Origin of the sequence: Haloplanus sp. GCM10025708 (assembly GCF_042663985.1) — an archaeon.
Classification (GTDB): Archaea; Halobacteriota; Halobacteria; order Halobacteriales; family Haloferacaceae; genus Salinirarus; species Salinirarus marinus.
This window is the reverse complement of record NZ_JBHSZA010000011.1, coordinates 1,841,788-2,065,762: the sequence shown is the minus strand read 5'-3', so window position 1 is coordinate 2,065,762 and position 223,975 is coordinate 1,841,788. Positions and strand designations below refer to the sequence as shown.

Sequence of the window (223,975 nt, the reverse complement as noted above, 5' to 3'; positions counted from 1 at the left end):
CGGTGACGACGGAGAGCGGCGCGCCGACTTTGAACCCGAGGTGGAGGCCGTCGAACGCGAGGACGGACCGTATCTTGTTCGCGTCCATGGCGGCGAGGACGATGGGGACGAGCACGAGGGCGCGTGCCGGAGCGCACGCTCCCAGCCGTCGACGAGTCGCGTGACGAAATCGGGCATCGACGTCAGACCGCCGACCCGTTTCGAACGGCGGTCCCGCCGTCGGCGGGTCGGACGCCCCAGCCGGCGACGCCCGTGGCGGCGAGTTCGAGGAGGAAGCGCTCGCCGTGGCCGACGCGGGTGCCTGTGCCGGCAGACGCCGCCCGAATCGGGCCGCCGTAGGCCGGTCGGAGCGACAGCGGTTCGGTGCTGGACCCGAACCGGAGGGCGGCGAGTCCAGCGAACGCGGGGGCTGCGGGGAGGTGCCTTCGGAGTCGCATCGCCGGCCCTTCTCCCGCTGATGCCTTCAACCTCGGGATAGCTGAAAGCGGCGTCGTACCGTTCCGCCTTTCACCTCTCCGACACACGGTGCCGCCATGGGATCCCCCGCACGGCGTCGCCGCGGCGTACGCTCCTCCTCGCTCTCGGACTCGTCCTCGTGACCGTTCCGCTCTGGGCACCCCCGCTCGACGTGACCGGCGACGACTACGACTACCGGGCCGCACAGGTCGCCGTCGACGATAATCGGCTCTCGATTCCCGGCCGTCACCCGTGGCTGGCGGGCGTCGAAGGCGTCGACTGCTTCCACGAACAGAGTCCGTCAAGGCGCTGTGGCTTCGAGTCACGGCTCCTCGACGGCGCGGCGGTCCGCGCGCCGTATCCCGGCGTCCGCCACGTCGCGGGCGACCCGACGCTCGTGGCGTCGGAGCGCTACGTCGCCTTCTCGGGCGACGGCCGGGTGTTCGAGCGGACGACCGAGTGGAACGACTCGGCCGAGGCGTACGTCCTCGGCCTGGAGCGGGCGGACGCGAGTCGCGTCGTCGACGGCGTCGCGCGCCCCGTCGCCCAGTACAACTACCCGATCCGACAGACGGTGAAGACGGGGAGCGCCCGCGCCGCCGACCCCTCTCGGAACCCGAACTGGTCGAATCCAGCGGCCGGTATTACGTCGTCTACGAGGCGGGTACGCGGACGTTCCTCTCGGCGAATCCGCTCACCGAACGCCTGCTGGAGTGGGTGGCCGTCGTCGCCGGCGTCCTCGCCTTCAGGCGGGCGTGGCGCGAGTAGCGGGCGTCAGAGCGACGCGACGAACTCCGTGAGGCGGCGGTTGAACCGATCGGTGGCGTCGAGGAACGGCGCGTGGCCGCTCTCCTCGAACCGCACCGCCTCCGCGTCGGGCAGTCGTTCGGCGACGTCCTCCACGGCACCGGCGGGGGCGAGAGCCCCCTCGCCGCAAACGTAGACCAGCGACGGGACGTCCACGTCGGGCAGGACGTCCCGGTAGTCGCGGAGCGTCTGATCGACGTACGTCGCCGAGACGACGCCCGGCGGGACCCGCGACGCCTCGTCGTAGATCGCCCGTGCGACGTCCGCCGCAGGCGAGTCGACGAACAGGCTGTGGGCGACCGACTCGGCCAGGCCGTCGGGGTCTTCCTGTGCACGCCCGACGGCGCGGGCGAGGTCGGCGAGGTCCCACGACCCGTAGTCGTAGTCGTCCCATTGGAAGTCGGACGCCGGTTGGTCGACGTCGACGAAGCCCGCGAGGCGGTCGGTCCCGAACCGGTCGACGTACTCCCAGCCGACGAGCGCGCCCATCGACCAACCGACGAGCACCGCGTCGTCGACGCCGAGTCCGTCGAGGAACGCCTCGACGTCCCGGGCGTACTGGGCCATCGTGTGCCCGGCGGGCGTCTTCGTCGATCGACCGTGGCCGCGGAAGTCGAGCGCGAGGGCGCGACAGCCGTCGAGACCCGACAGCTGCCCCCGGAAGACTCGACATCCGGCCATCAGCCCGTGGAGGAACACGACCGGCGTCCCCGTCCCTGCCTCCTCGTAGTAGAGCGTCGCCCCGTTGCACGCTGTCGTTGGCATCCCGTGAACGGTTGCGCGTCGAGCGGGAAAGCTCTTGGCGGCCTCAGTGCCGCGGGTCGCGGTCGGGGCCCGGGTAGTCGCCGCCCTCGGTCGCTTCGTAGAGACTTTCGGCGTCGAACAGGGTGGCGAACGCACGCGGATGTCTGATGCTCACCTCGGCGTGGCTACGGACGGCCGCCCCCGTCTGTGCAGTCGTCAGCGCCTCGTCGAGCGTGAGGACGTGCATCGCGCCGCCGTGGAGCGCGGACGCGAGCGCGGGGTGGTCGCCGTCGGGATGGGCGACCGGGTCGCGCCACGCCTCGATTCGCTCGCGCCAGTCGGACGAGAGCGACGCGTCGGCGAGCCTCCCGATCACCGCCTCGGCGTCGTCGAGGAGGGAGTCGCTGGCGACGAGCGTCGTCCACGAGTGCCGGCGGAGGGCGTCGAGGGCGTCGCGGGACGCCCCGCCGACGAGGAGATCCGCCGCCAACACGTCGGCGTCGGCGACGACCCGCGCCGGGGAGGTGTCAGTCATCGCCCCGTCGCTCCGACAGCGCGTCCGCCACGGCCGCCTCGCTCACGTCGTACGCCGCCGCGCGTTCGAACAGGTCGATCCACGTCATACGCGCTCTCGCGGGCGTGGCACAAAGGGTCTGTCGGGTTCGGGAATCGGTGGCGGAGTCCGCGTCACGCCGCCCGCCGGTCGAGATACCAGTGGACCGACGCGCCGAGGACGAACGCCGTGCCGACGTTGACGAGAAGGCCGATGACGCCGACGCCGACGGTCACCGGGAGCGAGGACGTCTGTCTCGCGCTCTCGGCGAGCTGGACGGCGACGAGGAGGAGGAGGACGCCGAGGGCGGCCGTCGGGAAGGCGACGACGACGCCGGCGACGAGGGCGGCGAGCAGGTAGCCGACGCCGAGGACGACGTTCGCGCCGCCGGTGCGCGCGCCGAAGGCGTACTTGCCGGCGAGGCCGCCGCTCCCGTGACACATCGGCAGGCCGCCGAGCGGGACCGAGAGGAGCGTCATCGCGCCCATACTCGTCGCGAGTTCGTCAGGCTGGACCTCCGCGTCGAACAGGTCGGCACAGAGCAGCGAGGTTGCGACGGCGGCGTTGCCGACGGTCATCGCCAGCTGTGCGGCGGCCCCCGAGAGCGCGTTCGCGGTCAGTGCGGGCGGCGTCACCGGCGGGACGCCCGGCAGCGTCGGCGTCGGTAGCCCGGCAGCGCCAACGCCGAGGGCGAGCCCTGCCCCGAGGACGGCTAACGCGCCCGTGCCCGCCCTGCCGACGGCCACGAACGCGACTGCGGCGACGCCGGCCCCGACGGCGAGTGCGGGGTCCGCGAGGGCGAGGTCGACTCCCGCCTGCGCGAGCACCAGGGCGACGGCCAGCTGGACGCCGCGGACGACGGAATCGCCGACGAAGCGTTCGACGTGAGCGAGCGCGTCCGTCCGCCCGGCCAGCAGCAAGACGGCGCCGGCGAGGAGGCCGGCGGCGACGAGTTCGCCGTACGAGAGCGCGCCGGCGATCGCCAGTCCCGCGAGCGCCTTCATCGGTTCGACGGAGAGGGCAGGCCGTAGACGACGCCCCAGAGTATCTGGAAGACGCCGAACCAGAGGAGGACGTGCGGCACCGACAGCGGAGTCAGCGCGCCGAGCGCGACGACGACGGGCAACACCGTGATCGAATCGCCTATCGCACCCGTCACCTCGCCGCTCGAAATCTCGACTCCGCGTCGAACGCGCGCCTCGAACGTACCGGCCATCGTCCGCAATACGAACTGGCCGAACGTAACCTTTCTCAGTTATCAAAATCCGGTTCATGCCCGGGAATATGTAACCTATTTAAGTTACTTCCGTCCGCGAGCTGCGGAGGCGTCGACCGTCGCCCTCGCGACGGCCGAAATCGCCCGACGGTCACGCGTTCGTCTGACGCAGTTTTATTGTGAGTGGGTCGTATCCTCCTGACGGGCGCGCACGAACGGCTTCAGTTCCCATCCTCCCACCCGCGCGCCCGGCACCCCATCCCACGACGTGCGGCGTCGTCTTTCCCCCGCGGCGTCGTGTTTCAGCGCCCGAGTAGCGTCGCACGCACCTCGTCGAGACGGTCGCGCTCGGCGACGAGCGCGACCCGATCTCCCGCCTCGACGATCGTCCCCGGCAGGGGGATCGTCATCGACTCCCGGCGGCGGCCGTGGGCGTAGATGCGCGCCGTCTCGGGCAGGTCGACGTCGGCGACGTGATCGCCGACGACGGGCGCGCCCTCGGGGATCTGAACCACGGACAGCTGGAGCCGCTCGGTCAGGTCGCCGAGCGCGCCGAAGTCGCCGCCGAGCAGCGCCGTCTTGGCCCCCGCCGCGCCGAGGCGTTCGGGGTAGACGACCTCGTCGACGTCGTCGGCGTACTGGTCGTAGATCTCGGTGCGGTAGTCCTCGTCGATTCGCATCACGGTCCGACAGCCGAACTCCTTGCCGAGCATGCAGGCGGCGAAGTTGACGTTCGGATCGCCGGTGAGCGCGCCGACGGCGTCCGCCGACTCGAGGCCCGCCTCTCTCAGGACGGCTTCGGTGCCGCCGTCGCCCTCCACGACGTCGAAGCCCTCCGTGCGGGCGCGTTCGAGCTTCGTCGGGTCGGACTCGACGACGACCACCTCGTGTCCTTCCTCGTCGAGGATGTGTGCGGTCCGGGCCCCGACGCGGCCGTACCCCACGATAACGAATCGCATACCCGTGGGTACGGCGGCGAGATATAAAAACGAGTGGCTGGAACGAGGGACGGAGTCACGTCTCGCCGCCGACGTCCCGGGTCGCCGCGTCCGGGCGACGGAGTTCGACGGCGAAGACGCTTCCCCGCGGCTCGTTGTCTTCGATCCAGACGTCGCCGCCGTAGCTGTCGACGATCCGGTCGACGAGAAAGAGCCCCATGTCCGTTCCGGGGCTGTCCAGGCCCTTTCCGCCCCGCCCGAAAATCAGCTCCTTCTGCTCGTCGAGGACGCCCGGGCCGTTATCGGCTACCCGGACGACGACCGTCTCCGCGCCGATCTCGACGCCGACCTCGACGCGTGGGTCGTCCCTGTCGTTGTGGACGACGGCGTTGGTGAGGAGGTTCCGGAACACCGACGTGAGCATCTCGTTGCCGACGACGTCGAGGTCGAGCGACTCCTCGTGGAGGTCGAACGTCGCCGCCGGGAAGCTCTCGTGGTGGACCGAGACCTCGTGCCGGACGACGTCTTCGAGGTTGATCGTCTCGCGTCTGTCCCGGTCCTCGCCGAGGAGGCCGTCGACGTACTCGCGGGCGATCGTCGTGATCTCCACGACGTGCTCGCACGCGACCGTCACTCGATCCAGGGCGGGCCGTCCATCGTCGTCGACGTGTTCGGCGACCTGTTCCAGCCAGCCCAGCACGACGTTCATGTCGTTGCGGATGTCGTGTCTGACGACTCGGTTGAGTATCTCCAGTTCCTCGGTGCGTCGCTGGAGTTCGAGCGACTGGCGGCGCGTCCGGAGCGCGGTCTCGGCGCGCTTTTCGAGGAGGGCGGGCCGAATCGGCAGTTCGACCACGTCGTCGACGAGCGATTCGAGCCGCGACGGCACGGCGTTCGTCTGGTCGCGATGAAGCAGGAGGACGTACGGGAGAACCACCGGATCGGCCTCCGACTTCCGCCGCTCGAGCGCCGCCCGGTGACGTTCGAACGCCTCCACGTCCCCGAGACAGACGTCGAACGACGCCTCCACCGGCTCCTCGCCGTTCCCGTTCGGTCCCTCGACGACGTCGTAGGCGTCGCCGAGTCGGTCCGCGAGCAACGCCCGGTTCGGGCCGTGTTCGACCAGCAGGTAGACGGTTGTCATGGCGGTCCTCACTCACTCGGTCCGTTCCTCGCCGCGTGGCCCGGCCCACTCCGGCGTGCCGCTCAGGATGCCACGGAGGTTCGAGAGCGGAGCCCCGACCTCGATGCCGTATTCGGTTATCTCGAACTCCCTGAGGGTGCGCTCGAAGTCGCTCCCCCGCTTTTTCAGCACGCCGATGGCCTTGCGCAACTCCCCGCCCAGTTCCAGATACCGGAGGAAGACGATGTTGTCCGCGAGGTAGCTGACGCCGTGTTCGGTCGGGGAGAACGCGCCGGTGACGCTCGCCGTTTCGCTGGTGAAGATCGCCGTCACGCCCATGTTCCGCAGATAGCGCCCGAGCGCGTGGATCTCGGTCAGGAACTCCGCCTCGCCCTCGCCGGTCATCGAGAGCTGATACCCCTTCAGCCCGTCCACCATCACGACGCTCGCGTCCCGGTCCTCGACTTCCGTCCGGACCATGCCGGCGAACGACTCCGGCGAGTGTTCGAGCGGCTCTACCTCCTCGATCTTGAGGGTCCCGCGATCCATCATCTCGCGGACGGGGACGTTTATCGACTCCGACCGGTGGACGAAGGTCCCGCGCGACTCCTCGAACAGGAAGATGACCGACCGTTCGCCCCGCCCCGCGGCTTCCTTCATGAATTGACCGCCGAACGTGGTCTTGCCGACGCCGGACGGGCCGCTCACGATGGTGACAGTCCCCCGTTCCAGGCCGCCGTTCAGCAGCGCGTCGACTCCCGGGACGCCCGAGGACACCGCCTCCGGCGAGAACTCGGCGCGGTGACGCCCCGGCACCAGTTCCGGGAACACCGTCATGCCGTCGTCGCCGACCTTCATCGCGTGGGTGCCCGACCGGAAGTCCGAGCCGCGGTGTTTCGTCACCTCCACCGACCGCTTGCGCGTCCCGTATCGCAGGTGGACGATGCCGTCGCTCATGAACTGCAGGTCGTCGTCGGGAGACGCCGTCGTCGCCTGCGAGGTGAACAGCACCGTTCCGCCGTTCGATTTGACGAACTGGAGAAAGGAGAGGATCTGCTTGCGGAACTGGTACTCGTCGGGCGAGAGATACCGGAACTGCGTGACCGGATCGACGAAGACGCGGGTCGGTTGCAGGTCCGTGACCGCGTCCGCGATGGGCTCGACGAACGCCCCCGTCTCGACGTCGCCGGGCGGAAAGACGTCGTACGTCCGCCCCTCCGCGAAGAACTCGGACTCCGGCGACAGGTCGAGAAACTCGACCGACGAGAGGTCGAAGCCGAGCGCTGCCGCGTCGGATCGGACGTCGGATTCGGGCTGTCCGAGATTGATAAACAGCGACTCGTTCGGGTCGCCCGCCGTCAGAAAGTGGGTACCCAGGAGCGTCTTTCCCGTCCCGGGTTCCCCCGGACCAGGTACGCCCGATTCGGCACGAAGCCGCCGTAGAGAACGTCGTCGAACCCCTCGATGCCCGTCGAGAGTCGTTCGCCACGCTCGTCCTCGCTCGCGTTCGGTGGGTCGTCCATGCGCTCGCCTACGCGCTCGATCCCCATGTGTCCCCTCCCCACGAGGATTGGGACGGGCCCGCCGTCGACCGCCGGCGAGCGGTCGGAATCACCAGAGCACCAGACTCGCTCCGAGGAGGGCGACGCCGACGGCGGCGAGCAACGCGCCGGCCCACAGATTCCCTCCCCGTCCGGGAGGTCGTCGAACCGGACCGTCGAGAGGTGCGTCGTCTCCTCGCCCGGCTCGACGACGAACTCGTCGGCGGTCGACGCGTCGACGCCGTCGCGCCGAGGGCGTGCCACACCGAGGACACTCACGGCGTCGCCGACGGCGAGTGTCTGCTCTCCGTATCGACGTTTGCTCCGCTCGACGCCGACCCCCATCGGATCGACGGCGACGCCGTCGGTGGTTTCGAGAAAGCGCTTGACGCGTCGAGGCGGCGCTTCCCCGTAATCGGTCTCGACGGCGACGTCCACGCCGTCGAACTCACAGACGAGGCCCTCGACGGCGACGCCGTTCGACGCGAGGACGCTCTCCGGCGTGAACACGTCGTCGGTCTCGTTGCTCACCGCGTGTGTCCCCGGATCGACGTAGAGCAGGCCCGTGCCGTCGTCGAGCGCGAACGGCACCGAGCGGACGCCCCACGCCGAACGCTCCCACGATTTCGTCTTCCCGGTCTCGGGTTTCTCCTCGATCTCCCACGCCGCGAGGACGCAGTCGGGGTCGTCGCGGACGGGCGACCGGAACGTCTCGCCGCGCCTCACGGGCGTGACGGTTCCTCGAACCCTGACCAGCCCCGACTCGTCCACGCCGCCGGCGGCCGTCAGGGGCGTGTCGGCGACGGTCGCGGCCCGCTGGCGCTGCTTCCAGCCGACGTAGAGAGCGAGGACCCCCGCCGTCAGGAGCACCGCGCCGGCAGCGAGGCCCGCGTCGGCGACCAGTCCGACGTCCGTGACTTGCATCCTCGGAGTCGGTTGCTCGCAGGTCCGGATCGGCTAAAACGCTGGGGGAACCGGCGAGAGCCGTCTCGCTGACTCAAGGCGGCTCGTTGGTTTCAGAGCGAGAATGACGGAATAGAAAGGGCAGTTACTGCGAACCGATCGTTTCCGGTGACTGAACTCAGGACGCGTTTTTGAGTTCTACAAGCGCGTATATGATAGCGATAGCCCCGAATAGCACGCCGATCGAGCCTAAAATCTGGTTTCGCGGAACTACCGTCGTCTGTGAAACGACGAGCAACGCCATCAGTATCACATGCAGGGCGAGCAATCGGTCGGTGCGGTCGGACATACGATGATTCCTCGGCCATTCAGCATGAAACGTTCGATAGGCCAGTTCTCTGCACTTACCGAAGCTACTCACCACATCGAGGGACAGAAGGGACCGCCCGCCTCGATGACGTGACTCACGATCGACGGCGACGGGGGCCAACTCCACCGAATCCTTCACCCGTTCCTCGCCGCATCGAGGGTGTTCTATCAAATTCCTGACTGAGTTTCGTTCGTCCCTCTGTGAGCGCGGATTAGGGAGATCGGTGGTGTCCCTGAGGTGATGCGCCCCGGTCGATTTCGGGGGTCTATCCCGCCGCTGTCTGTGAATTAGTTTGCGTGTCCTGATAGTTTAGTGAATCGCAATACGGCGAGGGATGCCCTGTTTAGCGAGAGCAGCGAGTCTCGAACGGATTTCATTCAGTCGATTACAGCCAAAAGTGCGCGTACAAGGAGTGTACGGCCGAAAGAGCCACATGGCAAGAGGGACCGAAGCAACACAAGGAGACAACGCACAGGAATACACATCAACGAACAGGGCGAAACAGTCTTCGAAGAACTCACACCAGAACAGTACGAACAAGTCGCACCATTCTGGTACCACTGGAGAGAGAAATAAGAAAAATTCTCTCAATTCACATCAATTTAACCTAATTTTCATTCTCGAAAAACTGTCCCGGATGCCTGTAATTATAACTTGCAAGAGGAGGGATGTCGCCCTCTTTTGGGTACATAGGCCAGATATCGCCCGAAGCCACCGCTCCTGAACTGTAGTGGTTCTCGTAGAATCTCCGGATCTCATCCTCAGTCGAATCACCACCACCCGGAATAATCGTAAAACCGGTAGCAACCTCCAAATCAGCATCCTCAGTCTCAGCTCCTTGCGCCAGGTACGCCTCACCAAATTTTCGAGAACAAAGAGATCGTCTCGAAGATATTCTGAACTACTGCTCGAAGATTTCTCTTCGGAGGCAGTCAGGTGTCGCGGAAATTTATTTAAATGTGTGAGTACAATGTACGTACAAGAGGGTTTGTGAGAATGGGCAGCACCAAAGTCAACTTCCGACTCCCGGACGACCTTGTCGAGAAGGCAGACGTCGCCGCCGAGGTCAGCCACAAGAACCGGACGGAGATCGTCAAAGAAGCACTCCAGAAGTATCTGGAAGAAATCGAGGACGATGAGGCGTTCAAAGAGGCAGTCATCGAACTCTATCTCGACGACCGGATCGGGTTCGACACACTAAAAGAGTTCATTGGACGGCAAGACGCCGAATCCGTGAAGGCTTCCAAAACCATTCTCGACCAGGGCGAAGACCTGGCCGACGAACTCGCAGAACTGTAGAAGGGTCCGGAGAAAAATATGATCGTAGCGGATACAAGCAGTCTAATCTCACTTGCCTCCATCGATCTCCTCGACACACTTCTAACCGAGTTCGACGTCCACACCACAGAGCTGGTGTTAGAGGAACTGGCGGAAACCAGCGAGTACAACGATCGTCACGGGGAAGCAGCACAGATCGTCCTCGACCAACGAGACCAGATCACCATTCACGACATACAGGGCGAATTCACCTCCTCCCGAGTAGACGAAGGAGAAGGAAGCTGCGCACTACTCACCAAAGAGAAAGAAGCGGAGTTCCTGATCACCGACGACCTCCGCGCACTACCGGAACTCCAGACAGTCGCTGACGCCAAGGTAGCGATCTCACCGATCGTCCTCAAGGCCCTGGTACAGAGAGACGTTCTCACGGTCGAGAGGGCGAGGGAGAAGCTGGATGTGCTTGCGGAGAATCGGGACTGGCTCGGCGCACCCATCTACAGAAGGGCACAGGATTTGTTCGACTGAGTAATCTGCGCGATGGTGGTCACTTTTCTTCGGTGGCTTGTTGGAGATCATTGCGTAACAAAGTTTTAAATGGCTTATGTAACGGGACATTCAAATTGCTGTAATCACTGTACGTCGGGGGGCCGATTTTGCCACCGGGGTCGCGTCCTCGAGTTCGTGCCATCGTTGAAACACAGAGAAGGCCTGAGACGCCCGAAATAAAGAGGAAGGAAGCCAGGCCGGAATTTGAATCCGGGGTCTCGTCCTTACCAAGGACGCGCTTTACCGCTAAGCTACCCAGGCGCGTTCATCGATTGGCCGGAATCGTCTTTATGCGTTTCGATTCACGCCGTCATCGACCGCGGGCCGTCGGTCGCCGGAGGAGAGCGCGGCGATGCGGTCGGCGGTCGCCTCCGAGAGGGCGACGCGCGCCGGCGGCAGGTCGCCGTCGCTCGTGCGGGCGAGGTTCGCGGCGTACTCGAGCAGGCGGGCGGACGGGTCGACGTCGGCGGCCGTCGCGCCGGCGACGACGGCGAGGGAGAACACGTCGGCTTCGAGGTTCCGGTCGAGTCGTTCGGGGTCGGCGTCGCTCCGACGGCGGGTCTGGTCGCGGCCGAACTTCCGGACCGTCTCGACGGCGCGTTCCGCCGCCTCGGTCCGGGCGAGGAGATAGAAGCCCCGGGAGACGAAGACGTCGGCGGCGAGGATGTCGAGATCGGCGTCGACGTCGGCGTCGCCGACCGCCCACGGTTCGGCGTGGGCGAGCTGGCGCGTCAGCCGGAGGCCCTCGTAGATGAGTTGGACGCCGGCCGCGCGCTCGGCGACGGCGTCGGCGTCGAGCGCCGGCTCGAGCGCACGGGCGCTCACGAGCGTCAGGCCGCCCGGCGTCGTGGGCGCTTCCGCGAGGCGCTCTTCGAGAACCTCGTGGAGCCGTTCCGGCTCGACGTCGGAGAGCGCCTCACGCGCGGCAGTACGGGCTCGGGCGGCATCGTCCATCACCCGCGACTAGCAGCGGGAATGGCAAAGACCTTTGGAAACCGACCCCTTCGTCGCGGCATGATTCGGCTACGCGACGGGGACGGCGTGCGAACGGTCACTATCGATCGCCCCGAGCGACGGAACGCGCTTCGCCCCGCTGACCTCGACGACCTCCGGGCGGCCGTCGTCGATGCACCGGCGCCGGTCGTCTGCGTCCGCGGTGCCGGCGACGCCTTCAGCGCCGGGGCGGACCTCGACGTGGTGTCCTCGCTCGACGACCCCGAGGCGTTCGTGCGACACGGGCAGGACGTCCTCGACGCCGTCGAAGCCGCCGAGAGCGTCGTCGTCGCCGGCGTCGACGGCGCGGCTCGCGGCGGCGGCGTCGAACTGGCGCTGGCCTGCGACCTCCGGGTGGCGACGCCCGACGCGACGTTCGCGGAGTCGGGCGTCCGCCTCGGCCTGTTCGGCGCGTGGGGCGGCACCGTCCGCCTGCCGCGCGTCGTCGGACAGGCCGACGCCTTCGACGTCGCGCTCTCGGGGCGCGTCGTCGACGCCGAGGAAGCGCTCCGGATGGGGCTCGTCTCCCGCGTCGTCCCCGACCCGTCGGCCGTCGCGGACGAACTGGCGAGCAACCCGGACGACGCACTCCGACTGGTCAAAGAGCGGCTGCGCGACCGCTCGACCGCGGCCGAACAGGAGGCGGCGGAAGCGGCGGCGTTCTCCGAACTACACGCCGCTCACGCCGACGACATCGCGGGCGGGCGCGAGTAGGCGGCCGGCGTCCGCGGCGCGGGCTACCGGTACAGCGGGTCGGGGGCGGGCGGCATCGCCCGCTTGTGCGCGCTCAGTTCGTAGAGGTCGACCACGCGGTCGACCTGTGCTTTCGTCACGTCGAGGTGGCGCACCGTCGCGGCCCTCGAGAGCGGGCCGTCGACGTGGAGCGCGAGGATGGCGTCGAGCGTGTCGTAACTCAGCCCCATCTCCTCCTCGTCGGTCTGGCCGAGCCACATCCCGGCCGACGGCGTCTTGGTCACGAGGTCCTCGGGGACGCCCACGTGGGCGGCGAGCTGCCGGACCTGCTGTTTGTAGAGGTTACCGATGGGGTTACAGTCGACGGCCTGGTCGCCGTACTTCGTGAAGTAGCCCGTGAGCGCCTCGCTTCGGTTGCCCGTCCCGAGGACGATCCCGTTTTCGGCGTTGGCGACGAAGTAGAGCAACACGCCCCGGGTTCGGACCCGGACGTTCCCGACGGCCGTCCGGAGCGGATCCGTCTGGACGCGCTCCTCCGTCGCTTCTCCCGGGAAGGCGTCGACGAACGACTCCACGATCGGGTCGACGGCGACGACGTCGTACTCGACGCCGAGGCGTTCGGCCACGCGTTCGGCGTCGCTCATGTTCTCCTCCGCGTTGACCTCGCTCGGCAACACCAGTGCGCGGACGTTCTCCGCGCCGAGGGCCTCGACGCCGAGGTGTGCCGTCAGCGTGCTGTCGATGCCGCCCGAGAGGCCGATGACGCCGCCGTCCGCCCCCGCCCGGTCGACGACTGCCTCGACGAACGATACGATGTGGTCGCGGGTCGCTTCGAGTTCCGCGTCGGACAGGCGGAGGTCCAGCGGTGCCGACGCGTCGAGAGTCTCCTCGCTCATCGCTTCGGTGTTCGAATCCGGAGCCCAAATATGCTCGTGTTTCGAGCAACGCTGGACGTTCGTTCACCGGACGACGGCAGAAGTGGCTGATACGGGAGCTCATCGACGTCCAGGTGGTCGTCCGCCGCCTCGGTCACCGACGCCGCCGCGTCGCGCTCCGTCGAGTCGGATTCGGTCGAGTCGGACGGTCCCGTCTCCGGACCGACGCCCTCTCGGATCAGCCGGATTCGCTCGTACGGGAAGAAGTCGCGGCCGGTGTCCCGCGACACCCCGGCGTCGTAGAAGTCGATGCGATCGGTCGCGATCGCCGATTCGATCGTCGACTCACCCTCCGTGGCCGTCGCCGTCAGATGCACCTCGTCGGTCGGCCGTGATTCGGTCGTGACAACGAAACTGTACTCTCGCCGGGCGCAAAAGGCTGTGATCGTCCGGCGAAACGCTACGTTCAAGTGGCCGGCATCGGTTAGTTCTACGTACGCGCCGACGCCCCCGTGATCGACGTGAGCGGGCGTCCGAAGCGCGAGACGAGCGCCGGTGGTCCAGTGGTAGGACATTGGCTTCCCAAGCCGATAGCCCGGGTTCAATTCCCGGCCGGCGCATTTCTTCTGCGAACGTAGTGAGCAGCGAAATCGCCCCGTTGGCGATTTGAGCCCTGCAAGTCGCAGCGCGCGAACGACGTGAGCGCGACCGTCTTGCTTCGGTTCAATTCCCGGCCGGCGTTCTGCGAGGAAAGTCACCGGAGTCCCGTCGCGGATCGCGTTCGAACGCGCGCCGTCACGCGCTCAGATGAGCAGCGTCGCGAGGACGGGAACGGTATCTAACACCGCGATACCCATCAAGCTCCGCCGTTTGATCGGCCAGGTCGGCGCGCCTTGCAGCGACTCCCACGCTGGCGCGTCCAGCTCAGGTCCTCCATCTGGTCGTCGTTCGAAGCGCCGCCGTCCTCGACACCGTCTCGGGCCTTTCGTTGCAGTTTCTGGATTTTCTCGCGCCGTCCCCGTCGCATCTGCCGGTGCATTCGCCAAAACGAGAAGTACACCCACAGCACGACGACCGCGGCGTAGACGACCATCGGTCCGAGAAAGCTAATCACCCAGGTCACGACCCAGAGAACCGACCCGTTCGCGAAGCCGTGCAGGTGTGTCAGGCCACCGGTGAGAAAGCGAAACGCGACGTAGCCACCGCCGACGGCCAACATGAGATTCACTCGCGTCGCGAACCGACCGAGCGCGCGGTACCCCCGTGTTCGTCGGGGTGAAACGGTTTGTAGTCCAGGTAGTCGCCCGAGAGGAGCTTGCTGAACTGCCAGAGGAGGACTACGAACTGGAACAGGACCGCGACGAGGAAGATCTGCAGCGCGACAGTGATGCCGTAACCGATGTGCCCAAGCAGCGGATGACTCGTCTCGAAGGTGAGCAAGGGGAGCGGGGTGACCGGAGCTAACAGTACGATCGCGAACAGGACGCCGGGCGAAATTCGAAGTGGGCCGATAGTGCGTCCCTCGCTGCCGAGTGGCAGCGTGTACGGCCCCACTTCGAGCGCGCCGAGACTGTTCGCTAGCTGGCGGCGAAACGCATCGTACTGCGCCGAATCGACGATTCTGCTGTTTTTGAGGTTCCAGAAGAGGTTCTCGCTGCGCAACACGAGGCCGTCGTAGGCGAGATGGCCCTCGAGTAAGATGAACAGAAAATACCCCGAGCGGAACGCGAGGTGTTGCTGTGATCCGGTCACTCTGTTAGTCACGACGAGATAGACCGAGTACCCGACGCCGACGAGCAGGCAGAGCGCGGTTCCAGAGAACACGAGCGTGCGGTGGATCTGGAAGTCGTCCGTACTGACGGATTCGCGGAAGATACGGGCGAGGAGGGCGATCCAGAGGATCCCGAGCGGCACCGCAAGCAAGTATTCGGCCTGCACCGACACCACCCCGAGCGGGAGGTAGGTCCCGAACGGGAGGTAAAAGTCGTTGAGCTGTCCGACCACGATCGCAGTCGAGGCTGTGAGCAACAGCAGGATGGGGATATGTCGCAGTGCGAGACGTAACAGCCCCGTGCAGAACTGGATGCCGGGTTTCTCAGTGCCCTCCCGCCGGGGGACGTTCGCCTCCGAGAGGTGGTCGAAGCCCAATATTGCACAGGACTGGTAGAACGGACCGGTATCGGCCGTCCAGCGTCGCCAGAGCGTATTAGCTTCCGCTGCCGCTGATGCGTTCGTCGGTGGCTGTTCGGGAGTCGATCCCTCCTCGGTCGGCATATTTCGTGCAGGTGAGGTGATCGTAATAAATCTGGCCGTGATGCGGTCGGTTAGCACGGGGAGCGACACTGGCCGTCCCGCCGTCGGCCATCTCCTTGCTCGCCATCCCCGCGATCAGTCCGAACGCCCGTGACTGCCACAGCGTGTCCGCGTGCCAGGTCCGACCGCTGTAGCAGTACGCTCTTCCTGACAGGCGGTCGCATCGCGTCACGAAGTTTCGTGGCACAGGGCCGTGTTCGGGAACGGGTCGTTCGGAGAGCTAGCAACTGCCGAAAGTCGGGGCGGTGTCGTGTGGCCCCGAACCAGTAGCCGATCTTCGACGGCTGTCGATGGCTCGTCAGCTGTCCTGTTTCTCGCGAATCCGCTCCCGGAGCGACGCCGTCGCCTCGGCGTCGAAGCGGAGCGGTCGTCGCCACCACGGCCCCTTCCCGGAGTCGTTCGAGAGCGACGTCACCAGCCGATTCGCGTCCGCGCCAGCGCCCGGCTCGCTCAACGGAACCGCGCGGTCGAACAGCCGCGAGTCGTCGTCGCCGGCGACCAGTACCCGGGCGTCGAACGGATCGCGTTCGACGTGTGCGTTGCTCGAAAACGCTTCTTTCGCCGCCGGGTCGAGGTCCTCGTACTCCTCGCCGGAGACGACGCGGGCGACGCGGAACTCGCCCACGAGGAAGGCACCCCAGTCGGCGGGCGCGTCGTCCCGTCGGGAGAGCGTCGCGTAGAAGAGCAGGAAGTCGCCCCGTGTGAGCGACGAGAGCGGCCCGGCCTTGACGGCGTGTTCGTCGCCGTACGTGTAGGCTTCGCTGCCGTGGACGCCGGCGAACTCCGGATCCAGGTGGACGGGCGTCTCCAGGTGGTCGTCGGGGACGTCCGTCGACAGATCGAGATCGGCGTAGGTCGGTACCGGTTCGCGCGTCGGTTCCCGCTCCGGTATCGGGACGTATTCGAATCGACCGTCGGGGAAGACGGGAGCACGAAAGCCCGGTAGATTCGTGTTCGCACCGACGTTGATCGCGACTGCGCGGGGCACCGCCCGCTACTCCGGCAGATCCCGCTGGAACTCGTCGAACCGATCGAGGTCCGGCGGCAGTTCGTACTCGATACGCCGCTCCTCCTGTCGGTTCTCGCCGCCGGCCTCCAGCGGTTCGGCCTCGTCCTCCCACCCGGGTTTGATTTTGACGCTCTGGGCCGGCATCCCGACCGCGATGTGGTGGTCGGGGACGTCGCCCTGCACGACGGCGCGCGCTCCGACGACCGCGTTCCGGCCGACGCGACACCCCGCCCGGACCATCGCGTCGTAGGTCACGCGGGCGTCGTCCTCGATGATAGTGTGGTAGTTTCGAATCTCGGTCTGGTCGACGACGTCGTGGTCGTGACTGTAGATGTGGACGCCGTCGGAGATGGAGACTCGGTCGCCGATGGTCAACTTCCCCGGTCGTCGAGGTGGACGTCGTCGTGGATGACCGTGTTGTCGCCCACGGCGATGTTGTGGCCGTACGAGAAGGTGACGCCCTTGAAGATGCGGAGGTCGTCGCCGGCCTCGTCGAAGAGGTGGTCGGCGAGCATCTGCCGGAACCGGAGGGCGAACTCGATGTTGTCGGCCATCGGCGTGGCGTCGAACTGCCGCCAGAGCCACTGGAGATGTTTCGAGGTACGGAACTTCTCCTCGTCTTTCTCGGCGTAGTACTCGCTCTCGAGCGTCGAATTACACGGGTCGTATCCCTGGAGTCGCACCCGCTCGGCCGGCGAGACATCGCCGCCGCCCTGCCACCGCTCGTAGGCCTCCCGGTCACCGAACAGATCGACGAGGACGTCTCTGACGACCTCACACGTGTCTTCGTCGGAGGAGAGTCGCTCGTCGACGTCGGAGACGAACGCCTCGACCCCCGCTTCGGCGTCGTCGGGAAGAGATACGTGCCGTTTCGTCATGACCCGCTATTTGCCGGGGGTACTCAAATGGGTTCGGGTGTCTGCAGGTGACGGCGCACCACCGCGGAGTCAGGTGGTCGTGACGATTTCGAAGCGCGCCCCGCCGTCCTCGCTTTCGGTCACGCGTACCTCCCAGCCGTGGGCCGCCGCGATGCTCTCGACGATCGTGAGGCCGAGCCCCGTCCCCGCGTCGCGACTCGTGACGCCGCTCCGAAAGATCCTGTCGCGGTCCTCGTCCGGGATGCCGGGGCCGTCGTCGGCGACGTAGAAGCCGTCGTCGAACCGGCCGACGGTGACCCGCGTCTCCGGCCCCCGTGTCGGCTGGCGTTGTCGAAGAGATTCGCCAGCAGTTCCTCGAGTCGCTGTGGATCCGCCTCGACGCTGCCGAGCGGGCCGTCGACGACGAGCGTCCCCCCGTCGTGTCGTCCCACGCTTTCCGCATCGCGGTTTCGAGGTCGACGGGGACGACCTCGCCGACCGTCTCTCCCTGCTGTGCGAGCGACAACAGGTCGTCGAGGAGGGTCACCATCCGTTCGTGGGCGTCCGCGACCTTCTCGATCTCCGATCGGGCGGCGTCGACGTCGCTCCGGTCGAGGGCGTCGCGCGCGAGGCGAAGCCGTCCCCGGGCGACGCTCAGCGGGTTCTTGAGATCGTGTGAGACGACGGCCGTGAACTCATCGAGGCGGTCTTTCTGTCGCTCCAGTTTCGCCTCGCGGTCGCGGAGTCGGTTCTCGCGGGCCGCCCGGTCGAGCGCCGTCTCCACGTTGGCCGCGAACACCTTCGCCAGCGAGACCACGGCGTCGTCGAAGGCGTGGGCGTCGGTCGCGCCCGCGATGAACACGCCGTGGTCGCCGAGGGGAAAGACGAGTTCGCTCCGTATCTCCGTGTCGGGGTTGTGGATCGACGGGGCGTCGCGCACGTCGCCGTACATCTTCGGATTGCCCTCGGTGTAGACCTCCCACGCGACGCTCCCGCTCGGGGGGAACGCGGGCAGCTCGTCGAAGATGTCGTTGGCCTCCCGCGTCGCCGAGACGGGGACCAGTCGCTCCTCGTCGTCGCTCCAGAGGTGGACCGAGTTGACCGACAGACCGAGGACGTCCTTCGCCGTCTCCGTCGATACGTCGGCGACGTCCTCCGGCGTGCGGGCGGCCATCAACTCCCGTGTCGCTTCGTGGAGGCGTTCGAGGCGTGCCTCACGGACCGTCCGGTCGTCCATTCAGTCGAACTGGTTCACGGTCGAATATAAGGCTGCGGGTGTCACGAGGACGTCCGCTCGCTGCGCTCGCGGGAACGCGAGACCTCCGATTCAGGCCAGAAAGACGTGTCTCGGGCGGTCAGCGCCACCTTTTGCGCAACGGTCGCTTCGCTCCCTCGGCAAAAGCTGGACCAAAAGCACTCCTCGCTCCCGACGGTCGCTCGTCGGCCCGCTCGCTGCGCTCGCGGGAACGCGGGATCTCCGCTTCAGGCCAGGAAGACGTGTCTCGGGCGGTCGGCGAGGATGTCCCGCCCCCACGAGACGGTGTCGCCGAAGGCGTCGGACCGGAAGAACTCCATGGCGTCCTCCTTCGACCGCCACTGGCTGGCGATGAACATGTCGTTCTCGTCTTCGACGTTCACCATCAGGTCGGACTCCCCGTGGCCCTCCATGTCGGCGAGCAGGCTGTCGACCTCCTCGAACTTCTCGACGAAGTCCTCGCGGTGGTCGGGTTTGACGGTGTAGAACATCCCCATCGTTCCGAATCCGGACTCGTCGCCAGCGCGACTGACGACGTCCGGGAGGTCGGAGAGAAAGCCCGCGGCCGTCTCCGCGGCGCTCTCGGTGTCCCAGATGCTCACTACGGCGCGGCGGTCGCGGTTTCTCGCGTCGTAGACGGCCGTCTTGACGTGCGTGTCGTAGTGGTCGAAGTTCGCGCGCAGCCCCTGCACCTCGTCGAACAGTTCGTCCGGATCGGCTTCGGAGTAGAGAACCGTCGCGTAGACGTCCTCGCCGTGGGGCCGTCCCGCGTAGACGTTCAGGTCGGCGAGTTCGCCGCGGATGTCGCCGTCGGCGTCGCCCTCGCCGCTGTCGGGGTGGCTCTCGCCGTGCTCGTCGCCGCTCCCGCCGTGGGGATGGCCGCCCGCCTCCTCTTCGCGCGATCCCGTCTCGCCGGTCGGCACCTTCTCGCCGGCGAGGAACGCGTCGAGGTCAGCGGGCGGGAATCGACGGCCGACGTAGAACGGGCCGAACTCGCTGTAGCGTGCGCTCGCTTCGTCGAAGCGCATCTCGTAGACGATGTCTTTCAGCGTCGTCGCCTCCTCGGAAAAGAGGGTAATGCCCCACTCCCAGTCGTCGAGGCCGACGCTGGAGGCGACGACCTGTTTGACCTGCCCGGCGAACTCGCGGCCGTGTTTGCCGTGCTCTTCCATCATCGCCCGCCGCTCCTCGAAGGGCAGGTCGTACCAGTTGTCCGACTCGCCGCGCTTGCGACTCATCGGGTAGAAACAGGCGTACTGGTCGTCGGGGACGTCCGGCTCCAGTTTCGTCTCGATGTAACGCCGGAGCCCCTCGTCGACGTCCTCCTCGTTGCCCTCGAAGTAGTCGGTCGAGACGTAGCCGCTCACTTCCGTCACCGAGACGTAGGAGGTCGACTGCTCCGTGAACGCACCGAAGGCGGACCGGTCGAAGCGCCGTTCGGCCGCCGAGAGGTCGTCGAGCGTCGGCCGGAAGTGGACGATCATCAGATCCGCCTTGTGGCCGAGCATCGCGAAGACGGCGGACGCGCCGTCCGCGGCGTCCTCGACCGATTCGTGGGACTGCAGGTAGTCGACGGCCGCCTCGACGGCGCGTTCGCGCTCCCGCTCCGGGGCGTCCCGCCACGCGTCCCAGTCGACTCGCCGGAAGTCGTGCAGTGCGAACCAGCCCTCGTCCGTCTGCGGTGGTTCTCGCATACGCGAGGGGTTAGCACCCCCGCCCTATGGGGTTTGCGAGTCGTGGCCGGCACGCGAGTCGCGGCGAGCGTCCCGACGTCAGGAGAGTAGCTGTGGCCCGAATATCATCAGGACGAGCGACGCGAGCATCGTCACCCCGACGCCGGTGGTGATGGTCCGCACCACGCGGTAGGGATCGGAGACGGGGAGTCGGGAGACGACGGCCTCGGCACCCATCCGGAGGATGCGCCCGCCGTCGAGCGGATAGCCGGGAATGCAGTTGAACACGCCGAGCTGGAGGTTTATCCACGCCGTCCAGAAGAGGGCGTTCGCCAGCAGGAAGACGCCCGACCCGAGGGGAGCGAGCGCGCCCTCGACGACGTAGAAGTTCATCACGTCGGGGGTGAAGCCGGGGAAGTTCGGGATGCCGAGGACGAACGACGCCAGCGGCAACACCAGCGAGACGTAGACGAGGGTGACTATCGACCCCGTGAGCCCCTCGAACGCCCCGGTCCCCGGACCGCCGTCGCCCCCGAGCAGTTCGAGGTAGGTGCCGGCGGGGTACGTCTGGGTCCCGAAGTCGGTGAGCAAGAGCCCGCTCGTTCCGGGGAAGATGTTGACGCCGAGGAAGCCGTTGCCGTCCCGGGGTTCTCGCCGAGACGGACGTCGTAGGTGTGGAACTCGCCGTCGTGGTAGACCCGAACCGGCACCACGTCGCCGGGGCTGGTCCCGTCGAGGACGGCGTCGAGGTCGCGCGCAGTTACGGTGCGTTCGCCGTCGATGTGGGTGACGACGAGGCTGGCGTTCGCCGGCGCGGAGGCGTTGGCGAGGGGACCGTCGGGGGCGACGCGGGTGACGTACGCACCGACGGGAACGACCCGTTCACCGCCGCTGGTCGAGAGGCGGGCGAAGGTACGGTTCGCCGTCGCCTCGCGGAACTCGCCGCGGGTACGGACTGGCGTGCCGTTGACGGCCGTCACGCGGATCGGGTCGCCGCCGCTCTCGACGGAGAGGTTCGCCGGGTTGCCGCCGACGGAGCCGACGACTACCAGCGACCTGTCGACCGAGACGGTGCGCTCCCCGTCGATCTCGACCCGAACGGATCGGGCGTCGGTCGACAGCAGTGCCGCGTCGAGTTCGGCCTCCGTCGTCACGTTCGTCCCGGCGACGGCGGTGATTCGGTCGCCGTTGTCGATGCCGGCGGCCGCGGCCGGCGACCCGTCGTAGGCCCCCGCGACGGCGACGCCCGGCGCGAGGCCGATAGAGGCGATGACCGGACCGAACAGGAGTCCGAACGCGACGAGGGCGACGGCGAAGTTGTTGGTGACGCCCGCCGCGAACATCCGCGTGCGACTACCCCTGTCCGCTCGTCGCTGACTGTCCTCGTCGGGTTCGACGAACGCGCCGACGGGGACGAGCGTCAGAAAGACCAGCCCCATCGACTCGATGTCGATGCCTTCGACCCGACAGAGCAGGCCGTGGCCCCCTTCGTGGACGACCAACCCGATCAGCAGTCCGAGAACGATCTCCGGGGCGACCGACAGCGGCAGAAACTGGTTGACGCCGGGGACGACGAGGTAGTTCTGGGGCTGATTGATCGCCGTGGGGGCCGGCGGATTCTGCAGGATGGAGACGGCCTGAAACAGGAGCAGGACGAACATCCCCGTCATGATGACCAGGGCGACGCCGACGCCGACGTTGCTCCACGCCCGCCAGAAGCGCCGGGGCTGTGCGAGCCTGTCGAGAGCCGCCCGCCCGCGTTTCGTGTGGAGCGTCGTCAGCGGCCCCTGAAACCGAAGATACGACGGGAGATAGCCGCGCGACTGGAGCGTCGTCGTGAGGAGGACGTACGCGAGGAGTCCGACGAGGACCCAGAGCAGCGTGTTCATCGACGGAAGGTGGGTTGGGAGAGCCAAATGCGTTCGGGTTACGCGGAAACGCCCCGGCGACGCGGAGACGACGGCGGCCGAACCGGGTCCGACCACCCGCCGCGTCCCGCCCTACTTCTCGCGCCGGAGCCGGTCGACGACGAACGTCCGGTCGAGTTCGCCGAGGAACTCGCCGAGACGGGGTCCCTGCGTGTCGTCGAAGAAGAGGCGGTAGCCCGCGGCGAAGAAGTCGCTCACCTCGACGTCGTGGCGGCGCGCCACCTCGTACATCTCGCCCTGAATCTCCTCGCCGTCGTGGCCCTCGGCGACGAAGTCGGCCAGGTCGTCGAGCGCGTCCTCGATCGCCGGGTCGAAGTCGACGTCGGGCAGCGCGGCCTGCAGGCGGTAGTTGTACTCGTTGTCCATGCGTTCGGCCCACGTCCGCGCCTTCTCGACGCGTTCGAGGGCGTCCTCGATGGCCCATTCGGGCGTGTCGTCGTCGAAGTGGCCCTCGTTTCGGGCCATGCGAACGCGGAGGTCGCGGTCGTCGGTCATGCCGAGGACCGCCGCGAAGGTGTAGGGCAGGCGCACCCGCTCCTCGCGCACCTCGTCGACGACGAAGGGGTAGGCCCGCTCGGCCAGCGGCCGCAGGTCCTCGTCCGTTTTTTCGCCGAAGTAGATGCGCTCGAAGCGGTCGAACTCGTCGACGAGCAGGTCGAGGCGTTCGAGGTCCAGGTCCTTCGCTTTCTTCGGGTTCCGGACGAAGAAATACCGGAGGACTTCCGGTTCGAGGAGGTCGAGAATCTCGGCGACGGTGACGACGTTCCCCGCCGACGACGAGAGCGGTTCGCCGTTCAGCGTGAACCACTCGTACACCATCGGCACCGGCGGTTCGACGTCGAGGACGTTTTCGGCGATGTCCTTCCCGCTCGGCCACGACCCCTCGGCGTGGTCCTTGCCGAACGGTTCGAAGTCCACGCCCAGCACTTTCCACTGGGCCGGCCACTCGAAGCGCCAGGGGAGCTTCCTTCCCGAAATGTCGCCGTCCCCTCGTGGCCACAGCCGTCGATGTGCTTGCCGCCCGCGTCGAGGCCCGAACACCGGTAGTCGACGGTGCCGGCGTCGAGGTCCACGGCCGTGATGTCCTGCGTGAGAATCCCGCAGTCCGAACACTGCGCCATGAAGGGGACGTAGTCGGCGTCCACCTTGTCCTGATATTTCGCCAGCACCTCGCGGGCGGCGTCGGCGTTTTCGAGAACCTCGCGGGTGACGCCCTCGAAGTCGCCGTCGGCGTACATCTCCGTGTTCGACACCAGTTCGATGGGGACGTCGACCATCTCGGCGCTCCGGCGCAGCAGTTTCGTGAAGTGTGCGCCGTAGGAGTCCGCCTCGCCGAAGGGATCGGGGATCTCCGTGTAGGGGGTGCCGAGATTCCGGCCGAGCGCGCCCGCGTTCACATCGCCCAGGTCGACGACGTTCCAGTCGGCGTCGGCGAGCTTTCGCGGGAGCTTCCGGAGGGCGTCCCGGTCGTCCGAGGTGAACACCTGGCGGACCTCGTGGCCGCGTTCGCGCAGGACTTCCGCGACGAAGTAGCCGCGCATGATCTCGTTGAAGTGGCCGACGTGGGGGATGCCCGACGGCGAGACCCCGCCCTTGACGACGATCGGATCCGCGGGGTCGCGCGCCTCGACCTCGTCGGCGACGTCGTCGGCCCAGAAGGCGTGGTGTCCCGTCTCGCTCATCGCTGTGTCCAGTAGGTCGGCTCCGCTCCGCTCCCTCCGGGACGACGTCGGTCCCGGTGTGTTCGCCCCGCAGGACCGCCGCCTCGATGGCGGCGGGGTCCGTCCCGTCGAGGACGACGGTTCGCATCCCGGCGCGCTCGATGAGTTTCGCCGCCAGCAGGTCGACTGGGGCCGACGCGCCCGCGCTCCGACTCATCGGCGCGATGACGTCGACGAGGTCCGACGGCGTCAGTGTGCCGTACTTCTCGGCGTCGGCGTCGGTGCCCGGGTCGGCGCTGAAGACGCCGTCGACGCTCGTCGCGTAGACGAGGAGGTCGGCGTTGATGTACTCGGCCAGCGCCGCCGCGACGGCGTCGGTCGTCTGGCCGGGCATGACGCCGCCCATCACGCAGACGTCGCCTCGTCGGATGGCGTCGCCGGCCTCCTCGTAGTCGTGGGCGGGGGTCGGATCGACGAAATCGCCCAGTGCCGCGACGAGGAGTCTCGCGTTGATGCGGGTCACGTCGATGCCGATCTGGTCGAGCTGGACCTCGTTCGCGCCGAGGTCGCGTGCCGCGTCGATGTAGTCGCGGGCGACGCCGCCGCCGCCGACGACCGCGCCGAGTTCACACCCTTCGTCCGCGAGGGATTCGACGACCGCCGCGTGGCCCTCGACGCGTCCGACGTCGAGGCCCGGCGCGAGGACGCTCCCGCCGATAGAAATCACGACTCTCATTGGCGTCGAGTAGCTCTGAGTCGGCCTTAAGGGTTGTCAACTCCGGAGCGAAGACGCGCCGTCGCTCACCGGCGTGGGCGAGTCGACAGCCGCGACGCCCGTCAGTATAAAGCCGTTCGGTGCCTGCGTTCGAGATATGAACGCACTCGCTATCGTCGGTCCCGGCGCGACGCCGCTCGTCGAACGCCTCGCACCCCGCCTCGACGGCACCGTCGCGACGGTCGAACCGCTCCCCGAAACGGCGTCCAGAGACGTCTCGGCGACGGCCTCGTACGGCCTCTCCGAGGACGGCTCGTGGATCGGCGCGGGCGAAGACCGGACGCTCACCGACCTCCTCGACTCGCTGTCCGCCCGGTACGACTACGCTCTCGTGGCCGACTACTCCCGGACGCGCCTGCCGACGGTCACCGTCGGCGACGCAGAGACGGCCGGCGACGTCGTCTACGCCGTCGACGACGCCGACGCGGCCGACGTCGACGCGCTCCTCGACATCGTCGACGCCGTCGACCCGTACGTGACGCTCGACTCCCTCGTCGCGCGGGCGAAGTCGTCGCCGCGGGCCGACCGGGCGGGGGCTATCGCCACCTTCACGGGCCGCGTCCGCGCCCGGGACGCCGAGGACGACTCGCGAACGGTCCGGCTGGAGTTCGAGAAGTACGAGGGCGTCGCCGAGGAGAAGATGGACGCCATCAGCCGCGAACTCGAAGCGCGCGACGGCGTCCAGAAGGTGCTGATGTACCACCGCACGGGCGTCATCGAGGACGGCGAGGATATCGTCTTCGTCGTCGTCCTCGCGGGCCACCGGGCCGAGGCGTTTCGAACCGTCGAGGACGGCATCGACCGCCTCAAAGACGAGGTTCCGATCTTCAAAAAGGAGACGACCGTCGACGAGGAGTTCTGGGTTCACGACCGCGCCTGAGCCGCGACTCCCTTCGATCGCCCCGATTCAGCCCGTCGAGCGACGCGCTCGGCCGACTACTGGCCGGAGTTAAATTCTATATATTACTTCTGAATGAATCTCTCAAAACCACCGATAAAATGTCTCGACCTCTCGTGAAGCGTCCTAAAACATCCTCAGAATTCGCTGAAAACCGTGAAAGGACACGAACTGCTCCGAACGTTCCCGCCTTTATAACCGGATGTGGGACAGACGACCGAGTGCGATGAGCGCAACCGAACCCTCCACCAAGCCAGATGCGGGAGACGCCCCTTCGAAAGAGGAACGGCTGAAGCAGTTCCTCGTCACGAAAGCACAGGACGGTGAGATGTACTTCAAGAGCAAGTTCATCGCGGACGAGGTCGGTCTCTCGCCCAAGGAGATCGGCGCGTTGATGGTCAAGCTCCGCGACTCCGCCGGCGAGTTGACGATCGAGAAGTGGTCGTACACGAGCGCGACCACGTGGCGCATCGAACCCGCGTAACCCGAAACGGTCCCTGCAGCGCTCCGTTCTCCCCGATCGTCGCCCCAAGAGGTTTATACGGCCGAACATCCTACCGACGAGCGATGGATTCGGCCGACTCGATGCCCGCCGACGTTCCGACGGAGGCGCTCCGCTCGGTGTTCTATCTCGAAGAGACGGACGTCGAGGGTGACACCGTCCGACTCCGCGGCGAACCGCTCGTCACGCGTCGGACGCTCACCCGGGAGCTCACGCCCGTCTTTCGCGACGCCGGATACGAGCTGTCCGTCGAATCCGACCCCTCCGGCTTTCAGACCACGCTGGTCGCCGAACCGATCACGTCCGGCGTCGACGGCGTCCCGTGGAAGAACCTCGCGCTGTTCGTGATGACCGTCTTCTCGACGCTGGTCGTCGGCGCTGCAGCGTGGTACTACATCCCCGTCTCCGCGCTCTCCGAGAACCCCTGCTCGTCCTCCGGGCGTGGCCGTTCACCGCCGCCGTCCTCGGGGTCCTCTCGGCGCACGAACTCGGCCACTACGTCGTCGGTCGCTACCACGGCGTCGACGTCTCGCTTCCGTATCTGATACCGTTCATCGTCCCCTTCGGCACCCTCGGTGCCATCATTCGGATGCGGGGGCGGATGCCCGATCGGCGCGTCCTCTTCGACATCGGCGTCGCCGGACCGCTGGCCGGCCTCGCGGCGACCGTCGCCGTCACCGTCGTCGGCCTCTCGCTCGACCCGATGACCGTCCCCGAGCGCGTCCTCTCGACGAGCGGGCAGGTCATCGTCTTCAACAACCCGCCCCTCCTCGACATCATCGCGGATCTCATCGGCCAACCGACGAGTTACGCCGACCCGTCGAAGACGGTCCACCCGGTCATCATCGGCGGCTGGGTCGGGATGTTCTTCACCCTCCTCAACCTCCTGCCCGTCGGCCAGCTCGACGGCGGGCACATGCTCCGGGCGATGCTCGGCCGGCGACAGGAGACGGTGGCCGCGATGGTGCCGGCGGTCCTCTTCGGTCTCGCCGCCTACCTGCATTTCGTCCGCGGCCTCGGCATCAACGAATCGGTCGGCCTCTGGATGTTCTGGGGGCTGTTCGCCACCTTCATCGCCTACAACGGCCCCGCCACGCCCGCCGACGAGACGCCGCTGGACTGGAGGCGACAGCTCCTGGGTCTCGTCACGTTCGCGCTCGGCACGCTCTGTTTCCTTCTGGTCCCGATCCAGCTCATGAGTGCGTAAAGCCCCGGTCGGGGAGCGGGTCGCCGTTCGCCAGAACGCCACCTTCGGTCACGTCGCCGACGCGAGTGATCGGCGTCGGCGACGCGTCCCGGACCGCGTCCAGTGACGCCGCGGGGAGCGTGAAAACGAGTTCGAAGTCCTCGCCGAAGAACGTCGCCATCTCCCGCCGCTCGCGGTCGTCGTCCGCCATCTCCGTCACGCTTTCGTCTATCGGGAGGCGGTCGAAGTCGACGTCGAAGCCGCAGTCGCTCGCCTCCGCGAGCTGGTGGAGCGAGCGGGCGAGGCCGTCGCTGGAGTCCATCATCGCGGTGGCGTACTCCCGGAGGGCGCGACCGGCGGCCACGCGGGGCGGGAACCTGAACAGGTCGTTGCCCCGGTCCGCGTCGCCGCGGTCGAACGCGCGGACGGCGGCGGCGCTCCGACCGAGCGTGCCGGTGACGCAGACGACGTCGCCCGGGCGCGCTCCGCTCCGGAACACGGGGTCGTCCGTCCGCCCGACGACGGTGGTGGCGACGGTGAACTCGTCGTGGCCGTCGAGGTCGCCGCCCACGTAGTCGGCGTCGACGGAGTCACACACGTCGCACGCGCCGCGCACGAACGCGAGGAGGTCGTCCTCGTCGAACGTGGGCGCGCCGTAGACGGCGACGGCGGCCGTCGCCGCGCCGCCCATCGCCGCCACGTCGGAGAGCGACGCACCGACCGCTCGCCACCCGGCCGTGTAGCGTGTCGTTCCCGCCGGGAAGTCCGTCCGTTCGTGGAGCATGTCGGTCGTCAGCACCAGGTCGTCGACGACGGCGGCGTCGTCGCCCACGCCGGGGAGTTCGGCCGCGAGCAACCCGAGTGCGCTACGCTCGTCCATGGTCGACGTTCGACGGTCGGAGCGAAAAACCCTGCGAGAACGCCCCACGCCGCGACGACCGGTTTCGGTGGCTTAAAGCGGTCGCTCGCTCACCTGTCCCGTATGACCGGCGAGAAGGTTCGAGCGACGATCCTCGGCTTCGCCGGCGCGCTCGCCGCCTTCGCGCTGCTGTTCACCGTCGCGGGCTACGACCGCCTCGTCGCCCAGCTCTCGCAGGCGGACGCGGGCATCGTCGGCCTGGTCTTTCTCGCGACGCTCGGCTGGCTCGCCGCGTGGGGGTTCGCGCTCCGGGTCGTCCTCTCCGTCCTCGGCGTCTCGCTGTCGGTGTTCGAGTCGTTTTTCGTCTTCGCGGCCGCGATGTTCTCGAACAACGTCACGCCGTTCGGCCAGGCGGGCGGCGAACCCGTCACCGCGTTGCTCATCTCCGAAGTGGGTGATACGGAGTACGAGACGGGGCTCGCTGCCATCGCCAGCGTCGACACGCTGAACTTCGTCCCCTCCATCACTATCGCGGTCGTCGGTGCGGGCTACTTCCTCACCGAAGTCGCCTTCGGCACGAACCCCCGTATCGAACTCGCTATCACCGCCATCGCCGTCCTCGCCGTCGGCGTGCCGGCTGCCGTCTTCCTCGGGTGGCAACACCGATACGGACTCGAAGAGCGCGTCATCCGGGGGTTGACGCCACTCGCTCGACGGGTCGCCCGCCGCATTCCGCGCGTCCCGGTGCCGACGGCTTCGGGCGTCGAGCGCCGCATCAACGGCTTCTTCCGGGCCATCGAGCGCGTCGCCGCCAACCCCCGTGGCCTCGCGCTCGCGCTCGCGCTCTCGTCGCTCGGGTGGCTCTTCCAGATGGTCGGTCTCTGGCTCGCCTTCCAGGCCATCGAGACGCCGATCCCGCTCTCTATCGCGCTGTTGGTCGTCCCTATCGGAGCCATCGCGGGCGTGACGCCGCTCCCGGGCGGTGCCGGCGGCATCGAGAGCGTCCTCGTGGTGTTGTTGGTCGCGGCACCGCTCCCGCTGGTCACCGAGTCCGTCGCCGTCGCCGCGATCGTCATCTTCCGCGGGATGGTCTACTGGACGCCGACGGTGCTCGGCGGGGCGGTGACGGGCTACGTCAGCCTGCAAAAGCGCGGCTAATACGATGGGTTTAAACTTCGCCCACCGGAAACCGTAGGCAATGGTAACCCTCTATGACGTCCCCGCGGACGAGCTCATCGAGGAGCTCGCGACCCGCCTCGCGGACCGAATCGACGAGCCCGACTGGATGACCTACGCCAAGACCGGCCAGACCCGCGACCTCCCGCCGGAACAGGACGACTTCTGGTTCGTCCGCGCCGGGAGCCTCCTGCGGAAAGTCGCCGTGAACGGCCCCGTCGGCGTCGACCGCCTCGCGACCGAGTACGGCGGCCGCAAGCGCGGCACCAACCGCTACGCCGTCGCCTCCGCTCACTCCGACACCGGCAGCAAGAAGATCGTCCGCACTATCCTCCAGCAGCTCGAAGAGGAGGGCTTCGTCGAAACGGCTCAGGGCGAGGGCCGGCGCATCACGCCCGAGGGACGGAGCTTCCTCGACGACGTCGCCAACGACGTCCTGGCGAAGCTCGATCGACCGGAACTCGAGAAGTACGCGTAGACCGACGGCTCCGGCCTCCGAAACCGTTTTGCCGTTCAAACGGATAACCCCTATCCATGAGTGGGTCACCTGACGACGAACGACTCGAAGAACTGCGAAAACAGAAGATGCAGGAGCTGCAGGAACAGGCCGACCAAGGGCAGGGACAGGGCCAGGGACAGGAGCAGGCCCAGCAGGCGGCCCAGGAGCAGGCCGAGGCGCAGAAACAGGCGCTGCTCAAACAGCACCTGACCGACGGCGCGCGGAAGCGACTCAACGCCGTCGAGATGTCGAAACCCGAGTTCGCCGAGAAGGTCGAACAGCAACTCGTTGCGCTGGCCCAGAGCGGTCGCATCCAGGACCGCATCGACGAGGATCAGATGAAGGAGTTGCTGCAGGAACTCAAACCCGAATCCAAGAGCTTCGACATCCGTCGTCGGTGATGGAACTCGCGCTGCTCTACAGCGGGGGTAAGGATTCGACGCTCGCAGCGCTCTTTCTCGATTCGTTTTACGACGTCACCCTCGTCACCGCCCGATTCGGGCTGACCGACGACTGGGAACACGCCCGCGACGCGGCGGCGTCGCTCGACTACGACTTCCGGGCGGTCGACCTCGACCGATCGGTCGCCGAGGCGGCAGTCGAGCGGATGGTCGCGGACGGCTACCCGCGAAACGGCATCCAGCAGGTCCACGAACGCGCCCTGGAACGCGTCGCCGACCTCGGCGTGACCGCCGTCGCCGACGGCACCCGCCGCGACGACCGAGTGCCGACCGTCTCTCGCGCGCAGGCCCAGAGCCTCGAAGACAGGCACGGCGTCGACTACATCGCCCCGCTGTCCGGATTCGGCCGGAGAGCGGTCGACCGACTCGTCGAGTCGAATCTCGACGTCCGTGTCGGTCCGAGCGAGCAGATCCCGAAGGCGGATTACGAGGGCGAACTCAGGGAGCTGCTCGCCCGGGAACACGGCGTCGAGGCCGTCGTCGAGGTGTTCCCCGACCACGAGCAGACATACGTGGAGGGGCTCCGAGACCCCGACACGTCGAAGTGACCCCGGCACGAAGCGGGGCTATGGACCTCGTTTCCGCGCTCGAGGCCGAGACCGGCCTCGTCTGTGTCGTCGGGGCCGGCGGGAAGAAGACGACGGCGTACGCGCTCGCAACCCGCCTCGACCGCGCCGTCGTCACCGCCACGGTCCGGATACCGATCTTCGACGCACACGTCGCGCGGGTCGTCGTCACCGACGACCCCGTGGACGCGCTCCGCGACGTCGACGAGTGGCCCGTCGGCCTCGTCCCCGAACGGGAACGAGACGACCGGTACCGCGGCTATCCGCGGGAGACGGTGACCGCTCTCGGAGCGACTGGCCACCCCGTCATCGTGAAAGCCGACGGCGCGCGAACGCGCCTGTTGAAGGCCCCGAACGAACGCGAACCGCAACTGCCGGCGACGGCCGACACCGTGATACCGATCGCCAGCGTCCGCGCCGTCGGCGAACTCCTCGACGAGGAAACAGTTCACCGGCCCGAACGGGTCGCCGCCCTGACCGATCGCGAACTCGGCGCGGAGATTCGGCCGGTCGACGTCGCGCGCGTTCTCGCCAGCCGGGACGGCGGACTGAAGCGGGTCCCGGCGCGGGCGACGGTCGTGCCCCTGCTGAACATGGTCGATACGCCCGAACTCGAAGCCGTCGGGCGGGAAATCGCCGCCGAGATGCTCGACCGGACGGACGTCCCTCGGGTCGTCCTCGCGCGGATGAACGCCCCCGAAATCGTCGCCGTGGTCGATTAAGAGAGGCGGGCGGCGGCCGCCTCGAACTCCTCGCGGGTGTTGACGTTCTCGAACGTCGAGCGGTCGGCGTGAGCGTCTACCTCCTCGTCCTCGACGACGACGTACTCCACGTCGGTGAGCGGCGCGATCACCCGGGAGTCGCCGCGCTCGAGGGCGGCGTCGCAGGCGTCGGCCATCGCCGCCGCGCGGTAGACGGCGTGGGTCGGTTCGAACCAGCCGTCGAGGCGCGGGACGGCGGCGTCGCACGACTCGGCCCGGTCGAACAGATACGCGACGAAGTCGGGATCGAGAAACGGCATGTCGCAGGCGGCGACGAAGGCGTACTCGTCCGGGACGGCGCGGAGGCCGTTCCGGATGCCGGCCATCGGCCCCCTGTCGGGTTCGTCGTCGACAGCGTAGCGCACGGGTGGTCGTAGCCCGCCATCGCCGCCCGGATGGCGTCGGTCTGCTCGTCGCGGCAGTTGACGACCAGCGACTCGACGACGCCGGCGAGTCGATCGGCGACGCGGCGGATCATCGGGACGCCGGCGAGTTCGGCGACGGCCTTGTCGGCGTCGCCGAAGCGCGTCGACCGGCCGCCCGCGACGATGACTCCGCTGGGCATGAGCGGGGATAGACGGCGGAGGAGTAAGTATCGTCGCCTTCCTACCCCTCGCGGTTCGAGGGGGCGAGGTCACGCTCCGCCGCCCGCTTCAGGTGCGGTTCGAGGGCCGTCGCCGCCTCGTTCAGTTCGACCATGTCCTCTGGTTGGGAGTACGCGACGACGCCGGCGGTCTCTAACTTCGGGACGTGGGCGTGATACAGCGACATGTAGATCCGGAGCCGTTCTTTCGGGACGGCGTCGGCGGGGACACACGACTCCCACTCGGTCACGCAATCCGCGATCGTCGGCAACGTCATCGGGTTCGAGTGCTGAAAGAGCGCGTACAACAGCAACCGACGGCGTTGCTCGGCCAGCAGTTCGAAGACGGTGTCCGGGGAGAGCGTGCGGGCGTCGCCGTCGTTACTCTCCATGTGTAACATCTGTTTCGCCGCGTTCGAGCGCGGCCAGCCGGTCAGCGACCGTATAGTGGGCGTCGCCGTTCGTACACGGTGCGACGAACTGGAGCGCGCCCCGCCGATACTCCACGAGTGCCATCACGGGGAGAGTGATTCGTTCGTACGCCTCGCCCGTCATCGTCGACTCGACTTCCCTGGCGGTGAACGAATCGACCGACATCCCGTTCCGGTCCGCCCACGAGTGAATCGCGTCGATACGTTCCAGAATCGTCCTCCCGGCGTCGGTGCGGGCCGCCGCGGCGTCGGGATACACGTGCTCTCCCCACACGCTGACGGTGAAATCGTCTATCACGGCCCGCTCTTCGAGTCGTTCCAATCGGGCGACGATTTCTTGGTCCGTCTGCGCTCCTGTCGGAGAGACCGACCGTAGATAGAGGTCGACGTTCAGTTCGGATCGCGCCTCGTTCCGTCCCATAATTACGTGGGAATATCACCGACTGACCACGGACATGATGCTTTTGGTGGGTGTGACTATATGTCACACGCATTATTCCCCGGCGTTATTCGGTGTGTCACCACGAGGCACACTTTTGGCGCTACACAACATACTTTTACTTTGGGGTATGGGCAATGATTGCAAAACCACCGCCGAACGGCGACGACGTGTCACCCGAGATCACGGCCGCGCTCCAGCACACTCGCCGGTCCGCGGTTGCTGAGAAACTTCTCGAACACGACGGGGAACTCTCGCTCGTCACGCTCGCCAGCCGACTGGCGGCGGAGCGAGACGAGAAACTCCCGAACGTGGTCGTCGAGTTCCACAACGTCCATCTGCCGGAACTCGTCGACTGTGGCCTCGTCGAGTACGACTCCGACACCGGGGTGGTCCGGCTCGTCGCCGATTCGGACGTCGTCGAGGCGGCGTTGGCGGACGTGCGAGACGCCCGGTAGCGCCTCGGGGGCCGCAGCCGAGAAGGGTAGCTTTCAAGCGCGTACTCCGCAAACGGGACTACATGTACGACCGACTCAAGGGCTTCCGCGATTTCTACCCCGAGGAGATGTCCTCCCGGCGCGAGGTCACGGACGCCCTGGAGGGAACGGCCCGCCGCTACGGCTTCCGGGAGGTCGGAACGCCGGCGCTCGAACGGGTGGAACTCTACACCGACAAGAGCGGCGAGGAGATCGTCGACGAACTGTACGCCTTCGAGGACCGGGGCGGCCGCGACGTGGCGATGACGCCCGAACTGACGCCGACGGTGGCCCGGATGGTCGTCGAGAAGGGCCAGGCGCTCTCGAAGCCCATCAAGTGGTTCTCGACGCGGCCGTTCTGGCGGTACGAACAGGTCCAGCAGGGCCGATTTCGGGAGTTTTACCAGACGAACGTCGACATCTTCGGCTCCTCGGAACCCGACGCCGACGCCGAGGTTCTCGCGTTCGCCGCCGACGCCCTCACCGGTCTCGGCCTCACCGGCGACGACTTCGAGTTCCGCGTCTCCCACCGCGACATCCTCGGCGGCCTCCTGAGCGCGTTCGAGGCGGACGTCGACGTCCGGGCGGCCATCCGCGCCGTCGACAAAAGCGAGAAGATCGAACCCGCCGCGTACTACGATCTGTTGGCCGAGGCGGGCCTCTCCTACGACGAGGCCGAACGGTTCGACGCCCTCCTCGCCACCGACGACCTGTCCGAACTCGTGGACTTCGCGGGCACCGACCGAGTCGAAGCGGCCGTCTCGAACCTCCAGGCCGTCCTCGACGCCACCGAGGACTTCGGCGTCCGGGAGTACTGCACCGTCTCCTTAGAGACGGCCCGCGGCCTCGATTACTACACCGGTGCCGTCTTCGAGTGTTTCGACACGCAGGGCGACGTCTCCCGCGCCGTCTTCGGCGGCGGCCGCTACGACGACCTCATCGAGAGCTACGGCGGCCAACCGACGCCCGCCGTCGGCGTCGCGCCCGGTCACGCCACCCTCTCGCTGTTGCTCCGACGCGCGGGCGTCTGGCCCGAAGAGGAACTGGCGACCGACTACTACGTCCTGCGGGTGGGTGACACTCGACCGACCGCCGCGCGCGTCGCCCGCGATCTGCGCGAACGCGGCAACGTCGTCGAAACCGACGTCGCCGACCGGAGTTTCGGCGCGCAGATGTCCTACGCGGACAGCATCAACGCCGAAACCGTCGTCATCGTCGGCGAACGGGACCTGGAGAACGGCGAAGTGACGGTCAAGGACATGGCTTCCGGCGACCAGACCACCGTTCCGGTCGACGAGTTCCCCGGGAGCGACCACCCCACGTACGACGACCTCTCCTGACGGCTTCTTTTAAACTCTCGAATTCCGTTTCCCTGTCGGCTTCCAAACGTCCTCTCTCTACAGTTCATCCGGAAATTTCTTTCACTTCCGAAATTTTCTTGTAGAACCGCGAATCTAGTTCCGGACGGAGCCATGAAGGGACTCATCGTCACCACGGATGGCTTCGAGGACAGCGAGTTCAGTTATCCGTTCTACCGCCTCCGCGAGGAGGATGGGACGTCGACGTCGCGACGCCCGACGGTGAGTCTGTCGAAGGCGAGCACGGCTACGAGTTCGACGCCGACTGGGCCATCGACGCCCACCAGCCGGACTGGTGGGCCGCGGAGTACGACCTCCTCGTGATTCCGGGCGGCGACGCGCCGGAGGCGCTCCGCACGGAGGCCCCGGAGGCAGCCGACGTCGTCGCCGCGTTCGACGCGGCCGACCAGCCCATCGCCGCCATCTGTCACGGCGCGCAGTTGCTCGTCAGCGCCGACGTCCTGGAGGGGCGCGAAGCCACCGGCTACTGGTCGCTCGAAGTCGACGTCGAGAACGCGGGCGCGACCTTCGTCGACGACCCCGTCGTCGTCGACGGCAATCTCGTCACCTCGCGCGTCCCCGACGACCTGCCGGCGTTCACGACCGAACTGCTGAACGTCGCCGAGAAGCCCGCCGTGCCCGCGTGATTCCGAATCTCTAAGGCCCGCCCGCCACCACTGCCGTCGATGCGCGCCTTCCGCGTCGCGTACGACGGCCGCCCGTTCTACGGCTTCCAGCGCCAACCCGACGTCCCGACCGTCGAGGACGCGATGTTCGACGCCCTCCGCGAACTCGGCGTCCTGGATGGCGACGCGCCCGACGGCTACGCCGCCGCCGGCCGTACCGACGCCGGCGTCTCGGCCGTTGCCCAGACGGTCGCGTTCGCCTGTCCCGACTGGTGTACGCCCGCGGCCCTCGACGGCGTCTTCCCCGTCGATCCGGGCGTGGGCGGCCGCCGACGTCCCCGACGACTTCCACGCCACCCACGACGCGGTCTCCCGGACCTACACCTACCACTGCTACGCGCCGGCGGCCGACGACGCCCGCGCCCGAGCGGCGGCGTCCGCCCTCGCCGGCGAACACGACTTTCACAACCTCACTCCCGACGACGACAACACCGTCCGAACGCTCGATATCGCGCTCTCCCGCGACGGCGACTTCCTCGTTTTCACCGTCTCGGCCGGGGGTTCGCGCGCGAACTCGTCCGGCGGGCGGTGGCGCTCGTCCACGCCGTCGCGACCGGCGACTCGGACGTCGCCCGCGTCGACCGGGTGCTCGGCTCCGACCCGCTCGACGGCTCCGGCGGCGTCGGCCCCGCGCCGGCGACGCCCCTCGTGTTGACCGGCGTCGACTACCCCGGCGTCGACTTCACGGCGGACGAGGACGCGCTCGCGGGCACGCGAGAGATATTCGGTGAGAAGCGCGTCGAGGGACTCGTCGCCGCCCGCGTCGCCGGGACGATCCTCGACGGCGTCGGCGGGTGAGCTCACGCCGTCGCGCCGGAGAGTACGAACACTTAGGACCGTCCTGCACTTAGCCACGGTCCATGAGTTCGGTGCCCGAGCGCAGCGACGTCGACCCGGAGTACAAGTGGGACCTGGAGAGCGTCTACGAATCCGACGAGGAGTGGGAGGCCGCCTTCGAGGCCGTCGCCGACCGCCTCGACGAGTTCGAGACCTACGAGGGGCGGGTCACCGAGAGCGCGGAGACGCTTCTCGAACTGCTCGAACTGCGCGAGGAGATCGTGCGCGAGGTGTCGAAGGTCGTCACCTACGCGAACCTCCGGAGTAGCGAGGACACGCGGAACCAGGAGTATCAGGCCATGTCCGCCCGTGCGGAGTCGCTCTCGGCCGACGCCAGCAGCGCGACGAGTTTCGTCGAACCCGAACTCCAGGAACTCACCGCGGACGACGTAGACGCGTTCGTCGAGGCGGAACCGGCCCTCGCCGAGTATCAACATTTCTTCGACGACGTGTTGCGGATGAAACCCCACACCCGGTCGAAGGAAGTCGAGGAACTGCTGGCGGACCTCTCGGAGGTGACGGGGACGGCGAGCGACGTCTACTCCATGCTCTCGAACGCGGACATGACGTTCCCGACCGTCGAGGACCCCGACGGAGAGGAGATAGAGATCACGCAGGGCAACTTCACGAAACTCCAGAAGCGACCGAATCGCGAGTTCCGCCGCGAGGTCCACGAGGTCTTCTACGGCCGCTGGGAGGAGGTGCGCAACGCCGTCGGGACGACGCTGAAAAAGAGCGTCACGTCGGACGTGAAACTCGCCCGCGCCCGCAACTACGACACCGCCCGCGAGATGGCGCTGAACGGCCCGAACGTCCCCGTCGAGGTGTACGACACCCTGCTCGAAACGGTCCGCGAGAACCTCGATTCCCTCCATCGCCACGCCGACCTGAAACGGCGCGCGCTCGGCGTCGACGAACTCCGGATGTGGGACCTCTACGCGTCGATGGCACCGACCGACCCGCCCGAAGTCCCCTACGAGGACGCCGTCGACTACGTCACCGAAGCGGTGGCACCGCTGGGCGAGGACTACCAGACGCGTCTCGCGTCGGGGCTGGATAGCCGCTGGGTCGACGTCTACGAGAACCGGGGCAAGCGCTCGGGGGCCTTCTCCTCGGGCACTTACGACACCCAGCCGTTCATCCTGATGAACTACCAGGACGACGTGGCGTCGATGTTCACCCTCGCCCACGAACTCGGCCACTCGATGCACTCCGAACTCACCCACGAAGCCCAGCCGTGGCAGTACAGCGGCTACGAGATCTTCGTCGCCGAAGTCGCGAGCACCGTCAACGAGACGCTGCTCACCCACCACCTGCTGGACACCGTCGAGGACGAACAGTTCCGCCGACACGTCCTCGACGAGTATCTCGAACGCTTCCGGTCGACGCTCTTCCGACAGACCATGTTCGCCGACTTCGAACTGCAGATCCACCAGTTGGTCGAGGACGACGGCGCGCTCACTCCCGACCGGTTCGACGACCTCTACGGCGACCTGAAAGCCGAGTTCTACGCCCCGGCCGTCGTCGACGACCACGTCCGGCGCGAGTGGATGCGGATTCCTCACTTCTACTACAATTACTACGTCTACCAGTACAGCACGGGCATCAGCGCCGCGACGGCCATCGCCGAGCACGTCCTGGCGGAGGGCGAATCGGCGGCGGCGGACTACCGCGACGCCCTCCGGATGGGCGGGAGCGCCTACCCGCTCGACGTCCTCGACGCGGCGGGCGTCGACATGACGACGTCCACCCCGATCGAGGAGGCCGTCGGCGTCTACGACGACTTCCTCGACGAGATGGAGTCGCTCCTGTAGGGCCGACCGCAGACCGGTACACCAAAGCCCTCCCCGTCGGTTGGTGCCGGTATGGCTTCCGACCGCGGCCCGCGTCTCGTCCTCTTCGTCGGACTCCTCCTCGGCCTCGCCTATCTCGGCTACACGTTCGCGCTCAAACCGTCCTTCGGCGTCAACTTCCGCGTCTACCGCGCCGCCGCCGCGGCCGCCCTCCAGGGCGGCGACGTCTACAGCGCCGTGCCGCCGGGACTGCCGAGTCAGTACACCTACCTCTACCCGCCCGTGACGGTGTTGTTCTTCCTCCCGTTCGTCCTCGCGCCGGACTGGCAGACCGGCTACGCCGTCGTCACGCTCGTCTCCCTCCTGGCGTGTGCGCTCCTGGCGCACCTCCTCGTCGTCGTCATCGAACGCCGCCGCGACGCACTGCTCCCCTCCTCGACCGACTGCTCATCTACGGCTACGTCGTCGGGTCGTCGCTGTCGCTTCCCTCCCTCGTCTACGGCAACGTCAATCTCCTCCTCGCGCTCCTCGTCGCCGTCGCCGTCGCCGCCCTCGAATACGAGGCCGAGACGGCCCGGGCGGTGCTCGACGAGACGCACGAGACGCTCGCCGGCGTCGCCCTCGGGGTCGCGGCGCTGGTGAAGGTGTTCCCGGCGCTCTTCGGCGCGTGGTGGCTCCGCACCAGAGCCGACCGACCGCTCGGGGCGATGGTGGCGACGGGCGTCGTCGGCCTCGTCGTCGGCCTCGCGGTCTTCGGCGTCGATACGACCCGGCAGTTCTTCACGACCGTCCTCACGACGCGCCTCGAACCGGGCCTGTTCGCCGGCGGCCTGCCGCCCGGAGAGCCGTACGTGACGATCCGCCGGCCGCTGGCGGCGCTCGGGGTGCCCCCGGGCCGACTCGGTGCCGTCGCGGCCGCGGTGCTCGCCGTCCCGGTCCTCTTGCTGTATCGCGGTCCGCTCGTCGACCACGACCGCCTCGTGGCGATCCTCGGGACGCTCGCCGCCGTGATCGTCTTCGTCCCGTCGCTCCCGCTGTATCTCGTCTTCCTCTACTACCCCCTCGTTCCGCTCCTCTACCTGGTCGAGGCGCGTCCCGCGCGGACGCTGTTGCTCCTCGGCGGTGCAGTCATCAACTTCGCCTTCCAGTTCGACGACGTGCAGACGCTCCTCTCGTTCGCGCCGTTGCCGACGGTCGTGCGGGACGCCCTCACCGCGGGCGCACGGGCCGTCCTCTCGGTCGCGACGCCGCCGCTGTGGGGCGTGACGTTGCTCTTGCTCGGCTGCCTGGCCTACCGCTACCGACCGCTCGGGGCACGGCCCGCCCGATAATCCGGTGGCTGCGGGCCGTCGCTCGACCCAAAGGCACATTTACGCCCGAACCTTACCACGACTAACCAATGTCACGGAGTCCGTCGCTCCCGGACCGACCTCGGCTCGACCTCGACCCTGAGATGTCGGACGCCGAGCGACTCGACGCGCTACGCGAGCATTACCGCCGCATCGTCCAGGTCAACGCGGAGTTGGCCGAGCGCCTCGACGAAGCGGACGAACGCCGAGAGAGCCTCGTGGACGACGTGGACCGTCTCAAGCGCCGCAACGAGGTGCTGAAGACCTCCTCGCTGTACGTCGCCACGGTCGAAGAGGTGAGCGACGATGGAACCATCGTCAAGCAACACGGCAACAACCAGGAGGTGCTGACCGAGCCGTCCGCGAACCTCCGCGACGAGCTGGAGGCGGGCGACCGGGTCGCCGTCAACGACTCCTTCAGCGTCCAGAGCGTCCTCGACGACGAGACGGACGCCCGCGCACAGGCGATGGAGATCGAGGCCTCGCCGGACGTCGTCTACGACGACATCGGCGGCATCGACGACCAGGTGCGCGAGGTGCGCGAGACGGTCGAAGACCCCCTCACCTCACCCGAGATGTTCGCGGAGGTCGGCGTCGACCCGCCGTCGGGCGTCCTCCTCCACGGCCCGCCGGGCACGGGCAAGACGATGCTCGCGAAGGCCGTCGCCAACGAGACGGACGCGACGTTCATCAAGATGGCCGGCAGCGAGCTCGTCCGGAAGTTCATCGGCGAGGGGTCGCGGCTGGTCCGCGACCTGTTCGATCTGGCCCAGGAGCGCGAACCCGCGGTCATCTTCATCGACGAGATCGACGCCGTCGCCGCCAAGCGCACGGACTCGAAGACGTCCGGCGACGCCGAGGTCCAGCGGACGATGATGCAACTGCTCTCGGAGATGGACGGCTTCGACGAGCGCGGTGACGTGCGCCTCATGGCCGCCACCAACCGCTTCGACATGTTAGACGAGGCCATCCTCCGGCCCGGTCGCTTCGACCGCCTCATCGAAGTGCCCAAACCCGACGCGGAGGGCCGCGCGGAGGTCCTCCGCCTGCACAGTCGCGACATGAACGTCGCCGACGACGTCGACTTCGACGCCTTCGCTACCCGTCTGGAGGAGTACAGCGGTGCCGACATCGCCAGTCTCGCCACCGAAGCGGGGATGTTCGCCATCCGCAACGATCGCACCGAGGTTCGCACCGAGGACTTCGAGGCGGCCCACCAGAAAATCGAGGAGAGCGGCGAGACGGGCCCGATCACCGAGTTCACCGACTACCAGTACTGAGCGTCGCCGACGCCGAGTCGCACGGCTTATTTTTCGCGCCCCCCGACGTGTCACTGATGGCCACCATCTACGTCACGAGCGGGGCGGCGACGGGCCCCACCGAGATGGCGTCGTACGACGCCGCCCTCGCCGAGGCGAACCTCCACAACTACAACCTCGTCACCGTCTCGTCGGTCGTTCCGGCCGACGCCACGGTCGACCGCGTCGACGCCGCGCCGGACCTCGGACCGGCGGGCGGCCGCCTCACCGTCGTCCAGTCCCGCGTGACGACGGACGAGGCGGGGCGCGTCTGTGCCGGTCTCGGGTGGGCGACCGGCCCCGGTCCCGGCCTGTTCTACGAGGCGTCGGGCACCGACGCCGACGGCGTCGCCGACGAGATCCGGCGCGGTCTCGACGCCGGCGCGGCCCTCCGCGACTGGACGCTCGACGACCGGGAGGTGGTCGTCGAAGCCGCCGAGGCCGACCCCGACGTGTTCACCACCGCCGTCGTCCTCGCCGCCTACGGCGAGAGCGAGCCCATCGTTTAGGCCAGGCGACGCCTTTTTACCTCGTCTCACCGTAGCGCGGGTGACTCTTCGATGAACGGAAACACACCTTACGCGGGCGCACCGGGCGTCGTCGACGCCGGCCGACCGTCGGACGGCGACGAGTTCTCGCCCGACCAGATGCGGGCGCTCCGACGGGCCGTCGCCGGCATCGTCACCCGGACCCGGTCGTATCTCCCGGACAGCTACGCGGTCGGGTCGGAACTCAGCCAGGGTGTGAACGGCCTGGAGGCCACCGTCGCCGTGCATCCGCCGGCCGGTAGCCCGATCAGCGCCGGCCTCACGCCCGACGCCGAGGACGTCGAGACGGGCCTCGACGAGGACGAACGCGAGGAGGTCGCTCGCGGACTCGCCGCGAGCGCGGCCCTGCAGGTGATGGAGACGGTCGGCGACGGCGTCACGCAGACGGCGCGCTAGCGACGCTTCTTTTCGATCGACGGAGCCGCGACGAACAGCGCGTAACCGAGGAGCAACAGCGACGGAAGCGCGCTCACGCCGACGCTCACCGACGACGAGACGGGACCGAGAAGCGAGGCGACGACGCCGGCGAACAGGGGCAAGGGGAGCACGAACAGGAGGAGATCGTATCGGGTCAGCGGCGGGAATCGAACGTTACGACCGTTCCGGCGCGTTTCCGTGCTCATACTCTCTCACCTCGTTTAATTCTACAGTCTGATCGATATTAAAAGTTCACTCGCGGTTGGGAGACCTATCTCTCGAACGTCGAGATATGCACCGCAAATAATATGCGAATTACTTCCCCCAGAACGGATCGCGCTTCCGGTGTTTGTCGAGGAAGTTCCGGAGGGCTTCGAGTTCGTCGGCCGGAATCTCCGATTTCAGCTCCTGTTCGAGGATCTTGGCGTGTTTCTCTGGCAGGTCGACCCAGAGGGTGTCGCCCTCGTCTATCTGTCGACCGACGGTGGGGCCGTCGATGGCGACGGAGACGCGTTTGCCGGCTCGGGCCTCCGAGACGTCCTCGCCCTGTTCCTGGATACCGCTCAGTTGCCCGACGCGTTCGAACTCGCCGTCCTCGAACGCGCCGACGTAGGTGTTGTTCTGGAGGGTCCCCGACGTGACTTCGACGCCGACGACGGCCGGATCCGACTGTCGGAAGACGTGGTCTTCGAGGATGCGAAAGCGCGCGGGGCGGACGATTTTCTCCAGTACCGTCTCCTGCTGGGCGCGCTGGCGTTCCTCGATGAACTCCTCGTAGTCCTCGACGAGCTGGTAGATGACGTCGTCGCGAAAGAGGCGCACGTCGCTCTCTTCGAGTTCGCGCTCGGCGTCGGCGAGGACGTCCACGTTGAATCCGAGGATGACCTCGTGTTCGTCTTCGGCGGCGGTGGAGGCGATGGCGACGTCGCGCGGAGCGACGTCGCCGACTTCGGCGCGGAGAATGGGCACCTCGGCCTCGCGGAGGGCGTTCGCCATCGCTTCCAGACTCCCGAGCGTGTCGGCTTTCACGACGACGCCCTGCTCTTCGGTTTCGACCTGGATCTCCGCGAGTTCGGATTCGACCTCGGCGATCACGTCGTCGACGTCGCGGTCGCGGACGACGCGGACGGGCGCGCCGGCCATCGCGTGTTCGAGGTCGGGCGCGGCGATTTTCACCCCGGCGGCGGCGGCGACCTCGTCGACGTTCTCGAACCGCTTTTCCGTCCGTATCTCCGCCAGGGGACGGGGCTGGAGGAGGGCGCGAACTTCGGTGACGATGGGGCCGTTCAGCCCGCCCACGACGATCTGCTCGCTCTCGCGGATGGTGCCGTCGTACACCACGACGTCGAGCGTCGCGCCGAACCCCTTCTCCTCTTTGACCTCGAGGACGGTGCCCGCGCCCGGCCCCTCGACGTCGACGGCCATCTGATCTTTCATGTACCGCTGGGAGAGGCCCATCAGCACGGTCAGCAGATCGGGGACGCCCTCGCCGGTCATCGCCGAGAGGGGGACGACGCCGACGTTCTTCTGGAAGTTCTGGACGCGCCAGTAGAGGTCGGCGGAGAAGCCGTTGTCGGAGAGCTCGCCGATAATCTCGTAGAGGTTCTCGTCGAGGCGCGACCGGGCGCGGTCGCTCTGTGACTCGTAGGTCTGCTGGATGGGGGTTCCGTCCTGTGGATTCCACCCCGGCGTGGTATCGATCTTGTTCGCGGCGACGATAAACGGCGTCCCGGTCCGTTTGAGAATGTCGATGGCTTCCTCGGTCTGTGGCTGGAAGCCGTCGTTGACGTCGACGACGAGGACGGCGATGTCGGCGAGTGCGCCGCCGCGCGAGCGAAGCGTCGTGAAGGAGTGGTGACCGGGCGTGTCGATGAACAGCAGGCCGGGGAGGTCGAAGTCGTCTGGATCGACGAGTTCGCCGGCGATGGTCGAGATGGTGTCGAGCGGGACCGCCGTCGCGCCGATGTGCTGGGTGATGGCACCGGCTTCGCCCTCGCTGACCGCGGAGCCGCGAATCTTGTCGAGGAGGCTGGTCTTCCCGTGGTCGACGTGGCCCAGCACGGCCACGATGGGAGTGCGAAGCGCCTCGGGTCGGTCACGTGTATCGGAGTCTGACATGGAATCTCCCCGCAGAAGTTCTCTTGTACGTGAATACCGCGGGCCGAAGTTAAGTCTTTCAACATGGGAGCGTCAGACGCGCGGCAGCCGTCCCCGTGGCGTTTATATTTCTCCCACCGAATAGGCAACGTATGCCCGACATACTCGCCGAGAATCTCTCCGGGAAAGCGGTCATGGGCTCGGACGGGACGGAACTCGGTATGCTGTACAACATCACGATGAACCTGAAGACCGGTGCGCTCGAGGACCTCCTCGTCTCGCCCAACGAGGAGTACCCCGTCGGCGACTCCCGGTTCGACCTCGACGAGCAGGGGCGCGTTCACGTCCCGGTCTCTCACGTGCAGGCGGTCAAGGATTACATCGTTATCGAGCGGTAGATGCAAGTTCTCGATTCCTCAGCGTTCATCCACGAGTATCACACGGACACCGCCACCGCGTCGATTCCCCTGGTGCGGGAGGAACTCGAAGGCGAGAGCGCCTACCGCTTCGACGCGATGGAGGGTGCCGGAATGCACATCCACATCCCATCGGAGGGGACCGTCGAGAAGATCCGACGAGCCGCCACCGAGACGGGCGACGCGGACGAACTCTCCGACGTCGACGTCCGCCTCATCGCCGCGGCGTTCGAACTCGACGCGACGCTCGTGACCGACGACTACGCGATGCAGAACGTCGCCGACCATCTCCGCGTCGACGTGGAGGTCATCGCCCGCGACGGCATCACCGAACGCCGCGAGTGGCACTTCCAGTGTCAGGGCTGTGGCCGCGAGTTCGACGAGTCCCACGACCGGTGTCCCATCTGCGGGAGCGACCTCTCGCGGAAGAACCCGGCGTAACTCCGTCGCGGTCCGGTCACCGCAGACGGTAACTCCGTCGCGGTCGGACGCCGCAGACGGTAAGCCGCACGGAAATCGTCACCCGTATGGGTCCGCCGACGAACACTCCCCTATGAGCGACGCCGTCAACGACGACCTCTACGAGCGAACGAAGGCCCTGCTCCAGCCGGGGAGATCGACCTCAACGGGATCATCGTCCACACGGACCTCGAGAGCAGCGACGACCTCGAGATGCACGAACTGACCGTCGACCTCAACGAGGTCATCGCCGCCCACGCCGGCAAGGGCGAGACGTACATCTACGCCGGAAACGACGATCCGGATTTCTCTTCGAACCAGTTCCAGGGGCTGACGCTCGACGACGACGAGTTCGTCTGGGAGTGTCAGCAACTCCTCCGGGAGGGGACGTTCGATCTGGTGTTTTACTACGAGGCCGACGTCGACCAGGCGCCCCTCGTCGACGCCGTCCGCGAGCGCGGCTACGACGTGACGAGCGTCGAGGGCTAACCGTCGACGACGCCGGTCGTCAGCGCGGACAGGGATCTCTCTATCTCGTACGTCGGCGTGGTGATCCGGACCGGAGAGGCGTCGCTGACGCCGGCGAATCGGAGGTGGAGTTCGTAGGACCCGTCGTCGGCGATGGCCGTCGCCTCCATCTGTCCGGAGGGGTCGTGGCGTGCCCACGCCGACTCGCCGGCGAACTGCGGGTCGGTCCGGCCGCGTACGACGCGGACCGGCGGTTCGATCGACGCTTCGCTCCCGGCGATCGGATGGCCCGCGTCCTTCCACGCCCAGTACCCCTCGTCGAGGGCGGCGACGCGTTCGTAGCCCGCGTCGATGAGCGACGCCGCCCGCATCGACGAGAGGTGGTGCGGACAGCCACAGTAACAGACGACGAGCGACGCGGGGTCCCACGCCGACGCGGGGTCGTCGCCCTCTCGGCCGTCGGGCGCGGGACTCCACACCGCCCCTTCGATGTGCGACCGTTCGTAGGCCGCCCGACTCCGCGCGTCCGCCAGGTGCAGGTCGCGGTTCTCGTACCACCGGTGGACGTCGGCCATCGGGGCCAGGGGCACGTCGACGCCGTCGACGGTGACCGTCTCGTACTCGCTGAAGGCGTGGTCACTGCCACCGGATCCGCCGAGACAGCCCGCACTCCCGGCGAGCAGCGCCCCGCCGGCCGTCCGGAGGATCGTCCGTCTGTCCATGCTCGCTCTTGCGGCGTGGGGTCAATGAGCGTTCGGTTTTCAGCGTCCGGGACGCGACGGGGCGTTTATATCGGTCGCCCGCGCAGACGGGCGTATGGGACGAACCGGCGCGCCCCCGTTCGGGTCCCCACGGCGTCGGGGTGCGGCGCTTTGGAAGGGTTTACGTATCGCCGCATCCAATCGACGGCCCGAGGCAGCGCACGTGAGAGGAGAGCACCGAGGTGAGACGTCGTGACGAGTCCCGGCGTCGTCAGCGGCGTGAGCGTCTCGCACGTCAACGCGAGCGTCGACGCCGTGGGCGCGGCCGGCGCGACCGACGAGCGAACCGCCGTCCGCGACCTGTTGGCGGCCGAAGCCGTGAGCGAAGCGTTCGTCTTGCAGACGTGTAACCGGGCGGAAGCCTACGTCGTCACCGACCGACCGGAGACGGGACGGGCGGCCCTCGACTCGTTCGCGACCGACGCTCCCGACGACGCCGCCGTGTGGATGGGCCACGAGGAGAGCCTCCGGCACCTGATGCGGGTGGCGGCGGGTCTCGAATCGCTCGTTCTCGGCGAAGACCAGATTCTCGGCCAGGTCCGTACCGCCTTCGAGGAGGCCCGCGCCGTCGGCGGCGTCGGCCCGATGTTCGAAGACGCCGTCACCAAGGCGATTCACGTCGGCGAACGCGCCCGCACGGAGACGAGCGTCAACGAGGGCGTCGTCTCGCTGGGCAGTGCGGCCGTCGAACTCGCGCAGTCGGAACTCGACCTGGACGGCGCGACGGCGCTGGTGGTCGGCGCGGGCGAGATGGGGAAACTCGCCGCCCACGCCTTCGACCGAACGGGCGTGTCCCGACTCGTCGTCGCCAATCGGACCGTTCCCCACGCCGAACACGTCGCCGGCGACGTCGAGACGACGGCGACGGCCGTCGGCCTGGACGCCGCACCGACGGCCGTCGACAGCGCGGACGTCGTCGTCACCGCCACCGGCGCACCTGACTCCGTCCTCGACCGGCGGGACTTCGCGTCCGCTGGCGAGACGCTCGTCATCGACATCGCCCAGCCCCGGGACGTCGACCCGGCGGCCGACGACGTCGACGGCGTCCGGAGCTTCGACATCGACTCGCTCGAATCCATCACCGACCGGACCCGGATCCGGCGACGCGCGGCGGCCGACCGTGTCGAGGCGATGATCGACGAGGAGTTCGACCGCCTGCTCGACGCCTACAAGCGCAAGCGTGCCGACGACGCCATCAGCGCGATGTACGAGAGCGCCGAGCTGGTCAAAGAGCGCGAGCTGGCGACGGCGCTCTCGAAACTCGACGCGCAGGGATCGCTGACCGACGACCAGCGCGAGACGGTCGAAGCCCTCGCGGACGCCCTCGTGGGACAGTTGCTCGCCGCGCCGACCAAGAGCCTCCGCGAGGCTGCCGCCGAGGACGACTGGACGACCATCCAGACCGCGCTTCGCCTGTTCGACCCCGGATTCGGCGACGCGCCCGAGGGCGTCGACGCCCCCGAAATGCCCCGCGACGGGGCCGCCGAGGCACCCCAGCACGTCTTCGAGCGGTCGTCCGACGACTAGATCGGCGCTGCTGGCCGCACTGCCGACGGGCGAGTGGTTCTCTCGGCCGCACTGCCGACGGGCGAGTGGTTCTCTCGGCCGCACTGCCGATGGGCGAGTGGGTTCTGCCGTGATCACTACTCGAACGGCACCGACGACTACCCGATGCGTTCGTCGAGAATCAGGCGCGTCTTGGTGCTTTTGACCTCGTCGAGTTCGCGGGCCTGCGTGATGAGGTCGTTGACGGCGGCGGTGTCGGCGGCGTCGACGACGAGGACGACGTCCTCCTCGCCGGAGACCTGCCAGACGAAGTCGACTTCCGGCCACTCGGCCATGCGCTCCGAGACCACGGTCGTGTCCACGTCGACGGCGACGGACACCTCGACCATCGCCTTGATGTTCCCGGTGCGCGTAGCCAGCGTGAACCGCTCGATGACTCCCTCGTCGAGCATTCGCTCGACGCGGTTGCGGACCGTCCCCTCGGAGGTGCCGACCCGGTCGGCGATCTCGGTGTACGGCGTCCGGGAGTCGCGCCGCAGGATGTTCAGAATTTGTCGGTCCAGGTCGTCCATGTCCTCCGATCGGGCGGGAGCGCCTTACCGATTACGAAATTCGTAATTCAGTTTCGAAAGCAAGGCTTATTGGCGCGGCATTCCTGTGTTTCTCGTAATGTCGGACGCCTACCTCGCACTGGAGGACGGCCGCGTCGTGGAAGCGCGCGGCCGCGTTCCGGGCCGCACGCGTGGCGAACTGGTTTTCACGACTGCGTACACGGGGTACGAGGAGAGCCTGACCGATCCCTCCTACGAGGAACAGGTTCTCACCTTCTCGTACCCGCTCATCGGGAACTACGGCGTCCGAGCCGAGCGGTTCGAATCCGAGCGCGTCCACCCGCGGGCCGCCGTCGCCAAGGAGTTCACCGACGACGTCGTCGAGTGGCTGACCGAGGAGGACGTCCCGGCCATCGACCACCTCGACACGCGCGACCTCGTCACCTCCATCCGGGAGGAGGGAGCGATGAAGTGTGGCATCGCCGTCGGCGACGACGTGACGCCCGAGGACGCGAAAGCCGAACTCGCCGAGTGCAAGGGCATGAGCGAACACACCGACATCGGCGCGCAGGTCAGCGTCGACGAGGTGCAGGTGTACGAGGGCGGGAGCGAAGCCCGCGTCGCCCTCGTCGACTGCGGCGCGAAGGGGTCGATTATCTCCTCGCTGACCGCCCGCGGCGCGGAGGTCCACGTCCTCCCGTACGACGCGACGCCCGCCGACGTGAGCGAAATCGACCCGGACGTCCTGTTCATCTCGAACGGGCCGGGCGACCCCGCGAACTTCGACGCGGCGACGACGCTGGTCGACGAGTTCGTGGGCGACCTCCCGATTGCCGGCATCTGTCTCGGACAGCAGGTGGTCGCCCGCGCCCTCGGCGGTACGACCGAGAAGATGGCCTTCGGCCACCGCGGCGTCAACCAACCCGTCCGCGACCTCCGGACGGACCGCGTCGTGATGACGACGCAGAACCACGGCTACACGGTCGGCGAACCCGGCGACCTCGAAGTGACGCAGGTGAACGTCAACGACGACACCGCCGAAGGATTGGAGAACCCCGACCTCGACGTCATCACGCGCCAGTACCACCCCGAGGCCAACCCCGGTCCACACGACTCGCTCGACTTCTTCGACGACGTGCTCGACATGACGCGGTCTGACGCCGAACACGCCGTCGCGTCGGACTGAGACGGCCGGCCGTCGGCGTTCGCCGACGTTCGAAACGGGCGTCGATGGACGCCGGAACTGCCGTGAGTCCGTTCGAACCCCCGGTTCGGCAGATTTTTCAATCGACTCCCGAAACGGGAGAGCATGATTACGGTCAGGGCTCCCGCGACGAGTGCGAACCTCGGCAGCGGGTTCGACGTGTTCGGCGTGGCCCTCGACCGGCCGGCGGACGTCGTCCGCGTCGAGAAAGCCGACCGGACGACGATCGATGTGACCGGCTACGGGGCCGAGTACATCCCGGAGGACCCGGCGGGCAACACCGTCGGGGCCGTCGCGGACGCGCTCGACGCCCCGGCTCACATCCACATCGACAAGGGCGTCCGCCCGTCGTCCGGACTCGGATCGTCGGCCGCCAGCGCCGCCGCCGCCGCCGTCGCGCTGAACGAACTCTACGATCGGGGCCTCTCGCGGAAGGAACTCGTCCCCATCGCGGGCGAGGGGAGGCCGTCGTCTCCGGCGAGGCGCACGTCGACAACGTCGCGCCCGCGCTCCTCGGCGGGTTCACCATCGCCGCCGACACCGAGGTGACGGCCGTCGACGCCGACGTCCCCCTCGTGGCGTGTCTCCCGGAGATCGCGGTGTCGACCCGCGACGCCCGGCAGGTCGTCCCCGAGCGGACGTCCATGGAGGACGTGGTCCACACGATCGGTCGCGCCGCCACGCTGACCGCGGGCATGTGCTGGAGCGACCCGCGACTCGTCGGCGAGGGGATGCACGACACCGTCGTCACGCCCGCACGGGCGGATCTCATCACCGGCTACGAACTGGTTCGCGAGGCCGCACTCGACGCCGGCGCGACGGGCGTCACCGTCAGCGGGGCAGGCCCCGCCATCCTCGCGGCGTGTGACGCCGAGGACCGCAAGCGCATCGCGGCGGCGATGGTCCGGGCGTTCGCCGACGCCGACGTCCAGGCCCGCGCCTACCAGACCGAGATCGGGCGGGGCGTGACGCTGTACTGACCTACTTTCGATCGCCGAGCAGTCGCTCGACCAGACCGCGTTTTCTTGCCCGCTCTGCGAGCAACACCGAACAGTCGACGTCCTCGACGACGTCGAGGACGAGCGAGCCGCGGACGAGCCGCGAGAGCAGTCCCTGTTCGGTCGCCCCGAGGATGACCATCGAGTAGTCGTCGGCGACGCGTTCGATGACCGACTCGACGTCGCCCGTCTCGACCCTGCGCTCCGCGTCGTCGAGGCCGTGGCGCTCGGCCCACTCCTCGAGGAAGGCGGTCCCTTCCGCCCTGGTGTCGGCGACGTGGAGGAGTGTGATCGTCGAATCGAACTCCGCGTTCAGCAGTTTGGCGACCTCCGCCGAGAGGTCCGAATCCGGGCCGCCGGCCGTCGGCACGAGGATGTCCTCCGGGTCGAATCCGCGGTCCTTGAGGACGAGGAAGTCACAGGGGAGGTCCATCGTCAGGTCGTCGAACGCGCTCTCGGCGCGGCCGGGAGAGCCGTGCGAACTCTCGCCCCATCCCATGACGACGAGGTCGGCCTGGTGGGTCCGCGCGGTGTCGAAGATCTCCTCGAACGAGCGGTGCGAGACGACGGTGTGCGTCTCGATGTCGACGCCGAACGTCTCGGCGTCCGTCCGCGCGGCGTCGAGGACGGCGCGGTAGTCCTCGTCGTGTTCGTCGAGGTGGTCGGCTGCGTGTTCGAGGGAGGTCTGATCGGGGACGGTGACGACGTGGACGGCGTCGACGACACCGCCGCGCTGTCTGGCGACGGCGCAGGCGAGCGAGATGAGGTCTTTCTCGTGTTTCGGGTTGGCCAGGGGCACCATCACGCGATACGCGCCGCCGTCGGGTTGGACGTGGGTCGCGGCGGTCACCGCCGCACCGGGCATCTCGTCGGGATTCGAGAGGATGTACTGGCTCAAGATCCTCCTTGTCCGCCTCGTTCCGGGCGTACGCGAGATACCAGACGATTCCACCGGCGACGAACACGAGCGAGAGGACGATCTCGATCGGCCGCATGAACGCGATGAGTCCGAACGACGTGACCGCCCCGAGAATCGGAACGATCGGGTAGAGCGGGACCTCGAACTCGGGGCGGTACTCGTCGGGATCGGCTTTCCGCATCACGATGAGCGCGACGTTGAGGAGCCCGTAGACGATGAGATGGAGGACGCTCCCGGCCTTGGCGAGCGTCTTCACGTCGCCGACGACGATGAACAGGAGGATGAGCCCGCCCGTGACGGCGATGCTCCGGTACGGAGTCGCGAACGTCGGATGGACCGCGTTGAGTTTGGCGGTGACGAGCTTGTCGCGCCCCATGGCGAAGTTGATGCGCGAGGACGCGAGGATGGACGCGTTCGCGCTCGACGCCGTCGCCAACAGGCCGGCGAACGTCAGAAGCGCCACGCCGACGGCCGCGAACCCGAGCGTTCCGAAGGCGATTTCCGCGACGTCCAACACCGGCGTCGTGGTGAACTCCGGGCCGAGCTGTCGCCAGTTGACGACCCCCATCATGACGACCATGATGACTGCGTACATGATCGTCACGACGACGACGCTGCCGACGACGGCGATAGGGAGGTTCCGGCCGGGGTTTTTCAGCTCCTCGGCCACCGTCGTGATCTTCGCGAAGCCGAGAAACGAGACGAAGACGAGCCCGGTCGCGGGGAGGACTGCTCCAACGCCGCCCGTTTCGGCCGGGAAGAACGGCTGTATCGTCGAGATGTCGGCTTGGAGAATTCCGAGCACGGAGAAGAGGGTGAGGATGCCGACCAGCAGCGTGACGATGACGATCTGGACGCCGCCGGTCTCTTTCGCACCGACGTAGTTGACGGCGATGAACGCCGTCCCGGCGAGGAGCGCTCCGAGTTGATACGACGTCAATCCGATGGGACCGAGCGTGAGCGCCTGAATCGGAAGGTACGTCGAGAGATTGATCGGCCCGAGCACCAGCGCGGGGATCGGGAGGAACGTCGCCAGATACTCGCCGAACCCGAGCGTGTAGAAGGCGCTCGCGAACGCCAACCCCATCCAGTTGCCCCACCCGGCAATCGAGCCGAACAGCGGACCGAGGGCGTGATTGACGTAGTAGTAACTCCCTCCGGCTTTCGGCATCGCCGTTCCGAGTTCGGACGCAGAGAGCGCGGTGAAAAGCGAGATGACGCCGCCGACGACGAACGAGAGCGCGACGGCGGGGCCGGCGGCGGCGGCCGCCTGCCCCGGCAACACGAAGATGCCGGCCCCGATCATCGTCCCGACGCCGATGGTGAGCGCCGCGAAGAGGCCGAGGTCCTTGGCCAGTTCTTCGTCGCTCATTCGTCACTCTCCCCGGGAACGCGAGCACGGGCCGGTCGGCGGACGTGACGAGGCGGAGCGACTTGTCCCCGGTGAGAAAGCGAAGAAACCGCCCGTTTTGACGCGGCCGGAACCCGATGGCGCTGGCGTCGACCTCCTCGGCCACCCGGAGAATCGCGCCGACCACGTCGCGGCGATACGCGACCTTCTCTTCCGCCTCCGGGATGAACTCCCGAAACGCGTCGAACGCCTCCCGGGCGATGGATTCGGACTGTTCGACGGGCGTCTTGTCCGGTACGCCCTCGCCTTTCTCCACGACGTGCAGGACCGTCACGCGCTGGAGCCGGTACGGGGCGAGTGCGCGAGCGGTCGCTCGCGCGTCCTCGACGGTCGCAACCGGCACGAGGAGATGCCGGAGCAGGTCCTCGTTCGACCGGTCGGGGTCGGAAGTCATACACCGAGTTACGACGGCTCTCGCTTAATGGTTCTTAGCAATTCCGCCGAGCGCTGCCGTCGGTCAGAACGGAGTCGCGACGGGGGCGTGGACACGCCGCTACCGACGCCGAGGCTCAGACGCCCCGGCCCTGCAGTTTCTCCTCGTCCGCCATGCCGACGTTCGACTGGCCTTTCATCCCCTCGCCGACGTTCGCGGCGATCTCGGCCAGGCGATCCGGATCGTCCCAGTTGTTGACCGCCTCGACGATGGCCGTGCCCATCGCTTCGGGGTTCTCGGCACCGAAGATGCCCGAGCCGACGAAGATGCCGTCGCAGTCGTGGTGCATCATCAGCGCGGCGTCGGCGGGCGTGGCGATCCCGCCCGCGGCGAAGTTGACGACCGGGAGGCGCCCCATCTCGGCCGTCTCGTGGACGAGTTCCGCGGGGGCCTCGTGTTCGCGCGCCCACTGCTGGCGCTCCTCGTGGGTCGCGCCCTCGAGGGCGCGGATCTGACTCTTGATGGCTCGCTGGTGGGTGACGGCCTGGTTCACGTCGCCCGTCCCCGCCTCGCCTTTCGTTCGGATCATGGCCGCGCCCTCGTCGATGCGCCGGAGGGCCTCGCCGAGGTTGCGCGCCCCGCAGACGAACGGCGAGGTGAACGGGCGCTTGTCGATGTGGTACTCGTTGTCGGCGGGCGTCAGCACCTCGGACTCGTCGATCATGTCCACGCCGACGCTCTCCAGGATCTGTGCCTCCGTCGTGTGGCCGATGCGGGTCTTACCCATCACCGGAATCGAGACGGCGTCGACGATCTCCTCGACCTGTGCGGGGTCGGCCATCCGCGCGACGCCGCCACGCTTGCGAATGTCCGCCGGGACGGCCTCGAGCGACATCACTGCCACCGCGCCGACGTCTTCGGCGATGCGCGCCTGTTCGGGCGTCACCACGTCCATGATGACGCCGCCTTTCTGCATCTGTGCGAACCCGCGCTTGACGAGGTCGGTTCCGCGTTTGAGGTCCTCGAGATCGGTCATACGTCGAATTACGATGGTGGGCACTTAACACGTGCCCTTCGTCGGACCGCCACCCATTTGTCTCGGCGCGTCGACCGACCGTGCATGGCTACCTCCCGACTGGATCGGGCCCTCGACGAACTCGTCGACGGAGGGCTTCCCGAACGGGACTCGCTGCCGTGGTGGCTCGCCCCGCTCCCGCGGTGGCTGGAGGACGTCGGCCTCTCGCTGGCGTGGGTCGTCGTCGCCATCAACGTCGTGGGCACCGCCTTCGGCTTCTGGTACTACCGGTTCCAGTTCGCGGCCGAACCGATCGCCGTCTGGCCGCTCATCCCCGACAGCCCGGTGGCGACGCTGTTTATCGCCCTCTCGCTCGCCGCGTGGAAACTCGGGCGCTCGAACGAGTACCTGAACGCCCTGCCTTCTTTGGCTGCTGGAAACTCGGTCTCTGGACGCCCTTTGTCCTCCTCGCCTTCCGCGATGGATTCCTCGAATTCACGCCGCTCCCGCTCTACGCCTTCCTGTTGACGAGCCATCTCTCGATGGTCGTCGAGGCGTTCGTCGTCCACCGCTACGCCGACTTCCGGGTCGGTGCCGTCGCCGTCGCCGTCGCGTGGTACGGCCTCAACGACGTCGTCGACTACTTCGTCCCCCTGGTGGAGACGCCCCACCACACGCTCCTGCCGGGACAGCGGACTGTCGACGGCGTCATCACGCACGTCTCGCCCGCCCACGAACTCGCCGCCGCGGGGGCCGTCGTCCTGACGCTCACCGCCACCTTCCTCGCGCTCTCGACGCGGGTGAAGAAACTCGAAGCGGGGGCGTGAGCCCCGCGTTTTTGTCCCGCGGCGACGAACGGACGGTATGGCAGACAGCGCTTTCGACCGGATCGCCGACCTGTCGCTCCGGATCGACCGCGAGACGCGGACGCGACTCGAACGCGACACGTCGAGCGGATTCACCCGGGCGTCGACCGTCTTCGAACTCCACGGGGCGGGCGCGACGGGGCGAGGCGAGGACGTGACCTACGACGCGACGGACCACGACGCCCTCGCGGACGCGCCGTCGCTCGTCCCCGCGGGCGAGTACACGTTCGCCGACTTCTCCGCCGCCCTCGACGACGCGACCCTCTTCCCGACCCCGCCCGAACGCGAGAGTTCGCGCCACTACCGGCGCTGGGCCGTCGAGAGCGCCGCCCTCGACCTCGCGCTCAAGCAGGCCGGGACGACGCTCGGCGCGGTCCTCGGCCGGTCGTACGATCCCGTCCGGTTCGTCGTGAGCACGCGCCTCGGCGACCCGCCGACCGCGGACCGCGTGGAGACGTTGCTCGAACGCGACCCCGGCCTCGAATTCAAACTCGACCCGACGAGCGACTGGGACGACGACCTCGTGGACGCGCTCGCGGCGACCGACGCCGTCCGCATCCTCGACCTGAAAGGCTACTACGAGGGAACGGACGTCGACCAGAGCGCGGACCCGGCTCTCTACGACCGCGTCCTGTCGGCGTTCCCCGACGCCGTCGTGGAGGACCCGGCGGTGACTGCGGACACCGAGGCGCTCCTCGCGGCCGAGCGGGACCGGCTCTCGTGGGACGCCCCCGTCACGGACGTCGCGAGCGTCGAGGCCCTGCCGTTCGAACCGCGGTGGCTGAACGTCAAACCCTCGCGGTTCGGCACCGTCGAGTCGCTGTTCGCGACGCTCGACTACTGCCGGGAGCGGGAGATCCGGCTCTACGGCGGCGGGCAGTTCGAACTCGGCGTGGGGCGCACGCAGATTCAGGCGCTCGCGTCGCTGTTCTACCCGGACGGACCGAACGACGTCGCTCCCGGCGGCTACAACGACCCGGACCTCCCGCCCGAGTTGCCGTCGAGTCCGCTGGACGCGGCGGCAGTTCGCCCCGGGTTCGGGGTCTGACGTACCGAACGGCTCCGTCGCCGTGAGGGTCTGCCGTACCGAACGGCCCCGTCGCCGTGAGGGTCTGCCGTACCGAACGGCCCCGTCGCCGTGAGGGTCTGCCGTACCGAACGGCTCCGTCGCCGTGAGGGTCTGACGTACCGAACGGCTCCGTCGCCGTGAGGGTCTGCCGTACCGAACGGCCCCGTCGCCGTGAGGGTCTGCCGTACCGAACGGCTCCGTCGCCGTGAGGGTCTGCCGTACCGAACGGCTCCGTCGCCGTGAGGGTCTGCCGTACCGAACGGCTCCGTCGCCGTGAGGGTCTGCCGTACCGAACGGGGAACGCTCAGACCAGGCCGATCCCGGCGGCGTAGCCCCACGACTGGTAGCTCACGGCGAAGAAGACGAGCGAGCCGCCGAACAGCGCGGCGTTCTTGAGGAACTGATTCATCTCGTCCTGTCGCTGGTCTTCGGGGACGGCCCAGAAGTCGTGCATCGTCGGCGTCGCGACGAGGAAGAACGCGGCGCTCAGGAGGGCACCGACGCCGGCGTAGACGCCCGCGACGATGGCCAACCCACCGGCGACGAGCAACACCCCGGACGCGTAGACCGCGAACTTCGGGGCGGGGACGCCCTTCGACTCGGCGTAGGCGGCGAGCGACGAGGGGTCAGTGAAGTGATTCAAGCCCGTGAACACGAGGACGCCGCCGAAACAGACCCGCGCGACGAGCAACGCGACTGCGGCGGTTCCGGTAATTGCCATCTGGAGTCACCGTCATCCGATTCGGTCGAACGGGCGATAAAGCGGCGGGCTACGAGGTTCGACGCGGTTGACGACGTCGACGCCCGTCGAGCGGACCCCGTCGGTGGATCTCTCGCCGAGTTCGCTCTAGCGGCGAGTCGCCGACGCGATCGCGGTCGCGAGAAGCGAGAGGACGGCGGCGAGGACGCCGAAGCCAGGCCCCTGCGCCGGCGTCTCGGCAGAAGTCGACGTCGGCGTCGCCGTCCCCGCAGGAGTCGGCGTGTCCGTCGGCGTCGACGTCGCCGTGTCCGCCGGCGTCGAGATCTCGACCGTCGTCGATCCGTTCGCTCCCGCGGCCGTTCCGTTCGTCGGCGTCGATACGGCGACTGTCTCGGACACGCCGACGCCGACGGCCGACACGCCGTCGCTCTCCGCCGTGAGCCGAACCGTCCCGTTCGTGCGGTCGACCTGCGTCTCCATCGCCCGCCACTCGCCGTCGGCGACGCGGTAGACCGAGAGCGTCTCGCCGGGCGTCTCGTTCACCGTCGCGGCGTCGACGTCGAACGTGTAGGTGGCCGAGGTCGCGCCGCCGCGGAGTTCCCGGTCTTGCACCTCGTAGGTCGACAGCATCGTCACGTTCGCGGGGGTCGCCGGCCGTTCGTCCTCGGCGAGGGGGTTCACGAGGAGCGTGAAGACGGGGACGCGTTCGCGCGAGGCCACCCGGACGGTTTTCAGCGGGGCGTCGTGGCCGTCCGTGTACTCCGCCGGCACGTCGACGACGGGAGCGTTCGAGTCGCCGCCGAGGACGCGGAGATACGCGAAGTCGCCCCGGAGGACGGAGAGACGCGACCCGTTGCGGAAGACGACGGTGTCGCCGTCGGTCCCGCTGGTGTCGATGCTCCCCAGGCCCGCATCGCGGTACGCCTCGGGGTGGAGCTTCTCGACGAGCTCCACCATCGGGATCACGATGCGGGGCGCGGGCTGACTGATGTAGTTCTCGTTCAATATGACGACCTGGTCCTGCGAGACGGCGGTGGTGCCGGAGAACCGCGTGAGGTCGAACTCGCGGGGCTGGACGATCCACTCCGGATCGTCGGCGATCACCTGTTCGGGGTTGACCTGGTAGTAGCTCCGGTCGGCGTCGGCCCCAAGGTTCCGGCCGCCGGCCGTCTCGATAACCATGTGGATGAACGTGTCGTCGTTCACGGTCCACCAGTTCCCGTCGACGAAGTAGTAGACGCTCGGCTCGTCGACGTCCGACGTCGCCTCGCGGATGCGGGCGACCTGCCCGCGCATCTTCGCGGTTCGGTTCTCGGCCTCGTCACACCGGCCGACGAGACGTCCCGTTAGCTCCGTCTTGTCGTAGATGTCGGTGAGCGACCCCGCCTCGCCGAAGTGAAAGACGGTCAGGCCGGCGCTCCGGAGGGTGTCGATGGTCGGCTGCGGCGTGGAGTTCGGCGCGAGGACGAGATCTGGTTCCAGGCCGACGACCGTCTCGGTGTCGATGGACCAGCTACCGACTTTCGTCAGCCCGCCGGTGCCCGAGAGGTAGTCGGCGTACTCGGTGACGCCGACGACCTGTTCTTTGCCCCCGATCTCCCAGACGGTCTGAGCGGCGCTCGGCTGGAGCGTGACGATTCGGTTCGGCGGCGAGGGGAGCGTCACCGTCGTGCCGGTGGCGTCGGTCTCCGTAACCGGATAGTCGCAGGTGGATTCGGCGGCGCTGAGGTCGGCGGCGGGCGGACCCTCCACGTCGGCGGCCGCCGCGGTCGACCGATCGTTGGGGCTCGACGTCGCCGCCACCGGCGACGCGCAGACGACGAGCGCGAGCAACGCGGCGAGCGCGAGACGAGTCATGGAGGAACGACGGCAGTGTGAAAGGTTAAATTTGGCTATCGAAACCAGGGTTGAGTTACGGCGGGTACGACAGCTATTTGCCTGCAGAACCGGTATAAATACCCGGTCATGGGTTCGCCCATGCGCTATCATCATCACACCCCGAACGGGGGTTTCATCAATGGACGACACCGCGAAATATCTCATTCACGCATCAATCACCGCCGACGGCGTCGTCGAACGGAGCGACGTGGTCGGGGCCGTCTTCGGACAGACCGAAGGTCTCCTCGGGGACGAACTCGACTTGCGAGACCTCCAGCAGTCCTCGAAAGTCGGCCGCATCGACGTCGAGGTCGACAGCGAGAACGGTCAGTCGTTCGGCCACATCACCATCGCGAGCAGTTTGGACCGGGTCGAGACGTCGATCCTGGCCGCCTCGCTGGAGACGATCACGCGCGTCGGCCCGTGTCAGTCGGTCGTCGAGGTGACCGACATCGAGGACGTCCGCGAGGCGAAACGCCGCGAGGTCGTCGAGCGGGCCAAGGAACTGCTCGCCGAGTCGTTCGACGGCAACGTCATGGAGTCCCGGGAGATCCTGGAGGAGGTCCGCGAGAGCGTCCGCGTCGAGGACATCACCGAGTTCCACGGCCTCCCGGCGGGACCGCGCGTCGAGGACTCCGACGCGATCGTCGTCGTCGAGGGGCGCGCGGACGTGGTGACGCTCCTGCGCTACGGCATCAAAAACGCCGTCGCCGTCGAGGGGACGAACGTCCCCGACGCGGTGGCGAGGCTCACGAACGACCGCACCGTGACGGCCTTCCTCGACGGCGACCGCGGCGGCGAACTCATCCTGCGCGAACTCGCGCAGGTCGGCACCGTCGACTACGTCGTCTTCGCGCCCGAGGGGCGGTCGGTCGAGGAACTCGCCCGCCACGAGGTGATGTCGGCGCTCCGGGGCAAGGTGCCCTACGACACGCTCTCGGAGAGCGGCGACATCCGGGAGGCGGCGAAGGCATCAACGCCGGGGGACCGGACGCCACCTCCCGCGACGGGCGGGGGTCGGCCGACGGACCGACGGCGGACGACGCCGCGACCGACGACTTCGAGTCCGACGACGCCCGCGCCGCCGAGGCGACGGCCGTCGCGGAGGCCGCCGTCGACGACCCGGTCGCCCGATCGAGCGCTGCCGAGGACGAGGATCGCAGCGCCGAGACGGCCACCGGCGACTCCGCGGCCGAGGACGCCACGCTCCGGGAACACGTCCGAGCGGTCGTCGACGCGTCGTCGGGGCGCGTCCGCCTCCTCGACGGCGACTTCGACCTGCTCGCCGAGGCCGCCGTCGACGAGGCGTTCGACGCCGTCGCCGACGCGGAGACGGTGCCCTACGCCGTCGTCCTCGACGGTGAGGTGACCCAGCGGCTCGTCGACGTGGCCGCCCAGCGCGGCGTCGACCAGCTCGTCGGGGGAGACGGCCGAGTTCGTCAAGAAACCGGTCAGCGTCCGCGTTCGGACGGCCGGCGACCTCACGTCCGGCGAGGCCGCCGAGGCGGAGGCCGAAGCCGACTAGCCGCGGACGAAAAACAGCGCCGGGCCGTCCTCAAAGTAGTTCTCCAGCCGCGCGACGCGCTCGAAGCCACAGGCGCGGTAGCAGGCGATAGCGGCCTCGTTGTCCGGCTCGACGGTGAGCGTCACCCGATCTGCCCCCGTGCGACCGCGTCGAGTAGCGCCGCGGCCCGACCCTCGCGGCGGTGTGTCGGGGCGACGACGAGTTCGCCGACGTGAATCGTTTCGCCCGCGTCGTCGGGGACGGTGAGGGCGTAGCCGACGGGGTCGCCGCCGGTGACGGAGACCAGGACGTCGCCCGTCGAGAGCGCCACCCGAAGCAGGTCGGGCGCGGGCGACGGTAGGTACGCCTGCAGGCGCGAGAGCGCGGCCGCGTCGTCGGTCGTCGCGACGCGGATCACGCGATCACCCCGACGCTCGTTTCGACGCGGCTCATAGGACGACGGCGAGGACGACGCTCACGAGCGCGCCGGCGAGCGTCCCCGCGAAGTTGACCGCCTGGTTGCCGACCCATCCCCCTCCAGCGTCGCCCCGAGGACGCTGTCGACGGTCATCCCGGTGACGCCCCCGACGACGATGGCGGCGGCGGCCAGGAGCGGGGATTCGAAGGAGAACAGGGAGACGGCGACGACGCCGACGACGACGGCACCGACGACGCCCGCGAGGTAGCCCTGCCACGTCACGCCGCCGTCGGTGCCGGGCGCGACCCGTTCGAACGTCGTGACGAGCCGCGGTCGGTCGAAGAGGACGCCGATTTCGCTGGAGAGCGTGTCGCTCATGGCGGCGGCGAGCGACCCAGTGAACGCGAACCGGAAGAGGAGGGGGTCGACGGGGAGGTGCGACCCGGCGGCGTAGCCGACGACCGCGACCAGCGCCACCGCCGCGTTGCCGAGGACGTTCCCGCTCCCCGGGCCCCCTCGTTGTCCTCGGCGACGCCGCGTTCGCGCTTCTGTTCGTATCTGAACTTCGAGGAGAGGCCGCCGATGGCGAAGAAGGCGATGAGCACCGCGAACCAGCCGAAGCCGCCGAAGACGATGGTGAGGAGACCGAGGAGGACGCCCGTGAGCATCCCCGGAACCGACGCGGTTCCGAGCGCGTACGAGAGGGAGCCGAGCAGGGCGGTCACGGCGAGCGCGATCGAGATCTCGACGGCGGCGACCCCGTCGGTCAGGGAGACGAAGAGCCAGAGCAGGAGGCCGGTGGTGAGCAGGACGAGCGGGTCGTCCCGTTCGTAGAGCATCGACCGGAGGAGGGCGGCCACCAGCGCGCCGCTCGACGCGACGAACGCGAGCGTCGGGAGGGCGGCGGCGACGGACGCGAGGCCGGCCGCCTCGGTCATGGAGACGACGGCCGCCTGGCCGCCGAGGGCGGCCAGAAACGCGCCCCCGGCGAAGCCCGCCGCCGACCGGAACGGGTCGGAACTCCGCTCCTCGACGAGCCGCGCCCCGAGGTTGCCGTACGAGAGGATGAACACCGTCGCCACGTAGATAGAGAGCGGCATCGCCTGCCGGGGGACGGTCGCCAGCAACGCGAGCCCCGTCGCGGCGAGCGAGAACCCCGCCAGCCCGTTGAGCCGGCCGTCGCGACGGTCCTGCGGACGGGCGAACAGGTCGAACAGCGGCCCCTCGTCCACGACGAAGGCGGCGAGAATCGCCACGACGGCGAAGGGGCCGCCGCTGCCTGTCCCAGTTCGGGGGCGGCGAGCGAGAGCGTCCCGACGGCCGCGAACCCCCTGCGCGTCGAAGCGTGGACGTCACACCCTCCGGTATCCCCGACGACCACTTAACGCTCCCGACATGGCCGGTTTCGGGCGAGAGAAGCCGTGCCGTTAAGTTCGAGCGCCGCCGACCGGTGTCCGTGGGACTGTACGACCGCTATCTCGCCCTCCGCCGCCGCTTCCACGACGGCGCGCCGCCCGAACATGTCGCCGTCGTCCTCACCGAACGCGACCTGCTCGAACAGGGCGCGTACGAGACGCTCGCCGACGTCCTCGGCTGGGCGTTCGAGTACGGCGCGGACCGCGTGACGGTGTCGGTGAGCGTCCTCGACACGGCGGTGGTGTCGACGCTCGAACGCGAACTGCGGGCGGTGGACTCCCCCGCCCCGTCGCCGTGCGAACGCCCGACGACACCGAACGCGCCGACGCGCCCGTACAGGTGAGCATCGGCCTCGGCGGGAAACGCGAGTTCGCGGAGGCGGTCCGCTCGCTGGCCGACGGGGTCGACGCCGGCCGGCTCGACCCGGCCGACATCGACGAGGGCGACATCGAGGACCGCCTCGTCTTCCCGGACGAACCGGACCTGGTCATCAAGACGGGGGCCGAACGCCTCTCGGATTTCCTGATCTGGCAGTCCGTCTACGCCGAACTCTACTTCACCGACGTGAACTGGCGGGACTTCCGCGAGCGGGACTACCTGCGGGCGGTGCTGGACTACCAGAACCGCCAGCGGCGATTCGGCCGGTAGGCCGAATCCCATCGCGGGCGCTCGCACTCACTCCGTTCGGCGCTCCCCCGACGTAGTTCGCGAACGCTCACTTCGTTCGCGTTTGCTCACTCCCATCGCGCCGCCGGTGCGACGGTGAGCGGTCGCGAAGCCCTCAGTCGGCGGCGTCGCCCTCGGCACCCTGTCGGCGAAGCTCCGCCGACACCTCCTCGGCCCCCTGTTTCGGGAGCTGCTTGCGGAGCCGGCCGGCGACGGTCCGCGCTTCCGAGAGCTCCGCCTCGGCGAGCGCGCGGACGAGCGTCACCGCGCGCTCCGTCCGGGTGCGTCGCCACGACTTCTCTCGGGACTCGTAAGTACGGATGCCCCGGAGGAAGTCGATCTTCGAGAACTCGGGCCAGAACGGCGCACAGAAGAAGACGGCCGCCTCGTTGCCGTTGGCGTGCCACGGGAGGAAGTTGCTCGTTCGCTCGTCGCCGCCGGTCCGGATGATGAGGTCGACGTCGCGGACGGGGCGGTTGTAGAGGCGGCGTTCGATCTCGGCGACGTCGATGTCGGCGGCCGCGAGGTCGCCCTGGTCGACGGCCGCGGCGACCTCGCGGGCGGCGTTGAGCAGTTCCGACCGCCCGCCGTACGCCAGCGCGACGTTCAGATGGAAGCCGTCGTACGCCTCGGTTCGGCGCTCCGCGTACCGCACCGCCTCCTGTACCCGCTGGGGGAGGCGCGCCACGTCGCCCAGGGCGCGGATGCACACCTCGCTCTCTTGGACGCGGTCGGCGTCGGCGAAGTCGTACAGTTTCGATTCGAGCAGGTCGAACAGGTGCTCGCGTTCCTCGGGCGGGCGTTCGAAGTTCTCCGTCGAGAAGGCGTAGAGCGTGAGTTCGTCGACGCCGAGGTCGTCACACCACTCCAGGACGCGTTCGGTCGTCTCCGCGCCGGCGCGGTGGCCGTCGGCGGCGGCGTCGCCGCGTTCGCGGGCGTACCGGCGGTTCCCGTCCTGAATGACCGCGACGTGGTCCGGGCCGTCGTCGATCTCTCGACGGAGGAGGCGTTCGTAGGCCGTCCGGAATCCCTCCCGGGCCCGATGCAGCATAGCCGAGACGTCTCGACGGGAGGATATGGGTCTTTTGACCCGTCAGCGTATCGCGCCCCCGATCCGAAGCGACGTCGACGGGGTCGTTCGAGCGCCACTTCCGACCCCACCGGGATAAGCGCTGACCCAAATCTTATATGCCATACACAGTACATATCATCGACAAGAACGGTGGAGGAGGCACCCTCGCCTCCACTCCGAACAGAAATCCATGAACCGGGCAAAAGGATGGTGTCTGGCCGCGGTACTGACAGTATTTCTCACAGTGTCCGCGCTCGCCAGCGCCGGGATGTTCGTACAGATCGCATCGGCAGAGACCGACGCCGTCTCGCTCCACGACAGTCCCCAGGGAGCCGACATCACGGGGGAGAACGTCACCGACGGCGAGACTGTCTACGTCAAGGTCACCAACACCAACTACACCTACGACAACGCGACGGTTACCGTCTCGAACGGGGGTGGGACGAGTATCAGCGTGAACGTCTACGACGACGGGAGCACCGGTCCGGACGACGCCGTCGACGACGACTACTGGGGGAGTTTCACCGTCGGGACCGACATTACCGTCCCCGAAGGCAACGACGCCACGGTGACGGCGGACCTCGACGACGACGATTCGACCGATCCGTCCGCCGCTGTCACGGCCGACTACACTGCGCCGGCCATCGGGACGGCGACGACGAACGACTCGGACGCGAACGGGGCCGTCGACAACGTCACCGTCACCTTCACCGAACCGATCAACGACAGTACGGTCACGGTCGACGACTTCACCGTCGCCGGGTCGACGCCGAGCAGTCTTCGCACCGGCACGGCGGACGACGCCGTCGTCCACCTCTCGCTGTCGAGCGAGATCTCGGGAACCGGCGTCACGCCGGACGTGACGCTGACGACGGGAAGCGGCGGCGTCGCCGACCTCGCGGGCAACGCCAACACGAGCGGCGGGACGGTCACCGCCGCGGACGGCGCGTCACCGGTCGTACGGAGCGGGAGTTACGCGGACACGAACGCCGACGGGACGGTGGACGCCATCAACGTCTCGTTCTCCGAGGACGTCCGATACTCGTCGTCGGCCCCGTACGACGGTAACGGATGGACGGTAAACGCCAACGGCATCACCGGCCTGCAGTTGAACGGGTCGGGGACCGTCGTCGACGCCGGGAGCACGCTCTCGCTCCCCGCCACGGCCGACCCGATGCTGACCGGGAACAGCAGCGCCCTCGCGCCGAACGTCACGTACGTCCGGGGAAGCGGCGGCGACGTCGTCGACGCCGCCTCGACGCCGAACGAGGCCGTCGACGGGACGAACGCCACGCTGAACGACTCGGCGCGGCCGACCGTCGCCGACCTCGCCGTCTCCGACTCCGACGGCGACGCCCTGATCGACGCCGTGAACGTCACGTTCACCGAACAGGTCACCGGCGGGTCGGCGTTCGCCGACTTCGGGACGATCACGCTCCCCGACGGGAGCACGGCGACCGGCGGCACCGTCGACACGGCCGCGCCGGCGACGACGTTCGACATCAGCGGTGTCGGCGGGCAGGCGACGGCCAACACCTCCGCCGGCCAGACGGACATCGCGGGCGACCTCTCGGGGACGTGGACGGACACCAGTCCGAACAGCAACGCGCTCCGGGCGACGCTCGACGACGAGAGCGTCACCGACGACGCGGCCCCGGTGGCGCTGAACGCGAACTTCACCGACCCGACGGGCGACGGACAGGTCGACTGGGTCAACGTCACCTACTCCGAATCGGTCTCCGACGGCGGCAGCGCGGCCGGCCAGTGGAGCGTCAGCCGCGCCGGTGCGATCGACGTCACGTCGGTCGACAGCGTCAACCGGACGCCGGGAGCGACGGTCGTCCTCGACGTCACGGCCGCCACGAACGCGACCGGCGGCGATCCCAACCCGACGCTCGACTACGCGACGACGGCCGGTGGCGTGGTCGACGCCGCCGGCAACGACGCGCCGACCCAGAGCGGAATCGTCGCGAACGACAGCGCCGCCCCGCGGTTCCGCACGGCCGCGACGAACGACACGGTCCCCGACGGACACATCGACCGGCTGAACGTCACGTTCACCGAACCGGTCACGGGCGTGTCGACGGCCGTCTCCGGGGGCGAACTCACGCTGAGCGGGAGTGACACGGCGGCGAGCATCGACTCGACGGCCAGCGGCGACACCGCGGGCGACAACCGGACCATCCTGCGCCTCACCGAGGGATCGACCTACGACACGAACGCGACCCCGACCGTCGCGGACGCGGGATCGAGCATCGCGGACCGGGCGGCGACGACGAACGAACTGCCGGACACGGACGTAACGGCCAGCGACGGGGCCGCACCCTACGCCCACACCGCGGTCTACGAGGACGACAACGCCGACGGCGCGGTCGACGCGGTGAACGTCACCTACTCGGAACCGATCGCCGGGAGCTACGCGAACGCCGACTGGACGATCGGTCCCCAGGGGACGGTCGAGCTAACGAAAAACGGCTCGGGACAGGTCGTCGGCGACGTCGTGCGGATAGACGTCGACGGCGCGCCGGACACCACCGGCGGGCCGACGAACCCGGGCGTGGAGTATTCGGGGACGAGCGTCGGCGACGCCGCGGGCAACCTCGCGCCGGGGCAGACGCTGACGGTCAACGACAGCGCGGTCCCCCGCTTCGAGTCGCTCCGGACCAACGACACCGATCCGAACGGCTACGTCGATCGGATCGTCGTCACCTTCACCGAGCCGATTGCGAACGGAGCGACCGACGGCAGTGACTTCCAGATCGGGGCCGCGAACGGGCTCACCGGAACGATCGGCGGACTCAGCGACGGTCCGGCCGACAACCAGACGACGCTGACGCTGGCGGAGGGGTCGAGCGTCGACACGGGGGCGACGCCGACGGTCATCCACGACGGCGACGTGACGGATCAGGCGACGTCGCCGAACGCGATGCCGACCGTCGAGTCGGCCAACGCCACGGACGGCGCGCGGCCACACGCGATGAACGCGAGCTACAACGACACGAACCACGACGGGACGGTGGAGACGGTGAACGTCACCTACTCCGAGAACGTCTCGGCGTCGACGCCCGCGGCCGTCGACTGGTCGTTCCCCGAGAACGGCTCGGTCGGCATCGCCGGGGTGACGAGCGCGACCCTCTCGGCCGACGACACGACGTTCGTGTTGACGGTTGCCGGCGACGCCGACACGACCGGGGGTTCGACACGGCCCACGGTGCGGTACGCGGGCGGCGATAACGTCACCGACGACGCCGGCAACGACGCGACCACGCCGACGGCCCTCGCCGTCGACGACGACGCCGCTCCGGTCGTCCTCGCGGGCAACTACACCGACACGAACGGGAACGGCACCGTCGACGAACTCCGGGTCAACCTCTCCGAGTCCGTCTCGTACGCCGGCTTCGCCGTCACCGACTGGCAACTCGCCGCGAACGGCGTCGACGGCCTCGAACTCGACGCGAGCGAGAGCGCCTCCGGGTCCGGCACCGCCGTCCTCACGCTCCCGGTGAACGCCACGGCGGGCGTCACCGGGACGACGGGCGGGAGCGAACCGGCCATCACCTACAACGCCACGGGCCCCAACAGCGTGACCGACACGGAGACGAACGAACTCGCCGTGACCGGTCCGACGACGCTGGCCGACGCGGCACGCCCCACGATCTCGGATCTGGAGATACGCGACACGGACCACAACGGGACCGTCGACGCGGTGAACGTCACGTTCACCGAGTACGTCGGAACCGCGGACGGGAGCGCGCCGACCGAAGCCAACTTCACGAACGCGTCGGGGAGCGTGGCGCTCGTCCTCCCCGACGGCTCGACGGCGGACCTCTCGGGCGCGAGCTTCGACCACCCGGCGGACTCGGCGTACGTCAACGTCTCCGGCGTCACCGGTCAGGCGACGGCGAACACGTCCGCCGGCGCGACGGACGTCGTGGGTGACCTCTCCGGCGAGTGGAACGACAGCGCCGGCAACGCGCTCCGGGCGACGCTCGACGACGAGAACGTCACCGACAGCGCCCGGCCGGTCGCGCTCTCCGGCGCCTACTACGACAACACGACCGACGGCACCGTCGACAACGTCTCGGTGACGTTCTCGGAGGGCGTCGGCTACGATAGCTTCCACGCCGACGACTGGAACGTCACCGCGAACGGGCTCACCGGGCTCTCGGTCGACGGCGGGATCACCGCCGGCGGCTCCGGCTCTTCGAGACTCGTCCTCGGCGCGACGGCCGCGGCCAACCACACCGGGGTGAGCGGCGGCGAACCGACGGTCGCGTACGACGCGGGCGGGTCGGGAACGCTCAACGACACGTCGACGCCGGCGAACGAAGCCCCGGACGGGACCGGCGTCACGCTCGCCGACGGGGCGGCCCCGCTCGTCAACACCAGCGTCACGGCCGACACCGACGCCGACGGCAGCGTCGACCAGCTCAACGTGACGCTGACCGAGGCGATCAACGACACCGACAGCACGCTCGACAGCACCACGTTCTCGACCGCCGGGAGCGTGACCGGGACGGCCACGAACGGCACCGCGGACGACGACGAACTGAACGTCAGCGTCAGCGGCCTGAGCGAGACGGGCGCGACGCCCGACCTGACCCTCGCCGCGAACGCGCTGTACGACGACGCGGGCAACGCGCTCGGGGCGGACGAGACGTTCACGGACACCGCCGACGGGGCGGCACCGATCGCGCTGACCGCGGCGTACAACGACACGAACCACGACGGGACGGTGGAGACGGTGAACGTCACCTACTCCGAGAACGTCTCGGCGTCGACGCTCTCGGCCGCCGACTGGTCGTTCCCGACGGCCGGCGCAGTCAACCTCACCGCACCGGGGAGCGCGGCCCTCGCGAGCGACGACTCGACCGTCACGCTCGGCGTGGCGGGCGACGCGAACACCACCGGCGGAAGCCCGTCGCCCGCGGTCGACTACGCGTCGAGTGCGAACAACCTCACCGACGGCGCGGGCAACGTCGCCCCGAGTCAGACGCTGACGGCGAACGACAGCGCAGCCCCGCTCGTGGTCTCGGGGAACTACACCGACGCCACCGCCGACGGCACCGTCGACAACGCGACGCTGACGTTCACCGAGCCGATCGACTACACCGGTTTCGACGCGAGCGACTGGAACGTCACCGCGAACGACGTCGACGGCTTCGGCGTGACCGGCGGGACGGGTACGAGCACCGCGACGCTCACGCTGGAGGCGTCCGCGAACGCCGGCGTCACGGGGACGACGGGCGGCGGTAACCCCGTCCTCGGATACGACGCCACGGGCGGGAACGCGGTGATGGACACGGCGTCGACGCCCAACGAAGTGATCGACGGGACGAACGCGACGCTCGAAGACGACGCCCGGCCGACCGTCTCGGAGCTGACGATCCGGGACGCGAACGCCGACGGCCGGATCGACGAACTGAACGTGACGTTCACCGAGTACGTCGACACCGCGGACGGGAGCGCGCCGACCGAAGCCAGCTTCACGAACGCGTCGGGGAGCGTGGCGCTCGTCCTCCCCGACGGGTCGGCGGCCGACCTCTCGGGGGCGACCGTCTCGGATCCTGCGGGCACGGACGCGGTGGTGAACGTCTCCGGCGTCGCCGGCCAGGCGTCGGCGAACACCAGCGCCGGCGCGACGGGCGTCGCGGGTGACCTCTCCGGCGAGTGGAACGACAGCGCCGGCAACGCGCTCCGGGCGACGCTCGACGACGAGAGCGTCACCGACGACGCCCGGCCGGTCCTCGTCTCGGGGAACTACACCGACGCCACCGCCGACGGCACCGTCGACAACGTCTCGGTGACGTTCTCCGAGGCGGTCACCTACGCGTACGGCGGCGGCGAGTGGGACGGGAACGCGAACGGGCTGTCGAGCCTCCAGCTCGACGGCCTGCGGGCCGGCTCGGGCACCGAGACGCTCACGCTCTCCGTCACCGGCGCGCCGAACCGGACCGGCGCGAACGGCGGGCTCCAGCCGAATCTCACCTACGTCGCGTCGAGCGGGAGCGACGTCACCGACGCCGCCTCGACGCCCAACGAGGCCGCCGACGGGACGAACGTCACGCTCGCCGACGACGCCAGACCGACGGTCGTCGACCTGACGATCCACGAGCGCAACGAGAGCGGGACCGGCTACGACGGCCGGATCGACGCGGTGAACGTCACCTTCACCGAGTACGTCACGCCGGCGAACGGCGAGACGCTGGGCCCGACGGAGTTCGAGAACGCCACCGGCGTGGCGCTCGTCCTCCCCGACGGATCGCGGGCCGACCTGTCGGGCGCGCAGCTTCGACCACCCGGCGGACTCGGCGTACGTCAACGTCACCGGCGTCGCCGGACAGGCGACGGCGAACACGTCGGCGGGCGCGACGACGCTCGCCGGCGACCTCTCCGACGAGTGGAACGACAGCGCGGACAACCGACTGGTGAGTTCCTTCGGATCGGTGCGCGTCGTCGACGGCGCGGTGCCCGTCGCGACCGACGCCGTCTACGACGACGCCGACGACGACGGCGCGGTCGACGCGGTGAACGTCACCTACTCGGAACCGGTCGCCAACTACACCGACGCCGACTGGACGGTTCCGTCCACCGCGAGCGGGAGTCGAGTCAACCTGTCGCGGACGGGGAGCGGCCGGATCAGCGGCGACCGGGTCGAAGTCGACGTCGCCGGCGACGCCAACGTCACCGGCGGCGGCACGACGCCGCGGATCGCCTACACGGCCGGGACGCTCGACGACGGCCGCGGCAACGCGGCCCCGAGCCAGCCGCTCGACGTGAACGACAGCGCACCGCCCCGCGCCGTGACCGTGGAGACGATCGATTCGAACCGGAACGGGACCGTCGACCGGCTCGCGGTCACGTTCACCGAACCGGTCGACGACGCCTCGCTCGCGCCCGGCGACTTCACCGGGGTGTCCGTCGCCGACGTCACGAACCCCGGCGGCGTCCACGACAACCGAACGACGCTGGCGGTGACGGGACTCCCGTCGGGCGACACGAGCGTCACGCCGACGCTCGGCGTCACCGCGACCAGCCTCGTCGATCGCTCGCCGCTCGCGGTGAGGGGTCCCGACGGCGGTGATCAGTCGCTCGTCGCCGCCGACGGCGCGGCACCCGTCACGATCGCCGCCGTCGCCGACGACACGGACGGCGACGGCGACGTCGACCGGATCAACGTCACGCTCTCCGAGCCCATCAACGACTCCGGATCGACCATCGACGCCTCGGCGTACGCCGTCGACTCGGGCAGTGTCGACGACGTGACCACGGGCACGGCCGCGGACGACGCCCACCTGTGGCTGAACGTCAGCGGCCTGAGCGGGACGGGCGCGACGCCCGATCTGACCCTCCAGCCGAACGCGATCCAGGACGCACGCGGAAACAGCGTCGACCGGACGCACCTGTTCACGGGCACGACGAGCCGAGCGCCGCCGAAAGTGAGCCACATCAGCGTCCTCGACCGGGACGGGGACGGGAACGTCGACGCCGCCAACGTCTCCTTCACTGCGGCGATGAACGACGCCTCCTTCACCCCGAGCGACTGGATGATCGGCGGCACGGCCGTCGACGCCGTCGACACGCTCGACACGTCGGACGACGACGCGGTCCAGCTCCGCCTCGCCGAGGGCAACGAAGTCAACGGCACGACGGCGACGAACGTCACGTACACCGCGGGGACGGTCACCGCTGACAACGGCCGGGCCCTCGCCGACGTCGCGGCGAGCGACGTCGCGGAGACCGACGCCGCCCCGCCGCGGATTCGGTCTCTCACCGTCACCAAACCGGACAGCCGGACGATCCGAGTGACCGTGACCGCTGGCGAACCGCTCGCGACGACGCGGGCCCGGATCACGAGCGACGGCGCGCCGGTCGGAACGCTGACTGGCTTCACCGAAACCGAGAGCGACCCCCACACGTACGCGGCGACGTACGACGCGACCGGCGCGGGCGAGTACACCGTGGAACTGGTGACGGCCGCTGACGCCGCCGGAAACGACGGTGCGGCGGGCGAGAGCGGGGCGGTGACGCTCCCGCCGCTCGGTGGCGGGGGCGGTGGCGGCGTCGCGACGGGGGCCGTCACCCGGTCGACGTCTGTCCCGGTGACCGACAGCGAACCCGGACAGCCCGGCACGACGGTGCCGTTCGGCGACGGCGATTCGATCACCTTCGACGGGGACGTCACTGGGCGGATCACGGTCGCACAGCTCTCGTCGGTGCCGAGCGACGTGGCGGGCGACGACGGGGGCGACGCCGTGAACGGCGCGCCGGTGCTCCGGAGCGTCCGGATCACCGCACCCGAGGGATTCCAGGACGCGTCGGCCACGATCCGACTCACGGTGTCGCGCAACCGGCTCGACGGCCGATCGCCGGACCGCCTCGCAGTCGTGCGGTTCACCGACGAGGGCCCGCAACGCCTCCAGACGAGCGTCGCGCGCACGACGGACGAACGGGTCACAGTCGAGGCACGGACTCCCGGCTTCTCGGTGTTCGCGGTCGTCCTGACCGACGAAGACGCGGACGCCACGGCGACGCCGACGCCGCGACCGGGCGGGACGCCGACGCCCACGCCGGCCGCCGACGGGACGCCCACGCCGCCCGCGGACGGCACGGCGACGCCGACTCCCGAATCGGGCGCGGAAACCACCAGCGGCACCGTCCCCGGCTTCACGGTCGGGGTGACGCTCGTCGCCCTGGTCGCGGCCGCGCTGCTGGCGCTCCGCCGACGACGGTGAGCCGGATCGCCGCCCCCGTCCCGTTCGAATAGCGGGACGGACGGAAACGGGGGCATTCGAGGGTTTACGTGGTCTATACCCGATCAGAAATCCAGTATCCTCTAGTAATGTTAGCACTCGAAGGACGTCCGTCCATCGAATTTTGTAGTGGTGCGTTACCACGGACCACTCGCGATCGAGACGACGGTCGAACACGTCGCGACCCGATCACCGAAGACGGTGACTCCCGACACGCCGGTGAGCGCGGTCCCGCCGACGGCGACGCTCGAAGAGGCCGCCGAACGGATGCGAACGGCCGGCGTCAAACGGCTCCCCGTCGTCCCCGACGGCGACCCCCGTGGACTGCTGTCGGCGGCGGCGCTTGGCCCGTATCTCTCGCGTCACAGCCTCGGTATCGAGTGGCGCGGCGGATGCGCCGAGGGAGGCGAGGACCGCGGGCTCGTCGCGAGCGACTGAGCCCCAGTTGACCAGCCCAGCCGCGACGGCGTACTGGATGCCGAAGAGCACGGAGTTGTACACCCCGTGGACCGCCGCGGGGACGACGAGGTTCTGCGTGCGCTCGTAGACGAATCCGAGGACGAGCCCCAGCGTCGCGGCGATGGCGACGTACGGGACCCGTCCGGTTCCGCCGCCGGTGAGCGCGATCCAGTGGACGACGCCGAACATCACGCTGGCGACGACGATAGCGACGTCCCCGCCCCACGTCCGCCGGAGCAGCCCTTGGACGGTCCCGCGGAAGACGAGTTCCTCGAAGGGGCCGACGAGAAACAGCGAGACGGGGATCATGTAGAGGAAAACCGGGGGTTCTCCTGGCCCACGACGACGACCTGGTTCTGGGCCACCTCGATGCCGAAGGCGGCGAGGAGTTGCCCGACGGCCGCCGCGGCGAAGACGATGCCGACGACGCCCCCGACGACCCAGCCGAATTCGCGAAGCGAGGGGACGCGAACCCGGATCAGGTCCCAGTCGTCGGTGACGGTCATGTAGCCGGCGACGCCGACGCCGAAGCCGACGAACTGCAGGACCGAGAGCGCGACGCGGATGCCGAGGCTCCCCGGGAGACGACGCCCGCCGCGACCAGCAGGCTGCTCCCGAGTCCGGCGACGGCGTACGCCGCGAGGAAGGCGGCGAAGACGGCGGCGACGGCGCGAACGAGGCTGTCGAATCGCCGGACGAGCGGTGGTTTCGAATCCGGCGGGAGGGAGCCGATACGCCCGCGTACGAGCGCGTAGCCGACGACGCCGGCGACGCCTGCGACGAGGACGGCGGCGGCCCACAGGAGCGGTCGGTCGCTCCCGCGGAGGGACGCGTCTTGTCTGACGAGGACGGCGGCGACCATGCCGAAAAGCAGGTGGAGGAGCGCGGCGACGAGATAGACGCTGCCATACGCCCTCAAGCCCGCGTCGAAATAAGTAGATTTGGCTCCGCCGCCGCGGCGGAGCGACTCCGTCGACCCGCTACGGGGACGCCCGGCACTCCTGCATCGATTCGGTCCGGTGGCCCAGCGTCCCCCGTCGGTGTAGCGAGAATCGCACGCCGACGCAGTTCTCGTCGCCGTCGACGGCCCGGGTGGCGTCGACGGAGACGATCTGACCGTCCACGTCGGCACGGACCACGTACCGTCCCGTCCCTTCGACCGGACTCTCCACCAGAACGGTCGCCGAATCCGGCGTCGTCCCGAGGTGGTACTGCTCGGAGAACACCTGTTCGCCGTCCGCGTCGACGAATACGCCGACGTCGTACGCTTCGTCGCGGTCGTTCACGAGTCGAATCCAGGCGATTCGCGGGAGGGGCTGTCGACCGAGACACCCGCCGACCGGCACGCCGGCGACGAGCGAGAGGAGGGCGCGTCGCTTCACGTCGGAGACGTGCGCGCCGACTCCGAAATATCCCGTGGCTGGATCAGGACCGACGCTGGAGCGCGATCAGCGCGAACAGTCCCGCGAGTGCGACGAGGGCGCCGAACCCGGCTCCGGTGCCCGTGGTGGTCGCTGTGTCCGTGGCTGTGTCGGTGGCCGTCGCCGTGTCGGCTGTCGACTCGCCGTCGGCAGCGGGCGTCGCCGACGTCACCGACACCGTGTCGGACTGAGTCGGCGTGGACGTCGGACTGGCTGGCTCCTCGACGGCGGTGACCGCGAACACGGAGAAGCCGGGCGTCTGGGCCGTCACGATCAGCGTCTCGCCCGCGCCGCGCTCGACGCTCGTCTCGAGTGTCGTCCACGACGACGAGACGTCGTCGTAGCGTGCGATCCGCAGACGGTCCGGGTCGCCGTCGACCGCCGAGGCGTCGACGGTCATGCGAACCGCCGCGTCTGAGGTGCGCCACTCGCCGGGCATCTGGAGGGAGACGGCGCTCACCGTCCGACCGTCGGGTGACGGCACGCCACTCGGGAGCGAGGAGAGCGACGTGGCACGGGCGAATCCAGCCGCCGACCCCTGACTGCGAACCTCGACCCGGCCGACCGGGCCGTCCGAGAGGTCGAACGTCGCGGTGTCGACGCCCGAGAAGACGGCGACCGTTGCGGAACTACCGCGCGTCGACGGTGATCCGGGTGCCGAGGGCGCGCCGCTACCTCCGCTGGACGGCAGGGACACCTCGACGGCGGCCTGCTGACCCGACGCGCCGCCGTTCCCGTCGGCGTCGGCGGCCCGCTGGAGCGACGCCGTGTACGTCCCCGAGGCGTCGACGGACGTCGTCAGCGTGTGCGTGTACGGCCCGCTCCCCGAGACGGTGAAACTGGACAGGGTCCGTGACGTCGGGCCGGTCAGGTCGACGGTGACGCCGTCCAGCGATTCGGAGGCGGTCACCGTCACCTCGACGCGGGACTGTGTCGCGCTGTCGGTCGAGGCCGACACGTCCTCGACGATCGGTGTCGCGCCGTCGATTTCGGTCACGTCAGCGGCGTCGACGGCCGAGATCGGGTTCCCGCCGAGACCAACCGCCGATCCCGGTGTGTACGTCACGTTCGCCGGGCCGGTCCCCGACACCTCGTTCGCGTCGGTCGTGATCCGCAGTTGGACGGTGTCGTCGTCCGCCCCGGACAGGGTGTCGACCCCTCGACGGCCGTTCCGCCGAGCGCCCAGTCGCCCGCCGCGAGCGTCGAGTCGTCGACGGGACCGGTGAAGGTGACGTTGGCGGCGTCGACGCTCCCGTCCCCGTCCCGGTCGAGCGTCGTCGCCGACTCGACGGCGGGCGCCGCACCGCTGGTCGTCCCCGTGAACGTCCTCGATTCGGGAACGGCGTTCCCGAGGGGTCGACGGGCGTGCCGCTCGCGACGGTCACGTCCGGCGTCGCGTCGCTCCCCGAGAGCCCGGAGACGGAGAGCCGTAGGGCGTCGTCGTCGGCCGTCGCCCCGGTGGTCACTCCGTCGACCGAACCGGCAGAGAGCGAGAACGCCGACGCATCGAGCGTCGACGCGCCGTCGTCGATGGGCTCGGAGAACGTCAGATCGATGCGGTCGACGACCCCATCGTCGTCGGCGTCGGCCGTCGACGCCGCAACGATGGCCGGCGGCGCACCGTCGGTCGCCGTCAGCGTCTGTTTCGGGTTGCCCACCCTCGGTTGGGACGGAGCGTAAATCGATCCCTCGGCGAGTGTCACGTCGGGTGTGACGCTGGTGTCCGTGGGGAAGCCAACCACCCCAGCTGCGTCTGGTTATCCATCGTTAACGACTTCCTGACCGAGTCGACCGACCCCGTCGACAGGGAGAAATCACCCGGGTCGACCGTCCCGTCGTCGACGGGCTCGGTGAACACCACTTGAATCATACCCACGGTTCCACTCCCGAACGAAACCGTCGTCACCGACTGCATCAGCGGCGCGGCGGCGTCTCTGATGGATCGATCCGAGACAGAGACTGCCGGGTTCGAGCCGTCCGTGATGCTCCCCGACGCCCCCGCCGACGCGTCGTACGAGAGCGTCAGATCGAGGCCGGTGTCGTTCGCCGGCGCGGTGACGTTGAGGGCGACCACCGAGTCGTTCATCGAGGCCTGGTCGAAGATGGAGGCCTCGTCGATGGTGACCGCGTCGGCGTCACTCCCGCCGAGCGAGTAGTCGACCGCCTCCGGCGAACTCGCAGAGACGTTCTCGGAGTAGCGGATGCCGATAATGTCGACAGTTCCGTCCGCAGTCAGGCCGTCGACCATCGTGATTTGGACGGGATACGGCGCCGCGCCGTCCGTGGCGGGGTCGGACGTCGTGTCGGCCATGCGGTTGCCGGCGGCGTCCTGCACCGCTGCGCCGGTTCCGGAGGCGTACGCGAGCGTCGGATTCGACCCCGTGTCGGCCTGCCCGGCCAAAGTCACGTTCACCAGCGTCACGTTGACCGTCGCGTCGCCGTCGTCGTCGGTCACGCCCGAGACGGTGCCCGAGAGCCCGTCCGCCGAATCGATAGCGAAGTCAGCGGCCTCGACCGACCCCGCCGCAACCGCTTCGGTGAACGTCACGGTCAGGTTGTCGACGGTGCCGTCCGAGACGCGGTCGGCAGTCGTCACGCCGGCGAGCGTCGGCGCGGCCCCATCCTGCACCGTGAGCGCCTGTGCGGGCGCGGCGTTTCGCCCGTCATGGATGCTCGTCCCCGTGTAGTCGAGTTCCGGGGCGTGGCACCGCCCGTCGTCTCGGCGGTGCCGCTGACGTCGATCCGCACCTCGTTCCCGGTGACCGAGCCCGTGCCGTTCTTCGAGAGACTGATGCTCCCCGGTGTCGTGATGGTCCAGTCGCTGTTCGCATACACGGAGTCGGCGACGTCCTCAGAGTAGGTCACGAGGACCTGATCGACGAGGCCGTCACCGGCGGAGTCGCTGTAGGTAGCGTTCAGCGCCACGGGTGCCGCCTCGTCGGTGGCGGTGACCGTCTCGGAACCCCTGCCGGACCCGCGTTGCCGTTCGTGTCCTGGACCGCGTTCTGTGCGACCGTCACGTCGGGCGTGATGCCCGTGTCGTTCGTCGGCGCCGAGTCGACTTCGAGACGGAGCGTGGCGTCGCCGTCGTTGCTGGCGATGCCCGTCACCGTCGTCGCGCCGCTGACGGTGAAGTCGCTCGTCGCGTACGACACCGACCCGTCGATCGCCTCGTCGAACGTGACGGTCATGGTGTCGATCGTGCCGTTCCCGTCGTCGTCGAACGTCGTCGCCGACTGTGGCGTCGGCCCGTAGTCGGCGGTTATCGTCGCCGTGCCGTCGTTGCCATCGCCGTCGAGGTCGACCGACACCTCCGCCGTACTGCCGTCGTCGACCTGCAACACGTCGTTGCCGTCGTCGGTCGAACTCGCCGAGACGGTGAACGACCCCAGTACTCGCCGTCGTCGGTATCGTCACCGGGCCCGCCAGTGGTGGTGCCGTCGTCGTACAACTGGACGCCGATCGAGGTGCCGCTCGCGTTCTTCACCGTCGCGCCGACCGTGGTGCCGTTCACGCTGGAGACGTTCGCGTTGACGTACACCGTCTGGCCGTCGGTCGCTGTGCTGATCACGTTCCCTTGGGCGTTCTGCACGGAGACGTTCGCCGTGGCCGCCGACGCGGGGGCGACGAGCGGCGACCCGAGACTGGCGAGGAGACCAGCGTAACCGTCAAGAAGACGGCGTATCGCCGTCTGCTGACCGATTCGCCCTCGATGCCTCGTGATCGGCGCCGCTCAGAACCTGTCGCCGACATAGAAGTCGATCACTACGGGCGGATATCAGAACTGTCGGTTAAAATTTGGGATACGAACGGACGGTGTTGTTGAGATTGCGTATTCTCTGAGAGGGAAGCGGCTGTGGACGTTTCGAAAGCCCCGACTCGCTGGGGCCGGGCTTTCGAGGTGACTTCAACAGCGCCGAAGTACTACCTCACACGCTTATTTCGACACTATCCCCGCGGTTGGCCAACGGTTTTTGTAGTCACCGCGCGAGTGGCTGACAGATGTCCGTTCCTGTCCCGGCGGTGGCGCTACAGACGGCGACGCCGACGCCCGGCGTCGGCCCCGAGCAGCTCGTCGACTACTGGCCGACCCTCGTCCGCACCGGGTGGTTTTTCGCCGGCTTTCTCGCCGTTTCCCTCGTCGGCTGGTTCGTCGTCGCTCCGGTGGTGTCGCGGACGGTCCGGCGGCGCAACCGCAACAATCCGACGATCCAGGAGGCCGTCACGCGATACCTCCGCGTCGCCGTCCTCCTCGTCGCCTTCTTCGCCGGCGCGGGAACGGCCGGCTACGGGCAGTTTCTGGGCGACTCCGCGCTCGTCATCGCCGCCGGCACGCTCGCCATCGGCGTCGCCGGACAGACGGTCATCGGCTCGCTCGTCAGCGGACTGGTGCTCGTCGTCGACCCCGAGTTCAACGTCGGCAACTACATCGAGTGGAGCGACGGCGAGGGGACCATCCAGCCGATCACGCTCCGTGTCACTCGCGTCGTGACGCCGAACGGCGAACTCGTCACGGTGCCGAACACGACGCTCACGGGACAGGCCATCACCCGCCCGTACGGCCGGGGTCGGTACCGCGTCGTCGAACGCGTCGGCATCGCCTACGAGGCGGACGCGGAGGCGGCGGTCGACCACCTCCGGGCGGCGGCCGAACGGCTCGACGACGTCGCGGCGGAACCGACGCCGAAAGCCTACGTCGACGAGTTCGGCTCCGATTCGGTCGTCGTCCGCGTCCACTACTGGATCGCGAACCCGCGACAGCGGGACGTGTTCGGAATCCGATCGGCGTACGCACAGGCGGTGAAGGCGCGCCTCGAAGACGCGGACATCACCATCAGCCCGGCCTCGAAACGCGACCTCCAGGGCCGGATCACGGTCGACGAAGCCGCCTGAGTCGCCCCGGCGCGACGCCCTCAGTCGACGACGAGCCGTCGTTTCTCGCCGACGGCCTCCGCCTCGGGGAAGTCGCCGCCGCCGAGGAGCCCCCGTGCGGCGCGCTTGCCCCACTCGACGGCCGGCTGGGTGAACGCGTCGACGCCCGCGAGTTCGCCATAGAGGACGCAGGCCGCCTCCATCCCGTATAGGAGTTCTCCGACGCCGCGCTCGTCCACCCGGTCGAGTTCGACGCGCACGTTCGGGACGCCCGCGGCGGCGAGGCTGGCCTCCGTCGCCTCGAACTCCGCGTCGAGGAGCTCGCCGAGGCTCCCCCGCCGAGATAGCCCAGGCCGTCGAGGTCCGTCTCCGGGATGGCCCGGTCCTCGCGTTCCCGCGGGCGGACGAGCGTCACCAGCTTGTCGCGGGGACCGGCGCGGTAGAGCTGGAGCTGTGAGTGCTGGTCCGTCGCGCCGAGGGCGCGGGCGGGCGTCTGTCCCAGTCCGTCCTTGCCCAGACTTTCGGCCCAGAGTTGGGCGAACCACTCGGCGAACTCCTCCAGCGACTCGGCGTAGGGCATCATCGCGTTGACCGCCGCGCCGCGCTGGGCGAGGGCGTAACAGGCCGCGCCGTAGGCGTAGGCGGGCGACTCGAACAGCGACCCCGAGAGGCGGTCGGCCTCGTCGCCCGCCCCCGCGAGGACGGCGTCGAGGTCGTGGCCCTGGATCGCGGCGACGGCGAGTCCGACGGTCGAGAGCGCCGAGAACCGCCCGGGGACGCCCTCGGGGACGTCGAGCGCGGGGAGGTCGTGTCTCTCGGCGAGCGCGCGGAGGTTCCCCTCGGAGCCGGTCGTGACGAACGTGCGGTCGGTCCAGCCGACGCCCGCGCGGTCCATCGCGTCGCGGACGACGAGGAAGTTCGCGAGCGTCTCGGCCGTCGTCCCCGACCGGGAGACGACGTTGACCGCCGTCTCGTCGAGGGGGAGGTCGTCGAGCAGTCCCGTGACGCGTTCGGGATCGACGTTGTCGAGGAAGTAGGCGTCCGCGTCGTCGTCGCCGCCGAGGGCGGCGGCGATGGTGGCCGCGCCGAGGGCGCTCCCGCCGATGCCGACGGTCAGGACGGCTTCGGAGTCGGCGAAGGGGTCGACCGCCGCGCGGACGGCGTCGGGGTCGGCCGTCTCCGGGAGGTTCAACGCGGCGTAGCCGTGGTCGTCGTTCGCGCGTCCGGCCTCGATTCGGTCGTGGGCGTCGGCGACGTGGGCGTCGAGTCGCGCGAGTGCGTCGCGCGAGACGCCGGGCGTCGTCTCGAGGGCGTTTCCGAGGTCGACGTACATGAGAGAACGCCCGGCGTGGGGGCGTAAAACCGTTGCCGTCCGGCATCGGGGAGTTTAATCGGCGCGGCGGACAACGGCCGACGATGGCCGACTATCGCGGCGTCTTCGGCGCGTTCCCCTACGCCTTCCGAGCGAGCGACTCCGTTCTCTTCCGCTCGTACGTCGTCGTGAGCGCCCTCGTCGCCGCCCTCGTCGCCGCCCTTTTCGGCCTGGCGCTGGTCGTCCTCGTCGGACGGACGGCGGGCACGGTGGGCGGGTCGCTCACGCTCTCGCGGGCGTTCTACGTCCTCCTCGCCCTCCTCGTCGTCGCGCCCGTCGTCGCGCCGACGCTGTTCGTCGCCCGACGCCACCGCCGCGGCGAGGCCCGCGACGACGCCTACGACGCCGCCCTCGCCCTCTCGGGCTACCTGTTTCTCGCGTCGCTGTACGTCGGCCTCGTCGCCACCGTCCCCGAGGCCCAGCAGACGACGCCGGCGGGCGCGCTCGCGCCGGCCGTTCGGGCGCTGTACGGACTGCCGGCCGTCGCCGGCGCGGTGCCGCCGCTTACCTGTGCGCTGGTGATCTACCTCGTCCACCGGGCGCTCCGGTGACGCGACGAACGCGAAACCCCGAAACCCCTCGGCCGCCTACGACACAGCATGACCGACAAGAAGGAAGGAACCTTTCTCGTGACGGCCGCCGACGAGGAGTCGGCCGTCCTCAAGGACGTCGAATCCGGGCAGGTACACACGCTGTCGTCGAATCCGGGCGTCGAACGCAACGACGCCGTCGAGGGCGTCGTCGCGCCCGACCCGCCGCTCGAACTCTCGTGGCAACTCGTGGAGGTCGACGATCGGTGGTCGCTCGTCGTCGAGGAGAGCGCCGAGTCGCCGACGTCGTTCGTCCGCGACGTCGCGGCCGACCAGGCCGTCGGCGAACTCGCGCGCGAGGAGCGAGCGGGCACCGGCGAGATCCACGTCCTGACCGTTCCCGAAGGCGAGACGGACGAGGTGGTGGCCGACGTCGTCGACGACGAGGCGACCTACGCGCGGGCGGCCCGGCCAGGCGTCGCGCGCGTCGAGATCCGGTCGGCACCGGGGGTCGTGAGCGTCCGGTATATGCCGTGACTTCACTCCGGTCCGGCGGCGCTCTGGACGCGCCAGCCGCCCTCCACCGACGCCTCGCGTTCGGCGAACTCGATAGCCGTCTCCGGCCCGATCCGCGGCGGGCCGTCGACCGACTCGACGCGTAGCGGGACGTCGAGCGTGTCCCCACAACAGCCGACGTCGACGAACTCGCTCCACACGTCGCCGGCGGCGACCTCGTCGTGGACGCGGCGGAGATACGTTCGGAAGCGGTCCGTCGTCACCTGCCGTCGTCCCCAGTCGCTCAGTTCGTCGGGGTAGGAGACGACGACGCGCGTCGCGGTGTCCATACCGGGGGTACGGCGTACAGACACATAGCTGTCGGGCCGGAGACGAGTCGAACGCCGTTGGCGGGGGATTCATCCGCGCCGCGGGCGACGGGCCGACCATGCACGAGAGCGACGAGTACGAAGAGGAGTTCACCACGACGCGAGACGAACTCGCGGCGCTTTTGGCCGACCTCGCGACGGAGGTTCGGGCGGGTCGGGTCGAACTGAAACACTCGGCCATCACGATTCCCGACGAAGTCGACGTCGAACTCGAATACGAAGCCGACGACGGCGAATTCGAACTGGAAGTGACGTGGGACGAAGAGGGGGCGAAGACGAAAGAGAGGACGATGAGGGGGTGAGGACGAGGACGAGGCCGAAGAAGCGGACGAGGACGGGGCCGAAGAAGCGGACGAAGACGGCGAATAAAGAAGAAGGCTTATTCAGTGGGGAAGTGGACCTGCGAGCATGGTAGCGTTCGAAGTACCGGAGATCGACTACTCCCGGTACACGAATCGCCAACTCGCGGCCGTTCCACTCGCCGTTCTCGCCGTTGCTCTCGTCGTCGTCGGCGGGTGGTACGTCGCGACTGGCGCGCCGGTACAGCCAGGCGTGGATTTCACCGGCGGGGCTGAGTTGCGCGTCGCCGTCGACGCACCGGACGGACAGGCGCGCGAGCAGATTCGCTCGGCGTTCTCGCCGACGCCCGAGACCATCCGCTCGGTTCCGTCGGACAACACCTACATTCTGACGTTCCAGACGGACGGCGGGAACGTCGACCTCGGCGCACTCGAACAGCAGGCGCGCGACGCCGGCTTTCAGGTGGAGTCGAGTTACGAGGTGTCCGCGAGCTTCGGCGCGCAGACGCAGCGACTCGCCTTCGGCGGCGTCGTCTTCGCGTTCCTCGGGATGAGTCTGGTCGTCTTCGGGATGTTCCGGACGTTCGTTCCCTCCGTCGCCGTCGTCATCTCGGCGTTCTCCGACATCGTCATCCCCGTCGCGTTGATGAACGTCTTCGGCATCGAACTCTCGCTGGGGACGGTGGCGGCGCTGTTGATGATCATCGGTTACAGCGTCGACTCCGACATCCTGCTCAACAACCACATCCTGCGTCGCTCCGGGGCTTCTACGAGTCGGTCTACCGGGCGATGCGGACCGGTGTCACCATGACGCTCACGTCGCTGTCGGCGATGATCGTCATGACCATCGTGGCGACCCTGTTCGGCATCCAGTTGCTGGCCTCCATCGGGACGGTGCTGGTGTTCGGGCTCGCGGCGGACCTCATGAACACCTACATGCTCAATCTGAGCCTGCTCCGCTGGTACAAGTACGAGGGGGTCAAGCGATGAGTCTCCGGGAGAACTGGCGCATCCTGTTGCTCGTCGTCGTCCTCCTCGCGAGTTCGTTCGCGCTGTTCTCGCCGACGGTCGGCGGGGACAGCGGCCAGGCACCGCCGCCGAGGGGCCGACGAACCTGCGCTACGGGCTCCAGCTCTCGGGCGGGACGCGGATTCGCGCCCCGCTCGTCGGCGTCACGGCCGAAGACGTCGACTTCGGCGGGACACAGCCGCCGGAAGTCGAACAGGCCGTCGCCGAACAGCTGGAGAACGCCACCGTCGCGGACGTGACCGCACGGACCTACCAGAACGCGCCGAGCGCGGTCGAAGTCACCGCGGGGAACGTCACGACACAGGAACTCGGGGACGCGCTCTCGGCGGCGGGCTACTCCTACGACTCCGGGTCGCTCCGCGAGGGCGTGACCGAACAGACTCGTCAGCAGACGGTTCAGGTCCTCTCGAACAAGATCAACGAGGCCGGCCTCCAGGGCGGGACGGTCCAGCAGATCTCCACCTCGACGGGCGACCACTTCATCCTCATCGAGGTGCCCGACGAGAACCGTCAGCGCGTCCTCGAGCTGGTGAATCAGCGCGGGAGCGTCCGCGTCGACGTCTACTACCCCACGGACGGCGGCTACGAACAGCAGACCGTCCTCGAACGCGAGGACTTCCAGAGCATCGGGACGGCCCAGCAGGGCCAGGAAGGCCAACAGCCGAACGTCCCCGTCGTCATCAAAGAGAGCGTCGCGCCCGAACTCCAGGAGACGCTCGTCCGGACGGGCGTCGCCAAACAGGGCGGTTCGCAGTGCACGTACGCGGAGAACCCCAACTCGACGGACGCCTGTATGCTGCTGGTCGTCGACGGGGAGGTCGTCAACGCCTTCGGGATGAGTTCGGGACTGGCGTCCGGTATGCGGAGCGGCGAGTGGGCGCAGGACCCCCGGTTCGTCCTCCAGACGCGCAACTTCTCCGAAGCACGCGAGGTGGCCATCAACCTCCGTGCGGGTGCGCTCCCGGCGAAACTCGACCTCGGCCCGGGCGGCGAGGGAACGTCCTCGTACGTCTCCCCCGGACAGGGTGAGAGCTTCAAGTTCGACTCGCTCATCACCGGGATCATCTCCGTGATCGCCGTCTCGATCGTCGTCTTCATCCGCTACGGCCAGGTCCGCGTCGCCGCGCCCATGGTCGTGACGGCGCTCTCGGAGGTCGTCGTCTTGCTCGGGTTCGCCGCCGGTATCGGCTATCCGCTCGACCTGTCGGTCATCGCGGGCTTCATCGCGGTCATCGGAACGGGGGTGGACGACCTCATCATCATCGCCGACGAGGTGATGGCCCAGGGCGACGTCTCCAGCCACCGCGTCTTCCAGTCGCGCTTCCGGAAGGCGTTCTGGGTCATCGGCGTCGCCGCCGCGACGACCATCATCGCCATGAGTCCGCTGGCGGTCCTCTCGCTGGGCGACCTGCAGGGCTTCGCCATCTTCACCATCCTCGGCGTCCTCGTCGGCGTGTTGCTGACGCGCCCCGCCTACGGCGACATCCTCCGGTCGCTCATGACCAGTCGCTGACGGCTGACGGGAGCCGCTTCCGTCGCCGACACCCGCTTCCGTCGCCGACGCCACGACGTCTCTCGTCTGCGCGCCCTAGAACTCCGAGAGCGAGGACTGTTCGGCCGCGTCGAGCAGGTCGGCACAGGTCCCCCACGACGTCCGCGCACAGTCCGGCAACGCTCCCGTCTCGCGGACGAACTCGCGGAGGAACTTCCGGGTCGCGGGATCGCTCGGATAGCCGCTCCCGACGTCGCCGTAGTCGTCGGCGAGTGCGTCGATCCGGGCGTCGCGCTCGACTTTGGCGACGACGCTCGCCGCGCCCACGAGTTCGAAGCGTTCGTCCGCTCCGTGTTCGGCGTCGACGCCGACATCGACGCCGCGGTCGGCGACGAACTCGCGGACGCGACGGGCGAACCGCGCCTCGTTCACGTCGCCAGCGTCGACGACGACGGCGTCGCCCCGGCCGGCGATAGACGCGATAGCCCGCGCCTGCGCCTCGACGGTCAGCGAGTTCATGTCGGTCGCCGGGTCGTCGATCCGGTCGGTCGGAACGACGGCTACGCCGACGTCGACGCCGCTCGCGTCTCGGAGCGACGCCGCGAGCGACTCTCGACGCGACGGCGAGAGGCGCTTCGAGTCGTCGACGCCGGCGGGGAGGGCGTCGGGGGTCGCCCGCACCGCCGCGGCGATCATCGGTCCCAGAACCGGCCCTTTCCCCGCCTCGTCCGCCCCGACGCGGTACATGCCGTGTCGGATTCGCCGGCGGCCCTAAAGCCGTTTCGTCACCGATCGGTTCGGTCGTCTCAGTCGTCGCCGGGCGCGACGAGCGTGGGGTATTCCGTCTCCTCCTCGTCCTCGTCCGCCGCCGATCCCTCGTCGCGTCGGCGTTCGTACTCGTCGATCCAGCCGGCCGCCCCGTAGTAGTGGCACACGGTAACTCACCACGCGACGCTACGAGTCGGTTCGCCAAAACGATTGTGCGGCGCGACGGGGTGACGGGTGTGGCCGGCGGTGCGCCGACTCGGATCGGAGCGCGTCACATACATACCGGTCGGCGTCGTACGGGTCCCACGATGACCACCGCGAAAGCGACGTTCGGCGGGGGCTGTTTCTGGTGTACGGAAGCCGCGATGAAGGAGTTGGAGGGAGTGCGGTCGGTGACGGCCGGCTACGCCGGCGGGGAGACCGAAGACCCAACCTACCGGGAGGTCTGTAGCGGAACGACCGGACACGCCGAAGTCGTACAGGTCGCGTTCGACCCCGAGGAGATAACCTACGAGGAGCTGCTGGAGGTGTTTTTCGCCACGCACGACCCGACGCAACTCAACCGCCAGGGTCCGGACGTGGGGTCGCAGTACCGCTCTGTCGTCCTCTATCACGACGAGGAACAGAAACGGCAGACGGAGGCGTACGTCGAGGCGCTGGAGTCGGAGTACGAGGACGAGGTGGTGACCGAGATAGCGGAACTGGAGACGTTCTATCCGGCCGAGGAGCACCACCAAGATTACTTCGAGAAAAACCCCGACGACGCCTACTGTCGGATGCACGCGCGGCCGAAAGTGGAGAAAGTGCGGGCGAAGTTCGAGAGCCTCCTGAAGGAAGCCTGATTATCTGAAAAACGCCTCGCGTTCGAACGGTTCGTCCTCGCCTTCGACGGCCAGCACGTCGAGGGCGGTGACCGTCGCCTCGGTGCCGAGGAGGTCGGCGAGGCTCGGACTCGTTCGGCCCTCGTCGCCCGAGACGAGCTCTTTGATGTAGAGGCCGCCAGCGCCGTGGATTTCGACGACTGCGTGGCGGGCGTCGGTGAGTTCGGCCGCGGCTTCGTACACCTCGCGCGTGCGAGTGAGGCTCGCCCGCCGGTGGTCGACGCGGTTGGGCGTGTACTGTTCGACCGTCGCGCCGTCGAGTTCGGCGACGGCGTCGGCGAGGGCGTCCTCGGCCACGTCGTCGCCGAACTCCACCTCGGCGCGGTAGGTCTTGCTCGCGTCGAGTCCCTTCACCCGTTCGACCATGTCGTGGGTGGCCAGACGGAGTCCCTCCACCTCGGCTTTCCCGTCGGCGAAGGCGTTGACGTCGGCCTCAGGCGGTCGATGTCGACGTTCCGGCGGCGCGGCTCTTTCACCTCGACGACGAACGGGCGGCCGGTGCCGAGCATCCGGGCGTCGACGTCCTCGCGGCCCGCGCCGTGGAAGACGGCGTCGATGCCGTCCATCACGTCCTCGATTAGGGGCGCGACGAGCTGTTCGACGCTCTCTTCGTAGAGGTAGCCCGTCCCGCCGCAGTGGTCGCAGGGCTCGCGCCCCTGCCGGCCCGAGCCGTGACACTCGCGGCAGGGCCACTCGGTCTGTGGGATGTCGCGTTCGAGTTTCCGGTAGCGGCCGTAGACGAACGCCGAATTGACCGACGTCTCGACCCGGTCGTCCGACAGGTCGAGGACGAACTGCACGTCCGGGCGTTCGAAGTCGACGTCGACGTCGGCGAGGTCGCCGATGCGCTTGCCGACTTCGCGGTTGAACTCCATCTTGAACGGTTCGCCGGCGTCTTCGTCGAGGCCGGCGTCCTCGCGCAGGAGGCGTTCGTTCTCCTCGACCAGCGGCGGCGTCCGGGTGCCGACCTGATAGGTGTCGTACTCGACGCCGTCGACGCTCTCGACGGCGCGTTCGGCCCACTCGTCGAACGACGTGCAGCGGCCCTCACAGACCCAGCAGTCGGCGGCATCGACCGGGTCGTAGGGCTCGTCGTCGTCGAGGGCGAGGGCGACGCGGAGCGCCTGCCCCCGTTCGGCGTTGGTCAGCCCGAAACTCCGGTCGGCGAAGACGCGCCCGAGACAGGCGTCGCAGACGGGGCCGGCGTCCGCGACGGGGCGAGCGTCGTCGAGAATGCTCATGTCGGGTGACAGGCGCGGAGCGCGTAACTGTCTTGCCTTTCCGGTCAGCCGAATCGGCCGACGAGCCACAGGCCGGCGACCGCGAGGGCGACGGCGACCGCGAGGAACGCGAGGAAGGCGACGACGGCCACGCGACGGAGGTAGCGCCGATCCAGCGCGGCCGCCGCCGGCGCGTCCAGGCGGTCTTCGACGAGGCGGACCGACCGGAGGTTCGCCTTCCAGTAGGCGTCGAAGACGTCGCCGACGACCGGGACGGACCCGACGACGGAATCGACGCCGAGGACGAACAGGATCCGAAACAGCGTCGCCCGGGGGACGTCGGCGGTGACCGCGACGGCGACGACGTACGCCGCGAGGGCGGTCCCCGGCAGATTACCGACGATCGGGAAGAGGCCGAGTATCGGGTCGATGCCGATCCGGGCGCGCGTGTAGGGGACCCGGATCGAGGCGTCGAAGAGGTGACTCAACGCCCGCAGGCGGTCGAGATGCGCCGCCGCGTCGGGCGAGAGGGTCACGTCGGGCGGACCGGTCGCGTCGCCGTCGACCGACTCCCCGGAGCGTCGCAGGTCGGACACGACGCGTCGTACGACGGGCCGGGACTTCAGTCTCCGGTGTCGCGGGCAGGACCCACGGATCGGGCGTCAGTCGTCGTTCCGGATCGCCTCCGTCGATTCGTCCTCGTCGGTCGAAATCGGGTCGCGTTCGTCCGCGCTGAAGCCCTCGGACTGCTCCATGCGTTTCTCGGCTTCGGGGTCGAAGCGCGCCTCGATGTCCTGGTATCGGCTGACGAACGAGAGTTCGTGGTGGCTCTCGGTCGGGTGGTCGAGATACGTCCCTTCGAGGTCGAACTGCCCCCGTTCGTCGTTCTCGGCGAGGTTCTGGAAGTCCTCGTAGACGGCGTGTGCGCCGGAGTGCAAGCCGGCGAGCGTGATGAAGATGTAGCTGTAGCCGAGGTCGCCGAGCTCGGCGAACGTCAGCGGATTCTCTTCTTCGGACCAGGCGAACGACGAGGAGTAGTTGAACGCGAGATCGAGGTCGGGGTGGGTCTCGTGGATGGTCTCGGCGTAGTCGACGGCGTCCTCCCGACTCGGATCGGGCATCTCGGGCCAGACCAGATCGACGCCGGCGTCGGCGTAGATGCGCCCGCGTTCGAGATGTTCCTCCCAGTCGCCGTTCGAGGAGCCGTAGGCGTCCGTCCGGGCGATGATGACGGTGTTTTCGTCCTGTTTGGCGTCGACGGCCGCCTCGAACCGCGCCCGGGCGTCCTCGCGGGAGACGATCTGCTTGCCCGCGATGTGGCCACAGCGCTTGGGCGTCGTCTGGTCCTCGATGTGGACGGCGGCGACGCCGGCTTTCTCGTATTCGCGGACGGCGCGGCGGACGTTGTGGACGCCGCCGTAGCCGGTGTCGCAGTCGGCGACGACGGGCAGGTTCGTCGCCTCGACGATGCGTTTGGCGTTCTCGACCATCTCGGTCATCGTAACCATCTCCAGGTCGGGGAAGCCGAACTGGCCGAGCACGGTCGAGTAGCCGCTCATGTAGACGGCGTCGTGGCCGGTCATCTCGGCCAGTCGTGCGTCGAGGGCGTGATAGAGGCCGGGAGCGAAGACGAACTCCTGTGCGTCGAGTCGCTCGCGGAACTCCTCTGCGGCGTGGTTCGTAACGTCGCGCGTGAAGACGTCGGTGTCGAGGGATTCGGGATTCATCGGTCGGAGAGAGTGGCTTCGATTCGGTCGAGCCGAGTTCGCAACGCGGCGAGCTCGTCGCGGACGTCGTCGGTTCGGTCGTCCCCGAGGTAGGGAACGACGGGCGCTTCGATTTCGTGTTCGACGTCGAGTTCGCGGTCAGCGTATCGGTCGGTGTCTGTCATCTGTTGTGGTGGGTTCGCGTGGTAGTCGGTCGCCGGTGCCCCTGTCGCGGGTCGCGAACGCGTGTACTGACATCGGTGCGTTCGGGTGGTTTCGGGGATCGTAGAAAAACATTATGATAAATAATGATAATAGTCTTTAATGAGAAATACGGCGATTAAACGCCCTTATTTGAGGCGTGGTCACAGGCGACGTGGAGAGATACGTATCGCTATGTAGCCGTCTGACGGCTCCCGAGGAAACGTGGGGGAACCGTTCCCAAACGCCCGCGTGATGTCGGTACGTACCCCTATTATAAGCGGCTTTTAGGGGATACGGGAATCGTACGGGTGATGACGCAAGACCGAGAGCGTCTGTCTGAGGTAGCATCGCGGCGTAAGTTCCTCGCCCTGTCGGGGGCGTCGGCATCGCGGGTCTCGCGGGATGTAGCGGAAACAGCGGCGACGACGGCGGGAGCGAAGAGACGGCCCAGTCGACGCCGACGGCGTCCGAACAGACCGAAGCATCGCAGGGTCAGACCGAGACCGAGCAGTCGAGTTCGTCGTCCACCGCAATGCTCACCGCGGAGGGGTCATCGACGGTCTACCCCATCTCGAACAAGGGCAGCTCCTACTGGAACTCCAACGCGCCGCCGAGCGACGGCGAGTACTGGGGTGCCAACGACGAGACGTCCGTCCCCGGCTGGGACGAGATTCAGACGGATGAGCGCCTCGCCGACTACTTCGCCGGCCTCTACGGCTTCGAAGCCACCGGCGAGCAGGCCAACCCGCCGTTCGCGGTGACGGTCGGCCTGAGCCACTCCGGGACGGGCTGTAAGTCCGTCCGCGACGGCCTCGTCGACATCGGCAACTCCTCCGGCCCCATCACGGCCGAACTCGGCATCAGCGAGTCCAAGGCCAAAGAGCAGTTCGTCGACCACGTCGTCGGCCGCGACGGCCAACCGGTCGTCGTCAGCAAGGACGTCTACGACGCCGGCGTGACCCAGCTCACCGGCGAGCAGATCAAGAAAATCTACCAGGACGAGATCACCAACTGGAACGAGGTCGGCGGTCCGGACCAGGAAATCTACGTCGTCGGCCGCGCGGAAGGCTCCGGGACGGACACCTCGTTCCGCCTCAACATGCTCGGTAGCGCCGACGCCCCGATGCCGGGCGTCGACACCCGCCTCGGACAGAACCAGCAGGTCGCCCAGACCGTCGCCCAGAACGACGGTGCCATCGCCTACATGGCGCTCGCGTTCACGAGCGAGCAGGTCCTCCCCGTCGCCATCGACTTCCAGGGAACGGTCTACGAGCCCGACAAGGACGCGAGCAACACCATCTACGACAGCGACTACCCGCTCAACCGCGACCTCCACATGTACACGAAGAAGACGGACGAGAACCCGGAGGGCGTCGACAAGCGCGAAGCCGCGTTCATCAACATGTTCCTGACGGAGTTCGGCCAGAAGGTGTTCGTCGAGGACAACAACTACATTCCGCTCCCGACGAAGGACATCGAGGCAGAGCGAGAGAAACTGCCGCCGCAGGCGTAAGTCGTCGAGCGGGGAGACGCGCCGCGTTTCTACCAACTATCGTTCAATCATACAATGAGTTCGACAGATGCAGATTACTCGGGGTGGCAAACGGCGCTCCGGCGACGGTTCCGGCGTGGGCGGGAGTTCGCCGACGAGGCCGGGCCGTCGGCACTCGCGACGGTGTTACTCGGGACGGGGAGTCTGCTCGCCGCCTTCGTCGGCTTCCTGCTCGTATCGTCACTGACCGTCGTCCCCGTCGCCGTCTTCGTCGTGACTGCGGCGTACGGCTACGGACGCCACCAGGAACTGACCGTCAGGGCCCTCACCCTCGCGACGACGGCTTCGACGATTCTGATACTCACGCTCATCACGGTGTTCATCTTCGTCGAGGCGTGGCCGACGGTAGAGTACGCCAGCGTGGAGGTGTTCGGCGTGAGCGTCCCCGGCCTCCGCCTGTTCGTCCAGACGAACTGGGACGCGGTTTCGCCGCCCATTCGGTACTCGATGGTGCCGATGATCCACGGGACGGTGATGGTGACAGTCGTCGCGACGCTCGTGGCCGGTCCTCTCGGCGTCGCGGCGGCGCTGTTTCTCAGCGAGATCGCGCCGCCGCTCGTCCGGGAGGTTGTCAAACCCGGCGTCGAGATCCTCGCCGGCATCCCCTCCATCGTCTACGGCTTCGTCGGCTTCACCGTCCTGAGTCCGTGGGCGTCCGACCAGTTCGAACTGCTCGGCCAGGGGACGTACCTGTTCGTCGGCGTCGTGGTCGGTCTGATGGCACTTCCGACGGTCGTCTCCGTCGCCGAAGACGCCCTGAACAGCGTCCCCGAGTCGATGAAAAGCGGGTCGCTCGCACTCGGAACGACCGACTGGCAGACCATGACCTCGATCACCCTCCCGGCGGCCTTCTCGGGCGTCTCGGCGGCCGTCCTGCTGGGCGTCGGGCGCGCCATCGGCGAGACGATGGCCGCGACGGTGATGCTCAAGGGAGTCCCGAAGCTCACGAAACCGCTGTACAACGCGTTCTACGGACAGGAGACGCTCACCTCGCTCATCGCCCGGAACTACGGCGAGGCCGACGGCCTGCAGATGAGCGCGCTGTTCGTCGCCGGCGTCATCCTCTTTATCACCGTGCTGCTCATCTCCGTCGGGTCGCAGTACGTCGAGGCCCGGATGCGAAGCAAACTCGGGGGTGAGGCCTGATGGCGGGCGCGACGCGGAGTGCGCTCGTCGACGAGGACACGACCCACACCGACGCGGTCGCGGCCGTCGCCGCCGGCCTCGCCACGCTCCTGTTCGCCGTCGGCGTCGTGGCCCTGTTCGACGTCGTAAGCCTCACGGACCCGATCGCGGGCGTGCCGGTCGTGACGCTCGTCGGCGGCCTGCTCGTCCTCCTCGGCGGCGCGGTCGTCAGTTTCGGCGTCGGTTCCCGGCTCGGCTTCGTCGCGACCGACCCCCGACCGACCGCCGGCCTGATCGCCGCGACGGCGTTCGGTCTGATCTGGTTCGTCGTCGGCGGCCTGGTGGCGTCACAGACGTTCGGCCTCGGAACCGTCGGCTGGACGGCCGCTGCCCTCGTCACCGGTGGCGGCGCGTTCCTGCTGACGGCGCTCCCGCGCGAGGACGTCGGCTCGACGCTCCCCGCTGGCGCAGTCACCCTCCTCGCTGGACTCGTCTTCCTCGGCGGCGTCATCGGGCCGTCGTGGGCGTGGAACCTCGGCTGGGCACAGCCGGCGTCGTTCACCGCGGGGTTCGTCGTCCCCACCCTGACGCTGTTCTGTGCGCTCCTGTCCGGGTGGGCGTCCGCGAAGGCGTACGGCGGCTTCGGAGCCAGCGGCCGGCACGCGGGCGCGTACCTGCTCGTCTACCTCAACGCCCTCGCCATCGTCGGCGTGCTGTTCGCGCTGGTCGCGTTCACCGTCGTCGAAGGGCTCCCCGGACTGCTCCGCGAATTCACCGTCGGCCTCGGGGCGGGGCCGGAGTCGACGATCGCCCTCTTCGGCAGCGAACTGACGTTCACCTGGCCGTTCGACTGGCCGTTCGTGATGAACGGCGTCGGGTTGTTGAACGACGTCAACGGCGTCCTGCCCGCCATCGTGGGCACCATCTGGCTGGTCGTCGGTGCGGTGCTATTTGCCGTCCCGCTCGGCGTCGGTGCCGCCGTCTTCCTCACCGAGTACGCCGAGCGCGGGCGGTTCACGCAGGCCGTCGAAGTCGCCACCAACGGCCTCTGGAGCACCCCGAGCATCGTCTTCGGCCTGTTCGGCTACGCCTTCCTCATCCCGCGGTTCGGCGGCGGGAAGTCGCTGCTCTCGGGGATGCTCACGCTCGGATTCATGCTCCTCCCGCTGGTCGTCATCACGAGTCGGGAGGCGATGCTCGCGGTGCCCGACCAGTACCGGGACGCGAGCGTGGCCCTCGGCGTCACCAAGTGGCAGACCATCCGGAGCGTCGTCCTGCCGGCCGCACTCCCCGGCGTCGTCACGGGCGTCATCCTCGGCGTCGGCCGCATCGCCGGCGAGACGGCCCCCATCCTCCTGACGATGGCGGGCGGCGTCTTCGTCCCCGGGAGTCAGACGGCCGACGTCGTCGGTGGCTTCGAGTTCACGGCGTCGCCGCCGTTCGTGGCGAACCCCGAACTCCTGCAGGCGACGTCCGCGCTCCCCTACCAACTGTACGCGCTCATCACCGCCGGCGTCGGCGCGTCGGGGAACGTCGGCAACCCGGACCAGTTCAAGTGGGCGACGGCACTGGTCCTGCTCGTCGTCGTTCTCTCGTTTTACGCCGTCGGCATCGTCACGCGCTACTACTTCCGCAGCAAACTCCACGAATGAGCGAAACGACACAGTCCACGACCGAACGCAGTACAGACCAGCCGCTCCAGACGACGAACGGCGAAACGGCAGAGGAGGCCCGCTCGGAGTGGGTCGACTACCAGTTCGACGGCCAGGCGAAACTCGCCGTCGAGAGCCTCGACGTCCACTACGGCGACGACCACGCCCTCAAGGACGTCTCCATCGAGATACCCGAAGAGAGCGTCACGGCGCTCATCGGGCCGTCGGGCTGTGGGAAGTCGACGTTCCTCCGGTCGCTCAACCGGATGAACGACCGAATCGAGTCGGCTCGTATCGACGGCTCCGTCGCCCTCGAAGGCGAGGAAATCTACCAGGACGGCGTCGATCTGGTCGAACTCCGCAAGCGCGTCGGCATGGTGTTCCAGGCACCGAACCCGTTCCCGAAATCCATCCGCGACAACGTCGCCTACGGTCCGCGGAAACACGGCGACATCGAGACGGGAGCGCTCGCGAAACTGCTCGGCCGGAGCGACGAGGAACAAGAACGGGAACTCGTCGAGCAGTCGCTCCGACAGGCCGCCCTCTGGGACGAGGTAGTGGACCGCCTCGACGACAACGCCCTCGGTCTCTCGGGCGGGCAACAACAGCGCCTCTGTATCGCTCGCGCGCTGGCGACCGACCCCGAGGTCCTCCTGATGGACGAACCCGCCTCGGCGCTCGACCCCATCGCCACCTCGAAGATCGAGGAACTCATCCACGACCTGGCCGAGGAGTACACCGTCGTCATCGTCACGCACAACATGCAACAGGCGGCGCGCATCTCGGACCAGACGGCCGTCTTCCTCACCGGCGGCGAACTCGTCGAGTACGACGACACGGACGAGATATTCGAGGACCCCGAGAGCCAGCGCGTCGAGGACTACGTCTCCGGGAAGTTCGGGTGAGCCGAAATGCCGACCGCGAACGCGACCGATCCATGTCGATGGTGACGCGCAAGGTCCAGCTCACCGGGAGTTCGACCTACACGATCTCGCTCCCGAAAGACTGGGCCCGCGAACACGGCATCGAACCGGGGATGCAGTTGACGCTCTGTCCCGGCCACGACGGCGAACTCGTCGTCGACGCGGGACAGACGGAGGGTGGACCGTCCCCGACGCTCGATCTCGGGCCCATCCCCGACGACGCCGTCGGCGACGTGATTCGAAGCCTCTACACCGTCGGTGCCGACCGGTTCACGCTGTCGGCGTCGGAGGCGCTCTCCGGGTCGACCCGACGCGCCATCGGCGACGCGACGAGCGCCCACACGGGGCTCGAAGTGACGCGCGAAACCGAGTCGACGGTGGAGCTCTCGACGCCGCTCGACGCCGCCGAACTCGGCATCGAGCGGACGCTCGTCCAGCTGCAGTACGTCGCGCTCTCGATGCAACACGACGCGACGACGGCGCTGGCCGACGGCGACGCCGACCTCGGCGCGCAGGTGGTCGAACGCCGCGACGACGCCCGCCGGAAATACGACCTCGTGAGCCGGTCGTTCCAGCGATCGCTGACCGGTCTCGAAGAACTCCACGGCCTCGACCTCGGCCGTCCCCGCCTGTTCGATTACTTCCGGGCGGCGAGCCGACTCGACCGCGTCGCCGACGAGGCACGCCGCGTCGCCGTCGCCGTCGAACGGGACGAACCGGCGGGCGGCGTCGACGCCTCCGCGGAGACCGCGCGCCGGGGTCGGAATCTCGTCGACGACGCCGTCGAGGCCCTCCTCGACGCCGACGACGCCGTCCGGGCGTTCGAGGTGAAGCGGTCGTGTGCCGACCTGCGCGAGTCGCTGGACCCGAACGCGGCCGACGACCCGTCGGCGCGTCTCGCCGTCGAGTCGATCCGGACCACCGCCGCCTGCGCCGGCGACGTGGCCGCCCGCGCGATGCGGGCGTCGTTGCGCGACCGGTAGAACCGGCCGGGACTGCCACGGGCCTCCCACGCCGCCCGCAGGTCAGTCTCCTTAATTGCGTCCACGACCCAGTGACTGGTAGATGGTTGCCGCTATCGAGACCAGAGACCTCCGCAAGCGCTACGGCGACGTCCGGGCGCTCGACGGGGTCTCGTTGACGGTGCCCGAGGGCTCTTTCTTCGGCCTCCTCGGGCCGAACGGCGCGGGAAAGACGACGTTCATCAACGTCCTCGTCGGCCTGGTGGAGCGGACGGGCGGCGACGCCGCCGTCTTCGGCCACGACGTCGAGCGCGACTACCGGCAGGCGCGCGACTGCATCGGCCTCGCGCCACAGGAGTTCAACGTCGATCGCTTCTTCCCCATTCGGGAGGTCCTCGAACACAAGGCCGGCTACCACGGCATCCCGGCCGACGAGGCGCGAGAGCGCGCCGACGAGGTGTTGAAGCAGGTCGGCATCTACGGGAAACGCGACACCCGCTTCGACTGGCTCTCGGGCGGGATGAAACGGCGCTTCTTGCTGGCGCGGGCGCTCATCACCGATCCCGACCTGCTCGTCCTCGACGAACCCACGGCGGGCGTGGACGTCCAGCTCCGCCACGACCTCTGGGACCTCATCACCGACCTCAACGAGGCGGGGACGACGATTCTCCTCACCACACACTACATCGAGGAGGCCGAGCGCCTCTGTGACGAGGTGGCCATCCTCGACTCGGGACGGGTCGTGGAGGTGGCGAGTCCGGACGAACTGATGGACCGCGGCACCGACACCATCACCGTGACGTTCCGCGACCCGCCGTCGTCGGTGCCCGACGTCGCCGCGGGCAACGGCCACGTCGAGAGCGTCGACCTCGACGACGGCCGCCTCGTCGTCACCGCCCGTCAGGGCGGCCTCCTCGCGCCCGACCTCGTGCGCGAACTCGACCGGGGGGCCACGAGATCGTCGACTTGGACGTCTCGCGCACCTCGCTGGAGGAGGTGTTCGTCGAGATGACGAACGGCCAGGAGAGCACGGGAGGGAGTCGATGAGCGTCCTCCCGGTCGGATTCAAGACGCTGACCCGCCGCGAGATTCTGCGCTTCCTCCGCCGGCCGAAAAACACCTTCGTGCCGCCGCTGGTCACGAACGTCCTCTACTTTTCGGTGTTCGGGGTCATCCTCGGCCAGCGGATCAACGAGATAAACGGCGTCCCGTACGTCCTCTTTATCCTCCCCGGCCTGGTCGTCCTCGGAGCCATCTCCAACGCCTTCGAGAACGCCTCCTTCTCGATCTTCCACGGGCGCTGGAACGAGTATATCGACGAAGCGCTCACGTCGCCGCTCTCGTACACGCAGATGGCGCTGGCGTACGTCGTCGCGGGGGCGACGCGGGGTCTCTTCGTGGGCGTCCTCATCGCTATCGTCGGCGCGGCGTTCACGTCCGTCGGCGCGGCGCGGCCGCTGTATCTGGTCGCGTTCGGCCTCGTCGTCACCCTCCTGTTTTCGGGCATCGGCATCGTCGGCGGCCTCTGGGCCGACGACTGGGACGACCTGACGATGATGAACCAGTTCATCGTCCGTCCGCTGGTGTTTTTCGGCGGCGTCTTCTACTCCATCGCCGAACTGCCGGCGACGCTGCGCGCGGTCTCGCTGCTGAACCCGATGGTCTACATGGTCAACGGCGTCCGCTACGGCTTCGTCGGTCAGGCGGAGGTCGACCCGCACCTCTCGCTGCTCGTCCTCTCGGGGTTGACCGTCGCCGTCGTCGCCCTCGACGTGGCGCTCTTCCGCCGCGGCTACGGTCTCACGGAGTGAGTGTGTGACACGACCGAAAGGTGAAATCGAGTTTTTCGCCTCACGAGCCTATTAACGGATGGGTAGTGACCGCCCGACTGCAGCATGTCTCGGAACACCGGCACCGCGTTGACGAGGCGTCGAACGTACGCCATCGTCGTCGTGGCTGCCCTCGTCGTCGGTGCGGCCCTCGCACCCGTCGCCGTGGAACGGACGAGCGGTCCGGACGGTCGGATCGCCGTCGTCTCCGTCGACGGATACATCTCTACGCAGTCTGTCGGTGCGGTACAGGAAGATCTGCGGGAGGCGAGGGAGAACGAATCGATACGAGCGGTCGTCCTGAAGGTAGACAGTCCCGGAGGGTCTGCGGCCGCGAGCGAACAACTCTACATGGCGGTCCAGCGGACGGCCCGGGAGATGACCGTCGTCGCCAGCGTCCAGTCGACGGGTGCCTCCGGCGCGTACTACGGAATGCTCCCGGCCGAGAACATCTACGTCACGCCCGCCTCGATCGTCGGGAGCGTCGGCGTCCGGGGAGCGCCCCCGCGCCCGTCCCGTCGAGCCAGATACGGAGCGGCCCGGACAAGGCCTCCACGACCGCCGACCAGCGGCGCGCGCAGATCGAGACGCTGAAACGGGCGTTCGTCGGGAGCGTGATGAAACACCGCGGCGACGACCTCTCGATCTCGCGGACAGAGGTCGCTCACGCCAAGGTGTACACCGGCGCTCGCGCCGTCGACAACGGGATGGCAGACCGAATCGGCTCGCTACAGGACGCCGTCCACGAGGCGGCCCAGAAGGAGGGGCTCGACGACTACGAAGTCGTTCGCAAGGAGCCACCGACTCGGCTGGGAATCCTCACCGTCGGCGCGCAAGCGAACGGTACCGTCGTCGTCGATCAGAGTCCCGTCGGGTACGACGGCGTCCGCGCGCCGACGTTCCTGATGGTGTACGGAACGGTCCAGCAGGAAGACGAGGTGATAGGCAATGTCAGCAACTGGCGTCGTGAAGCATCTCGCGGTGTTCGTCGCCGTCGTCGGCCTCGTCGTCGCCGGGGCGGCCGCCGCGCCGCTCGTCGCCGACTCGGGGAGCACGGCACACGCACAGATCACGAACGAACAGTACCAGCCGAACAACATCCTCCCCGACGAGACGGCCGAATCGGGGTCGATCACGATGAACAGCGACGCCGCCGGCAAGACGGTCCTCGTCGACGTCGGCCACGAGAACACCGTCTCTGCGGACGACATCCAGCCGCTCGTCTCGACGCTCGTCGAGAACGGCCACCAGGTGCGGTTCTACCGCGGGGAGCGAACGAGCCTCAACGAATCGCTCCGCGCGGCCGACGCCTACGTCGTCGCCAACCCCCAGCGAGGGCACACGAGCGACGAACTCGCGGGCGTGAAAGCCTTCACCGAGGCGGGCGGGCGCGTCCTCGTCGTCGGCGACCCGCCGGCGGTGCGCGTCAGCGGCGGCCTGCTGTTCGCCAGGCCACAGCAGTCCAGCGCCAAACACACGTCGCTGGCCTCGCAGTACGGCGTCGCCTTCGACTCCGGCTACCTCTACAACATGGCGGAGAACGACAACAACTTCAAGAGCGTCTACGCCACGCCGGACGCGAGCACCGGCCTCAGCGAGGGCGTCGGCCGCGTCGTCATGCGCGGTGTGGCCCCGGTCACGACGGCCGGCGGTGAACGCGCGCTCGTCGGCTCCGAGGGGACGACGTTCTCCGCCACGCGGAAATCCGGCGAGTACGCCGTCGCGGTCCAGAACGGCAACGTCGCCGCCCTGGGCGACTCCGACTTCCTCTCGCGGGAGAACGTCTACGACGCCGACAACGAGGTGCTCGTCGGCAACGTCGCCGACTTCCTCGTGAGCGGCGACAAGAACCCCGGCGCGCCGGCGTCGCCGACCGCGGGAACCGAGGGTCCGGCGCGCCCGCCGACCGGCGATTCCGCGCCCCGTCCGCCGACCGCGGCGTAGTCTCACGGTACACTTTTCTTGCCCCCTCTCGAACGAGTGGATCATGTCGAACGTTGATCTAGACCGATTCACGTCGCGCCGCTCCACCGTCTACGGACGGCGGGGCGTCGTCGCGACGAGCCAACCGCTGGCGGCGGAGGCCGGCATCTCCGTCCTGCGCGACGGGGAACGCCTTCGACGCGGCCGTGGCGACCGCCGCCGCGTTGAACGTCGTCGAACCGACCAGTACCGGCCTCGGCGGCGACGTCTTCGCCTGTTACCGGACCGCCGACGGCGACGTCGGCGGCCTGCGGAGTTGCGGCCACGCGCCCGCCGGTGCGACCCGGGACCGCGTCCGCACCGCCGTCGCCGAGGAGGAGGGCGTCGCCCCCGAAGACGCCGAGATGCCCGACACCGGACCGCACACGGTGACGGTGCCGGGGACGGCCCGCGGGTGGGAACTGACCGTCGAGACGCTCGGTCGGCGAACGCTCGGCGAGGTGCTCCAGCCGGCCATCCGCTACGCCAGGGACGGCTACCCGGTCAGCGAAGTCGTCGCCTCGCAGTGGGAACACGGGGAAGAGCTGTTCACCCAGGACCACGCCCGCGAGACGTACCTGTTCGACGGCGAGTCGCCGTCGGTCGGACAGACCGTCACCCTGCCCGAACTCGGCGAGACGCTGGCGACGATCGCCGACGAGGAGCGGATCCGGTCTACGAGGGGGCCATCGCCGAGGCCATCGCCGGTGAGGTGCAGGCCCGCGGTGGCTACATGACCGTCGACGACCTGGCGGCGTTCGACCCCGAGTTCGTCGACCCGGAGAGCACCACCTACAACGGCGTCGAGGTGTTCGAACTCCCGCCGAACAACCAGGGACCGGTCGTCCTCGAAGCGCTCAACGTCGCCCAGGAACTCGGCGCGGGCGACCACCCTCGGATCGCCGGAGGCGACCCACCGGTTCGTCGAGGCGCTGAAACTCGCCTTCCACGACGGCCACCGGTACATCACCGACCCCGAATACGAGGACATCCCGCCGCTGGCGTCGAAAGCGTACGCCCGCGAACGGGCGGAACTCGTCGGCGAGGAGGCGCTGACCGACGTCTCGATCGGCCACCCGCAGTCGGCCGCCGAAGACGCCGACACCGTCCTCCTGACCGTCGCCGACGACGAGGGGAACGTCGTCTCGTACATCAACTCCCGCTTCGCGGGCTTTGGCAGCGGCCTCGTCGCCGGCGACACCGGCATCGCCCTCCAGAACCGGGGGCGTCGTTCTCGCTGGACGACGACCACCGAACCGCCTCGAACCCGGCAAGCGGCCCTTCCACACCCTGATACCGGCCGTCGCTCGCCTCGACGCCGACGACTGGCTCGCCTTCGGCGTCATGGGCGGCTACATGCAACCGCAGGGCCACCTGCAGGTGCTCTCGAACATCGTCGACTACGACCTGCCCCTGCAGGCGGCGCTCGACCGCCCGCGGTGGCGCTACCGCGAGGACGGCACGCTCGCCGTCGAGGACCGAATGGCGCGACTCGGCACGAAACTCGCGCGCCGGGACCACGACGTGCGCCTCCTCCCGCCGGGCGAGTTCGGCGGCGCACAGATCGTCCGGAACGACGACGGGACGCTCTCTGCGGCCACCGAACCACGGAAGGACGGGACGGCGGCCGGATTCTGACGGATACGCTAGACAAACCGTAGCATATTTCGGCGTGCCGCGTTCCTCTGAAGGTATGTCTCGTGACGACGGGAGGGCACTCGCGCCGGGGCGGCGTGACCTCCTGCGTGTGCTGGGCGGCGGCACGCTCGCCGGCCTCGCCGGTTGTGCGGGTGGTGCCGGTGGCGATGGGGGCTCGGAACTCGTCGCGACCCTCAGCGCCGACGTGAAAAATTACGACCCGACGCAGGCCAACGACACGACGTCGTCGAAGGCGTTCGGGCTGGTCTACGAGACGCTCCTCACCGTCGACTTCGACGGGACTCCCCGGCCGACGCTCGCGACGTCGGTGGAGCGCCTCGACGAACTGCGCTGGCGGCTCTCGATCCGCGAGGGCGTCACGTTCCACGACGGATCGGAGCTGACGGCGGCGGACGTGAAATCGACGTTCGAACGCTACGAGGGGACGCCGCGCGAGTCGCTGGTCTTCCTGTGGTACGACTCGGCGACGATTCGAGACGACTACACGCTCGACGTGACGCTGAAAGAGGGGTACGCGCCGTTCCGGGTCGCGCTCTCGAACGTGCCCATCGTCCCCGAGGCGGCGGCGACGGACGAACTCGACCTGTCGACCGATCCCGTCGGCACGGGCCCCTATCGGTTCGCGGCACACGAACCCGACTCGCTCTTTCGCCTCCGGAAACACGACGACTACTGGTTCGAGGGCGACGGCGACGTCCCGGCGACGCCCCCGATCGACACCCTGACGTTCCGCATCGTCGTCGGCCAGTCCGAACAGCTCGCGGCCCTGCGGGGTGGCGACGTCGACCTCATCAACACGCCGCCGGCGTCGGCGGCGGCCGATCTGCGCGACTCCGAGGAGTTCACCCTCACGTCACACGTCGCCGGGGGTACGATCTGCTCGTCTTCCCGCTCGCGACCGAACCGTACACGAACCGGAAGATCCGCCGGGGCATCACCCGTCTGGTCCCCCGCGAGGAGATCCTCTCGTCGGTCTTTCACGGCGTCGGCCAGCCCGCGTACGCCCCCATCTCCCCTGCTGGAGGAGTACGCCTCCGAGTCGTTCCAGCGGGAGATGCGGGACCAGTACTCGGGCTACGACCCCGACAGGGCGACGGAACTGCTCGCGGCGGGGTTCGACGAACTCGGCCTCTCGACGCCACACGAGGCCCGCATCATCGTCAACCAGAACCCACAGCGGGTGAAGTTCTGCCAGCTGATCGCGGCGGAGTTGAACGCCACCGAGTTCTTCGAGACGTCCGTCGAGCAGTTCGAGTGGAACACCTACACGGGGAAGGTGCTGACCGGCGGTTCGAACGAGACGGACGCGATGATGGCGCTTGGCTGGTCCGGCGGCTGGGACCCCGACGACTACGTCCGCAACCTGTTTTACAGCGACCAGCGGACGCCCGCCTGCTGTAACGCCGCCCACTACTCGAACCCCGAGGTCGATCGCCTCCTCGACGAGGGCCTCGCGACGTACGACGTCGACGAACGCGAGCGCATCTACCGCGACGCCCAGGAGCGGATCGTCGCGGACGCGCCCGTGATCTTCGTCCGGTTCGCGCGGCGAATGGAGGCCTACCGCAACGACCGGGTGTCGGGGTTCGAGACGTATCCCCTGGACGGCGAGGAGTTCGCCGGCATCTACGCGCCCTCGGCAGGCGTCTACACCGAGACGAAATGACGCTCCGTCGCTACGTCGTCAAACGGGCGTTGCTGACGATTCCGATCCTGTTCGGCGTCTCCGTGCTCACGTTCGCGCTGGTGAAGCTCCTGCCGGGGAGCGCCGTCGACTACATCCTCCAGTTCCAGGACGCCACGCCCGCGTTGCGCGCTCGCCTCGCCGAGCAGTACCACCTCGACGACCCCGTCTGGGTGCAGTATCTGCTCTGGCTCCGCGACGCCCTCACGCTCCAGTTCGGCGAGTCGCTCATCTCCGACCGGAGCGTGTCGGCGGCCGTCGTCGGCCGGCTGCCCGAGACGCTCGCGCTCGGCGCGCTCGGGCTCGTCGTCGCCCTCGCCGTCGGAATCCCGGCGGGCGTCGTCGCCGCCGTCCGGAAGGGCGACCTCGCCGACGAGGCGAGTCGCGTCGTCGCGCTCCTGGGCATCGCCACGCCCAACTTCTGGCTCGGCATGTTGCTCATTCTCGTCTTCGGCGTCTACCTGAACGTCGCCCGCGTCATCCCGCCGCTGGCACCCGTTTACGCCCCCGAGTCGCTCCGATTCCTGCTCCTGCCGGCCGTCACGCTCGGCACCGCCTCGGCGGCGCTGCTGATGCGCCTGACCCGGTCGTCGATGCTCGAACAGTTGAACGAGGGCTACGTCCGCGCCGCGCGGGCGCGGGGCTGTCCGAACGCACCGTCATCGTGAAACACGTCCTGCGGAACTCGCTGAGCGCCGTCGTCACCGTCATCGCCCTCCAGATCGCCTTCCTCGTCGACGGTGCCGTCGTCGTCGAACAGGTGTTCTCCTGGCCCGGCATCGGGCGACTGCTCGTCCAGGCCATCCACCAGCGCGACTTCCCCGTCGTGCAGGCCGTCGTGTTGCTGATCGCGACGGCCGTCGTGCTGGCGAACCTCCTCGCCGACGTCGTCTACTCGGTGCTCGACCCCCGGATCAGATACTGATCATGACACGCGAACCGACGACCGAACGCGGACGCCTCCGGGTGCGTGGCTTCGACGCCGACGCGACGACCGACGTCGACTGGTCGCCCGACCGCGGCGGGCGAACCGCGAGTCGCCGGGCGCGCGCGTGGCGACGGTTCAGCGGGAACCGGACGGCCGTGGCCGGCCTCGTCGTCGTCGTGGCCCTCCTCGTTCTCGCCGTCTTCGCCCGCCCGATCGAGGTCGCGGGTGTCACCGTCCAGCCGTTCGCGCTCGCGCCGTACGCCCCCGCGACGACCGACGTCGCGCCCGCGAGCCAACCGCCCTCGCTCGCTCACCCCTTCGGCACCGGCTGGGCCGGGCGCGACGTCCTCTCGCGCGTCCTCTACGGCGGGCGGTACAGCCTCGCCATCGGCGTCGTGGCCGTCGCCCTCGGCGTCGGCGTCGGCGTCCCGCTTGGTGCGGTCGCCGGCTACGTCGGCGGCTGGGTCGACGAGGCCATCATGCGCCTCGTCGACGTCCTCTATGCCTTCCCCTTCCTGGTCCTCGCCATCGCCCTCGTCGCCGTCTTCGGACAGGGCTTCTGGAAGCTCGTCCTCGCGCTCGTCGTCGTGGGGTGGATCAGCTACGCCAGGCTCGTCCGCGGCGAGATCCTGCGCGTCAAAGAGGAGGAGTACGTCCTCGCGTCGCGCGCCCTCGGCGTCCCCGACCGGTCCATCCTCGCCCGCCACGTCGTCCCGAACGCCATCGCGCCCGTCGTCGTGCAGGCGACGCTCGACGTCGGCACCGTCGTCCTCTCGGCGGCGGCGCTTGGCTTTCTCGGCCTCGGCCTCCCGCCGGGGACCGCCGAGTGGGGAGTATGCTCTCGGCCAGCCGCGACACGCTCATGCAGGGACAGTGGTGGGTGACCGTCTTCCCCGGCCTCGCCATCTTCCTGTTCGTCCTCTCCATCAACCTCGTCGGCGACGGCGTCCGCGACGCCATCGACCCGCAGGGCGACTCCAGACGGGAGGCCCGGTGATGGCGCTGCTCGAAGTCACCGACCTCGACGTCCGCTTCTACACCGAGGAGGGCGTCGTCCGGGCGGTGGACGGCCTCAGCTACGAAATCGAGCGCGGGGAGCGACTGGGCGTCGTCGGCGAGAGCGGGGCGGGCAAGACCGTCGCCGGCCTGGCGGTGCTCGGCCTGATCGACGCGCCCGGTCGGATCGAGGGCGGCGAAGTGCGGTTCAAAGGCGAGGACCTGCTGTCGGCGTCCGACGAGCGACTGCGCGAGGTGCGCGGCGGCGAGATCGGCATGGTGTTTCAGGACCCCGAGGAGGCGCTCGACCCCGTCTACACGGTCGGCGAACAGGTCGCGGAGACGATCCGCGCCCAGACCGACCTCGCCGAGTCGGCGATCAGAGAGCGGGCCGTCGAGACGCTGGACCGCGTCGGCGTCCCCGACCCCGGGAGCGGTACGGCGACTACCCCCACCAATTCTCGGGCGGGATGCAACAGCGGGTGGTGCTGGCGACGGCGCTGGCCTGTGATCCCGACCTCCTCGTCGCCGACGAACCGACGACGGCGCTCGACGTGACCATCGAGGCCGGCATCCTCGAACTCTTAGACGACCTGGCCGACGAGTACGACCTCGCGGTGCAGTTCGTGAGCCACGACCTCGGCGTCGTCGCCGAGACGTGCGACCGGGTGGTGGTGATGTACGCCGGCCGGGCGGTCGAGCGCGCGCCCGTCGAGGACCTCTACTACGACCCAAAACACCCCTACACCGCCGGGCTGATGGCGTCGGTTCCCCGCCTCGGAGCCGACAGGGACCGCCTGCCGACCCTCCCAGGGTCGATGCCGGACCTCGTGGACGTCCCGCCCGGGTGTCGCTTCCACCCCCGGTGTCCGTTCGCCGAGGAGGCCTGTACGAAACGCGAGCCGCCGCTGGTCGACGCATCCGAAACGGCGGCCGACGCCCGCGCTGACTCCCACCAGGCCGCCTGTCTCGCCTACACCGGCGACCTCTCGGGCGACCTCGACTTCGAGGTGGAGGTGCGAGAGTGACGCTGCTTCGCGCCCGGGGCCTGACGAAACATTACCCGACCGAGGAGGGATTGCTCGACCGATTTCTCGGCAACAGACAGTGGGTCCGGGCGCTGGACGGCGTGGATCTCGAAATCCGCGAGGGCGAGACGCTCGCGCTCGTCGGCGAGTCCGGCTGTGGCAAGAGCACGCTCGGCCGAACCCTCCTGCGGCTGGAGGAACCCACCGCGGGGTCGGTCTATCACCGCGGCGACGACCTGACGTCGCTCTCGACGGCCGAGATGCGGGCTCGGAGAGCCGACCTCCAGTACGTCTTCCAGAATCCGACGTCGAGTCTCGACCCGCGACACACCGTCGGCGAACTGGTGGGCGAGGCGCTCGACGTCCACGGCGTCGCCCGCGGGCGAGAGCGGGACGACCGGGTGCGGGACCTGCTGGAGACGGTCGGCCTGCGGGCGAGTCACGCGAACCGGTATCCACACGAGTTCTCGGGGGACAGCGCCAGCGCATCGGCATCGCGCGCGCTCTCGCCGTCGACCCCGAGCTGATCGTCTGCGACGAACCCGTCAGCGCCCTGGACGTCAGCGTACAGGCCCGGATTCTGAATCTGCTGGCCGACCTGCAGGCGGAGTTCGGCCTCGCGTACCTGTTTATCGCACACGACCTCTCGGTGGTCGAACACGTCGCCGACCGCGTGGCGGTGATGTACCTCGGCGAACTCGTCGAAGTCGGGCCGACCGAAGCGGTGTTCTCGCCGCCGTACCACCCCTACACGCGGGCGCTGCTCTCCGCGATTCCCGAACCCGATCCCCTGTGGGAGGGCGACCGGATCGTCCTCGACGGATCGGTCCCCTCGCCGGTCGACCCGCCGCCGGGGTGTAAGTTCCACACCAGATGTCCCGTCGCCAGCGAGGACTGCGGCGAGTGGGAGTCTCACCCCGACCTCGAATCGGTCGGCGGCGATCACGCCATCGCCTGTCCCTACTACGACCGCGTCGAGTCGACGTTCGGAGGCGACTGATGGGCGTCGTCGACTGGACGAACCTGAGTCACGCCCTCCTGCCGACGGCCGTGCGGCGACGGGCGGTCGAGATGCACCTCGAACCCGACCGCGACGTGTACCCCGCGGGCGACCCTGTCGGCTTCCGCGTCGTCTTTCGCAACCGCCTCCCCGTGCCGGTCGTCCTCCGAGTCGAGTCGCCGGTGCCGTGGTCCTGGTCGGTCGACGGCATCGACCGCGGTTCGCGCGTCGCCGACCCCCTGCCCGACGACTCCTCCCGGTTCGAGTTCGCCCCGCGGGAGCGCAAGGCGTTCGCCCGCGAGTGGCACCAGCGCATCCGAACCGGGCGGCGCGAGTGGGACGCCGTCGCGCCCGGCGACCACGTCCTCCGGGCGTGGGTGACCGACCGCGACCGGTCGCTGGCCGCCGAAGCGACCGTCCACGTCGACGGATAGATCCTTCAGGCCGGACCGCCGAGGACGCGTATGCGCCAGTTCATCGTCATCGGACACGACGCGCCCACGACGCCCGACTTCTCTTTGTCCGACCTCGCGGGCGGGGCCGGTCGCCTCGACGTCCTCTGTCGCTGTGTCAACTCCGCGTTCTTCCTCTCGCACGCCATCCGAGAGGACGTGCGCGCCCACCTCGTCCTCGGCGACGAGTTCACGGTCATCTTCGACGGGGGCGACCTGCGACGACTCAACCCCGACGAACGGAGCACGGCGGCGCTGATCCGCGGCGCGCTCGACGAGCGCGAGGAAGCCGTCGGCCACGTGCCGGTCGAGACGAGTCCGGGCGTCTCCCTCCGGCGGACGGGCTTCGAGGCGACGCTCTCGACGGTGGCCCGGGAGTCGTCGGTCGTCCACCTCCACGAGGACGGCGACCCCGTCGTCGACGTGTCGCCGCCGGCCGACCCCGCGTTCGTCCTCTCGGATCACCGCGATTTCACCGACGAGGAGGCGTCGCTCCTCGACGACGCGGCGGACGAACGCGTGCGCCTCGGCCCGGAGCGACTCCACGCCGACCACGCGATCACGGTCGCACACAACTACCTCGACACCGACGCCTTCTCGCGGTACTGAGCCCCCGAACGGGTGGCAATCACAACTGTTAAACGCGGTTGGGACGTCATTTCGACGTGCGGGCCGGTGGGGTAGCTTGGTATCCTTCGGCCTTCGGGTGGCCGTAACCGCGATTCGAATTCGCGCCGGCCCACTTCTCCCGCAATTCGATACGGTTAGTGGCAACCTTCGGGTGACCGTAACCGCGTTCCCGCGAGCGAAGCGAGCGGGAGCCCGTGGAGCTTTGCTCCACGGAGATACGAATTCGTGCCGGCCCACTTCTCCCGCATTTTACGCCGAGAGCTTCGGATGGCCGCAACGCCCCCGCGAGCGACCGAACTCCCGGGCGGCGACCCGTGGGCGGCCTATCCGACGACCGTAGACTGCAACTTCTCGACGTCCGAAATCGGTCCGACTTCGACGACGTGGACGGGTTCGTCCGCGCCGGCCGGCATGATTTCGATCCGATACGTGCCACTCGCGGGGACGTCGAAGACGATCGCTCCCATCTTCGACGCCCCCGAGAGGACCGTCGTGTTCGCGAGCGACGACGCGTCGATGCGGTCGTCGCTCGACAGCTTCGACGAGGCTTCGTCGTCGAGGTACTGGAACGGGTTCTCGCTGTTGGCCCTGATGCTGTTCGATGGAAGGGTGATGCTCTGGTCCTGTGGGTTCGAGAGCGTCAGTACCACCACGAGGAACGTCCCGTCGGCCTCGGCGTACGACGCCGAGTTGCCGATGCGGTCGGCGCGGTAGAAATTGTGGATACGGTATCCGATGGCGTTGTCCCCTTCCCCTACGGTGAACGACTCGTCGAGTTCGTGCATCGACGCCGTGGACGTCGGCGTGGCCGTGGCCGTCGGTGTGGCCGTGGCCGTCGCCGTGGGCGTCGGCGTGTCGGTGGGCGTCGCCGTCGACGTCGCCGTCGGCGTCGCCGTGTCTCCCCCGACCCCCGCTACATCCCGCGAGAATACCTGTTAGTACGCTGCCACACGCAGCTAGCATCCTTCGGCGCTCCATGGGGGTATCGTTTCGTAGTCCCGGCCATCAAACTGTCGGTGGCACAGTACGTTCTCGCGCCGTCCGCGAGTTCGACGGGCTTCGATCACGTCTCTCCACGGGCGTCCGCTCTCGCGTCGAGGGCGTCGCCACTGCGGGAGTAGCGTCGATAAAAAAGCCGCAATCGCGAGTGACCGCTACCGGCGGTCAGTCGTCGTTAGTTGTCGCGGCGGACTGCCAGCAGCGCAGCCGCGATGAGCGCGACGACAGCGACGAGCGCACCGAAGCCGGGGCCGTCACCCGAGGTGGGCGTCGGCGTCGGAGTGGCCGTCGGCGTGGCCGTCGGCGTCGGCGTGGCCGTCGGCGTGGCCGTCGGCGTGGCCGTCGGCGTCGGCGTCTCCGTCGGCGTCGGCGTCGGCGTCATGCGCTCTTCGACGATCTCGACTTCCACGATGTCCGAGTTGTAGCCGTCGTCGGCTTCGAGGTCGTACGTGCCTGCCGAGATGTCACCCTGGAGCTCCATGGAGATGCTCCACGTGCCGTCGTAGGACCACTCGTCGGTGGTCGTGACAGCCATGGAGTCACCGTTCTGGTTCAGGAGTTCCGTGGTGATCGAGTTGTCGTCCGGGCGCAGGTTCGTCTGGCCTTCGACGACCATCGTGTCGTCGATAGCGATCGGGTTGACACCCGAGGCCTCAGCGCCTTCGGGGTAGACGCTCTGGATGGTCGACTGCGAGTCCGCGAGGCGGAATCGCGAGGTGACCATTCGGTCGTCGCTTGCGGTTTCCTCGGTCGTCTGGTCGAGCAGGCGCGCACGCACCTGGTCGCCCGTCGAACCTTGGCCACCAGCAGCACCGACGAAGCCTTCGAAGTCACCGCCGACCGGGAAGCTGCCGTCACCGAATTCACCGTCGCGACCGGGCGTCATCACGTGGACGCTGACCTGGCCTTCTGCGAGACCGGTGAAGGACAGTTCGTCGTCGGAGAACGTGTTGTCGTCGTCGACCGAGACGGTCTTGAAGTCCGTGTTACCGCGTTCGTCGATGAACACGAGTCGGACGTTGTCCGCACCGAGCGACGTCCCGTTGACGCCGATCATGGTGTCGTCGGTCGAGACCTGGCCGCCGACCGTCTGAAGGGTCGCCGACAGTTCAGTGTCGGTCACGCGGATGGACTTCTGCGAGCTCGTTGCCGTGTTGAAGTCCGAGACGCTCACGGACGCTGCGATGCCCGTGTTGCCTGCCTCGTTGGGGCCCGTCGCTTCCACGTCGGTCGCGTCGACCACGCCGACGCGGTAGCTACCGGGCAGCGAGAGGAGGTTGTTACCGCCGCCGTCGCCGTTCGAGAGCACGACGTCTTCCTGCTCGAACGTGTTGTCAGCGTCGACGGAGATCGTCGCGTCGTCGACCTGGTTGTCTGCGTCTTGACCGCCGAGGTCGACGATCTGGTATGCGGCCTGACGTCGGACGTAGAGCACGACGTCGTCGATACCTTCGGACGCGGTCCCGTTGACGTCGATCTCGCTACCGACAACGTAGGTGTTACCCGGGGTGTCGAGCGAGACTTCGCCCTCTTCGACCGTCAGAGTCGGGTCGTCCGCGGGGTTCGAGAGACTGACGTCGGTGACCGGGTCACCGCCACCTGCGGTGTGGGCTTTGATGTCCACGTCGGTCGTGTCGAGGTACTGCGTCTCGATCGAACCGACAGCGACGCCCGTGCCGTCGTCGATCGTCACGTTCGCGTACGCGTAATCGACGGTTTCGGCGCTGTTGGGCGTCTGGCCACGCTCGGAGACGTTGTCGTTCTCCATGACAACACCGACGGCGTCAACGTCGCCGGTGTTGCGGAAGATCTTCTGTGCGTCTTGCTGGCTGATGCCGTCGCGGAAGTCACCACTCTCGATGGTGATGACGTGCTGGTTGCCAGCGCTCGAGCCACGAAGCGTGTACGTGACGTCGACGCCCTGGGTCACACTGTCCGAATCGAGGTCGAGGGCGACGTCCTGGTCACCCGTGACCTGCACGGTCGTGGACTGGGAAGCCGAGCCGAAGTCGAGGTCGTCGGAGCCAGCCACCGTGAAGGTGAACGTCCCCGTGTTCGAGTCCGAGAGGTCAACGTTCCAGGCGGCCTGGCCGTTGTTGGAGGTGACGACCGAAGCCGAGTTCGGGGCTTCGAGGACGTCGTCGGTCACGCTGAGTCCGTTGGGGTTCTCGACGGTCAGTTCGAGTGCCTCAGCGTCGTAGTAGTTCCAGCTCGCCTGAACTTCGAGGGCACCGGAGCCGGAGGTGTCGTCACCTTGCGGGACGGACCCACCGGAGATGTCCTCGTCGTTCTCGTTCAGCACGTCGAGGTTAGTCAGGCGCGGCGTGTTGACAGTGACGCCGGGCGCACCCGTCGTACCGTCGTTCGAGTAGCGACCGAGTTCCTGGTCCTGCGGAATCGGCGGGCTGACCGGGACGTTCTCGGCGTTACCACCGGTACCGGTCAGGGTCGAATGCAGCGCACCAGCGAACTGGATGTCTTCCTCACCCTGGTAGATGGTCGCACCCGGGAAGATGTAACCTTCACCGTTCACCGTGTCGAAGGACGTCGTACCCGCGGCGTTACCTGCGCGAGCGTTGTTGCCTCCACCACTCACGGCGGTGAAGCTGGGGTCTGCGGGATCGTTCCCGTCACGCGTACCGATAGCCACTGTCGGGTTTTCGCCAACGACGGCATTCGAGGCGTCTACCGTCAAGGTGACTGTTAGAGTATCGGATGCGGTTGCATCGGTCGAATTAATACCGACCTTGGCCAGACCCGAATTCACTCGCGTCTGGTTATCGACTGTCAGGGTGGTCCCTGAGAAGGATGCACTATCAATCGACGTGATGGAAACGTTAGTAACACCACTATAGTCAATAGTGACGTTGTCTCCTGTTGTATCGTCAACTATACCGTTCAGCGTAATAGTCTGCGTCTGACCGCTCACGCCCGCGGTTACGTCCGAAGCGGACGTGGTACCGGAGCTGGTGATGGTCGCCGCGGCAGTTCCTGAGAGCGCGACGGTGCCCGCGAATACGGAGAACACCATCAGCGCTGCAAGGACCAGCGCGCGGAGTTGATTTGATTTGCTTGTCATAGTTTGTTGTGTTTCGCGTGACAGTCCCGAGGTCGGATGACCAATTTCGTGTCGGCCTTTGTGGCGGGTCGCCTAACGGCAACACTGCCACGGGTAGGGGTACATACCATCCGTATGTCCCATCCGTTAAATGTTTTCTGCTCACGACATACGTGTGTCAGACGCTCACACGGCCGAGGAGGACGGATACAGGAGTCAGTCGGGCCGTGATCACGATCGCCCGAGGCGGTTCGTCTCCGCGTACAGACCTGTTCAGACGTTCGGCCCCGTGCGTATTGACAGCTCCACCGTACTGGACGTAGTCACGCCGCTCCTGACGTCGACTCGGCGACGCATCCTTATTACCGCCGGGGTCCAACCGTGCCGGCATGGAAGCCGTCAGCACGGTCACGGTCGATTCGTACACGACGCTCGTCGACGTCGGGTCCCAGGCCGACGTCCTCGAAGAACGCGTCCCGGAGATATCGGACGGCGAGCGCGTCTCGCAGCTGTGGCGGGCGCAGTATCTCCAGTACTCCATTATCGCCAACGACATCGACGAGTACCGCCCCTTCTGGGACCTCATCGGGAAGGGGCTGCGGTACGCCCTCGAAGCGAACGGCTACGACGTGCCCGCGGACGTGCGCGATCGAATCCGACGGGACGTCTACGAGGAGCGACTCACCGTCTTCGACGACGTCGCCGACGGCATCGGCCGCATCGTCGACGCCGGCTACGAGGTGTACGTCCTCTCGAACGGCAACCCCGAGATGCTCGACCACCTCGTCGACGCCGCCGACGTCGAGGGGGTCGTCAGCGACACCATCAGCGCCGACGAAATCGAGACGTACAAACCCGATCCGGCGATCTACCGCCACGCCGCCGACCGGGTCGACACCCCCATCGAGCGAATCCTGCACGTCTCCGGCGGCGGGATGCGCGACGTCTGGGGGCGAAACACGCCGGGATGCGAGCCTGCTGGCTCGCCCGTCCCGAGCAGAACGCCCCCGCGAACGCCTCGGCCGGGACCCCGACGTCGTCGCCGAGGACTTCTACGACCTCGCGGACCGACTGGCGTAGGTCGTCGACGGCGCGGCCCGCGGCCGGCGGTCGCGTCCGTGCGCGTGACTAATCACGTCGAATCGCGAGCGACGCGGCGGCGACGAGCGCCAGTAGCGCGGCGACGGTGCCGAATCCGGGGCCGTCGCCCCGCGTCGGCGACGGCGTCGCCGTCGGCGTCGACGTCGCCGCCGGCGTCGCCGTGGGAGTCGCCGTCGGCGAGGGTCGCGGCGTCCGTCTCGGTCGCGACGGTCGTCTCGGTCGCGCGCGATTCGACGAGCTCGACGTCCGCGACGTCGGTGGCCTCGCCGTCGTCCGCCGTCACGGTGTACGCCCCGGGTCCGACGCCCGCGGTGTCGATCTCGACCGACCACCGGCCGTCTGCCCCCAGTCGTCGGCGGTCGTCGTCGCCACCCACCCGCTCGCGTCACGGAGTTCGACGGTGATGGTGGCGTCGTCGGGCTGGCGGTTGGTCGATCCGGTGACGACCATCGTCTCGCCCGCCGCGACGGGGTTCACGCCCGTCGCGGGCGACCCGGCGGGGTAGACGGCGTCGATCGTCGTCAGCGGATCCCGCAACTGGATCGTCTCCGTGACGAGCGCGTCGTCGCTCCCCGCCGCGCCGGTCGTGTAATCCCGGAGGCGCGAGCGGACCTGATCGATCGTCGACGGCGTCCCCTGGGCGTTCGCGCCGTACCCCCGGATCCGATTCGCCGCGGCCGAGGGACCGTCGCCGGTGGTGCCGGCGGTGCCGTCGCGACCCAGCGACAGGACGGCGAGCCAGACGCGGCCCCGTTCGAGACCGCGCAGCGAGACGGCGTCTTCCGCGAACGTGTCGTTGTCGACGGCGAGTTCCTCCGTGACGACGTGCCCGGTGGAGCCGACGGCGACGAACACGACGTCCGTCGGGGCCGTGGCGGTGCCGTTCACCCCGACGCCGTCGTCGCCCCGGGCGACCTGCCCGTCGACGACGGACGTGAACGTGGCGTCGAGCGTCGCGTTCGTCACGCGGAGCGAGCGCGAGGTCGACGTCGCCGACCCGAACTCGCGGACCGTCAGCGTCCCGTCGACGGTGCCGTCGCCGTCGCGGTCGGCGTCCGCCGCGTCGACGACGCCGAACAGGTAGCTCCCGGGGAGCGACAGCAGGTCGTTCCCCGCCGAGAGCGTGACGTCGGTCTCGCGGAACGTCCCGTTATCGCCGACGGAGACCGTCCGTTGGCCGTCGACGGTGACCAGTTCGAACTCGGCCTGATCGCGGGCGTAGACGGCGACGGCGTCCATCTCGGCCGACGCGTTCCCGGTGAGGTCGGTCCGGGACCCCACGGCGTACGTCCGCGGGCTGTCGAGGCTGACCGACCCCTCGGTGACGTCGACCGAGACTCCGTCGCGGTCGAACCTCCGGTCGTCGGTCGAGGCGAGGTCCTGATCGGCGTCCGGCGTCGGGAGGTAGTCGACCGGTAGCCCGCTCGTGTCGCCGTCGTCGAACAGATAGCCCGCGACCGACCCGTCAGAGACGGCGACGGGTTCGCCCGCGTCGTCGGTGTCGAGAAGCGTCGGGTCCACCGCCTCGTCGGTCACGAGGCCGTCGGACACGTCGAGCGCCACCGACGCGGTGTCGAGATATTCGGTTTCGACCGAGCCGACGGCCAGCCCCGTGTCGTCGTCGACTTCGACGACGGCGTACGCGGCGGTGACGTCGGCGGGCGCGGCACCGCCTTCGAGACCCGTCGACGACCCCGACGCGGCCTCGAAGGCCCGCCCGTGTGGCCCCGTCCCGGCGGCGACGACGCCGCGTTCGACCACGTCGCCCGTGTGCCGGAAGATCTTGGCCTGCTCCGCGAGCGAGGTGTTCTCGCGGAAGTCGCTCGCGTCGATGCGGACGAGGTGGAAGGTCCCGGCGCTGCTCCCGGAGACGTCGTAGACGACGTCGCTCCCTGGACGGCGGTGTCAGTGTCGACGTGGATGGACGGCGACCGGTCCGGGAGGAATCCGATCGACGTCGATCGGTTGGCCTCGCCGAAATCCAGGTCGTCCGAGCCCTCGACCGAGATCGTGTAGAAGCCGACCTTCCCGTCGCTCAGGTCGAGGCCGACGCTGTGCGCGCCGTTGAACGTCGCGGGGCCGGTGAGTACGTCGTCGGTGACGTCGAGCCTGCTCGGATCCTCGACAGTGAGTTCGACGTCCTCGGCGTTCGCGAAGTTGTAGTCGACGACGACGCGCAACTGCCCGGCGCTGCCCGCGCTGACGGCACCCCCGGAGACGTCCTCCGCGTTGGCGTTCTCGACCCGGAAGGTCGTGATGCGCGGCGTGTCGACCGTCACGGACCGTGCGCTCGCCGACCCGTCGCTGGAGTAGCGACCGACCGGCTGGTCCCGCAGGATCGGCGACTGCAGGACCCGCCCGTCCGCGTCGCCGGCGACGCCGAGCAGGCGCGTCCCGAGACCCCCGCCGAACGTGACGTCGCCCTGTCCGAGATAGACGGTCGCCCCGGGGTAGACCGTGCCCGAACTCGCGGCCGTGTCGTACGACGGCGCGTAGGTGTACGTCGAGAGTGAGCGCGACCCGGCGTCGAGATCGGTCGTCGCGCTGCCGTCGTCGCCCACGTCGTAGCCGCTCCGGACGGTCCCCGAGAACTCGCCCGTCGGAGCCGCCGCCGACACCGATCCGGTGAGGTTGACGGACGCGCTCGCGCCGCCGGCCCCCGAGTCGACGACGACGACTTCGAGCGTCTCGGCGGCGCTGTCGCCGGTGCGATCGACGACCTGGACCGTCCCTTTCGAGAGGTTCGCGCTGTCGTTCGTCGTCAGCGTGGCGGACGGACCGGAGAGAGCGAACGCGTCGGGGAACGTGATTTCGAGTCGGTCGTTCGCGCCGTCCACCGTCGTCGTGACGTTCACCGCGAAACTGTGCGAGTTCGTGCTGTTGGACGCGACGGCCGTCGGATCGACCGTCAGCGACGATTCGGTTTCGGGGGCCGCGGCGGCGGTCGCCGAGAACGCGACGGCCGAGAGAACCACCAGAACGGCCAGCATCGCCGCCCGGCGTTCGCCTGATAACTGGATCATAGTTGTGTTATTGAAGATCAGGTTGTCTTACTCGTTACGTGTCGAAGCCGGCGCTCGGATAGTTAATCACGCGGGTTCCGAACGGCGCGAACCGTCGATTCGGAGAAGGGACCGCAGTCGCGACTCGGCGGGCCACCCGTCCGCCGACGGGGGCGACGGCCGACGCCTCAGGTCAACAGGTCGTCGTTGCACTCGGCACAGACGGTGAGGTCACCCACTGTCTCGCAGACGCGCTCTCGTTCACAGAGGTCGCACGTCTCCGTCTCCGGCCCCGGGCGAGGTGGCGCGTCCCCTGCACACCCGGCACGACCGGGTTCCTGATGCGCGTGAAATACAGCACCACCCCGAGCAACAGGAGCGACCCCACGAGGAAGCCGATTTCGAAGGCCATCGGCGGAAATACGTGCCGGAGGTTTGTGTGCGTTTCCCACGGCGACCGGGCCGCCGCCTCGTCGGCCGTCCGGCCGTCGAGAGGCGCGCGCGGCCTCGACGCGCCGCCGAAGTCGTCGGTTAGTCGTACCACGCGGCGACGCGGGGCCAGAGATCGTCGTGTGCGTCTGCGGAGACGGCGAGTCCGACGTGACCGACGTCGGCCTCGAACGGCGTCACCGGCCCGGGGACGACGTCCGCGAACTCCCGCGTCGCCGCCGGCGGGACGAGCGTGTCGCGAGCGCCGACTATCTGGGCGACGGGCATCGTCAGCCTCGACGGGTCGATCCGCCGACCGTCGAGCGTGAGGGCCCCGGTCCGGAGCGCGTCGCGCCGGTAACACGCCTCGACGAACTCGGCGAAGACGGCCGCGGGCACGTCGACGCCGTCTCTGAGCCACTGTTCGACCCGGCCGAACCGCTCGACGAAGGCGTCGTCGTCGACGTTTTCGAGCAGGCGGCGGTAGGTCGCGACGTAGTTCTCGACGGGGTCGACGAGCCTGAAGCAGGCGTCGAGCGTGTCGGCCGGGACGAGCCCTCGGTCGTCCGCGAGCGCCCGCGGGTCCACACCCGTCGCCCACCGTTCGAGGACGCCGCCGGCCCCGTCGAACGCGAGCGGGGCCGCCAACTGTCCGAGGCGACGCACCTTCTCGGGTTCGAGGGCGGCGTACATCGTCGCCATCGTCCCGCCCATACAGTAGCCGAGCAGATCCACCTGGCTCGCTCCGGTCCGGTCCCGGACGGCGTCGACGCAGTTGTCGAGATAGCGGGTGACGTAATCCGACAGCGAGAGCGATCCGTCGAGGGGGAGGGGTCGCCCCAGTCGACGAGGTAGACGTCGGATTCGGTGCGCAGGGTGCGCACGACGCTCCGCGCCGGCGAGAGATCGAGGACGTCCGGACGGTTCACGAGGGCGTAGACGAGAACGAGCGGCCTGCCCTCGCCGCCGTAGCGCCGCAGGTCGAGTTTGTTCTCCGAGTAGACGGTGTGGCTCTCGGTGACGCCGACGTCGACCGACGCCAGTCGCGGCAACTGCTCGACGAGCCGCGCCGCGCGTCGCGCCCACTTGTCCACGGGGTCGTCCGCGGACGTGCCGGATGCCTCCGAGGCCATACGATCCGGGGTTCGACCCGGAGATGTACAAAGGTTGTCGCTCGAACCGCGCGCCGCCGAACGGCGGCGACGGGCGTCAGGCCGGGTTTGCGAGCGGGGCGAAGGCTGAATAGGTTGCAACGCAAGCCCGACACATGGCCTGTCCGCAGTGTGGCGGGACGCTCCTGACGTACTCGCTCGGGGGCGAGAGGCGTCCGTGTGTGAGGACTGTGGCTACGTCGGCATCGACGCCGACCACGGGGGCGAACCGGTCGAAGTCGAGTCGTGGGACGACGCCCTCCGCCGGTTCTACGCCGAGCACGGCGCGGACGCCGACCCGCGCGTCGAAGTCGCCCGCGACGACGTCACCGAGCGACGCCGCGACGGCGAGTCGTGGGACGACGCTCTGCGCCGGTTCTACGCCCAACACGAGGACGGGTCGAGCGCGGCGGGAGAGTCGGACGAGGCGGACGAATCCACCGCACACGCTGCGGACGACGAGCGACCGAGCGACGACCGAACGGGCGACACGGACGAAAAACGAGCGACGACGGCCGACGACGGCGCGGACGACGAGCCGGCGGACTCCGACGAATCGACGGGGACGCCGGCGTCTCAGTCCTCGGCGGACGGTTCCTGAGCGGGTCGCGCTTCCTCTTCTTGCTCCTGTTCGTCGGAGCGGGCGGCCACCAGCGCACCGCGGGCGACGCTGTAGAGCGGTTCGTCGACGCTCTGGACCTCGCTGATCGAGAACGGGATAGAGGCGTCGCGGAGGTGGTCCTCGAACAGTTTCTCGAAGCCGCGCGGACTGGAGGTGCCGCCGGTGACGACGACGGGCACGTCGAGTCCCTCCTCGACGTCCTCGTCGTCGACTTCGCGGGCGATGTTCTGGATGACGTAGTCGAGCAGGTTCTCGTAGTAGATGGCCAGCGCGCCCTCGACGCCGCCGACGTCCGTGCGGAAGTCGAGTTCGAAGTCGTCCTCCTTGATGCTCGTCACCTTGTCGACGGGCGTGCCCGTCGCCTGCGCGGCCTGCTCGTCCACCCAGTCGCCACCGCGGGCGATGGAGAACTTCATCACCGGCACCGCGTAGTAGGAGAGACAGACGTTGGTCATGCCGGCACCGAAGGAGACGCCGAGGCCCGTGAAGTTGTGGTCGGCGAGTTCGGAGTAGATGACCGCCATCCCCTCGTTGATCGGTTCGGGGTCGTACCCCATGTCGCCCAGCATCGACTCCAGGGTTTTCTCGTGGTACAGCGTCGAGAGGTCGGAGTCGATGGGATCGGCCGGACTCGAATAGTACAGTCGCTCGTTCGGCCGGTTCGGCTGGCCGACCACCTGTTCCGTGATGAGTTTGATCATCGGGATGGCCGAGGATTCGTCGCTGGAGAGGATGCCGTGTTGCATCGGCCGCCGCGTCTCCTTGTTGAAGATGTTCGCGAAGTTGAGGGCGTCGTCGCCGACGACGTACACCTTGTCGTCCTTGCGGATGTGCAGGACGTCGCTTCGCGACAGCATCTGCTCCGCCATGTCGGAGTACTCGATCTCGACGAACGAGTTCCGCTGCTGGACGAAGACTGTTTCGTTCCCCTCTTGCTGTGCCGAAAGAATGTTCATCGTACCGACGTCGAGGCCTTTGGCCATACGCGTTCAATTCTGGGAAGCCCCCATAAACGTTCTCCCAACTGTCCGACCGCTTACCAGGTCAGACGGCCGTCAGACGCCGTTACGTGCGGGAATTCGACGAGCGGGGGTGAGGCGACCGGCCGCCCGCGGCGCGTCGGGCCGAGGCATCGGGACGGCGGGTCGGGGAGCTATCGCGAGAACAGGTCGCGCGCGCGGTCGACGAATCCCTCGTCTCGCTCGGCGACTTCCTCCGCCTGCTGTTGCTTGCGGAGTTCCGTCAGCGCGGACGTCTGTTCGTCCACGCCCGTGCTGCTCGCCGTCTCCGTCTCCCGGCCCTGGAGCCGGCGCAGTCCCGAGACGGCGGCGTCGACGTTGTCCCCTTGGGCGCGGGTGGTCGTCGCCTCGGCGTTCTCAAGCACAGTCCGGTCGACGTCGTCGACCGTCTCGGTGTCGAGCTGGAGCTGCCGTCCCTCGCGTTTCTCGACGCCGCCCCAGGAGATGTCCGTCCCCGACATCGCCTCCTCGATGTCCCGGCGGACGTCCTCCTCGGAGACCGTCCCGCCCGCCGACCCGGTTCCGGCCGATCCGGAGCCCCCGCCGCTCTCGGACGCGGCGGCGCTCCCGCCGGGGGCGGCGACGCGTTCGACCTGGTGGCCGACGAGGGACGCCCCGGTCGCTCCGACGACGGCGACCAGCCCGATCGCGTAGATCGCGACGCCCTGCGCGCTGTAATCGGCGGCCCGATCGACGTTCCAGTGCATCGGATAGACGGCGACGAAGAGAGCGACCGCGACGAGACAGATCGCGAGCCCGCCGACGGCGGCGTAGGTCATCCGCTGGTCGCCCGGCAGGAGGACGACGACGCCCAGCAGGAGGAGGAGACCGCCCGCGGAGGCGACGACGGCCACCTCGCGGAGGGCGAACGCCGGCGACGCCGGATCCGAGACGACCGCGCTCAGGAGGAAGACGGCGACGCCGACGGCACCGAGACCGATCCCGCCGAAAAAGAGCGCGAAGCCGAGGTAGACGTCCGTCTCCGTCTCGGGGTCGCCGATGTATCGCTCGTACCACTCGAACAGGACGTTCTCGGGCGTGTCCGTACTCATGCTGGTCCGTACAGGCTCATCCCACATGACTGTTGGTCCCGCGTCTGACGCCAGTCCGACGCCCGCGGGACGCCCCGTTTCCGAAGGCTTATGCCCGGAACCCCGCATCCCTTCACCGAATGGTCACGAGACCCGCTCTCGGAACCGCGTTGCTCGTCGCGGGCGTCGCCCTCCTCGCCGCGACGCTCGTCGGCGGCGTCGTGTTCGCGCCGACGTCGTCGACCGCGCCGGCGCAGTCCGGGGAGTCCGCCACTCCGCTCCTCCTCGGCGTCCAGGGCGTCGGTAGCTACAGCGCCGACGGCTACGTGGCGCGCGTCGAGAACGACAGCGTCGCGTGGCGGGAATCGACGTCCGGCACCTACTTCGACGTGACGCGGCTGGACAACGGATCGGTCCTCGCGGCCTTCCTGACCGGCGGCTACGAGCGGTGTGGTCCCTACGAGTCGCCGTGCTCCCGGACCGGCTTTCGCATCATCGACCCCTCGCCCTCCCCGGAAGTCGTCTCCGAGTGGTCGTTCCCCGTCCGCAGCCACGTCGCCAGCGAGGTCCACGACGTCGAACCGCTCCCCGGCGGCGGCTTTCTCGTCGCGGACATGGAACACGAACGCGTCGTCGTCGTCGAGGGCGGCGAGGTGACGTGGGAGTGGGAGGCGTCGACCCGGTACGACCCGCCCGCCGACCCGACGAAGGTCGACTGGCTCCACATCAACGACGTCGACCGCATCGGCGACGGCCGGTATCTGGTCTCGGTCCGGAACGCCAATCAGATTCTGCTACTCGAACGCGGCGAGGGCGTCGTCGAGGTGATAAACGAGGACCGGGACGGCGACGGCGTCGGCGACACGGACGTCCTGAACCACCAGCACAACCCCCAGTGGCTGGGCGACGGCGCGGTCCTCGTCGCCGACAGCGAGAACCACCGCGTCGTGGAACTCCATCGCGGGGACGACGGCCGGTGGCGGCCCGCCTGGACGCTGACCGGGGCCGGCGGCGAGGCGTTCGACTGGCCGCGGGACGCCGACAGGCTCCCGAACGGCCACACGCTCGTCACGGACACGCGGAACAGCCGCGTCCTCGAAGTGAACGAGACGGGCCACGTCTTCCGCGAGTACTCGATGAACTACCGACACCTGCCCTACGAGGCCGACAGCCTCCCGCACGGCGAACCCGTCGGCGGCGTCCGGTACGGCGTCGGCGCGTCGGCGACCGGCAACGCGGGACTCCCGGTTCTGACCCCGGCCCATCGCCTGTTGAGCGCCGCCGTCCGCGTCCCCCGCTGGTTCACCGAACTCCACCTGCTGGCGACGGTGCTCTCGCTCTGTCTCGTCGGCGTCGGCAGCGTCGTCCGCTGGCGGTCGGCCGACGGTCGCTGATCACAGCGTGACGAACAGCGAGAGGACGCCGAACGCCGCTCCGAGCAGCAGCGTCAATGCGAGCGCCAGCGCGACCCACGTCCGGCCGTTCCCGGGAACATCGGGCGTCTCCGAGGGGAAGTACGGCGAGAGCGGGTCGTTCGGATCCGGCTCCGTCATGGCTCGATCATCACAGGCTACTACCGGCGCGACCATAAACCGTGGTATCAGGGACGGAGACCCCGTGCGATCGCGGCTCCCTGGACCGAATATCTACCGCCGATCTCGACGCTGCCGGTGGATATCCGACGACGCCGGGCCATCTCGCCGGGGACGCCGGACAGTCCGTACGAACCCCCGACGCGTAAGCACCGGTTCGACGCCCGTCCCGGGACGGCGTCCCCACACCGTTATCCGTCCGCTCCGTCTGGCGACACCATGGAACGGACTCGGTGATGGTACGCGCTCGCCGTTCTCGCGGGAGTCGACGATCCCCGCCGATCCCGGGGCGCTCCGGATGCTGGCCGGCGGTCCGATTTTCCTGCTCGGCTCCGCCTTCTACTACGCCCTGTACCGGGAGCTACGCGCCGTTCGGGAGAGCGACACCCCCTGGGACCCGAACGTCCGCCTGTGGATTACGGGCGGCGTCTCGTTTTCCGCCCTCGGCGTTCTCCTGTTTCTGAACCCGCTGGTCCACTACGTCGCCGCCCTCTACCTGGTTCGTCGGTTCCGGAACCCGGCGCTGCCCGGGCCGACCCCCGAACACGAGTGACGGCGGGCGGCGTTTCCCGACGGCCCGCTCACGACTCCGACCGTCGCCAGAGCACGACGGTGTATCCGAGACCGACGACGAAGGCGAGCGAGAAGGCGGCGACGAGCCAGTCGGTGACCGGCGGTCCGACGCCCGCGAGCGAGGCGGCGTCGCCGACGGACTGGGCGACCCAGCCCGCGGCCATCGAGACGAACAGGGCCGCTCGCCGTCGGGGCCAGTCGCCCCGGCGGGACCGCCAGAGCGCACCGATCGTCACGAACGCCCACGCGACGATCATCCCCGCGTGAAACACCGGTCCGTCGGCCCACGAGACCATACCGCCGCTTCGACCGACCGGCTGAAAGCCCTTCGCTCTCGGTCGGAACCGCCGTGATTCTTGTATCTCCGTCCCGGACCGCCGCCACATGGCGGATTCGGGACCTCGGCCTCGACGACCGGCACTTCTCGTCCTCGTCGTCGCGAACTCGATCCCGCTCGTCGGCGTCACCGTCCGAGCGTGGGACGTCGCCGCCGTCCTCCTGTTCTACTGGCTGGAGACGGGGAGCGCCGTCTGCTGGGCGGCCGTGAAAGCCCTGTTCGCCGAACGCGGGCGGGCGTCAGACTGGTCGCCGTCGCTCCACGGACTCTCGCACAAGCGCGGCGGTGTCAGCGTCGACAGGCTTGGGGTCGCCGTCTACCCGCGGAATCTGGTGGCCGCGTTCGCCGCCGGCGCGCTCGCCGTCGTCTGGTTCGGCTACGGGGTCGCGTTCTCGACGGCGGGTGACGGCGGTCACTGGCTCGGTGGCGACGCGCTCGTGGTCGGCACGGTCGTCGTCGGCGTCGCCACGGCGTTCGTCGGGCGGGGTCTCGCGTTCTGGACCGGCTATCTGGGCCGATCCCGGTACGAGGACGTCACCCCGGGCGTCTCGCTCCGCGAGCCACTCGGCTACGTCGTCGGCCTCGGGGGCGTCCTCGCCGTCGGGCCGGCGGCCGTCTCGACGCGACTGGGATGGGCCGTCGCCGCCGTCGTCGCCGTCAGACTCGCGTTCGCTTTCGTCGCCCACGGTCGGACGAGTCGAGGCGGATCGAGGGGGCGTTCGCACCGCTTCTCGGCGACGGGTCGCGCTCGTTCGACCCGATCGACGTGCCGACGGGAGCGCCGACGTTCGAGACCCGGTCCCAGTCGCGAGCGGTCGCGCTCGCCGGGGTGCTCCGCGGACTCGCGTATCCGCGGCTGGTCGTCGCCTACGCGCTCTTCGGCGTCCTCGTCTGTGGACTCCTCGCGGGCGGCGACGTGCGCACGCCCGCCCTGATCGTGGGGTGTTTCCTCCTGCCGCTGGTGGCCGTCGCCGTCGGCGTGACCGTCGTCGACCGCGTCGTCGGCTACGGTCGCATGGAGTATCGCCTCTACGACGGGGTCGTCGTGGGCTACGACGAGTGGCTCGACGAACCTCAATGGGCCGTCGACTACGCCGACGTCGAAGGGGTCACTCGACGCCGGAGCCCGGTGGACCGACTGCTCGGGGAGACGAGGCTTGTCCTCGAACTCGCCGACCGGAGCGCCGTCCGTCTCCGCTATCCCGCCGACTCCGCGGCGCTCTACGAAACCATCGACGGGCGCGTCCGGTGAACGTCGCCCCTCGCGAAACCACCCGTTTCTGGATATCGCTAACTTTTAGGCCAGCCTAAACTCCCTGGACGTACGAATGAGCGCTGACCCCGACATCTGCGTCGTCGTTCCGACCATCCGTGAGTACGAGTGTATGCGTACCTACTTCGAGAACGCGCGGGATCACGGTTTCGACCTCGATCGGCTGTTCGTCGTCCTCGTCACGGAGGACTTCTGTGACTCCGAAGGGATGCGTGCGATGCTGGACGAGGAGGGCGTTTCCGGCGCGGTCTTCGACGGGCGAGCGCGCGAGCAGTGGTTCGACGACTACGGCGTGTCGGACTACGCCCAGCTCGTCCCCGAGGCCAGCCACGCCCAGACCTCGTTCGGGCTGCTCTACCTCTGGGCGAACGAGGCTTTCGACTACGGCTTCTTCATCGACGACGACACGCTTCCCCACCCCGACCACGACTTCTTCGGGACGCATCTCGCGAACCTCCACTACGAGGGCGAACTGACGTCGGTCGGCTCCGACGAGCAGTGGGTGAACGTCCTCTATCAGGGCGACAACGACCTCTACCCGCGGGGCTACCCGTACGCCGCAATGGACGAGACGGTCGAGGTCGGGACCGAACGCGTCGACGACGTGGTCGCGTCCCAGGGGCTCTGGACGAACGTCCCGGATCTCGACGCCGTTCGCATCCTGATGGACGGCGACCTCCGCGGACAGGCACAGACGCGGACCGAAGCCGACGACTTCGGCGAGGACTTCGTCGCCGCCGACGGCAACTACCTCACCGTCTGTTCGATGAACCTCGCCTTCGAGCGCGAGGTCGTCCCGGCGTTCTACCAGTTGCCGATGGACGACAACTCCTGGAACGTCGGCCGCTTCGACGACATCTGGTCGGGCGTCTTCCTGAAGCGCGCCTGCGACGTCCTCGGCAAGCAGGTGTACAACGGCGCGCCGCTCTGCGAGCACAACAAGGCACCCCGCTCGACGTTCGACGACCTGCAAAACGAGGTCGCCGGCCTCGAACTCAACGAACACCTCTGGGAGGTCGTCGACGACGCCGGCGCGGACGCGGACTCCTACGCCGGGGTCTTTCGCGCCATCGCCGACGAACTCGTCGCCGGCGACTGGAGCGACTGGAACAACGGCGCGTTCCTGAACTACTGCGGGGAGTACATGCACGACTGGCTCGACTGTCTGGACGCGGTCGAGTCGGAGTCGGTCGACCGCCCGCTGCCGGCCGACGACTGAGACGCGAACCACAAGGGTTTAGTTTATTTAGGGTGGCCTAAAACTATGGAACGAGAGGATCATCTCACTCGGCGACGGATACTGGAGACGGCCGCTGTCGGCTCGTTGGCCGGCCTGGCCGGCTGTTCGGGGCTCTCGGACGTGCTAGGTGGTAACGGCGGCGAGTCCGGCGGGAACGGCGGTGGGAACGGTGCCGGCGGCGCTGGCGACGCTGGCGGCGCTCAGACCGTGGAGGTTCCGTCCCTGACCGCGTTCCGCGGATCGGGCGTGCTCGCGGAGGGCCGACCGGCCCCCGAGGGGACCTCTATTCAGGACCTGCCGGATCTGTCGGGCTCGCTGAACCTCTACATCGGCGGCGGAGAGGGTGGCATCTACTACCAGTTCGTCGAGATGCTCCAGGACATCTACCCCGAGTTCCAGGTGTTCGCGAGCAGCGCGGCCTCGTCGTCGCTCGCCCAGACGGTCGTCGAGGAGGTCGACGCCGGGTCGCCCCAGGCCGACGTCTTCTGGTCCATCGACGCCAGCTCGCTCGGCTTCGTCGCGGACAACGACGCCTACGAGTCGCTTCCCAGCGACGTCGTCGACCCCGTCCCGACGAGCTTCCGTGGCGGTGACAACGCCTGGGTCGGCGTCGCGGGCCGGGCGCGGAGCGTCCCCTACAACACCGATCAGCTGAGCGAAGACGACATCCCCACCAAGGTACAGGAGTTCCCCGAGACCGAGGCGCTGCAGGGGACGATGGGGTGGGCCCCGACCTACGGCGCGTTCAAGTCCTTCGTGACGGCGATGCGGATTCTCAGGGGACCCGAGGCGACTCGGCAGTGGCTGGTCTCGATGCGCGAGGCGGGCGTCGAGCGCTACCCCAACGAGTTCGTCGTCTCCCAGCAGGTGTCGGACGGCGCGCTCGCCGCCGGCTTCGCCAACCACTACTACGCGATGCGGGTGAAAAACCAGCGACCCGACGCGCCGATCGACCTCGCGTTCACCGAGGGCGACGCGGGCGGCCTCGTCAACGTCGCGGGCGCGCTCCGGATCCAGGGCACCGAGAAGGACGAACTGGTGAACAACTTCATCCGCCACCTGCTTTCGGCCGAAGCACAGGAGTTTTTCACGACGGTCAGTTTCGCCTACCCGATGATTCCCGGCGTCGAACCCGTGGGCGGCCTGCCGACCATCGACCAGCTGAACCCGCCGGACATCGACCTCTCGGAACTGTCCGACATCGAGCCGACGCTCGAACTCATGCGTGAGGCCGGCGTGCTTGGATGAGCGTTCGAGCGTGGGTCGCATCGGTCGGTGACCGCATCTCGGGAGACGAGACGACGGCCCTGGGGACCGGCCTGACGCTCCTCGCCGCGGCCATCGCTGCCGCGCTCGTGCTCCCGCTCGGCTGGCTCGTCGTCGACGTGGCGGGCCTCGGGTCGCGCGCGCTCGAACTCACCGTCGCGCCGACGACGCTCCAGGTTCTCGTCCGGACCGTCGGGCTGGTCGCCGTCGTCACCGCCGCGAGCGTCGTCATCGGGGTGTTGCTCGCGATGCTCACCGTCCAGGCCGCGATTCCGTTCCGCCGGTTCTGGACGGTCGTCGCCGCGCTCCCGCTGGCGGTTCCGAGTTACCTCGGCGCGTTCGCCGCCGTCTCGGCGTTCGGTCCGCGCGGCGCGTTCGCCGGCGTGCTCGCCCCGCTGGGCGTCCAGCAGGTGCCGACGATTTACGGGTTCACCGGCGCGGCCATCGTGCTCACGCTGTACACGTATCCGTACGTCTTCCTCACGACGCGAGCCTCGCTGCTCTCGATGGACGCCTCGCTCGTCGAGGCGGCCCGAACGCTCAACGCCGGGCGCTGGGAGGCGTTTCGGCGGGTCACGCTCCCGCAGATCACGCCCGGCGTCGCCGCCGGCGCGCTGCTGGTCGCGCTCTACACGCTCTCGGATTTCGGCACGCCCAACATCATGCGCGTGGAGGTGTTCACCCAGTTCATCTACGCCCGATACAACGCGTTCATGCGGGACTACGCCGCGCTCCTCTCGATCCAGCTGTTTGCCGTGACGACGGTCATCCTCGCCATCGAGTCCCGCATCGGCATCGACGAGTCGGGGGCCTACGCGAGCAGCGGGAACCGCGGCACTGTCGACCTGAGCCTCGGGCGGTGGCGCTACGCCGCGATGCTCGTCCCCGCCGCGGTCGGACTGGCGGCGATCCTGCTCCCGGTCGGCATCTTCGGGACGTGGCTCCTCCGCACCGGCCCCGGCTACGCTACCGGATCGATGGCCTTCTCGTGGTCGTTCGGCTGGAACTCCGTCTACGTGTCGCTGCTGGCGGCCGGCGGCGCGGTGCTCGTGGCGCTCCCCATCGCCTTGCAGTCGGCCGGCTCCGACTCCCGCCTGGCCGCGCTCGCGGACCGCGCGCCGTACATAGGGTACGCGACGCCGGGCATCGTCCTCGCCATCGCGCTCGTGAGCTTCAGCCTCGACGTCCTGCCCCCGCTGTACAAGACGATCCCGCTGCTCGTGTTCGCCTACGTCGTCCGGTTCATGCCCCAGGCCATCGGTGCCATCAGGACGTCGGCGTTGCAGGTGGACCCGCGGCTGGTCGAAGCGGCACGGACCCTCGGCCGGTCGCGGTTCGACGCCTTCCGGTCGATAACGCTGCCGCTCATCCTGCCGGGGGTCGCGACGGGCGCGGCACTCGTCTTTCTCACGACGATGAAGGAACTCCCGGCGACGCTCCTGCTCCGCCCGCTCCGGTTCGACACGCTGGTCACCTACATCTGGCGCGTCCAGGAGGCGGGGCTGTACGGACAGGCGGCCGTGCCCGCGCTCGTCCTGGTCGTCGTCTCCGGCCTCTCGATGGCCGTCATACTGGCCCAGGAAGGCGGCCAGGACACCTGATACCGATATGCGCCGTCGACCGACTCGACTCGCGACGGTCGCGCTCGCCGCCGTCGGTGCGCTCCTCGTCTGGGCGATCTCGACGCAGGTGTTCCCCTATCACTCGCTGAATCACGACGAGGGCGTCTACCTCCAGCAGGCCGCGATGCTCCTCGACGGGCGACTGACCCTCCGCCCGCCGGTCGAGGACGCCCTCCGGCCGTGGTTCTTCGTCGAGGACGGCGACCGCCTCTATCCGAAGTACACGCCCGTCCCCGCCGCGATGTTCGCCGTCGGTCGACTGTTCGGCGGCTATCGGCTCGCGCTCGCCGGCATCGCCGCGGCCAACGTCGCCCTCGTCGTCGGCGTCGCCCGCGAGGCGTTCGATCGGCCGACGGGTCTCCTCGCCGGCGGGTTCCTCCTCGCGTCGCCGCTGTTTCTGATCGACTCGTCGGTCTTTCTCCCGTACGCGCCGACGACGCTGTTGAACCTCCTGTTCGCCTTCGGCTACCTGCGCGCGGACCGCACCGACGACTACCGGTGGGCGGCCGTCGCCGGCGCGGCCGTCGGACTCGCCTTCTTCGCCCGCCCCTACACGGCGGTCCTGTTCGCGCTCCCGTTCATCTGTCACGCGCTCTGGACGCTCGCCGCCGACCGGCGCGCGGCGCTCCCGCGGCAGGCCGTCGTCGCGGCGCTCGGGCTGGCCGGCGTGGGCGTCGCTCTCGCGTACAACGCCGCCGTGACGGGGTCGCCGTGGCGCTTCCCCTACGAGGCGTTCGCACCGCTCGACGGCCTCGGCTTCGGTCAGCGACGGATCCTCGACCACGACGTCCGCTACACGCCCGAGTTGGCCCTGCGCGCGAACCGCGAGGTGGTCGAACTGTTCTTCACGGAGTGGGTCGCGGGCGGCGTCTTCGGTGCCGCGCTCGCGGCCGTCGGCGTCGCCCGGACCGTTCGCGACCGACTGACGCCGCGGACGGCGGCGCTCGCCGGCCTGTTCGTCTCGATACCGGTCGGCAACGTCTACTTCTGGGGGAACTTCAACGTCCTCGGCGACGTCGACCAGGCCGGCGACGGCCTCGTCTCCGTGCTCGGGCCGTACTACCACTTCGACCTGCTCCTCCCGACGGCGGTGTTCGCGGCGGTGGGGGCGCTCTGGGCCGCTCGCGCCGTCCACCGACGCCTCGCCGCCCGTCTCGACCGACGGGTAGCCCGGACGGCGGCCGTCCTCGTCCTCGTCGCGTCCGCGGGCGCGGTGGGCGCGGTCGCGGCCGACGACCTCGATCAGCGCGTCGACGAGAACGCGGCCGTCACGGCGACGTACGAGGACGCCTACGCGCCGTTCGAGGGGGCGTCCCCGCGAACTCGCTCGTTCTGGTCCCGGACCCGTACGGCGACTGGCTCAACCACCCCTTCCAGCCGCTACGCAACGACCCCGGCTTCGACGGCCGGGTCGTCTACGCCCTCGACGACGACCCCTTCGAGGTAGCGGACGCCTTCCCCGACCGGCGACTGTACCGCTACGGTTACCGGGGCGCGTGGGCCCCGTACGAGGGGTCGCCCGACGCGGCCCGCCTCCAGCGCGTTCGTGACGTCTCCGGGTCGAACGTGCGCCTCGACACGGCGCTCGGCGTTCCGGACGGGGCGCTCGGCGTGTCCGTCCGCGTCGCCACCGACGAGGGGAGCGCCTACTACGTCGCCCCGAACGTCTCGGACTCCTCGAGGTCGACCTGACGATTTCGGACGGCCGGATACGGGCGTCGGGCGACGTCCGTCCCGTCGACGAGGGGACGCTCGCCGTCGACGGCCGGGACGTCGTCCGCCTGACCGCGTTCGTCGACTACGGCCCCGCCGGGGGTTCACCTACCGGTTCGACCTCCCGGTGGACGTCGACGACGGCCGGGTGCGCGCGCTGACGCCGCGCGTCGAACGCTGTCGGAACGCCCGCGCCTGCGGCGGTGCAGCGACGCACGTCCCCGAGTCGGCCCCCGACGGCGTCTTCGTCCGGTCCGAGCTGGTCGCGACCGAACCGAACGCCTAAGTTTAGGCCTGCCTAATTCGTCGACGAATGCAGCTAACTCGACGTGACGCACTCGTGGCGCTCGGAGCGGCCGGCGTCGCCGTCGGCGGCGGTGGCGCGGTGCTCCTCTCGGCGGATCGGGACGCGGCCGAAGAGGCGGACGGTCCGCTCGGCGACGCCGCGGCGACGACGCTCGTCGCCGCCGCGGAGGTGCTCTACCCCTCCGCCGTCGAGGACGTCGAGACGTTCGTCACGGAGTACGCCCGGGGGCGGGCGGCCGACCAGCCCGCCCACGCCGCCGGCGTCGCGGACGCGGTCGCCTACCTCGACGACTACGCCCGCGCCTGGCACGACGAGCCGTTCGCCGCGCTCGACCCGTCGCGTCGGCGGGAGGCCTTACACCGCATGGACGCCGACAGCGCCGACCCGGACCCGGAGGGGTCCGACGTCGAACGCGTCCGGTACTACGTCGTCGACGAACTGCTCTTCGCGCTCTACTCCTCGCCGACGGGCGGTGAACTCGTCGGCATCGAGAACCCCCGTGGCTACCCCGGCGGCACCGCGAGCTACCGGCGCGGGCCGACGTCGTAGCCGTCGCGGACGACGGACCGGCTTCGGCGGACGTTTCGGCGAAACCACAGGAACTATGTTATTTTAGGCCAACCTAAAATCCGATGCACCCTCGAATCCACGACGGGGCGGGTGCCGGTCGTCGGCGGCGTGTGTCGTGGTCGCCCTCCGGCGGCGGTGCCGCTCTCCCCGCTTCGACCGGTCGCGCGGGGTGGTCTCCGTGGTCGGCGTGACGCTCGCCGAGATCCGGCGACACGTCGAGTCCCTCGCCTGCGACGACGGGACGTACTACGTCGTCTGCGGGCGGACGGGCGACCGACCCGTCCCGGCCGCCGGCAAGCGCTTTGCGAGTCGGGCGACCGCACGGAGCGCCGCCCGCGCGACCGAACAGTATCGGACGGCGCTCCGGCGATACGACCCGCAGTCGCCGTACTACGACCTGATCGTCTGTCAGACGACGGGGGCCACGACGCCGGCGGCGCGGTCGGAGCGACGGCCGTCGGGAGCGGCGGCCGACACGCTCTCCGATCCCGTCCTCCGCGACGCGAACCCGGGACCCGGACGGCGGCGTCTCGTCGAGTTCTGTCACAGCGTGGCGGCGGCGGTGTTCGAGGCGCTCTCGGACGCCGGCCACGACGCCGTCGAAACGGCCGTCATGGACGCGTATTTCGACCTCGCCGAGAGCGTCGTCGACCCCGACGACCTCTGTCTCTGCCTGCTCGAAAGCATGGCCGAGACGCTCGACGCGCGGTTGACGCCGGTCGAACTGGCCGACCTCCTCGCGGACGCCGCGACGCGAATCGCGCCGGCCGAAGCCGACGACGACCCGGTGTCGGCGACGTTCGCGCACCTCGTGGAACGCGGGCTACTCGGGGAGTTCACGCTGTCGCCGTGGTCGGTCGACCTCGACGGCGGCACCCGGTCGGTCGCCGTTCGGATCTCGGACTACGCGCTGTCACCGCGGCGCGGGCGCCTCCCCGTGTTGCCAATCGTGTTCGATCTGTGTCGGCGACGGCCCGAGTGGCCCCTCTCGTCGCTCCGGGTCGTCGACGCCGACGACGCGTGGCGGATCACGCTCGTCCTCGCGAGGGAGGCCGAACCGGAAACGCCCGCGAGCGTCCCCATCCAGTCTCGCCGATGACCGACTCGTCAGACGCGCACGCGAGCGAGTCCGGGCCGAACGGGCCGCCGTCGGCGCGAAGCGCCGGGCGTTCGAGGCGTTCGTCGACCGCGTCGCGGACCTCCCGGCGACGTCGACACCGCCCGCCTCGACGCCGCCTGCGCGTCGTGTCAACGAGCCGTCCGGGACCAGCTGGTGTGGAGGGCGTGAGACCCCTCTTCGTCGCCTCCCCGGACGCTCCGTTTTCCTCGCAGGGAGAGTTTTAATTGCCGTGGCCGAATGGTCGCTATCGAGGTGAACCACCGGTGATCGAGACGCCCGCGCACGGACCGGCCGTCTCCGGACGCGGAACGCGGCGACGCGGCCGCCTGACGGGACGAGGTGCGCCATGAGCGACCGACGTGACGCGGACGTGGAGTTCCAGATGGGGTCGACCGGCCGTTCGGCTCGAATCGTGGAGGAGCGCTGCTGGACGCCGCCGAGTCGACGTATCCGCCCGACCGGTATCTGGCGTCGGTCCGCGGCGTGACGTTCACCCGACTGCTCGTCGGCGGGTTCCTCGCGCTCGCCGCTCTCGACTACGTCCGCGTCGACATGACGGCGACGCCGGTTCCGTTCAACTACCCGTACTACGTGACCCTCGTCCACCTGCCCGTCGCGTTCGTGATGCTCGAACGCTACTACGACGTCCTCGCGGAGGTCCGGGACGAACTCGTTCATCTCGCCGGCGGGCCGTCGATGGAACGGGCGTACGACCTGGACGTCGACGTCCCCGACCCCGAAGCCGTCGCGACGGCCTACGACGCCGTCCTGAACCGGGCGTTCCATCCGCTTGCCCTCGGTGTCGGGGGCGTCGTCGGCGCTGGCGTGATGTTCGCGCTCGGCGTCCGGGTGTCGCTGTTCGCCGCCTATCCACACACGCTGACGCTCCTCGCGCTCGGGGCCGCCCACGGGCTCTTTCTCGCGCCGTTTCTCGGAACGCTCGTGTTGGCCTCCCGGATGACCAGCTCGTTCATCCAGAACGTCGACAGCCTCGATCCCGACGGCGTCGGCGGGTATCGCCGCATCGGTGACGCGTCGGTGACGCTCGTCGTCTACGGCGTCGTGTTGATGACTTTCGACTTCGTCACGGCGTCCAGCGTCACCTTCGTCCCCGGGCTCGACGCCCGGATCGCAGTGTTCGGGGCGTACGGGGTCGTCCTCGCGGTCATGATCGGCCTCACCCTCCTGACGACCCACCTCATCCGGAGTCGCCTGCTGACGATTCGCGACCGGAAACTCGCGATCATCCGGTGGAACTTCCGGCAGGCAGAACAGGGGTTCTGGACCGCCCACGCCGACGGGGAGTCGACCGACGAAGCGGCCCTGGACGTCGTCGCGATGGCGACGATGTACGACCAGTTGGCCGAGATGAACATGTGGCCGATAAACGTCGCCTCCGCGATCAAGTTGGCCGCGAGCGTCACCACGTCGCTGGTCGTCGTCGGCCTCGACCTCGGGTGGCTCTCGATCCCCGTCTGAGATGGACGCCCGACGGCTCCGCGCGCGACGCTCGTGGGGGTCCCGATGAGCCCCCGCGCCGTCGACCGGCTCCGAACGGCGCTCCGGCGTCGCCTCGCACCGCCGCCGGAGACTTCTCTCGCCGCGTATGCGTGCGTTCGCGGCGCTCGCTTGCTCGGCGAGCTGTCCGACGGCGGGGGCGACACGTCCGTCCCGGGGGTCACGGTCCGGGACCGGACGATCCGCGGCTCCGACGCCGACGTCCCCGTCCGGTGGTACCGCCCGCCGGGGGACGCCGACCGGCGCCCGGTTACGATCTTCCTCCACGGCGGGGGTGGATCACCGGCGGCCTCGACACGAACCAGCGCCTCTGTGCGTCGCTCGCCCGCGAGACCGGGCGCACCGTCGTCGCCGTCGACTACCGACTCGCCCCCGAACACCGGCACCCCGCCGCGCTCCGCGACTGCGAACACGTCCTCGACTGGATCGACGCGAACGGGCCGGCACACGGCCTCGACACCGACTCGGTTCGGCTGTTCGGGGCGAGTGCCGGCGGGACGCTCGCCGCCGCACTGCACAGCGATCCGGCGGCCGCGCCCTCGTTGCCCGTCGAACAGCAGACGCTCGTCTATCCGCCGCTCGATCCGGCGTTCGACGCGCGGCGGCGCTCGGTCGGTCCGCTCCGGCGGGCGTCGCGTCCCCTGATCGAGGCGCTCTGGGACCTCTATCTCCCCCGGACGCCGACCGGACGACGCCGCGAGTGGCTCCCCTCCGTACGACCCGATTCGACGCCGTGCCGCCGACGACGGTGGTCACGTGCGGATTCGACCCGCTCCGCGCCGAGGGGCGGGCGTACGCCCGGGCGCTCGCCGCTGCCGAGGTGCCCGTCGCCCACGTCGACTTCCCCCGCTTCCCCCACGGCGCGCTCACGTTGCTCCCGCGGATCAGTCGAGCGCGGACGGTGGCCGTGCTCCGACGGATTCTCGCCGCGTCGCCGACCGGATAGAAAGTCCCGCACGTGGCAGTACAAACTTACGCGTCGCGGCCCGATCCCCGAACGATGAGCGACACCACGGCCGAAGCGGCCGACGAACTGCGAACAGTCTCCGTCGACGGCGGGCGTCGCGTGTCGTACGCGACGTACGGGGACCCGGACGGCACGCCCGTCGTGTTCCTGCACGGGACGCCCGGCTCGCGCCGGCTGGGCGCGCTGTTCGACGCCGCTGCCGGGCGGAGAGGGGTGTGCCTGGTGGCTCCCGACCGCCCGGGATTCGGCGCGTCGTCGCCCTGGCCGGACCGGGCGCTCGACGACACCGCGGCCTTCCTCGCGCCCGTCCTCGACGACGCCGGCGTCGACGCAGCACCCGTGGTCGGCTTCTCCGGCGGCGGGCCGCACGCTCTCGCGATGGCGGCCGCGGAGCCGACGCGCGTCGACGCCATCTCCCTCGTCGCGAGCGCGGTGCCGCCGTCGGTCGAGTCCGACCCGCCGTGGAGCCGACGGCTGGTCGCGGCGCTCGCCGACCGCACCCCTCGTTTGCTCGGTGTGACCCTCCGATTCCAGGCGGCGATCGCGGCCCGCTCCTCGCCCGCGTTCGTCGCCTCACAGTACACCGCGGACGAGCGCGAGGTGCCGGGCGACGTCGCGGAGACGGTCAAGCGAGATTTCCTCGAAGGATTCGACGCGGGCGCGAGCGGCGCTGTGACCGAGTTCGACCTGCTGTCGACTCCTGGGTCGACCTGCTCGACGACGTCGACTGTCCCGTTTTCCTCCGGCACGGCGACGCCGACGCCACTGTCCCGGTCGACGGCGCACGTCGACTCCACGAGCGACTGGGACGGAGTCGGTTGACCGTCCTCGAGGACGCCGACCACCTGGCGACGCTCCGCCGGAGTCGGGCGGCCGTCCTGGACGCGTACACCGGAGTGTCGGAGACGCCCGCTCCCAGGACTGCGGGTCGACGGCGTTCAGCGCCGCCATCTCGCCGTCGGTCAGCGAGAGTCGCGAAGCGGCGACGTTCGATTCGAGGTGGTCGACGCTCGACGTCCCCGGAATCGGGAGCGTCACGTCCGAGTGGTGGAGGAGCCACGCGAGGGCCACCTGCCGGCGGGTGGCGTCGTGGGCGTCCGCCACCTCCTCGAGGGTGCCGGCGACGCCCTCTTCGTCGACCGTGTACATCGGGCCCCAGGGGATGAATCCGACGTCGTACGCCTCGCAGGCCCGGAGGACGTCCTCGTCGTCGCGGTTGCCGACGTTGTAGCGATTCTGGACCGTCGCGACGTCGACGATCTCCCGCGCCGTCTCCAGCTGTTCGACGGTGACGTTCGAGAGGCCGACGTGACGTATCTGGCCGGCGTCTTTCATCTCGGCGAAGGCGTGGATCGAGTCCTCGAAGTCGACGTCCGGGTCCGGACGGTGGAACTGATAGAGGTCGATGGTGTCGGTCCCGAGTCGGTCGAGGCTACAGAGCACCTGATTGCGGAGGTAGTCCGGATCGCCGTGGGGGAGCCAGTCGCCGTCGCGGTTGCGGAGCAGGCCGGCCTTCGAGGCGACGACGGCGTCGTCGCCGCCGAGTTCCTCGCCGAGGAGGCGTTCGCTGACGCCCGGCCCGTAGGAGTCGGCGGTGTCGACGAAGTCGATGCCGAGGTCGACGGCCCGGCGGACGACGGCCCTGGCCGCTCGCTCGTCCGCCGGCGGCCCGATGATGTCCTCGCCGGTCAGCCGCATCGCTCCGAAGCCGAGTCGGTGGACCGTCAGGTCGCCGCCGACGTCGAACGTGTCGCTCTCGTTTCCGTCAGTCATCGTCCGCCGTTGGTGGCTCCAGTCACTAAACTCCCCGAACCGACTCCCGACGTCGGTCGCGCTCCTCCCGGTCGGCGTCGGTCGCTCGGAGCGTTCGGATCGCTCGGGCCGTCCGCTGACCGTCGACGGCGGTCCCGGAAGCGCGCTCGGGACGCGTTCGGATTCGTGCCGACGCTCCCGCGGCACGTCGCTGTCGGCCGTGTCGCCGCAAAACCGCAGACGCTCACAGTGACGCGTGAACACGCCTCATTCCGGCGGGGTTCACTGGATACGGCATTTTTAATACCCTCCGTAGAATCACTTCGAACGACCCTTATGAGCACTGAGCGACATTACGAGCGAGAGTTCGTTCGCACGTTCTTCACGTCGCCGACCGCGGTGGAAGGCGAAGACGACTCGGCCAAGATGATTCGGAGCGCCGCCCAACTCGAAGGCATGCGCGCGCCGGACGTCTGGGTACCGGACAACGAGGATGCGACGGCCCCGAACATGCGCGACGAGGGCGCACAGAACATCATCGACGTCGTCGCCGAATACGGCGCTGACTTCCCCGGCGAGATCCACCCGCGCATCGAGTGGTTCCGCGAGGACCCTCGACACGCTATCAGGGATTCCAGTACATGATGGAGATCGCCGACCCCGACAACGGCGCTGTCGACCACATCGACGGCTTCGTCATCCCGGAAGTCGGCGACATCGACGACTGGAAGAAGGCCGACGAGTTCATCACCATCATCGAAGACGAACACGGTCTCGAAGAGGAAGCCTCTCGATGTCGGTCATCATCGAGAGCGGCGAGGCCGAGCTCGCGATGGGCGACCTGCGCGAGGAGATGGGCAAGCCGTCGAACAACCTCGAACGCCTGTTCATGCTGGTCGACGGCGAAGTCGACTACACGAAGGACATGCGCGCCATGACGCTGACGATCCGACTCGCTTGCCGGGGCAAGACGACGACCGCGGCCAGAATCGACGCTACGGTCGCCCACCTGCCGAGTTCCGTCTGGGGGACGATGTCGCCGAATCCGACGGTGGAGAGCGTCACGACGGTGTAGTAGAACGCGTCGCCGAACGTCGTCACCTCGGGGTTTGTCGCGTGTTCGGCGCTGTAAAACAGGCCGGCGGACGCGGACAGCAACACCAGAACCGTCAACAGCAGTTTCATCGCCCGGAGCGTGTTGTCCGAGACGGTACCGAAGAAAAACGTCGCGTCCTGCGTGAAGCGGTAGAACCGGAGGACGCGCACGATGCGGACCACGCGAAGGAAGCCGACGTTCAACGCCGCGACCGGCGTCGGGAGGACGACCACCAGCACCGTCGGGAGGATCGCGATCAGGTCGACCAGCGTGTAGCCGTTCAGAAACTCCGCCGTCCTGTCGCGCGCTCCATACAGGCGTAACACGTACTCGACGAGGAACACGGCGGCGATGCCGACTTCGAGATTCCACAGCAGGGGCCGGTATTTCGCCGCGGCCGGGTACGTCTCGACGACGAAGATGGCGACGAACACCAGATTCAACGCCAGCAGCGCGACGTCGATGCTCTTGCCGAGTATCGTTCGATGGTCCAGCAGATAGAACTGGATCTGCTCCCGAAAGTTCCCTTCGTCCGGAACGGACGCCTCGCTCTCCATACCGGGCGTTGTGGGCGGGCGCTTATAGAACTGCGAGGCGAAACACTGGGATTTCGCCGCCGGGGCGCTCCGGCGGACGACGCGAGAATGGAACGCTCGTGAACGTGGACCGATCGAAACGAACTGTCGGGCCGATCCGCTGGTGGACCGAGACGCCGGTAGCGACGGCCGACGGAGCGGGCCAACGGGTTCTCCCGCCGCAGCGATCCTGGATGGTGTTTGATCCCATAAACCACGTTATATTCAAACTATAACCAATATATTATCCATTTTTCGGATAGATAGTAACATACTTGGGAATCGATCCGACTCTGATTGGATATGGAAGGCAAGAGTCAGAGTAGCACACACGGGGAGGAGTTCTCACGGGTCCTCTCGAAGAAGGACATCTTCGTCCTCGCGTTCGGCGCGATGGTCGGGTGGGGATGGATTATCCAGTCGGGGTACTGGATCGACGAAGGAGGCGTCACGGGGTCGATTCTGGCGTTCGTCCTCGGCGGCTCGATGGTCGCCGTCGTCGGCCTCGTCTACGGCGAACTCGCGTCGGCGATGCCGTTCGTCGGCGGCGAACACGTCTACAGCATGCGGGCGCTCGGTCCCCTCGGATCGTTCGTCTGTACGTGGTCGCTCATTCTCGGGTACGTCGGCGTCGTCGTCTTCGAGGTGGTCGCCCTCCCGTCCGCACTCGCGTACATCGTCCCGAATTTCAACGCGATTCCGCTCTACACCGTCGCCGGTGAGACCGTCTACGGGACGTGGGTCCTCGTCGGCGGCACCGGCGCGATCGTGATGACTTACCTGAACTATCGCGGCGTGCGCCCCGCGGCGCAGTTCCAGTCGATCCTGACGCTCGTCATCTCGCTCGCGGGCGTGACGCTCGCCATCGGTGCCGTCGCGAACGGGCAGGCACCGCAGACGCCGCCGTTCGCCGGCGCGGGCATGGCCGGCGTCTTCACCGTCGCCATCATGACGCCGTTCATGTTCGTCGGATTCGACGTCATCCCGCAGGCGGCCGGTGAGGCCGACGTGTCGCCGAAGTTCCTCGGCCTCTTCATCGCCGTCTCGGTGTCGGTCGCGGCCGCCTTCTACATCCTCGTCATCTGGGCCTCCGGGCAGGCGATGCCCGGCCCCGCCCTCGTCGAGAGCCCGCTTCCGGCCGCCGCCGCCATGGAAGCGCTGTTCGACAGCGCGCTCGTCGGCCGAATCATGGCGCTCGCCGGTCTCGCCGGCATCATGACGAGCTGGAACGCGTTCATGCTCGGCGCGAGCCGCGCCACCTACGCGCTCGCCGAATCCGGGATGTTGCCGTCGTCGCTGGCGGCGGTCCACCCCGAGTACGAGACGCCCTCCGTCGCGCTCGGCCTCATCGGTGGGCTGTCGATGTTCTCCCCGCTGTTCGGCGAGCAGATGCTCGTCTGGATCGTCAACGCGGGCGGCCTCGGCATCGTCGTCGCGTGGGTGCTCGTCGTCGTCTCGTTTTTCGTGTTGCGCTACCGCGAACCCGAGATGGACCGCCCGCTCGAACTCCCCTTCGGCTACGGCGTCGGTGCCGTCGCCCTCGGGCTGACGCTGTTTTTCGTCACGCTCTACCTGCCCGGGTCGGCGTCCGCGCTCTCGTGGCCGTTCGAGTGGGGGATCGTCCTCGTGTGGGTCGTCCTCGGCGCGGGGATGTACGCCTGCTCCGACGGTGAGGTGTCCGATAACGCCGCCACGCCGGAATCCGGCCCCGAACTGCTGGACGACCAGCGCGGCCCGCGCTCGGTGCGAAAATTTTTCAGCCGCCTGGAGCTAGCGGTAGCCGTGGATTCCCCGTTCGACGTGCTCCGGATCGACCCGACCGCGGATGAAGAGGAGATAGAGCAGGCGTATCGGCGACGCGTGCTCGAGACCCATCCCGACCGGGGCGGCTCCACGAGCGAATTTCAGCTGGTCAGGACGGCGTACGAGGACGTCGTCTCCGGGCGATACGGCGACCCGGACGCCGGCGGCAACGGCGTCGAAGAGCCCCCGGAGCGGACGGATCCGAAAGTCGAGTATCTCAACTACGAGGCCCTCGACGACTTCGGGTGGAGCCTCGACGACGACGACCTGTTCGAGAAGGCGTCCGCGGCCGACCTCGACGCGGAGGACTACGGCCGATTCCTCGTCGAACCGAACGAGACGCTCCTCCAGGCCGCCGAGAACCGCGGATTCAAGTGGCCCTACGCCTGTCGCGGCGGTGCCTGTGCCAACTGCGCCGTCGCCATCTGCGGCGGCGAGATGTCCATGCCCGGCGACCACATCCTCCCCGCGGAGCTGACCGACCGCGGGATTCGGCTCTCCTGTGGCGGCACGCCGACGACCGAGGAGTTGCAGGTGGTCTACAACGTGAAGTCGCTGCCGAACCTCGACGAACTCCGGTTGCCACCTCACCCGTTCGAACTGGCGCACGGGCGCGGCTGAACGCGGCCGGCCGAGCGAAGGGATTTGGGTGCCGCCCTCGAACGGATCGGTATGGACGACTTCCACCTGCCGGCGGCGACGCGCGTGGGACGCGTCGCCCTCCGCGTCAACTCGCTCGACGACGTCCTCCCGTTCTACCGCGACGTCCTCGGCCTCGACGTCCGCCGCGACGGCACGACGGCCCGTCTGCTCGCCGGCGACGACGCGCTGCTCGTCCTCTCGGAGGACGACGACGCCCCCGCGCGGTCCCCCGACGAAGCGGGGCTGTTCCACCTCGCGATTCGCGTCCCCGACCGCGCCGCCCTGGCCGACGCCCTCGGACGCGCCCGCGCCGCCGACGAGTCGCTCACGGGGGCGTCCGACCACCTCGTGAGCGAGGCGCTCTACTTCCGCGATCCGGAGAACAACGGCGTCGAAGTGTACCGGGACCGGCCGCGTTCGGCGTGGCCGTGGACCGACGACGGCGTCGCGATGGCGACGCGCCCGCTCGACCTCGACGATCTCGCGGCCGCCGGCGACGGCGAGGCGCTCCCGCCGGCGACGGACCTGGGTCACGTCCACCTCGAAGTGACCGACCTCTCGCGTGCCGAAGCGTTCTACGCCGACGCGCTCGGCCTGAACGTCCGCGCCCGCTACGGCGACGAGGCCACTTTCCTTGCGGCCGGAGACTACCACCACCACGTCGGCCTCAACACGTGGAACGACCGCCGCGCGCCCGCTTCGAGGAGTCGGGGACTCGCGTGGTTCGAGCTCGTCGTCCCCGACGGCGAAACGCTGTCGACGGTCCGTCGCCGTCTCGACGACCGCGGCCACGACGTCGACTCAACGGACGGGGCGGCCGACCCCGACGGCATCCGCGTCAGATTCGTCGTCGAATAAGCCGTCCGCGGGTCCGCTTCGGAGCGGCCGGGGTTGGCGTTGCGGGACTGCGGTTCCCGACGTCTGCTGTACCGGGTGCACTCCGACGCTGGCGAACGCGGCCAATCGTCCGACAGCGATCGTCGGTCTCGTGGCCGATCCCGTCGAAGAGTCGGCCGGCTCTTCTCCCGGAGTTCACGCTGTCGAGACGTGGCTAATCGCCCGACTCCGGCACAGTCACACGCGCGTTCGACGGTCGTCTGACTCACCTATTTGTGGTGGCCCGCCGTCGCTTCCCCCATGGATGACGGACAACTGGACACGGTAACTATCGAGCTGTCGGACGAGACGCTCGACGCAGTCGACGACGTCGCCTTCACCGAACACCGGGGCCACCGGGACGCCGCGATTCGCAACCTCCTCGACGAGTGGCTGAAGCGACGCGACGAGTGACGCGTCGGCACTGACACGGACCGACTCGGCCCCGTGCTCCGCCATCACCGTCTGAACGATAGCACAACTGTTCGTCGATGCAAGAGTCTCCGATCGGCTGCGCCGGGCGTCGGCGTCGCTCTCGGCCGGTTCGTGCCGGGCGTCGCTGACGCGGTGACGTGGAACGGGACGTGTCCCCCATCGCCGCCGGCCTGTTCGTGACGATCTACCCCCCGTGGCCGAAATCGACTACGGGCGGATCCCCCGCGTGACCCTCACGGGAAACCGCTTCCCGAGGTGCGGGCCCTGCGCGACGGGATCGAACGCCGCGTCGCCGCCCTCTTCGACGAACTGGAGCGGAACGGATAGCGCCTCGCCGCTTCCGACAGGTCCTTACTACCCCTCGCGGAAGTCCGGTCCATGTTCGGGGCCCTCCGTGACGCCCTCGGTCGCTTCGACACCGTCGCGGTCGTCGTCTCGTCGGCCGCCGCGGGTCTCGTCGTCCCCGGGGCGGGACGGCTCTCGCCGCTCGTCACCCCGCTCGTGGTCGTCCTCGTCTACGGCTCGTTCCGTGGCGCTCGCTTCGACGCCGACGCCCGTCGCGGCTTCGGCCGACTCCTCGGCTGCGTCCTCGCCGTCGCGTTCGTCCTCGCGCCCCTCGTCGCGGCGACGTCGGCCCGGTATTTAGTCCCCGACGCGGCCCGCCTCGGCGTCCTCGTCGCCGCCGCCGCCCCGACGACTGCCGGGTCCGCCATCGTCTGGACGCGCCTCGACGACGGCGACGTGCAAGGCGTCACGTTCGCCGCCGTCCTCACGATGGCGCTCTCGCCGCTGGCGACGCCGGCCGTCCTCACGCAACTCGTCGGCACGGCGGCGAACCTCGACGTCCTGCCGGTGTTGCGCGACCTCGCGGTCATCCTCGCCGGCGGCGCGGCGCTCTCGCGCGTCGTCCCCGAACGCCTGGTGACGGACGCCCACGTCGACGCCCTCTCCCGAATCACCGTCTCCCTCCTCGTCTTCGTCAGCGTCGGCGCGGTGGACCCCGGTAGCGTCGCCCTCGCCGTCCTCCTCGGCACCGCCCTCGTCGCCGTGGTGATGACGGGTGTGGTGTTCGGTGGCGCGCGCGCAGTCGGTCCCGTCCTCGGCCTCGACGCCGGCGAGGTGGCCGCGCTCTCGTTCGGCGGCGGGATGAAGAACCTCGGTATCGCGTTGCTCGTCGCCGACTCGCTCGACGCCGGCGGCGCGGCCGTCGTCGTGACGACGTTCTACGTCACCCAGCAGGTGATCGCCGGCGTCGCCGCCTCGTGGTAAGCGGCGGCCACACGCCGCCGCGGTCGCGTCACGGCGTGACGACGAGTTTCCCGATCGTCTCGCGCTCCTGCATCGCGGCGAACGCCGCCGCCGTCGACTCCAGCGGATAGGTCTCGTCGACCTCGGGGGTCAGGTCGCCCGCCTCGACCAGCGAGACGAGTCGTTCGAGATCCGCCTGGGTGCCCATCGTGCTCCCGATCACGCGCTTGTGGCCGAGAAAGAGGTCCGGGACGTCGATCTCGGAGCGAGCGCCGGCCGTCCGTCCGCAGACGACCATCCGTCCGCCGCGGCGCAGGAGAGAGAGGCCGAGGTCCGTGTAGGGGCCGCCGAGATGGTTGATCACGGCGTCCGGCGTGCCGACGTCGCTCACCGCGTCCCGGAGGTCGTCGGGGTCGGAGCCGAGAACCGCGTGGTCGGCCCCGAGTTCCGCGACGCGGTCGAGTTTCGACGCCGACGAGGAGGTAGCGACGGTCCGAGCCCCGAGGACGGCGGCGAGCTGGACGGCCGCGACGCCGACGCCGCCCGTCGCGCCGGGGACGAACACCAGATCGCCCGCCGACACCGCCGCCCGGCGGAGCATGTGGTAGGCGGTCACGTACGCCGTGGGGAGGGCGGCGGCCGTCGTCGTGCCCACGGAATCGGGCAGCGAGACGAGGCGGGCGGCGTCGACGACGGCGGCGTCCGCGAGGCCGCCGTGGTAGAGCGAGAACGACTCACAGAGGTTCTCCGGCCCCTCCCGACAGAAGCGACAGGTGCCGCAGGTCTCGTTCGGACAGAGGAGGACCCGGTCGCCGGGGGCGACGTCGGTCACGCCGTCGCCGACGGCGTCAACGACGCCCGCGACGTCGAGGCCGGTGACGAAGGGCAGGTCGTCGGTTTCGACCATCGCCGAGTCGCCTTCCAGAATCCAGAGGTCGTGGCGGTTGATGGCGCAGGCCTCGACGTCGATCCGGACATCGCCGCGCCCCGGTTCCGGCGTCGGTCGGTCGACTATCTCCACTCCGTCCGGTCCCGTCAGGTCGGTGAACGCTGCGGCGCGCATGGGGCGGGGTTCGACAGGGGGGACCAAAGGTTCGGGGAGTATCCTCCGGCGTACCGGACGGAACGTTTATTCATACTGGCGTAACTCTGACAGCTAATGGCCGCCGAGAATCGACAACGAGAGGTTCAGCGGAGCAACGCCGAGGCGTGTCCGGTCGTCAACTCGATGCGAGTCATCGGCGAGACGTGGCGGCTGAACGTACTCTACGCCCTCCGCGACGGCGAGATGCGGTTCAACGAGTTGAAGCGCGCGACGAACGCCCGGTCACGGACGCTCTCACAGACGCTGGAGACGCTGATGGACCACGGCCTCGTCGAGCGACGGTCCGAGGAGGCCGCCCCTATCGCCGTCTACTACAGTCTCACGGAGAAGGGCGCGGCGCTCGGCCCCGTCTTCGACGACCTCGAAGCGTGGGCGGACGAGTGGCTCGACGCGGAGTGGCCGTAGTCGCCTCCGCAGGAGCGAACGCCACGGCCGAGCCGATTCTCGATTTCGGGTGCGCGTACCGGCTACGTGACCTGTCTCCCCGTCGCCGTCGGCGTCGTTACCGCGTTGCTCCTGCGGGGAACGGTTTCGGGCGTCGTGTAAACGTCGAGAGGGAGTCAGTCGTCGGCCGGGGCTTCGGGAGATGTGGCGTCGGCGGTCGGATACTCGTCGACACCGGCGTATTCGACCAGGTCGCGCCCGAGTTCGGCGACGCGGTCGGCGATGTCGGCGTCGCGGAACTCGCCGTTCTCGAACTGTTCGTAGGCGCTCGGGACGACGACCTGACGGGGGAGAGTCCACGCCCGGAGCGTCCGGCAGACAGCACGGAGATGTTCGACTGCCGGCGTCGGAAAGTCCCCGCCGGCGACGGCGAGCAGGCCAACCGTCTTCCCCTCGAACTCCTCGGTGCGGCAGTAGTCGAGGGCCGTCTTGAGCGTCGAGGAGTACGACCCGTGGTACATCGGCGTCCCGAGGACGATCGCGTCGGCCGACGCCACCGTCTCCCGGAGTTCGGGCGCGTCGCCGGCGTCGCGGGCGTCCGGGTCGAACGTCGGCAGGTCCCACTCGCGGACGTCGACCAGCGTCGTCTCCACGCCGCGTTCGCGGGCGCTGTCGAGAACGCGTTCGAGCGAGGTGCGAGTCGTGCTGTCGTCGGCGCTGCTTCCACAGATTGCGACGACGTGCGTTCGGTCAGTCATGGAGGGTTCGTTCTAAGCCACGCCCCACAGATATATAAGGAATTGGATAGGTCGAGTACATCAGGTTACCTGCGGTATACCGGGCGTGTTACAGGATTTCAAGCCCAGCGCTCGAAACGCCGGGTTCGGATTTATCAAGAGCATCAGATTGTATATGGGAGCACCGTAGCAGAAAGCGGACCGCGAGCCACTGGACCGGAACGACTTTTCGCCTCACTCGCCCAGCACGCCCATGGAAGTACGCGAGATTGCGGAGTTGCGCCCGGCGGAGCGTTCGGCACTGTTCGACCGGGACGCCGGCGTCGAAGCGGTCCGGGGCGACGTCCGCGACATCGTCTCACGAGTCCGCGAGGAGGGCGACGCCGCAGTGCGCGAGTTCTGCCGCGAGTTCGACGGCGTGGAGGTCGGGAGCTTCGACCTGACCGACGAGGCCGAACGCGCCCACGCGGCCCTCGACGACGACGTGCGCGACGCCATCGAGACGGCGGCGGCGAACGTCCGGGAGTTCCACGAACGACAGCTGCCCGACGACTGGCGGGACACGTTCGACGGACGCGAACTCGGCCGTCGCTTCCGCCCGCTCGACCGGGTGGGCGTCTACGTCCCCGGCGGGGCCGCCGCCTATCCGTCGAGCGCGCTGATGGGCGTCGTCCCCGCGGCGGTGGCGGGAGTCGAACACGTCTCGGTGGCGACGCCGCCGGCCGAACAGCTGAATCCGGTGACGCTCGCGGCGATCCACGAGGCGGGCGCGGATACGGTCCACAGCGTCGGCGGCGCGCAGGCCATCGCCGCCCTCGCCTACGGCACCGAGTCCATCGACCGCGTCCAGAAGGTCGTCGGCCCCGGCAACCGCTGGGTGACGGCCGCCAAGGCCGAGGTGCGCGGCGACGTCGAGATAGATTTCCTCGCCGGCCCGAGCGAGATTCTCGTCCTCGCGGACGAGACGGCCGACCCCGAACTCGTCGCCGCCGACCTGGTCGCCCAGGCGGAACACGACGAACACGCCTCGGTCGTGGCGGTGACCGACGACGCCGGCCTGGCGGCGGCCGTCGCTGACGCGGCCGATCGTCAGGCCGCCGACCGCGACCGGGCCGACACGATCGAGGCCGCCTTCGACAACGACGCCAGCGGCGTCCTCCTCGCGCGGTCGATGCCGGAGGCGGTCCTGTTCGCCGAGGAGTACGCCGCCGAACACCTCTCGATCCAGGCCGACGACGACGAGGCCCTGCTGGAGCGCATCTCGAACGCCGGCAGCGTCTTTCTGGGGCCCTACACGCCCGTCGCCGCCGGCGATTACGCCTCCGGGACGAACCACGTCCTCCCGACGAACGGCGGCGCGAAACTGTACGGCGGCCTCTCGGTCGATACGTTCCTCCGATCGACGACCGTCCAGCGACTCGACCGGGACGCCCTGAGCGGCCTCGCCGACACGATCACGACGCTCGCCGAGGCCGAAGGATTGGAGGCCCACGCCGAGAGCGTCCGCCGGCGGTTCGACGGGTAGTCGGTGATCAGCGCCCCCGACGAGCAACCCGTTCCGGTTACGCTCCGTCGCCACAGTTAACAGGCTTCGAGCGCTATCCGTAGCTATGAGTACCGACACCGCCGACGGGGGCGACGCCGACGCCACCGTCTCCGTCACTCCCGACGCGGCAGCGCAAGCCCTCTCGCTGCTCGAAAGCGAAGACATGGACACCGACGTGGCCGGCCTTCGCCTGTTCGTCCAGCAGGGGGTGTGCCGGCCTCTCCTACGGCATGCGTTTCGACGACGAACCCGAAGAGGACGACACCGTCGTCGAACGCCACGGCCTGCGCGTGTTCGTCGACCCCGCGAGCGCCAACTACATCGGCGGGAGTACGCTCGATTACGAGAGCGGCCTGCAGGCGGAGGGGTTCCACGTCGAGAACCCGAACGTCGTCAGCGAGTGTGGCTGTGGCGAGTCGTTCCGGACGTAGCGCAATTCACATAGGCCGCCGCCGCGACCGAGGAGGTATGGAACTCGAAACGCACACGACGCCGGACGGCGACGCCGTCTTCGTCGACCGAACCGAGGCGGACCGCGGATCGAAGGGCCCGTTTTTCGCCGTCTACCGCTCCGAGACCCGCGGGGAACGCTGGGGCTACTTCTGTGGCAACTGCGAGGGGTTCGACACGGCCATGGACACGATGGCGCGCATCGAGTGCAACGACTGCGGGAACGTCCGCAAACCCGAAGAGTGGGACGCCGCCCACGAGTAGCGTCGCCGTTCCCCGGCGTGCGTCCCGTCGACTCCGAATCCGGCGTGACGTCCATTAGCGGTGCCGCTTTTACCGTCCGGCCGCGTTCGGTGCCCCGATGGCACACGAGACGCGAGTCGCCGACCTTTCCGACGTCCCGAACGACGGATCCTACCTGTTCACCGTCGAGGATTCGGACGGGAACGAGCACGAGGTGATTCTGGTCCCGTGCGACGCGGGCGTCGAAGCGTGGGTGAACGTCTGCCCCCACGAGAGCCAGCGCTTCGACCGGGGCTCGGGAGCCGCGCTCCGCGAGGGCGAGATAATCTGTCCGCGACACGGGTCGATGTTCGACGCGTGTGCGGGCGATTGCGACAACGGCCCGGCGTCGGGGTCCTCGCTCACGCCGGTCGACGTCGACGTCGCTGACGGCACCGTCTTCCTGACCGACGACGACTACACGTATCTCCACGGCGGCGGTATCGACGCCGCCGACGACGGCCCGAGTTCGACGTCACACCTCTCGTTTTGATGCGTCCCTCGCGGCGAGCGGCCCCTCGGAGCCGCCGAACGCGTTACCGGCTCCGATTGCTAGCGGTTGTCGTGGCAACACTTATCAGCCGAGATGCCGTACGTGCGACCACATGGCCCCTGTTACCATGCCACCCGTCGAAGAGGCACGGTCGATTTTCCGCAGCCTCGGATACTCCGTTTCGGGGAACGGCTCCGAACTTCGGGCCGAACGAAAGTGGCGAACCGTCCACGTAACCGCGCTCGACGCGGACGAGGCGACGGCGAATCCCGTTCGCCCGGATGGTGGGAGTACGGACGACCTCGGCCTCCGCTGTTTCGTCACGTGGAGAGGCTATACAGGGAGTCTCACCGACCGACTTCGACGCCTCGACCCGCCCTACGAGTGGGCCGTCATCGGCGTCGAAGACGCCGACCGTTACGAAGTCGTCAACCGGAGCGAAACCGTCGCCTGACGGCCGATCGATGTTCGGTTTCGCACTCCTTCTGGCGAGTAGCGTCGTCGAGACCGCGCTGGTGGGCTTTCTCGACCGACTGGCCGCCGCCCTCCCGAACCTCATCTCCGGGTTCGTCTTCCTCGGCGTGGCCGCCGTCGTCGTCGGGATACTGCTCCGCCTGGTCCGGTTCGGCCTCGCGCGGACGCTGAAACGCGAGTCGCTCGTCTACCGGCAGTTCGTGACGACGATCGTCGCCGTCTTCCTCTGGTTCGGCGTCGCCCTCTCCTTTCTCTCCATCGTCGGACTCGACGGCATCGCCGCGTCGCTCGGCACCGCGGCGGGCTTTCTGGCCCTGGGCGTCGCCTACGCCACCTCCGACATGATCGCCGACGCCGTCGCCGGCATCTACCTCCTTCGCGATCCGGACTTCGCGGCGGGCGACACCGTCGTGGTGGGGAGCATGGAGGGCGTCGTCCGGTCCATCGAACTCCGGAAGACCCGCTTCGAGGTGGACGGCGACACCGTCGTCCGCGCCAACGCCGACATCGAAGGGGAGTGGACCAAACGCGCGGGTGACGAACGGTAACACGGCTGACGAGGGTTTATTGACGCGGGCGTCGTAGTCGGAGTAGAATGTTCGTCGGCCACGCCCTCTTCGCGTTCGCTTTGGTGGCCACGGTCGCCGCCTGGCGAGGGTGGGCGTCGTCCCGCGCCCTCGTCGTCGGCGCTGTCGCCGGCGCGTTCGCGGCCGTCCCCGACGTCGACATGGCCTACGCGCTCGTCGGTCTCGTGGGCGCACACGGCGGTCCGCTCGCTCTCGCGTCCTCGTTCTGGTCGGCCGGGAGCGTCGTCCACCGCACCGTGACCCACTCGGTCGTCGTCGCTCCCGTCGTCGCCGTCGCCGTCGGCCTCTGGGTGGCGTCGGGTCGACGGGACGGCCGCCACCGGTCGGTCGCCGCGGGGTCGCTGCTCGCCCTCACGGGTCTCGTCGCCGTCGCCGCCGTCGAGAGCGGCGTCCTCGGGGGGCGATGATGGCGCTGTTCGGCGTCGCCGCCCTCGTCGTCGCCGAGGCGGTCCGCCAGCGGACGGCGATCGCCCCGCGATACGCCTTCGCGGCGGCGCTTATCGGACTCGTCTCACACCCGTTCGGCGACCTCTTCACCGGGACGCCGCCGGCGATGCTCTACCCCGTCGACGTCTCGCTGGTCGCCCACCGCCTCCCCTCGCGCCGGATCCGACGCTCCACCTCCTCGCCGCCTTCGGCGTGGAACTCGCCGTGGTGTGGAGCGCCGTCGCCGTCTTCTGCTCGCTCGTCGGCCTCCGGCCGTCGTTCGAACCGCGCGCGACGCTCGGTGCGGGCTACGCCGCGAGCGTCTTTCTCATCCCCGCGCCGACGCTCGATCTCTCGTACCCCTTCGTGTTCAGCGTCCTCGCCGTCGGATCGCTCGGCGTCCTCCCACGGCTTCGCCTCCGGTCGTCGTCGCCGGTCGCCGTCCCCGACCGGACGACCGCTCTCGTGACCGGGCTCGCCGCCGTCACCGTCGCGTGGACGGCGTACGGCGTCGCGTATCTCCTCTTCTGATTTCCCGAAACGCTTTGCACCGGGAACCCCTACGGCTGTCGAGAGGATGTCGAGACTCACCGACGTGGTCGAGCGCCGCCGCCTCAACGCGGCACTCGGTTGGCTGTTCGTCGTATTTCTCTGGACGATGACCGTCACGAACGCGCTTGACGGCCGGTTTCTCTGGGCCGGCTTCGCCGCGGCGGTGGCGTTGCTGGCGATGCTTCCCGCGCTGGCGTACCGCCGGCTGCTGGCCATGTTGCCGTGGGAGGTGCTCGCGCTCGCGTCGCTCCCCGTCGTCGGACAGGCGCTGTTCGTCGGCCGGTCTCTCGGCGGCGTGACGCTCACCGGGCGCATCACCAACTACCTCGCCGTCGCCGCCATCGCGCTCATCGTCGCCGTCGAACTCGACGTGTTCACGCCCGTCCAGATGAACTACTCCTTCGCCGTCCTGTTCGTCGTCGTCACGACGATGGCCACGGCGGGACTCGTCGCCCTCGCACAGTGGGGCGCGGACGTGACCCTCGGCACGACGTTCATGCTCGACGACCGATCGGAGGCGGCCATCGAACGGGCGCTGATGTGGGACTTCGTCGCCGCGACGGTGGCGGGGCTGTTCGCGGGCGTCCTCTTCGAGTACTACTTCCGGCGGCGGACGGACGCGGCGACTCGGGTCCCCGAACTGGCGGGTGAGAGCAAATGAGGATTCGCGACCGGATCGGCCTGAGTGCCGCGCGACAGCGCCAACTCACCCGCGTGATGCAGGTGATCCTCGTCGGGTTGATCTTCATCGGCCTCGACAGACGCAACTTCGGCATCGTCGTCAACGCGTCGATCGCCCTCGGCGTCACCTACCTGCCGGCGGTGCTCGAACGCGACTACCACATCCCGATGGACGCCGGCCTCACGCTCTGGATCACGACGGCCGTCTTCCTGCACGCCCTCGGGACGGTCGGCATCCCCGGGACGGAGCGGAGTTTCTACACGACCGTCTGGTGGTGGGACCACCTGACGCACACGCTCTCGTCGTCGATCGTCGCGGCGGCGGGCTACGCCACCGCTCGCGCCATCGAGGCCCACACCGACGCCGTCTCGCTCCCGCCGCGGTTCATGTTCGTGTTCATCCTCCTGTTCGTCCTCGCGTTCGGCGTCTTCTGGGAGGTGATCGAGTTCGCCGTGAGCGAACTCGCGGCCCTCGCCGGCACCGGGAGCGTCCTCACCCAGTACGGTCTCTCCGACACGATGTTCGATCTGTTGTTCGACGCCCTCGGCGGCCTCGTCGTCGCCGTCTGGGGGACGGCTCACCTGACGGACGTCGTCGGTGCGCTCTCGGCCCGTCTGGACGGCACCGACGCCTGATCACGCGCCCGCGGTCCGACTGTCGACGGCGTACGCGAGCGAGAGCAGGACGAACGTGACGGCGAGCGACGCAGCGTAGCCGAACCCCGGCACGCCGGCGAACGGCGGGACGCCCAGCGCGGCGAGGCCCGTCACGACGCTTCCCACGACGGCGACGCCCAGATACCGCTTCCACCACGGACGCGAGGACGTCGGGCCGTCGAGCAGCGAGAGACAGGACGTCGCACAGTCCCTGAGTTCCAGCGTTCCCGCGCGGCGGTCGTAGTCGACGACGCCCCACTCCGCGAGCTTCGGGAGGTGGATCTGGTAGAGCGCGGTCTGGACGCGCTTTCGCTGCTTGTAGGTCACGGCGGCGACCGGACAGTCGTTCTCCCAGGCGGCCATCTGCTCGCTCAACTCCCGGAGTTTCACCTCCCCGTTCGCGCCCCGGAGATATCTGAGGACGTTCCGTCGCCGCCGATTCCGGAGCAACGAGAACAGCGCGTCCGGGGAGAGCGACGTCGACTCCGCGTCGTCGGCGTCGTCTCCCATCTATCGCCGGCTCCCGTCGCTCCCGGTTCGAAGGGCCGTCCTCGGTTTGCGCATCGTTCCCGCGTAGGTGTTCGCCGAACTACCATTAACGCTCCGGCCGACGCGACCGACCGGACGCCGGGGCGTCCGCCCGTCGCTGTCGACGCGGATCTCACAAAATTATATCATAACACGGGACGAATAGTCGCCAGGGCGGGGTCGGTCCGCGTTCCGTACCACGCCGGCACGCCCACGGAGATCACACATGGTATTCAAGAAGATCACGCTCATCGGACGCAGTCCGGATAGCTTCGACGCCGCCGTCGACGACGCCATCGACCGGGCGGAGGAGACCCTCGACAACGTCCACTGGATCGAGGTGGACGAACTCGGCGTCGAGATCGCGAGCGCACCGGACCGGGAGTACCAGGCCGAAGTCACCGTCGCGTTCGAGCTGGAGTCGCCGGAGTAGCTCGGCCGTCGAGTCGGAAGGCTTGAATCCCGGGCACCCGACCGACTACTCGATGACGCTGGTCGTCGTCCCCGTCCGCTATCCGCTCAGCAGGCACTCGAAAGCGACGCTCTCGGAGGCGATCCGCATCGCCGACGACCGCGACGCGGACCTCACCGTCCTCCACGTCGACCTCTATCAGGAGGGACACGAGGTCACCCGAACCGACCTGAAACGGGCGGTCGAGCGCGAGTTCGGCCGGCTGTCGAACGCCCGGTACGTCGTCCGCCGTGGCTTTCTCGTCGAGGAGACCATCCTCGACGAGGTGGCGGCCGAAAACGCCGACGTCGTCGTCATCGGATCCAAGCAGGTGAGCCGCTGGCGGCGCACGTTCAACCGATTTCTCGACGATCCGGACGTGGACACGTTCCTCCGGGAGAAACTCGACTGCGAAGTCGTCACGGTCCAGGCCGCCTGACTCACTCGGCGTTCCCGTCCGTCTCCTCCGCGCCCACGACGCCGGCGACGATTCGACGGCCACCTGCGCCTGTCCGCTGGTCTCGTCGAACACCAGCTGCTGGTGTGGGTAGGCGATTTCGACGTCCGCGTCGTCGAACAGTGCCCAGACCTGCTCCTGGACGCTCGAGCGGATGCGCGCGATCTTGTAGGGCGTCCGCGTCCAGAAGCGGAGGTTGAGGAGGACGCCGTGGTCGGCGTACTCCTCGACGAGACACGTCGGTTTGGCGGGGTAGCGGCCGCTCCCGATGCGGATGTCCGGCCCGCCTTCGATGACGCCCTCGCAGTCGCGGGCCGCGCGTTCCAGCAGTTCCCGTGCCTGTCCGACGTCGCACTCGTAGGTGACGAGCAGTCGAAGGGAGAGGCGCGTCCGTTCGTCCTCCGCCGAGAAGTTCGTCACCTCGCGTTCCCGGATCGAGGAGTTCGAGAGGACGATGAACGTGTTGTCGAGCGTGAATATCTTGGTGTACCGGAGGGTGATGTCGTCGACGAAGCCGCGGGTGTCGCCGAGTTCGACCATGTCGCCGATCTCGTAGGGCTGGTCCGCGAGGACGAACAGGCCGTTGATGATGCTGCCGACGATGGGAGCGAGAACGATCCCGAGGACGGCCGAAAAGACCGTGACCGAGAGGACGATGTCGCCGAGCCGGAACCCGACCACTCCCGCGGCGAGCGCGGTGAACACCAGTACGGTCGTGATACGGATGGCGGCGAGGACGGTCTGGGCGACGCTCTGCCGGCGGAACCTTCGGGCCACGGGGCGACCGAGGAGGCGGACGAGGAGCTTCGAGAGGTAGACGCCGACGGCGACGACGACCAGGCCGACGGACACGCGCACGACCGTCGGAGCCGTCTTCCAGTAGGCGCTGACGGCCTCCCAGACACCGTGAAGCGTCTCGACCGCTCCCGATTGCAGGAGGCCGGCTGCGGACATGGCCTAGGCGTCGCTCCGTCCCGAAAAAGGATTCCCCCTCCGACCCCGAACTTATGGGCGCGGACCGCGGACCGTGACACGATCGATGAATCGGAACCGGGCCCTCCCGATCGGTCTCGCCGGTGCCGGCCTGCTCGCTGTCGCGATCGGAGTCCACGCCGAACTGCTCCACTTCAGACCGAGCGTCGACGCGACGATCACCACCGGCTGGGGCGTCGCTCCGGGCCACCGACGCTGGATTCACTCGCTCAATCACGAGGAGTGGCTCCTCGCCGAACTGGCCGCGATCGGCTTTCTCGGAGCGGTCGCGGCGACGCGGTGGCACCGGGCGTCGGTGATTCCCGTTCTCGCGGGGCTGGTCGTCTGCTTCTATCCGGTCCGTGCCGTTTTCCACTACGCCACGCACCGCGGCCTCTACACCGGTCTCCCCTTCGTCGGTGACCCGTCGAGCGACGTCGTCCTCGGAGCCGAACCGTCCCTCCTGGTCGTCGGCGGCGCGCTCCTCGTCGGGTCGGGCGTCGTCGGCTGGCGGGCGACGCCTCCGTCCCCGCCGCGTGGGGACGACGAGCGGGCGACGACCTGACTCGCCGGTTCGGGGTTCCGTCCCCGACCGACGCTCCCCGACAACGCCTTTACTCGCGGGCCGTGAACGACGGCTATGGCCGACGACCTTCGTTCGACGCTCGAACGCGTCGGGAGCCGGTTCGACCTCGGCGAGTACGAAATCGACGCGTACCTCGCGGTCCTGCACCACGGCGAACTGTCCGCGAGCGAGATCGCCGACCGGACGGACGTCCCGCAACCGCGGGTGTACGACACCGTCCGGAGCCTGGCCGAGCGCGGACTGGTCGAACTCCGCGAGTCGCGCCCGATGAAAGTCGTCGCTCTCGACCCCGAAGTGGCGTTCGACGACGTGCAGTCGTCGCTCGATGCTCTCGTCGACGAACTCGAACGCCGGTACACTGCGCCGTCGCGGGAGGCCGAAGCGGCGGCCCTCGTGAAGTCCCGCGCGACCATCCTCCGCTATCTGGAAGACGTGATCGAAGCGGCCGACTACGAACTCGCCCTCTCTCTGACGCCCGACCTGCTGCGGCGCTTTCGCGCCCCCTCGCGGACGCCGTCGATTCGGGCGTGAGCGTCGAACTGCTGCTGACGCCCGCCCGCCGCGCGCCCGACCCCGAGGAGTTCGACTACCGGGACGTGGCGACGGCCGTCCGCGCTCGCCGGGGGATCACGACGCCCGTCCTCGCCGTCGCCGACGGCCGGTACTCCGTCTACGCGACCCAGGACGCCCTCCGCGAGGACGTCGAACGCTACGGCGTCATCTTCAACCGCTCGGCGCTGGGCTTTCTGGTGTCGGGCTTTTTCGGCACCGTCCTCTGGACGACGGCGGACACCCTCGTCTCGGCGACGCCCGAACCCTCTTTCCCCCGGCGCTACGCCTCGATCCGTCGCGCCGTGAAAGACGTCCACGAACTCGGCGGCGACTTCTACGCGAGCGTCGTCGGCCGCGACGTCGAGACGGGGGCCGAGGTGGTCGTGGAGGGACAGATAGTCGACGTGAACTACGACGCCTCCGAACAGGTGGCGAACCTCACCGTCGACACCGACGACGGCCCGGTCGACGTCGGGGGCGCGTCGCCGCCCTCGAAGACGTCGAGGGGCGGGAGTTCCTCCTCGGGCGGGACCGGATTCCGTCCCGCGAGTGAGACCCCTTCGAGCGATGGCAACGCCTATACGCGCGTCTCGACAACCGACGGGACACGATGGACCGACGCACCCGCGAGTATCTCCGCGGGCGCTTCGGTGATTACTACCGGAGCGCAGACCTCCCGCTGCCGCCGGCCGCCGAGGCGCGCGAGTGGGGACACATCCCGTGGACCGCCGGCGAGGGGACGACGATGGTCCGCCACCAGTCCCTCCTGTCGCTCGGCGACCTCGGCACGTTCCTCGCCGAGGAGTCCCCTCGGCACGTCTACTTCTCCGCCGCCCGCTACGACGACCCCGGCGAGACGCGGATGGACCGGAAGGGGTGGCGGGGCGCGGACCTCGTGTTCGACCTCGACGCCGACCATCTGCCGGGCGTCGACCCCGAGACGACCGCCTACCCCGCGATGCTCGCGGCCTGCAAGGACGCGCTCCTCCGGTTGCTCGACCTGCTGGAGGACGACTTCGACTTCGAGACGTCGGTCGTCTTCTCGGGCGGCCGCGGCTACCACGTCCACGTCCGCGACGAGTCGGTCCGCGACCTGGACAGCGAGGCGCGGCGCGAAATCGTCGACTACGTCCGCGCGATCGACCTGGACGCCGAGGGCCTGATAACGACTCGGTCGGTCGACGGGACGACCCGGCGCGTCCTCCGGACCGAGGGCGGGTGGGGGCGGCGCGTCCACCGCCGCCTCCTCGAGTTCGTCGCCGACCTCCGAGAGATGGACGAGAGCGACGCGCGAACGCGCTTACAGGAACTCGACGGGATCGGCGCGGGACGGTCGGAGACGATCCTCGGCGTCGTCCGCGAGAACCCCGACGCCGTCGAGGCGGGCAACGTCGAAGCCGGCGGTCCCGGCCTCCGGACGCTCGTGGACGCCCTCGTCCGGGAGACGATCGAAGAGGAGACGGCGCCGATCGACGAACCGGTGACGACCGACACCCACCGCCTCATCCGTCTCCCCGGTAGTCTCCACGGCGGGAGCGGGCTGGCGGTCCGCCGACTCGACGCCGGCGAGGTGGCCGACTTCGATCCCCTCGTCGACGCCGTCCCGGAGCGGTTCACCCGGCGGGAGATCCGCATCGAGGTGACCGACCCCGGGCCGGTCAGTCTCGACGGCGATAGCTTTACACTCGACGCAGACGAGTACACCGTACCGGAGTGCGTCGGCGTGTTCCTCATGGCACGCGGACGAGCGAGGAAGGTCAAAGAATGAATCTCGAGGAACTACGGAGCGTCCAACGAACCGAACGACAGAAGGACAGCCTCCAGCACCTGCGGGATTCGTTCTACCGCGACGCCGCCGACTACGTCGCGGAGTTGAAAGCCGAGCGGGACCGCGTCGCCGCCGAGGTCGACGATCCCTTCTCCTCGCCCGAAGTCGGCCGTATCACCGACGAAATCGAGACGGCCGAGGAGGTGGTCGAGTCCCTCTACGAACGCCGCGTCGGCAAGGTGGTCAAACGCGCCACCTTCGCCGCCGCCGACATGGCCGCCGAAGAGGAGGGGCTCACCAGCGAGGAACGCGAGCTGTTCGACGACCTCGTGGCCCGCATCAAGGAGAATCGGGAGTCGGTCCTCGACACGCTGGCCGGGAACTACGCCGAGGACGCGGCCGCATCGACCCCCGATGCGACCACGTCCCCGGACGCAGCGTCGGACTCGATCTCGGACGCCGTCGACGACGCCCCGCCGGTGCCCGACTCGGCGTCGCCGGACGCACCGACCGAAGAACCCGCGGACGGCGGCCTGCTGGCCGACGCGATGGGCGACGCGGAAGCGACCGACGCACACGCGGACGGCGGTCGGACTTCGGCCGGTGCTACCGGGACGGCGTCCGAGGCCGGGGCTAACGCCGAGGCGACGACCGACGCCGGAGCTAATGCCGGGACGCCCGACGCCGAGGCGACGACCGACGTTGAGGCGACGACCGACGCCGACCGAACGACCGTTCGAATCACCCGAGACGTCGGCGAGATCTTCGGCGTCGACGAGCGGGAGTACGAACTCGCGAGCGAGGACGTGGTGTCCCTGCCGACGACGAACGCGGAACCCCTCATCGACCGCGAGGCCGCCGAACCGCTGGAGTGAGAGTCCGAACACGTTTGTAGCGGGCGTCCGATCCACGACTATGCTCGACGTTGGAGCCGACGCCCCGGAGTTCGAACTCCCCGACCAGCACGGCGAGACGGTGTCGCTCGCGGACTTTCGCGGGCGACGCGTCGTCGTTTACTTCTACCCCCGGGCGGACACGCCCGGTTGTACGACCGAGGCCTGCGGCTTCCGCGACGCCTACGACGCCTTCCGCGACGAGGACGTGGTCGTCCTCGGCATCAGCGACGACCCCGTCGACGACCTGGCGGCGTTCGCCGCGGCGTACGATCTGCCCTTCAGGCTGCTCTCGGACGAGGACGGCGAGGTGGCGGCGGCCTACGATTCCTACGGCGAGAAGCAGATGTTCGGCAACACGTTCGACGGCGTCTTCAGAAATACGTACGTCGTCGGCCCCGACGGGCGCATCGAACGCGCCTACGAGGGCGTTTCGCCCGACGACCACGCCGAGGAACTACTCGACGACCTCAGGAGTCGATCGGTCGGCGGTCGATGGCGAACTCGCCACACGCCGGACAGAGGTAATGTTCTTCGTCGTACGTTTCACCGCACGCCCCGCAGGCGTACGCCGGTTCGTCGCTCGGGCCGAGCTGTAACAGGTCGTCGTCCCCTGGTGTCATCGTGTCAGGCCCCGTACGGTCGACCGCCGGTCGGATGAGTGTGGTCTCATCTGCATACCCGATTACGTATCCCTCCATACCCCCCAATAGTATCAAAAGCTTCCGATCGGGGAAATCCGTGACCCAATGGCGTTCGCTACTGGAACGTCCGGCTGACTTCGGGTTCCGACTCGCGTTCGACCTCGCTTCTCTTGAAGCGCTGCTCGATCTCCTCGTAGCGCTCGCGAGTCTCCTCGGTGACGCTGGGGTTGACCTGGTCCAGTGCGTCCTCGAAGTGGTCCATCGTGATGCGGACGTTTTCGAGCGTCTCGCCCATCTCCTCGGGGCTGACGCTCCGGATGAACTCCCGACTCGCGGCCATCGCGGCCTCGCGACAGGCCGCTTCGACGTCCGCGCCGACGTAGCCCTCGCTCTCGCGGGCGAGTTCGTCGAGGTCGACGTCGTCGGCGAGCGGCTTGTTCCGGGTGTGGACCTCGAAGATGGCCCGGCGAGCGTCCTCGTCGGGGACGGGCACGTGGACGTGCCGGTCGAGTCGCCCCGGACGGAGGAGCGCCGAGTCGATGAGGTCCGGCCGGTTCGTCGTCGCGACCACGACGACGTCCTCGAGCGATTCGAGGCCGTCGAGCTCCGTCAGCAGCTGCGAGACGACGCGTTCGGTGACGCCCGAATCGCCGGTGTTGCGGCCGCGTTCGGCCGCGATGGCGTCGATCTCGTCGAAGAACACCACCGTCGGGGCGTTCTCGCGCGCCTTGCTGAAGATCTCGCGGACGCCTTTCTCGCTCTCGCCGACGTACTTGTCGAGAAGTTCGGGGCCTTTCACCGAGATGAAGTTGCTGTCGGACTCGTTGGCGACGGCCTTCGCGAGGAGGGTCTTCCCCGTCCCCGGCGGGCCGTACATGAGGACGCCTTTCGCGGCGTCCATGTCCATCGCCTCGAACACCTCGGGGTAGTCCAGCGGCCACTGGATGGTCTCGCGGAGGCGCTCTTTCGTGTCTTCGAGGCCGCCGACGTCGGTCCACGTGACGTCGGGAACCTCGACGAACACCTCGCGGAGCGCCGAGGGTTCGATCCCCTTCATCGCCTGCTTGAAGTCGTCCTCGGTGACTTCCAGCGATTCGAGGATCTCGGCTTCAATCTCCTCCGCTTCTAAGTCGATCTGCGGGCGGATGCGCCGCAGCGCGTTCATCGCGGCCTCCTTGGTGAGGCTCTCGATGTCGGCACCGACGAAGCCGTGGGTGTTCTCGGCGAACTCCTCCAGGTCGACGCCCTCGGTGAGGGCATGTTCCGCGTGTGGACCTGCAGGATCTCCTTGCGGCCGTTCTGGTCCGGGACGCCGATCTCGATTTCCCGGTCGAAGCGGCCGCCGCGGCGGAGCGCGGGATCGATGGCGTCCACCCGATTCGTCGCGCCGATGACGACGACTTCGCCGCGCTCTTCGAGACCGTCCATCAGCGAGAGCAGTTGGGCCACGACCCGGCGTTCGACGTCGCCGCCGGCCTCGCCGCGTTTGGGCGCGATGGAGTCGATCTCGTCGATGAAGACGATCGCGGGTGCGTTCTCTTCGGCCTCCTCGAAGACGTCGCGGAGCTGTTCCTCCGACTCGCCGTAGTACTTCGACATGATCTCCGGCCCACTGATGGTGTGGAAGTGGGCGTCGATCTCGTTGGCGACGGCCTTGGCGATGAGCGTCTTCCCCGTCCCCGGCGGACCGTGCAGGAGGACGCCCTTCGGCGGCTCGATGCCGAGGCGCTTGAACAGCTCGGGGTGGCGCATCGGCAGTTCGATCATCTCGCGGACCTGTTCGAGTTCGCGATCGAGGCCGCCGATGTCCTCGTAGGTGACGTCGGGCGCGCCGCCACGGCCGGATTCGCCTTCGGCCTCGCGAATCTGCTCGGCCGGTTTCTCGCTGATCTGCACCTCCGTCGAGTCGGTGACGACGACCGTCCCCGAGGGCTGGGTGCTGGCGATTTTCAGCGGAATCGCCTGGCCCTGACTGCCCATCATACCGAACCCGAGGGCAGCCTGACGGTCTGACCGGTCGTGACCGGCTTCCCGCTCAGTTCGCGGCGAATGAGTGCGTCGATGTTCCCCCGGATGCCGAGTCGCTGGGGGAGCGCGATGGTGATGCGCGAGGCGGGTTCGACGTCCGCCTTCGAGACTTCCACTCGGTCGTCGATACCGACGTCGGCCTGCTGGCGGAGCTGGCCGTCGATGCGGATGACGCCGGTGCCCCGGTCTTCGGGGTAGCCCGGCCAGACGCGCGCGATGGTCGTCCCGTCGCTGCCTTCGATGCGGATGTAATCCCCGCCTTCGAGGCCGAGTTCCTCTGCGGCCTGTTTGTCGATGGCCGCGAGTCCGCGCCCGGCGTCCTTCTGCTTGAGGGGTTTGACGATGAGCTTCATTGGTCTTCCGTGATCACGAGTACGCCGTTGTTCGTGTCAACGTTTTCGGCGGTGCCGGGGAGTTCGAACTCGAACTCCGCTTCCCCACCGCCCGCGTTCACGACGACGATGGCGGTCGTCCCGACGACGTCCACGTCGACCTGGTCGTCCGGGACGCCCAGATCCGCGGCGACGACCCACCCGTCGTCGTAGTCGTACCGACGAACGAACCGCCCGTCACTTCCGGTGGATTGCTGGCGTTCCATGATGATTCCTAACTCTAAGTTAGGGGTACTACTATATAAACATTCTCCCTATGAATCGGGGGACGGAGGACTAATCAAGCACTTTCACTCGAATTGTGGTTCACACGGTTCGGCGACAGCGTGGGTTTATGCTACGCCGCCCGAAAATCCGGGGCATGGAGACTGTCACTCACCACGGGCGCGAGACTGCCTATCACCGGGCGGACCGTGGCGGCGACGGGAGCGGCCTGTTGTGCGTCCACGGAAGCGGCGGGTCCCGCGAGGTCTGGAAGGGCCAGTCCCGGCTCGCGGACGAACGCCCCGTCGTGTCCGTCGACCTGAGCGGGCACGGCGAGAGCGAGGACGTCGACGCCGACCCGGGATACGAGACGCTCTCGGCGTACGTCGACGACGTGGTCGCCGTCGCCCGCGAGACGGACCCCGGCGTCCTCGTCGGCAACTCCCTCGGCGGGGCGGTCGCGTTGACGACCGCTCTCGAACGCGACCTCGCCCTCGACGCCCTCGTTCTGGTCGGCACCGGCGCGAAACTCGCCGTCCTCGACGACCTGCTGACGTGGTTACAGGAGGACTTCGACCGGGCCGTCGACTTCCTCCACGACGACGATCGGCTGTTTCACGACCCCGACGAGCGGCTGGTCGAACGCTCCCGGGAGACCCTCTACGCGACGGGAGCGGCGGTCACCTACCGCGACTTCCGGACCTGCCACGAGTTCGACGTCCGCGACCGCGTCGACGCAATCGACATCCCGTCGCTGGCCGTCGTCGGCGAGTACGACCAACTGACGCCGGCGTGGTACCACGAGTTCCTCGCCGACGAGATGCCCGACTGCCGGCTGGTTACCGTCGACGACGCCGCCCACCTCTCGATGCTCGAACGCCCGGCCGCGTTCAACGACGCGGTGGCGACGTTCCTCTCCGACGTCCGGTGACTCGCCGACGGACGTCGGCGTCGCGTATCGCTACGCATTAACCGTTCGCCTCCGTCTGTGGTGTCGTGCCGGAACGCGTCGAGGTCACGGACCCGGACGGCGTCGATTACGGGTGGGTCATGCAGGTCACGTTCGTCGTCACCATCGTCGTCGGCGCGCCGGTGGTGGCCGCCCTCTCGACGACGACGACGCTCCCGACGTGGGGGTCCCGCGTCGCCTTCGCCGTCCGCGTCGGCGCGCTCGTCTGGTTCGTCACCGCCGTCGCCACCTACGTCTACGCCCGTCGACACGCCGAGTGACGGGCGTCACACGGCCGGAAAGCCTTTGCCCTACTGCGGACACCGTTCTGTATGATAGACGAGACGATCGAGGAAATCCGTCGGATGAAGACGCACAGTTCCTCCGTCGTCGCGGTCAAGGCCGCCCGCTCCTCTCGGAACTCCTCGACCGCGAGTACCGCAACGTCGACAACTTCGAACGCGACCTGGAACGGAACGCGAGCGCGCTCCGGCGCGCGAACCCCTCGCACGCCTCCCTCTACAAGGCGATGCGCGAGGTGGTCGACGACGTCGTCGGCGAGGCGGACTCGGTCGACGAGGCCAAAGCCCTCACCAGCGAGGCCATCGACCGCGTGGTCGAGACCATTCAGACGGGCAAACGGCGCGCCGCGGCCAACCTCGCCGAGACGTTCGACGACACCGAAACCCTGCTCACGCACGACTACTCCTCGACGGTCCTCGAAGCCATCTCGCTCGCGGCCGAGGACGGCCACGACCTGACCGTCTACGTCACCGAGGCGCGCCCCCGCTATCTCGGGCGCAAGACCGCACGCCGGCTCGCCGACGTCGACGGCGTCGAACCACACCTCGCCGTCGACAGCGCGTCGGGCCACTTCCTCTCCGAGTGCGACCGGGCCGTCCTCGGGATGACCTGCGTCGCCGAGGACACCCTCTACAACCGCGTCGGCACCTTCCCGCTCGTCTCCGCTGCCACCCGCCTGGACGTGCCCGTCGTCGTCGCCGGGTCGGAGTCGAAGGTCATCGAGGACGGCTTCGTCTTCGAGAACGAGACCCGCTCGCCCGCCGAGGTGATGCGCGAGCCCGTCGAAGGCATCCACGTCGAGAACCCCGCGTACGACGCGACGCCGGTCGAACTGCTCGACGCAATCGTCACCGACGACGGCGTCCGGGACCCCAGCGGCCGAGGATCTCCGAGAGTTTGTCGCGCAGTCGCTCGTCGGGGCCGAGTTTCAGATAGTAGGCGTCGCCGCGGTCCTCGTAGTAGTTGTCGATGCGTCGCTTGATCTCGAAGCCGACGTGTTGGTAGAAGTCGAGCGCTTCCTGGTTCGTCGTCCGCGCGTGACAGGACACCGTCCGGTGGTCGTCGGCCACCTCGGCGACGAGTCGTCGGCCGTACCCCTCCCCGCGGACCTCCGGCCCGACGGCGAGAAAGAGGATGTAGCCGTCGCGTCGAACCGACGCGAAGCCGATGAGGTCGTCGTCGAGAAAGAGGAGATACGACGTCGCGCGCCGGTACGCGTCGACGAAAAAGCGCCGCCGCTGTTTCAGCACGCCCTCCCGCTCTCGAATGCGTTCTTTGAGCTCCCACGCCTCCTCGACGTGGTCGGTGTTCCCGGGCCCGTCGACCCGTTTCTCCACTGTGACGCTCACTACGCCCACGTAGTGCGCTCTGGAATATAACTCCACCGTCGGCGGCGAACGAGAGGCGAAGCGTTTTGGGCGTCTCGTCCCACCCACCGACGATGCCGTTCGAACTCACCGATCACACGGCGGACGTCGGCGTCGCGGCCACCGGGGACGGCCTCGGCGACGTCTTCGCGGCCGTCGCCGACGGCCTCGCGGCGGCCATGTGCGACGACGTCCCGCCCGGCGGCGACCGGTTCGACCTCACCGTCACCGCCGAGAGCCGGGAGGCCCTCCTGTTCGACTACCTCGACGAACTCATCTACGAACGCGACGTCCGCGGCGTCCTCCCGGTCGACAACGAGGCGACCGTCTACGAGGCGGACGGCGAGTGGACGGTCGAGGCCAGCGCTCGCGGCGTCCCGCTCTCCGACGTCGTCGCTCGCGACGTCAAGGCGGTGACCTACTCGGAGATGCGACTCGAACGAACGGACGGCGGGTGGGCGGCGTACGTCGTCTTCGACGTTTAGGCGAGCCCCGGAGGACAATACTATTCCCCACGCCGGCCGAACTGGTCGACTATGAAGACACGCGAGTTCGACGGTATCCGCCTCGACCGGGTTCGGGAGTTCGTCTGGGAGATACCCAAGGAGGGCGAGATGCGCGTGCCGGCCCGCGTCCTCGCCAGCGAGTCCCTCCTCGAACAGATCGGCGACGACCTGACGCTCACGCAGCTGAAGAACTCGACGCAGTTGCCCGGCATCACCAGACACGCCATCTGCATGCCCGACGGCCACCAGGGGTACGGCTTCCCCGTCGGCGGCGTCGGCGCGCTCGACGCCGAAGACGGCTGTATCTCGCCCGGAGCGGTCGGCTACGACATAAATTGCCTCTCCGGCGAGAGCGAGGTGCTCCTGTCGCACGGTCGTCGTCGACAGATTCGGAATCTGTGGGCCGATTTCGAGGACGAACGGGCGGTCGTCACGTCCGATGACGGACCCGTCGACGCCGACATCCGACTGTTCACGCAGACGAAAGACGAAGTCGTCTACGAAGTCGAAACTGAGACCGGAGACGTGGTCGAAGCCACAGCGGACCACCCCTTCGCCACGCCCGACGGCATGACCGAACTCCGGGAGTTGAACGAGGGGGATACGGTGTCGCTCCACCCGTTCGAGGGGCTTCCGGACGCGGAGCCACCGGAGTTCGTCCTCCTCGACGAATCCGACTTCGAGGACGAGGACCCACAACTGGTCCAGGCGCTCGTCGACCGGGACTTACTGCCGCTCAAATCGACCGACGAGGCGGTCAATCGACTGCTGAAACTCGTCGCGTTCCACACGGGCGACGGGACGTTCAGCGGGAACCAGCCGTGGTTCTACGGCGATCCCGAGGACCTCGAAGCGATTCGGGACGACATCGAAGCGCTCGGATTCACGCCTTCACGGATTTACGAACGCGACCGGGAACACGAAATCGACGGACACTCCTTCGAGCGCACCGAATACAGCGTTCGCTCGACCGCAAAATCGTTTAGACAGTTGCTCGTTCGTCTGGGTGCGCCTGCGGGGACCAAAGTCGACTCCGAGTTCACCGCTCCGACGTATCTCGACCGCCTCGCGGACTGGCAGAAGGCGCTCTATCTCTCCGCCTTCTTCGGGGCGGAGATGAGCGCACCGGACGCGATGACGGGGAAGAACTTCTACTGTCCCTCCGTGTCACACAACCGTCTGGCAGTCCGCCGCGACGCGGGCGAGCAGTTTATGCGCGACCTGATGCGTCATCTCGGCGACCTGGGCGTTCGGGTGAACGCGCTCGAAGAAGTCGAGCGCACCGAAACTACGGCCGGCGAGACGGTACGGTTCCGTTTCGGCCTCAAGAACGATTCGGACAATCTGATTCGCTTTTTCACGCGCATCGGGTATCGATACAACCGCGAGAAGCGGGAACGGGCGATGCTCGCGACGCAGTATCTCAAGCGAAAAGAGCGCGTCATCGACGAACGCGCTCGCATCGCCGAGGACGCCCGCGCTCTCGCCGACGGCGGGATGGCGACGGCGGACATCAAACAGCGATTCGACGTCAACGACCGATTCATCGAACGGAGCATCTACGAGGGCCGCAGTGGTCGGCCACGTCCACCGGCTGACTTTCCGAATTTCGCGGAATTCCGCGAGATGGCCGAGGTTCGTGCCGACCTGACCGTCGACGTCGAAATCGACTCGATTCGTGAACGGGGTTGCAAGACCGTCTACGACATCGGCGTCACACACGACGCACACAACTTCGTCGCTAATGGATTCGTCGTCTCGAACTGCGGCGTCAGGATGATGAAAACGAACCTCTCTTACGACGACCTGCAGGGCCGGGAGGAGGAACTCGTCGAATCGCTGTTCGCCAACGTCCCCTCGGGACTCGGCGGCGGCGGTGTCGTCGAGTCCGGCGTCGACACCGTCGACCGCATCCTCGAAGAGGGGTGCAGTGGGCCGTCGACGAGGGGTGGGCCGTCGAAGCCGACATGGAACACTGCGAGGACGAGGGGTTCCGCCCCGAGGGCGACGCCAGCGCCGTCTCCCAGAAGGCCAAAGACAGGGGGAAAAATCAGATCGGCAGTCTCGGGAGCGGGAACCACTTCCTCGAAGTCCAACGCGTGACCGACGTCTTCCGCGACGACGTTGGCGACGCGTACGGCCTGGAAGAAGACCAGATCGTCGTCCTCATCCACTGCGGGAGTCGCGGCCTCGGCCACCAGACCTGCAACGACTACCTCCGGCGCATCGAGAAACGACACGGCGATTTGCTCGACCGACTCCCCGACAAGGAACTGGCCGCCGCGCCCGCCGGGTCCGAACTCGCGGACGAATATTACCGCGCGATGTGTGCGGCCATCAACTTCGCGTGGGTGAACCGCCAGCTAATCATGCACCGCACGCGACAGGTGTTCGAACGCGTCTTCGACCGGGACTGGCGCGACATGGAGATGGACCTCCTCTACGACGTGGCCCACAACATCGCCAAACGCGAGACCCACGCCGTCGACGGCGAGGACCGGGACCTGTTCGTCCACCGGAAGGGCGCGACCCGGGCGTTCCCCGCCGGCCACCCCGAGGTCCCGGTCGCCTATCGAGACGTGGGTCAGCCTATCATCATCCCCGGGAGCATGGGCGCGGGAAGCTACGTCCTCCGCGGCGGCGAGGCGTCGATGGATCTCACGTTCGGCTCAACCGCCCACGGCGCGGGGCGCACCATGAGTCGCACGCAGGCCAAACAGGAGTTCTGGGGCGAGACGGTCCAGGACGAACTCCGTGACCAGCAACACGTCTACGTGAAGGCCCAGAGCGGGGCCACCGTCGCGGAGGAGGCCCCCGGCGTCTACAAGGACGTCGACGAGGTGGTGCGCGTCTCCGACGCCCTCGGCATCGGCGACAAGGTGGCTCGGACCTACCCCGTCTGCAACGTCAAGGGTTAGTCCGTCCGTTCGTCCGCGGGCGACTCGCTCGCCTCGAGTTCGCTCGCTCGCTTCCGGCGCGTCTCCCGCAGGCGCAGGTAGTAGTAGACGAGCGACGCCAGGCCGAGCATCGACAGCGTGATGCCGCTCTCGGGGACGACGCCGAGCAACGCCGACCGAAGGAGGTCCGCGATGCCGACGGCGAGCAACAGCAACCCGGCCGCGAGGAGCCACGTTCGGTCCCCCGGGCCTCCTCGTAGGCCCCCGCCTCGATGAGCGGCATCTCCTTTCGGTGTTCGGCGTAGGCCAGCGCGCCGACCAGCGCCAGGGCGGCGAGGATCACGAAAGCGACGACGCCGAAAACGGCCGCCTCGTCCGAGACGAGTCGGAGTACCATATCCGGGATTCGACGTGCGAGCGGATAAAGGAACGCGGCCGCAGCGGCAGGGTCACGGCTCGGTCTGGCCGTCGTCCACGTACCGGAAGGCGACGCCGGCCCGGTCGGCCGTCACCGCGTCGCGTTCGGTGTCGCCGACGAACAGCGACCGGTCGGGGTCGGCTCCGAGTCGGCGGAGCGTCGCCAACAGCGGTTCGGGGTCGGGCTTGCGCGTCGGGAGCGAGTCGCGCCCGACGACGGCGGCGACGTGGGCGGTCAGGCCGTGTCTGTCGAGCGCGAGGCGGCAGGCGCGTTCGGCGTTCAGCGAGCAGACGCCCACCGGAACCGCCGCGTTCGCTACTTCGTCGGCCGTCGGGAGACGCGCCGCTTGCTCCGCGCTGCGGCACTCGTGATCGCTGAGGACCGCTTCGACGGCGTCGCGGTGGCCGCGTTCTTCGGCGACGTCGAGCATCCGCCAGAGGTCCATTCCGTCGGCGTCGACGCCGGCGTCGGCGAGGGCGGTCGCGGCGTCCCGGGCCGCACGGTCCCAGTCGACCGGGAGGCGAACGAGGGTGCCGTCCAGGTCGTAGACGACGGCGTCGTAGTCGTCGTGTGACACGGTGGCCCGTTGGCGTCGCGGGGTTTGACGACTTCGGTACCGCGCTCCGGACCGGCTAGCTGAACAGGTCTGCCGCCAGCAGGAACCACCCCTGTCCGAACGAGGTGACGCCGAGCGGCGCACCCGGTCCGCCAGGTTTCTTCGCGACGCGTCGAACCGCTCCCCGTTCGTCGACGACCCACGTCGCGGCGTCCAGCGCACGCGCCGCGACGTCCGAGAGGGAGTCGTCGAGGACCCTGCTGGACGCCTCGCTCGATGGTGTAGGCGAACATGAGCGTCCCCGACGTCTCCAGCGGACTGCGCAACGTATCTGCGTCGTCGAGGATGTGATGCCAGAACCCGCTGGCGTCCTGCAACTCGACGAGCGTCGACACCGTCTCGTCGAGGATCGAGCACAGGTCGTCGCGCTGGGGATGGTCGTCGGGGAGTATCGCCAGCGCGTCGACCAGCGCCGTCGTGGCCCAGCCGACTCCACGCGCCCAGAACGTCCCCTGCGGATATGAGTTCGGCGTCTCCCGCCAGTTGTGACGGAACAGCCCCGTGTGTGGGTCTTGCAGATGTTTCGTGTGGATCCGTAGCTGGGTCGCGGCCTCGTCCATCGCCGCCCGGTCGCCGGTGATCGCCCCGTATCGGGCGAGAAACGGCACGACGAAGTAGAGCGCGTCGACCCAGAGTTCGACCGAATCCCGCCGGTGTGACATCCCGCCGTCGGCCGTCCGCGGCGTCGTCTGCAGGAACTCGTAGTGGTCCTCCGCGGCGTCGAGATACCGCTCGTCGCCCGTGCGCTGGTAGAACCGGAGCGCGCAGTCACCGAGGACGGTCTGATTGAAACACGGCTTGTAGTCGCTGAGGAAGTCGGTTCTGTCGAGCCAACTTTTCGGATAATCCCCCATCCGAAGGCGAACTGGCCGTTGCTCGTCTGCGTTCGGATGGCCAGATCGACGAGTTCCTGCGCCTCGTCGACGTGCTGGTCCGTCGCCAGAAGCCCCTGTATCGCCACGCCTTTCTCCCAGTCCTCCGCGAGGACGTCGCGTTCGAGTACGTGCGTCGCTACCCGTTCCGTGAGGTCTGCTAACGGTTCTCTCATGACACACGCTATGCAGGACACGACGGTATATACTTTCGTATGCCGGAGGATCGATCCCCGAATCGCTTTTGTGCTCGCGCACGTATTTTACCCCCATGGTGGGGCCCGTCGGTCACCACGTCGACAGCACAGGCGACGAGCGTGCGCGCTCTCTCGCACCGTGTCGTTGCCGCTGTCTCCGCTTCCCGACGGCCCCGTCCGCGCACTCCTCGGCCCACCGGGCCACGCGTCCGCCGGCGTCTCGCCGCGGGCGCAGTCGGGTCGATGCTCCGGCGCGGTAAGCGCGTGCTGTCGGCCGCCCGCTCGCGCCTCCGCGAGGACGTCGCCGCCGTGAAAGAACGCGATCCGGCGGCGGGGAGTACCCTCGCCGTCCTCACCTGTTACCCGGGGATGCACGCGCTCTGGACCTACCGGGTGGCACACCTGCTCTGGGCCCGTGGCCATCCGCTGCTCGCGCGGTGGCTCTCACAGCTCGCCAGCCTCGTGACGGGCGTCGAAATCCACCCGGCGGCGACCATCGGTCGGCGGTGCGTCGTCGACCACGGCCGCGGCGTCGTCGTCGGGGCCACGGCCGAACTCGGCGACGACGTCCACCTCTATCACGGCGTCACGCTCGGCGCGGACCGGCCGCGCGACGGCAAACGGCACCCGACCGTCGGCGACGGCGTCCTCCTCGGCGCGAACGCGACGCTTCTGGGGCCGATCGCCGTCGGCGACGGCGCGAAAGTGGGCGCGGCGGCCGTCGTCCTCGACGCGGTGCCCGCGGGAGCGACGGCCGTCGGCAACCCCGCTCGGATCGTCCGCGGAGCGACGCGGCGGCGACGCGCGGCCGAGTCCGCGGACGGCGAGGACGGGGAGGCCGTGGACGAACAGGGGTTCGTCGCGGCGGGCTAATCCAGCAGGCCCCGAGCGACGATGGTCTTCTGTATCTCGCTGGTCCCCTCGTAGATGGTCGTGATCTTGGCGTCGCGGAAGAGCCGTTCGGCGTCGCTCCGGTCGGTGTAGCCGCGGTGGCCGAGCAGCGAGAGCGCTCGATTCGTCACGTCGACGGCCGTCTCGCTGGCGACGTACTTGGCCATCGCGGCGACGAGCCGCGGGTCCGCGTCCGCGTCGTCCTGTCTGGCCGCCTCGCGCACGAGGAGGCGAGCGGCGGTGATCGAAGTGCCCATCTCGGCAACGGCGTGACGGACCGCTTGCCGGTCGGCGGGCCGTCCGTCGTCTCTTCCGGTGACGTACGCGCGTGTCTCGTCGTAGGCCGCCTGCGCGAGGCCGAGCGCCTGTGCCGCGATGCCGATGCGCCCGCCCGTGAGGACGTGAAACGCCGCCGACAGCCCTCGCCCTTCCTCGGTCAGGCGGCTGTCCGCCGGTATCCTGACGCCGTCGAACAGGAGCGCGGTGGTGTCGCTCGCGCGCAACCCGAGTTTGGACTCCTTCTTTCCGACCTCGATGCCGGCCGACTTCGGGACGAGAAACTGCGTCACTGAGGACGGGTCGTCGGGGTCGGTCTTGGCGAAGAGGATGCACACCTCGCCGCGCTGGCCGTTCGTTATCCACTGTTTCTGCCCGTCGACGACGTACTCGTCACCCTCGCGTCGGGCCACCGTCTCCATCTCGGCGGGGTTCGACCCCGCGCCCGGTTCCGAGAGGGCGAACATCCCGACGGGCCGTCCCTCGGCCATCGGCGGCAGCCACCGCTCGCGCTGGGTTTCCGTGCCGAACTCGGCGATACACGAGGTCACGAGCGAGTGGACCGACAGCGCGCTCGCGACGGCAGCTGGCCGTAGGCCACCTCCTCGTTGACGAGGCTGTAGGTCGTCCGGTCGACGTCGAGGCCGCCGTACCGTTCGGGAACCGTCAGTGCCGTCAGGTCGCGGTCCGCGAGGGCGTCCCAGACGGGTTCGGGGAACGACTCTTCCCGGTCGGCCGCCGCCGCGTGTGGGCGGATCTCCTCCGCGGCGAACGCGCGGAGGTCCTCTCTGAGCGCCCGCTGATCCTCGGTCAGCCCCGAGTTCACGCCTGCGAGTGTCATGACCCCCGTTTCGCACCCGGTCGGCAAAAGCCGTCGGGCGAACGACCGGCGCGAGCGCGCCGGTAGCGAGCCGCCGATAGAATTTACTCCCCGGTCGCGTAGGTGTGAGTATGCGTGACAGGGTCCGGTGCGCGATACTTCTCGTCACCGTCCTCGCCGGAGCGACGGCGGCGACGGCGTCGGTCGGAGCACAGCAAGAGCTGGTGACGCTCACCGTCACCGTCGTCGACCAGCCGGACCGGCCGGTTTCGCAGGTCGACCTCACCGCCAGCTGGGACGGCGGCTCGACGACGGAGACGACGGCGTCGAACGGTCAGGCGCTCGTGGACGTCCCGGCGGGCGCGGACGTGACGATTCGGATCTCTCACCCCGACTACGTCCGCAACGACCCGTATCGCGTCTCCGACGCCACCGAGCGCTCGGTCGAGATCGACGTCTATCGCAAGGGATCGATCGTCGTCGACGTCACCGACAGCGAGGGTGACGTCGAGGGCGCACGGGTCGCCGTCCGGCACAACCGCCGCGTCGTCAAAACCGGGACGACCGGGCCGAACGGCGAGTACGCGACCGGGCCGCTCCAGTTCGGCGACTACACGATCACCGTCAGCAAACCGGGCTACTACACCGAAGCGGGCTCGGTCCGCGTGACCGGCGAGACGCGCAAGCCGATGACCATCGAGAGCGGAGCCGTGACGGTCGATTTCACCGTGACCGACCCGCACTTCGATCCGCCGCGCCCCGTCGGCGGCGTCGAGTTGACGCTCGACGGCTACGGGACGTTCGATACGCTCCAGAACGGCGAGGCGTCCGCGCGCCTCCCCGTGAACACCGATCCGACGGTGACCGCCGAGAAAGACGGCTACCAGCGCGTGACCCGTGAACTCTCCGTCAACGAGTCCTCGAAGGCGGTGACGCTCACGATGCGCCGGACGCCCAATCTGACGCTGACGCCGGTCAATCGGCGCGTCGTCGCGGGCGAACGAGTCGTCGTCGAGGTGATAAACGAGTACGACGAACCCGCTTCGGGCGTCGCCGTCTTCCGGGACGGCACCCGGGTCGCAACGACGGGCGACGAGGGCGTACTTGCCGTTCGCCTCGACGACCCCGGGAACCACTCGCTCTACGCGCGGTCCGGGAACGTTCGCTCCGACGCGGTGACCGTCGAAGCCATCTCGGCCGGGACGCCGACGGACACGCCGACGCCCACCCCGACGGCCACGCCGACGCCGACGGCGGACACCGGCGTTCCGGCACCGGGATTCACCCCGGCGCTCGCCGTCCTCGCGTTCGTCGTCGCGGCGTTGCTCTGCCGCCGGGCGGCCTGCCCAGAAACTCCAGCACTTCGGCCGTCGACCCGGAGAGACCGCCGCCCTGTGCGAACGTCGGGCCGCCGCCGCCACCGCCGCCGAACTCCGCGGTCACGTCGTCGACGACGCCGCCCGCCGACACGTCGCCCGTGCTCGCGACGACGACGTACGGGCTCTCGCCCGACCCGACGACCGCCAGCACGTCGCCCAGTTCGCCGACCCGCTCTTGCAGGCGGTCGCCCACCTCGTTCGGGCCGAAGCCGTCGACGCTGCCGACGCGCCACGTCCGGCCGTCGCGTTCGACCGTCGGGAGGTCGGCGAGTCGGGCGTCGAGGACTTCGCCTTTGTACTCTCGGAGGTCGCTTCCCAGCGCTTCGTTCGTCTCGCGGAGGTCGGCCGTCGCCTCGGCGAGGCCCGTCACGTTCGTCCCGAGTTCGCGCGCCGCGTCGAGGGCCGCCTCGTGGACCGTCGCGTGCCGGCGGACGGCCGACGGGCCGACGGCGAACTCGACGCGGGTGAGGCCCTCACCGGGGTTCGAGCGGTCGAGTATCTCCACCAGCCCGATTTCGCGCGTGTTCGGGACGTGGGTGCCGCCGCAGGCGGCGACGTCCCAGCCGTCGACGTCGACGAGGCGGACGGCGTCGGCGTCGGCCATCACGCCCTCCTCCGTCTTCGTGTTGAAGGCGACGTCGTCGCGGCGCTGTGCCGCCTCGACGGGGACTTCCTCCCACGTCACGGGCCGGGAGTCCCACACCGCGCGGTTCGTCAGGCGTTCGAGTTCGACCAGCGTCTCGTCGTCGACGTCGGTCGTCGTCTCGAAGTCGACGCGGACCTTCTCCTCGTCGATGCCGAAGCCGCCGTAGCCGAGGTCGTCGAGTACGCGCCGCCCCGCTCCGTAGAGGACGTGACTCGCCGTGTGCGCTCGCATGCAGTACGTCCGGAACGCGTCGTCGACGACGCCCGTCACGGCGTCACCGGCGTCGAAGGCCGGCGGCTCGACGAGGGTGTGTACTACCGCGTCGTCGCCGTGCTGTACGTCGACGACGGGGACGCCGCCGATGCTTCCGCGGTCGGCCGGCTGACCGCCGCTCTCGGCGTAGAAGTACGTCTCGTCGAGAACCACGTCGCTGCCGGCGACGCGTTCGACCGTCGCTTCGAACTCCCGTCGCTCGGGGTCGGCGGGGGCGCGTGAGTGCATGGACGCGTCCAGACGGCCGGCGAGCAAAAGTGGTGCGCTCTCGCCTCGCTACTCCTCGGCGAGGAGGACGTCGAGTCGCTCTTCGAGCGCCCTGACGACCGAGCCGCCGACGTTCGATCGCGCCGCGCGCCCCTGCTCGACGGCCAGCACGTCGTCCTCGGCGACGTCGAGTTCCGCGGCGAGTTCGTCGGCGGTCAGCCCCGCCTCCTGTCGGGCCTCTTCGACGCGGTCGCCGTAGTTCGAGACGAGATAGGGGAGGCGGTCTTTCTCGTAGTCCGTCCCCTCCTCCTCCCAGCGGCTACTGTCGCCGCGGGTCGCGTCGTACATTTTGGCCGCCTTCTGGGCCGTCCGTTTCTCGCGACTCGGCTCGTCGTCGGCCGTCTCGCGGGACGTCCCACGGGACGTCTCCTGGGACCCGTGGGGCGCGCAGTTCTCGCAGACGAGCAGGTTCGCCCCGGCGACGTTCGCCCGCCGGAGCGATCCCGTCTCGCGTCCACAGAGTTCGCAGCTGTCGCCCTCGTCGTCGGAGCGACCGCCGCCCGTGGAGTATTTGGCCATGTCCCGTCTACCGCGTCCACGGTTTTAAAATCCGCTCCCCGGCGTGGGCCGCGGTCGCGCTGGTTCGTCGACCCTGAGCGCTTTTATGCCGCCGCTCGCATCCGTGCGTATGAGCACCGACGACCTCGCGTGGGAGACGACGGGAACCGACATCGACTACACGTGTCCGGGGTTCGACGTGCGCCGCGACGACGTGGTGTTGCCCGACGGCACCGAGACGGACTACCACTACGTGGACGAACCGCCCGCCGTCGTCGTCCTGCCGTTCACCCCCGAGGGCGATGTCGTCACCATCGAGGAGTGGCGACAGGCGGTCGGCCGCGTCAGCCACGGTCTCCCCGCGGGGTCTGTCGAACCCGACGACGTCGACCTCGCCACCGCGGCGCGCCGTGAACTCGCCGAGGAGACCGGCTACGAGGCCGACGAGGTGCGCCACCTCCACACGATCGAACCCGCGAACGGCATCGCCGACTCCGTCCACCACGTCTTCGTCGCGGAGGGCTGTCTCCCCGTGGGCGAACCGAACCTCGACTTCAACGAGAGCATCCGCGTGCGGACCGCGTCCTACGACGACCTGGTGGCGGCCGTCGTCGACGGCGACGTGCGCGACGGCCGGACGGTGTCGGCCGTCTGTTACTACGAACTCACCGAGCGGTAGGCAACCGTTTTCCGTCCGCCAGACGTCGGGGCGGTATGATCGACTTCGACGCCGATTCGGACGCCGACGTGAGGAGTCGCGTCCGGGCGCTGATCGTCGCCGTGGCCGTGTCGCTTTCGGGCCTGGCCGTCGGCTTCGCCGTCGTCTTCGGCCTCGGTGCCGTCGTCGTCGGAGCGGGCGTTCGGCCGACGCCGCTCACCGCCCTCGCCGTCTCGCTCGTGGCGATTCAGGGCGTCGCCTTCGGCGGCGTCGCCCTCGCGTATCTCCGCTACCGCGGCTGGGGCGTCGGCGCCCTCGGCGTTCGCGCTCCGGACGTTCGCGAACTGCTCGTCGTCGTGGCGGGCTACGCCCTCGCGATCGCGGCGGCCGTCGTCGGCGCTGTCGCCGTCTCCGTGACGGGGCTCCCGGTCGGCGAGAATCAGGTGGCCGACGTTGGCCGGGCCGACCCGACGGCGTTTCTCTGGCTAATTCCGGCTTCGTTTCTCCTCATCGGCCCCGGGGAGGAACTGCTCTTCCGGGGCGTCGTGCAGGGTCGCCTCCGCGAGACGTTCGCCCCCGTCTCGGGAGTCGCTCTCGCGAGCGCCGTCTTCGCCGCCGTCCACTTCGTCGCCCTCACCGGCGGGGCGGGCGGTCGACTGGTCACCATCTCCGTCCTCTTCCTCCCGAGTCTGGTGTTCGGGGCGGTCTACGAACTCACCGACAACCTCGTCGTCCCCGCCCTCGTCCACGGCGCGTACAACGCGACGCTCTTTCTCCTCGCGTACGTCGCGTTTCGGCTGATGGGCGCGTGACTCCCGCGCAGACGCCGCGTGAGTGGTCACCAGCGAGAAGGGGAAAAGCGGGAGCGTCGACGTGCGAGGACGTCGTGCAACGGCTGTGACCCCCTCGAAAGCCGTCCCGCTCCGACGTCGGACACTCCCGATCTCGCTGCGCCAGCGAATACGACCGGAAACCCTTACCGCCGCGCCGCCGGAATCCAGTGCATGCGCGACTGTTTCGAGCTTCGACACGGGGACGCCGCCGGCCGCCTCGGCCGGCTGACCGTCCCCGTGCCGGCGTCACCGTCGAGACGCCGGCGCTCCTCCCCGTCATCAACCCGAACCTCCAGACCATCGCGCCGTCGCGCCTCCAGTCGGAGTTCGGCGCGGATATCCTCATCACCAACTCCTACATCGTCCGCAAGACCGACGACTTGCGTGATCGCGCGCTCGACGTCGGCCTCCACGAACTGCTCGATTTCTCCGGCGCGATCATGACCGATTCGGGGTCGTTCCAACTCGCTGAATACGGCGAAATCGACGTGACGACCCACGAAATCCTCGAATTCCAGCGCGACATCGGCTCCGACATCGGGACGCCGGTGGACGTGCCGACGCCGCCGGACGCGGACAGAGAGCAGGCGAAATCCGACCTCGACGTGACCGAGGACGCCCTCGCCGACGCCGAGGGCGTCGACACGGGCGAGATGCTCGTCAACGCACCCGTCCAGGGCTCTACGTATCCGGACCTGCGCGAACGCGCCGCCCGCAACGCCTACGCGACCGACCTCGACGTGTTCCCCGTCGGTGCGGTGGTACCGCTGATGAACGACTACCGCTACGCCGACGTGGTGGACGTCGTGTCGGCCGCCAAGCGGGGACTGGGAGCCGACGCGCCCGTCCATCTGTTCGGCGCGGGCCACCCGATGATGTTCTCGCTGGCCGTCGCCGCCGGCTGTGACCTGTTCGACTCGGCCGCCTACGCCCTGTACGCCCGCGACGGCCGCTATCTCACCGTCTCCGGCACCGAACACCTCGACGAGCTGTCGTATCTCCCCTGTTCGTGTCCCGTCTGTACCGACCACTCGCCCGCGCACCTCCGGTCGGCCGACGACGAGCAACAGGAACGACTCCTCGCGGAGCACAACCTCCACGTCACGTTCGAGGAGCTGCGCCGCATCAAGCAGGCCATCCGCGACGGCGACCTGTTGGAACTCGTGGAGACGCGCGCCCGCGCCCATCCAGCGATGCTCGACGGCTACCGCGCCCTCTTGGACCACGCCGGACAGCTCGAACGGTCGGACCCGGCCTCCAAGGGGACGTTCTTCTACCTCTCGAACGAGAGCGCCCGTCGCCCCGAGGTGCTTCGCCACCACGAGCGGCTGGGACGGCTCGACGCCGAAGGCGAGATACTGCTCACCGAGGGCAACGCTCCCTCTACCGACCGCTTCGACGCCTCGTGGCGCGTCGTCCCGCCGTTCGGGCCGTTCCCCCGGGCGCTCTCGGGCACCTACCCGCTCACCGCCGAAGTCCCCGAACGCACGGACGCCGAAGCGTGCCGGGCGGCCGCACGGGGCGTCGCCCGCCTCGCCGCCGCCAACCCCGATAGCTCGTTCACCCTCGCCCACGACGACTGGCCCGACGCCGCGATCGACCTCGTGCCCGAGTCGGTGGCGGTGGAGTCGCTCCGTGGCGTCGCGCGCGGCGATCCGCGGACGGACGAGGAGTGAACAAAGGAAGATAGTTGACGCTCGACCCCCGAGAGTGAGTATGACCGAGTATTTCGAGGTTCTCGGACGCGACGGGGCCGCCCGCGTCGGCGAGGTGCGCCTCGCCGACCCCGTGACGACGCCGGCCCTCGCCGACGAGTTCGTCGTCGACGCCGGGAGCCTCTGGACCCGCGAACGCGACCTCCCCGAAGGCGACGAGGACGTACTCACGGTGCTCCCTCACCGGGCGTTCCCGGCCGGCACCGAGGAGCCGGTACAGGAGTCGTTCGCGGTCGACTATCCGGAGGTAGCGTTTCCGAACGCCGCCGTCGTGACGGCGGAGACGGCCGCCGACTACGGTGCCGACGCGTACGTCCTCTCGAACGCGTCGGGGTTCGTCGGCCACGCCGAAGCCTTCCGCGACGAGATAATCGCCGCTCGCGGATCGCTGCCGGCCGATTCGGCGCTCTATCTCGCCGGCGTCGCCACGCCCGCCAACGTCGCGACCCTCGTCTACGCCGGCGTCGACCTGGTGGACGCCAAGTTGGCGAAGGTGAAAGGCCGGCAGGGCCGCTACCTGACGGCCGAAGGCGAATATCGCCTCGACGAACTCGACGAACTCCCCGGCGCGTTCCCCTCCGACCCGCCGCTCTCGGAGTTCACCCGCGAGGACTGCGCCGCCCACAACGTCGCCGCCTTGCGCGCGGAACTGGCGACGATTCGTACCCGCATCCGCCGGGGCCGGCTCCGGGACTACGTCGAAGGACAGGCCCGGCACGAGCAGTGGCACACCGCCGCGTTCCGCCGGTTCGATCAGCAGTACGGCTATCTCGAAGAGCGAACGCCGGTCATTCGCGACACCGAACTCACCGCCGCGAGCGAGGACACCCTCCGCCGCGTCGAGATTCAGCGCTTCGCCGACCGGGTGACGACGCGCTACCGCAACCGCTTCTCGAACCCGCTCATCCTGGTTCCCTGCTCTGCGGCCAAGCCGTACAGCGAGTCACAGAGCCACCGGCAGTTCCAGGACGCCATCCAGTTCCGCGGCCACGTCGCCTCGATGACCTCCCCCATCGGCGTCGTCCCGCAGGAACTCGAACTGACCTACCCCGCCCAGCATTACGACGCCGTCGTCACCGGCCACTGGACCGACGGGGAGAAGTCGTTCGTCGCCGACGTCCTGCAGCGCTACCTCGAACGCAACGACTACCCCCGCGTCGTCGCCCACGTCGGCGGCGAGGGCTACCGCGACATCTGCGAACGGGTGTCCGAGACCGTGGACGTCCCCTTCGAATACACCGTCGCCGACCACCCGACGACGACGGACTCGCTCTCGAATCTCATGTCGACGCTCTCGGACGAGCTCAAATACTCGAAGCGGGAGCGCCAGCACAACACCGTCCGCGCCATCGCCGACTACCAGTTCGGCGAGGGGCCGGCGACGCCCTCTTCGAGGACGTCCACATGACGAGTCGGTACCCCAAACTCCAGGTCCGCGACGTCGACGGCGACCAGCTCGCGGTGATGGTGCCCCAGTACGGCGTCCTCGCGTTCACGCTCGAAGGCGCACGCCACTGGGCCGAAAGCGACGCGCCGACGAAACGGGTCGACATCGACGGCTTCGTCCCCCACGGGAGCGTCCTCGCACCGGGCGTCGTCGACGCCGACGAGGAGATCCGCGTCGGCGACGAGGTGGTGATCGAGGGGCCGAAGGCGTTCGCCGTCGGGCGGGCGGAGATGAGCGGCCCCGAGATGGCCGACAGCACCCGCGGCATCGCCGTCGAGGTTCGACACGTCGAGGAGCGATGAGAGGGTCGGAGCGGTCAGTCCCACCGCGACGATAGGGGGTCGGAGCGGTCAGTCCCACCGCGACGATAGGGGGTCGGAGCGGTCAGTCCCACCGCGACGATAGGGGTCGGAGCGGTCAGTCCCACCGCGACGATAGGGGTCGGAGCGGACCGCCCGACAAACCTCGGGACAACGCTTACGTCGGAACCGGCCCTAGTGGTAGTGAATGACATCCCCTGCGCGCCGGGACGTCCTCCGGGTGGATCTCTCGACGGGAGCGGTCACCCGGGAACGGGTGCCCGCCGAGTGGCGACGGGCGTTCCTCGGCGGCAAGGGACTCGGCGCTCGCTACCTCTACGACGAACTCGATGCGGGCGTGGACCCCCTCGGCTCCGAGAACGCCGTCGCCTTCTTCCTCGGCCCGCTCTCGGGCTATCTCCCCGGCGAGTCGCGCTACGCCGTCGTCACGAAGTCGCCGCTCACGGGGGCGTTTCTTGACTCGTACAGCGGCGGGTCCTTCGCGGACGCGCTCGCCGGCGCGCTCCCGGAGGCGTTCGGCGTCCTCGTGACGGGGCGGGCCGACCGCCCGGTTCGAATCGAGGTGGCGGACGGCGAGGCGCGCGTCGGACCCGTCGACTGCTGGGGCGCGGACACCGTCGAGACGGACGCGGCGTTCCCCGACGCCGCCGTGGCCTGTATCGGCCCGGCGGGCGAGTCGCGGGTGCGCTTTGCCACCGTCGCCAGCGACGCCGGCGACCACCACGCCGGCCGCGGCGGCGCGGGCGCGGTTCTCGGCGCGAAACGGCTGAAAGCCGTCGTCGTCCGCGGCGACCCGCCGTCGGGGCTCGACGACTTGCGCGACCGGTACGACGACGCGTACCGCGCGGCCGACACCGGCCTGTGGCGCGCGGCGAGTGGCACCGTCGAGAGCATCGACTTCGCCAACGAGGTGGGCGTCCTGTCGACCCGCGGGTGGCAGTCGGGCCGTTTCGAGGACGCCGACGACATCGGCATCGAGGCGGCCCGAGAGGCGGCGGCCGAGCGCGAGGACGAAGCGGGCCTGCCCGGCGACTTCCGCGTCGAGACCGACGACGGCGAGACGGTGCCCCGCGGCGGCGCGCTGATGTCGCTCGGGGCCGGTCTGGGGATCGACGAGTTCGACGCCGTCACGGCCCTCGGCGCGGCCTGTGACCGGCACGGGATGGACGTCATCAGCGCGGGCAACGCCGTCGCGTGGGCGGTCCACGCCGCCGACCGCGGCGACGTCGACCGCGACCTCGCCTTCGGCGACGACGAAGCGGCGCGCGACCTCATCGAGGACATCGCCGAGCGGGCGTCCCCCTGGGCGACGCCCTCGCGGACGGCGTCGACGCCGCGAGCGAGCGGTTCGAGGCGGGCGGCGAGGACGTCCCGACGGTGAAGTCGATGGAGCTCCCGGCGTACGACCCGCGCGGCGCGGCGGGGATGGCTCTCGCCTACGCCACGAGCGACCGGGGCGGCTGTCACCGCCGGGCGCGCCCCGTCGAACGCGAGGTGTTCGACGCCGACGGGTGGAGCGTCGCCGACCGCGTCGCTGCCGTCGCCACCGCCCAGCGAACCCGATCGGTCCTCTGGAGCCTCGTCGTCGACGACTTCGCCGGCGAGACGCTCTGGGACGACCTCGGCGCGGAGTGGCTGGCCGCCGTCGGCCTCGACTACGACCCGGCCGAACTCGAACGCGCGGGGAGCGCATCTGGACGCTGGTGCGCCTGTTCAACGCCCGCGAGGGGTTCGACCGCGCCGGCGACGAACTCCCCGACGTCTTCGAGCGGCCGCTGGCGGGCGGCCCGTCGGCGGGGCGGGCGCTCGACCGCGAGACGTTCGACCGGATGCTCGACGCCTACTACGACGCCTGGGGCTGGTCGCGCGACGGGCTCCCGACGCGCGCCGCCGTCGAGCGCCTCGGACTCGGCGACGCCGTCGACGACGAGACCCCCTCGGAACGGATCCAACCGCACTCGACCATGACTGACCGAATCGACATCGACGACCTGGACGTCGGCGAGGAGCGCGAAGAAGCGCCGAACCGCGGCGACTGGTTCTGGGCCGGCGAGAGCGACCCGGGCGAGGAGCGCGGGTGGCTCTCGGACGACGCCGGCGACGGAGCGGACGCCGATGTCGCTCACGACGCGGCCGGTCCGAGCGAGCCGACGACGCCGCGCGTCCCCCGGACCGACGACGAGGCTCCGGTCGGCATCCCCTCCACTCGGGCGGGGCAGGCGCGGGCGACGCCGAGGGCGCGGCGTCGCGGCCGACCGACGCCGCGTCGACCCCGGACGACGATCCGGAGAACAGCCACGCGCCGTCGACCGGCGGTGATTCGACCGCCGGACACGCGCCGTCGACCGGCGGTGATTCGACCGCCGGACACGCGCCGTCGACCGGCGGCACCGCCCACGAAACACACGCCGATCCCGACGAGATGACGACGGCGTTCACCTACGGCGCCATCCGGAAACTCGCGGACCCGCGCAGGGCCGTCGCCGAGGCGCGCGGGTGGAGCGACTGGGTGGGCGTCGTCGGCGACGTGGACGCGCACGTCCTCAACAAGTTCCAGCGCGAACACCAACTCGACCTCGATTTCTTCAACGGCACGGGGACGGGTCCGGCCGAGCGCCTCGCCACTGTGGACGAACACTCGATGTTCTACGCGAACCGGCTGGTCGTCGTCGGCACCGACGGGGAGTCGTGGATCGCGACGGACGCCGACTGGGAGTTCGTCCCGCTCGCCGAGGCGGCCGAGGGGGCGGACTGGGCCCTCACCGACACCTGACTGCGCGCTAACTTTTTCACGGTGCGGGACGCATTCACACGGGAGCGAGGAACATGAGCCTCAAGACCGCACTCAGGCAGTCGCGCGTGGTAACGTTCGCGTTGCTGGCGGCGTCCGTCTGGACGATACTGACCATGATCCAGGTCTACCGCTCTCTCGGGCCGCTGTCGGAGACGGTCCCCGGCCAGACGTGGGCGAGCGGCGTCGTCGGCCTGTTGGTCCTGGCCGCGTTGCTGGGGCTGTTCGTCTACGCCTTCGCCGAGGCGGGCGACGCCCAGCCCCAACCGACCCCGTTCTCTCCCGACGAATGACGCAGTACGAGTGCAGCGAGTGCGGACAGCTCGTACGGTTCGCCCGGCAGGACCGGAGCGAGTTCGTCGCCGACTGTCCGGCCTGTGGAGAGCGGACGGTGTGGACCGTCGCGTTCGAGGCGGAGGGGGTGTCGTTTTGACGCTCTCGTTCACGGTGAGCGACCGGTTCGTCGAGGCGGCCGAGGAGTGGGCCGACGCCCGGATGGTCGAGTTCGACGAGGCGATGGCGACGAAAGCCGAGCAGGCCTTACTCGAGATCGAACACCTCGTCTCGGGCGCGACGGAGGTGGAGTTCGACGTCGACGGCCACCGGATTCATCACCATCCGAGCGACGAACTCCGGACGTTTCTCGACCGACAGGCCGAGGAGAGCGGCGTCGACCCCGCGACCCTGCTGAAGTTCCACGTCGACCTGTTCGCCCGGACGTTCCTCGACGACGACGCGACGCGCCCGCCGAACGCGCCCCCGAACTGAACGTCGGGACAAAGGCTAAGTCGATAGCTCCACGACCAGTGACGTATGGTACACAGAGACACGGACTGGCGGCCGAAAGGGGCCATGGAGTCGTACAAGGGCCACGAGGTCTGGGAGTACGAAGTCGGTCCCCACGAACGCAACGACGGCGAGGTGGACGGCGACGTCGCGTTCGAGGACGTCGACCCCGAGGACGTCGAATCCGAGGAGTAGCGGAGGGGTGCGTCACCGTAACGGGAACGCGCGACAGTCGCGTGGCGGCACGTAGAAGTTGGCCCGCGAGCGGACGGTGACGAACCCGAGGAGGCCGTTGTTCTCCCGGTCGGTGATCCGGGGATGGTCGTCGCGGACGTACCAGCCGTTCATCGCCTTGCGCGTCTCGCGAAAGTGCGAGAGGCGTCGCTGGAGCGAGACGAAGTGGACGCCGGGGACGCCCCCGTCGAGCGTGTTGAAATCCCGCCGGAGGAGCAGCGGCGTCCCGTCGCGCCGGGTCTGGGCGACTTTCTCGTGGTGACCGACGACGCCGTACTCCCGTGCGTGTTCGCGCACCCGGTCCGCGAAGGGGACCGCGTTCTCGAACCCCTCCACGTCCGCGGACGAGACGGCGGGCGAGAACATCCGCGCGACGCGGTCGGACTCTGAGAGGGCGTACCACGCGTCCAGATCGAGGTCGAGGCGGCTGACGTGCATCGTCGTCCCGTCTTCGAAGGGTCCGTCCGCGATGGCGACGGCGTCCTCGGTGGCCTGGGTCCCCCGGCGGTCGGAGAAGAACCCGGTGAACATCGGCGCGTCCGCGGGGATGGCGTCGGGGACCCCCTCGGTGTCGGCGTGGGACGCGGGGAGTCCCTCGCCGAGGAAGCCCGTCCGGCGCGAGGCGACGGCGAACGCGTCGCCGAGGCGGTCGTCGACCGCGACGCCGCCGAGCGACGACCGGGACCCGAACATCGCGGCGTCGACGGCGCTCAGATGCGAGGGGACGTCGGACGCGAGGACGAGGACGGCGTCGAAGGCGCGCAGTTCGGGGTCGTCCGTCCGCGAGAGGACGCGCGGCCTGGTGACGGGGGCGCGACCGAGGGCTCCGACTCGCTCGAAGTAGGCCGTTCCCCAGCCGAGCGCGTGAAAGAGGCCGCGCGCGGACCAGCCGTACGCCGCCTCGACGGTCCGCATCGCGCGCTCGACGGTGCGAGCGGCCTCGGCCGACGGGTCGACGTCGAGTCGCAGCGCCAGCACGCGGCGGAACCGAGGCTGGACCGTGTTGCCGGCGTCGTCGGTCGGGAGGTGGTCGTTCTGGGCGAACTGCCGGACGGGGAGCGCGTCGGCACGGGGGTTCGGCGGGAGGCCCTCGACGCCGCCGGTCCCGGCCGATCCGAGCCACTGACAGCCCGACAGTCCGACCGCCCCGGCCACGGCCGCCACCCGTTCGAGCGCCCGACGCCGCGAGACCATGTGAACGTCTGTCAGTCGTTCGAGCGCAAAAGCGTTTCCCGTCTCGGAAATCCGTCATAAATCCAATCGTTTATCCACGCGCTCGGCTACTAGTACGTATGCTCCACGTTGGCGCGGAGCAAGGAGCGCGGACGGCGCTCGACCTGCCGCTCTCGCCGGGCGTCGCACTGGGGATCCTCGCCGTCGGCCTGGTCGTCCTCGCCGTCGTCGCCTACGACGCCTACCGCTCCTACCGTGAGGTGGTGGCGTGACCGAGAGACGGATGGCGGGCGTCGGATCCGACGGCCCGCCGGACGCCGAGACGCTGCTGGGCCACCTCCAGACGGCGGTGTATCTGCTGGCCGGACTACTCGCCCTCTCGTTGCTCGTCGTCGGCACCGTCGCCGTCATCGCCGGCATCAAGGGCACCTGGCACTGGGCGATCCACCTCGAATCGACCATCAGTTACATGGGGGTGTTCGTCGGCGGCCTGCTGGTCGTCCTCGTCCCCCTGACCGGCCTGCTCGCCGTCGGACGGTGGTGGTATGGCAGACCGCGCTGACGTCCTCCGGGCGGCGTCGCTGGCGGCGTTCGGCGGCCTCGTCGCGACCATCTTCGGCGTCGCCGTCGTCGCCATGGTCGCCGAGTCCTACGCGACGTGGGAGTGGTATTTCCGCATGGAGCGAGCCATCGCGTTCGCCCGCCCCTCGCGTCCGCCCTGTTCGTCCTGTCGCTGGCGGGCGGCGGCGTCATCGTCGCGCTCGCGCCCCGCGATTAAACCATCTGCGCGACGAGTTCGTCCTCGAACTCCAGAAAGCCGGCGTAGACGTCCGCCGCGGCGAGATAGAGGTCCGACTCCGCGTGGTCGTGGACGTCCGCGACGAAGGGGTCGACCCACCGGAGGAGATGTTCGTCGAGGAAGACGCGCTCGTAGCCGAACGCCTCCTCGGCCCCGCCCCGCTGGCGGGTGACCAGGTGCCGGAGGAAGGCGAGTTCGACGGCGACGAAGTCGTTCTCCTCGCCGTAGCCTTCGGGCGGCGTCCACCCGGCCGCCCCGTAACTCGCCTCGACGTCCGCCAGCCCCTCGCCGATGAACGCCGTGTCGTCGCGGTAGTTGGTCTCGTGGGCCAGCACCGGCGGCCGTGGGCCGACGAAGACGCGGGTGTACTCCGCCTCCAGTTCGTCCCGGACGTCGGCCGGATCGCGGCCGGCGTTGTCGTCGACGAACGCCCGTAGCCGTTCGAATCCCGCGTCGAGCGACGCGTTCACCTCGTCGGCCGGGAACCGGAGTTCGCCCGAGAGCAACCGCTCGACGAACGCCTCGTCGGGGACGTCGTAGAACGCCTCCACGAGGAAGTCCACGAGTTCGAGGCGGGCGTCGTAGACGGCGTCGTCGTTCATGGGCTCCCTCCCTGTTCGAACAGCAGTTTCGCCCGGCAGTCGCCGCAGTACTCGAAGATGCTCCGGTCGCCGTCGGGGGCGACGCCCTCGACGAGCCCCCCACCTCCTCGCGGACGCGCTCGACCGAGCCGGCGCTCGTGAACGGCTTGCCACAGCGAGCGCACTCCATCATCTCGCCCTCGTACACCGTCTCCCAGCGCTCGCCGTCCCGGTTCTCGGGGAGGCGCGACAGATCCAGACCGTCCCGCATCTCGATGGCCGTCTCCGGACAGCCCTCCTCGCAGAGGCCGCAGTTGACGCAGTCCTCGTGGGCGAACTGTAGCTCGCCGCCTTCCGTTCGCCTGATGGCGTCGGTCGGACAGAGCGTCGAACACGTCGGCGTGAGGTTACAGGCGTCGTCCACCTCCATCACGCCGAAGTCCTTCAGGCCGCGTATCACCTCCCGTTCGGGGGTCGCGTGGTCGAGTATCGCCCGGACGCTCTCCAGGGTCCAGCCGTGGCTGTTGAACGGGGGCGGCGGCCGCGACTCTCGCCCGTCGCCTCGTGGTCGCCGGCCGGGACGGGAGAGGAACCGAGGCCGTCGACGAACGCCGAGAGTTCGGCGACGAACGACTCGTGGTCGTCGCGTTCGGGCGCGAAGAAGGCGACGCGTTCGCCCAGACCGAGCTCCGCCGTCGCCCGGTTGAGACGGTCGACGAGGGCGGCCTTCGGGTCGGGGCCGGCGTGGAGACACGCCTCGCCACAGCCGACGACGGCGACGCCGTCGGCTCCCGCCGCGAGGGCGTGCATTGCGTGGGCCTCGCCGACGGTGTCGGTGCAGTTGACCGACACCGGGAGAACGGGCGGATACGACACGTCGCCGTCGGACCGGGCCCGCCGGCCGTAGGTCTCCAGCGCCGACTTCGCGCGTTCGTCGCAGACGAAGGCGACGACGGGCGTCTCGATGCCGTCGAAGCCGGGGCGGGAGAGCAAGCCGCCCTCGTCGTCGCCGGCGTCGAGCAGCGCCTCCACCTCGCGGGCGAGCCGGCGGTTCGACGGTTCGCGCAGGGTCACCGCCCCGGTCGGACAGGAACTCGTACACGCCCCGCAGTTCTGGCAGGCGACGGGGTCGAACTCCACGTCGTCGACCGAGGGATGGGAGACGGCCTCGTGCGGACAGGCGTCGACGCAGGCGGTACAGCCCCGCTGGCTCGACTCCCCCGAGGCGCAGACGTCCATCTCGAAGTCGAGGTGCGCGGGCTTTTCGACGCCGCCGAGGAGGCGCTCGACGTCGGCGACGGTTTCGGCGTCGACGGTCCCGGTGTGGAAGCCGAGGACGCCGCCGCGGGCCGACCCCGAGGCCCCGGGGTAGACCAACTGGTCGACCGTCAGGGTTCGTTCGACGCCGTCCAGGTCGATGGCGTCGGTGGGACAGCAGTCGACCCACTCGCCGCCCGGCGCGTCGGGGTGGACGTCGACCGGATAGCGCGTGAGCATCCCGTCGGGGCCCTCGCGGACACACTCCATACAGGAGATACAGTCGTCGGTGACGCGCGACCGGAGCGCGATTTCGAACTCGCCGAACCGGCCCGTGACGTCGGTGACCTGGCCGCGTTCGACGGCGACGTCGGAGAGGTCTGCGTCGACGTCGGCGAACTCGCGGCCGTCGGCGACGAGGGTGACGTCGGCCGTGTCGGCGAGGGCGGCCGCGGTGTGGGCGTCGCCGACGACGGCCACCGCGTCGCCCGCCTCCCGGGAGACGGTGCGCGAGACGGCCTCCTCGCGCAGGCCGGCGACGGCCGCGTTGACGAGGCGGGCGGTCTTGTCCGTCGCCGCCGCCTCGTCGTGGACCCAGCCGGCGGCCTCGCGGTGGTCGACGAACACCGTCGCCTCGGGGTGGAGGCCCTTCTCCTCGGCGAGCGTGCGGAACGTGCGCTGGCACCGCTGGTCGGGGGCCGTGATCACGAGGTGATCCAGGTCGTACTCGTCGACGAGGTGGTCGACGCCGGCCAATCCGTCCTCGCAGAGCAGGCTCGAACTGCCGACGACCTCGACGTCCCGAATCCCCTCGCGGACGCCTTCCAGGTCGAGCGAACAGGTGTCGTCACACGAACAGACGAACGCGCCGACGTGCATGGCCTTCGGTATGTGCTACCATACTAAAAATCTCCGCCAACCGACCAGTTCGGCGACAGCGCTGGGAGGATATGACGACCGATCAGAAATTCAGGCGTGGCGAACATTTAATGGCGCTCCTCTCGAAGTTTCCATGTCGTGTCGCGTACTAACACGGCACACGGAGGAGCCGACGTATGAACGTACCGAGAGCGGCGACGACAGTAAATGAGCACTGAACCCGTATCACTCGACCTCGACAGGCGGTCGTTCCTGAAGGCCAGCGCGCTCGCCGGGGCGGTGGCACTCGGGGGCGGCGGCGCGGGACAGGCACTCGCACAGGGCGGTGACGACGTCGACGCCACGGACACCGACTCCGAGCTGACGAAGACCATCTGCAACTTCTGTGCGGTGGGTTGTGGATTCAAAGGCGAACGCCAGGGGAACGCGTTCGTCGGCCAAGAGCCGTGGTTCGAGAACCCGATCAACAACGGAGCGCTCTGTTCGAAGGGAGCGGCCATCTTCGAGAGCGAACACACGGAGAAGCGCCTCAAACACCCGCTGATAAAGGAAGACGGGGAGTGGCGAAAGATCTCCTGGGACGACGCCCTCGACCACGTCGCCTCGGAGATCGAGCGAGTCTGGCAGGAGTACAGCCGCGAGAGTGTCATGTTCCTGGGGAGCGCCCATCACGCGAACGAGGAGGCCTACGCCAGCCGGAAGCTGGCGGCCTTCATGGGCACGAACAACATCGACCACCAGGCGCGCATCTGTCACTCCACGACGGTGGCCGGACTGGCGAACACGTGGGGGTACGGCGCGATGACGAACACCATCAACGACTACCGCAACTTCGAGATGGACCTCATCATCGGCCAGAACCCCGCGGAGGCCCACCCGATCGCGATGCAACACATCCTCGAAGGGCAGAAACGCGGCGGCGACATCGTCGTCGTCGAGCCCCGGTTCACGAAGACGGCGGCCCACGCCGATTACTTCTATCGGCTCCGTCCGGGGACCGACGTCGCCCTGATGATGGGGCTCATCAAATATCTCAGAGACCAAGGCGAACTCGACGACGAGATGATCGACGAACGGGTCATGGGGTGGCCCGACGTCGACGCCGAACTCGATCAGTACGACCTCGAAACCGTCTCGGAGATCACGTGGATCTCCGTCGAGGACTTACAGGAGCTGGGTGACCTCATCATCGAGAACAAACCCAGCGTCCAGATCGAGTGGGCGATGGGCGGCACCCAGCACAACAACGGCACGCAGAACATCCGCTCGTACGCCCTGGCGAGTCTGGGGTCCGGGAGCGCGGCCCGGAGCGGCGGCGGCCTGCAAGTGATGCGCGGCCACTCGAACGTCCAGGGTGCGACGGACCTCGCCGTCGCCAGCCACATCCTCCCCGGCTACTACGCCAACAGTTCGCCCGGCTCCTGGCGCTACTGGGCGGACGTGTGGACGGAGAGCCCCTACTCCAGCGGGGAGGTGACGTTCCAGGGGCTGTACGACCGATTCGAGAAGATGTCGGAGGAGAAGTTCGTCCGGCAGAGCCCGACCACGGAGGGGGCCGACGCGATCGACGAAACCTTCCCGAGCGAGCGGTCGATGATGTTCCAGAACGGGCTGACGGTCGCCCGCTGGTTCGAGGCGGCGCTCGATCAGGAGGACCGCCTCCAGGGAACGCCGCTCTATCAGCCGGAGAAGGTGAAGATCGCCCTCTTCTGGGGTCACTCGGTGAACTCCATCAGCGAGATGGCCAAGGCGAAACAGGCGATGGAGGCGCTCGACCTCCTCGTCGTCGTGGACATGTTCCCGTCGGTTGCGAGCGTCCTGCCGGAACGCGACGACGGCGTCATCATCCTGCCGGCGGCGAGTCAGTACGAACACTGGCGCTCGGTGACCAACTCCCACCGCTCGGTCCAGTGGAGCGAACCCGTCCGGCCGCCGTCCCACAACTCCAAGCCGGACATGCAGATCATGCAGGAACTCGCCGACCGCCTCGGCTTCGGCGAGCATTTCGACTGGGGGTCCGGTCCTAACATGTACAACGGCAAGAGCACCTACGAGGACGCCCTGCGCGAGATCAACCTCGGCGTCCGGACCATCGGCTACATCCAGGACCCCGAACGCCTGGAACTCCACCGCGAGTACGACTGGGCGTTCAGCACCGAGACGCTACGCGCCGACGCGGAGGGGACGCCCGTCAGCGGGGACTTCTGGATGCTCCCGTGGCCGTGCTGGGGTGAGGGCCACCCCGGAACGCCCATCATCTGGAACGACGACAGGGACCCCGCGACGGCGGCCAGGACTTCCGCGCCCGGTGGGGCGTCAAGGCACCGACGCCCGACGAGTGGTCCGGCGACGACTACCCGATGCAGGCGACGGTCGACCAGCAGGGCGAGGAGGGGCTGAATCTGCTCAGGGACCCCTACGAACCCGACTGGTACGACGGCACCGTCCACGGCGTCCCGCAGTATCCCGGCTTCGCGACGACGATGCCGGACGACCCGACGAACCCGGACGCTCTGACGCTCCCCTACGAGTACGCGCTCCGGGAGGACAAATCGGTGTACGACACCGCCGTCGACATGAACGAGAAGTACGACTGGGCGGAGTTCGACGAGGAGTTCTACCAGCAGTACGACCACAAGCAACCGGACGCGCCGACGGGGCGCGGACGGGCGCGAGCGGTCACGTGGAACTTCCTCGATACGGTTCCGGTCCACCGCGAACCGATCGAGAGCCCGAGCCAGGACCTCGCGGAGGCGTGGCCGGCCAACGGCCAACAGACGAACTTCTACCGCCTGGACCAGAACAACGCCAGAGAGCAGACGAGGGCGACGGCGGCCGCTCAGGAGCAGGGGATGAACACCATCATGACGACCGGTCGTCAGGTCGAACACCAGGGCGGAGGCTCGGAGTCGCGGTCGAACATCTTCCTCGCCGACCTGCAACCGCACATGTACGCGGAACTGCATCCGGACATGGCGGCGGAACTCGACGTCGACGGCGGCGACCTGGTCGTCGTCTCGACAACCGACCGTGGCTCAGTCCTCGTGAAAGCGCGGGTGACGAACCGGCCGAACCCCGAGGAGACGTTCCTGCCGTTCCACTGGGGGCGTCTTCAAAGGCGAGAGCCTCGAAGACCGCTATCCCGACGGACACATGCCCTTCGCCATCGGCGAGAGCGTGAACACCATCACCTCCCGCGGCTACGACGTGGAGACGCAGATGCAGGAGACGAAGGCGGCGATGGTCAAAGTCCAGAAGGCGACCCAGCAGGTCGTCGACGACCTGGAGATGGACGTCGACCTCGCCCAGTTCGACTTCCCGCAGGACCGTGACGGCATCGGCCGACAGAAGGACTTCGACGTCCGCGAACAGGAAACCATCCAGTAACTATGTCAAGCAACAGAGAGATGATGCGGGACGGCGTCATGAGCACCGGGGCCGACGCGCGAATCTTCCCGGACGTCGAAGCCTGCATCGACTGTGGCGGTTGCGTGGTCGCCTGTAAACGGACGTGGGACGTTCCCGCGGACGAACAGCGAATCAGCGTCTCAACGATGCTCGAGGGCAGGAGGCCGCCGAGGGGTTCAACGCCAACAGCGCCGGCGCGCTGAACGAGGGCCAGTCCCCCGGCGAGACGAGCGTCCCGATGCAGTGTTATCACTGCGAGAACGCCCCTGCGTGTCGGTCTGTCCGACCGACTCGCTGCTGAAGGCGGAGGACGGCTTCGTGCAGGTCAGAGACAGCCTCTGTATCGGCTGTCAGTACTGTCTGTCCGCGTGTCCGTTCGGCGCGCCGCAGTTCCCCGACTCCGACGAACCCACGGCGCGGTTGTTCGGCACCGGAGGGACGATGGACAAGTGTACGATGTGCGAGGAGCGACAGGCCGTCGGCAAGGGGCCGGCCTGTGCCGAGGAGTGTAGCACTGACGCCATCCTCGTCGGCGAAGCGAACGAGATCGCCGAGGAACTCGACCGTCGCGGGAGCGGGACGTTCTTCAACGGCGTCGCCATGGAGATCGTCTTCGGCGACGACGCGGAGGTGTTCCGATGAGCACCCACGACCTGCCCGAGACGAAGACGTACAGCCGGTGGGCCGTCCTCGCCAGCGCCGTCGGCGGCTTCGTCGTCGCCGCCCTCGCGACGTGGTGGGCGACGGGGAACGCCGTCTTCTACGAGGAACTGTTCCGCATCGCCCCGACCGTCGAGGGCGGCGGCGTCGGCACAGACTGGGTCGCCGGCAACACCGTCCCCGTCCTCGATTTCGCCATCGCGCTCGTCCACGCCGCCGACTTCCTGATGGGCGTGTTCATCCTCTTCATGGTGTTCGTCCACTGGGGGCGTTCCGCCGACTCGCCGGACGGATGCGCTCGTCCGACGTCGTCACGGACGGCGGGACGCCGGCGGACCGGGGCCGACCGGCTGACGAGGATCGACCGACGGACGAGAGTCGACCGACGGACGAAGGTCGACCGGAAGATGGCAAGACGCCGTCGCACGACGCGGCGGCCCGATCGGGAGGTGACGGCTGATGACGAATCTCGACCACGGGAAGTTCACCCGCGTGACGACGACCTTCCACTCGCTTCTGGCGCTCGACGTGTTCCTGCTGTTTTTCACCGGGTACGCCATCATGTTCCACGACGAACTCTGGTGGCTGCTCGAATTCATGGGCGGGAACGCCGCCGTCGCCGCGCTCCACCGGCTCGCCGGCTTCGGGCTGATGGTGCTCATCACGTTCTGGACGCTGTTGACGGTCCTGTCGAGTACCGGCCGGAGCAACCTCACGTCCATCGTCCCGACTCCCGACGACGCGAAGGCGTTCGTCCAGGACGTCCGGTTCGTCCTCGGGGACGCCGACGAACGCCACCCGAACGCCCGACAGTTCGCCGGCGGGACCGCCGACGACGTGCCGCTGCTCTCCTACGTCGGCAAGGGCGTCCTCTGGATATTCACCGTCGAGCTGTTCCTGCTGACCGTCTCGGGGCTACTCATCTGGAGCAAGACCGGTCTGATGCAGTACATGGCGACCAAGACGGCCGCGATGGCGTTCGTCACCTTCCACGGCTTGCTGGGCGTCATCATGCTGATGGGCGTGATGTTCCACGTCTTCGAACACGGCTTCCACCCCGCGTTCTACCCCGTCGAGACGAAGGCGTTCGTCCCGCGGAGCATGATCCCCGAATCCCACGGCGAAAGCGAGGGGACCGGCATCGAGAACCTGACGCTCTCGCCGAGCTGGGGTGGGCCGCGAACCTGATGGGAGCGCTCACCGTCATCGGCATCGTCAGCGTCCTGATCGCGAGCATCTTCGACGAGGGCTACCCCGTGCCCCGCGAACTCGCCGTCGGCGGCGGTCCGGCGAACTTCCTGCTCACCGTCGGCGTCAACGTCGGCGTCCTCGTGTTGTTCGTCGGCCTCGTCCTCTCGGTGTACGGGAACGTCCTGCGCCGCCGCTGGGAGCGCCAGCTCGAACAGCGCGCGGCGGGGAGCGCCGCCACCGACGGCGGCCGCCCCGAGGGGTCCGACGGCGAGTGACCCCCGCGTCGGCGGTCCGCGGTTGCCGGCCTACGAGGAGAGCAGCTCCGCGCCCTCGGCCGACAGTTCGACGCTGACGTCCTGCCGGGTGCTCTCGCTGATCTGGTCGAGGTTCCGCGTCAGCACTTCGAGGACGTCTTCGGGCTCCGGGTAGACGAGCATGTTGCCGTCGTCGTCCTCCATGACGAGCTGCGTATCCGAGAGCGTTATCTGGTCGTTCTCGATGTGTGCGACGATCGCCGCGAGTTCCTCCGCGCCGCCGGGGTCGCCCTCTTCGACCATCGTCACGTAGATGGCGTCGAGGCCGACCAGGTCCTTGTACTCGCGTATCTGGCGCGCACACCTGACCATGTCGCGCGTCACGGCCGTCTTCTCCTCGTTGCCGTGTTCGCCCTCGTGACAGTGCTTGCACACCCTGAGTTCCATCCGCATTCGTACAGTGTGACACGGAGGGCGCGTGCATATACCTTGGCACGGCGAACCACGGGCAGCGTTGACACAACACTTAATCTAACTGACGCGCAACTGCAACTATGGTCAGTACGCTCGGTCTCGGCTACACGATCCTGGTCCTGTTCGTGGCCATCGTCGGCGTCGTCGGCGTCCTGTTCGTGAGCCCCGGCGAGTCACGGAACGCACAGGCGCTCACCGTCCTCGGGGTGGTGGTGTTCCTCCTCGCCCTCGGCGTCGAGATGCTGGCGTAGCGTTCGCGGCGGCGCGAGCACACGGCGTGCGACCGGGAGTGGGACACCGCGGCACGGCGGCGAGACGGGAGCCTTTTACCGACTGGGTGCTACCACGACCCATGGAGGAACTCGATCTGGGCGTCCCGCGGCCGATTCTCGAATCGCTCCCCGACGACGACGCGGCCAGAGACGACATGAAGCGGGCCGTCGGCGGGCTGGAGGCGCAACTCAACCGCGCCATCGACGACGCCGACGACGAGAGCGAGGCCGCCGAACGCGTGGTCGACGCCCTCGAACGCCTGGAGGACCAGCTCGAACGCTACGACGAGTTCGTCCCGGAACTCCGCGCGTGGGGGCAGTCGCCCATCTACGCCATCGCGTGGCGCAACCTCCAGGCGGATCTCATCATGCAGATCCAGGAGTACGAGTGGCTCCAGGACTACGTCACTCGCGAGCGCAACGCCCGCCTCGTGGAGAACGGCATCCGGCTTCGGGACGTCTGATGCCATACCGCTTTTAACGGCGGCGGTCGTTCCAACGGTATGCAGGTGGAACTGAAGTTCTTCGCGACGTTCCGGGAAGCCGTCGGCGGAAAGTTTCTCGAACGCGAGTTCGAGGAGGGTACGACCGTCGGCGAAATTCTCGCGGCACTCGAATCCGAATTCGACGGACTGGAGGGGCAGTTGCTCGTCGACGGCGATCTGAAACCACAGATCAACGTTCTCAAGAACGGGCGCGAGGTGCTTCACATGGCCGGCACCGAAACGACCGTCACCGACGGCGACACGATCGCGATCTTCCCGCCCGTCGCCGGCGGACACGTCTGATGTCCGAGGAGTGGACGAGGCGCGAGCGGTCCTACCGAGGCATCTCGATCCGGCTCGCCGTCCAGTATCTGACGACGCTCGGCGGCGACGCGGTGGGCGACCACCGCGTCGTCGCCGACGACTGGGAAGCGACGCTGTCGGCCGAGAAAGTCGGCATCGGCCCGTCGCTCACGCTGACCGAGGTGACCGTCGTCTTCGAGGGCGATCCCGAGACGCTCGATTCGCTCGTCGACCGCTTCTCGCAGAAGGCGATGCGGGCCGGAGGCTGAGGATGGACGCGAGCGGCGACCCCATCGAGGGGCAGGTACTCCTGCTGGCCGCCGCGAAGGCGAGCGTCAGCGCCGACCGACTGCCGGAACTCGTCTCCCGCGTCGAACGCCTGCTCGACCCCCGACGCGACGAATATCGCCGCGAGTACGAGTGCGTCTACGAGGACGACGACCGGGTCGTCTTCCTCGTTGCGCCGGGCCACTGGGAACGGGTGGGCGACGAACTCGACTTCGACCGCCGCGAACGCGAGGCCGTCCGCCGCGCCCACGACGAGCAGTTGCTTCGCGTGGGCCGGCGAACCGACCGCCGCGACGAGTTCGAGACGGCGCTCGACATCAGAGACGCCGTCGTCGTCGGGGCGTGATCGCGGCTCCGGACGACGCCGACGCGTCGACGGGGCGAACACGACGGGCGTCCGCCGACCCTCGACTGCGACGGTGGCCGACTGGCGGCTCGGAGTCGGCGGCGTCTGAAACGGACAGGCATTTCTCCGGCGGTAGCGAGAGTCGGATATGCACCCCGACTTCCGGAACGGCGTCCGGGCGGCCCTCCCGCTGCTCCTCGGCGTCGTCCCGTTCGCCCTCGTCTCGGGCGTCGCCGCCGTCGGTGCCGGCCTCACTCTCGTCGAAGCGATGGGTCTGTCGGTCGTCGTCTTCGCCGGCGCGTCCCAGCTCGCCGTCCTCGAACTGCTGGGACAGAACGCACCCCTCGCCGTCGTGATTCTGACCGCCGCCGTCATCAACGTCCGGATGGTGATGTACTCCGCCTCCATCGCGCCGTACTTCCGGCCGTTGCGCCGACGCTGGAAAGTGCTGCTCGCCTACCTCCTCACGGACCAGGCGTACGCCCTTTCGATCGCCGAGTACGCCCGAACCGACGACACCGACCGCCGCTGGTACTACTTCGGAATCGCGGTGACCATCTGGGTGGTCTGGCAGCTCGCCACCGTCGCGGGGATCGCCCTCGGAGCCAACGTCCCCGACCGCTGGGGCCTCCAGTTCGCCGTCCCGCTGGTCTTTCTCACGCTGCTCGTCATGGCGCTGAAAGACCGTGAGACGGTCGCCGCCGGCGTCGTCGGCGGCGGCGTCGCCGTCGCCGGCGCGGGCCTCCCGCTCAACCTCGGCCTCGTCGTCGGGGCGCTGGCCGGCGTCGCGACCGGCGTCCTCGTCGAACGGAGGGCCGACCGGTGACGACGCGTTACGGTCCCGCCGCGATCTGGGCGGTCGTCGTCGTCGTCGGCGCCGTCACGTTCGCCTACCGCTACTCGTTCATCTACCTGTTCGGCCGCATCGACGCCGTCCCGCCGAACCTGAAGGCGGCGCTCCGGTTCGTCCCGCCCGCGGTGCTGGCGGCGCTCGTCCTGCCGTCGCTCGTCACCGTCGGCCCGACGCCGGCGGCGACGCTGACCGACGACAGGCTGCTCGCCGGCGTCGTCGCCGGCGTCGTCGCGTGGCACACCGAGAACATGCTGGCGACCATCGCCGTCGGGATGGGCGCGCTCTGGACGCTCAGGTTCCTGCTTTAGAGCGACCGTCGGCCGGTCGCTTGCCGTCCGCCGTTCCGAGTAACGGAGCCGGCAGCATAGCGTCGGAACTACGCGGTGTATCCTCTTGAATCTCCGGAGACTCGCCGGATCCGCGTCGAAAAAAGCGTCGGGCCGTCGCGTCAGTCGTCCGCGGGCGTGCCGGCACCGCTGCCGGTGGAGACGCCCGTTCCCGGCCCGACGTCGATACCCAGTTCGTCGAGTTTCTCGTCGGGGACGACGCCGTCGACCCAGCCGCGATGGTCGTAGTACTCGGCTTTCATCTCGTCGAGTTCACAGAGCGCGCCCTCGGAGCCACCCTGTCCAGGGATGGCGTCCTCGCTGCCCTCGACGAAGCGACTCGGCAGGGTGTCGTCGTCGCCGTCGAAGCCCGCGAGGTTGTTGTAGTAGCGTTCGAGGTTGTAGACGCGCTCGCCGGCCTGCATCAGTTCGTCCTCGGTCACGTCGCGCCCCGTCATGCCGTTGTACTGCTTGACGTACTCCTCGATGCCTTCGGCGAAGGCGTTGAACTTGCAGATGTCGAACGAGTCCGAGATGGCGTGCAGGTCCTGGAAGGTGGCACACAGCTCGCCTTTGCCCTCCCACTCGTAGGGGTCGACCTTCTCCGGAATGCCGAGGATTTCGGCCGCCGGCGTGTAGCCACGCAGGTGACACGCCCCGCGGTTCGAGGTGGCGTAGCCGATGCCCATCCCCTTCATACACCGCGGATCGTACGCCGCGATGGTCTGGCCCTTGACGTCGAGTCGGCAGTCGTGGGCGTCCATCTTCTCGGCGGCCCGCTTTGGCCCCTCGGCGAGCAGGTCGGCCAGGTCGCCGTCGCGGCGGGCCACCTCCTCGATGAGGTCGATCATGCGCTCCTCGTCGCCCCAGTCGATGCCGTCGCCCAGGCCGTCGAGATACCCCTTCTCGGTCATCTCCATCGCCATGGCGAACATGTTCCCCATGTCGATGGTGTCGACGCCCATGTCGTTACACCGGTCGATCATCACCGCGATGGCGTCGCGGTTCGTCTGACTGGAGTTGGGACCGAGCGCGTACGCGCTCTCGTACTCGTAGGACTCCATCCGGACGTTCATCTCCTCGCCTTTGTGCTCGTACTGCACCTCGACTTCCTTCTTGCAGGCGACCGGACAGGAGTGACACGTCGGCTCGTCCACGAGGATGTTCTCGCGGACGTTCTCGCCGGAGACCTTCTCGGCGTCGAGGTCGACGCCCTCGGCCTCCGAGTAACTGCGTACCGACGTGTACTTGCCGTTTTTCGTCGGCAGCCCGTCCATCTCCTCGGCGATGTTCATCAGGACGTTCGTCCCGTAGACCGACAGGCCGCCCTCGTTGGGAGCGGTGACGTCGGACTCCTGGATGGCCTGCATCGCCTGCTGGTATCCCTCCGTGAACACGTCCGGCTTCGCCGGCTTCGGCATCCGAGTGCCGGACTTGACGACGACGGCCTTGAGGTTCTTCGACCCCATGACACAGCCCGTACCGCCGCGCCCGGAGGCCCGGTCGTCCTCGTTCATGATGCAGGCGTAGCGCACCCCGTTCTCGCCGCCGGGGCCGATCGCCATCACCGAGAGGTTCTTGCCGATCGATCCCTCGCACTCCTCGCCGAGCGTCTCGATGGTCTCGTGGACGCCCATCCCCCAGAGATGGGAGGCGTCGCGGAGTTCGACCTCGCCGTCCTCGACGAAGGCGTAGACGGGGTCGTCGGCCTTGCCGTCGAAGACGAGGCCGTCGAAGCCGCTCCACTTGAGGCGCGCCCCCGACCAGCCACCGTGGTGGGAGTCGGTGACGGTCCCCGTGAGCGGCGACTTCGTACAGACGGCGACCCGGCCGCTCATGACGGTCTGCGTGCCGGTGAGCGGCCCGTTCATGAAGGCGAGTCGGTTCTCCGGACCGAGCGGATCCACGTCCGGACCCGCGTCGAAGACGTATTTGACGCCGAGCCCACGCGCGCCGATGTACTTCTCCGCGTCGTCGTCGTCGATACCCCGATAGGCCACGTCCCCCGCCGAGAGGTCTACGTGTCCCACGTTGTCGTGAAAGCCACCTAAGTCAGTCATTGTAAGGTCCATTAGTTGTATTAGGTCGGAACCACGTTAGACGTTGTCGTACGAGCGTAACTGAATACGGTTACGACGCCGGCGCGGTCGTGGGTCGCTCGCTGACCCGACGCCCGCGCACGGAACCGACCGCGGGCGCTGTTCCGAACGCCCACGGTCCGGCACCGGCGGAGCTGGCAGCCGAAGCCGATTTACCTGACGACCGGGTAGAGACGCCGATGAGCAAGCCGACGCCCGAGGTGTACGAACGGGGCAAGGGTATGGACGCGCACAACGAGGTGATGCGGTCCATCCGGTCCCGCAAGCAGAAACAGTACGACCCCCACGAACCGACGCGGGTGTGGATCGACGAGGACAACACGCCGGACGGCGTCTATCAGTCGCTCACCATCATCCTCAACACCGGCGGCTGTCGCTGGGCGCGGGCCGGTGGCTGTACGATGTGTGGCTACGTCGCCGAGTCCGTCGAGGGCGGGAGCGTCAGCCACGACGCGCTGATGGACCAGATCGATGCCTGTCTCGCCCACGAACGCGAGAACGCCGACGAGGCGTCGGGCCTGGTGAAGATCTACACCTCCGGTTCGTTCCTCGACGAGCGCGAGGCGTCCGCCGAGACGCGACGGGCCATCGCCGAGACGTTCGCGGACCGCGAGCGCATCGTCGTCGAGTCGCTCCCCGACTTCGTCGACCGCGAGAAACTCGCCGACTTCACCGATCGAGGGCTGGAGACGGACGTCGCCGTCGGTCTCGAAACCGCCACCGACCGCGTCCGCCACGACTGCGTGAACAAGTACTTCGACTTCGAGGAGTTCGTCGCCGCGAGCGAGGAAGCCGACGCGGCCGGCGCTGGGGTCAAGGCCTACCTCCTGATGAAACCGCCGTTCCTCTCGGAGCGCGAGGCGCTCGAAGATATGAAAGCCTCCGTCCGGAAGTGCGCCGAACACGCCCACACCGTCTCGATGAACCCCTGTAACGTCCAGCGCTACACGATGGTCGACGAACTCTACTTCCGCGGGGGCTACCGCCCGCCGTGGCTCTGGTCGGTCGCCGAGGTGCTCTGCGACACCGCCGACGTCGACGCCATCGTCGTCTCGGACCCCGTCGGCCACGGGAGCGACCGGGGGCCACACAACTGCGGCGACTGCGACGACAGGGTCCAGCGCGCCATCAAGGACTTCGACCTCCGGCAGGACCCGACGGTGTTCGAACAGGTCTCCTGCGACTGCGAGGGGGCGTGGGAAGCGGTGTTGGAAGAAGAGACGAGTTACGCGCTGCCGCTGACGCGGTGATCCGCGTCGGAGATCAGCGCCGAAACCCCGGAGGACGCCCTGGCCGTCGGTGCCGTCGAGGTCCGGGAGCGTCGCGCGCTCGGGATGGGGCATCATCACCGCGACGCTCTCGCGGTCGCCGAGGACGCCCGCGACGTTGCCCGTCGACCCGTTCGGATTGGCCGCGTCGGTGACGTCGCCGTCGGCGTCGCAGTACCGCAGGAGGATCCGGTCCTCGCGTTCGAGGCGGTCGTAGTTCTCGGCGGCGATCTCGAAGCGTCCCTCGCCGTGAGCGATGGGGAGTTCGAGGACGTCGCCCGCGTCGTAGGCGTCGGTCCACGGCGTGTCGGCGTTCTCGACGCGGACGTGGACGCGTTCGCACTGGAAGCGCGCGCTCCGGTTCGTGGTGAACGCGCCGGGGACGAGCCCCGACTCACAGCCGATCTGTGCGCCGTTACAGACCCCGAGGACGGGAGTCCCCTCTTCGGCGGCCGCCCGAACCTCGTCCATGATGGGCGACCGGGCGGCCATCGCACCGGCGCGGAGGTAGTCGCCGTAGGAGAAGCCGCCGGGGAGCACGATCCCCGTCGTCTCCGCCGGGAGGCCGTCCTCGTGCCAGACGCGTTCGGCGTCGACACCGAGGTGAGAGAGCGCTCGCACGGAGTCGCGGTCGCAGTTGCTTCCCCCGAACTGGACCACCGCAACCGTCATCGCTCTTCGACCTCGACCTCGTAGTCGTGGATGGTCGGGTTCGCCAGCAGCCGTTCGGCCATCTCCTCCGCGCTCGCTTTCGCTTCCTCGGCCGACGCCGCGTCGAGGTCGATCTCGAACCGGTCGGCCGACCGGAGGGCGTCGAGTTCGAAGCCGAGTCGTTCGAGCGCCTTCCTGGTCGTCTCGGCCTCGGGGTCCAAGACGCCGTGCTTCAGCCGGACGGTGACCGTCGCGGTGTATGCCGTCATCGTCTTACTGTGCGCGGGTGTGTGCAAAATCTCTTTTGGAACGAGTTAGTTGTACACGCTCGTGTACATGCTGGCGAGCGCCGGAGGCGAGGGCGACGCGGGCCGCCCCCGCGGGCGACCGAGTCGCCTCAGAGGCCCCGGACCGCGTCGACGGCCGCGTCGATCGGCGGCGCGTCGAACCACGCCTCGTCCGTGTAGGCGTTCGCCCCGGCGGCGTACATGTCGGAGACGGCGTCGACGACGGCGTCGGGGAGGTGCATCGGATCGACGTCACAGAGCGGTCGCCAGTCGGCGCGGTCCGTGGCTCTCACCGCCTCTTTCGCCTCGCTCACGGCGTCGACCCAGGCGGGCTGTTCGCGCTTGTAGTACTGGCGGACGACCTCCTTCGAGACTTCCTGTCCGTCGTAGCTGAAGCGGTTCTCGTCGAACGTGCCCGCGACGTCGGCGACGCGGACGGTCCCGTCGTGGTAGAGACACTCGATCTTGCCGTCCTCGTGGACGAACCCGGTCGCTTCGGCGCGTTCGTTGAGGAGGCGATTCACCGCGAGCGCGAGTGCTTCGAGGCGATCGACGTCGGCCGCGCCCGCGATGCGGTCGGCGTCCGCCCGCGAGAGGTAGCGATCCTGTTCCTCGTACTTCGTCGAGAACTCGACGACGGGCTCGGGGAGAGCGACCGGTTCGTCGGGCCAGTCGTCGAACCCGAGGCCGTAGTCGGCCGGGTCGGCGCGAGCGCGGAGACTTGATCCGACGGGGACGGTGTTGCGAAAGACGACTTCGAGCGGGATCAGGTAGTTCGACCCCGCCGCGGCGTGGTAGGCGTCGTAGTCGTAGCTGCCGTCCTCGTAGGGCAACTCCGGCACCTGCGTGAGGCTGATCGCCATCTCGCGCGGCGGAGCGTCGGCCTCCGCGAGCGCTCGCGGCTCGCCGTCCGCGACGACGCCGCGGTAGTGAGTCGGCACGCCGTCGGCCTCGAAACGCTCGAAGTTGAACGCGCCCATGGTACAGAGGCTCGCCCCCTTCCGCGGGATCTGATCGGGCATCCGCCCCCAGTCGAAAACGGAGTAATCGTCGGTGAACACGAACCGCCCGCGACCGAGGTCCGTCGCGGTCGGTTCGCGTTCGACCCGGAACTCCTTGACGCTGGTCATGGTCGAACGGGTGTCCCCCGTCGGGAAGAAGCTTTCACTTCCCCGTATCGTCGCCGACGCGGTCGAAGACGAGGTCGAAGCGGACCGTCTCGTCGGCGTTTCGCACCAGGTCGACGTCGACGTACGGGTCGAGGAGGGCGTGCGCCAGGTAGAACTCCAGGCTGACCCCGGAGCCGACCGGATCGAAGAGGGACCGCTCGACCGACGGCGGCAGTTCGGCCGGCGTCGCGGTGACGGTGAGCGTGGCGGTCCGCGGCGAGTGGCTACAGGCGAGGGTGACCGTGCCGCCGTCCTCCGTGAGCGTGGTGAGCGCGCCGAGCAGGAGGTACAACGCCTCTCCGAGCAGTTCGTTGGCGCGGACGGTGACGCCGCAGTCGGGGAGAGCGACCGTGACCGCGGAGCCGCGTCGCGTCTCCGCCACCGAATCGAGGACGCACGCGAGGCGGACATCCGTCTCTGCGAAGTCGCCCTGGTCGACCGCCGTGAGCGTCCGCACGTGCTCGACCAGCGTCGCCATCGTGTCGGCGCGGTCCGCGATCGTGTCGAGCGTCGCTTCGTCCTCGGGCGGGACGGACGATTTGAGCTCCTCCGCGTAGCCGCTGATGACGTTCGAACCGTTGAGGACGTAGTGGCGCAGGAGGTCGTTGAGGCGCTCGATCCGTTCTTTCTCAGCCTCGATCGCCTCGGCTTTCGCTTCGGCCCGGGCGGCCGCCTCCGCGGTGGTGATCTCTCGGGCCTCGATGGTACCGATGAACAGGCCGATCGCCAACCCGACGCTCCCGGACAACTGGAGGGCTTCGTACAGCTCCGCCGGCCGCACCCGCTCGGACCCGACGTAGACGACGACGGTTCCGAGGCCGAGAAAGAGGAGGACGCTCGCCAGCACCCAGCCGGCGAACCGGGGGTAGCGTCCCTCGTCCAGCGGGCGCGTCGCGTGCCAGTAGCCGCCGTAGAGAACCGCCGCTGCTGAGCCGCCGCCGAGGGCGACGTTGGCGAGCAGGTGGAGGGTGGCGTGGCTCGCGTCGTACGTGACGACGTGCCAGAGGGCGTTCCCGCCGGTGACGACGCCCGACGCGAAGACGGCGTATCCCCACCAGCGTCTGTTCATCGCGCTGCTGACGTTCTCTCGCGGAGCCCCATTAGTTGTCGGGCGAGAAATTAAGGGTCCACAGGTCGCGTTCGTAGATGGCATATGACTCGACACCGGTCGTTCGACATCCCGACCGACGGCGACGGGAGGGGACGATGACCGCCCCGGAGGCGTGGAGCGAGGCACAGACGTCGACGACGCTCTCGGTGGACGGCCACGACGTGTCGGTGGCCTACTACGAGGCGGGCGCGGAACACGACGGCCCGCCCGTCGTCTTCCTCCACGGCATTCCGACGTGGTCGTATCTCTGGCGCGACGTCGCGCCCGCCGTCGCCGAGGACCGCCACGTCGTCGCCCCGGACCTCGTCGGCTACGGCAACTCGTCGATGGCCGACGGCTTCGACCGCTCGATCCGCGCCCAGGAGCAGGTCCTCTCGGTGCTGCTGTCGACGCTCGGAACCGCTCGCTGTGACCTCGTCGCCCACGACATCGGCGGCGGCGTCGCCCTCCGCTACGCCAGCCACCGCCCCGCCGACGTGCGGCGTCTCGTCCTCTCGAACGCGGCGTGTTACGACTCCTGGCCCGTCGAGTTCGTCAACGGCCTCGGCGTCCCCGGCGCGCTCACGGAACTCGACGACGAGGCGTTCGAGTCGAAACTCGACTTCGTCTTCGGGGAGGGCCTCTACGGCGACGCCGCCGACCACGAGGCGTTCGTCGAGGGGATGAAAGCGCCGTGGCGGACGAGCGAGGGGCGCACCTCGCTCGAGCGAAACGCCGTGGCGACGAACACGAACCACACCACGGAACTCGACTACGGGGCCGTCACCGCCGAGACGCTGTTGCTCTGGGGCGCAGACGACGTGCTCCAGCCGCTCGCCAACGCCGAGCGACTCGCCGCCGACGTCTCCGGGAACGCGGCCGTCGACGGACTGGACGAGGCGTACCACTGGGTCGTCGAGGACCGAACGACGGCCTACCGCCGTCGCCTCCGGTCGTTTCTCGTGGACTGACATGGACGAGACAGTCACCGCCGTCGCGGACGCCCTCCGCGAGGCGGACGTCGCCGCCGCCTTCACCGGCGCGGGCGTCAGCACCGCCTCCGGCGTCCCGCCGTTTCGCGGCGAGGACGGCGTCTGGGAGACCGAGTTCGACCCCGCCGACTTCCAGTACGGCCGGTTCCGCCGCGACCCGGCCGGGTTCTGGGACGACCGACTCGACCTCCACGAGACGCTGTTCGCCGCGGACCCCGAGCCGAACGCGGCCCACGAGGCGCTGGCCGACCTCGAAGCGGCGGGCTACCTCGACGGCGTCGCCACGCAGAACACCGACGGCCTCCACGCCGCGGCGGGGAGCGAGCACGTCCTCGAACTCCACGGCACCAGTCGGCGAGTGGCCTGCGAGGACTGTGGCCGCCGGGGCGACGCCGCGCCCGTCCGCGACCGCGTCCGCGACGGGGAGGTGCCGCCGCGGTGTGACTGCGGCGGTCTCCTCAAACCCGACGTCGTGTTGTTCGGCGAGCGCCTGCCGACGGCGACGTTCGACGAAGCGCGGACGCTCGCCCGCGAGAGCGACGTCTTCCTCGCCGCCGGGTCGTCGCTCGTCGTCGAGCCCGCGGCGTCGCTGCCCAAGACCGCCGCCGCCGACGGACGACTCGTCATCGTCAACCTCGAACCGACGCCTCACTCGGAGCGCGCCGACGCCGACGTCCGCGCCGACGTGACCGACTTCCTCCCCGCCGTTGCCGGCGAACTGGACGCCTGACCCAACCACTTATCCTCCCTCCGAACGCCGGAAGGACCATGCCACAGGGCGCACTCCTTCACGACCTCGAATCGGCTGCCCCGCCGGATCTCGCGGCGCGGCTCGAATCGCTCGGGTACGACTCCGTCTGGACGGGCGAACTCTGGGGGACGGACGCCTTCGTCCGACTGACGAACGTCGCCCACGCCGTCGACGACGTCGACCTCGGTACGGCCATCGTCAACGTCTTCTCCCGGTCGCCGGCGGTGCTCGCTGGAGCGGCCGCCGAACTCGACGACGTGGCCGGCGGGGAGGTCCGCCTCGGCATCGGCGCGTCGACGCCGAAGGCCGTCGAGGACCTCCACGGCGTGGCGTACGACCGGCCGGTGCGTCGCATCCACGAGACGGGCGAACTCGTGAAAGCCTACACCGCCGGCGAGGGGCGCGTCGACTACGACGGCGAACTCTTCTCCGTGCAGGACTTCCCGACGCTCGACGCGGACGTGCCCGTCTACACCGCCGCCCTCGGCCCGGCGGCCCGGCGCGCGACCGGGCGCGTCGCGGACGGCTGGCTCCCGCACAACATCCCGTTCGAAGGGCTGGAAGACGCCTTCGAGACGGTGGCCGAGACGGCCGAGAGCGCGGGTCGCGACCCCGATTCGATCACCGTCGCGCCGTACGTCCCGGCCGCGGTGAGCGACGACCCCGAGGAGGCACACGCCGCCGTCCGCGGCCATCTCGCGTACTACGTCGGCAGCGGCGAGGGCTACCGGCAGGCGGTGGCGTCGGCGTTCCCCGACGAGGCCGACGCGATCGCCGACGCGTGGCACGAGGGGAACCGCGGCGACGCCCGCGCCGCCGTCACCGACGAGATGGTCGAAGCGCTGGGCGTCTCGGGGACGCCGGCGATGGCCCGCGACCGCCTCGACGAGGTCGCCGCTCTCGACGCGGTGGACGAACCCCTCGTCGTCGTCCCGGCCGCGGCCGACGACGAACTCGCCGAGCGAACGTACGAGGAACTCGCTCCGGAGGGCAGGTAGATGGGTGGCGACCGCACCGGGGCCGACCTGTTCGTGGAGGCGCTCGAAGCCTACGGCGTCGACCACGTCTTCGGCAACCCCGGCACGACGGAACTACCGATCGTAGACGCCCTCGACGAGCGCGGTCTGGAGTACGTCCTCGCCCTCCACGAGGACATCGCCGTGGGGATGGCCAGCGGCTACGCGAGCACGCGCCGCTACCGGACTCACCGCGGCGACGACGTCTGCCCGCTCGGCGTCGTCAACCTCCACATCACGCCGGGCGTCGCTCACGGTCTCGGCAACCTCTACGGTGCCGCCGCCGCCGGCACGCCCCTCCTCGTCACCGCCGGCAGCCACAGCACCGACTTCCGCCACGAGGAACCCGTCCTCTCGGGCGACCTGGAGGCCATGACCGACCAGTACACCAAGTGGAGCGCGGAAGTGCTGGACGTGGCCGCCCTGCCGACGATGCTCCGGCGGGCGGTCCGCACCGCGCTGACGCCGCCGACCGGCCCCGTCTTTCTCGGCCTGCCGCTGGACGTGACGATGGCCGAGACGGACGCCGCGGTGGAACGGCTGGGCGAGATTCCGAGCGCCGGCCGGGGCGACGCCGCGGCCATCGACCGGGCCGCCGACCTCCTCGCCGACGCCGACGACCCCGTCTTCGTCCTCGGCGACGGCGTGGCCCGGGCCGACGCCGTCGACGAGGCCGTCGCCCTCGCGGAGGCGGCGGGCGCGCGCGTCCACGGCGAGATCCTCGCCGCGGAGGTGTCGTTCCCGACCGACCACGACCAGTGGGTGTCTTTCGTCCCGCCGGACGAGGACGCCGCGCGCGAGGCGATGGACGCCGACACGCTCCTGTTCGCCGGCTGTTCGACCAACACGACGGTCACGCGCCACGAGAACCCGCTCGTGTCGAGCGAGACGACCTGTATCCACCTCGGCGACGACGCGTGGGAACTCGGGAAGAACCACCCGGCGGACGCCACCCTCCTCGGCGATCCGAAACAGGTCGCGTCGGAACTCGCAGAGCGGGTCGAACAGCGCGTCGACGCCGCCGAGCGCGCCCGGCGACTCGAACGCGTCGCCGAGGCGAAAGCCGAGATCCGGGGCCGGCTCTCGGCAGGCGACACGGCCGACGGCGACGCCGACGACCGCCGCGCGACAAAAGCCGAACTGGTGGACGCGCTCCACGAGGCCGTCCCCGACGCCTACCTCGTCGACGAGGGCGTCACCTCGAAGTACGTGATGCTCGCCCGCTGGCCGTTCGAGGCGGCGAGCCTGATCTCGAACAAGGGTGCCGGCCTGGGGTACGGCCTACCGGCGGCGGTCGGCGCGGCCATCGCCGAGGACGAGAGCGACCGACCCGTCGTCGGATTCGTCGGCGACGGCTCGTATCTCTACTACCCCCACGCGCTCTACTCGGCCGCCCGCTACGACGTCGACCTCACGGTGGTCGTCTCCGACAACCGGAACTACCGCATCCTGAAGGACAACACGCTGGACCTGCTCGGCGGCGAGGAGAGCGACCACGCGTTCGTCGGCATGGACTTCGACCCGCCGGTGGACATCCCGGCGAACGCCGAGAGCCACGGCGTCCGCGGCGAGCGAATCGAGGACGCCGACGACATCAGCGACGCCGTCGCCGCCGCCGTTTCCCGGTCCGGCCCGGACGTGCTGGACGTGTTGGTCCGGGACCAGGGCCGTTCGAAGGCGTCGTCGAGTCGCCCGGCGGCGAGGGCGGCGACGGCTCGGATCCGCGTCTTCTGGAGGTTCACGTCGCTGTAGTGAACGCCGAGTTCGCGCAGCGTCGCCTCGCTCCCCTCGAAGGCGTACGTGTGGCGGGCGAGCCGCCCCTCCGGACACCGGGTGGTGACGACGACGGGCGTGCCCGCCTCGCGGACCGATTCGAGCGCCGGCAGGATGGTCGGCGGGACGTGGCCCGCCCCCGTCGCCGCGAGACAGAGCGCCTCGGCGTCGCGTGCGGGGTCGAGATGCGCGGCCGGCACGTCCGCCGTCGCCGTCGCGGCCACCACGTCGTTCGTCAGGTTCTCCCGCTCCGGGTCGAGCGTCGGATCGGGGTTCTCGGGGCGTCGCCGCCACGTCACGCGGTCCTCGTCGACGAACGCGAGCGGCCCGAACTCGGGCGACCGGAAGGTGTCGACGGCCATCGAGTGCGTCTTGGTCGCCTCGCGGGCGGCGTGGACCCGGTCGGCGAAGACGACGAACGCCCCCGCGACGTCGGGATCGGAGGCGGCCACGCGGACGCTCGCGAGGAGATTCGCCGGGCCGTCGGCACCCGCGAGCGAGGGGTTGCGCATCGCGCCCGTGAAGACGACGGGCGTCTCGCCCCCGTAACAGAGGTCCGCGAAGTAGGCCGTCTCCTCCAGGACGTCCGTCCCCTGCGTGACGACGACGCCCTCCACGTCGGGGTCGGCGTCGAGTTCGCGGAGCGTCTCGACCAGGCCGTACATCCGATCGACGGTGAAGTGGGGGCTCGGGACGGTGGCGAACTCGCGGGTGCCGACGTCGGCGACGTCCCGGAGGCCCGGGACGGCCGCGACGAGGTCAGCGCCGGTCAGTTCCGGTTCGGCGTCGCCGCCCGCGTCCTCGGTCGACGCGATCGTCCCGCCCGTCGAAACCACGACGACAGTCATGGCTTCGTTGCCACGCCGCCGCGACAAAAGCGATGTGGTCGATCAGGCGTCGTCGACGCCGCGGATTCGCTTCCCCTCCAGCGTCTCGGGGAACATCTTCCCCGGGTTCAGCGTGTCGCGCGGGTCGAGCGCTCGCTTGATGGCGCGCATCACCTCCACCGTCGCCTCGCCGTGTTCCGCGACGAGGAACTCGCGTTTGCCGAGGCCGATGCCGTGTTCGCCCGTCGCCGTCCCGCCGAGTTCGAGCGCGCGGTCGACGATCCTGGCGTACACTTCCTCGCCGGCGGCGACGTGGTCGGGGTCGTCGGGGTCGACGAGGACGACGTAGTGGAAGTTGCCGTCGCCGGCGTGGCCGAAACACGGGATCGTGAGGTCGTACTCCGCCGCGAGGTCGCGCGCGTAGCGGATGATCTCGGGGTACTTGCTGATGGGGACGGTCACGTCGCCGGGATGGAGGGTTCGAGGTCGTCGTCCCACTCGCGAGAGGCGTACGCGACGTCCTTGCGCGCCTGCCAGAGGCGGTCCATCTCCGACTCCGTCGCGGCCATCTCGAACTGCGAGACGTCGTGGGCCTCGAAGATGGTCCGGCAGAACTCCACCTCCTCCTCGATGCCGTGGTCGGCGTGGAACTCGAGAAACACCATCGGCGCGTCCGGCAGGTCGAGTCCCGCGTAGGCGTTGGCCATCGTCGCCGTCGTCTCGTCCAGCAGTTCGATGGTGGCGACGTCGACGCCGGAGGTGATGGCGTCAGAAATCGCGCTCGTCGCGTCGTCGATGGTCGGGAAGATGGCCCGCCCGGCGCGTTTCTGCTCGGGGATGCCCGCGAGCTTCAGCGTCGCCTCGGTGACGACGGCCAGCGTTCCTCGCTGCCCACGACGAGGTCTTTGAGGTTGTATCCGCTGGAGGACTTGGCGGCTTTCGTCCCGGCGGTGATGACGCGCCCGTCGGCGAGGACGGCCTCCAGTCGGAGTACCCAGTCCGAGACTTCGCCGTATTTGACCGTCTTCATGCCGGAGGCGTCGGTGGCGATCATCCCGCCGATGGTCGAGATATCACCCGACGAGGGGAGCGGCGGGAAAAAGAGGCCGTGGCGTCCCACCGCCTCGTCGACGTCAGATCCGATGACGCCCGGTTCGACGTCTACCTGCAGGTCGTCCGGGCGGACCTCGACGATCCCGTCCATCCGGGTCATGTCGAGGCTGATCCCGCCGTGAGTCGGGGCCGCGCTCCCTTCGAGGCCGCTCCCGGCGGCGTAGGGCGTTACCGGGACGCCCCGTTCGTTCGCGGCCGCGAGGACCGCTGCTACGTCCGACGTCGAGGCCGGCCAGACGACGGCGTCCGGGAGGGTTTCGAGATCCGGGGGCGTCCCCCAGTCCGTCGCACGCCCCTCCCGGTAGGAGGCGTCCGTCGAAACCGACCCGTCGAGGTCGAGATCGTCGAGAAACGCGCAATCGTAGCCCATGCCCTACTGGGAGGTCCGGCGCGCCATAAATCCGTTCCGGCGCGGCGGGGCTTTCGAGGCGGTCACAGTACTTTCACCCAGTTTCGACGCTGTCTCGCCGGGACCGCCCGGCTTTTTTACCGTTCGGACCCTGTTATCACGCAATGAGCGACGCGACGGCAGGGACGGCCACCGACGCCGGGGCGTTCGACTTCGACCACGTCCCCGAGACGGACCAGTCCTTCGAGAACGCGCTGGCGAAGGCGCGGGACGGGATTCGACTCACCGTCGCCGACGGCGTCGAACTGCTGACGACGGGGACGGACGCCCCGGGCATCGACCCCGTGCGGAAAGAGCGGGTGCTGGAGGCGGCCGACCGGCGGCGCGCGGAGGTGGTCGGCGACGACGTCACCTTCGTCGCCAACCTCAACAACAACGTCACGACGGCCTGCAACACCGGCTGTCTGTTCTGTAACTTCAAAGACACCGCCCACGAGTTCGAGGCCGCACACGACGGCGACCACGGCGGCTTCACCAAGACGCCCGACGAATCGCGGGACGTCGTCGACGACGCGCTCGACCTCGGGATCTACGAGGTGTGTTCGGTCAGCGGGCTCCACCCGGCGCTGGCGCTGAACGACGACCACCGCGAACTGCTCGACGGCGTCGAGAACGCGGCCAGCGAGGTCGACTACAAGCCGGCGTCCGTCTACGAGAAAGACCCCGGGACGTACGTCGAGCAGATCCGGGCCATGTCCGTCGACGGCGTCCACGTCCACTCGGTGACGCCCGAGGAGGCGTTCCACGCGAAACGCGGGACCGACTGGGACTACGAGGACGTCTACCGGACGCTCCGCGCGGCGGGACTGGACAGCGCGCCCGGCACCGCGGCCGAGATCCTCGTCGACGAGGTGCGCGACGTCATCTGCCCCGGCAAGATCGGCACCGACGAGTGGCTCGCCGCGATGGAGGGAGCCGTCGACGCCGGCCTGCCCGTCACGGCGACGATCATGTACGGCCACGTCGAAAACGAGATGCACCGGGTCATGCATCTGCAGCGCGTCCGCGACCTGCAGGACCGGACCGGCGGCATCACGGAGTTCGTTCCCCTGTCGTTCGTCCACCAGCAGACGCCGCTGTACGACCGCGGCCTCGTCTCCGGCGGTGCGAGCGACGCCGAGGACGAACTGATGATCGCGGTCTCGCGGCTCTTTCTCGACAACGTCGAGAACGTCCAGACGTCGTGGGTGAAGTTCGGCGACGAGAAATCGCTGAAGACCCTCAACTGCGGCGCGAACGACTTCATGGGGACCATCCTCTCCGAGGAGATCACCCGGCGCGCCGGCGGCGAGTACGGCGAGTTCCGCACTTTCGAGGAGTACGTCGACATGGTGACGGCCATCGGCCGCCGGCCGGTCGAGCGCTCGACCGACTACTCCACGTTCCGTCCCCTCGACGCCGGCGACGCTCCGTACGGCCCCGGCCTCGGTCCCCGGGCCGACGGCACGCCCATGTTCGAGAATCCACGCTCATGATGGGGACGACCCACGCCGCCGTCGGCTTGGTGCTCGCTCTCCCCGTCCTCGTCCTCGCGCCGGAACTCGCGCCGGCCGCCGCGCTCGGTGCCGTCGCCGGCGGCATCTTCCCCGACTTCGATCTGCTGGTGGGCTATCACCGCAAGACGCTCCACTTCCCGCATTACTACTGGGTCGTCGCGGTGCCGGCACTGCTCCTCGCCGCCGTCGTTCCCCGTCCGCTCACGGCCGCGGCCGCCCTCTTTCTCGTTGCCGCGGCGGTCCACTCGGGGACGGACTGGTTCGGCGCGGGCGTCGAGCCCCGTCCGTGGGAACGAACGTCGCCCGAGGCGGTGTTCGTCCACACCCGCGGGGAGTGGCTCCGCCCCCGATACTGGGTCCGTTACGACGGCGCGCCCGAGGATCTCGCGCTCACCGCCGTCCTCTCCGCGCCGGGCCTGTTCGCGTTCGGCCGCCTGGTCCGCCGGGTGACCGTCGCGATGCTCCTCGTCGCCCTCGCGTACACGCTCGTCAGAAAGCGACTGCCGGCGCTCGAAGAGAAGTTCATCTAATCGGCTACGCGGACGGCCGCCGTCGCCGCCGCGCCACCTCGCGGTAACGCCGGCCGGCCTCGTCGTCCGCGCCGAGAGCGGCCCGGATCTTCGGGGCGAGCCACTCGCCGTCGGCGGGAGCGGCGGAGAGGGTCGTCGGTCGGTAGTCAGCGGGGAGATAGCGGCCGTACGTCGGCAGTCGTTCGTAGAGGGGACGCCCGCCTCGTCGGCGACGGCCCGGAGTTCGTCGAGCGCGGGCCACGCGTAGTCGGGGTTGACGTAGTCGTCGGTGACGGGCGAGACGCCGCCCAGGTCGTCGACGCCACAATCGAGGAGGTCCCGCGTCGGCGAGAGGTTCGGCGGCACCTGCACCGACACCGCCTCGGGGAGACAGGCGCGCGCCATCGAGACGACGCGGCGCATCGTCTCGACGCTCGGTTGCTCGAACTCCGACCGCTCGTTCGGGACGACGTTCTGGACGATGACCTCCTGTACGTGGCCGTAGCGTTCGTGGAGGGCGCGGATGGCCAGCAGGCTCTCGGCCCGGTCGCGCCACTCCTCGCCGATGCCGACGAGGATGCCGGTCGTGAACGGGACGCCGGCTTCGCCGGCGGCGCGGATGGTCTCGAGGCGGTCGGCGGGGGTCTTCCGTCGCGATCCGGCGTGGGCGCGCACGTCCGCCGTCGTCTCCAGCATGACGCCCATACTCGCGTTCACCTCGGCCAGTCGCTCCATCGACGCCGGCGAGAGGTCGCCGGGGTTGCTGTGGGGCAGGAGGCCCTCGTCGAGCGCCATCTCGCAGGCGTCGTAGAGGTAGTCGCGGATGGAGTCGTAGCCCCAGTCGTCGAGCTGGGCGTGGACCTGGGTGTAGCGGTCGTCCGGGTCGTCGCCGAGGGTGAACAGCGCCTCCGTACAGCCGGCGTCCGCGCCCGTGCGAAGCGTCTCGCGCACCGACTCGGGCGGCATGAGCCTCGCCTCGCCCGGCGCGTCGTAGAAGGTACAGTAGGTACAGGTGTACCGACACGCCGTCGTCAGCGGGAGGAAGACGTTCCGCGAGAAGGTGAGTTTCGATGCGGCCGCGACGTCGTCGGGGCCGACCGAGAGCAGGCGTTCGATGTCGCTCTCGCGGACGTCGACTCCGGCGTCGGCCAGCGGATCCATACTCCCGCGTCGTCGCCCTGGGGCCAAAAAGGTGGCACTCGCGGCGTGGGTCGCCCCACGGTCGCACTCCGACGCGCCTCACGACTCGCGTCGCACTCCGACGCGTCCCTCCCCGACGTCGAGGACGAACCCGGCGTCGACGAGCCACTCTCGCGCCTCGCCCGCGCCGTGGAGGAGTACCTCCACGAGGTCCGACGGGTCGTCGACGTCCGTCGAGAGGCGCATCGAGTCCACTTCGGTCACGTCGGCACCGACACGGCGGGCGGCCGCGAGGTGGTCGAGATAGGACGCGCCGTGGAAGTCGACGCGGAAGTCGGGGTGGCGGACGACGAGGGCGTTCGTCCCGCCGCCGCGCCCCGGCGCGAGGACGACGTCGGCGTCGGCGTCGGCGTCGGCGAGGCGTGACACGGCCGCCGGCGTCGCCAGCGCGAGGTCGGCGGCGAGAAGACCGAGCGGCGTCGACGCGTCGAGGGCGGCGTTGACCGCCGCCGAGAGCGGCCGGTCGTCGACGGTCACCGGGGCGGCGGCCGAGTCGAGGGGGCCGTCGAGAGAATCGAGGCGTCGTGGCCGGCCGCGCGGATGGCCGAGACGACGTCCCGCCGCATGGCCGCGGCGAACGCCGCTCGGTCGTCGTCGTCGAGGACGTCCGCGAGACGCGTCTTCGGCCGATCGGCCGCGTACGGGACGAGAAACCGCATACGGGGAGCGTCAGCCGAGGCGGTCGTAAGTCTGCCGTTGCGACCGCCAGTAGAGGAAGCCGCCGACGATCAGGCCGACGACGACCAGGCCGGCGACGGCGTAGATGATCGTCTGGCGGGTCTGTCTGGACTGTTGGGCGGCGTTGGCCTTGTCGACGGCCCTGTTGGCGAGGCTGATCGCCACGTCGAAACTCCCGTCGTTGTAGGCGGCGACGGCGTCGTCGAAGTCGGTCTGGGCCTCCTGTGGGTTCGCCCCGGACGCTTCGGCGTCGTCGATGGCCGCCTGCGCCTCGTCGATGGCGTTTCGGGCCTGGTCGCTCCGCTCCGTGAAGTGGTGGGTGGTCCACGTGCCGAGCGTGTTGCTCGCGCCACCCTCCTGGGTCTGGGTGAGTTCCATCAGCAGGAACTCCTGGGGCGGGTCGTAGCTGAACTGCTGGACGCGCGGGACCGTGCCGGTGATCCGCACGCGAACTTCGCTGGTGCCGGTGTCGGCCGAGACGGGCGCGCCGGAGAACTGCTGGCCCGTGAACTCGCGCTGGTTCACCTTCGATCCGGTCTGATCGTAGTAGACGACGGTCCACGAGACGTTCGTCAGTTCCGTCGTTCCTTCGAGTTGCCACGATTCGAGCGTGGGGTTCTGGTACAGTTCGTCGAGCGTGATCGTCGCAGTCACTTGCGTTCCGACCTGTGCTTCCTGGGGGACGTCTTCGTTCGCGATGGACGCGGCCGTGACGGGGGCCGCCGCGACCAGCAAGACGAGAAGTCCCGCGAGCGCGACTCAGAAAAGCGACTCGAGTTCGTCTTCGTCATCCTCGACTAAGTTCCTGAGATTGTCTTCGCTCTCTTCGCGTATCTCTTCGATGTTGTCCTGTGCTTCGATGGCGACCTGCTGGAGCTCCTTGATGCGGGGGACGTTCGTCACGCCCGACAGCAGGATGGCACACGCGACGCGGTTGCTGCTCTGGAGCGGGTAGTCACCGCCGCGGACCTCCATGCTACCGGTCTGCTCCTCGAGCCACTTCCGCCCGCGTTCGATGCCTTTCCGGTTGAGGTAGGCCTTCGGTCCGGCCATCACGAGCAGGGCGCGCTCGGCACCGTCGATCTCACACGGGAGCGTCAGTCGGCCGAGCGCGGCCTTTCGCACCAGACTCGTGATCCGGTTGGTCGTGTTCGCCGAGTCGAGCTGGTCCTCGAGGTCGTCGTTACCACCGGTGAGTTTCGAGAGGAGTCCGCTCGACTTGGGCTGTTTCTCGACCATCTCGGAGGCGTAGCCGACGGTGGAGACGCCGCCGCCCGAGAGGGTGTTGATGATCTCGCTGGAGTCGACGACGGACTCCGCGACTTCCTGCCCCTGCCGAATCTCGCCGGCACCGAAGAGGACGCCGAACCGCCGAACGATCTCTTCGTTTATCTCGTCGTAGCCGCTCTGGACGGATTCGCCGGTCTTGCGCCAGGCGTCGTTGTCGAACACCAGGAGGTTGTCCACCTCGCGGACCATCGTCTGGAACGACCGCGCGGCGTTGAGCGTGTAGATGCCGCCCTCGTCGCTCCCCGGGAGGACGCCGAGCGCGTAGACGGGTTCGGTGTAGATGCGCTTGAGATGTTTGGCCAGCACCGGCGATCCACCGCTGCCGGTCCCGCCGCCGAGACCCGCGACGATGAGGAACGCGTCGACTTCGTGGACCGGGATACCGTCGATAGCGCCCTGAACCTCGTCGATGTCCTCCTCGGCGATCTCCGCGCCGAGTTCGTTGTCGGCACCGACGCCGTGGCCTTTCACCCGCGACTGGCCGATGAGCACGCGGTTCTCGTTCGGAATGTGTTCGAGACCCATCAGGTCGGCCTTGGCCGTGTTGATGGCGACGGCCGCGCGGACGATCTCGCTCCCCGTCTGCTCGTCGTACTCGAGGAATTTGTCGACGATCTTTCCGCCGGCCTGTCCGAAGCCGATCATCGCTAATTTCATGGTTTCTGTCCCCTCGTCATTGGGTAAAACCAACTACTAAAACAGACATAAGCCTTGTGATGGAATCTCCGCAGAAAGGGCGTTTCGGGGGCCGAAATCGGCAGATAGCGGCGAGGCTTAATCACTCGTTACGGTGACTGACGAGCGTCCGACGGGCGTCGTGCATCGCTCACTTCGTGTGCATCGCTCACTTCGTGTGCATCGCTCACCCCGTTGTGCATCGCTCACTCCTGCAGATACTCGTCGAGGGTCTTCAACTCGGATTCGCTCACCCCGAACGCCTCACAGTCGTTGTGCTCCGTGGTGTTGTCGAACCGGAGCGACCGGTACTGGTCGGGCCCCATCGGCGCGCCGGGCACCGCACCGAGGATCGACAGCCCGATTTTGGCCACCGGCATCGGCACGGGCAACACGTTCACGGAGCGGCCTTCGGCCTCGTGGATGGCGCGGGCGACGTCCGCGAGCGAGAGTTCCTCCGGACCGCCGATTTCGTAGACGCCGCCGTCGTAGGCGTCGTCCTCGACGGCGTCGGCCAGCATCGGCACCAGGTCGCCCACCCAGATGGGCTGGAAACGCGTCTTCCCACCGCCCGGAAGCGGCGTCACGTACGGCGGCGCGAGTTTCTTCGTGAAGGCGACGAACTCCCCGCTGTCACCGAAGACGACGGAGGGCCGGACGATGACGTACCGGAGGTCCGACGCCCGGACGACCTCCTCGGCGCGGCCCTTCGCCCGGATGTACGCCGTCGGCCCCTCCGGGTCGGCACCGAGCGCGCTCATCTGGACGAGTTTCTCGACGCCCGCCGCCTCCGCCGCCTCGACGACGTTCTCGGTGCCCTGTCGGTGGACGACGTCGTGCATCTCGTCCCCGCCGCTGGGTCGAAAGAGCGGGGAGAGGGCGACGAGGTTGACGACGACGTCCTGGCCCTCGAACGCGCCTTCGATGGAGTCGTAGGCGGTGACGTCGCCGACAGCGGTGTCGACGCCCTCGGGCAGGTCGGCGACGTCCGGTGACCGCGAGAGCGCCGTCACGCTGTGTCCGCGCTCGTTCAGTTCACGACACAGGTGACTGCCGACGAATCCACTCCCGCCGGTGACGAGAACCTCCATACTCGGAAGCAGGCCGCGTGTCGTTGTAAAGCTACGGCACGACAGCGGTACGCCGTGGCGCAAACCAACGCTTAAGCGTCGGCCTCGACACCACCCGGTATGCTCGTCACCCTCGAAGGACTCGACGGGAGCGGGAAGACCTCGATATGGGAGGTGCTCCACGAATCCTACCCCGACGCGGTGTTCACCAAGGAGCCGACGGAGTCGTGGTACGGCGAGGCGGTGCTTCGCTCGGTCGACGACGACGACGCCGACCCGCTCGCGGAGCTGTTTCTCTACACCGCGGATCACGCGGACCACCTCTCGCGAGTCGTCCGCCCGGCGCTCGACGAGGGGGCGCTCGTGATCTCCGACCGCTACTCGGACTCCCGATTCGCCTACCAGGCGGCGACGCTTTCGGCGACGGACGTCGATCGTCCCCTGGAGTACGTCCGCGAAATCCACGCCGCGTTCTCGCGGACGCCCGACGCGACGATTTACTTCGACGTCGACCCCGAGACGGCCGTCGACCGGAGCGGCGCGACCAACAAGTTCGAACAACTCGACTACCTCCGGGAGGTCCGGTCGAACTACGAACGCCTCATCGCGGCCGAACCGGACCGGTTTCACCGCGTCGACGCGACGCAGCCGCTGGCGGACGTCGTCGACGACGTGCTGGCGCTGGTGGAGCGGCTGACCACCAGGACCGAGCGTCGGGCAGGTCGTACTCCTCGGGCGTGGGCATGTAGAGTACGTCGATAGTGACGCCCAGCGCCAGCGGGACGCCGACCAGGGTGGCGAGCAACGCCGTCGCGGAGACGTCGAGGCCGCTCCCGACGCCCAACACGCCCGTGAACACCTGTGTGGTAACGACGAGCGACACCGGAACGAGGAAGGCGACGAAGACGGCGGTTCCGGCGCGCGTCTTCAGCTGGATGCGGAACAAGCGCGTCAGGACGGCCGCGATGGCGGTGTGTACGGCGAACACCACGCCCACGAGGGCGAAATCGAGGACCGAAGCCATAGCCGCCGTACGTCGGCCAGCCGCTTTGCACTGTCGGTGTGGCGAGCGGTCGGGCGTCGCCGACGGCGCTAGTCGTCCATCGCGACGTAGGTGCGCGTATCGAGGACGCCGGCCAGGCTCTGTATCCCGCTGGCGGCGACGTGGAGGACGTCGTACACCTCGGGGGCGTCCACTTCGGCGATGATGTCGTAGTCGCCGGCGACGACGTGGGCCTCCGTCACGTCTTCGATGCCGTCGACGTCGGAGAGGAGGGTCTCCGACTCCCCGGCCCCCGTTTTCACCATGATGAACGCGTGAACCATGCGTCGTGGTACACGATGACATGGCAAAAGCCTTCCTCCCGGGGATCGAGTCGGAAGACGATGATTCGAGGACGATTCGGCGTCTCCGACGTCGCCCAACAGATCGTCGGCGGCTTCCTCCTCTCGGCACCGTTCGTCGTGACCGAGGAGGTCTGGCTGCTGGCGGCGTCGATGAACTGGATTCGGACGGCGATCACCGTCTTCATCGTCTTCGCGATCGGCTACGGGACGCTGTACCGGGCCGACGCGGACCGCGACCCCGACGCGGAGGCGGAGGTCGGCGGCATTCCCCTTCGGTTCGTCTCGCTCGTCGTCATCTCGTACGCCTCGGTGACCACGCTCGCGTTCGTCTTCGCGGCCCCGGGGACGTTCGGCGCGACGCCCGCGACCACGGCCAAGGCCATTAGCATCGGGTCGATGTTCAGCGTTATCGGCGCGGCGACGGCCGACAGCGTCTTCTGACCGACGCAAAGTTATTCACCTCCGGAACTGTACTGACAATCATGCGGTTTGTTATCATCGGTGCCGGGAGGGTCGGACTCCGTACCGCCCGGGTCCTCCGCGAGGAAGACCACGACGTCACCCTCGTCGAACGCGACCGGGACCGCGTCGCTCGCGCCCGGGCCGACGGCTTCGACGTCGTCGAGGGCGACGGCTCACACGAGCACGTCCTCGAAGCGGCCGACGTCGCCACCGCCGACGCCCTCGGCGCGCTGACGAGCGACCTCAACGCCAACTTCGCGGCGTGTATGATCGGCAAACACCACGGCTGCCGGACGATCCTGCGGATCGACGAGGACTACCGCGAGGAGATCTATCGCAAGTACGCCGCCGAGGTCGACGAAATCGTCTATCCGGAGCGACTCGGGGCCATCGTCGCCAAGAACGCCCTGCTGGGCGGATCGATTCAGGCCATCGCGGACGTCGCTCAGAACCTCCAGGTGTTGCTCATCACCGTCACCGAGGCGTCGCCGATGCGCGGCTACTCGATCGAGGAGGTCGAACTTCCGGCTCAGACGCGCCTGCTCGCGTTCGGGAAGGCCGACGAGCCGATGCGCGTTCCGCTCCCCGACGATTCGCTCGAAGAAGGCGACCGCGTGGCCGTCCTCGCCGACTACGAAGTGCTGGACGACGTCCGGCAGCTGCTCGTCGGCGAGCGCGTCCCCGCCACCGCGGGTGGTGAGTGAGATGGTCGTCGCCTACATCATGGTGAAAGCCAACACGGGGGAAGCGGACCGCCTGAAGGGAGACATCTCGGCCATCGATGGTGTGACGCGGGCCCACATCGTCGCCGGCGACTTCGACCTCGTCGCCCGCGTCGAGGCCGACACCACCGCCGAGATCAAGGACATCGTCGCGACGAATCTCCAGTCCATCGCGGGCGTCGAGGACACTCAGACGTACATCGCGATGGACAGAAGCCGGCCGTCTCTTCGGCTCGCGAGAGGATGCCCGCCACGGGGTCGGTGTAGTCGTACCCCGGAATGACGCCCTGGACGTACGTCCCCTCGACGTAGTCGACGAGGGCGGCGGCGTCGTCGACGGCGCGTCGTTCGTTCACGTCCTCGAACGCCGCCTCGACGATTACGTCGTCCCCCTCGCGTTCCACGTCGGGGGTGACGTCGCGTTCGCGCCGCATCACGCCGTCGACGTCTTCGAGGCGCAGGGCGAACGTCTCGTACCAGCCGTCCTCGACGACGGGCGCGACGTCGCCCTCGACGACGGCACCGAGCGTCGGGACGCGAACCGTCACCGCGAACCGGTGGCGGCCCCCTCGGCGGGCGAAATTTCGACTCGTCCATCGAACGGCGTCGTCACCAGCTCGTAGCAGTCGTCGGCGATGCGTTCGAACGACTCGTGGTCGGCGAACGCGCGTCGAACGCGACCGTGAACCTCCGTCATCGTGCGGACAGAGGCGGTCACGCCGGAAAAACCCCGCGTCGTCGCGCGGCCGCATGGAATTCTGCCGAGTGCGGCAAGCTTAAGTCCGTGCCGCGGTTGCGTTTACTCGACGCTTCGTCTGGAGGGCCGAAGCGTCAGCGGGGACCAATTCAGGGCGGCAAGCGGTCGTGTGGCTTTTTCCCACACGACTCGCTTTTCGCTTTCGTGTGACTCGAACCGCGTAGTCGGCGGCGTCTCGAACCCTCGCGTCGGCACTCTGTGCTACTGCCCAGAGCGATCTCCGTAGTCGTTGCGACTCCTCGCTGGCGTCCGGAGAAACATGCGAGGGAGAGGATTCGAACCACGGTCGCTCCGTCCGGTCGCTCCCTGATTCGAATCCCCTCGTGACACTTTCACGGCTCTCCCGTTCGGTCGAGCCGGAAAATGCGAGGGAGGGGATTCGAACTCCCGGAACGTCGCTACGCTCGTTTCAACGTTCGAATCCCTCCGTCCGCGTCGTCTTCTCGCTGACGCTCGAAGAACGAATGCGAGGGAGGGGATTCGAACCCCCGAACTCCTACGAGAGCGGGTCTTAAGCCCGCCGCCTTTGGCCTGGCTCAGCCACCCTCGCGCAGTTCGGCGTACCCGGTACGCCCGCAAGTGGTTTTCGGTACTATCGTCCGATCGTCACCGATTCGAGGACGACGTCCGATTTCGGCTGGTCGTTCGCGTCCGTCGGTACCGATCCGATCTCCTCGACGACGTCCATGCCGTCGGTGACCTCACCGAAGACGGCGTGACGGCCGTCGAGGTGGGGCTGGGCCGCGAGCGTGACGAAAAACTGCGAGCCGTTGGTGTCCGGTCCGCTGTTCGCCATCGAGAGGACGCCCGGGCCGTCGTGGGTGAGTTCGTCGTGGAACTCGTCGTCGAAGGTGTAGCCCGGCCCGCCGCGGCCGGTGCCCGTCGGGTCCCCGCCCTGGATCATGAACCCCTCGATCACGCGGTGGAAAGGGACGTCGTCGTAGAGCGGTTCGCCCTGCTTTTGCTCGCCCGTCTCCGGATCCGTCCACTCCTTCTCGCCGGTGGCGAGGCCGACGAAGTTCTCCACCGTCCGCGGGGCGCGCTCCTCGAACAGTTCGACCGTGATGTCGCCGTGGTTCGTGTGTAGCGTCGCCGTCGGATTGCTCATACGCCCATCTCAGGCGGCCCCGCCATAAAGCCCGTGTGCTTCAGGCCCCGGTCGTCGCGGATCGGCCTTCGGTCGTCGTGGACCGATCTCCCGGCGTCGCGGTGGCGCCGTCATCCGGTTCCGGCGGCGGATCGTAGTCGCCGGCGACGAGGAACTCGACCATGTAGGCGAGAAACGCCTCGTTGTCGGCGACGTTGTACCGACCGGACGACATGAACGTCTTGTCGCCGACGAGGAGGGCGTTCCCCTTGGTCGCGGCGACGGGGAAGCGCCCGCTCACGTCGCTCTGGGGCGACTTCTGCGTGTTCGCGGTCGTTTCGAGGAGCGTCGTGCCGCGGTGGACGGTGACGGCGGCCGCCGTGTACATCGCCGTCCGGTCGACGCCGTCGAGGTCGCCCCGTCCCGTCGACTCCGCGACGACGTGTTTGTAGTTGCCGTCCGCAGTCTCCTGATTGTAGAGATACCGCGTGTCGATGCTCATCCCGTATTCGGAGGCGAGCGACGTCAGTTGACTCTCCTGTGTCGAGATCGACGTCCCCAGGAGCCCCGAACTCACGGCGACGCGGGTCGGTTCGCCAACCATCACGAGACGGCCGCCGCGGCCGGTGAACGTTCGCACGTCGTCGACGTCGCCCGGCGCGAACTCGGACGAGGGGTCGACGACGAGGAAGGCGTCCGCGTCCCGGAGGTTGGCCGCGAGGTCACCGCCCGTGTAGAACTCGACGGTGTAGCCGACGCGAACGAGCGCGTCCACCAGCGGTTCGATGTCGGACCGCGAGAAGCGGTTGTTGTGCGCGTCGTCGATGAGAACCGTCCCCGTCCCGTCCGCGGCGCTCGCATCCGGCGAAATCGTCCCCGTCGCCGGTATCTGCTCGGGGACGACGTTCGACGGGGCGTACTCGGTCGTATCCGGGATCGGAGACGGCTCGGTGTCGGGTTCGACCGTCGCGCCGGCACCGGCGATCGCGAGGACGACGACCGCCGTCACGACGAGGACGGCAACGCGCTTTGCGAGATCAGCGCGTCGCATTGGTCACCTCCCCGTCGGCGGTCGTCTCGTTGACGGGGTCGCCGATCGTCTCACCGTCCGCCTCGTCGAGATACGACGCCGGAAGCATCAGGAAGACGGGCGTCGACGCTTCGTCGTCCAGGAAGTACGACGCGTCGACCATCCGCTTTTCGGGCACCGTCGAAGCGACGTAGTTCGACCGGGCGACGAACCGGATCTCGCTCGAAGGCGTCATCCGCCGGACCTCGTAGTCGGAGAGGTTCTCCAGCTCCGCCGCCTTCTGGACGGCCGCCTGCGTCCCGCCGACGTCGTCGACGAGGCCGTTCTGGACGGCCTGGGTGCCGCTGTAGATGCGGCCCTGGGCGAGTTCCGTTCGCGTGAGTTCGAGTTTCGACCCACGCTGCTCGAAGACGGCGTTGTAGAAGGCGTTCCCGAGCGATTCGAGGAGGTAGTGGAACTCCCGCCCGTCACCGCCCGAGAGCTTGTTCGGCCCCGTCGTCGCGATGAGGCCGTTCGGCTCCACGTCCACCGGCACGTTGGCGAGGACGCCGACGCTCCCCACGATGGACGCCGGTTTCGCGTAGATGTAGTCGCTCGGCACGACGGTGTAGTACGCTCCGGACGCGGCGGAGGCGTCCACCGCCGTCACGACGGTCATCTCGTTGGCCGTCCGTTTCATCTGGAGATACTGCTCCTCGCTCGCGGCGGCCGCCCCACCCCCGCTGTTGGTGACGACGACCACCGCCTCGACGTCGGGGTCCTGTCTCGCACGCGACATCATCGACGTGAACGAGGACGCGCTCCCCCGTCGATGCTGCCCGCGAGGGGCACGACGGCGACGGTGCCGTCCGACTCCGCGGCGTCCCACGCGACCGGTGCCAGGGCGGCCCCCACGACCACCCCGATGACGACGAACAGGACGTACGATTTCGCCACTCGTCGAAGGAGGGCTTTGATAGATGTTAACATCGAATGTCCCGTCTGACACTCGTCGTTACGCTACTAAAAACGTCGGATTGTGCGGATCGAGACGGACGAGCGCGGGCGTCAGGAGAGCGGCGAGAGTTGCCAGAGGAGCTGCACCCCGCGGAGGGCACCCGTCTTGGCGTAGTAGCCGCCGCGAATCGCCCCCAGTTTGGCGTAGTAGCCGCTCTTTCGCGCCATCCCGGTCGTGTAGTGGCTCGCCGACTCCGGAATGGGCTGTCGGCGGCCGCGCATGGCGGTCGATCCGTCGCGGATGGCCCTGAGGACGGTCGCCCCGTCGAGGTCGGCCCGCGACACGTCCGGGATCTCCAGTTCGGTGTACGCCCGGCCGACGTACGGCACTTCGTGGGCGTCGCTGGCGGCGATGCCGGGGTAGCCGTTGGCCGTCGCGAACCGCCGGGCCCGACGGTTGCGATAGCCGGTGAACAGCCACGCGTTGAACACCTCGATGGCGTCGCAGTCGGTGAGGTTGCGCTTGCGGACGCCGTGTCGACTCCGCTGGAACGGGTGCGGGACGACGGCCACGCCGCCGTGGTCGCGAATCCACGCCACCGTCTCCTCGAACGGCGCGTGCAACGGGGCATCGCCTCCACCCCGATCGCGAGGAGGTGGCCGACGGCCGTCGTCACTTCCACGCCCGGAATGCCGACGAGTCCGTACTCCGGTGCCAGTTCGGCCGCCCGGAGCGACTCCCGGATGACGTCGTGATCCGTGACGACGACGCCGTCTAACCCGATGTCGGCCGCCTGTTCCAGAATCAACTCCACCGGGTCCTCGCCGTCGTGGGACGCCTCGCTGTGAACGTGCGGGTCGATCCGGATCGTCGTCGATACCACGACTCGCCTTCGTGCCCAGCCACCGAAAGCTTCACGGCCGGAAACGTGGGCGCGGGGCTCGATCGTCCACGTCGGCTCCGATCGTCTCCCGTGCCCCGTGACAGCGCATCGGAGCGGTCAGACGCGCCGGCCGGGTCGTGCCATCACTCGAACGCCGAAACGGTGTTCTGAACGCATGCCTCGATGTCTGCCACGGCGTCGTCGTCGAGTTCGACCAGCGGCGGGCGCACGGCCGCGTCCGACAGGACGCCGCGCGCGACGAGCGCCGTCTTCGTCGCCGGCGCGAAGCCGTGGGCGACACACGCCTGAAACAGCGGTGCGATGTGGTCCGTCTGAATCTCCCGCGCCCGCCCCGTCTCACCGGCGGCGACGGCGTCGAGGGCCGCCGCGAACGCCTCCGGTATCACGTTCGCCAGCGCGTTGA

General features: G+C 68.7%; 184 protein-coding genes, 4 tRNA genes and 68 pseudogenes (2 of these 256 running past the window's edge). 146 read left to right on the top strand and 110 right to left on the bottom strand.

Going from position 1 to position 223,975, the window contains the following annotated elements; all coding sequences use genetic code 11:
* From ACFQJD_RS14710 to ACFQJD_RS14670, 9 genes and pseudogenes are all read right to left on the bottom strand, one after another.
* A protein-coding gene (locus tag ACFQJD_RS14710; protein ID WP_379799220.1) for a hypothetical protein crosses the window boundary here: on the bottom strand, nt 1–115 show its start. Its footprint begins 689 nt before the window's first position; the window shows 115 of its 804 coding nt (coding positions 1–115); its start codon is at nt 113–115; its stop codon lies beyond the left edge, outside the window.
* Nucleotides 116–182: 67 nt separating this feature from the next.
* Entirely contained in the window at nt 183–437 is a 255-nt protein-coding gene (locus ACFQJD_RS14705; RefSeq protein WP_379799218.1) for a hypothetical protein, read from the bottom strand.
* Between the two features lie 793 nt (nt 438–1,230).
* Entirely contained in the window at nt 1,231–2,028 is a 798-nt protein-coding gene (locus ACFQJD_RS14700; protein ID WP_379799216.1) for an alpha/beta fold hydrolase, read from the bottom strand.
* A gap of 43 nt (nt 2,029–2,071) precedes the next feature.
* Nucleotides 2,072–2,542, bottom strand: a complete 471-nt coding sequence (locus ACFQJD_RS14695) for a DUF7384 family protein (protein ID WP_379799214.1) — start codon at nt 2,540–2,542, stop codon at nt 2,072–2,074.
* A 152-nt stretch (nt 2,543–2,694) separates the two neighbouring features.
* Nucleotides 2,695–3,776: pseudogene (locus tag ACFQJD_RS14690) on the bottom strand (putative sulfate/molybdate transporter).
* Nucleotides 3,777–4,078: 302 nt separating this feature from the next.
* Entirely contained in the window at nt 4,079–4,735 is a 657-nt protein-coding gene (locus ACFQJD_RS14685) for a potassium channel family protein (RefSeq protein WP_379799212.1), read from the bottom strand.
* Nucleotides 4,736–4,790: 55 nt separating this feature from the next.
* Entirely contained in the window at nt 4,791–5,858 is a 1,068-nt protein-coding gene (locus ACFQJD_RS14680; protein ID WP_379799210.1) for a sensor histidine kinase, read from the bottom strand.
* Between the two features lie 12 nt (nt 5,859–5,870).
* A pseudogene (locus ACFQJD_RS14675) lies at nt 5,871–7,360 on the bottom strand (ATPase domain-containing protein).
* A 1,099-nt stretch (nt 7,361–8,459) separates the two neighbouring features.
* Nucleotides 8,460–8,630, bottom strand: a complete 171-nt coding sequence (locus ACFQJD_RS14670) for a hypothetical protein (protein ID WP_379799208.1) — start codon at nt 8,628–8,630, stop codon at nt 8,460–8,462.
* 1,017 nt (nt 8,631–9,647) lie between these two features.
* Between ACFQJD_RS14670 and ACFQJD_RS14665 the strand changes: the two genes are divergently transcribed.
* Both ACFQJD_RS14665 and ACFQJD_RS14660 read left to right on the top strand, forming a co-directional pair.
* Nucleotides 9,648–9,950 (top strand): ribbon-helix-helix protein, CopG family, encoded by a 303-nt coding sequence (locus ACFQJD_RS14665; RefSeq protein ID WP_379800540.1) that lies wholly within the window; start codon nt 9,648–9,650, stop codon nt 9,948–9,950.
* 18 nt (nt 9,951–9,968) lie between these two features.
* Nucleotides 9,969–10,454, top strand: a complete 486-nt coding sequence (locus tag ACFQJD_RS14660) for a hypothetical protein (RefSeq protein ID WP_379799206.1) — start codon at nt 9,969–9,971, stop codon at nt 10,452–10,454.
* A 211-nt stretch (nt 10,455–10,665) separates the two neighbouring features.
* Here the strand turns inward: ACFQJD_RS14660 and ACFQJD_RS14655 are convergent.
* Nucleotides 10,666–10,736 (bottom strand) — tRNA-Thr (locus ACFQJD_RS14655).
* A gap of 27 nt (nt 10,737–10,763) precedes the next feature.
* A complete protein-coding gene (locus tag ACFQJD_RS14650) occupies nt 10,764–11,429 on the bottom strand; it encodes a DUF7114 family protein (protein WP_379799204.1) in 666 nt (221 codons plus the stop codon).
* A gap of 60 nt (nt 11,430–11,489) precedes the next feature.
* On the opposite strand from ACFQJD_RS14650, the gene ACFQJD_RS14645 reads away from it, so the two are divergent.
* Nucleotides 11,490–12,182 (top strand): enoyl-CoA hydratase/isomerase family protein, encoded by a 693-nt coding sequence (locus ACFQJD_RS14645; RefSeq protein WP_379799202.1) that lies wholly within the window; start codon nt 11,490–11,492, stop codon nt 12,180–12,182.
* A gap of 23 nt (nt 12,183–12,205) precedes the next feature.
* Here the strand turns inward: ACFQJD_RS14645 and ACFQJD_RS14640 are convergent, their stop codons facing one another.
* Both ACFQJD_RS14640 and ACFQJD_RS14635 read right to left on the bottom strand, forming a co-directional pair.
* Nucleotides 12,206–13,057, bottom strand: coding sequence for an NAD+ synthase (locus tag ACFQJD_RS14640; RefSeq protein ID WP_379799201.1), 852 nt, complete (start codon nt 13,055–13,057; stop codon nt 12,206–12,208).
* Nucleotides 13,054–13,611: a hypothetical protein gene (locus ACFQJD_RS14635; protein WP_379799199.1), complete on the bottom strand. Its 558-nt coding sequence runs from the start codon at nt 13,609–13,611 to the stop codon at nt 13,054–13,056. Before ACFQJD_RS14635 ends, ACFQJD_RS14640 begins: the two co-directional genes overlap by 4 nt.
* Here ACFQJD_RS14635 and ACFQJD_RS14630 point away from each other — a divergent pair.
* Nucleotides 13,586–13,656 (top strand) — tRNA-Gly (locus ACFQJD_RS14630). The two genes, ACFQJD_RS14635 and ACFQJD_RS14630, sit on opposite strands and share 26 nt — an antisense overlap.
* Before the next feature lie 236 nt (nt 13,657–13,892).
* On the opposite strand, the gene ACFQJD_RS14625 is transcribed toward ACFQJD_RS14630, so the two are convergent.
* The 10 genes and pseudogenes from ACFQJD_RS14625 to pyrH form a co-directional block, all read right to left on the bottom strand.
* Nucleotides 13,893–14,255: a hypothetical protein gene (locus ACFQJD_RS14625; RefSeq protein WP_379799197.1), complete on the bottom strand. Its 363-nt coding sequence runs from the start codon at nt 14,253–14,255 to the stop codon at nt 13,893–13,895.
* Nucleotides 14,256–14,260: 5 nt separating this feature from the next.
* On the bottom strand, nt 14,261–15,310 hold the full coding sequence (locus tag ACFQJD_RS14620) for a hypothetical protein (RefSeq protein WP_379799195.1): 1,050 nt from the start codon (nt 15,308–15,310) through the stop codon (nt 14,261–14,263).
* A 337-nt stretch (nt 15,311–15,647) separates the two neighbouring features.
* Nucleotides 15,648–16,337 (bottom strand): hypothetical protein, encoded by a 690-nt coding sequence (locus ACFQJD_RS14615; protein ID WP_379799193.1) that lies wholly within the window; start codon nt 16,335–16,337, stop codon nt 15,648–15,650.
* A 6-nt stretch (nt 16,338–16,343) separates the two neighbouring features.
* Nucleotides 16,344–17,236 (bottom strand): annotated as a pseudogene (locus tag ACFQJD_RS14610) (acyltransferase).
* 69 nt (nt 17,237–17,305) lie between these two features.
* Nucleotides 17,306–17,488 (bottom strand): annotated as a pseudogene (locus ACFQJD_RS14605) (ATP-binding protein); the annotation flags it as partial.
* A gap of 295 nt (nt 17,489–17,783) precedes the next feature.
* A pseudogene (locus ACFQJD_RS14600) lies at nt 17,784–18,389 on the bottom strand (GAF domain-containing protein); the annotation flags it as partial.
* 308 nt (nt 18,390–18,697) lie between these two features.
* The gene (locus tag ACFQJD_RS14595; protein WP_379799191.1) at nt 18,698–20,164 is read right to left on the bottom strand and encodes a heme-binding protein; all 1,467 of its coding nucleotides are present in this window, start codon (nt 20,162–20,164) and stop codon (nt 18,698–18,700) included.
* 78 nt (nt 20,165–20,242) lie between these two features.
* Nucleotides 20,243–22,032 (bottom strand): annotated as a pseudogene (locus tag ACFQJD_RS14590) (site-2 protease family protein).
* A gap of 111 nt (nt 22,033–22,143) precedes the next feature.
* Nucleotides 22,144–23,753, bottom strand: a pseudogene (gene lysS / locus ACFQJD_RS14585) (lysine--tRNA ligase).
* Between the two features lie 103 nt (nt 23,754–23,856).
* Nucleotides 23,857–24,468: pseudogene (gene pyrH / locus ACFQJD_RS14580) on the bottom strand (UMP kinase); the annotation flags it as partial.
* 136 nt (nt 24,469–24,604) lie between these two features.
* On the opposite strand from pyrH, the gene ACFQJD_RS14575 reads away from it, so the two are divergent.
* From ACFQJD_RS14575 to ACFQJD_RS14565, 3 genes and pseudogenes are all read left to right on the top strand, one after another.
* Nucleotides 24,605–25,387, top strand: a complete 783-nt coding sequence (locus ACFQJD_RS14575) for a molybdopterin synthase (RefSeq protein WP_379799189.1) — start codon at nt 24,605–24,607, stop codon at nt 25,385–25,387.
* A gap of 244 nt (nt 25,388–25,631) precedes the next feature.
* Entirely contained in the window at nt 25,632–25,889 is a 258-nt protein-coding gene (locus ACFQJD_RS14570) for a DUF7123 family protein (protein WP_379799187.1), read from the top strand.
* An 83-nt stretch (nt 25,890–25,972) separates the two neighbouring features.
* Nucleotides 25,973–27,114 (top strand): annotated as a pseudogene (locus tag ACFQJD_RS14565) (site-2 protease family protein).
* Here ACFQJD_RS14565 and thiL read toward each other — a convergent pair.
* The gene (gene thiL, locus ACFQJD_RS14560; protein WP_379799185.1) at nt 27,101–27,973 is read right to left on the bottom strand and encodes a thiamine-phosphate kinase; all 873 of its coding nucleotides are present in this window, start codon (nt 27,971–27,973) and stop codon (nt 27,101–27,103) included. The pseudogene ACFQJD_RS14565 and the gene thiL sit on opposite strands and share 14 nt — an antisense overlap.
* Nucleotides 27,974–28,075: 102 nt before the next feature.
* On the opposite strand from thiL, the gene ACFQJD_RS14555 reads away from it, so the two are divergent.
* Genes ACFQJD_RS14555 through yqeC form a run of 5 tightly spaced genes read left to right on the top strand, consistent with a single transcriptional unit; the run spans nt 28,076 to nt 31,376 of the window.
* Entirely contained in the window at nt 28,076–29,110 is a 1,035-nt protein-coding gene (locus tag ACFQJD_RS14555) for a lysylphosphatidylglycerol synthase transmembrane domain-containing protein (protein WP_379799183.1), read from the top strand.
* Nucleotides 29,111–29,150: 40 nt separating this feature from the next.
* Nucleotides 29,151–29,606 (top strand): 30S ribosomal protein S19e, encoded by a 456-nt coding sequence (locus tag ACFQJD_RS14550; protein WP_379799181.1) that lies wholly within the window; start codon nt 29,151–29,153, stop codon nt 29,604–29,606.
* 56 nt (nt 29,607–29,662) lie between these two features.
* Nucleotides 29,663–30,028 (top strand): DNA-binding protein, encoded by a 366-nt coding sequence (locus ACFQJD_RS14545; RefSeq protein ID WP_379799179.1) that lies wholly within the window; start codon nt 29,663–29,665, stop codon nt 30,026–30,028.
* Entirely contained in the window at nt 30,028–30,636 is a 609-nt protein-coding gene (locus tag ACFQJD_RS14540; protein WP_379799178.1) for a DUF7411 family protein, read from the top strand. The genes ACFQJD_RS14545 and ACFQJD_RS14540 overlap by 1 nt, the downstream gene beginning before the upstream one ends.
* Nucleotides 30,637–30,656: 20 nt before the next feature.
* Entirely contained in the window at nt 30,657–31,376 is a 720-nt protein-coding gene (yqeC, locus tag ACFQJD_RS14535; protein WP_379799176.1) for a selenium cofactor biosynthesis protein YqeC, read from the top strand.
* Here the strand turns inward: yqeC and ACFQJD_RS14530 are convergent.
* The 3 genes and pseudogenes from ACFQJD_RS14530 to ACFQJD_RS14520 form a co-directional block, all read right to left on the bottom strand.
* Nucleotides 31,373–31,980, bottom strand: a pseudogene (locus ACFQJD_RS14530) (molybdenum cofactor guanylyltransferase). The gene yqeC and the pseudogene ACFQJD_RS14530 sit on opposite strands and share 4 nt — an antisense overlap.
* 41 nt (nt 31,981–32,021) lie before the next feature.
* Entirely contained in the window at nt 32,022–32,390 is a 369-nt protein-coding gene (locus ACFQJD_RS14525; protein ID WP_379799174.1) for a DUF7344 domain-containing protein, read from the bottom strand.
* Nucleotides 32,380–32,850 (bottom strand): HTH domain-containing protein, encoded by a 471-nt coding sequence (locus ACFQJD_RS14520; protein ID WP_379799171.1) that lies wholly within the window; start codon nt 32,848–32,850, stop codon nt 32,380–32,382. The genes ACFQJD_RS14525 and ACFQJD_RS14520 overlap by 11 nt, the downstream gene beginning before the upstream one ends.
* Nucleotides 32,851–33,005: 155 nt before the next feature.
* On the opposite strand from ACFQJD_RS14520, the gene ACFQJD_RS14515 reads away from it, so the two are divergent.
* The 11 genes and pseudogenes from ACFQJD_RS14515 (at nt 33,006) to ACFQJD_RS14465 (ending at nt 41,609) form a co-directional block, all read left to right on the top strand.
* On the top strand, nt 33,006–33,326 hold the full coding sequence (locus ACFQJD_RS14515) for a DUF7344 domain-containing protein (RefSeq protein WP_379799169.1): 321 nt from the start codon (nt 33,006–33,008) through the stop codon (nt 33,324–33,326).
* 62 nt (nt 33,327–33,388) lie between these two features.
* The gene (hisS, locus tag ACFQJD_RS14510) at nt 33,389–34,684 is read left to right on the top strand and encodes a histidine--tRNA ligase (protein WP_379799167.1); all 1,296 of its coding nucleotides are present in this window, start codon (nt 33,389–33,391) and stop codon (nt 34,682–34,684) included.
* 132 nt (nt 34,685–34,816) lie between these two features.
* A complete protein-coding gene (locus ACFQJD_RS14505; protein ID WP_379799165.1) occupies nt 34,817–35,026 on the top strand; it encodes a hypothetical protein in 210 nt (69 codons plus the stop codon).
* A pseudogene (locus ACFQJD_RS14500) lies at nt 34,948–35,349 on the top strand (DJ-1/PfpI family protein); the annotation flags it as partial. The gene ACFQJD_RS14505 and the pseudogene ACFQJD_RS14500, both read left to right, overlap by 79 nt.
* A 39-nt stretch (nt 35,350–35,388) precedes the next feature.
* Nucleotides 35,389–36,186: pseudogene (gene truA / locus ACFQJD_RS14495) on the top strand (tRNA pseudouridine(38-40) synthase TruA).
* A gap of 62 nt (nt 36,187–36,248) precedes the next feature.
* Nucleotides 36,249–38,039 (top strand): oligoendopeptidase F, encoded by a 1,791-nt coding sequence (gene pepF / locus ACFQJD_RS14490; protein ID WP_379799163.1) that lies wholly within the window; start codon nt 36,249–36,251, stop codon nt 38,037–38,039.
* Nucleotides 38,040–38,090: 51 nt separating this feature from the next.
* Nucleotides 38,091–38,426: pseudogene (locus tag ACFQJD_RS14485) on the top strand (hypothetical protein); the annotation flags it as partial.
* The gene (locus ACFQJD_RS14480) at nt 38,387–39,349 is read left to right on the top strand and encodes a glycosyltransferase 87 family protein (RefSeq protein ID WP_379799161.1); all 963 of its coding nucleotides are present in this window, start codon (nt 38,387–38,389) and stop codon (nt 39,347–39,349) included. The pseudogene ACFQJD_RS14485 and the gene ACFQJD_RS14480, both read left to right, overlap by 40 nt.
* Before the next feature lie 68 nt (nt 39,350–39,417).
* Nucleotides 39,418–40,647, top strand: coding sequence for a proteasome-activating nucleotidase Pan2 (gene pan2, locus ACFQJD_RS14475; RefSeq protein ID WP_379799159.1), 1,230 nt, complete (start codon nt 39,418–39,420; stop codon nt 40,645–40,647).
* A 56-nt stretch (nt 40,648–40,703) separates the two neighbouring features.
* Complete coding sequence (locus ACFQJD_RS14470) at nt 40,704–41,174, top strand: pyruvoyl-dependent arginine decarboxylase (protein ID WP_379799157.1); 471 nt, start codon at nt 40,704–40,706, stop codon at nt 41,172–41,174.
* 51 nt (nt 41,175–41,225) lie between these two features.
* Nucleotides 41,226–41,609: a DUF5811 family protein gene (locus ACFQJD_RS14465; RefSeq protein ID WP_379799155.1), complete on the top strand. Its 384-nt coding sequence runs from the start codon at nt 41,226–41,228 to the stop codon at nt 41,607–41,609.
* Here ACFQJD_RS14465 and ACFQJD_RS14460 read toward each other — a convergent pair.
* Both ACFQJD_RS14460 and infB read right to left on the bottom strand, forming a co-directional pair.
* Entirely contained in the window at nt 41,606–41,836 is a 231-nt protein-coding gene (locus ACFQJD_RS14460; protein ID WP_379799153.1) for a hypothetical protein, read from the bottom strand. The two genes, ACFQJD_RS14465 and ACFQJD_RS14460, sit on opposite strands and share 4 nt — an antisense overlap.
* Nucleotides 41,837–41,945: 109 nt before the next feature.
* On the bottom strand, nt 41,946–43,748 hold the full coding sequence (gene infB / locus ACFQJD_RS14455) for a translation initiation factor IF-2 (RefSeq protein ID WP_379799151.1): 1,803 nt from the start codon (nt 43,746–43,748) through the stop codon (nt 41,946–41,948).
* 131 nt (nt 43,749–43,879) lie between these two features.
* On the opposite strand from infB, the gene ACFQJD_RS14450 reads away from it, so the two are divergent.
* The 3 genes and pseudogenes from ACFQJD_RS14450 (at nt 43,880) to ACFQJD_RS14440 (ending at nt 45,091) form a co-directional block, all read left to right on the top strand.
* A complete protein-coding gene (locus ACFQJD_RS14450; protein WP_379799149.1) occupies nt 43,880–44,125 on the top strand; it encodes a PRC-barrel domain-containing protein in 246 nt (81 codons plus the stop codon).
* Nucleotides 44,126–44,584 (top strand): NOB1 family endonuclease, encoded by a 459-nt coding sequence (locus ACFQJD_RS14445; RefSeq protein WP_379799147.1) that lies wholly within the window; start codon nt 44,126–44,128, stop codon nt 44,582–44,584.
* 112 nt (nt 44,585–44,696) lie between these two features.
* Nucleotides 44,697–45,091 (top strand): annotated as a pseudogene (locus ACFQJD_RS14440) (DUF5778 family protein).
* Here ACFQJD_RS14440 and ACFQJD_RS14435 read toward each other — a convergent pair.
* Nucleotides 45,088–45,792: a rhodanese-like domain-containing protein gene (locus ACFQJD_RS14435; protein WP_379799145.1), complete on the bottom strand. Its 705-nt coding sequence runs from the start codon at nt 45,790–45,792 to the stop codon at nt 45,088–45,090. The pseudogene ACFQJD_RS14440 and the gene ACFQJD_RS14435 overlap by 4 nt on opposite strands.
* A 231-nt stretch (nt 45,793–46,023) precedes the next feature.
* Between ACFQJD_RS14435 and hemA the strand changes: the two genes are divergently transcribed.
* Complete coding sequence (hemA, locus tag ACFQJD_RS14430; protein WP_379799143.1) at nt 46,024–47,358, top strand: glutamyl-tRNA reductase; 1,335 nt, start codon at nt 46,024–46,026, stop codon at nt 47,356–47,358.
* A gap of 137 nt (nt 47,359–47,495) precedes the next feature.
* Here hemA and ACFQJD_RS14425 read toward each other — a convergent pair whose 3' ends face one another.
* Nucleotides 47,496–47,909 (bottom strand): Lrp/AsnC family transcriptional regulator, encoded by a 414-nt coding sequence (locus tag ACFQJD_RS14425; RefSeq protein ID WP_379799141.1) that lies wholly within the window; start codon nt 47,907–47,909, stop codon nt 47,496–47,498.
* Between the two features lie 97 nt (nt 47,910–48,006).
* On the opposite strand from ACFQJD_RS14425, the gene carA reads away from it, so the two are divergent.
* Both carA and ACFQJD_RS14415 read left to right on the top strand, forming a co-directional pair.
* Nucleotides 48,007–49,074, top strand: coding sequence for a glutamine-hydrolyzing carbamoyl-phosphate synthase small subunit (gene carA / locus ACFQJD_RS14420; protein ID WP_379799139.1), 1,068 nt, complete (start codon nt 48,007–48,009; stop codon nt 49,072–49,074).
* A 123-nt stretch (nt 49,075–49,197) separates the two neighbouring features.
* Nucleotides 49,198–50,072 (top strand): annotated as a pseudogene (locus ACFQJD_RS14415) (homoserine kinase).
* A gap of 1 nt (nt 50,073) precedes the next feature.
* Here the strand turns inward: ACFQJD_RS14415 and ACFQJD_RS14410 are convergent.
* The 3 genes and pseudogenes from ACFQJD_RS14410 to pdxS form a co-directional block, all read right to left on the bottom strand.
* Nucleotides 50,074–52,381 (bottom strand): annotated as a pseudogene (locus ACFQJD_RS14410) (amino acid permease).
* A 28-nt stretch (nt 52,382–52,409) separates the two neighbouring features.
* Nucleotides 52,410–52,814 (bottom strand): annotated as a pseudogene (locus tag ACFQJD_RS14405) (universal stress protein); the annotation flags it as partial.
* Nucleotides 52,815–52,929: 115 nt separating this feature from the next.
* The gene (gene pdxS / locus ACFQJD_RS14400) at nt 52,930–53,838 is read right to left on the bottom strand and encodes a pyridoxal 5'-phosphate synthase lyase subunit PdxS (protein WP_379800538.1); all 909 of its coding nucleotides are present in this window, start codon (nt 53,836–53,838) and stop codon (nt 52,930–52,932) included.
* A 75-nt stretch (nt 53,839–53,913) separates the two neighbouring features.
* On the opposite strand from pdxS, the pseudogene ACFQJD_RS14395 reads away from it, so the two are divergent.
* Nucleotides 53,914–54,635: pseudogene (locus tag ACFQJD_RS14395) on the top strand (DUF1405 domain-containing protein).
* Nucleotides 54,636–54,672: 37 nt separating this feature from the next.
* Nucleotides 54,673–55,722, top strand: coding sequence for a hypothetical protein (locus tag ACFQJD_RS14390; RefSeq protein ID WP_379799137.1), 1,050 nt, complete (start codon nt 54,673–54,675; stop codon nt 55,720–55,722).
* 325 nt (nt 55,723–56,047) lie between these two features.
* Here the strand turns inward: ACFQJD_RS14390 and ACFQJD_RS14385 are convergent, their stop codons facing one another.
* Both ACFQJD_RS14385 and ACFQJD_RS14380 read right to left on the bottom strand, forming a co-directional pair.
* Nucleotides 56,048–56,464 carry a DoxX family protein gene (locus ACFQJD_RS14385; protein WP_379799135.1) on the bottom strand — a complete coding sequence of 139 codons (417 nt, stop codon included), beginning with the start codon at nt 56,462–56,464 and terminating at the stop codon, nt 56,048–56,050.
* A gap of 126 nt (nt 56,465–56,590) precedes the next feature.
* Nucleotides 56,591–58,300 carry a PGF-CTERM-anchored ABC transporter substrate-binding protein gene (locus ACFQJD_RS14380; protein ID WP_379799133.1) on the bottom strand — a complete coding sequence of 570 codons (1,710 nt, stop codon included), beginning with the start codon at nt 58,298–58,300 and terminating at the stop codon, nt 56,591–56,593.
* A gap of 160 nt (nt 58,301–58,460) precedes the next feature.
* Between ACFQJD_RS14380 and dnaG the strand changes: the two are divergent.
* Nucleotides 58,461–59,846, top strand: a pseudogene (gene dnaG, locus ACFQJD_RS14375) (DNA primase DnaG).
* Here the strand turns inward: dnaG and ACFQJD_RS14370 are convergent.
* From ACFQJD_RS14370 to ACFQJD_RS14360, 3 genes and pseudogenes are all read right to left on the bottom strand, one after another.
* On the bottom strand, nt 59,843–59,971 hold the full coding sequence (locus ACFQJD_RS14370) for a GNAT family N-acetyltransferase (RefSeq protein ID WP_379799131.1): 129 nt from the start codon (nt 59,969–59,971) through the stop codon (nt 59,843–59,845). The pseudogene dnaG and the gene ACFQJD_RS14370 sit on opposite strands and share 4 nt — an antisense overlap.
* The gene (locus ACFQJD_RS14365) at nt 59,968–60,243 is read right to left on the bottom strand and encodes a GNAT family N-acetyltransferase (protein WP_379799129.1); all 276 of its coding nucleotides are present in this window, start codon (nt 60,241–60,243) and stop codon (nt 59,968–59,970) included. The genes ACFQJD_RS14370 and ACFQJD_RS14365 overlap by 4 nt, the downstream gene beginning before the upstream one ends.
* Before the next feature lie 57 nt (nt 60,244–60,300).
* Nucleotides 60,301–60,911 (bottom strand): annotated as a pseudogene (locus ACFQJD_RS14360) (DUF92 domain-containing protein).
* A 788-nt stretch (nt 60,912–61,699) separates the two neighbouring features.
* On the opposite strand from ACFQJD_RS14360, the pseudogene ACFQJD_RS14355 reads away from it, so the two are divergent.
* Nucleotides 61,700–62,307: pseudogene (locus ACFQJD_RS14355) on the top strand (undecaprenyl diphosphate synthase family protein).
* 133 nt (nt 62,308–62,440) lie between these two features.
* Here the strand turns inward: ACFQJD_RS14355 and uppS are convergent.
* Nucleotides 62,441–63,376, bottom strand: coding sequence for a polyprenyl diphosphate synthase (gene uppS, locus ACFQJD_RS14350; protein WP_379799127.1), 936 nt, complete (start codon nt 63,374–63,376; stop codon nt 62,441–62,443).
* Nucleotides 63,377–63,587: 211 nt separating this feature from the next.
* On the opposite strand from uppS, the gene ACFQJD_RS14345 reads away from it, so the two are divergent.
* The 3 genes from ACFQJD_RS14345 (at nt 63,588) to ACFQJD_RS14335 (ending at nt 72,588) form a co-directional block, all read left to right on the top strand.
* Nucleotides 63,588–70,481, top strand: coding sequence for a hypothetical protein (locus ACFQJD_RS14345; protein WP_379799125.1), 6,894 nt, complete (start codon nt 63,588–63,590; stop codon nt 70,479–70,481).
* Between the two features lie 430 nt (nt 70,482–70,911).
* Nucleotides 70,912–72,132, top strand: coding sequence for a PGF-CTERM sorting domain-containing protein (locus ACFQJD_RS14340; RefSeq protein ID WP_379800536.1), 1,221 nt, complete (start codon nt 70,912–70,914; stop codon nt 72,130–72,132).
* Nucleotides 72,133–72,417: 285 nt separating this feature from the next.
* On the top strand, nt 72,418–72,588 hold the full coding sequence (locus ACFQJD_RS14335) for a hypothetical protein (RefSeq protein ID WP_379800534.1): 171 nt from the start codon (nt 72,418–72,420) through the stop codon (nt 72,586–72,588).
* 111 nt (nt 72,589–72,699) lie between these two features.
* Here ACFQJD_RS14335 and ACFQJD_RS14330 read toward each other — a convergent pair.
* From ACFQJD_RS14330 to ACFQJD_RS14290, 9 genes and pseudogenes are all read right to left on the bottom strand, one after another.
* Nucleotides 72,700–72,918, bottom strand: a pseudogene (locus ACFQJD_RS14330) (CPBP family intramembrane glutamic endopeptidase); the annotation flags it as partial.
* On the bottom strand, nt 72,915–73,115 hold the full coding sequence (locus ACFQJD_RS14325) for a hypothetical protein (protein WP_379799123.1): 201 nt from the start codon (nt 73,113–73,115) through the stop codon (nt 72,915–72,917). The pseudogene ACFQJD_RS14330 and the gene ACFQJD_RS14325, both read right to left, overlap by 4 nt.
* Nucleotides 73,112–73,528: a hypothetical protein gene (locus tag ACFQJD_RS14320; RefSeq protein ID WP_379799122.1), complete on the bottom strand. Its 417-nt coding sequence runs from the start codon at nt 73,526–73,528 to the stop codon at nt 73,112–73,114. The genes ACFQJD_RS14325 and ACFQJD_RS14320 overlap by 4 nt, the downstream gene beginning before the upstream one ends.
* A 61-nt stretch (nt 73,529–73,589) precedes the next feature.
* The gene (locus ACFQJD_RS14315; protein ID WP_379799120.1) at nt 73,590–73,991 is read right to left on the bottom strand and encodes a hypothetical protein; all 402 of its coding nucleotides are present in this window, start codon (nt 73,989–73,991) and stop codon (nt 73,590–73,592) included.
* A 43-nt stretch (nt 73,992–74,034) separates the two neighbouring features.
* Nucleotides 74,035–75,027: a hypothetical protein gene (locus tag ACFQJD_RS14310; RefSeq protein ID WP_379799118.1), complete on the bottom strand. Its 993-nt coding sequence runs from the start codon at nt 75,025–75,027 to the stop codon at nt 74,035–74,037.
* A gap of 1 nt (nt 75,028) precedes the next feature.
* Nucleotides 75,029–75,733, bottom strand: coding sequence for a hypothetical protein (locus ACFQJD_RS14305; RefSeq protein ID WP_379799116.1), 705 nt, complete (start codon nt 75,731–75,733; stop codon nt 75,029–75,031).
* On the bottom strand, nt 75,730–76,659 hold the full coding sequence (locus tag ACFQJD_RS14300; protein ID WP_379799114.1) for a hypothetical protein: 930 nt from the start codon (nt 76,657–76,659) through the stop codon (nt 75,730–75,732). The genes ACFQJD_RS14305 and ACFQJD_RS14300 overlap by 4 nt, the downstream gene beginning before the upstream one ends.
* Nucleotides 76,623–76,955 (bottom strand): hypothetical protein, encoded by a 333-nt coding sequence (locus ACFQJD_RS14295; RefSeq protein WP_379799112.1) that lies wholly within the window; start codon nt 76,953–76,955, stop codon nt 76,623–76,625. The genes ACFQJD_RS14300 and ACFQJD_RS14295 overlap by 37 nt, the downstream gene beginning before the upstream one ends.
* On the bottom strand, nt 76,946–77,371 hold the full coding sequence (locus tag ACFQJD_RS14290) for a hypothetical protein (protein ID WP_379799110.1): 426 nt from the start codon (nt 77,369–77,371) through the stop codon (nt 76,946–76,948). The genes ACFQJD_RS14295 and ACFQJD_RS14290 overlap by 10 nt, the downstream gene beginning before the upstream one ends.
* Nucleotides 77,372–77,458: 87 nt before the next feature.
* Between ACFQJD_RS14290 and ACFQJD_RS14285 the strand changes: the two genes are divergently transcribed.
* Nucleotides 77,459–77,695, top strand: a complete 237-nt coding sequence (locus tag ACFQJD_RS14285; protein WP_379799108.1) for a hypothetical protein — start codon at nt 77,459–77,461, stop codon at nt 77,693–77,695.
* Nucleotides 77,696–78,032: 337 nt separating this feature from the next.
* Nucleotides 78,033–78,923 carry a mechanosensitive ion channel family protein gene (locus ACFQJD_RS14280; protein ID WP_379799106.1) on the top strand — a complete coding sequence of 297 codons (891 nt, stop codon included), beginning with the start codon at nt 78,033–78,035 and terminating at the stop codon, nt 78,921–78,923.
* 20 nt (nt 78,924–78,943) lie between these two features.
* Here ACFQJD_RS14280 and ACFQJD_RS14275 read toward each other — a convergent pair.
* Nucleotides 78,944–80,235 (bottom strand): annotated as a pseudogene (locus tag ACFQJD_RS14275) (glucose-6-phosphate isomerase).
* Between the two features lie 83 nt (nt 80,236–80,318).
* On the opposite strand from ACFQJD_RS14275, the gene ACFQJD_RS14270 reads away from it, so the two are divergent.
* Nucleotides 80,319–80,825: a hypothetical protein gene (locus tag ACFQJD_RS14270; RefSeq protein WP_379799104.1), complete on the top strand. Its 507-nt coding sequence runs from the start codon at nt 80,319–80,321 to the stop codon at nt 80,823–80,825.
* Between the two features lie 48 nt (nt 80,826–80,873).
* A complete protein-coding gene (locus tag ACFQJD_RS14265) occupies nt 80,874–81,341 on the top strand; it encodes a DUF5812 family protein (protein ID WP_379799102.1) in 468 nt (155 codons plus the stop codon).
* 2 nt (nt 81,342–81,343) lie between these two features.
* Here ACFQJD_RS14265 and ACFQJD_RS14260 read toward each other — a convergent pair whose 3' ends face one another.
* Entirely contained in the window at nt 81,344–81,649 is a 306-nt protein-coding gene (locus ACFQJD_RS14260; RefSeq protein WP_379799100.1) for a hypothetical protein, read from the bottom strand.
* A gap of 98 nt (nt 81,650–81,747) precedes the next feature.
* Here ACFQJD_RS14260 and ACFQJD_RS14255 point away from each other — a divergent pair, with 98 nt between their 5' ends.
* The 3 genes and pseudogenes from ACFQJD_RS14255 (at nt 81,748) to ACFQJD_RS14245 (ending at nt 84,529) form a co-directional block, all read left to right on the top strand.
* Nucleotides 81,748–81,990 (top strand): amphi-Trp domain-containing protein, encoded by a 243-nt coding sequence (locus tag ACFQJD_RS14255; protein WP_379799098.1) that lies wholly within the window; start codon nt 81,748–81,750, stop codon nt 81,988–81,990.
* A gap of 106 nt (nt 81,991–82,096) precedes the next feature.
* Nucleotides 82,097–82,977 (top strand): annotated as a pseudogene (gene secF / locus ACFQJD_RS14250) (protein translocase subunit SecF).
* A pseudogene (locus tag ACFQJD_RS14245) lies at nt 82,974–84,529 on the top strand (preprotein translocase subunit SecD). The pseudogenes secF and ACFQJD_RS14245 overlap by 4 nt, the downstream one beginning before the upstream one ends.
* A gap of 75 nt (nt 84,530–84,604) precedes the next feature.
* On the opposite strand, the gene rnhB reads toward ACFQJD_RS14245, so the two are convergent.
* Together rnhB and ACFQJD_RS14235 are read right to left on the bottom strand one after the other, a co-directional pair.
* Entirely contained in the window at nt 84,605–85,255 is a 651-nt protein-coding gene (gene rnhB / locus ACFQJD_RS14240; protein ID WP_379799096.1) for a ribonuclease HII, read from the bottom strand.
* 59 nt (nt 85,256–85,314) lie between these two features.
* On the bottom strand, nt 85,315–85,443 hold the full coding sequence (locus ACFQJD_RS14235) for a hypothetical protein (protein ID WP_379799094.1): 129 nt from the start codon (nt 85,441–85,443) through the stop codon (nt 85,315–85,317).
* A 141-nt stretch (nt 85,444–85,584) separates the two neighbouring features.
* Between ACFQJD_RS14235 and msrA the strand changes: the two genes are divergently transcribed.
* Nucleotides 85,585–86,118, top strand: coding sequence for a peptide-methionine (S)-S-oxide reductase MsrA (msrA, locus tag ACFQJD_RS14230; RefSeq protein ID WP_379799092.1), 534 nt, complete (start codon nt 85,585–85,587; stop codon nt 86,116–86,118).
* Here the strand turns inward: msrA and ACFQJD_RS14225 are convergent.
* From ACFQJD_RS14225 to ACFQJD_RS14210, 4 genes and pseudogenes are all read right to left on the bottom strand, one after another.
* A pseudogene (locus ACFQJD_RS14225) lies at nt 86,119–87,398 on the bottom strand (tRNA pseudouridine(54/55) synthase Pus10).
* Between the two features lie 44 nt (nt 87,399–87,442).
* Nucleotides 87,443–87,973, bottom strand: a complete 531-nt coding sequence (locus ACFQJD_RS14220; protein ID WP_379799090.1) for a DUF4112 domain-containing protein — start codon at nt 87,971–87,973, stop codon at nt 87,443–87,445.
* Nucleotides 87,974–88,039: 66 nt separating this feature from the next.
* Nucleotides 88,040–89,104 (bottom strand): isocitrate lyase, encoded by a 1,065-nt coding sequence (gene aceA, locus ACFQJD_RS14215; RefSeq protein WP_379799088.1) that lies wholly within the window; start codon nt 89,102–89,104, stop codon nt 88,040–88,042.
* Nucleotides 89,101–89,268 carry a hypothetical protein gene (locus ACFQJD_RS14210; protein ID WP_379799087.1) on the bottom strand — a complete coding sequence of 56 codons (168 nt, stop codon included), beginning with the start codon at nt 89,266–89,268 and terminating at the stop codon, nt 89,101–89,103. Before ACFQJD_RS14210 ends, aceA begins: the two co-directional genes overlap by 4 nt.
* Before the next feature lie 330 nt (nt 89,269–89,598).
* Between ACFQJD_RS14210 and ACFQJD_RS14205 the strand changes: the two are divergent.
* The 19 genes and pseudogenes from ACFQJD_RS14205 to ACFQJD_RS14115 all read left to right on the top strand — a co-directional run bounded on the left by ACFQJD_RS14205 (nt 89,599) and on the right by ACFQJD_RS14115 (nt 107,781).
* Nucleotides 89,599–90,800, top strand: a pseudogene (locus ACFQJD_RS14205) (PstS family phosphate ABC transporter substrate-binding protein).
* A 54-nt stretch (nt 90,801–90,854) separates the two neighbouring features.
* The gene (gene pstC, locus ACFQJD_RS14200; protein WP_379799085.1) at nt 90,855–91,985 is read left to right on the top strand and encodes a phosphate ABC transporter permease subunit PstC; all 1,131 of its coding nucleotides are present in this window, start codon (nt 90,855–90,857) and stop codon (nt 91,983–91,985) included.
* Entirely contained in the window at nt 91,985–93,616 is a 1,632-nt protein-coding gene (gene pstA / locus ACFQJD_RS14195; protein ID WP_379799083.1) for a phosphate ABC transporter permease PstA, read from the top strand. Before pstC ends, pstA begins: the two co-directional genes overlap by 1 nt.
* Nucleotides 93,613–94,521, top strand: a complete 909-nt coding sequence (pstB, locus tag ACFQJD_RS14190) for a phosphate ABC transporter ATP-binding protein PstB (protein WP_379799080.1) — start codon at nt 93,613–93,615, stop codon at nt 94,519–94,521. The genes pstA and pstB overlap by 4 nt, the downstream gene beginning before the upstream one ends.
* On the top strand, nt 94,518–95,522 hold the full coding sequence (locus ACFQJD_RS14185; protein WP_379799078.1) for a PhoU domain-containing protein: 1,005 nt from the start codon (nt 94,518–94,520) through the stop codon (nt 95,520–95,522). Before pstB ends, ACFQJD_RS14185 begins: the two co-directional genes overlap by 4 nt.
* Before the next feature lie 82 nt (nt 95,523–95,604).
* A pseudogene (locus ACFQJD_RS14180) lies at nt 95,605–96,548 on the top strand (ATP-binding cassette domain-containing protein).
* Nucleotides 96,545–97,312 (top strand): ABC transporter permease, encoded by a 768-nt coding sequence (locus tag ACFQJD_RS14175; protein WP_379799076.1) that lies wholly within the window; start codon nt 96,545–96,547, stop codon nt 97,310–97,312. The pseudogene ACFQJD_RS14180 and the gene ACFQJD_RS14175 overlap by 4 nt, the downstream one beginning before the upstream one ends.
* Before the next feature lie 84 nt (nt 97,313–97,396).
* Nucleotides 97,397–97,924 carry a S49 family peptidase gene (locus ACFQJD_RS14170; protein WP_379799074.1) on the top strand — a complete coding sequence of 176 codons (528 nt, stop codon included), beginning with the start codon at nt 97,397–97,399 and terminating at the stop codon, nt 97,922–97,924.
* 23 nt (nt 97,925–97,947) lie between these two features.
* Nucleotides 97,948–98,040, top strand: a pseudogene (locus ACFQJD_RS14165) (S49 family peptidase); the annotation flags it as partial.
* A gap of 238 nt (nt 98,041–98,278) precedes the next feature.
* On the top strand, nt 98,279–99,274 hold the full coding sequence (locus tag ACFQJD_RS14160) for a DUF4350 domain-containing protein (protein WP_379799072.1): 996 nt from the start codon (nt 98,279–98,281) through the stop codon (nt 99,272–99,274).
* Between the two features lie 43 nt (nt 99,275–99,317).
* Nucleotides 99,318–100,930 (top strand): annotated as a pseudogene (locus tag ACFQJD_RS14155) (gamma-glutamyltransferase family protein).
* Nucleotides 100,931–100,985: 55 nt separating this feature from the next.
* A complete protein-coding gene (locus ACFQJD_RS14150; protein ID WP_379799070.1) occupies nt 100,986–102,617 on the top strand; it encodes an ABC transporter substrate-binding protein in 1,632 nt (543 codons plus the stop codon).
* Nucleotides 102,614–103,560, top strand: a pseudogene (locus ACFQJD_RS14145) (ABC transporter permease). The gene ACFQJD_RS14150 and the pseudogene ACFQJD_RS14145 overlap by 4 nt, the downstream one beginning before the upstream one ends.
* A 2-nt stretch (nt 103,561–103,562) precedes the next feature.
* Nucleotides 103,563–104,560: pseudogene (locus ACFQJD_RS14140) on the top strand (ABC transporter permease).
* A pseudogene (locus ACFQJD_RS14135) lies at nt 104,560–105,587 on the top strand (ABC transporter ATP-binding protein). The pseudogenes ACFQJD_RS14140 and ACFQJD_RS14135 overlap by 1 nt, the downstream one beginning before the upstream one ends.
* Nucleotides 105,584–106,512 (top strand): annotated as a pseudogene (locus ACFQJD_RS14130) (ABC transporter ATP-binding protein); the annotation flags it as partial. The pseudogenes ACFQJD_RS14135 and ACFQJD_RS14130, both read left to right, overlap by 4 nt.
* Nucleotides 106,513–106,586: 74 nt before the next feature.
* On the top strand, nt 106,587–107,021 hold the full coding sequence (locus tag ACFQJD_RS14125; RefSeq protein ID WP_379799068.1) for a hypothetical protein: 435 nt from the start codon (nt 106,587–106,589) through the stop codon (nt 107,019–107,021).
* Between the two features lie 30 nt (nt 107,022–107,051).
* On the top strand, nt 107,052–107,648 hold the full coding sequence (trmY, locus tag ACFQJD_RS14120) for a tRNA (pseudouridine(54)-N(1))-methyltransferase TrmY (RefSeq protein WP_379799066.1): 597 nt from the start codon (nt 107,052–107,054) through the stop codon (nt 107,646–107,648).
* A gap of 60 nt (nt 107,649–107,708) precedes the next feature.
* Nucleotides 107,709–107,781, top strand: a tRNA-Pro gene (locus ACFQJD_RS14115).
* A 211-nt stretch (nt 107,782–107,992) separates the two neighbouring features.
* Here ACFQJD_RS14115 and ACFQJD_RS14110 read toward each other — a convergent pair.
* Nucleotides 107,993–108,454 carry a DUF4352 domain-containing protein gene (locus ACFQJD_RS14110; RefSeq protein WP_379799064.1) on the bottom strand — a complete coding sequence of 154 codons (462 nt, stop codon included), beginning with the start codon at nt 108,452–108,454 and terminating at the stop codon, nt 107,993–107,995.
* 7 nt (nt 108,455–108,461) lie between these two features.
* On the opposite strand from ACFQJD_RS14110, the gene ACFQJD_RS14105 reads away from it, so the two are divergent.
* Nucleotides 108,462–108,608, top strand: coding sequence for a hypothetical protein (locus ACFQJD_RS14105; RefSeq protein WP_379799062.1), 147 nt, complete (start codon nt 108,462–108,464; stop codon nt 108,606–108,608).
* Between the two features lie 235 nt (nt 108,609–108,843).
* On the opposite strand, the gene csg is transcribed toward ACFQJD_RS14105, so the two are convergent.
* Nucleotides 108,844–111,201 (bottom strand): HVO_2072 family ArtA-dependent S-layer glycoprotein, encoded by a 2,358-nt coding sequence (gene csg, locus ACFQJD_RS14100; RefSeq protein ID WP_379800531.1) that lies wholly within the window; start codon nt 111,199–111,201, stop codon nt 108,844–108,846.
* A gap of 914 nt (nt 111,202–112,115) precedes the next feature.
* On the opposite strand from csg, the pseudogene ACFQJD_RS14095 reads away from it, so the two are divergent.
* Nucleotides 112,116–112,601: pseudogene (locus ACFQJD_RS14095) on the top strand (HAD family hydrolase); the annotation flags it as partial.
* A 253-nt stretch (nt 112,602–112,854) separates the two neighbouring features.
* Here the strand turns inward: ACFQJD_RS14095 and ACFQJD_RS14090 are convergent.
* The 5 genes from ACFQJD_RS14090 to ACFQJD_RS14070 all read right to left on the bottom strand — a co-directional run bounded on the left by ACFQJD_RS14090 (nt 112,855) and on the right by ACFQJD_RS14070 (nt 117,344).
* A complete protein-coding gene (locus ACFQJD_RS14090) occupies nt 112,855–112,899 on the bottom strand; it encodes a hypothetical protein (protein WP_379800529.1) in 45 nt (14 codons plus the stop codon).
* 207 nt (nt 112,900–113,106) lie between these two features.
* Nucleotides 113,107–114,390 (bottom strand): hypothetical protein, encoded by a 1,284-nt coding sequence (locus tag ACFQJD_RS14085; RefSeq protein ID WP_379799060.1) that lies wholly within the window; start codon nt 114,388–114,390, stop codon nt 113,107–113,109.
* Nucleotides 114,360–115,850, bottom strand: coding sequence for a hypothetical protein (locus tag ACFQJD_RS14080; RefSeq protein ID WP_379799059.1), 1,491 nt, complete (start codon nt 115,848–115,850; stop codon nt 114,360–114,362). Before ACFQJD_RS14080 ends, ACFQJD_RS14085 begins: the two co-directional genes overlap by 31 nt.
* A 172-nt stretch (nt 115,851–116,022) precedes the next feature.
* Complete coding sequence (locus ACFQJD_RS14075; RefSeq protein WP_379799057.1) at nt 116,023–116,373, bottom strand: hypothetical protein; 351 nt, start codon at nt 116,371–116,373, stop codon at nt 116,023–116,025.
* Nucleotides 116,361–117,344, bottom strand: a complete 984-nt coding sequence (locus ACFQJD_RS14070) for an alpha/beta fold hydrolase (RefSeq protein WP_379799054.1) — start codon at nt 117,342–117,344, stop codon at nt 116,361–116,363. The genes ACFQJD_RS14075 and ACFQJD_RS14070 overlap by 13 nt, the downstream gene beginning before the upstream one ends.
* Before the next feature lie 243 nt (nt 117,345–117,587).
* Between ACFQJD_RS14070 and ACFQJD_RS14065 the strand changes: the two genes are divergently transcribed.
* Nucleotides 117,588–118,010: a hypothetical protein gene (locus tag ACFQJD_RS14065; protein WP_379799052.1), complete on the top strand. Its 423-nt coding sequence runs from the start codon at nt 117,588–117,590 to the stop codon at nt 118,008–118,010.
* On the opposite strand, the gene ACFQJD_RS14060 is transcribed toward ACFQJD_RS14065, so the two are convergent.
* Nucleotides 117,986–119,014 carry a hypothetical protein gene (locus ACFQJD_RS14060; RefSeq protein ID WP_379799050.1) on the bottom strand — a complete coding sequence of 343 codons (1,029 nt, stop codon included), beginning with the start codon at nt 119,012–119,014 and terminating at the stop codon, nt 117,986–117,988. The two genes, ACFQJD_RS14065 and ACFQJD_RS14060, sit on opposite strands and share 25 nt — an antisense overlap.
* 170 nt (nt 119,015–119,184) lie before the next feature.
* A complete protein-coding gene (locus ACFQJD_RS14055) occupies nt 119,185–120,102 on the bottom strand; it encodes a DUF7139 domain-containing protein (protein WP_379799048.1) in 918 nt (305 codons plus the stop codon).
* Between the two features lie 119 nt (nt 120,103–120,221).
* Between ACFQJD_RS14055 and ACFQJD_RS14050 the strand changes: the two genes are divergently transcribed.
* A complete protein-coding gene (locus ACFQJD_RS14050) occupies nt 120,222–121,475 on the top strand; it encodes a hypothetical protein (protein ID WP_379799046.1) in 1,254 nt (417 codons plus the stop codon).
* Here ACFQJD_RS14050 and ACFQJD_RS14045 read toward each other — a convergent pair whose 3' ends face one another.
* Nucleotides 121,476–121,634, bottom strand: coding sequence for a hypothetical protein (locus ACFQJD_RS14045; RefSeq protein WP_379799045.1), 159 nt, complete (start codon nt 121,632–121,634; stop codon nt 121,476–121,478).
* Between the two features lie 337 nt (nt 121,635–121,971).
* On the opposite strand from ACFQJD_RS14045, the gene ACFQJD_RS14040 reads away from it, so the two are divergent.
* Nucleotides 121,972–122,226 carry a hypothetical protein gene (locus ACFQJD_RS14040; protein ID WP_379799043.1) on the top strand — a complete coding sequence of 85 codons (255 nt, stop codon included), beginning with the start codon at nt 121,972–121,974 and terminating at the stop codon, nt 122,224–122,226.
* Nucleotides 122,227–122,254: 28 nt separating this feature from the next.
* On the opposite strand, the gene ACFQJD_RS14035 is transcribed toward ACFQJD_RS14040, so the two are convergent.
* Nucleotides 122,255–122,542: a hypothetical protein gene (locus tag ACFQJD_RS14035; protein ID WP_379799041.1), complete on the bottom strand. Its 288-nt coding sequence runs from the start codon at nt 122,540–122,542 to the stop codon at nt 122,255–122,257.
* Between the two features lie 88 nt (nt 122,543–122,630).
* On the opposite strand from ACFQJD_RS14035, the gene ACFQJD_RS14030 reads away from it, so the two are divergent.
* From ACFQJD_RS14030 to ACFQJD_RS13975, 12 genes and pseudogenes are all read left to right on the top strand, one after another.
* The gene (locus ACFQJD_RS14030; protein ID WP_379799039.1) at nt 122,631–123,518 is read left to right on the top strand and encodes a DUF6498-containing protein; all 888 of its coding nucleotides are present in this window, start codon (nt 122,631–122,633) and stop codon (nt 123,516–123,518) included.
* Complete coding sequence (locus tag ACFQJD_RS14025) at nt 123,500–123,835, top strand: hypothetical protein (RefSeq protein WP_379799037.1); 336 nt, start codon at nt 123,500–123,502, stop codon at nt 123,833–123,835. The genes ACFQJD_RS14030 and ACFQJD_RS14025 overlap by 19 nt, the downstream gene beginning before the upstream one ends.
* Nucleotides 123,836–123,911: 76 nt before the next feature.
* Nucleotides 123,912–125,075 carry an alpha-1 4-glucan-protein synthase gene (locus tag ACFQJD_RS14020; RefSeq protein ID WP_379799035.1) on the top strand — a complete coding sequence of 388 codons (1,164 nt, stop codon included), beginning with the start codon at nt 123,912–123,914 and terminating at the stop codon, nt 125,073–125,075.
* A gap of 45 nt (nt 125,076–125,120) precedes the next feature.
* Nucleotides 125,121–126,344, top strand: coding sequence for an extracellular solute-binding protein (locus ACFQJD_RS14015; RefSeq protein WP_379799033.1), 1,224 nt, complete (start codon nt 125,121–125,123; stop codon nt 126,342–126,344).
* Nucleotides 126,341–127,963 carry an ABC transporter permease gene (locus ACFQJD_RS14010; protein ID WP_379799030.1) on the top strand — a complete coding sequence of 541 codons (1,623 nt, stop codon included), beginning with the start codon at nt 126,341–126,343 and terminating at the stop codon, nt 127,961–127,963. Before ACFQJD_RS14015 ends, ACFQJD_RS14010 begins: the two co-directional genes overlap by 4 nt.
* A gap of 7 nt (nt 127,964–127,970) precedes the next feature.
* A pseudogene (locus ACFQJD_RS14005) lies at nt 127,971–129,983 on the top strand (glycosyltransferase family 39 protein).
* 27 nt (nt 129,984–130,010) lie between these two features.
* Complete coding sequence (locus tag ACFQJD_RS14000; RefSeq protein WP_379799028.1) at nt 130,011–130,553, top strand: gluconate 2-dehydrogenase subunit 3 family protein; 543 nt, start codon at nt 130,011–130,013, stop codon at nt 130,551–130,553.
* A gap of 190 nt (nt 130,554–130,743) precedes the next feature.
* Nucleotides 130,744–131,673: a DUF7551 domain-containing protein gene (locus ACFQJD_RS13995; RefSeq protein ID WP_379799026.1), complete on the top strand. Its 930-nt coding sequence runs from the start codon at nt 130,744–130,746 to the stop codon at nt 131,671–131,673.
* A gap of 367 nt (nt 131,674–132,040) precedes the next feature.
* Nucleotides 132,041–132,181 (top strand): hypothetical protein, encoded by a 141-nt coding sequence (locus ACFQJD_RS13990; protein WP_379799024.1) that lies wholly within the window; start codon nt 132,041–132,043, stop codon nt 132,179–132,181.
* Nucleotides 132,178–133,173 (top strand): hypothetical protein, encoded by a 996-nt coding sequence (locus ACFQJD_RS13985; protein WP_379799022.1) that lies wholly within the window; start codon nt 132,178–132,180, stop codon nt 133,171–133,173. The genes ACFQJD_RS13990 and ACFQJD_RS13985 overlap by 4 nt, the downstream gene beginning before the upstream one ends.
* A pseudogene (locus ACFQJD_RS13980) lies at nt 133,071–134,158 on the top strand (alpha/beta hydrolase fold domain-containing protein). Before ACFQJD_RS13985 ends, ACFQJD_RS13980 begins: the two are co-directional and overlap by 103 nt.
* A 54-nt stretch (nt 134,159–134,212) precedes the next feature.
* On the top strand, nt 134,213–135,001 hold the full coding sequence (locus ACFQJD_RS13975; protein ID WP_379799019.1) for an alpha/beta fold hydrolase: 789 nt from the start codon (nt 134,213–134,215) through the stop codon (nt 134,999–135,001).
* A 99-nt stretch (nt 135,002–135,100) separates the two neighbouring features.
* Here ACFQJD_RS13975 and ACFQJD_RS13970 read toward each other — a convergent pair.
* A pseudogene (locus ACFQJD_RS13970) lies at nt 135,101–135,952 on the bottom strand (aldo/keto reductase); the annotation flags it as partial.
* A 315-nt stretch (nt 135,953–136,267) separates the two neighbouring features.
* Between ACFQJD_RS13970 and ACFQJD_RS13965 the strand changes: the two are divergent.
* Nucleotides 136,268–136,877 (top strand): annotated as a pseudogene (locus ACFQJD_RS13965) (malate synthase); the annotation flags it as partial.
* Here the strand turns inward: ACFQJD_RS13965 and ACFQJD_RS13960 are convergent.
* Nucleotides 136,844–137,584: a potassium channel family protein gene (locus ACFQJD_RS13960; RefSeq protein WP_379799017.1), complete on the bottom strand. Its 741-nt coding sequence runs from the start codon at nt 137,582–137,584 to the stop codon at nt 136,844–136,846. The pseudogene ACFQJD_RS13965 and the gene ACFQJD_RS13960 sit on opposite strands and share 34 nt — an antisense overlap.
* 321 nt (nt 137,585–137,905) lie before the next feature.
* Here ACFQJD_RS13960 and ACFQJD_RS13955 point away from each other — a divergent pair.
* From ACFQJD_RS13955 to ACFQJD_RS13935, 5 genes and pseudogenes are all read left to right on the top strand, one after another.
* Nucleotides 137,906–139,273 (top strand): annotated as a pseudogene (locus tag ACFQJD_RS13955) (APC family permease); the annotation flags it as partial.
* A gap of 111 nt (nt 139,274–139,384) precedes the next feature.
* Nucleotides 139,385–140,026 (top strand): ferredoxin Fer, encoded by a 642-nt coding sequence (gene fer / locus ACFQJD_RS13950; RefSeq protein WP_379800527.1) that lies wholly within the window; start codon nt 139,385–139,387, stop codon nt 140,024–140,026.
* A 51-nt stretch (nt 140,027–140,077) separates the two neighbouring features.
* Nucleotides 140,078–140,905: a VOC family protein gene (locus ACFQJD_RS13945; protein WP_379799014.1), complete on the top strand. Its 828-nt coding sequence runs from the start codon at nt 140,078–140,080 to the stop codon at nt 140,903–140,905.
* Between the two features lie 279 nt (nt 140,906–141,184).
* Complete coding sequence (locus tag ACFQJD_RS13940; protein WP_379799012.1) at nt 141,185–141,337, top strand: ribbon-helix-helix protein, CopG family; 153 nt, start codon at nt 141,185–141,187, stop codon at nt 141,335–141,337.
* A 399-nt stretch (nt 141,338–141,736) separates the two neighbouring features.
* The gene (locus ACFQJD_RS13935) at nt 141,737–142,627 is read left to right on the top strand and encodes a bile acid:sodium symporter family protein (RefSeq protein WP_379799011.1); all 891 of its coding nucleotides are present in this window, start codon (nt 141,737–141,739) and stop codon (nt 142,625–142,627) included.
* 28 nt (nt 142,628–142,655) lie between these two features.
* Here ACFQJD_RS13935 and ACFQJD_RS13930 read toward each other — a convergent pair whose 3' ends face one another.
* Nucleotides 142,656–143,669, bottom strand: coding sequence for an alcohol dehydrogenase catalytic domain-containing protein (locus ACFQJD_RS13930; RefSeq protein WP_379799009.1), 1,014 nt, complete (start codon nt 143,667–143,669; stop codon nt 142,656–142,658).
* A 96-nt stretch (nt 143,670–143,765) separates the two neighbouring features.
* On the opposite strand from ACFQJD_RS13930, the gene ACFQJD_RS13925 reads away from it, so the two are divergent.
* Nucleotides 143,766–144,116 (top strand): winged helix-turn-helix transcriptional regulator, encoded by a 351-nt coding sequence (locus ACFQJD_RS13925; RefSeq protein WP_379799007.1) that lies wholly within the window; start codon nt 143,766–143,768, stop codon nt 144,114–144,116.
* A gap of 155 nt (nt 144,117–144,271) precedes the next feature.
* On the opposite strand, the gene ACFQJD_RS13920 is transcribed toward ACFQJD_RS13925, so the two are convergent.
* Nucleotides 144,272–144,853 carry an NADPH-dependent FMN reductase gene (locus ACFQJD_RS13920; RefSeq protein ID WP_379799005.1) on the bottom strand — a complete coding sequence of 194 codons (582 nt, stop codon included), beginning with the start codon at nt 144,851–144,853 and terminating at the stop codon, nt 144,272–144,274.
* 232 nt (nt 144,854–145,085) lie between these two features.
* On the opposite strand from ACFQJD_RS13920, the gene hisD reads away from it, so the two are divergent.
* The 9 genes and pseudogenes from hisD to ACFQJD_RS13875 all read left to right on the top strand — a co-directional run bounded on the left by hisD (nt 145,086) and on the right by ACFQJD_RS13875 (nt 150,959).
* Entirely contained in the window at nt 145,086–146,357 is a 1,272-nt protein-coding gene (hisD, locus tag ACFQJD_RS13915; RefSeq protein ID WP_379799003.1) for a histidinol dehydrogenase, read from the top strand.
* A gap of 85 nt (nt 146,358–146,442) precedes the next feature.
* Nucleotides 146,443–146,809, top strand: a pseudogene (locus ACFQJD_RS13910) (HesB/IscA family protein).
* 37 nt (nt 146,810–146,846) lie between these two features.
* Entirely contained in the window at nt 146,847–147,092 is a 246-nt protein-coding gene (locus tag ACFQJD_RS13905) for a DUF5816 domain-containing protein (protein ID WP_379799001.1), read from the top strand.
* A 97-nt stretch (nt 147,093–147,189) separates the two neighbouring features.
* Entirely contained in the window at nt 147,190–147,603 is a 414-nt protein-coding gene (locus ACFQJD_RS13900; protein WP_379798999.1) for a Rieske (2Fe-2S) protein, read from the top strand.
* A gap of 127 nt (nt 147,604–147,730) precedes the next feature.
* A complete protein-coding gene (locus ACFQJD_RS13895; RefSeq protein ID WP_379798997.1) occupies nt 147,731–148,057 on the top strand; it encodes a DUF7116 family protein in 327 nt (108 codons plus the stop codon).
* A 10-nt stretch (nt 148,058–148,067) separates the two neighbouring features.
* The gene (locus ACFQJD_RS13890; protein ID WP_379798995.1) at nt 148,068–148,625 is read left to right on the top strand and encodes a mechanosensitive ion channel domain-containing protein; all 558 of its coding nucleotides are present in this window, start codon (nt 148,068–148,070) and stop codon (nt 148,623–148,625) included.
* Nucleotides 148,626–148,672: 47 nt separating this feature from the next.
* Nucleotides 148,673–149,621, top strand: a pseudogene (locus ACFQJD_RS13885) (metal-dependent hydrolase).
* A gap of 46 nt (nt 149,622–149,667) precedes the next feature.
* Nucleotides 149,668–150,303: a hypothetical protein gene (locus ACFQJD_RS13880; protein ID WP_379798993.1), complete on the top strand. Its 636-nt coding sequence runs from the start codon at nt 149,668–149,670 to the stop codon at nt 150,301–150,303.
* The gene (locus ACFQJD_RS13875; protein WP_379798991.1) at nt 150,300–150,959 is read left to right on the top strand and encodes a hypothetical protein; all 660 of its coding nucleotides are present in this window, start codon (nt 150,300–150,302) and stop codon (nt 150,957–150,959) included. The genes ACFQJD_RS13880 and ACFQJD_RS13875 overlap by 4 nt, the downstream gene beginning before the upstream one ends.
* On the opposite strand, the gene ACFQJD_RS13870 is transcribed toward ACFQJD_RS13875, so the two are convergent.
* Entirely contained in the window at nt 150,960–151,490 is a 531-nt protein-coding gene (locus ACFQJD_RS13870; RefSeq protein WP_379798989.1) for a DUF7344 domain-containing protein, read from the bottom strand.
* A gap of 244 nt (nt 151,491–151,734) precedes the next feature.
* On the opposite strand from ACFQJD_RS13870, the gene ACFQJD_RS13865 reads away from it, so the two are divergent.
* Entirely contained in the window at nt 151,735–151,941 is a 207-nt protein-coding gene (locus tag ACFQJD_RS13865; protein WP_379798987.1) for a dodecin, read from the top strand.
* 52 nt (nt 151,942–151,993) lie between these two features.
* Nucleotides 151,994–152,398, top strand: a complete 405-nt coding sequence (locus ACFQJD_RS13860; protein WP_379800525.1) for a universal stress protein — start codon at nt 151,994–151,996, stop codon at nt 152,396–152,398.
* A 3-nt stretch (nt 152,399–152,401) separates the two neighbouring features.
* Here the strand turns inward: ACFQJD_RS13860 and ACFQJD_RS13855 are convergent.
* Nucleotides 152,402–153,370, bottom strand: a pseudogene (locus tag ACFQJD_RS13855) (mechanosensitive ion channel family protein); the annotation flags it as partial.
* Between the two features lie 85 nt (nt 153,371–153,455).
* On the opposite strand from ACFQJD_RS13855, the gene ACFQJD_RS13850 reads away from it, so the two are divergent.
* The 5 genes and pseudogenes from ACFQJD_RS13850 to bcp all read left to right on the top strand — a co-directional run.
* Nucleotides 153,456–153,953 carry a hypothetical protein gene (locus ACFQJD_RS13850; RefSeq protein ID WP_379798985.1) on the top strand — a complete coding sequence of 166 codons (498 nt, stop codon included), beginning with the start codon at nt 153,456–153,458 and terminating at the stop codon, nt 153,951–153,953.
* Between the two features lie 75 nt (nt 153,954–154,028).
* Nucleotides 154,029–155,079 (top strand): annotated as a pseudogene (gene trmB, locus ACFQJD_RS13845) (HTH-type sugar sensing transcriptional regulator TrmB).
* 57 nt (nt 155,080–155,136) lie between these two features.
* Nucleotides 155,137–156,294 carry a DNA primase small subunit PriS gene (gene priS / locus ACFQJD_RS13840; protein ID WP_379798983.1) on the top strand — a complete coding sequence of 386 codons (1,158 nt, stop codon included), beginning with the start codon at nt 155,137–155,139 and terminating at the stop codon, nt 156,292–156,294.
* Entirely contained in the window at nt 156,291–157,169 is an 879-nt protein-coding gene (locus ACFQJD_RS13835) for a hypothetical protein (RefSeq protein WP_379798981.1), read from the top strand. The genes priS and ACFQJD_RS13835 overlap by 4 nt, the downstream gene beginning before the upstream one ends.
* 40 nt (nt 157,170–157,209) lie before the next feature.
* Nucleotides 157,210–157,659 (top strand): annotated as a pseudogene (bcp, locus tag ACFQJD_RS13830) (thioredoxin-dependent thiol peroxidase); the annotation flags it as partial.
* Between the two features lie 287 nt (nt 157,660–157,946).
* On the opposite strand, the pseudogene ACFQJD_RS13825 reads toward bcp, so the two are convergent.
* Nucleotides 157,947–160,212: pseudogene (locus tag ACFQJD_RS13825) on the bottom strand (CDC48 family AAA ATPase).
* A complete protein-coding gene (locus tag ACFQJD_RS13820; RefSeq protein WP_379798979.1) occupies nt 160,209–160,457 on the bottom strand; it encodes a DUF7127 family protein in 249 nt (82 codons plus the stop codon). Before ACFQJD_RS13820 ends, ACFQJD_RS13825 begins: the two are co-directional and overlap by 4 nt.
* Before the next feature lie 155 nt (nt 160,458–160,612).
* Between ACFQJD_RS13820 and ACFQJD_RS13815 the strand changes: the two genes are divergently transcribed.
* The 3 genes and pseudogenes from ACFQJD_RS13815 to ACFQJD_RS13805 all read left to right on the top strand — a co-directional run.
* Nucleotides 160,613–161,386: an alpha/beta fold hydrolase gene (locus ACFQJD_RS13815; RefSeq protein ID WP_379798977.1), complete on the top strand. Its 774-nt coding sequence runs from the start codon at nt 160,613–160,615 to the stop codon at nt 161,384–161,386.
* A gap of 65 nt (nt 161,387–161,451) precedes the next feature.
* Nucleotides 161,452–161,685, top strand: a complete 234-nt coding sequence (locus ACFQJD_RS13810) for a DUF5822 domain-containing protein (RefSeq protein ID WP_379798975.1) — start codon at nt 161,452–161,454, stop codon at nt 161,683–161,685.
* Nucleotides 161,686–161,736: 51 nt separating this feature from the next.
* Nucleotides 161,737–162,572, top strand: a pseudogene (locus ACFQJD_RS13805) (translation initiation factor eIF-2B); the annotation flags it as partial.
* Here the strand turns inward: ACFQJD_RS13805 and ACFQJD_RS13800 are convergent.
* Complete coding sequence (locus ACFQJD_RS13800; RefSeq protein WP_379798973.1) at nt 162,556–163,056, bottom strand: GNAT family N-acetyltransferase; 501 nt, start codon at nt 163,054–163,056, stop codon at nt 162,556–162,558. The pseudogene ACFQJD_RS13805 and the gene ACFQJD_RS13800 overlap by 17 nt on opposite strands.
* Nucleotides 163,057–163,148: 92 nt before the next feature.
* Here ACFQJD_RS13800 and ACFQJD_RS13795 point away from each other — a divergent pair, with 92 nt between their 5' ends.
* The 3 genes and pseudogenes from ACFQJD_RS13795 (at nt 163,149) to ACFQJD_RS13785 (ending at nt 166,498) form a co-directional block, all read left to right on the top strand.
* A complete protein-coding gene (locus tag ACFQJD_RS13795) occupies nt 163,149–163,559 on the top strand; it encodes an archease (RefSeq protein ID WP_379798971.1) in 411 nt (136 codons plus the stop codon).
* Nucleotides 163,560–163,610: 51 nt separating this feature from the next.
* A pseudogene (locus ACFQJD_RS13790) lies at nt 163,611–163,919 on the top strand (RtcB family protein); the annotation flags it as partial.
* 18 nt (nt 163,920–163,937) lie between these two features.
* Nucleotides 163,938–166,498 (top strand): annotated as a pseudogene (locus tag ACFQJD_RS13785) (RtcB family protein).
* On the opposite strand, the gene ACFQJD_RS13780 reads toward ACFQJD_RS13785, so the two are convergent.
* The 3 genes and pseudogenes from ACFQJD_RS13780 to ACFQJD_RS13770 form a co-directional block, all read right to left on the bottom strand.
* Nucleotides 166,495–166,692: a hypothetical protein gene (locus ACFQJD_RS13780; RefSeq protein WP_379798969.1), complete on the bottom strand. Its 198-nt coding sequence runs from the start codon at nt 166,690–166,692 to the stop codon at nt 166,495–166,497. The pseudogene ACFQJD_RS13785 and the gene ACFQJD_RS13780 overlap by 4 nt on opposite strands.
* 234 nt (nt 166,693–166,926) lie before the next feature.
* Nucleotides 166,927–167,472 (bottom strand): HAD family hydrolase, encoded by a 546-nt coding sequence (locus tag ACFQJD_RS13775; protein ID WP_379798966.1) that lies wholly within the window; start codon nt 167,470–167,472, stop codon nt 166,927–166,929.
* 293 nt (nt 167,473–167,765) lie between these two features.
* A pseudogene (locus ACFQJD_RS13770) lies at nt 167,766–168,365 on the bottom strand (glycoside hydrolase family 88 protein); the annotation flags it as partial.
* Nucleotides 168,366–168,823: 458 nt separating this feature from the next.
* Between ACFQJD_RS13770 and cysE the strand changes: the two are divergent.
* Complete coding sequence (gene cysE / locus ACFQJD_RS13765; protein ID WP_379798964.1) at nt 168,824–169,453, top strand: serine O-acetyltransferase; 630 nt, start codon at nt 168,824–168,826, stop codon at nt 169,451–169,453.
* Here the strand turns inward: cysE and ACFQJD_RS13760 are convergent.
* Nucleotides 169,450–170,588, bottom strand: a pseudogene (locus ACFQJD_RS13760) (acyl-CoA dehydrogenase family protein). The gene cysE and the pseudogene ACFQJD_RS13760 sit on opposite strands and share 4 nt — an antisense overlap.
* A gap of 110 nt (nt 170,589–170,698) precedes the next feature.
* Between ACFQJD_RS13760 and ACFQJD_RS13755 the strand changes: the two are divergent.
* Nucleotides 170,699–171,202: pseudogene (locus ACFQJD_RS13755) on the top strand (carboxypeptidase-like regulatory domain-containing protein); the annotation flags it as partial.
* A 506-nt stretch (nt 171,203–171,708) separates the two neighbouring features.
* On the opposite strand, the gene ACFQJD_RS13750 reads toward ACFQJD_RS13755, so the two are convergent.
* From ACFQJD_RS13750 to ACFQJD_RS13740, 3 genes are read right to left on the bottom strand one after another with little or no spacing between them, the layout of a single operon-like run.
* Nucleotides 171,709–171,852: a hypothetical protein gene (locus tag ACFQJD_RS13750; RefSeq protein WP_379800606.1), complete on the bottom strand. Its 144-nt coding sequence runs from the start codon at nt 171,850–171,852 to the stop codon at nt 171,709–171,711.
* Complete coding sequence (locus tag ACFQJD_RS13745; protein WP_379798962.1) at nt 171,849–173,093, bottom strand: alanyl-tRNA editing protein; 1,245 nt, start codon at nt 173,091–173,093, stop codon at nt 171,849–171,851. The genes ACFQJD_RS13750 and ACFQJD_RS13745 overlap by 4 nt, the downstream gene beginning before the upstream one ends.
* A gap of 48 nt (nt 173,094–173,141) precedes the next feature.
* Nucleotides 173,142–173,651 carry a multiprotein-bridging factor 1 family protein gene (locus ACFQJD_RS13740; RefSeq protein WP_379798960.1) on the bottom strand — a complete coding sequence of 170 codons (510 nt, stop codon included), beginning with the start codon at nt 173,649–173,651 and terminating at the stop codon, nt 173,142–173,144.
* A 109-nt stretch (nt 173,652–173,760) separates the two neighbouring features.
* Here ACFQJD_RS13740 and ACFQJD_RS13735 point away from each other — a divergent pair, with 109 nt between their 5' ends.
* The 11 genes and pseudogenes from ACFQJD_RS13735 (at nt 173,761) to ACFQJD_RS13685 (ending at nt 182,375) form a co-directional block, all read left to right on the top strand.
* Nucleotides 173,761–174,309, top strand: a complete 549-nt coding sequence (locus tag ACFQJD_RS13735) for an NUDIX hydrolase (protein ID WP_379798958.1) — start codon at nt 173,761–173,763, stop codon at nt 174,307–174,309.
* A 35-nt stretch (nt 174,310–174,344) separates the two neighbouring features.
* A complete protein-coding gene (locus ACFQJD_RS13730; RefSeq protein WP_379798956.1) occupies nt 174,345–175,100 on the top strand; it encodes a CPBP family intramembrane glutamic endopeptidase in 756 nt (251 codons plus the stop codon).
* Nucleotides 175,101–175,292: 192 nt separating this feature from the next.
* Nucleotides 175,293–176,797: pseudogene (gene tgtA / locus ACFQJD_RS13725) on the top strand (tRNA guanosine(15) transglycosylase TgtA).
* 40 nt (nt 176,798–176,837) lie between these two features.
* A pseudogene (gene arcS, locus ACFQJD_RS13720) lies at nt 176,838–178,585 on the top strand (archaeosine synthase subunit alpha).
* A gap of 205 nt (nt 178,586–178,790) precedes the next feature.
* Nucleotides 178,791–180,540, top strand: a pseudogene (locus tag ACFQJD_RS13715) (aldehyde ferredoxin oxidoreductase family protein); the annotation flags it as partial.
* Nucleotides 180,541–180,567: 27 nt separating this feature from the next.
* Nucleotides 180,568–181,029 carry a hypothetical protein gene (locus ACFQJD_RS13710; protein ID WP_379800604.1) on the top strand — a complete coding sequence of 154 codons (462 nt, stop codon included), beginning with the start codon at nt 180,568–180,570 and terminating at the stop codon, nt 181,027–181,029.
* Nucleotides 181,026–181,376, top strand: a complete 351-nt coding sequence (locus ACFQJD_RS13705) for a DUF7124 domain-containing protein (protein ID WP_379798954.1) — start codon at nt 181,026–181,028, stop codon at nt 181,374–181,376. The genes ACFQJD_RS13710 and ACFQJD_RS13705 overlap by 4 nt, the downstream gene beginning before the upstream one ends.
* 53 nt (nt 181,377–181,429) lie before the next feature.
* Nucleotides 181,430–181,687, top strand: coding sequence for a hypothetical protein (locus ACFQJD_RS13700; protein ID WP_379798952.1), 258 nt, complete (start codon nt 181,430–181,432; stop codon nt 181,685–181,687).
* Nucleotides 181,684–181,827: a hypothetical protein gene (locus ACFQJD_RS13695; RefSeq protein WP_379798950.1), complete on the top strand. Its 144-nt coding sequence runs from the start codon at nt 181,684–181,686 to the stop codon at nt 181,825–181,827. The genes ACFQJD_RS13700 and ACFQJD_RS13695 overlap by 4 nt, the downstream gene beginning before the upstream one ends.
* Nucleotides 181,824–182,162, top strand: coding sequence for a hypothetical protein (locus ACFQJD_RS13690; protein WP_379798948.1), 339 nt, complete (start codon nt 181,824–181,826; stop codon nt 182,160–182,162). The genes ACFQJD_RS13695 and ACFQJD_RS13690 overlap by 4 nt, the downstream gene beginning before the upstream one ends.
* Before the next feature lie 45 nt (nt 182,163–182,207).
* The gene (locus ACFQJD_RS13685; protein ID WP_379798946.1) at nt 182,208–182,375 is read left to right on the top strand and encodes a hypothetical protein; all 168 of its coding nucleotides are present in this window, start codon (nt 182,208–182,210) and stop codon (nt 182,373–182,375) included.
* Between the two features lie 12 nt (nt 182,376–182,387).
* Here ACFQJD_RS13685 and ACFQJD_RS13680 read toward each other — a convergent pair whose 3' ends face one another.
* A complete protein-coding gene (locus tag ACFQJD_RS13680) occupies nt 182,388–183,608 on the bottom strand; it encodes a DUF7405 family protein (RefSeq protein WP_379798944.1) in 1,221 nt (406 codons plus the stop codon).
* A 98-nt stretch (nt 183,609–183,706) separates the two neighbouring features.
* Here ACFQJD_RS13680 and ACFQJD_RS13675 point away from each other — a divergent pair, with 98 nt between their 5' ends.
* On the top strand, nt 183,707–183,859 hold the full coding sequence (locus ACFQJD_RS13675; RefSeq protein ID WP_379798942.1) for a hypothetical protein: 153 nt from the start codon (nt 183,707–183,709) through the stop codon (nt 183,857–183,859).
* The gene (locus ACFQJD_RS13670) at nt 183,856–184,149 is read left to right on the top strand and encodes a hypothetical protein (protein WP_379798940.1); all 294 of its coding nucleotides are present in this window, start codon (nt 183,856–183,858) and stop codon (nt 184,147–184,149) included. Before ACFQJD_RS13675 ends, ACFQJD_RS13670 begins: the two co-directional genes overlap by 4 nt.
* Before the next feature lie 212 nt (nt 184,150–184,361).
* Here the strand turns inward: ACFQJD_RS13670 and ACFQJD_RS13665 are convergent, their stop codons facing one another.
* Nucleotides 184,362–184,988 carry a TorD/DmsD family molecular chaperone gene (locus tag ACFQJD_RS13665; RefSeq protein WP_379798938.1) on the bottom strand — a complete coding sequence of 209 codons (627 nt, stop codon included), beginning with the start codon at nt 184,986–184,988 and terminating at the stop codon, nt 184,362–184,364.
* Nucleotides 184,985–187,103, bottom strand: a pseudogene (locus tag ACFQJD_RS13660) (hydrogenase iron-sulfur subunit). The gene ACFQJD_RS13665 and the pseudogene ACFQJD_RS13660 overlap by 4 nt, the downstream one beginning before the upstream one ends.
* Nucleotides 187,104–187,310: 207 nt before the next feature.
* Here ACFQJD_RS13660 and ACFQJD_RS13655 point away from each other — a divergent pair.
* A pseudogene (locus tag ACFQJD_RS13655) lies at nt 187,311–190,490 on the top strand (formate dehydrogenase subunit alpha).
* 2 nt (nt 190,491–190,492) lie between these two features.
* A pseudogene (locus tag ACFQJD_RS13650) lies at nt 190,493–191,153 on the top strand (4Fe-4S dicluster domain-containing protein).
* 118 nt (nt 191,154–191,271) lie between these two features.
* Here the strand turns inward: ACFQJD_RS13650 and ACFQJD_RS13645 are convergent.
* Entirely contained in the window at nt 191,272–191,421 is a 150-nt protein-coding gene (locus ACFQJD_RS13645) for a hypothetical protein (RefSeq protein ID WP_379798936.1), read from the bottom strand.
* Nucleotides 191,422–191,463: 42 nt separating this feature from the next.
* Here ACFQJD_RS13645 and ACFQJD_RS13640 point away from each other — a divergent pair, with 42 nt between their 5' ends.
* Both ACFQJD_RS13640 and ACFQJD_RS13635 read left to right on the top strand, forming a co-directional pair.
* A complete protein-coding gene (locus ACFQJD_RS13640) occupies nt 191,464–191,631 on the top strand; it encodes a hypothetical protein (protein WP_379798934.1) in 168 nt (55 codons plus the stop codon).
* A pseudogene (locus tag ACFQJD_RS13635) lies at nt 191,631–192,637 on the top strand (cytochrome b/b6 domain-containing protein). Before ACFQJD_RS13640 ends, ACFQJD_RS13635 begins: the two are co-directional and overlap by 1 nt.
* A gap of 30 nt (nt 192,638–192,667) precedes the next feature.
* On the opposite strand, the gene ACFQJD_RS13630 reads toward ACFQJD_RS13635, so the two are convergent.
* Nucleotides 192,668–193,069, bottom strand: coding sequence for a hypothetical protein (locus ACFQJD_RS13630; protein ID WP_379798932.1), 402 nt, complete (start codon nt 193,067–193,069; stop codon nt 192,668–192,670).
* Nucleotides 193,070–193,170: 101 nt separating this feature from the next.
* Here ACFQJD_RS13630 and ACFQJD_RS13625 point away from each other — a divergent pair, with 101 nt between their 5' ends.
* The 7 genes from ACFQJD_RS13625 (at nt 193,171) to ACFQJD_RS13595 (ending at nt 195,945) form a co-directional block, all read left to right on the top strand.
* Nucleotides 193,171–193,341: a hypothetical protein gene (locus tag ACFQJD_RS13625; protein WP_379798931.1), complete on the top strand. Its 171-nt coding sequence runs from the start codon at nt 193,171–193,173 to the stop codon at nt 193,339–193,341.
* Between the two features lie 101 nt (nt 193,342–193,442).
* Complete coding sequence (locus ACFQJD_RS13620) at nt 193,443–193,826, top strand: hypothetical protein (protein WP_379798929.1); 384 nt, start codon at nt 193,443–193,445, stop codon at nt 193,824–193,826.
* Between the two features lie 39 nt (nt 193,827–193,865).
* Complete coding sequence (locus ACFQJD_RS13615; RefSeq protein WP_379798927.1) at nt 193,866–194,150, top strand: ubiquitin-like small modifier protein 1; 285 nt, start codon at nt 193,866–193,868, stop codon at nt 194,148–194,150.
* A complete protein-coding gene (locus ACFQJD_RS13610) occupies nt 194,150–194,419 on the top strand; it encodes a hypothetical protein (protein ID WP_379798925.1) in 270 nt (89 codons plus the stop codon). The genes ACFQJD_RS13615 and ACFQJD_RS13610 overlap by 1 nt, the downstream gene beginning before the upstream one ends.
* A gap of 2 nt (nt 194,420–194,421) precedes the next feature.
* The gene (locus ACFQJD_RS13605; RefSeq protein WP_379798923.1) at nt 194,422–194,784 is read left to right on the top strand and encodes a hypothetical protein; all 363 of its coding nucleotides are present in this window, start codon (nt 194,422–194,424) and stop codon (nt 194,782–194,784) included.
* Between the two features lie 148 nt (nt 194,785–194,932).
* The gene (locus ACFQJD_RS13600; protein WP_379798921.1) at nt 194,933–195,610 is read left to right on the top strand and encodes an AzlC family ABC transporter permease; all 678 of its coding nucleotides are present in this window, start codon (nt 194,933–194,935) and stop codon (nt 195,608–195,610) included.
* Nucleotides 195,607–195,945: an AzlD domain-containing protein gene (locus tag ACFQJD_RS13595; RefSeq protein ID WP_379798919.1), complete on the top strand. Its 339-nt coding sequence runs from the start codon at nt 195,607–195,609 to the stop codon at nt 195,943–195,945. Before ACFQJD_RS13600 ends, ACFQJD_RS13595 begins: the two co-directional genes overlap by 4 nt.
* Nucleotides 195,946–196,085: 140 nt before the next feature.
* Here ACFQJD_RS13595 and ACFQJD_RS13590 read toward each other — a convergent pair whose 3' ends face one another.
* Complete coding sequence (locus tag ACFQJD_RS13590; protein WP_379798917.1) at nt 196,086–198,023, bottom strand: aldehyde ferredoxin oxidoreductase family protein; 1,938 nt, start codon at nt 198,021–198,023, stop codon at nt 196,086–196,088.
* A 218-nt stretch (nt 198,024–198,241) separates the two neighbouring features.
* Here ACFQJD_RS13590 and ACFQJD_RS13585 point away from each other — a divergent pair, with 218 nt between their 5' ends.
* Nucleotides 198,242–199,312, top strand: a complete 1,071-nt coding sequence (locus ACFQJD_RS13585) for an archaeosine biosynthesis radical SAM protein RaSEA (RefSeq protein WP_379800524.1) — start codon at nt 198,242–198,244, stop codon at nt 199,310–199,312.
* Between the two features lie 21 nt (nt 199,313–199,333).
* On the opposite strand, the pseudogene purQ reads toward ACFQJD_RS13585, so the two are convergent.
* The 4 genes and pseudogenes from purQ to ACFQJD_RS13565 form a co-directional block, all read right to left on the bottom strand.
* Nucleotides 199,334–200,002: pseudogene (gene purQ / locus ACFQJD_RS13580) on the bottom strand (phosphoribosylformylglycinamidine synthase I); the annotation flags it as partial.
* On the bottom strand, nt 199,999–200,250 hold the full coding sequence (gene purS, locus ACFQJD_RS13575) for a phosphoribosylformylglycinamidine synthase subunit PurS (RefSeq protein ID WP_379798914.1): 252 nt from the start codon (nt 200,248–200,250) through the stop codon (nt 199,999–200,001). The pseudogene purQ and the gene purS, both read right to left, overlap by 4 nt.
* A gap of 128 nt (nt 200,251–200,378) precedes the next feature.
* A complete protein-coding gene (locus ACFQJD_RS13570) occupies nt 200,379–201,398 on the bottom strand; it encodes a phosphoribosylaminoimidazolesuccinocarboxamide synthase (protein WP_379798912.1) in 1,020 nt (339 codons plus the stop codon).
* A 34-nt stretch (nt 201,399–201,432) separates the two neighbouring features.
* Nucleotides 201,433–202,506 carry a hypothetical protein gene (locus ACFQJD_RS13565; protein WP_379798911.1) on the bottom strand — a complete coding sequence of 358 codons (1,074 nt, stop codon included), beginning with the start codon at nt 202,504–202,506 and terminating at the stop codon, nt 201,433–201,435.
* Between the two features lie 137 nt (nt 202,507–202,643).
* On the opposite strand from ACFQJD_RS13565, the gene ACFQJD_RS13560 reads away from it, so the two are divergent.
* The 4 genes from ACFQJD_RS13560 to ACFQJD_RS13545 are packed head-to-tail and all read left to right on the top strand — an operon-like array spanning nt 202,644 to nt 207,038.
* Nucleotides 202,644–203,498 (top strand): alpha/beta fold hydrolase, encoded by an 855-nt coding sequence (locus tag ACFQJD_RS13560; protein WP_379800522.1) that lies wholly within the window; start codon nt 202,644–202,646, stop codon nt 203,496–203,498.
* A 1-nt stretch (nt 203,499) separates the two neighbouring features.
* Entirely contained in the window at nt 203,500–204,249 is a 750-nt protein-coding gene (locus ACFQJD_RS13555; RefSeq protein WP_379798909.1) for a Sir2 family NAD-dependent protein deacetylase, read from the top strand.
* A gap of 38 nt (nt 204,250–204,287) precedes the next feature.
* Nucleotides 204,288–205,268 (top strand): LLM class flavin-dependent oxidoreductase, encoded by a 981-nt coding sequence (locus tag ACFQJD_RS13550; protein ID WP_379798907.1) that lies wholly within the window; start codon nt 204,288–204,290, stop codon nt 205,266–205,268.
* On the top strand, nt 205,269–207,038 hold the full coding sequence (locus ACFQJD_RS13545) for a thiamine pyrophosphate-binding protein (protein WP_379798905.1): 1,770 nt from the start codon (nt 205,269–205,271) through the stop codon (nt 207,036–207,038).
* Here the strand turns inward: ACFQJD_RS13545 and ACFQJD_RS13540 are convergent.
* Both ACFQJD_RS13540 and ACFQJD_RS13535 read right to left on the bottom strand, forming a co-directional pair.
* Nucleotides 207,035–207,907: pseudogene (locus tag ACFQJD_RS13540) on the bottom strand (asparaginase); the annotation flags it as partial. The gene ACFQJD_RS13545 and the pseudogene ACFQJD_RS13540 sit on opposite strands and share 4 nt — an antisense overlap.
* A 42-nt stretch (nt 207,908–207,949) precedes the next feature.
* Nucleotides 207,950–209,369, bottom strand: a pseudogene (locus ACFQJD_RS13535) (FAD-binding oxidoreductase).
* A 143-nt stretch (nt 209,370–209,512) separates the two neighbouring features.
* Here ACFQJD_RS13535 and cofH point away from each other — a divergent pair.
* Both cofH and ACFQJD_RS13525 read left to right on the top strand, forming a co-directional pair.
* Entirely contained in the window at nt 209,513–210,883 is a 1,371-nt protein-coding gene (gene cofH, locus ACFQJD_RS13530; protein ID WP_379798903.1) for a 7,8-didemethyl-8-hydroxy-5-deazariboflavin synthase subunit CofH, read from the top strand.
* Nucleotides 210,880–211,434, top strand: coding sequence for a metal-dependent hydrolase (locus ACFQJD_RS13525; protein ID WP_379798901.1), 555 nt, complete (start codon nt 210,880–210,882; stop codon nt 211,432–211,434). Before cofH ends, ACFQJD_RS13525 begins: the two co-directional genes overlap by 4 nt.
* A gap of 4 nt (nt 211,435–211,438) precedes the next feature.
* Here the strand turns inward: ACFQJD_RS13525 and cofG are convergent.
* From cofG to ACFQJD_RS13500, 5 genes and pseudogenes are all read right to left on the bottom strand, one after another.
* A pseudogene (gene cofG / locus ACFQJD_RS13520) lies at nt 211,439–212,574 on the bottom strand (7,8-didemethyl-8-hydroxy-5-deazariboflavin synthase subunit CofG).
* 78 nt (nt 212,575–212,652) lie between these two features.
* Nucleotides 212,653–213,272: pseudogene (cofC, locus tag ACFQJD_RS13515) on the bottom strand (2-phospho-L-lactate guanylyltransferase).
* A 10-nt stretch (nt 213,273–213,282) separates the two neighbouring features.
* Entirely contained in the window at nt 213,283–214,026 is a 744-nt protein-coding gene (locus ACFQJD_RS13510) for a hypothetical protein (protein WP_379798899.1), read from the bottom strand.
* Between the two features lie 24 nt (nt 214,027–214,050).
* Nucleotides 214,051–215,238 carry a tubulin/FtsZ family protein gene (locus ACFQJD_RS13505; RefSeq protein ID WP_379798897.1) on the bottom strand — a complete coding sequence of 396 codons (1,188 nt, stop codon included), beginning with the start codon at nt 215,236–215,238 and terminating at the stop codon, nt 214,051–214,053.
* 224 nt (nt 215,239–215,462) lie between these two features.
* Nucleotides 215,463–216,347: a complex I NDUFA9 subunit family protein gene (locus ACFQJD_RS13500; RefSeq protein WP_379798895.1), complete on the bottom strand. Its 885-nt coding sequence runs from the start codon at nt 216,345–216,347 to the stop codon at nt 215,463–215,465.
* Nucleotides 216,348–216,446: 99 nt separating this feature from the next.
* Between ACFQJD_RS13500 and tmk the strand changes: the two genes are divergently transcribed.
* The gene (gene tmk / locus ACFQJD_RS13495) at nt 216,447–217,088 is read left to right on the top strand and encodes a dTMP kinase (RefSeq protein ID WP_379798893.1); all 642 of its coding nucleotides are present in this window, start codon (nt 216,447–216,449) and stop codon (nt 217,086–217,088) included.
* Between the two features lie 330 nt (nt 217,089–217,418).
* Here the strand turns inward: tmk and ACFQJD_RS13490 are convergent, their stop codons facing one another.
* Complete coding sequence (locus ACFQJD_RS13490; RefSeq protein ID WP_379798891.1) at nt 217,419–217,652, bottom strand: Lrp/AsnC ligand binding domain-containing protein; 234 nt, start codon at nt 217,650–217,652, stop codon at nt 217,419–217,421.
* A 60-nt stretch (nt 217,653–217,712) separates the two neighbouring features.
* Between ACFQJD_RS13490 and ACFQJD_RS13485 the strand changes: the two genes are divergently transcribed.
* From ACFQJD_RS13485 to ACFQJD_RS13475, 3 genes and pseudogenes are all read left to right on the top strand, one after another.
* Entirely contained in the window at nt 217,713–218,114 is a 402-nt protein-coding gene (locus tag ACFQJD_RS13485) for a DUF2391 family protein (protein WP_379798889.1), read from the top strand.
* Between the two features lie 41 nt (nt 218,115–218,155).
* The gene (locus ACFQJD_RS13480; RefSeq protein ID WP_379798887.1) at nt 218,156–218,839 is read left to right on the top strand and encodes a potassium channel family protein; all 684 of its coding nucleotides are present in this window, start codon (nt 218,156–218,158) and stop codon (nt 218,837–218,839) included.
* Between the two features lies 1 nt (nt 218,840).
* A pseudogene (locus ACFQJD_RS13475) lies at nt 218,841–219,068 on the top strand (Lrp/AsnC family transcriptional regulator); the annotation flags it as partial.
* Nucleotides 219,069–219,072: 4 nt separating this feature from the next.
* On the opposite strand, the pseudogene ACFQJD_RS13470 reads toward ACFQJD_RS13475, so the two are convergent.
* From ACFQJD_RS13470 to ACFQJD_RS13435, 8 genes and pseudogenes are all read right to left on the bottom strand, one after another.
* A pseudogene (locus ACFQJD_RS13470) lies at nt 219,073–219,554 on the bottom strand (DUF5813 family protein); the annotation flags it as partial.
* Between the two features lie 525 nt (nt 219,555–220,079).
* Nucleotides 220,080–220,164 (bottom strand) — tRNA-Leu (locus tag ACFQJD_RS13465).
* 42 nt (nt 220,165–220,206) lie between these two features.
* Nucleotides 220,207–220,722, bottom strand: coding sequence for a peptidylprolyl isomerase (locus ACFQJD_RS13460; RefSeq protein WP_379798886.1), 516 nt, complete (start codon nt 220,720–220,722; stop codon nt 220,207–220,209).
* A 40-nt stretch (nt 220,723–220,762) separates the two neighbouring features.
* Complete coding sequence (locus ACFQJD_RS13455; RefSeq protein ID WP_379798884.1) at nt 220,763–221,752, bottom strand: DUF4350 domain-containing protein; 990 nt, start codon at nt 221,750–221,752, stop codon at nt 220,763–220,765.
* Nucleotides 221,739–222,512, bottom strand: coding sequence for a S49 family peptidase (locus ACFQJD_RS13450; protein ID WP_379798882.1), 774 nt, complete (start codon nt 222,510–222,512; stop codon nt 221,739–221,741). The genes ACFQJD_RS13455 and ACFQJD_RS13450 overlap by 14 nt, the downstream gene beginning before the upstream one ends.
* Entirely contained in the window at nt 222,509–222,667 is a 159-nt protein-coding gene (locus ACFQJD_RS13445) for a hypothetical protein (protein WP_379798880.1), read from the bottom strand. The genes ACFQJD_RS13450 and ACFQJD_RS13445 overlap by 4 nt, the downstream gene beginning before the upstream one ends.
* A gap of 111 nt (nt 222,668–222,778) precedes the next feature.
* Nucleotides 222,779–223,551 (bottom strand): annotated as a pseudogene (locus ACFQJD_RS13440) (CehA/McbA family metallohydrolase).
* A gap of 143 nt (nt 223,552–223,694) precedes the next feature.
* Nucleotides 223,695–223,975 (bottom strand): annotated as a pseudogene (locus ACFQJD_RS13435) (dihydrodipicolinate synthase family protein) (it continues 615 nt past the right edge of the window).

What these genes read in the sequence shown, in the direction of transcription:
- ACFQJD_RS14705 (WP_379799218.1), bottom strand. Translation starts at nt 437, where the DNA reads ATGCGACTCCGAAGGCACCTCCCCGCAGCCCCCGCGTTCGCTGGACTC.
- ACFQJD_RS14700 (WP_379799216.1), bottom strand. Translation starts at nt 2,028, where the DNA reads ATGCCAACGACAGCGTGCAACGGGGCGACGCTCTACTACGAGGAGGCA.
- ACFQJD_RS14695 (WP_379799214.1), bottom strand. Translation starts at nt 2,542, where the DNA reads ATGACTGACACCTCCCCGGCGCGGGTCGTCGCCGACGCCGACGTGTTG.
- ACFQJD_RS14685 (WP_379799212.1), bottom strand. Translation starts at nt 4,735, where the DNA reads ATGCGATTCGTTATCGTGGGGTACGGCCGCGTCGGGGCCCGGACCGCA.
- ACFQJD_RS14680 (WP_379799210.1), bottom strand. Translation starts at nt 5,858, where the DNA reads ATGACAACCGTCTACCTGCTGGTCGAACACGGCCCGAACCGGGCGTTG.
- ACFQJD_RS14670 (WP_379799208.1), bottom strand. Translation starts at nt 8,630, where the DNA reads ATGTCCGACCGCACCGACCGATTGCTCGCCCTGCATGTGATACTGATG.
- ACFQJD_RS14665 (WP_379800540.1), top strand. Translation starts at nt 9,648, where the DNA reads ATGGGCAGCACCAAAGTCAACTTCCGACTCCCGGACGACCTTGTCGAG.
- ACFQJD_RS14660 (WP_379799206.1), top strand. Translation starts at nt 9,969, where the DNA reads ATGATCGTAGCGGATACAAGCAGTCTAATCTCACTTGCCTCCATCGAT.
- ACFQJD_RS14650 (WP_379799204.1), bottom strand. Translation starts at nt 11,429, where the DNA reads ATGGACGATGCCGCCCGAGCCCGTACTGCCGCGCGTGAGGCGCTCTCC.
- ACFQJD_RS14645 (WP_379799202.1), top strand. Translation starts at nt 11,490, where the DNA reads ATGATTCGGCTACGCGACGGGGACGGCGTGCGAACGGTCACTATCGAT.
- ACFQJD_RS14640 (WP_379799201.1), bottom strand. Translation starts at nt 13,057, where the DNA reads ATGAGCGAGGAGACTCTCGACGCGTCGGCACCGCTGGACCTCCGCCTG.
- ACFQJD_RS14635 (WP_379799199.1), bottom strand. Translation starts at nt 13,611, where the DNA reads ATGTCCTACCACTGGACCACCGGCGCTCGTCTCGCGCTTCGGACGCCC.
- ACFQJD_RS14625 (WP_379799197.1), bottom strand. Translation starts at nt 14,255, where the DNA reads ATGTTGGCCGTCGGCGGTGGCTACGTCGCGTTTCGCTTTCTCACCGGT.
- ACFQJD_RS14620 (WP_379799195.1), bottom strand. Translation starts at nt 15,310, where the DNA reads ATGCCGACCGAGGAGGGATCGACTCCCGAACAGCCACCGACGAACGCA.
- ACFQJD_RS14595 (WP_379799191.1), bottom strand. Translation starts at nt 20,164, where the DNA reads ATGCGAGAACCACCGCAGACGGACGAGGGCTGGTTCGCACTGCACGAC.
- ACFQJD_RS14575 (WP_379799189.1), top strand. Translation starts at nt 24,605, where the DNA reads ATGAACGCACTCGCTATCGTCGGTCCCGGCGCGACGCCGCTCGTCGAA.
- ACFQJD_RS14570 (WP_379799187.1), top strand. Translation starts at nt 25,632, where the DNA reads ATGAGCGCAACCGAACCCTCCACCAAGCCAGATGCGGGAGACGCCCCT.
- thiL (WP_379799185.1), bottom strand. Translation starts at nt 27,973, where the DNA reads ATGGACGAGCGTAGCGCACTCGGGTTGCTCGCGGCCGAACTCCCCGGC.
- ACFQJD_RS14555 (WP_379799183.1), top strand. Translation starts at nt 28,076, where the DNA reads ATGACCGGCGAGAAGGTTCGAGCGACGATCCTCGGCTTCGCCGGCGCG.
- ACFQJD_RS14550 (WP_379799181.1), top strand. Translation starts at nt 29,151, where the DNA reads ATGGTAACCCTCTATGACGTCCCCGCGGACGAGCTCATCGAGGAGCTC.
- ACFQJD_RS14545 (WP_379799179.1), top strand. Translation starts at nt 29,663, where the DNA reads ATGAGTGGGTCACCTGACGACGAACGACTCGAAGAACTGCGAAAACAG.
- ACFQJD_RS14540 (WP_379799178.1), top strand. Translation starts at nt 30,028, where the DNA reads ATGGAACTCGCGCTGCTCTACAGCGGGGGTAAGGATTCGACGCTCGCA.
- yqeC (WP_379799176.1), top strand. Translation starts at nt 30,657, where the DNA reads ATGGACCTCGTTTCCGCGCTCGAGGCCGAGACCGGCCTCGTCTGTGTC.
- ACFQJD_RS14525 (WP_379799174.1), bottom strand. Translation starts at nt 32,390, where the DNA reads ATGGAGAGTAACGACGGCGACGCCCGCACGCTCTCCCCGGACACCGTC.
- ACFQJD_RS14520 (WP_379799171.1), bottom strand. Translation starts at nt 32,850, where the DNA reads ATGGGACGGAACGAGGCGCGATCCGAACTGAACGTCGACCTCTATCTA.
- ACFQJD_RS14515 (WP_379799169.1), top strand. Translation starts at nt 33,006, where the DNA reads ATGATTGCAAAACCACCGCCGAACGGCGACGACGTGTCACCCGAGATC.
- hisS (WP_379799167.1), top strand. Translation starts at nt 33,389, where the DNA reads ATGTACGACCGACTCAAGGGCTTCCGCGATTTCTACCCCGAGGAGATG.
- ACFQJD_RS14505 (WP_379799165.1), top strand. Translation starts at nt 34,817, where the DNA reads ATGAAGGGACTCATCGTCACCACGGATGGCTTCGAGGACAGCGAGTTC.
- pepF (WP_379799163.1), top strand. Translation starts at nt 36,249, where the DNA reads ATGAGTTCGGTGCCCGAGCGCAGCGACGTCGACCCGGAGTACAAGTGG.
- pan2 (WP_379799159.1), top strand. Translation starts at nt 39,418, where the DNA reads ATGTCACGGAGTCCGTCGCTCCCGGACCGACCTCGGCTCGACCTCGAC.
- ACFQJD_RS14470 (WP_379799157.1), top strand. Translation starts at nt 40,704, where the DNA reads ATGGCCACCATCTACGTCACGAGCGGGGCGGCGACGGGCCCCACCGAG.
- ACFQJD_RS14465 (WP_379799155.1), top strand. Translation starts at nt 41,226, where the DNA reads ATGAACGGAAACACACCTTACGCGGGCGCACCGGGCGTCGTCGACGCC.
- ACFQJD_RS14460 (WP_379799153.1), bottom strand. Translation starts at nt 41,836, where the DNA reads ATGAGCACGGAAACGCGCCGGAACGGTCGTAACGTTCGATTCCCGCCG.
- infB (WP_379799151.1), bottom strand. Translation starts at nt 43,748, where the DNA reads ATGTCAGACTCCGATACACGTGACCGACCCGAGGCGCTTCGCACTCCC.
- ACFQJD_RS14450 (WP_379799149.1), top strand. Translation starts at nt 43,880, where the DNA reads ATGCCCGACATACTCGCCGAGAATCTCTCCGGGAAAGCGGTCATGGGC.
- ACFQJD_RS14445 (WP_379799147.1), top strand. Translation starts at nt 44,126, where the DNA reads ATGCAAGTTCTCGATTCCTCAGCGTTCATCCACGAGTATCACACGGAC.
- ACFQJD_RS14435 (WP_379799145.1), bottom strand. Translation starts at nt 45,792, where the DNA reads ATGGACAGACGGACGATCCTCCGGACGGCCGGCGGGGCGCTGCTCGCC.
- ACFQJD_RS14425 (WP_379799141.1), bottom strand. Translation starts at nt 47,909, where the DNA reads ATGGACGACCTGGACCGACAAATTCTGAACATCCTGCGGCGCGACTCC.
- carA (WP_379799139.1), top strand. Translation starts at nt 48,007, where the DNA reads ATGTCGGACGCCTACCTCGCACTGGAGGACGGCCGCGTCGTGGAAGCG.
- ACFQJD_RS14390 (WP_379799137.1), top strand. Translation starts at nt 54,673, where the DNA reads ATGGCAGACAGCGCTTTCGACCGGATCGCCGACCTGTCGCTCCGGATC.
- ACFQJD_RS14385 (WP_379799135.1), bottom strand. Translation starts at nt 56,464, where the DNA reads ATGGCAATTACCGGAACCGCCGCAGTCGCGTTGCTCGTCGCGCGGGTC.
- ACFQJD_RS14380 (WP_379799133.1), bottom strand. Translation starts at nt 58,300, where the DNA reads ATGACTCGTCTCGCGCTCGCCGCGTTGCTCGCGCTCGTCGTCTGCGCG.
- uppS (WP_379799127.1), bottom strand. Translation starts at nt 63,376, where the DNA reads ATGCTGCATCGGGCCCGGGAGGGATTCCGGACGGCCTACGAACGCCTC.
- ACFQJD_RS14345 (WP_379799125.1), top strand. Translation starts at nt 63,588, where the DNA reads ATGAACCGGGCAAAAGGATGGTGTCTGGCCGCGGTACTGACAGTATTT.
- ACFQJD_RS14340 (WP_379800536.1), top strand. Translation starts at nt 70,912, where the DNA reads ATGAACGACGCCTCCTTCACCCCGAGCGACTGGATGATCGGCGGCACG.
- ACFQJD_RS14335 (WP_379800534.1), top strand. Translation starts at nt 72,418, where the DNA reads ATGCGAACGGCCGGCGTCAAACGGCTCCCCGTCGTCCCCGACGGCGAC.
- ACFQJD_RS14325 (WP_379799123.1), bottom strand. Translation starts at nt 73,115, where the DNA reads ATGACCGTCACCGACGACTGGGACCTGATCCGGGTTCGCGTCCCCTCG.
- ACFQJD_RS14280 (WP_379799106.1), top strand. Translation starts at nt 78,033, where the DNA reads ATGTCCGTTCCTGTCCCGGCGGTGGCGCTACAGACGGCGACGCCGACG.
- ACFQJD_RS14270 (WP_379799104.1), top strand. Translation starts at nt 80,319, where the DNA reads ATGGCCGACTATCGCGGCGTCTTCGGCGCGTTCCCCTACGCCTTCCGA.
- ACFQJD_RS14265 (WP_379799102.1), top strand. Translation starts at nt 80,874, where the DNA reads ATGACCGACAAGAAGGAAGGAACCTTTCTCGTGACGGCCGCCGACGAG.
- ACFQJD_RS14260 (WP_379799100.1), bottom strand. Translation starts at nt 81,649, where the DNA reads ATGGACACCGCGACGCGCGTCGTCGTCTCCTACCCCGACGAACTGAGC.
- ACFQJD_RS14255 (WP_379799098.1), top strand. Translation starts at nt 81,748, where the DNA reads ATGCACGAGAGCGACGAGTACGAAGAGGAGTTCACCACGACGCGAGAC.
- rnhB (WP_379799096.1), bottom strand. Translation starts at nt 85,255, where the DNA reads ATGTACCGCGTCGGGGCGGACGAGGCGGGGAAAGGGCCGGTTCTGGGA.
- msrA (WP_379799092.1), top strand. Translation starts at nt 85,585, where the DNA reads ATGACCACCGCGAAAGCGACGTTCGGCGGGGGCTGTTTCTGGTGTACG.
- aceA (WP_379799088.1), bottom strand. Translation starts at nt 89,104, where the DNA reads ATGAATCCCGAATCCCTCGACACCGACGTCTTCACGCGCGACGTTACG.
- ACFQJD_RS14210 (WP_379799087.1), bottom strand. Translation starts at nt 89,268, where the DNA reads ATGACAGACACCGACCGATACGCTGACCGCGAACTCGACGTCGAACAC.
- pstC (WP_379799085.1), top strand. Translation starts at nt 90,855, where the DNA reads ATGAGTTCGACAGATGCAGATTACTCGGGGTGGCAAACGGCGCTCCGG.
- pstA (WP_379799083.1), top strand. Translation starts at nt 91,985, where the DNA reads ATGGCGGGCGCGACGCGGAGTGCGCTCGTCGACGAGGACACGACCCAC.
- pstB (WP_379799080.1), top strand. Translation starts at nt 93,613, where the DNA reads ATGAGCGAAACGACACAGTCCACGACCGAACGCAGTACAGACCAGCCG.
- ACFQJD_RS14175 (WP_379799076.1), top strand. Translation starts at nt 96,545, where the DNA reads ATGAGCGTCCTCCCGGTCGGATTCAAGACGCTGACCCGCCGCGAGATT.
- ACFQJD_RS14170 (WP_379799074.1), top strand. Translation starts at nt 97,397, where the DNA reads ATGTCTCGGAACACCGGCACCGCGTTGACGAGGCGTCGAACGTACGCC.
- ACFQJD_RS14160 (WP_379799072.1), top strand. Translation starts at nt 98,279, where the DNA reads ATGTCAGCAACTGGCGTCGTGAAGCATCTCGCGGTGTTCGTCGCCGTC.
- ACFQJD_RS14150 (WP_379799070.1), top strand. Translation starts at nt 100,986, where the DNA reads ATGTCTCGTGACGACGGGAGGGCACTCGCGCCGGGGCGGCGTGACCTC.
- ACFQJD_RS14125 (WP_379799068.1), top strand. Translation starts at nt 106,587, where the DNA reads ATGGGCGTCGTCGACTGGACGAACCTGAGTCACGCCCTCCTGCCGACG.
- trmY (WP_379799066.1), top strand. Translation starts at nt 107,052, where the DNA reads ATGCGCCAGTTCATCGTCATCGGACACGACGCGCCCACGACGCCCGAC.
- ACFQJD_RS14110 (WP_379799064.1), bottom strand. Translation starts at nt 108,454, where the DNA reads ATGCACGAACTCGACGAGTCGTTCACCGTAGGGGAAGGGGACAACGCC.
- ACFQJD_RS14080 (WP_379799059.1), bottom strand. Translation starts at nt 115,850, where the DNA reads ATGATCCAGTTATCAGGCGAACGCCGGGCGGCGATGCTGGCCGTTCTG.
- ACFQJD_RS14060 (WP_379799050.1), bottom strand. Translation starts at nt 119,014, where the DNA reads ATGGCCAAAGGCCTCGACGTCGGTACGATGAACATTCTTTCGGCACAG.
- ACFQJD_RS14055 (WP_379799048.1), bottom strand. Translation starts at nt 120,102, where the DNA reads ATGAGTACGGACACGCCCGAGAACGTCCTGTTCGAGTGGTACGAGCGA.
- ACFQJD_RS14050 (WP_379799046.1), top strand. Translation starts at nt 120,222, where the DNA reads ATGGTCACGAGACCCGCTCTCGGAACCGCGTTGCTCGTCGCGGGCGTC.
- ACFQJD_RS14045 (WP_379799045.1), bottom strand. Translation starts at nt 121,634, where the DNA reads ATGACGGAGCCGGATCCGAACGACCCGCTCTCGCCGTACTTCCCCTCG.
- ACFQJD_RS14040 (WP_379799043.1), top strand. Translation starts at nt 121,972, where the DNA reads ATGCTGGCCGGCGGTCCGATTTTCCTGCTCGGCTCCGCCTTCTACTAC.
- ACFQJD_RS14035 (WP_379799041.1), bottom strand. Translation starts at nt 122,542, where the DNA reads ATGGTCTCGTGGGCCGACGGACCGGTGTTTCACGCGGGGATGATCGTC.
- ACFQJD_RS14030 (WP_379799039.1), top strand. Translation starts at nt 122,631, where the DNA reads ATGGCGGATTCGGGACCTCGGCCTCGACGACCGGCACTTCTCGTCCTC.
- ACFQJD_RS14020 (WP_379799035.1), top strand. Translation starts at nt 123,912, where the DNA reads ATGAGCGCTGACCCCGACATCTGCGTCGTCGTTCCGACCATCCGTGAG.
- ACFQJD_RS14015 (WP_379799033.1), top strand. Translation starts at nt 125,121, where the DNA reads ATGGAACGAGAGGATCATCTCACTCGGCGACGGATACTGGAGACGGCC.
- ACFQJD_RS14010 (WP_379799030.1), top strand. Translation starts at nt 126,341, where the DNA reads ATGAGCGTTCGAGCGTGGGTCGCATCGGTCGGTGACCGCATCTCGGGA.
- ACFQJD_RS14000 (WP_379799028.1), top strand. Translation starts at nt 130,011, where the DNA reads ATGCAGCTAACTCGACGTGACGCACTCGTGGCGCTCGGAGCGGCCGGC.
- ACFQJD_RS13990 (WP_379799024.1), top strand. Translation starts at nt 132,041, where the DNA reads ATGAGCGACCGACGTGACGCGGACGTGGAGTTCCAGATGGGGTCGACC.
- ACFQJD_RS13975 (WP_379799019.1), top strand. Translation starts at nt 134,213, where the DNA reads ATGAGCGACACCACGGCCGAAGCGGCCGACGAACTGCGAACAGTCTCC.
- ACFQJD_RS13960 (WP_379799017.1), bottom strand. Translation starts at nt 137,584, where the DNA reads ATGGAGAGCGAGGCGTCCGTTCCGGACGAAGGGAACTTTCGGGAGCAG.
- ACFQJD_RS13945 (WP_379799014.1), top strand. Translation starts at nt 140,078, where the DNA reads ATGGACGACTTCCACCTGCCGGCGGCGACGCGCGTGGGACGCGTCGCC.
- ACFQJD_RS13940 (WP_379799012.1), top strand. Translation starts at nt 141,185, where the DNA reads ATGGATGACGGACAACTGGACACGGTAACTATCGAGCTGTCGGACGAG.
- ACFQJD_RS13935 (WP_379799011.1), top strand. Translation starts at nt 141,737, where the DNA reads ATGTTCGGGGCCCTCCGTGACGCCCTCGGTCGCTTCGACACCGTCGCG.
- ACFQJD_RS13930 (WP_379799009.1), bottom strand. Translation starts at nt 143,669, where the DNA reads ATGCGCGCCGCAGCGTTCACCGACCTGACGGGACCGGACGGAGTGGAG.
- ACFQJD_RS13925 (WP_379799007.1), top strand. Translation starts at nt 143,766, where the DNA reads ATGGCCGCCGAGAATCGACAACGAGAGGTTCAGCGGAGCAACGCCGAG.
- ACFQJD_RS13920 (WP_379799005.1), bottom strand. Translation starts at nt 144,853, where the DNA reads ATGACTGACCGAACGCACGTCGTCGCAATCTGTGGAAGCAGCGCCGAC.
- hisD (WP_379799003.1), top strand. Translation starts at nt 145,086, where the DNA reads ATGGAAGTACGCGAGATTGCGGAGTTGCGCCCGGCGGAGCGTTCGGCA.
- ACFQJD_RS13905 (WP_379799001.1), top strand. Translation starts at nt 146,847, where the DNA reads ATGGAACTCGAAACGCACACGACGCCGGACGGCGACGCCGTCTTCGTC.
- ACFQJD_RS13900 (WP_379798999.1), top strand. Translation starts at nt 147,190, where the DNA reads ATGGCACACGAGACGCGAGTCGCCGACCTTTCCGACGTCCCGAACGAC.
- ACFQJD_RS13895 (WP_379798997.1), top strand. Translation starts at nt 147,731, where the DNA reads ATGCCACCCGTCGAAGAGGCACGGTCGATTTTCCGCAGCCTCGGATAC.
- ACFQJD_RS13890 (WP_379798995.1), top strand. Translation starts at nt 148,068, where the DNA reads ATGTTCGGTTTCGCACTCCTTCTGGCGAGTAGCGTCGTCGAGACCGCG.
- ACFQJD_RS13880 (WP_379798993.1), top strand. Translation starts at nt 149,668, where the DNA reads ATGTCGAGACTCACCGACGTGGTCGAGCGCCGCCGCCTCAACGCGGCA.
- ACFQJD_RS13875 (WP_379798991.1), top strand. Translation starts at nt 150,300, where the DNA reads ATGAGGATTCGCGACCGGATCGGCCTGAGTGCCGCGCGACAGCGCCAA.
- ACFQJD_RS13870 (WP_379798989.1), bottom strand. Translation starts at nt 151,490, where the DNA reads ATGGGAGACGACGCCGACGACGCGGAGTCGACGTCGCTCTCCCCGGAC.
- ACFQJD_RS13865 (WP_379798987.1), top strand. Translation starts at nt 151,735, where the DNA reads ATGGTATTCAAGAAGATCACGCTCATCGGACGCAGTCCGGATAGCTTC.
- ACFQJD_RS13860 (WP_379800525.1), top strand. Translation starts at nt 151,994, where the DNA reads ATGACGCTGGTCGTCGTCCCCGTCCGCTATCCGCTCAGCAGGCACTCG.
- ACFQJD_RS13850 (WP_379798985.1), top strand. Translation starts at nt 153,456, where the DNA reads ATGAATCGGAACCGGGCCCTCCCGATCGGTCTCGCCGGTGCCGGCCTG.
- priS (WP_379798983.1), top strand. Translation starts at nt 155,137, where the DNA reads ATGGACCGACGCACCCGCGAGTATCTCCGCGGGCGCTTCGGTGATTAC.
- ACFQJD_RS13835 (WP_379798981.1), top strand. Translation starts at nt 156,291, where the DNA reads ATGAATCTCGAGGAACTACGGAGCGTCCAACGAACCGAACGACAGAAG.
- ACFQJD_RS13820 (WP_379798979.1), bottom strand. Translation starts at nt 160,457, where the DNA reads ATGGAACGCCAGCAATCCACCGGAAGTGACGGGCGGTTCGTTCGTCGG.
- ACFQJD_RS13815 (WP_379798977.1), top strand. Translation starts at nt 160,613, where the DNA reads ATGGAGACTGTCACTCACCACGGGCGCGAGACTGCCTATCACCGGGCG.
- ACFQJD_RS13795 (WP_379798971.1), top strand. Translation starts at nt 163,149, where the DNA reads ATGCCGTTCGAACTCACCGATCACACGGCGGACGTCGGCGTCGCGGCC.
- cysE (WP_379798964.1), top strand. Translation starts at nt 168,824, where the DNA reads ATGCTCCGGCGCGGTAAGCGCGTGCTGTCGGCCGCCCGCTCGCGCCTC.
- ACFQJD_RS13745 (WP_379798962.1), bottom strand. Translation starts at nt 173,093, where the DNA reads ATGCACTCACGCGCCCCCGCCGACCCCGAGCGACGGGAGTTCGAAGCG.
- ACFQJD_RS13740 (WP_379798960.1), bottom strand. Translation starts at nt 173,651, where the DNA reads ATGGCCAAATACTCCACGGGCGGCGGTCGCTCCGACGACGAGGGCGAC.
- ACFQJD_RS13735 (WP_379798958.1), top strand. Translation starts at nt 173,761, where the DNA reads ATGAGCACCGACGACCTCGCGTGGGAGACGACGGGAACCGACATCGAC.
- ACFQJD_RS13730 (WP_379798956.1), top strand. Translation starts at nt 174,345, where the DNA reads ATGATCGACTTCGACGCCGATTCGGACGCCGACGTGAGGAGTCGCGTC.
- ACFQJD_RS13710 (WP_379800604.1), top strand. Translation starts at nt 180,568, where the DNA reads ATGACTGACCGAATCGACATCGACGACCTGGACGTCGGCGAGGAGCGC.
- ACFQJD_RS13705 (WP_379798954.1), top strand. Translation starts at nt 181,026, where the DNA reads ATGACGACGGCGTTCACCTACGGCGCCATCCGGAAACTCGCGGACCCG.
- ACFQJD_RS13700 (WP_379798952.1), top strand. Translation starts at nt 181,430, where the DNA reads ATGAGCCTCAAGACCGCACTCAGGCAGTCGCGCGTGGTAACGTTCGCG.
- ACFQJD_RS13695 (WP_379798950.1), top strand. Translation starts at nt 181,684, where the DNA reads ATGACGCAGTACGAGTGCAGCGAGTGCGGACAGCTCGTACGGTTCGCC.
- ACFQJD_RS13685 (WP_379798946.1), top strand. Translation starts at nt 182,208, where the DNA reads ATGGTACACAGAGACACGGACTGGCGGCCGAAAGGGGCCATGGAGTCG.
- ACFQJD_RS13680 (WP_379798944.1), bottom strand. Translation starts at nt 183,608, where the DNA reads ATGGTCTCGCGGCGTCGGGCGCTCGAACGGGTGGCGGCCGTGGCCGGG.
- ACFQJD_RS13675 (WP_379798942.1), top strand. Translation starts at nt 183,707, where the DNA reads ATGCTCCACGTTGGCGCGGAGCAAGGAGCGCGGACGGCGCTCGACCTG.
- ACFQJD_RS13665 (WP_379798938.1), bottom strand. Translation starts at nt 184,988, where the DNA reads ATGAACGACGACGCCGTCTACGACGCCCGCCTCGAACTCGTGGACTTC.
- ACFQJD_RS13645 (WP_379798936.1), bottom strand. Translation starts at nt 191,421, where the DNA reads ATGAAGAGGATGAACACGCCCATCAGGAAGTCGGCGGCGTGGACGAGC.
- ACFQJD_RS13640 (WP_379798934.1), top strand. Translation starts at nt 191,464, where the DNA reads ATGCGCTCGTCCGACGTCGTCACGGACGGCGGGACGCCGGCGGACCGG.
- ACFQJD_RS13630 (WP_379798932.1), bottom strand. Translation starts at nt 193,069, where the DNA reads ATGCGGATGGAACTCAGGGTGTGCAAGCACTGTCACGAGGGCGAACAC.
- ACFQJD_RS13625 (WP_379798931.1), top strand. Translation starts at nt 193,171, where the DNA reads ATGGTCAGTACGCTCGGTCTCGGCTACACGATCCTGGTCCTGTTCGTG.
- ACFQJD_RS13620 (WP_379798929.1), top strand. Translation starts at nt 193,443, where the DNA reads ATGGAGGAACTCGATCTGGGCGTCCCGCGGCCGATTCTCGAATCGCTC.
- ACFQJD_RS13615 (WP_379798927.1), top strand. Translation starts at nt 193,866, where the DNA reads ATGCAGGTGGAACTGAAGTTCTTCGCGACGTTCCGGGAAGCCGTCGGC.
- ACFQJD_RS13610 (WP_379798925.1), top strand. Translation starts at nt 194,150, where the DNA reads ATGTCCGAGGAGTGGACGAGGCGCGAGCGGTCCTACCGAGGCATCTCG.
- ACFQJD_RS13605 (WP_379798923.1), top strand. Translation starts at nt 194,422, where the DNA reads ATGGACGCGAGCGGCGACCCCATCGAGGGGCAGGTACTCCTGCTGGCC.
- ACFQJD_RS13600 (WP_379798921.1), top strand. Translation starts at nt 194,933, where the DNA reads ATGCACCCCGACTTCCGGAACGGCGTCCGGGCGGCCCTCCCGCTGCTC.
- ACFQJD_RS13590 (WP_379798917.1), bottom strand. Translation starts at nt 198,023, where the DNA reads ATGACTGACTTAGGTGGCTTTCACGACAACGTGGGACACGTAGACCTC.
- ACFQJD_RS13585 (WP_379800524.1), top strand. Translation starts at nt 198,242, where the DNA reads ATGAGCAAGCCGACGCCCGAGGTGTACGAACGGGGCAAGGGTATGGAC.
- purS (WP_379798914.1), bottom strand. Translation starts at nt 200,250, where the DNA reads ATGACGGCATACACCGCGACGGTCACCGTCCGGCTGAAGCACGGCGTC.
- ACFQJD_RS13570 (WP_379798912.1), bottom strand. Translation starts at nt 201,398, where the DNA reads ATGACCAGCGTCAAGGAGTTCCGGGTCGAACGCGAACCGACCGCGACG.
- ACFQJD_RS13565 (WP_379798911.1), bottom strand. Translation starts at nt 202,506, where the DNA reads ATGAACAGACGCTGGTGGGGATACGCCGTCTTCGCGTCGGGCGTCGTC.
- ACFQJD_RS13560 (WP_379800522.1), top strand. Translation starts at nt 202,644, where the DNA reads ATGACCGCCCCGGAGGCGTGGAGCGAGGCACAGACGTCGACGACGCTC.
- ACFQJD_RS13555 (WP_379798909.1), top strand. Translation starts at nt 203,500, where the DNA reads ATGGACGAGACAGTCACCGCCGTCGCGGACGCCCTCCGCGAGGCGGAC.
- ACFQJD_RS13550 (WP_379798907.1), top strand. Translation starts at nt 204,288, where the DNA reads ATGCCACAGGGCGCACTCCTTCACGACCTCGAATCGGCTGCCCCGCCG.
- ACFQJD_RS13545 (WP_379798905.1), top strand. Translation starts at nt 205,269, where the DNA reads ATGGGTGGCGACCGCACCGGGGCCGACCTGTTCGTGGAGGCGCTCGAA.
- cofH (WP_379798903.1), top strand. Translation starts at nt 209,513, where the DNA reads ATGAGCGACGCGACGGCAGGGACGGCCACCGACGCCGGGGCGTTCGAC.
- ACFQJD_RS13525 (WP_379798901.1), top strand. Translation starts at nt 210,880, where the DNA reads ATGATGGGGACGACCCACGCCGCCGTCGGCTTGGTGCTCGCTCTCCCC.
- ACFQJD_RS13505 (WP_379798897.1), bottom strand. Translation starts at nt 215,238, where the DNA reads ATGAAATTAGCGATGATCGGCTTCGGACAGGCCGGCGGAAAGATCGTC.
- ACFQJD_RS13500 (WP_379798895.1), bottom strand. Translation starts at nt 216,347, where the DNA reads ATGGAGGTTCTCGTCACCGGCGGGAGTGGATTCGTCGGCAGTCACCTG.
- tmk (WP_379798893.1), top strand. Translation starts at nt 216,447, where the DNA reads ATGCTCGTCACCCTCGAAGGACTCGACGGGAGCGGGAAGACCTCGATA.
- ACFQJD_RS13490 (WP_379798891.1), bottom strand. Translation starts at nt 217,652, where the DNA reads ATGGTTCACGCGTTCATCATGGTGAAAACGGGGGCCGGGGAGTCGGAG.
- ACFQJD_RS13485 (WP_379798889.1), top strand. Translation starts at nt 217,713, where the DNA reads ATGATTCGAGGACGATTCGGCGTCTCCGACGTCGCCCAACAGATCGTC.
- ACFQJD_RS13480 (WP_379798887.1), top strand. Translation starts at nt 218,156, where the DNA reads ATGCGGTTTGTTATCATCGGTGCCGGGAGGGTCGGACTCCGTACCGCC.
- ACFQJD_RS13460 (WP_379798886.1), bottom strand. Translation starts at nt 220,722, where the DNA reads ATGAGCAATCCGACGGCGACGCTACACACGAACCACGGCGACATCACG.
- ACFQJD_RS13455 (WP_379798884.1), bottom strand. Translation starts at nt 221,752, where the DNA reads ATGCGACGCGCTGATCTCGCAAAGCGCGTTGCCGTCCTCGTCGTGACG.
- ACFQJD_RS13450 (WP_379798882.1), bottom strand. Translation starts at nt 222,512, where the DNA reads ATGATGTCGCGTGCGAGACAGGACCCCGACGTCGAGGCGGTGGTCGTC.